Origin of the sequence: Nonomuraea montanisoli (assembly GCF_013363975.1) — a bacterium.
GTDB lineage: Bacteria > Actinomycetota > Actinomycetes > Streptosporangiales > Streptosporangiaceae > Nonomuraea > Nonomuraea montanisoli.
The window spans coordinates 230,687-460,035 of the sequence record NZ_JABWGN010000002.1; the positions used below are offsets into that span (position 1 = coordinate 230,687).

The 229,349-nt window shown below is 71.9% G+C and carries 206 protein-coding genes, 1 tRNA gene, 1 other RNA gene and 5 pseudogenes (2 of these 213 running past the window's edge); 103 read left to right on the forward strand and 110 right to left on the reverse strand.

From position 1 onward, the window contains the following. Positions 1-123: the 5' portion of a DUF7455 domain-containing protein gene (locus HTZ77_RS04550; RefSeq protein ID WP_175588158.1), read on the reverse strand. Its footprint begins 108 nt before the window's first position; the window shows 123 of its 231 coding nt (coding positions 1-123); it begins with the start codon at positions 121-123; its stop codon lies beyond the left edge, outside the window. Positions 124-403: 280 nt separating this feature from the next. Between HTZ77_RS04550 and HTZ77_RS04555 the strand changes: the two genes are divergently transcribed. Next, entirely contained in the window at positions 404-2,470 is a 2,067-nt protein-coding gene (locus tag HTZ77_RS04555; RefSeq protein ID WP_175588159.1) for a DNA gyrase/topoisomerase IV subunit B, read from the forward strand. Positions 2,471-2,937: 467 nt separating this feature from the next. Here HTZ77_RS04555 and HTZ77_RS47285 read toward each other — a convergent pair whose 3' ends face one another. Beyond that, positions 2,938-3,978, reverse strand: coding sequence for a hypothetical protein (locus HTZ77_RS47285; RefSeq protein WP_205302079.1), 1,041 nt, complete (start codon positions 3,976-3,978; stop codon positions 2,938-2,940). 57 nt (positions 3,979-4,035) lie between these two features. After that, positions 4,036-4,530, reverse strand: a complete 495-nt coding sequence (locus HTZ77_RS04565) for a beta-class carbonic anhydrase (protein ID WP_175588160.1) — start codon at positions 4,528-4,530, stop codon at positions 4,036-4,038. A 140-nt stretch (positions 4,531-4,670) separates the two neighbouring features. Between HTZ77_RS04565 and HTZ77_RS48005 the strand changes: the two genes are divergently transcribed. Further along, positions 4,671-4,985, forward strand: coding sequence for a hypothetical protein (locus HTZ77_RS48005; RefSeq protein ID WP_175588161.1), 315 nt, complete (start codon positions 4,671-4,673; stop codon positions 4,983-4,985). Positions 4,986-5,096: 111 nt separating this feature from the next. On the opposite strand, the pseudogene HTZ77_RS48010 reads toward HTZ77_RS48005, so the two are convergent. Together HTZ77_RS48010 and HTZ77_RS45120 are read right to left on the reverse strand one after the other, a co-directional pair. Beyond that, a pseudogene (locus tag HTZ77_RS48010) lies at positions 5,097-5,180 on the reverse strand (hypothetical protein); the annotation flags it as partial. Beyond that, complete coding sequence (locus tag HTZ77_RS45120) at positions 5,159-5,410, reverse strand: hypothetical protein (protein WP_205302274.1); 252 nt, start codon at positions 5,408-5,410, stop codon at positions 5,159-5,161. The pseudogene HTZ77_RS48010 and the gene HTZ77_RS45120, both read right to left, overlap by 22 nt. A gap of 114 nt (positions 5,411-5,524) precedes the next feature. Between HTZ77_RS45120 and HTZ77_RS45785 the strand changes: the two genes are divergently transcribed. After that, positions 5,525-5,908: a VOC family protein gene (locus tag HTZ77_RS45785; protein WP_328808410.1), complete on the forward strand. Its 384-nt coding sequence runs from the start codon at positions 5,525-5,527 to the stop codon at positions 5,906-5,908. Positions 5,909-6,098: 190 nt separating this feature from the next. On the opposite strand, the gene HTZ77_RS04585 is transcribed toward HTZ77_RS45785, so the two are convergent. After that, positions 6,099-9,170, reverse strand: coding sequence for a glycoside hydrolase family 3 N-terminal domain-containing protein (locus tag HTZ77_RS04585; protein WP_328808411.1), 3,072 nt, complete (start codon positions 9,168-9,170; stop codon positions 6,099-6,101). A gap of 282 nt (positions 9,171-9,452) precedes the next feature. Further along, on the reverse strand, positions 9,453-12,035 hold the full coding sequence (locus HTZ77_RS04590; RefSeq protein ID WP_175588163.1) for a DNA gyrase/topoisomerase IV subunit A: 2,583 nt from the start codon (positions 12,033-12,035) through the stop codon (positions 9,453-9,455). A 386-nt stretch (positions 12,036-12,421) separates the two neighbouring features. On the opposite strand from HTZ77_RS04590, the gene HTZ77_RS04595 reads away from it, so the two are divergent. Together HTZ77_RS04595 and HTZ77_RS04600 are read left to right on the forward strand one after the other, a co-directional pair. After that, positions 12,422-13,243, forward strand: coding sequence for a TauD/TfdA dioxygenase family protein (locus HTZ77_RS04595; RefSeq protein ID WP_175588164.1), 822 nt, complete (start codon positions 12,422-12,424; stop codon positions 13,241-13,243). 120 nt (positions 13,244-13,363) lie between these two features. After that, the gene (locus tag HTZ77_RS04600) at positions 13,364-15,451 is read left to right on the forward strand and encodes a RecQ family ATP-dependent DNA helicase (RefSeq protein WP_235994318.1); all 2,088 of its coding nucleotides are present in this window, start codon (positions 13,364-13,366) and stop codon (positions 15,449-15,451) included. Between the two features lie 24 nt (positions 15,452-15,475). Here the strand turns inward: HTZ77_RS04600 and HTZ77_RS04605 are convergent, their stop codons facing one another. Both HTZ77_RS04605 and HTZ77_RS04610 read right to left on the reverse strand, forming a co-directional pair. Then, complete coding sequence (locus tag HTZ77_RS04605) at positions 15,476-16,141, reverse strand: ABC transporter substrate-binding protein (protein WP_175588165.1); 666 nt, start codon at positions 16,139-16,141, stop codon at positions 15,476-15,478. A 62-nt stretch (positions 16,142-16,203) separates the two neighbouring features. After that, on the reverse strand, positions 16,204-17,097 hold the full coding sequence (locus HTZ77_RS04610; protein WP_175588166.1) for a carbohydrate kinase family protein: 894 nt from the start codon (positions 17,095-17,097) through the stop codon (positions 16,204-16,206). Between the two features lie 202 nt (positions 17,098-17,299). Here HTZ77_RS04610 and HTZ77_RS04615 point away from each other — a divergent pair, with 202 nt between their 5' ends. Next, the gene (locus tag HTZ77_RS04615) at positions 17,300-20,050 is read left to right on the forward strand and encodes a bifunctional acetate--CoA ligase family protein/GNAT family N-acetyltransferase (protein WP_328808412.1); all 2,751 of its coding nucleotides are present in this window, start codon (positions 17,300-17,302) and stop codon (positions 20,048-20,050) included. Between the two features lie 112 nt (positions 20,051-20,162). Beyond that, a complete protein-coding gene (locus HTZ77_RS04620) occupies positions 20,163-20,753 on the forward strand; it encodes a DUF5998 family protein (RefSeq protein WP_175588167.1) in 591 nt (196 codons plus the stop codon). A 248-nt stretch (positions 20,754-21,001) separates the two neighbouring features. Here the strand turns inward: HTZ77_RS04620 and HTZ77_RS04625 are convergent, their stop codons facing one another. Continuing rightward, positions 21,002-21,607 carry an RNA-guided endonuclease TnpB family protein gene (locus HTZ77_RS04625; protein WP_175588168.1) on the reverse strand — a complete coding sequence of 202 codons (606 nt, stop codon included), beginning with the start codon at positions 21,605-21,607 and terminating at the stop codon, positions 21,002-21,004. 176 nt (positions 21,608-21,783) lie between these two features. Between HTZ77_RS04625 and HTZ77_RS04630 the strand changes: the two genes are divergently transcribed. Together HTZ77_RS04630 and HTZ77_RS04635 are read left to right on the forward strand one after the other, a co-directional pair. Continuing rightward, positions 21,784-22,965 (forward strand): alkaline phosphatase family protein, encoded by a 1,182-nt coding sequence (locus HTZ77_RS04630; protein WP_175588169.1) that lies wholly within the window; start codon positions 21,784-21,786, stop codon positions 22,963-22,965. A gap of 40 nt (positions 22,966-23,005) precedes the next feature. After that, positions 23,006-23,818, forward strand: coding sequence for a sulfurtransferase (locus HTZ77_RS04635; RefSeq protein WP_175588170.1), 813 nt, complete (start codon positions 23,006-23,008; stop codon positions 23,816-23,818). A gap of 113 nt (positions 23,819-23,931) precedes the next feature. Here HTZ77_RS04635 and HTZ77_RS48015 read toward each other — a convergent pair. From HTZ77_RS48015 to HTZ77_RS04650, 4 genes and pseudogenes are all read right to left on the reverse strand, one after another. Then, positions 23,932-26,415: pseudogene (locus HTZ77_RS48015) on the reverse strand (CHAT domain-containing protein); the annotation flags it as partial. 95 nt (positions 26,416-26,510) lie between these two features. Then, positions 26,511-26,777: a hypothetical protein gene (locus HTZ77_RS45795; protein ID WP_235994319.1), complete on the reverse strand. Its 267-nt coding sequence runs from the start codon at positions 26,775-26,777 to the stop codon at positions 26,511-26,513. Between the two features lie 176 nt (positions 26,778-26,953). Further along, the gene (locus HTZ77_RS04645; protein ID WP_328808413.1) at positions 26,954-27,493 is read right to left on the reverse strand and encodes an RNA polymerase sigma factor; all 540 of its coding nucleotides are present in this window, start codon (positions 27,491-27,493) and stop codon (positions 26,954-26,956) included. 65 nt (positions 27,494-27,558) lie between these two features. Continuing rightward, entirely contained in the window at positions 27,559-28,572 is a 1,014-nt protein-coding gene (locus tag HTZ77_RS04650) for a S8 family peptidase (protein WP_175588172.1), read from the reverse strand. Positions 28,573-28,748: 176 nt separating this feature from the next. On the opposite strand from HTZ77_RS04650, the gene HTZ77_RS04655 reads away from it, so the two are divergent. Further along, complete coding sequence (locus tag HTZ77_RS04655) at positions 28,749-29,243, forward strand: DUF3145 domain-containing protein (protein ID WP_175588173.1); 495 nt, start codon at positions 28,749-28,751, stop codon at positions 29,241-29,243. Positions 29,244-29,358: 115 nt separating this feature from the next. On the opposite strand, the gene HTZ77_RS04660 is transcribed toward HTZ77_RS04655, so the two are convergent. From HTZ77_RS04660 to HTZ77_RS04700, 9 genes are all read right to left on the reverse strand, one after another. After that, entirely contained in the window at positions 29,359-30,783 is a 1,425-nt protein-coding gene (locus tag HTZ77_RS04660) for an acyl-CoA carboxylase subunit beta (RefSeq protein ID WP_175588174.1), read from the reverse strand. Further along, positions 30,784-32,016, reverse strand: coding sequence for a beta-ketoacyl-ACP synthase II (gene fabF / locus HTZ77_RS04665; RefSeq protein ID WP_175588175.1), 1,233 nt, complete (start codon positions 32,014-32,016; stop codon positions 30,784-30,786). Between the two features lie 71 nt (positions 32,017-32,087). Next, positions 32,088-32,327 carry an acyl carrier protein gene (locus tag HTZ77_RS04670; RefSeq protein WP_148030187.1) on the reverse strand — a complete coding sequence of 80 codons (240 nt, stop codon included), beginning with the start codon at positions 32,325-32,327 and terminating at the stop codon, positions 32,088-32,090. Positions 32,328-32,414: 87 nt separating this feature from the next. Next, on the reverse strand, positions 32,415-33,371 hold the full coding sequence (locus tag HTZ77_RS04675; RefSeq protein WP_175588176.1) for a beta-ketoacyl-ACP synthase III: 957 nt from the start codon (positions 33,369-33,371) through the stop codon (positions 32,415-32,417). Further along, the gene (locus HTZ77_RS04680; protein ID WP_175588177.1) at positions 33,368-34,264 is read right to left on the reverse strand and encodes an ACP S-malonyltransferase; all 897 of its coding nucleotides are present in this window, start codon (positions 34,262-34,264) and stop codon (positions 33,368-33,370) included. The genes HTZ77_RS04675 and HTZ77_RS04680 overlap by 4 nt, the downstream gene beginning before the upstream one ends. 103 nt (positions 34,265-34,367) lie before the next feature. Next, entirely contained in the window at positions 34,368-35,492 is a 1,125-nt protein-coding gene (locus HTZ77_RS04685) for a PucR family transcriptional regulator (protein WP_175588578.1), read from the reverse strand. A gap of 106 nt (positions 35,493-35,598) precedes the next feature. Next, the gene (locus HTZ77_RS04690; RefSeq protein ID WP_175588178.1) at positions 35,599-36,030 is read right to left on the reverse strand and encodes a DUF350 domain-containing protein; all 432 of its coding nucleotides are present in this window, start codon (positions 36,028-36,030) and stop codon (positions 35,599-35,601) included. Then, positions 36,027-37,175, reverse strand: a complete 1,149-nt coding sequence (locus tag HTZ77_RS04695) for a glutathionylspermidine synthase family protein (protein ID WP_175588179.1) — start codon at positions 37,173-37,175, stop codon at positions 36,027-36,029. Before HTZ77_RS04695 ends, HTZ77_RS04690 begins: the two co-directional genes overlap by 4 nt. 3 nt (positions 37,176-37,178) lie before the next feature. Next, positions 37,179-37,520 (reverse strand): hypothetical protein, encoded by a 342-nt coding sequence (locus HTZ77_RS04700; RefSeq protein WP_205302081.1) that lies wholly within the window; start codon positions 37,518-37,520, stop codon positions 37,179-37,181. 164 nt (positions 37,521-37,684) lie between these two features. On the opposite strand from HTZ77_RS04700, the gene HTZ77_RS04705 reads away from it, so the two are divergent. Both HTZ77_RS04705 and HTZ77_RS04710 read left to right on the forward strand, forming a co-directional pair. Further along, the gene (locus tag HTZ77_RS04705) at positions 37,685-38,713 is read left to right on the forward strand and encodes a PHP domain-containing protein (RefSeq protein ID WP_175588181.1); all 1,029 of its coding nucleotides are present in this window, start codon (positions 37,685-37,687) and stop codon (positions 38,711-38,713) included. Positions 38,714-38,838: 125 nt separating this feature from the next. After that, positions 38,839-39,570 (forward strand): helix-turn-helix transcriptional regulator, encoded by a 732-nt coding sequence (locus HTZ77_RS04710; RefSeq protein WP_175588182.1) that lies wholly within the window; start codon positions 38,839-38,841, stop codon positions 39,568-39,570. 274 nt (positions 39,571-39,844) lie between these two features. Here the strand turns inward: HTZ77_RS04710 and HTZ77_RS04715 are convergent, their stop codons facing one another. The 3 genes from HTZ77_RS04715 to aceE all read right to left on the reverse strand — a co-directional run bounded on the left by HTZ77_RS04715 (position 39,845) and on the right by aceE (position 44,999). Continuing rightward, on the reverse strand, positions 39,845-40,597 hold the full coding sequence (locus HTZ77_RS04715; protein ID WP_175588183.1) for a maleylpyruvate isomerase family mycothiol-dependent enzyme: 753 nt from the start codon (positions 40,595-40,597) through the stop codon (positions 39,845-39,847). Positions 40,598-40,622: 25 nt separating this feature from the next. After that, positions 40,623-42,119, reverse strand: coding sequence for an alpha/beta hydrolase (locus HTZ77_RS04720; RefSeq protein ID WP_175588184.1), 1,497 nt, complete (start codon positions 42,117-42,119; stop codon positions 40,623-40,625). 132 nt (positions 42,120-42,251) lie between these two features. Continuing rightward, positions 42,252-44,999 carry a pyruvate dehydrogenase (acetyl-transferring), homodimeric type gene (aceE, locus tag HTZ77_RS04725; RefSeq protein WP_175588185.1) on the reverse strand — a complete coding sequence of 916 codons (2,748 nt, stop codon included), beginning with the start codon at positions 44,997-44,999 and terminating at the stop codon, positions 42,252-42,254. An 821-nt stretch (positions 45,000-45,820) separates the two neighbouring features. On the opposite strand from aceE, the gene HTZ77_RS04730 reads away from it, so the two are divergent. The 7 genes from HTZ77_RS04730 to HTZ77_RS04760 all read left to right on the forward strand — a co-directional run bounded on the left by HTZ77_RS04730 (position 45,821) and on the right by HTZ77_RS04760 (position 48,979). Then, on the forward strand, positions 45,821-46,003 hold the full coding sequence (locus HTZ77_RS04730) for a DUF1918 domain-containing protein (protein WP_175588186.1): 183 nt from the start codon (positions 45,821-45,823) through the stop codon (positions 46,001-46,003). A gap of 9 nt (positions 46,004-46,012) precedes the next feature. Continuing rightward, a complete protein-coding gene (locus HTZ77_RS04735; protein ID WP_175588187.1) occupies positions 46,013-46,420 on the forward strand; it encodes a secondary thiamine-phosphate synthase enzyme YjbQ in 408 nt (135 codons plus the stop codon). A 116-nt stretch (positions 46,421-46,536) separates the two neighbouring features. Then, positions 46,537-46,965, forward strand: coding sequence for a DUF3052 domain-containing protein (locus HTZ77_RS04740; RefSeq protein ID WP_175588188.1), 429 nt, complete (start codon positions 46,537-46,539; stop codon positions 46,963-46,965). Between the two features lie 39 nt (positions 46,966-47,004). Beyond that, the gene (locus HTZ77_RS04745) at positions 47,005-47,457 is read left to right on the forward strand and encodes a peroxiredoxin (protein WP_328808414.1); all 453 of its coding nucleotides are present in this window, start codon (positions 47,005-47,007) and stop codon (positions 47,455-47,457) included. A gap of 11 nt (positions 47,458-47,468) precedes the next feature. Then, positions 47,469-47,777: a hypothetical protein gene (locus HTZ77_RS04750; RefSeq protein ID WP_175588190.1), complete on the forward strand. Its 309-nt coding sequence runs from the start codon at positions 47,469-47,471 to the stop codon at positions 47,775-47,777. Positions 47,778-47,930: 153 nt separating this feature from the next. Next, positions 47,931-48,887: an ROK family protein gene (locus HTZ77_RS04755; protein WP_328808415.1), complete on the forward strand. Its 957-nt coding sequence runs from the start codon at positions 47,931-47,933 to the stop codon at positions 48,885-48,887. A 17-nt stretch (positions 48,888-48,904) separates the two neighbouring features. Continuing rightward, positions 48,905-48,979: transfer RNA gene (locus HTZ77_RS04760), tRNA-Val, on the forward strand. 69 nt (positions 48,980-49,048) lie between these two features. Here the strand turns inward: HTZ77_RS04760 and HTZ77_RS04765 are convergent. From HTZ77_RS04765 to HTZ77_RS04815, 11 genes are all read right to left on the reverse strand, one after another. Then, complete coding sequence (locus HTZ77_RS04765) at positions 49,049-50,215, reverse strand: tyrosine-type recombinase/integrase (RefSeq protein ID WP_175588191.1); 1,167 nt, start codon at positions 50,213-50,215, stop codon at positions 49,049-49,051. After that, positions 50,215-50,430 (reverse strand): helix-turn-helix domain-containing protein, encoded by a 216-nt coding sequence (locus HTZ77_RS04770; protein WP_175588192.1) that lies wholly within the window; start codon positions 50,428-50,430, stop codon positions 50,215-50,217. The genes HTZ77_RS04765 and HTZ77_RS04770 overlap by 1 nt, the downstream gene beginning before the upstream one ends. A 27-nt stretch (positions 50,431-50,457) precedes the next feature. Next, complete coding sequence (locus HTZ77_RS47295) at positions 50,458-52,065, reverse strand: replication initiator (RefSeq protein ID WP_205302084.1); 1,608 nt, start codon at positions 52,063-52,065, stop codon at positions 50,458-50,460. After that, complete coding sequence (locus tag HTZ77_RS04780; protein ID WP_175588193.1) at positions 52,062-52,745, reverse strand: hypothetical protein; 684 nt, start codon at positions 52,743-52,745, stop codon at positions 52,062-52,064. The genes HTZ77_RS47295 and HTZ77_RS04780 overlap by 4 nt, the downstream gene beginning before the upstream one ends. Further along, positions 52,729-53,211 carry a GIY-YIG nuclease family protein gene (locus HTZ77_RS04785; RefSeq protein WP_175588194.1) on the reverse strand — a complete coding sequence of 161 codons (483 nt, stop codon included), beginning with the start codon at positions 53,209-53,211 and terminating at the stop codon, positions 52,729-52,731. The genes HTZ77_RS04780 and HTZ77_RS04785 overlap by 17 nt, the downstream gene beginning before the upstream one ends. Beyond that, on the reverse strand, positions 53,208-53,540 hold the full coding sequence (locus HTZ77_RS04790) for a hypothetical protein (protein ID WP_205302085.1): 333 nt from the start codon (positions 53,538-53,540) through the stop codon (positions 53,208-53,210). The genes HTZ77_RS04785 and HTZ77_RS04790 overlap by 4 nt, the downstream gene beginning before the upstream one ends. Positions 53,541-53,625: 85 nt before the next feature. Next, positions 53,626-54,486: an FtsK/SpoIIIE domain-containing protein gene (locus tag HTZ77_RS04795; protein WP_175588195.1), complete on the reverse strand. Its 861-nt coding sequence runs from the start codon at positions 54,484-54,486 to the stop codon at positions 53,626-53,628. 86 nt (positions 54,487-54,572) lie between these two features. Beyond that, positions 54,573-55,034 (reverse strand): hypothetical protein, encoded by a 462-nt coding sequence (locus HTZ77_RS04800; protein ID WP_175588196.1) that lies wholly within the window; start codon positions 55,032-55,034, stop codon positions 54,573-54,575. A 110-nt stretch (positions 55,035-55,144) separates the two neighbouring features. Further along, complete coding sequence (locus HTZ77_RS04805; protein WP_175588197.1) at positions 55,145-56,041, reverse strand: hypothetical protein; 897 nt, start codon at positions 56,039-56,041, stop codon at positions 55,145-55,147. Between the two features lie 161 nt (positions 56,042-56,202). Continuing rightward, complete coding sequence (locus tag HTZ77_RS04810; RefSeq protein ID WP_175588198.1) at positions 56,203-56,376, reverse strand: hypothetical protein; 174 nt, start codon at positions 56,374-56,376, stop codon at positions 56,203-56,205. A gap of 308 nt (positions 56,377-56,684) precedes the next feature. After that, positions 56,685-57,008, reverse strand: a complete 324-nt coding sequence (locus HTZ77_RS04815; protein WP_175588199.1) for a hypothetical protein — start codon at positions 57,006-57,008, stop codon at positions 56,685-56,687. A gap of 151 nt (positions 57,009-57,159) precedes the next feature. Here HTZ77_RS04815 and HTZ77_RS04820 point away from each other — a divergent pair, with 151 nt between their 5' ends. Together HTZ77_RS04820 and HTZ77_RS04825 are read left to right on the forward strand one after the other, a co-directional pair. Further along, positions 57,160-57,960 (forward strand): GntR family transcriptional regulator, encoded by an 801-nt coding sequence (locus HTZ77_RS04820; protein WP_175588200.1) that lies wholly within the window; start codon positions 57,160-57,162, stop codon positions 57,958-57,960. Between the two features lie 8 nt (positions 57,961-57,968). Further along, the gene (locus tag HTZ77_RS04825; RefSeq protein WP_175588201.1) at positions 57,969-58,610 is read left to right on the forward strand and encodes a 2'-5' RNA ligase family protein; all 642 of its coding nucleotides are present in this window, start codon (positions 57,969-57,971) and stop codon (positions 58,608-58,610) included. A 1,739-nt stretch (positions 58,611-60,349) separates the two neighbouring features. Here the strand turns inward: HTZ77_RS04825 and HTZ77_RS45805 are convergent. The 3 genes from HTZ77_RS45805 to HTZ77_RS04840 all read right to left on the reverse strand — a co-directional run bounded on the left by HTZ77_RS45805 (position 60,350) and on the right by HTZ77_RS04840 (position 61,483). Further along, positions 60,350-60,628, reverse strand: a complete 279-nt coding sequence (locus HTZ77_RS45805; RefSeq protein ID WP_235994320.1) for a tyrosine-type recombinase/integrase — start codon at positions 60,626-60,628, stop codon at positions 60,350-60,352. Between the two features lie 273 nt (positions 60,629-60,901). Continuing rightward, positions 60,902-61,099: a hypothetical protein gene (locus HTZ77_RS04835; RefSeq protein ID WP_175588203.1), complete on the reverse strand. Its 198-nt coding sequence runs from the start codon at positions 61,097-61,099 to the stop codon at positions 60,902-60,904. A gap of 243 nt (positions 61,100-61,342) precedes the next feature. After that, positions 61,343-61,483, reverse strand: a complete 141-nt coding sequence (locus HTZ77_RS04840) for a hypothetical protein (RefSeq protein ID WP_175588204.1) — start codon at positions 61,481-61,483, stop codon at positions 61,343-61,345. 739 nt (positions 61,484-62,222) lie between these two features. On the opposite strand from HTZ77_RS04840, the gene HTZ77_RS04845 reads away from it, so the two are divergent. Then, positions 62,223-62,621 carry a hypothetical protein gene (locus HTZ77_RS04845; RefSeq protein ID WP_175588205.1) on the forward strand — a complete coding sequence of 133 codons (399 nt, stop codon included), beginning with the start codon at positions 62,223-62,225 and terminating at the stop codon, positions 62,619-62,621. Positions 62,622-63,302: 681 nt separating this feature from the next. Here the strand turns inward: HTZ77_RS04845 and HTZ77_RS04850 are convergent. Then, complete coding sequence (locus HTZ77_RS04850; protein WP_175588206.1) at positions 63,303-63,623, reverse strand: hypothetical protein; 321 nt, start codon at positions 63,621-63,623, stop codon at positions 63,303-63,305. Positions 63,624-63,944: 321 nt separating this feature from the next. Between HTZ77_RS04850 and HTZ77_RS04855 the strand changes: the two genes are divergently transcribed. Then, positions 63,945-64,412, forward strand: coding sequence for a hypothetical protein (locus HTZ77_RS04855; RefSeq protein ID WP_235994321.1), 468 nt, complete (start codon positions 63,945-63,947; stop codon positions 64,410-64,412). A 46-nt stretch (positions 64,413-64,458) separates the two neighbouring features. On the opposite strand, the gene HTZ77_RS04860 is transcribed toward HTZ77_RS04855, so the two are convergent. Next, positions 64,459-64,908, reverse strand: a complete 450-nt coding sequence (locus HTZ77_RS04860; protein ID WP_175588207.1) for a PASTA domain-containing protein — start codon at positions 64,906-64,908, stop codon at positions 64,459-64,461. A gap of 1,015 nt (positions 64,909-65,923) precedes the next feature. Here HTZ77_RS04860 and HTZ77_RS04865 point away from each other — a divergent pair. After that, on the forward strand, positions 65,924-67,504 hold the full coding sequence (locus tag HTZ77_RS04865; RefSeq protein WP_175588208.1) for a vWA domain-containing protein: 1,581 nt from the start codon (positions 65,924-65,926) through the stop codon (positions 67,502-67,504). A gap of 776 nt (positions 67,505-68,280) precedes the next feature. On the opposite strand, the gene HTZ77_RS04870 is transcribed toward HTZ77_RS04865, so the two are convergent. Then, positions 68,281-69,033: a LysR family substrate-binding domain-containing protein gene (locus HTZ77_RS04870; protein ID WP_175588209.1), complete on the reverse strand. Its 753-nt coding sequence runs from the start codon at positions 69,031-69,033 to the stop codon at positions 68,281-68,283. A gap of 54 nt (positions 69,034-69,087) precedes the next feature. Between HTZ77_RS04870 and HTZ77_RS04875 the strand changes: the two genes are divergently transcribed. Beyond that, positions 69,088-69,459, forward strand: a complete 372-nt coding sequence (locus HTZ77_RS04875) for a DUF5997 family protein (RefSeq protein WP_175588210.1) — start codon at positions 69,088-69,090, stop codon at positions 69,457-69,459. A 125-nt stretch (positions 69,460-69,584) separates the two neighbouring features. Here HTZ77_RS04875 and HTZ77_RS04880 read toward each other — a convergent pair whose 3' ends face one another. Beyond that, a complete protein-coding gene (locus HTZ77_RS04880; RefSeq protein WP_175588211.1) occupies positions 69,585-69,944 on the reverse strand; it encodes a hypothetical protein in 360 nt (119 codons plus the stop codon). Positions 69,945-70,006: 62 nt separating this feature from the next. On the opposite strand from HTZ77_RS04880, the gene HTZ77_RS04885 reads away from it, so the two are divergent. After that, entirely contained in the window at positions 70,007-70,522 is a 516-nt protein-coding gene (locus HTZ77_RS04885) for an NUDIX domain-containing protein (RefSeq protein ID WP_175588212.1), read from the forward strand. Positions 70,523-70,543: 21 nt separating this feature from the next. Here HTZ77_RS04885 and HTZ77_RS04890 read toward each other — a convergent pair whose 3' ends face one another. After that, entirely contained in the window at positions 70,544-72,781 is a 2,238-nt protein-coding gene (locus HTZ77_RS04890) for an Orn/Lys/Arg family decarboxylase (protein WP_175588213.1), read from the reverse strand. Positions 72,782-73,063: 282 nt separating this feature from the next. Here HTZ77_RS04890 and HTZ77_RS04895 point away from each other — a divergent pair, with 282 nt between their 5' ends. Both HTZ77_RS04895 and HTZ77_RS04900 read left to right on the forward strand, forming a co-directional pair. Next, positions 73,064-73,564, forward strand: coding sequence for a SigE family RNA polymerase sigma factor (locus HTZ77_RS04895; protein WP_175588214.1), 501 nt, complete (start codon positions 73,064-73,066; stop codon positions 73,562-73,564). After that, the gene (locus tag HTZ77_RS04900) at positions 73,561-74,544 is read left to right on the forward strand and encodes a hypothetical protein (RefSeq protein WP_175588215.1); all 984 of its coding nucleotides are present in this window, start codon (positions 73,561-73,563) and stop codon (positions 74,542-74,544) included. Before HTZ77_RS04895 ends, HTZ77_RS04900 begins: the two co-directional genes overlap by 4 nt. A 149-nt stretch (positions 74,545-74,693) precedes the next feature. On the opposite strand, the gene HTZ77_RS47300 is transcribed toward HTZ77_RS04900, so the two are convergent. After that, positions 74,694-74,819, reverse strand: a complete 126-nt coding sequence (locus tag HTZ77_RS47300) for a hypothetical protein (RefSeq protein WP_268959908.1) — start codon at positions 74,817-74,819, stop codon at positions 74,694-74,696. Positions 74,820-74,951: 132 nt separating this feature from the next. Between HTZ77_RS47300 and HTZ77_RS04910 the strand changes: the two genes are divergently transcribed. After that, positions 74,952-76,121 (forward strand): FAD-dependent monooxygenase, encoded by a 1,170-nt coding sequence (locus tag HTZ77_RS04910; protein ID WP_175588216.1) that lies wholly within the window; start codon positions 74,952-74,954, stop codon positions 76,119-76,121. Between the two features lie 3 nt (positions 76,122-76,124). Here the strand turns inward: HTZ77_RS04910 and HTZ77_RS45810 are convergent, their stop codons facing one another. Genes HTZ77_RS45810 through HTZ77_RS04925 form a run of 3 tightly spaced genes read right to left on the reverse strand, consistent with a single transcriptional unit; the run spans position 76,125 to position 78,256 of the window. Next, entirely contained in the window at positions 76,125-76,817 is a 693-nt protein-coding gene (locus tag HTZ77_RS45810) for a DUF7737 domain-containing protein (protein WP_235994322.1), read from the reverse strand. A gap of 30 nt (positions 76,818-76,847) precedes the next feature. Then, the gene (locus tag HTZ77_RS04920) at positions 76,848-77,597 is read right to left on the reverse strand and encodes a nucleotidyltransferase domain-containing protein (RefSeq protein WP_328808417.1); all 750 of its coding nucleotides are present in this window, start codon (positions 77,595-77,597) and stop codon (positions 76,848-76,850) included. Further along, positions 77,594-78,256: a nucleotidyltransferase domain-containing protein gene (locus HTZ77_RS04925; protein WP_175588217.1), complete on the reverse strand. Its 663-nt coding sequence runs from the start codon at positions 78,254-78,256 to the stop codon at positions 77,594-77,596. The genes HTZ77_RS04920 and HTZ77_RS04925 overlap by 4 nt, the downstream gene beginning before the upstream one ends. A 138-nt stretch (positions 78,257-78,394) precedes the next feature. Between HTZ77_RS04925 and HTZ77_RS45815 the strand changes: the two are divergent. Next, positions 78,395-78,964, forward strand: a pseudogene (locus tag HTZ77_RS45815) (methyltransferase domain-containing protein); the annotation flags it as partial. Between the two features lie 85 nt (positions 78,965-79,049). Here the strand turns inward: HTZ77_RS45815 and HTZ77_RS04935 are convergent. Beyond that, positions 79,050-80,057, reverse strand: a complete 1,008-nt coding sequence (locus HTZ77_RS04935; RefSeq protein ID WP_235994323.1) for a DMT family transporter — start codon at positions 80,055-80,057, stop codon at positions 79,050-79,052. 39 nt (positions 80,058-80,096) lie between these two features. On the opposite strand from HTZ77_RS04935, the gene HTZ77_RS04940 reads away from it, so the two are divergent. After that, positions 80,097-80,681 carry a MarR family winged helix-turn-helix transcriptional regulator gene (locus HTZ77_RS04940; protein ID WP_175588219.1) on the forward strand — a complete coding sequence of 195 codons (585 nt, stop codon included), beginning with the start codon at positions 80,097-80,099 and terminating at the stop codon, positions 80,679-80,681. On the opposite strand, the gene HTZ77_RS04945 is transcribed toward HTZ77_RS04940, so the two are convergent. Next, positions 80,624-81,085 (reverse strand): GNAT family N-acetyltransferase, encoded by a 462-nt coding sequence (locus HTZ77_RS04945; RefSeq protein WP_175588220.1) that lies wholly within the window; start codon positions 81,083-81,085, stop codon positions 80,624-80,626. The genes HTZ77_RS04940 and HTZ77_RS04945 overlap by 58 nt on opposite strands. A gap of 166 nt (positions 81,086-81,251) precedes the next feature. Between HTZ77_RS04945 and HTZ77_RS04950 the strand changes: the two genes are divergently transcribed. The 3 genes from HTZ77_RS04950 to HTZ77_RS04960 all read left to right on the forward strand — a co-directional run bounded on the left by HTZ77_RS04950 (position 81,252) and on the right by HTZ77_RS04960 (position 82,903). Next, positions 81,252-81,692 (forward strand): protein-tyrosine phosphatase family protein, encoded by a 441-nt coding sequence (locus HTZ77_RS04950; RefSeq protein WP_175588221.1) that lies wholly within the window; start codon positions 81,252-81,254, stop codon positions 81,690-81,692. Positions 81,693-81,799: 107 nt separating this feature from the next. Then, positions 81,800-82,375: an HD domain-containing protein gene (locus tag HTZ77_RS04955; RefSeq protein ID WP_328808418.1), complete on the forward strand. Its 576-nt coding sequence runs from the start codon at positions 81,800-81,802 to the stop codon at positions 82,373-82,375. A gap of 36 nt (positions 82,376-82,411) precedes the next feature. Further along, positions 82,412-82,903: a GNAT family N-acetyltransferase gene (locus tag HTZ77_RS04960; RefSeq protein ID WP_175588222.1), complete on the forward strand. Its 492-nt coding sequence runs from the start codon at positions 82,412-82,414 to the stop codon at positions 82,901-82,903. Between the two features lie 139 nt (positions 82,904-83,042). Here HTZ77_RS04960 and HTZ77_RS45125 read toward each other — a convergent pair whose 3' ends face one another. Further along, positions 83,043-83,375: a hypothetical protein gene (locus HTZ77_RS45125; protein ID WP_235994324.1), complete on the reverse strand. Its 333-nt coding sequence runs from the start codon at positions 83,373-83,375 to the stop codon at positions 83,043-83,045. Positions 83,376-83,484: 109 nt separating this feature from the next. Then, a complete protein-coding gene (locus HTZ77_RS04970; protein ID WP_175588223.1) occupies positions 83,485-83,712 on the reverse strand; it encodes a CDGSH iron-sulfur domain-containing protein in 228 nt (75 codons plus the stop codon). Positions 83,713-84,129: 417 nt separating this feature from the next. On the opposite strand from HTZ77_RS04970, the gene HTZ77_RS04975 reads away from it, so the two are divergent. Continuing rightward, entirely contained in the window at positions 84,130-84,660 is a 531-nt protein-coding gene (locus HTZ77_RS04975) for a nuclear transport factor 2 family protein (protein ID WP_175588224.1), read from the forward strand. A gap of 112 nt (positions 84,661-84,772) precedes the next feature. Further along, positions 84,773-85,519 (forward strand): hypothetical protein, encoded by a 747-nt coding sequence (locus HTZ77_RS04980; protein ID WP_175588225.1) that lies wholly within the window; start codon positions 84,773-84,775, stop codon positions 85,517-85,519. 42 nt (positions 85,520-85,561) lie between these two features. Here the strand turns inward: HTZ77_RS04980 and HTZ77_RS04985 are convergent, their stop codons facing one another. Beyond that, on the reverse strand, positions 85,562-86,143 hold the full coding sequence (locus HTZ77_RS04985; protein WP_175588226.1) for a TetR/AcrR family transcriptional regulator: 582 nt from the start codon (positions 86,141-86,143) through the stop codon (positions 85,562-85,564). 128 nt (positions 86,144-86,271) lie between these two features. Further along, positions 86,272-86,931 (reverse strand): FadR/GntR family transcriptional regulator, encoded by a 660-nt coding sequence (locus HTZ77_RS04990; RefSeq protein ID WP_175588227.1) that lies wholly within the window; start codon positions 86,929-86,931, stop codon positions 86,272-86,274. 277 nt (positions 86,932-87,208) lie between these two features. Here HTZ77_RS04990 and HTZ77_RS04995 point away from each other — a divergent pair, with 277 nt between their 5' ends. Further along, complete coding sequence (locus tag HTZ77_RS04995) at positions 87,209-89,131, forward strand: Xaa-Pro dipeptidyl-peptidase (RefSeq protein WP_175588228.1); 1,923 nt, start codon at positions 87,209-87,211, stop codon at positions 89,129-89,131. Between the two features lie 49 nt (positions 89,132-89,180). On the opposite strand, the gene HTZ77_RS05000 is transcribed toward HTZ77_RS04995, so the two are convergent. Genes HTZ77_RS05000 through HTZ77_RS05050 form a run of 11 tightly spaced genes read right to left on the reverse strand, consistent with a single transcriptional unit; the run spans position 89,181 to position 100,636 of the window. Continuing rightward, on the reverse strand, positions 89,181-90,044 hold the full coding sequence (locus tag HTZ77_RS05000; RefSeq protein WP_175588229.1) for a hypothetical protein: 864 nt from the start codon (positions 90,042-90,044) through the stop codon (positions 89,181-89,183). Between the two features lie 24 nt (positions 90,045-90,068). Next, complete coding sequence (locus HTZ77_RS05005; RefSeq protein ID WP_175588230.1) at positions 90,069-93,440, reverse strand: RNA polymerase sigma factor; 3,372 nt, start codon at positions 93,438-93,440, stop codon at positions 90,069-90,071. Positions 93,441-93,489: 49 nt separating this feature from the next. Next, positions 93,490-94,467 (reverse strand): porphobilinogen synthase, encoded by a 978-nt coding sequence (gene hemB / locus HTZ77_RS05010; protein ID WP_175588231.1) that lies wholly within the window; start codon positions 94,465-94,467, stop codon positions 93,490-93,492. A gap of 1 nt (position 94,468) precedes the next feature. Beyond that, complete coding sequence (locus HTZ77_RS05015) at positions 94,469-95,269, reverse strand: aspartate/glutamate racemase family protein (RefSeq protein ID WP_175588232.1); 801 nt, start codon at positions 95,267-95,269, stop codon at positions 94,469-94,471. Between the two features lies 1 nt (position 95,270). Continuing rightward, positions 95,271-96,533 (reverse strand): FAD-dependent oxidoreductase, encoded by a 1,263-nt coding sequence (locus HTZ77_RS05020; protein ID WP_175588233.1) that lies wholly within the window; start codon positions 96,531-96,533, stop codon positions 95,271-95,273. Next, entirely contained in the window at positions 96,530-97,258 is a 729-nt protein-coding gene (locus HTZ77_RS05025; protein WP_175588234.1) for a maleate cis-trans isomerase family protein, read from the reverse strand. The genes HTZ77_RS05020 and HTZ77_RS05025 overlap by 4 nt, the downstream gene beginning before the upstream one ends. Continuing rightward, the gene (locus HTZ77_RS05030; RefSeq protein WP_175588235.1) at positions 97,255-97,734 is read right to left on the reverse strand and encodes a hypothetical protein; all 480 of its coding nucleotides are present in this window, start codon (positions 97,732-97,734) and stop codon (positions 97,255-97,257) included. Before HTZ77_RS05030 ends, HTZ77_RS05025 begins: the two co-directional genes overlap by 4 nt. Further along, complete coding sequence (locus tag HTZ77_RS05035) at positions 97,734-97,985, reverse strand: hypothetical protein (protein ID WP_175588236.1); 252 nt, start codon at positions 97,983-97,985, stop codon at positions 97,734-97,736. Before HTZ77_RS05035 ends, HTZ77_RS05030 begins: the two co-directional genes overlap by 1 nt. A 25-nt stretch (positions 97,986-98,010) precedes the next feature. Further along, positions 98,011-98,223 (reverse strand): hypothetical protein, encoded by a 213-nt coding sequence (locus tag HTZ77_RS05040; RefSeq protein WP_175588237.1) that lies wholly within the window; start codon positions 98,221-98,223, stop codon positions 98,011-98,013. A gap of 56 nt (positions 98,224-98,279) precedes the next feature. Continuing rightward, on the reverse strand, positions 98,280-99,872 hold the full coding sequence (locus HTZ77_RS05045; protein ID WP_175588238.1) for an MFS transporter: 1,593 nt from the start codon (positions 99,870-99,872) through the stop codon (positions 98,280-98,282). Then, positions 99,869-100,636, reverse strand: a complete 768-nt coding sequence (locus HTZ77_RS05050; protein WP_175588239.1) for a hypothetical protein — start codon at positions 100,634-100,636, stop codon at positions 99,869-99,871. Before HTZ77_RS05050 ends, HTZ77_RS05045 begins: the two co-directional genes overlap by 4 nt. Before the next feature lie 220 nt (positions 100,637-100,856). Here HTZ77_RS05050 and HTZ77_RS05055 point away from each other — a divergent pair, with 220 nt between their 5' ends. Both HTZ77_RS05055 and HTZ77_RS05060 read left to right on the forward strand, forming a co-directional pair. Further along, the gene (locus tag HTZ77_RS05055; RefSeq protein WP_175588240.1) at positions 100,857-102,131 is read left to right on the forward strand and encodes a helix-turn-helix domain-containing protein; all 1,275 of its coding nucleotides are present in this window, start codon (positions 100,857-100,859) and stop codon (positions 102,129-102,131) included. Positions 102,132-102,289: 158 nt separating this feature from the next. Next, complete coding sequence (locus tag HTZ77_RS05060) at positions 102,290-103,120, forward strand: SAM-dependent methyltransferase (RefSeq protein WP_175588241.1); 831 nt, start codon at positions 102,290-102,292, stop codon at positions 103,118-103,120. Positions 103,121-103,172: 52 nt separating this feature from the next. On the opposite strand, the gene HTZ77_RS05065 is transcribed toward HTZ77_RS05060, so the two are convergent. Together HTZ77_RS05065 and HTZ77_RS05070 are read right to left on the reverse strand one after the other, a co-directional pair. Next, complete coding sequence (locus HTZ77_RS05065; protein WP_175588242.1) at positions 103,173-103,991, reverse strand: DUF4253 domain-containing protein; 819 nt, start codon at positions 103,989-103,991, stop codon at positions 103,173-103,175. A gap of 191 nt (positions 103,992-104,182) precedes the next feature. Next, entirely contained in the window at positions 104,183-105,301 is a 1,119-nt protein-coding gene (locus HTZ77_RS05070; RefSeq protein WP_175588243.1) for a TIGR03118 family protein, read from the reverse strand. Positions 105,302-105,421: 120 nt separating this feature from the next. Between HTZ77_RS05070 and ppgK the strand changes: the two genes are divergently transcribed. Together ppgK and hrpA are read left to right on the forward strand one after the other, a co-directional pair. Further along, positions 105,422-106,147, forward strand: a complete 726-nt coding sequence (gene ppgK, locus HTZ77_RS05075) for a polyphosphate--glucose phosphotransferase (RefSeq protein WP_175588244.1) — start codon at positions 105,422-105,424, stop codon at positions 106,145-106,147. A 232-nt stretch (positions 106,148-106,379) separates the two neighbouring features. After that, positions 106,380-110,252, forward strand: a complete 3,873-nt coding sequence (hrpA, locus tag HTZ77_RS05080; RefSeq protein ID WP_175588245.1) for an ATP-dependent RNA helicase HrpA — start codon at positions 106,380-106,382, stop codon at positions 110,250-110,252. Here hrpA and HTZ77_RS05085 read toward each other — a convergent pair. Further along, the gene (locus tag HTZ77_RS05085; protein WP_328808419.1) at positions 110,242-110,856 is read right to left on the reverse strand and encodes a Uma2 family endonuclease; all 615 of its coding nucleotides are present in this window, start codon (positions 110,854-110,856) and stop codon (positions 110,242-110,244) included. The two genes, hrpA and HTZ77_RS05085, sit on opposite strands and share 11 nt — an antisense overlap. A gap of 120 nt (positions 110,857-110,976) precedes the next feature. On the opposite strand from HTZ77_RS05085, the gene HTZ77_RS05090 reads away from it, so the two are divergent. Further along, a complete protein-coding gene (locus tag HTZ77_RS05090; RefSeq protein WP_175588247.1) occupies positions 110,977-111,630 on the forward strand; it encodes an HAD family hydrolase in 654 nt (217 codons plus the stop codon). Positions 111,631-111,780: 150 nt separating this feature from the next. Here the strand turns inward: HTZ77_RS05090 and HTZ77_RS05095 are convergent, their stop codons facing one another. From HTZ77_RS05095 to HTZ77_RS05110, 4 genes are all read right to left on the reverse strand, one after another. Beyond that, positions 111,781-112,173, reverse strand: coding sequence for a DUF5709 domain-containing protein (locus HTZ77_RS05095; RefSeq protein WP_175588248.1), 393 nt, complete (start codon positions 112,171-112,173; stop codon positions 111,781-111,783). Positions 112,174-112,206: 33 nt separating this feature from the next. Continuing rightward, complete coding sequence (locus HTZ77_RS05100; protein ID WP_175588249.1) at positions 112,207-112,779, reverse strand: hemerythrin domain-containing protein; 573 nt, start codon at positions 112,777-112,779, stop codon at positions 112,207-112,209. Positions 112,780-112,854: 75 nt separating this feature from the next. After that, complete coding sequence (locus HTZ77_RS05105) at positions 112,855-114,435, reverse strand: gamma-glutamyltransferase family protein (protein ID WP_175588250.1); 1,581 nt, start codon at positions 114,433-114,435, stop codon at positions 112,855-112,857. Positions 114,436-114,573: 138 nt separating this feature from the next. Next, positions 114,574-116,307 carry an ABC transporter ATP-binding protein gene (locus HTZ77_RS05110; RefSeq protein WP_235994327.1) on the reverse strand — a complete coding sequence of 578 codons (1,734 nt, stop codon included), beginning with the start codon at positions 116,305-116,307 and terminating at the stop codon, positions 114,574-114,576. Positions 116,308-116,377: 70 nt separating this feature from the next. On the opposite strand from HTZ77_RS05110, the gene HTZ77_RS05115 reads away from it, so the two are divergent. After that, positions 116,378-116,797 carry a MarR family winged helix-turn-helix transcriptional regulator gene (locus tag HTZ77_RS05115; RefSeq protein WP_175588252.1) on the forward strand — a complete coding sequence of 140 codons (420 nt, stop codon included), beginning with the start codon at positions 116,378-116,380 and terminating at the stop codon, positions 116,795-116,797. A 118-nt stretch (positions 116,798-116,915) separates the two neighbouring features. Here HTZ77_RS05115 and HTZ77_RS05120 read toward each other — a convergent pair whose 3' ends face one another. Both HTZ77_RS05120 and HTZ77_RS05125 read right to left on the reverse strand, forming a co-directional pair. After that, complete coding sequence (locus HTZ77_RS05120) at positions 116,916-118,088, reverse strand: amidohydrolase family protein (RefSeq protein ID WP_175588253.1); 1,173 nt, start codon at positions 118,086-118,088, stop codon at positions 116,916-116,918. A 59-nt stretch (positions 118,089-118,147) separates the two neighbouring features. Continuing rightward, entirely contained in the window at positions 118,148-119,437 is a 1,290-nt protein-coding gene (locus HTZ77_RS05125) for a PucR family transcriptional regulator (RefSeq protein ID WP_175588254.1), read from the reverse strand. A 100-nt stretch (positions 119,438-119,537) separates the two neighbouring features. Between HTZ77_RS05125 and HTZ77_RS05130 the strand changes: the two genes are divergently transcribed. Further along, positions 119,538-121,637: a M6 family metalloprotease domain-containing protein gene (locus tag HTZ77_RS05130; RefSeq protein ID WP_328808420.1), complete on the forward strand. Its 2,100-nt coding sequence runs from the start codon at positions 119,538-119,540 to the stop codon at positions 121,635-121,637. 183 nt (positions 121,638-121,820) lie between these two features. After that, positions 121,821-124,292 (forward strand): tetratricopeptide repeat protein, encoded by a 2,472-nt coding sequence (locus HTZ77_RS05135; protein ID WP_175588255.1) that lies wholly within the window; start codon positions 121,821-121,823, stop codon positions 124,290-124,292. A gap of 126 nt (positions 124,293-124,418) precedes the next feature. Here the strand turns inward: HTZ77_RS05135 and HTZ77_RS05140 are convergent, their stop codons facing one another. After that, positions 124,419-125,291, reverse strand: a complete 873-nt coding sequence (locus tag HTZ77_RS05140) for a hypothetical protein (RefSeq protein WP_175588256.1) — start codon at positions 125,289-125,291, stop codon at positions 124,419-124,421. Positions 125,292-125,443: 152 nt separating this feature from the next. On the opposite strand from HTZ77_RS05140, the gene HTZ77_RS05145 reads away from it, so the two are divergent. Both HTZ77_RS05145 and HTZ77_RS05150 read left to right on the forward strand, forming a co-directional pair. Next, positions 125,444-126,628 carry an RNA-guided endonuclease InsQ/TnpB family protein gene (locus HTZ77_RS05145; protein WP_175588257.1) on the forward strand — a complete coding sequence of 395 codons (1,185 nt, stop codon included), beginning with the start codon at positions 125,444-125,446 and terminating at the stop codon, positions 126,626-126,628. Positions 126,629-126,728: 100 nt separating this feature from the next. Continuing rightward, positions 126,729-127,529 (forward strand): tyrosine-protein phosphatase, encoded by an 801-nt coding sequence (locus tag HTZ77_RS05150; RefSeq protein WP_328808421.1) that lies wholly within the window; start codon positions 126,729-126,731, stop codon positions 127,527-127,529. An 18-nt stretch (positions 127,530-127,547) separates the two neighbouring features. Here the strand turns inward: HTZ77_RS05150 and HTZ77_RS05155 are convergent, their stop codons facing one another. After that, complete coding sequence (locus HTZ77_RS05155; RefSeq protein ID WP_175588258.1) at positions 127,548-128,588, reverse strand: Gfo/Idh/MocA family oxidoreductase; 1,041 nt, start codon at positions 128,586-128,588, stop codon at positions 127,548-127,550. 16 nt (positions 128,589-128,604) lie between these two features. After that, positions 128,605-129,507, reverse strand: coding sequence for a proteasome assembly chaperone family protein (locus HTZ77_RS05160; protein WP_175588259.1), 903 nt, complete (start codon positions 129,505-129,507; stop codon positions 128,605-128,607). A 464-nt stretch (positions 129,508-129,971) separates the two neighbouring features. On the opposite strand from HTZ77_RS05160, the gene HTZ77_RS05165 reads away from it, so the two are divergent. Beyond that, positions 129,972-130,892 (forward strand): terpene synthase family protein, encoded by a 921-nt coding sequence (locus HTZ77_RS05165; protein WP_175588260.1) that lies wholly within the window; start codon positions 129,972-129,974, stop codon positions 130,890-130,892. Between the two features lie 33 nt (positions 130,893-130,925). On the opposite strand, the gene HTZ77_RS05170 is transcribed toward HTZ77_RS05165, so the two are convergent. From HTZ77_RS05170 to HTZ77_RS05180, 3 genes are all read right to left on the reverse strand, one after another. Beyond that, positions 130,926-133,043, reverse strand: a complete 2,118-nt coding sequence (locus tag HTZ77_RS05170; RefSeq protein WP_328808422.1) for an ATP-binding protein — start codon at positions 133,041-133,043, stop codon at positions 130,926-130,928. Between the two features lie 231 nt (positions 133,044-133,274). Further along, positions 133,275-134,162 (reverse strand): ABC transporter permease, encoded by an 888-nt coding sequence (locus tag HTZ77_RS05175; protein ID WP_175588261.1) that lies wholly within the window; start codon positions 134,160-134,162, stop codon positions 133,275-133,277. Continuing rightward, positions 134,159-136,693, reverse strand: a complete 2,535-nt coding sequence (locus HTZ77_RS05180) for a CocE/NonD family hydrolase (RefSeq protein WP_175588262.1) — start codon at positions 136,691-136,693, stop codon at positions 134,159-134,161. Before HTZ77_RS05180 ends, HTZ77_RS05175 begins: the two co-directional genes overlap by 4 nt. Before the next feature lie 135 nt (positions 136,694-136,828). Here HTZ77_RS05180 and HTZ77_RS05185 point away from each other — a divergent pair, with 135 nt between their 5' ends. Further along, positions 136,829-138,016, forward strand: coding sequence for a hypothetical protein (locus tag HTZ77_RS05185; protein ID WP_175588263.1), 1,188 nt, complete (start codon positions 136,829-136,831; stop codon positions 138,014-138,016). Here HTZ77_RS05185 and HTZ77_RS48020 read toward each other — a convergent pair. Continuing rightward, positions 137,974-139,017 carry a CopD family protein gene (locus HTZ77_RS48020; protein ID WP_175588264.1) on the reverse strand — a complete coding sequence of 348 codons (1,044 nt, stop codon included), beginning with the start codon at positions 139,015-139,017 and terminating at the stop codon, positions 137,974-137,976. The two genes, HTZ77_RS05185 and HTZ77_RS48020, sit on opposite strands and share 43 nt — an antisense overlap. After that, the gene (locus HTZ77_RS05195; protein ID WP_175588265.1) at positions 139,014-139,688 is read right to left on the reverse strand and encodes a copper resistance CopC family protein; all 675 of its coding nucleotides are present in this window, start codon (positions 139,686-139,688) and stop codon (positions 139,014-139,016) included. The genes HTZ77_RS48020 and HTZ77_RS05195 overlap by 4 nt, the downstream gene beginning before the upstream one ends. A gap of 51 nt (positions 139,689-139,739) precedes the next feature. Between HTZ77_RS05195 and HTZ77_RS05200 the strand changes: the two genes are divergently transcribed. Further along, positions 139,740-140,516 carry a class I SAM-dependent methyltransferase gene (locus HTZ77_RS05200; RefSeq protein ID WP_175588266.1) on the forward strand — a complete coding sequence of 259 codons (777 nt, stop codon included), beginning with the start codon at positions 139,740-139,742 and terminating at the stop codon, positions 140,514-140,516. Positions 140,517-140,713: 197 nt separating this feature from the next. Then, complete coding sequence (locus HTZ77_RS05205) at positions 140,714-141,343, forward strand: hypothetical protein (RefSeq protein WP_205302088.1); 630 nt, start codon at positions 140,714-140,716, stop codon at positions 141,341-141,343. Between the two features lie 183 nt (positions 141,344-141,526). Here the strand turns inward: HTZ77_RS05205 and HTZ77_RS05210 are convergent, their stop codons facing one another. After that, positions 141,527-142,090 carry a TetR/AcrR family transcriptional regulator gene (locus HTZ77_RS05210; protein WP_205302089.1) on the reverse strand — a complete coding sequence of 188 codons (564 nt, stop codon included), beginning with the start codon at positions 142,088-142,090 and terminating at the stop codon, positions 141,527-141,529. A gap of 172 nt (positions 142,091-142,262) precedes the next feature. Further along, positions 142,263-143,603, reverse strand: a complete 1,341-nt coding sequence (locus HTZ77_RS05215; RefSeq protein ID WP_235994329.1) for a sensor histidine kinase — start codon at positions 143,601-143,603, stop codon at positions 142,263-142,265. 160 nt (positions 143,604-143,763) lie between these two features. On the opposite strand from HTZ77_RS05215, the gene HTZ77_RS05220 reads away from it, so the two are divergent. The 3 genes from HTZ77_RS05220 to HTZ77_RS05230 are packed head-to-tail and all read left to right on the forward strand — an operon-like array spanning position 143,764 to position 147,607. After that, the gene (locus HTZ77_RS05220; RefSeq protein ID WP_175588268.1) at positions 143,764-144,948 is read left to right on the forward strand and encodes an acyl-CoA dehydrogenase family protein; all 1,185 of its coding nucleotides are present in this window, start codon (positions 143,764-143,766) and stop codon (positions 144,946-144,948) included. Continuing rightward, positions 144,945-146,042: an acyl-CoA dehydrogenase family protein gene (locus HTZ77_RS05225; protein WP_175588269.1), complete on the forward strand. Its 1,098-nt coding sequence runs from the start codon at positions 144,945-144,947 to the stop codon at positions 146,040-146,042. The genes HTZ77_RS05220 and HTZ77_RS05225 overlap by 4 nt, the downstream gene beginning before the upstream one ends. Next, the gene (locus tag HTZ77_RS05230; RefSeq protein WP_175588270.1) at positions 146,042-147,607 is read left to right on the forward strand and encodes an AMP-binding protein; all 1,566 of its coding nucleotides are present in this window, start codon (positions 146,042-146,044) and stop codon (positions 147,605-147,607) included. Before HTZ77_RS05225 ends, HTZ77_RS05230 begins: the two co-directional genes overlap by 1 nt. A 39-nt stretch (positions 147,608-147,646) precedes the next feature. On the opposite strand, the gene HTZ77_RS05235 is transcribed toward HTZ77_RS05230, so the two are convergent. The 3 genes from HTZ77_RS05235 to HTZ77_RS05245 form a co-directional block, all read right to left on the reverse strand. Next, positions 147,647-148,618 carry a helix-turn-helix transcriptional regulator gene (locus HTZ77_RS05235; protein ID WP_175588271.1) on the reverse strand — a complete coding sequence of 324 codons (972 nt, stop codon included), beginning with the start codon at positions 148,616-148,618 and terminating at the stop codon, positions 147,647-147,649. 42 nt (positions 148,619-148,660) lie between these two features. Continuing rightward, positions 148,661-150,094 carry an Nramp family divalent metal transporter gene (locus HTZ77_RS05240; protein ID WP_175588272.1) on the reverse strand — a complete coding sequence of 478 codons (1,434 nt, stop codon included), beginning with the start codon at positions 150,092-150,094 and terminating at the stop codon, positions 148,661-148,663. A 165-nt stretch (positions 150,095-150,259) separates the two neighbouring features. Further along, positions 150,260-151,186, reverse strand: coding sequence for a LysR family transcriptional regulator (locus tag HTZ77_RS05245; protein WP_175588273.1), 927 nt, complete (start codon positions 151,184-151,186; stop codon positions 150,260-150,262). Between the two features lie 167 nt (positions 151,187-151,353). Here HTZ77_RS05245 and HTZ77_RS05250 point away from each other — a divergent pair, with 167 nt between their 5' ends. Continuing rightward, positions 151,354-152,661 carry an amidohydrolase family protein gene (locus HTZ77_RS05250; protein ID WP_205302090.1) on the forward strand — a complete coding sequence of 436 codons (1,308 nt, stop codon included), beginning with the start codon at positions 151,354-151,356 and terminating at the stop codon, positions 152,659-152,661. A gap of 580 nt (positions 152,662-153,241) precedes the next feature. Here HTZ77_RS05250 and HTZ77_RS05255 read toward each other — a convergent pair. The 5 genes and pseudogenes from HTZ77_RS05255 to HTZ77_RS05275 all read right to left on the reverse strand — a co-directional run bounded on the left by HTZ77_RS05255 (position 153,242) and on the right by HTZ77_RS05275 (position 159,107). Further along, entirely contained in the window at positions 153,242-154,021 is a 780-nt protein-coding gene (locus HTZ77_RS05255; RefSeq protein ID WP_175588274.1) for a GNAT family N-acetyltransferase, read from the reverse strand. A 474-nt stretch (positions 154,022-154,495) separates the two neighbouring features. Beyond that, positions 154,496-155,587 (reverse strand): TetR/AcrR family transcriptional regulator, encoded by a 1,092-nt coding sequence (locus tag HTZ77_RS05260; protein WP_175587990.1) that lies wholly within the window; start codon positions 155,585-155,587, stop codon positions 154,496-154,498. A gap of 347 nt (positions 155,588-155,934) precedes the next feature. After that, positions 155,935-156,136: pseudogene (locus tag HTZ77_RS05265) on the reverse strand (TetR family transcriptional regulator); the annotation flags it as partial. 238 nt (positions 156,137-156,374) lie between these two features. After that, positions 156,375-157,406, reverse strand: a complete 1,032-nt coding sequence (locus HTZ77_RS05270) for a dipeptidase (RefSeq protein ID WP_175588275.1) — start codon at positions 157,404-157,406, stop codon at positions 156,375-156,377. A gap of 255 nt (positions 157,407-157,661) precedes the next feature. Next, positions 157,662-159,107, reverse strand: coding sequence for a flavin-containing monooxygenase (locus HTZ77_RS05275; protein ID WP_175588276.1), 1,446 nt, complete (start codon positions 159,105-159,107; stop codon positions 157,662-157,664). 257 nt (positions 159,108-159,364) lie between these two features. On the opposite strand from HTZ77_RS05275, the gene HTZ77_RS05280 reads away from it, so the two are divergent. The 6 genes from HTZ77_RS05280 (at position 159,365) to HTZ77_RS05305 (ending at position 164,570) form a co-directional block, all read left to right on the forward strand. Next, positions 159,365-160,165: a Nif3-like dinuclear metal center hexameric protein gene (locus tag HTZ77_RS05280; protein WP_175588277.1), complete on the forward strand. Its 801-nt coding sequence runs from the start codon at positions 159,365-159,367 to the stop codon at positions 160,163-160,165. A 2-nt stretch (positions 160,166-160,167) separates the two neighbouring features. After that, positions 160,168-160,908, forward strand: a complete 741-nt coding sequence (locus tag HTZ77_RS05285; RefSeq protein WP_175588278.1) for a zinc ribbon domain-containing protein — start codon at positions 160,168-160,170, stop codon at positions 160,906-160,908. Further along, complete coding sequence (locus HTZ77_RS05290; protein ID WP_175588279.1) at positions 160,905-162,167, forward strand: bifunctional RNase H/acid phosphatase; 1,263 nt, start codon at positions 160,905-160,907, stop codon at positions 162,165-162,167. The genes HTZ77_RS05285 and HTZ77_RS05290 overlap by 4 nt, the downstream gene beginning before the upstream one ends. A 56-nt stretch (positions 162,168-162,223) precedes the next feature. Then, complete coding sequence (locus tag HTZ77_RS05295) at positions 162,224-162,760, forward strand: DUF1697 domain-containing protein (protein ID WP_175588280.1); 537 nt, start codon at positions 162,224-162,226, stop codon at positions 162,758-162,760. 497 nt (positions 162,761-163,257) lie between these two features. After that, positions 163,258-163,652, forward strand: an RNA gene (gene rnpB, locus HTZ77_RS05300) — RNase P RNA component class A. Positions 163,653-163,781: 129 nt separating this feature from the next. Beyond that, a complete protein-coding gene (locus HTZ77_RS05305; protein WP_175588281.1) occupies positions 163,782-164,570 on the forward strand; it encodes an aminoglycoside phosphotransferase family protein in 789 nt (262 codons plus the stop codon). A gap of 56 nt (positions 164,571-164,626) precedes the next feature. Here the strand turns inward: HTZ77_RS05305 and HTZ77_RS05310 are convergent, their stop codons facing one another. Then, positions 164,627-165,088: a hypothetical protein gene (locus HTZ77_RS05310; protein ID WP_175588282.1), complete on the reverse strand. Its 462-nt coding sequence runs from the start codon at positions 165,086-165,088 to the stop codon at positions 164,627-164,629. A gap of 232 nt (positions 165,089-165,320) precedes the next feature. Here HTZ77_RS05310 and HTZ77_RS05315 point away from each other — a divergent pair, with 232 nt between their 5' ends. Continuing rightward, positions 165,321-166,376 carry a tyrosine-type recombinase/integrase gene (locus HTZ77_RS05315; RefSeq protein ID WP_328808423.1) on the forward strand — a complete coding sequence of 352 codons (1,056 nt, stop codon included), beginning with the start codon at positions 165,321-165,323 and terminating at the stop codon, positions 166,374-166,376. Between the two features lie 160 nt (positions 166,377-166,536). Here the strand turns inward: HTZ77_RS05315 and HTZ77_RS05320 are convergent, their stop codons facing one another. The 3 genes from HTZ77_RS05320 to HTZ77_RS48025 all read right to left on the reverse strand — a co-directional run bounded on the left by HTZ77_RS05320 (position 166,537) and on the right by HTZ77_RS48025 (position 169,834). Continuing rightward, positions 166,537-166,674: a hypothetical protein gene (locus HTZ77_RS05320; protein ID WP_175588283.1), complete on the reverse strand. Its 138-nt coding sequence runs from the start codon at positions 166,672-166,674 to the stop codon at positions 166,537-166,539. A gap of 627 nt (positions 166,675-167,301) precedes the next feature. Continuing rightward, positions 167,302-168,108, reverse strand: a complete 807-nt coding sequence (locus HTZ77_RS05325; protein ID WP_175588284.1) for a WbqC family protein — start codon at positions 168,106-168,108, stop codon at positions 167,302-167,304. Beyond that, positions 168,050-169,834, reverse strand: coding sequence for a YdcF family protein (locus tag HTZ77_RS48025; RefSeq protein ID WP_328808424.1), 1,785 nt, complete (start codon positions 169,832-169,834; stop codon positions 168,050-168,052). Before HTZ77_RS48025 ends, HTZ77_RS05325 begins: the two co-directional genes overlap by 59 nt. Positions 169,835-169,991: 157 nt before the next feature. On the opposite strand from HTZ77_RS48025, the gene HTZ77_RS05335 reads away from it, so the two are divergent. From HTZ77_RS05335 to HTZ77_RS45135, 13 genes are all read left to right on the forward strand, one after another. Then, entirely contained in the window at positions 169,992-170,378 is a 387-nt protein-coding gene (locus tag HTZ77_RS05335; RefSeq protein ID WP_175588285.1) for a hypothetical protein, read from the forward strand. Further along, positions 170,365-170,787: a hypothetical protein gene (locus HTZ77_RS05340; RefSeq protein ID WP_175588286.1), complete on the forward strand. Its 423-nt coding sequence runs from the start codon at positions 170,365-170,367 to the stop codon at positions 170,785-170,787. The genes HTZ77_RS05335 and HTZ77_RS05340 overlap by 14 nt, the downstream gene beginning before the upstream one ends. Before the next feature lie 204 nt (positions 170,788-170,991). Further along, on the forward strand, positions 170,992-172,272 hold the full coding sequence (gene fxlM / locus HTZ77_RS05345; RefSeq protein ID WP_328808425.1) for a methyltransferase, FxLD system: 1,281 nt from the start codon (positions 170,992-170,994) through the stop codon (positions 172,270-172,272). 69 nt (positions 172,273-172,341) lie between these two features. Next, a complete protein-coding gene (locus HTZ77_RS05350; RefSeq protein ID WP_175588288.1) occupies positions 172,342-172,563 on the forward strand; it encodes a hypothetical protein in 222 nt (73 codons plus the stop codon). 144 nt (positions 172,564-172,707) lie between these two features. After that, positions 172,708-173,175: a glycine-rich domain-containing protein gene (locus tag HTZ77_RS05355; RefSeq protein WP_175588289.1), complete on the forward strand. Its 468-nt coding sequence runs from the start codon at positions 172,708-172,710 to the stop codon at positions 173,173-173,175. Positions 173,176-173,177: 2 nt separating this feature from the next. Then, a complete protein-coding gene (locus HTZ77_RS05360; protein WP_175588290.1) occupies positions 173,178-174,086 on the forward strand; it encodes a phosphotransferase in 909 nt (302 codons plus the stop codon). A gap of 150 nt (positions 174,087-174,236) precedes the next feature. Continuing rightward, on the forward strand, positions 174,237-175,721 hold the full coding sequence (locus tag HTZ77_RS05365) for a UDP-N-acetylmuramoyl-L-alanyl-D-glutamate--2,6-diaminopimelate ligase (protein ID WP_175588291.1): 1,485 nt from the start codon (positions 174,237-174,239) through the stop codon (positions 175,719-175,721). 153 nt (positions 175,722-175,874) lie between these two features. Next, positions 175,875-176,807 carry an aminoglycoside phosphotransferase family protein gene (locus tag HTZ77_RS05370; RefSeq protein ID WP_175588292.1) on the forward strand — a complete coding sequence of 311 codons (933 nt, stop codon included), beginning with the start codon at positions 175,875-175,877 and terminating at the stop codon, positions 176,805-176,807. A gap of 106 nt (positions 176,808-176,913) precedes the next feature. Further along, on the forward strand, positions 176,914-177,321 hold the full coding sequence (locus HTZ77_RS05375; protein ID WP_175588293.1) for a GntR family transcriptional regulator: 408 nt from the start codon (positions 176,914-176,916) through the stop codon (positions 177,319-177,321). After that, positions 177,318-178,166, forward strand: coding sequence for an ABC transporter ATP-binding protein (locus tag HTZ77_RS05380; protein WP_175588294.1), 849 nt, complete (start codon positions 177,318-177,320; stop codon positions 178,164-178,166). Before HTZ77_RS05375 ends, HTZ77_RS05380 begins: the two co-directional genes overlap by 4 nt. Continuing rightward, positions 178,163-179,119, forward strand: a complete 957-nt coding sequence (locus tag HTZ77_RS05385; protein ID WP_175588295.1) for an ABC transporter permease — start codon at positions 178,163-178,165, stop codon at positions 179,117-179,119. Before HTZ77_RS05380 ends, HTZ77_RS05385 begins: the two co-directional genes overlap by 4 nt. Before the next feature lie 209 nt (positions 179,120-179,328). Continuing rightward, a complete protein-coding gene (locus HTZ77_RS05390) occupies positions 179,329-180,351 on the forward strand; it encodes an alpha/beta hydrolase (RefSeq protein WP_175588296.1) in 1,023 nt (340 codons plus the stop codon). Between the two features lie 156 nt (positions 180,352-180,507). After that, complete coding sequence (locus HTZ77_RS45135; protein WP_205302091.1) at positions 180,508-182,076, forward strand: helix-turn-helix domain-containing protein; 1,569 nt, start codon at positions 180,508-180,510, stop codon at positions 182,074-182,076. Positions 182,077-182,294: 218 nt separating this feature from the next. Here HTZ77_RS45135 and HTZ77_RS05400 read toward each other — a convergent pair whose 3' ends face one another. Next, a complete protein-coding gene (locus tag HTZ77_RS05400) occupies positions 182,295-183,500 on the reverse strand; it encodes an alpha/beta hydrolase family protein (RefSeq protein WP_175588297.1) in 1,206 nt (401 codons plus the stop codon). Between the two features lie 850 nt (positions 183,501-184,350). On the opposite strand from HTZ77_RS05400, the pseudogene HTZ77_RS45825 reads away from it, so the two are divergent. From HTZ77_RS45825 to HTZ77_RS48665, 5 genes and pseudogenes are all read left to right on the forward strand, one after another. Next, positions 184,351-184,662, forward strand: a pseudogene (locus HTZ77_RS45825) (histidine kinase); the annotation flags it as partial. A gap of 132 nt (positions 184,663-184,794) precedes the next feature. Then, positions 184,795-185,814: a sensor histidine kinase gene (locus HTZ77_RS48030; protein WP_407940478.1), complete on the forward strand. Its 1,020-nt coding sequence runs from the start codon at positions 184,795-184,797 to the stop codon at positions 185,812-185,814. Next, on the forward strand, positions 185,811-186,458 hold the full coding sequence (locus HTZ77_RS05410) for a response regulator (protein ID WP_175588298.1): 648 nt from the start codon (positions 185,811-185,813) through the stop codon (positions 186,456-186,458). Before HTZ77_RS48030 ends, HTZ77_RS05410 begins: the two co-directional genes overlap by 4 nt. A 678-nt stretch (positions 186,459-187,136) precedes the next feature. Next, on the forward strand, positions 187,137-187,964 hold the full coding sequence (gene erm / locus HTZ77_RS05415; RefSeq protein ID WP_175588299.1) for an ErmE/ErmH/ErmO/ErmR family 23S rRNA (adenine(2058)-N(6))-methyltransferase: 828 nt from the start codon (positions 187,137-187,139) through the stop codon (positions 187,962-187,964). Between the two features lie 126 nt (positions 187,965-188,090). Continuing rightward, on the forward strand, positions 188,091-188,462 hold the full coding sequence (locus tag HTZ77_RS48665; RefSeq protein WP_407940475.1) for a hypothetical protein: 372 nt from the start codon (positions 188,091-188,093) through the stop codon (positions 188,460-188,462). Positions 188,463-188,626: 164 nt separating this feature from the next. Here the strand turns inward: HTZ77_RS48665 and HTZ77_RS05425 are convergent, their stop codons facing one another. Continuing rightward, positions 188,627-189,532, reverse strand: coding sequence for a LysR family transcriptional regulator (locus HTZ77_RS05425; protein WP_175588300.1), 906 nt, complete (start codon positions 189,530-189,532; stop codon positions 188,627-188,629). 64 nt (positions 189,533-189,596) lie between these two features. Between HTZ77_RS05425 and HTZ77_RS05430 the strand changes: the two genes are divergently transcribed. From HTZ77_RS05430 to HTZ77_RS05455, 6 genes are all read left to right on the forward strand, one after another. After that, positions 189,597-190,670, forward strand: a complete 1,074-nt coding sequence (locus tag HTZ77_RS05430; protein WP_175588301.1) for a nitrilase family protein — start codon at positions 189,597-189,599, stop codon at positions 190,668-190,670. Then, the gene (locus tag HTZ77_RS05435; protein WP_235994330.1) at positions 190,667-191,941 is read left to right on the forward strand and encodes an extracellular solute-binding protein; all 1,275 of its coding nucleotides are present in this window, start codon (positions 190,667-190,669) and stop codon (positions 191,939-191,941) included. The genes HTZ77_RS05430 and HTZ77_RS05435 overlap by 4 nt, the downstream gene beginning before the upstream one ends. A gap of 46 nt (positions 191,942-191,987) precedes the next feature. Next, on the forward strand, positions 191,988-192,893 hold the full coding sequence (locus HTZ77_RS05440) for a carbohydrate ABC transporter permease (protein WP_328808426.1): 906 nt from the start codon (positions 191,988-191,990) through the stop codon (positions 192,891-192,893). Beyond that, complete coding sequence (locus HTZ77_RS05445; protein WP_175588303.1) at positions 192,890-193,726, forward strand: carbohydrate ABC transporter permease; 837 nt, start codon at positions 192,890-192,892, stop codon at positions 193,724-193,726. The genes HTZ77_RS05440 and HTZ77_RS05445 overlap by 4 nt, the downstream gene beginning before the upstream one ends. 63 nt (positions 193,727-193,789) lie before the next feature. Next, a complete protein-coding gene (locus tag HTZ77_RS05450) occupies positions 193,790-194,740 on the forward strand; it encodes an ROK family protein (protein WP_175588304.1) in 951 nt (316 codons plus the stop codon). Positions 194,741-194,884: 144 nt separating this feature from the next. Then, a complete protein-coding gene (locus tag HTZ77_RS05455; RefSeq protein ID WP_175588305.1) occupies positions 194,885-195,607 on the forward strand; it encodes a hypothetical protein in 723 nt (240 codons plus the stop codon). 34 nt (positions 195,608-195,641) lie between these two features. On the opposite strand, the gene HTZ77_RS05460 is transcribed toward HTZ77_RS05455, so the two are convergent. From HTZ77_RS05460 to HTZ77_RS05470, 3 genes are all read right to left on the reverse strand, one after another. Beyond that, the gene (locus tag HTZ77_RS05460) at positions 195,642-197,825 is read right to left on the reverse strand and encodes a SulP family inorganic anion transporter (RefSeq protein WP_328808427.1); all 2,184 of its coding nucleotides are present in this window, start codon (positions 197,823-197,825) and stop codon (positions 195,642-195,644) included. Between the two features lie 207 nt (positions 197,826-198,032). Beyond that, positions 198,033-199,619: a hypothetical protein gene (locus HTZ77_RS05465; protein WP_205302092.1), complete on the reverse strand. Its 1,587-nt coding sequence runs from the start codon at positions 199,617-199,619 to the stop codon at positions 198,033-198,035. Between the two features lie 183 nt (positions 199,620-199,802). Continuing rightward, entirely contained in the window at positions 199,803-200,330 is a 528-nt protein-coding gene (locus tag HTZ77_RS05470; RefSeq protein ID WP_205302093.1) for a YbhB/YbcL family Raf kinase inhibitor-like protein, read from the reverse strand. A 235-nt stretch (positions 200,331-200,565) separates the two neighbouring features. On the opposite strand from HTZ77_RS05470, the gene HTZ77_RS05475 reads away from it, so the two are divergent. Both HTZ77_RS05475 and HTZ77_RS05480 read left to right on the forward strand, forming a co-directional pair. After that, the gene (locus HTZ77_RS05475) at positions 200,566-201,087 is read left to right on the forward strand and encodes a PH domain-containing protein (RefSeq protein ID WP_328808428.1); all 522 of its coding nucleotides are present in this window, start codon (positions 200,566-200,568) and stop codon (positions 201,085-201,087) included. A gap of 119 nt (positions 201,088-201,206) precedes the next feature. Continuing rightward, positions 201,207-202,916 carry a PH domain-containing protein gene (locus tag HTZ77_RS05480; RefSeq protein ID WP_235994331.1) on the forward strand — a complete coding sequence of 570 codons (1,710 nt, stop codon included), beginning with the start codon at positions 201,207-201,209 and terminating at the stop codon, positions 202,914-202,916. Between the two features lie 113 nt (positions 202,917-203,029). On the opposite strand, the gene sepH is transcribed toward HTZ77_RS05480, so the two are convergent. After that, the gene (gene sepH, locus HTZ77_RS45835) at positions 203,030-205,915 is read right to left on the reverse strand and encodes a septation protein SepH (protein WP_235994332.1); all 2,886 of its coding nucleotides are present in this window, start codon (positions 205,913-205,915) and stop codon (positions 203,030-203,032) included. A gap of 161 nt (positions 205,916-206,076) precedes the next feature. Next, positions 206,077-207,099, reverse strand: coding sequence for a protease inhibitor I9 family protein (locus tag HTZ77_RS05490; RefSeq protein WP_175588310.1), 1,023 nt, complete (start codon positions 207,097-207,099; stop codon positions 206,077-206,079). A gap of 268 nt (positions 207,100-207,367) precedes the next feature. Here HTZ77_RS05490 and HTZ77_RS05495 point away from each other — a divergent pair, with 268 nt between their 5' ends. Next, positions 207,368-208,411 carry a hypothetical protein gene (locus tag HTZ77_RS05495; protein ID WP_175588311.1) on the forward strand — a complete coding sequence of 348 codons (1,044 nt, stop codon included), beginning with the start codon at positions 207,368-207,370 and terminating at the stop codon, positions 208,409-208,411. Between the two features lie 35 nt (positions 208,412-208,446). Here HTZ77_RS05495 and HTZ77_RS05500 read toward each other — a convergent pair whose 3' ends face one another. The 3 genes from HTZ77_RS05500 to HTZ77_RS05510 are packed head-to-tail and all read right to left on the reverse strand — an operon-like array spanning position 208,447 to position 211,785. After that, positions 208,447-209,727, reverse strand: coding sequence for a D-arabinono-1,4-lactone oxidase (locus tag HTZ77_RS05500; RefSeq protein WP_175588312.1), 1,281 nt, complete (start codon positions 209,725-209,727; stop codon positions 208,447-208,449). A gap of 42 nt (positions 209,728-209,769) precedes the next feature. Then, complete coding sequence (locus HTZ77_RS05505; protein ID WP_175588313.1) at positions 209,770-210,528, reverse strand: polysaccharide deacetylase family protein; 759 nt, start codon at positions 210,526-210,528, stop codon at positions 209,770-209,772. Positions 210,529-210,582: 54 nt separating this feature from the next. Next, complete coding sequence (locus HTZ77_RS05510; RefSeq protein ID WP_175588314.1) at positions 210,583-211,785, reverse strand: MFS transporter; 1,203 nt, start codon at positions 211,783-211,785, stop codon at positions 210,583-210,585. A gap of 92 nt (positions 211,786-211,877) precedes the next feature. Between HTZ77_RS05510 and HTZ77_RS05515 the strand changes: the two genes are divergently transcribed. Continuing rightward, positions 211,878-213,077, forward strand: a complete 1,200-nt coding sequence (locus HTZ77_RS05515) for a lytic transglycosylase domain-containing protein (RefSeq protein WP_175588315.1) — start codon at positions 211,878-211,880, stop codon at positions 213,075-213,077. A 41-nt stretch (positions 213,078-213,118) separates the two neighbouring features. Here the strand turns inward: HTZ77_RS05515 and HTZ77_RS05520 are convergent, their stop codons facing one another. Next, on the reverse strand, positions 213,119-214,075 hold the full coding sequence (locus HTZ77_RS05520; protein WP_175588316.1) for a ferrochelatase: 957 nt from the start codon (positions 214,073-214,075) through the stop codon (positions 213,119-213,121). Positions 214,076-214,245: 170 nt separating this feature from the next. On the opposite strand from HTZ77_RS05520, the gene HTZ77_RS05525 reads away from it, so the two are divergent. Then, positions 214,246-216,243 carry a S9 family peptidase gene (locus tag HTZ77_RS05525; RefSeq protein ID WP_328808429.1) on the forward strand — a complete coding sequence of 666 codons (1,998 nt, stop codon included), beginning with the start codon at positions 214,246-214,248 and terminating at the stop codon, positions 216,241-216,243. Further along, on the forward strand, positions 216,243-217,031 hold the full coding sequence (locus tag HTZ77_RS05530; RefSeq protein WP_175588317.1) for an inositol monophosphatase family protein: 789 nt from the start codon (positions 216,243-216,245) through the stop codon (positions 217,029-217,031). Before HTZ77_RS05525 ends, HTZ77_RS05530 begins: the two co-directional genes overlap by 1 nt. A gap of 118 nt (positions 217,032-217,149) precedes the next feature. On the opposite strand, the gene HTZ77_RS05535 is transcribed toward HTZ77_RS05530, so the two are convergent. Next, positions 217,150-217,314, reverse strand: coding sequence for a hypothetical protein (locus HTZ77_RS05535; RefSeq protein WP_175588318.1), 165 nt, complete (start codon positions 217,312-217,314; stop codon positions 217,150-217,152). Between the two features lie 233 nt (positions 217,315-217,547). On the opposite strand from HTZ77_RS05535, the gene HTZ77_RS05540 reads away from it, so the two are divergent. The 5 genes from HTZ77_RS05540 to HTZ77_RS05560 all read left to right on the forward strand — a co-directional run bounded on the left by HTZ77_RS05540 (position 217,548) and on the right by HTZ77_RS05560 (position 222,804). After that, the gene (locus HTZ77_RS05540) at positions 217,548-218,201 is read left to right on the forward strand and encodes a response regulator transcription factor (RefSeq protein ID WP_175588319.1); all 654 of its coding nucleotides are present in this window, start codon (positions 217,548-217,550) and stop codon (positions 218,199-218,201) included. Positions 218,202-218,240: 39 nt separating this feature from the next. Continuing rightward, the gene (locus HTZ77_RS05545) at positions 218,241-219,557 is read left to right on the forward strand and encodes a sensor histidine kinase (protein ID WP_328808430.1); all 1,317 of its coding nucleotides are present in this window, start codon (positions 218,241-218,243) and stop codon (positions 219,555-219,557) included. A gap of 282 nt (positions 219,558-219,839) precedes the next feature. After that, positions 219,840-220,139, forward strand: coding sequence for a DUF4193 domain-containing protein (locus HTZ77_RS05550; protein ID WP_020542847.1), 300 nt, complete (start codon positions 219,840-219,842; stop codon positions 220,137-220,139). An 89-nt stretch (positions 220,140-220,228) separates the two neighbouring features. Further along, entirely contained in the window at positions 220,229-221,110 is an 882-nt protein-coding gene (locus tag HTZ77_RS05555) for a hypothetical protein (protein ID WP_328808431.1), read from the forward strand. 260 nt (positions 221,111-221,370) lie between these two features. After that, positions 221,371-222,804 (forward strand): alpha,alpha-trehalose-phosphate synthase (UDP-forming), encoded by a 1,434-nt coding sequence (locus HTZ77_RS05560; RefSeq protein ID WP_175588320.1) that lies wholly within the window; start codon positions 221,371-221,373, stop codon positions 222,802-222,804. On the opposite strand, the gene HTZ77_RS05565 is transcribed toward HTZ77_RS05560, so the two are convergent. Then, on the reverse strand, positions 222,737-223,021 hold the full coding sequence (locus HTZ77_RS05565) for a DUF4235 domain-containing protein (protein WP_175588321.1): 285 nt from the start codon (positions 223,019-223,021) through the stop codon (positions 222,737-222,739). The two genes, HTZ77_RS05560 and HTZ77_RS05565, sit on opposite strands and share 68 nt — an antisense overlap. 79 nt (positions 223,022-223,100) lie before the next feature. On the opposite strand from HTZ77_RS05565, the gene valS reads away from it, so the two are divergent. The 6 genes from valS to HTZ77_RS05595 form a co-directional block, all read left to right on the forward strand. Beyond that, positions 223,101-225,620 carry a valine--tRNA ligase gene (gene valS / locus HTZ77_RS05570; RefSeq protein ID WP_205302095.1) on the forward strand — a complete coding sequence of 840 codons (2,520 nt, stop codon included), beginning with the start codon at positions 223,101-223,103 and terminating at the stop codon, positions 225,618-225,620. Positions 225,621-225,760: 140 nt separating this feature from the next. After that, positions 225,761-226,993, forward strand: coding sequence for an AI-2E family transporter (locus tag HTZ77_RS05575; RefSeq protein WP_175588322.1), 1,233 nt, complete (start codon positions 225,761-225,763; stop codon positions 226,991-226,993). A 265-nt stretch (positions 226,994-227,258) separates the two neighbouring features. Further along, positions 227,259-227,690, forward strand: coding sequence for a dUTP diphosphatase (gene dut, locus HTZ77_RS05580; protein ID WP_175588598.1), 432 nt, complete (start codon positions 227,259-227,261; stop codon positions 227,688-227,690). Between the two features lie 51 nt (positions 227,691-227,741). Continuing rightward, entirely contained in the window at positions 227,742-228,383 is a 642-nt protein-coding gene (locus HTZ77_RS05585; protein WP_175588323.1) for a DUF3710 domain-containing protein, read from the forward strand. A gap of 29 nt (positions 228,384-228,412) precedes the next feature. Further along, entirely contained in the window at positions 228,413-228,796 is a 384-nt protein-coding gene (locus HTZ77_RS05590; protein ID WP_175588324.1) for an OB-fold nucleic acid binding domain-containing protein, read from the forward strand. A gap of 4 nt (positions 228,797-228,800) precedes the next feature. Beyond that, on the forward strand, positions 228,801-229,349 hold the 5' portion of the coding sequence (locus HTZ77_RS05595) for a DUF3159 domain-containing protein (RefSeq protein WP_175588325.1). The gene runs 120 nt beyond the window's last position; the window shows 549 of its 669 coding nt (coding positions 1-549); it begins with the start codon at positions 228,801-228,803; the stop codon falls past the right edge of the window.

The window sequence follows — 229,349 nt, forward strand, 5'->3', positions numbered from 1 at the left end:
GTGGGCGCAGAACAGCAGCTCCCCACCCACAGGCAGGGTTGCGCGAATGTAGGCCTGGGCACCGCAACGGTCGCAGCGGTCGAGGGCCGTCAGCGGCTTAACGGGGGCGAGAGCTCCAGTCACGTATCGCCTTTCGGGTCACCCCCGCCGAAGCGAGGATCTGGCGTCAGTCACTTGGAACAACATCTAACCGGACGTGGACGTTCCCAACCGTCGCCGCGCTACGCCGAGAGCGGAATGTGTCCCAAAGTAATGACGATCAGCCCGTTGGTAACGCCAAACATGACCGCATGGCAAGCTTGTACGCGGGCGTGTGCGTAAGTACGCCTACGCAGGCGAAGGACGGTAGGCTGCGCACTGGTGTTCGATACTGGTGTTCGATGACTAACCCGGAGGAGCTGGAGTGACGCTAGTGGAGGCCGGCTACACGGCTCGTCACCTCTCGGTGCTTGAGGGGCTCGAAGCGGTCCGCAAGCGTCCGGGCATGTACATCGGGTCCACCGACAGCCGCGGGCTCATGCATTGTCTCTGGGAGATCGTGGACAACGGCGTCGACGAGGCGCTGGGCGGCCACTGCTCCCGCATCGAGGTCGAGCTGTACGCCGACGGGTCCATCGAGGTCCGCGACGACGGCCGCGGCATCCCGGTCGACATCGAGCCCAAGAGCGGCCTGGCCGGCGTGGAGCTCGTCTACACCAAGCTCCACGCGGGCGGCAAGTTCGGCGGCGGCTCCTACGCCGCCTCCGGCGGCCTGCACGGCGTGGGCGCCTCCGTGGTCAACGCGCTGTCGTCCCGCCTCGACGTCCAGGTCGACCGCGACGGGCGCGTCCACGAGATCAGCTTCCGGCGCGGCGTGCCCGGCGTGTTCGACGGCGACGGGCCGACCGCCAAGTTCCGCAAGAAGTCGGGGCTGCGCGACGGCGCGAAGCTCGACCGCGACGTCACCGGCACCCGCGTCCGCTTCTGGGCCGACAAGCAGATCTTCCTGCCCGACGCCGAGGTCTCACTGGACGAGATCCACGTCCGGCTCCGCCAGACCGCCTTCCTCGTGCCCGGCCTCACCCTCGTGGTGATCGACAGCCGCCACGAGGAGCAGGTGGTCGAGGAGTTCCGCTTCGACGGCGGCATCTCCGAGTTCACCGAGTTCCTGGCCCGTGACGAGGCCGTCTGCGACGTGCTGCGCCTGCAGGGCGTCGGCCACTTCCACGAGACCGTCCCGGTGCTCGACGACCAGGGCCACATGACGCCCACCGAGGTCCAGCGCGAGCTGACCGTCGACGTGGCCGTGCGCTGGGGCCGGGGCTACGAGTCGACCGTCCGCTCGTTCGTCAACGTGATCGCCACCCCCAAGGGCGGCACCCACATCACCGGTTTCGAGCGCGGCCTGGTCCGTACGATCAACGAGCTGCTGCGCGAGACCCGCCTGCTGAAGAACGGCGACGACCCCGTCACCAAGGACGACATCTCCGAGGGCCTGACCGGCGTGGTCACGGTCCGGGTGCCGGAGCCGCAGTTCGAGGGCCAGACCAAGGAGGTGCTCGGCACCTCGGCGGCCACCCGCATCGTCTCGCACGTGGTCTCCCGCGAGCTGAGGGAGCTGTTCACCAACCCGCCGCGCGGCTTCAAGCAGCCGCTGCGCGCCGTGCTGGAGAAGATCGTCGCCGCGGCCAAGGCCCGCATCGCGGCCCGCGAGCACCGCGACAACCAGCGCCGCAAGAGCGCCCTGGAGAACTCCGCGCTGCCCGCCAAGCTCGTCGACTGCCGCAGCGACGACGTCGACCGCAGCGAGCTGTTCATCGTCGAGGGAGACTCGGCGCTGGGCACCGCCAAGCTGGCCCGCGACTCGGAGTTCCAGGCGCTGCTGCCCATCCGCGGCAAGATCCTCAACGTTCAGAAGGCGTCGATGAGCGACATGCTCAAGAACGCCGAGTGCGCCGCCATCATCCAGGTCGTCGGCGCCGGGTCGGGTCGCTCGTTCGACATCGAGGCGGCCCGCTACGGCAAGGTCATCCTCATGGCCGACGCCGACGTCGACGGCGCCCACATCCGATGCCTGCTCCTGACGCTGTTCCACCGCTACATGCGGCCCATGGTCGAGGCCGGCCGGGTGTTCGCCGCCGTCCCGCCCCTGCACCGCATCGAGCTCACCAACCCGGGCCGGGGCAAGGAGAAGTACATCTACTGCTACTCCGACGCCGAGCTGCACAAGGTGCTGCGCGACCTGGAGCGGCGCGGCAAGCGCTGGAAGGACCCGGTGCAGCGCTACAAGGGTCTCGGCGAGATGGACGCCGACCAGCTGGCCGAGACCACGATGGACCCGCGCCACCGCATCCTGCGCCGTGTCCGCATCGAGGACGCCGAGGGTGCGGAGAGCATCTTCAGCCTCCTCATGGGCAGCGAGGTGGCGCCGCGCCGCGAGTTCATCGTCAACAGCGCGGCCGAGGTCGACCGCGACCACATCGACGCCTGACCGTCCTCCGGGCGGCTGTGCCGGAGCCGCCCCACGCCTGACCGACCTCCGGGGGCTACGTCAGCCTGACGAGGTTCACGGGCGGCTCGCGTGTGACCGCATGGTCGAACTCCGGGTGCCGAGGATCGTGGGCTCCTCCAAGAGCGTCCATGCGTGACCAGCGAGCACTTTGGGCGGGCTCTCCAGAGGCTCGCCCCTGACGGCCTGGCTGGTCCCGCGCGACTGCCCCGGGCGGTCGGCGCCGCCGTGCCGGCCGTGGCTCCTGTCCGGGCTCGGGCGTGCGAGTGGCGGCGGGCACGCGGCCGGCGATGGGCCCTGGTTCCGCTGCCGGCCGAGCTGGGGCGGGCGGGCTGTTGGGCGGCTCGACTCCCTGCTGCCCGCTCACTTCGGCGGTGGTGGTGCTCGCTCGCCCCGGCGGTGGCCTTGCCGCTCGTGTCCTTCGGATGACGCGCCCGCGGAGGACGGACTCAGCCGGTGACGGCCGGGTTGGCGGTCAGGATGTGCTCGGCGGCCTGCCGGAGGCGGGGCAGGAAGCGGGTGACCTCTCCGCCGCGCCGCCGCAGGTCGGCGGGGGAGGCGATGCCGAGGTCCCCCAGGGCGTCCTGGAACGCGGGCAGGCGGGAGCGGTGGAGCGGCGGCGCGTCCGCCGCCAGGATCGCGTGGCAGCGGGCGAACGTCGCGATGATCCAGAACACGGCCTCGCGGTGGTCGCCGCGTTCCACGAGCTCCAGGCTGCCGCCGATCGCGATCGGGCGGGCCGCCGGGGTGATGTCGCCGCTGAAGGGGAACGGCGTCGTCGCGACGCCCGTCGCCAGGTCGAACGTCTCGGCCAGCTCGCCCACGTGGTGCCGGACCCGTTCGGCGGTCAGGCCGCAGCAGCCGAGGAGGTCCAGCAGCTCCGGATAGAGGCCGGCGAGCCCGTACGAGGTGAGGACCTCGCGCGCGGCCGGGTAGCGCAGCCGTACCGTCGGGTTGCGCAGAGCCGCGACGAGCGGCACGTGGGTGGTGACCCCGGCGCCGAACAGCCACGACATGACCTCCTCGTGGAACGCGCGCTCCCCGGGGTTCGCGAGCGACGCGAGGCGGGTCTCGATCGTGCGCACGGCGTCCTCGCACCTGCGGCGCACCCACGGCCGGGCGGCGAAGCGCGCCGCCACGTGCTCCTGGACGGCGCGCAGGCGGCCGGTCGGGTCGTCGATCACCGTGTCCGTCCGGAACGCGCCGGCCAGGTGGTACGACGCCAGCACCTCGTCCGGCGACCGGAGGGCGGACCACGGGAGGTGGCTGACCTCCAGCAGGACGCCCTGGTAGCGCAGCTTGCCCGGTTTGGCCCCAGGGGTTTCCGTGACCACGAAGAGGTCCAGGTCCGAGGACGGCGGCAGCTCGGCGTCGTCCGGCAGGCCCACCGTGGAACCGGTGACGTACGCGCCGCGATAGCCGGGATCGCGGCGCGCGTGCTCGGACACCCAGCGCGCCGCGGCCTCGCGCGCGGCTCCCACTCTCACCATGCCGACCATCATGGCGCCCTGCGACGACCGGCCGCGGTGACCGTGGGAGGGCCCCCGTCAGAGGGAGACCGGCATCAGCCTTCCCGTGTGGACGTCGTAGATGGCGCCGCCCACCGGCATGTCCTTGGGCAGGAACGGCGAGGTCCGGATGCGGGTGAGGTCGTGGCGCAGTGCCGCGTCCTGGTCGGGGACCGTGTGGAACTCCAGGCTGCGCGTGTCCACCCCGTGCAGTTGCGTGAGGTCGTGCACGTCGCCGTCCGTCACCTTGGCCATGCCGCAGTCCGTGTGCGGCATCACCAGCACGCGCTCCACGCCCAGCAGGTACACGGCCAGGACGAGAGTGCGCAGGACGTCGTCGGTGACGCGGGCGCCGGCGTTGCGCAGGATCTTGGCGTCACCCGCCTCCAGGCCCAGCAGTCCCAGGGGGTCGATGCGGGAGTCCATGCAGGTGACCACCGCGAGCCCACGTGCCGCGCGGCCGGTCAGGCCTGAGTTTGCGAATCCCTTGGCGTATTCCGCGTTTCCGGCAATCAAGTCGTCGAACGCACTCATGGTGAGATAGTGCCCCATGCCGTATTGAGCACTACGCCCGGGGTCCCGACAGGTGAGAGTTGGCCCAAGGTCCCACCATCGGCCGTCACGATGGGTGATGATGTCGTAGCCCTAAGTGTGAGTAGCCGAAGAAGGTTGTCGTGAGTAGGTCCGAATCCCTCGCCGCGTACTTCCGCGCCCAGGCGCGACGCCGCCTCGACCGGGTGGAGTCCAACGACGCCGGCCGCAACGCGCGGTCCGCGCTGGCGCTCCTCGACGCCGCCGCGTACGCGGCCGCCCTCCCGGACGACGATCCGCTCATCGAGCGGCTGGCGAAGGCCGGGTGTTTCGGCGCGCCGGGCGGTGACGGGTTCGATCCCGGGCCGGAGGGCACCCGGCTGGTGCGCCTCTGGGAGGGCGGCGAGCCCCGCGAACTGATCCTCGCCCTGCCCTCCGTCGCGGCGACCACGGCGTAACGCCTCCAGCGTCGGATCCACGTCGCCCGGGTTGAGGTCGGTCACCGGCGGTACGAGCTCGTCGATCCGGTTCAGGACGTCGTCGTCGAGCCGCGGGTCCGCAGCCGCCGGCAGGTCGTCGAGCCGCTCGGCCGTACGCGGCCCGATGACCACCGAGGTGATCGCCGGATGGCTCAGCACGAACGCCGGCGCCACGCGCGACAGCGGACGGCCCGGGTCGTCGGCCGGCTGTACCAGGTCACGTCGGCCTCGCGGGCGTCGTCGGGCAGCGACAGGTCGAACTTGTGCGAGATCATGCCGCGGAACTCGTTGAGCTCCATCCGGCCGCGGCGGAACCTGCCGGTCAGCCGGCCGCTGTTGAGCGGGCTCCACGGCTCGCGGAGATCCCGGTACGGCCCAGCGTGGCTCTGCGCATGCGTTCCCACCTCCGTGGAAGGGGCGTCTGCCGCAACGAGCCCATCACACGACGGCACATCGGCGGAGTGTGGGGAGGCGTCGTCCGGGTAGTCACGCCGTCGGAACGCTCTGGGAGGTTTGTGGTGAAGGGCATCGCGGAATTCCGCACGATCGTCGTGGACTGCGCGAATCCGCGCATGCTGGGCGAGTTCTACGCGGGAGTGCTGGGCTGGTCGATGGACGACCGGGACGACGACTGGGTGGTCGTCACCGACGGCGGCTCGCCGAAGCGGCTGGCGTTCCAGCGGGTCGAGGACTACCGGCCGCCGATCTGGCCCCGCTCCGAGCGCCCCCAGCAGTTCCACATCGACCTGACCGTGCAGGACATGGAGCAGGCGGAGAAGGCGGTCATCGAGCTGGGCGCCACCAAGCACGACCACCAGCCGAGCGAGGAGGACAGCTTCCGCGTCTTCCTCGACCCGGCGGGGCACCCGTTCTGCCTCTGCCGCGACGTCTCCGACGACTGACCGGCCCCTCACCGCGGGCCGGTCCATCGACTGACCGGCCCCTGACCGCGGGCCGGTCCATTGAGCAGCCGGACGTCCAGGACGCCCAGGATCGAGCCAGGGGCCCCCGCCCTGGAACGCCGGTGCAGGAGGGGCCGGGTCTCCCGCGGGAGACCCGGCCCCTCGCCTCGTCCCGATCAGCGGAAAGGGATCAGCGGGCCGCCTGCGCCAGCAGGCTCACCGCCTGCCGTACCCGGCCCGCCGCCAGCTCCTGGTCCGCGCGGGCCGTCAGGTCGGGCCGCCGGCCCGTCGCCTGCGCCACGTCCCGCGCCACCGACGCCAGCGTGTCGTCCTGCTGGAACGTGTCCGTGGACGAGCGTTCGAGCAGCGCCGCCGCGGCCTCCAGCGCGCCCAGCACGACGCGGGAGTCACGCACCGTCCCGTCGGCGCCCCAGTTGCGCGCCGGCAGCGCGGCCGTCAGCGCCAGCGCCGCGCCCTTCGCCGCGGCGTCGCCGCCCGCGAGCCGGTCGCGCAGCGCCTTGAGCCGGTCGCGGCCCGGGTCGGTCCGCAGGCCCCAGCCGTACGGGAACAGCGGGTCGTACGCCGCGTCACCCACGTTGATCGGGAGCTGCGCGGCCGCGCGGAACCAGGTGAAGGGCAGCCGGCCCGTGTACGGCACGGCCCCGAACAGCGGGTCCGCCACGCCCGCGCCCTCGGTGCCGGGCAGCCACGAGGCGACGAGCGCCGTGACGCGCGACAGGTCGCCGAGGACCATCGGCCGGCCCGACACCACCAGCACCACGCACTTCATCGCCCCGCACACCCGGTCCACGGCGGCCCGGTCGGCGGCGGACAGGTCCAGCGTGCGGCCGGCGCGGCCCACGTCACCGAACCCCTCCGCGTACGGCGTCTCGCCCACCACCACGACGCCCACGTCGTGCCCGGCGAGCGGCGCCGAGGCGTCCCGGGACCAGGTGACCGACGCGGCACGCGAGCGGATGGCCGACAGGATCGTCGTGCCCGACGTGATCGGCCCGGACGAGCCCTGCCAGGTGATCGTCCAGCCGCCCGACTGGTTGCCGAGGTCGTCGGCGTTCGACCCGGCCACGTACACCTTGGCGTCGCGGCGCAGCGGCAGCAGGCCGCCGTCGTTCTTCAGCAGCACCTGCGAGCGGGCCGCCGCCGTGCGCGCCACCGCCCGGTGCGCGGCCGAGCCGACGTCCGGCAGCCCCGACCGGTCCGCGTACGGGTGCTCGAACAGGCCGAGCCGGAACTTCTGCGTGAGGATCCGCGCCACGGCGTCGTCGACGCGGCTCATCGGCACCCGGCCGGCCTCCACCTCGGCCTTGAGCGTGCTCTCGAACTCCGCGTACGCGTACGGAACCATGATCATGTCCAGGCCGGCGTTGATCGAGGTCCGCACGTCGCTCGGGTAGTCGCCGGGGATCTGGTCGATCGCCTGCCAGTCGCTGATCACGAACCCCTTGAACCCGAGCCGTCCCTTGAGCACGTCCGTGATCAGCTCGCGGTGGGCGTGCATCTTCGTCGGCCCCTGGCCGAGGTCCACGCTGGAGAACGACGGCATGACCGCGCCGACGCCCCGCCGGACCGCCTCCGCGAACGGCGCCAGGTGGACGGCCTCCAGCTCCTGCCGGCTCACCCGGGTGACGCCCTGGTCGATCGTGTAGTCGCCGGAGGTGGAGGAGCCGTAGACGGTGCCGCCGTCGCCGACGTAGTGCTTGGCCGTGGCCAGGACGCCGTTCTTCTGCAGCCCGTCGATGATCGTGGTCATCCGGGAGACCAGGGCGGGGTCCTCGCTGAAGGACTCGTAGGCCCGGCCCCAGCGGTCGTCGCGCGACACGCACAGGCACGGCGCGAAGTCCCACGGGACGCCCGTCGCCCTGACCTCGCGCGCGGTGATCTCCCCGGCCTGCTCGAGGAGCCCGGGGTCGCGGGTGGCGCCGAGCCCGGCGTTGTGCGGGAAGATCGTCGCCCCGGCCACGTTGTTGTGGCCGTGGACGGCGTCCACGCCGTAGATGAGCGGGATCTGCAGGCGGGTGCGCTGCGCCTGGAGCTGGAAGGCGTCCACCATGTCGGCCCACGCCTTCGGCGTGTTGGGCGTCGGGGTGGAGCCGCCGCCCGACAGCAGGGAGCCGAGCAGGCGGGTGGCGATGTCGCCCGGCGCGGCCAGCGCCTGCCGCTCGGCCTGCGTCATCTGGCCGATCTTCTCCTCCGGCGTCATGCGGCCGAGCAGGTCGGCGACGCGTTGCCGGACGGGCTTGCGGGCGTCGAGATACGGCAGGCCGTGCGCGTTGATCACGACGACCGGCGCCTCGGCCGGCGGCCGTACGCCCTCGCCGGACAACGTGATCGGGACGGTCTCGGCGACCTCCGGCGCGCGGTCGGCCAGCGTCCTGACGGTGAACGACTTCGCCGATCCGGAGGCGGTGCCCGCCGGGAAGGTCAGCGTGCCCTCAGCCGGGGTGTAGTCCTCGCCGGGCGTGGCGGTGCCGGTGCCCGTGCGGTAGTCCACCTTGAGGTCCGCGGGGAGCGGGGCGCCGGTGGCGGTGCTGATGGAGACGCGCACCTCCGCCGAGCCCTTCTCGGCGACCGGGTACACCGGGCGGTCCGTCGCCAGCCGTACCGGGCGTGGGGGAGCCGTGCCGTACACCTGGACGTCGTCCCACAGGAGCGTGCCGGAGGCGGCGGGCAGGCGCATGGAGTAGCCCCACATGGCGACCAGGTCCAGCCCGTCCGTCGGCGCGCCGCCGGGCTGGTAGTCGGCGCGGCGCACGAAGTCCGCGAACGGCGTCCGCACCTGCCGCCAGCCGGCCGTGTCGTCGGTGAACGAGGACTCGAACAGCTCGGAGGAGCCCGCGGAGGAGCCGCCGTCCTTGACCTCGAAGAAGACCCGCTGCCCGGATCCGGTGCCCTTCACCCAGAACGAGAAGCCCTCGTAGCCGGACCAGTCCTGGGTGGCGGCCAGGTCGTGGGTCCAGCCGCCCCACTGGCTCACGGCGTAGACGGCCTTGAGCGCGCGGTTGCCGGCGGGCGCGCCGGGGCGGTCGGCGGCGGGCTCGACGGTCAGGGCCGGGGTGGACGGGCCGTCGTTGCCCCAGGCGCCGACGCCCGGGGGGAGCCCGTCGGTCTCGAAGTCGGTGACGGTGACGGGGTCGGCCGCCTGCGCGGCTGCCGTCGCCACGGCGGGTGGGCTGGGGGCCGCCACCACCATGGCGGCCACGAGGGCGAGGGCCGCCCATAACGGGGATCTGGCTCGGAACACGGTACCTCCCTTTGGAGAGAGCGCTCTCTCCGGAGAGATCGGGCACAGTGCGCATTTCATAACAGGTGCGCTCAAAAAACATTCACGTCACCCGGTCAAGCCATGCCTTCCGGGGCGGCCGGAGCCCGTCACCCGCGACGCAGGGGAGAGACCGTCACCGACGCGCCCATGCGCACGCGGCGTCATTGGCGCGCCCCGCACACGCGAAGCGGGGCGGGGAGGCGCGCCCGTGCGCACGTGCCCCCCGCCCCGCCGACGTTGACGTCCGTGGCTGGTTCGTGGCTAGTGCCCCGGGGTGGAGCCGTTCGTCGACGGAGGCGTGTCGGCCACCTCCGAGGCGTCCAAAGCCAGCGTGCCCTCCAGCGGCACCGAGCCGTCCGGGGCCACCGCGGCGGCCGAGGCCGCCGTCACCGGACCGCCCGCGCCCAGCGCGCCGCCGACCGCGCCGATCGTGTGGGTGAGGCGGTCGCCCGAGCCGTCGCGGCGGCCGAGCTCCTCGGGCAGCGGCACCGGCTTGCCCGTGGCGGACACCGCCTTGGCGGGTGCCGGGCCGGCCCAGGCCAGCAGCAGCACGTCCTCGCCCTTCAGGAACCGCTGCGCCCGCACGCCGCCCGTGGCCCGGCCCTTGGGCGGGAACTCGGCGTAGTCGGACACCTTGCCGCCGCCCACCTGCGTGCCGGGCAGGGCGGTGGACGATCCGGCCACGGTCACGACGCGGGACTCGCGCGCCGGGTCCACCACGCCGAAGAAGATCACCCGGGCCGAGCCGTCGAGCCGGACGCCGGCCATGCCGCCCGCGGGCCGGCCCTGCGGGCGCACCTGCGACGCCTGGTAGCGCAGGAGCTGCGCGTCGGAGGTGATGAAGACGAGGTCGTGGTCCTCCGACTCCAGCTCTGCCGCGCCGACGACGGTGTCGCCGTCCTTCAGGGTGATCACCTCGAAGTCGTCGCGGTTGGCCGGGTAGTCGGGCACGACCCGCTTGACGACGCCCTGCGCCGTGCCGAGCGCCAGCCCGGGGCCGTCGGGGTCGAGGGCGCCGAGGCCCACCACCGCCTCGCCGCTCTCCAGCGTCACGAACTCCGACACCGGATGGCCGCCGGACAGCGACGGCGGCGAGGCCGTGGGCGGCAGGATGGGCAGGTCGACCACCTGCACCCGGATGAGCCGGCCCAGGGACGTCACGATCCCGATCTCGCCGCGCGCGGACGTGCGCACGGCCGAGACGAGGACGTCGTGCGAGGACCGGTCGCCCTCGTCCCCCAGGGGGGAGGCGTCGGTGGTGCGGGCCAGCAGCCCGGTGGACGACAGCAGCGCCAGGCACGGCTCGTCGGCCACCTGGAGCTCCACCGTGGCCGCGCGGGGGGCGCCCGACGACTCCAGCAGCACGGTGCGGCGCGGCGTGCCGTACTTCTTGGCCACCTCGGCCAGCTCCGCCGAGACGACCTGGCGCAGCCGCGCGTCGGACGACAGGATGCCGGTCAGCTCGGCGATCTCCTCTGTCAGCCGCTCCTTCTCGCTGTCGAGCTCCAGCTTGTCGTAGCGGGTCAGCCGGCGCAGCGGCGTGTCGAGGATGTACGCGGCCTGGACGTCGGTCAGGTCGAAGACCTCCATGAGGCGCGTGCGCGCCTGCGCGGAGTCGTCGGAGGAGCGGATGACCTGGATGACCTCGTCGATGTTGAGCAGCGCGACGATGAGGCCGTCGACCAGGTGCAGGCGCTCCTCGCGCTTGCGGCGGCGGAACTCGGAACGGCGGCGCACGACCTCCAGGCGGTGGTCGACGTAGACGCTCAGCAGCTCGCGCAGGCCGAGGGTGCGCGGCTCGCCGTCGACCAGGGCGACGTTGTTGATGCCGAACGTCTCCTCCATCGGCGTGAGCCGGTAGAGCTCCTCCAGCACCGCCTCGGGGATGAACCCGTTCTTGATCTCGATGACGAGCCGCAGGCCCTTGTGCCGGTCGGTGAGGTCCTTGAGGTCGGCGATGCCCTGGAGCTTCTTGGCGTTGACCAGCTCCTTGATCTTGGCGACGACGCGCTCGGGGCCGACGTTGTAGGGCAGCTCGGTGACGACGATGCCCTTGCGGCGCGGGGTGATCTGCTCGACCACGCACTTGGCGCGCATGCGGAACGTGCCGCGCCCGCTCTCGTAGGCGTCGCGGACGCCCTGCAGGCCGATGATCGTGCCGCCCGTCGGCAGGTCGGGGCCCGGGACGAACCGCATGAGGTCGTCGAGCGTCGCGTCGGGCTTCTTGATCAGGTGGCGGGCGGCGGCCACGACCTCGGTGAGGTTGTGCGGCGCCATGTTGGTGGCCATGCCGACGGCGATGCCGGTCGTGCCGTTGACCAGGAGGTTGGGGAACGCCGACGGCATGACCGTGGGCTCGGTCTCCTGGCCGTCGTAGTTGGGCTTGAAGTCGACGGTGTCCTCGTCGAGCGACTCGACCATGAGCATCGCGGCCGGCGCGAGGCGGGCCTCGGTGTACCGCATGGCGGCCGGCATGTCGTCGGGCGAGCCGAAGTTGCCGTGGCCGTCGACGAGGGGCAGGCGCATGGAGAACGGCTGCGCCAGTCGGACCACCGCGTCGTAGATCGCGGTGTCGCCGTGGGGATGGAGCTTGCCCATGACGTCGCCGACGACGCGCGAGGACTTGACGTGCCCGCGGTCGGGGCGCAGGCCCATCTCGCTCATCGAGTAGAGGATGCGCCGCTGCACCGGCTTGAGGCCGTCGCGGGCGTCGGGCAGCGCCCGCTGGTAGATGACCGAGTAGGCGTACTCGAGGAAGCTGGTGCGCATCTCCGAGGACACGTCGATGTCGACGATCCGCTCCTCGAAGTCCTCAGGCGGGGGTGCAGTCGTGCGTCGGGCCATCTTGATGCTGCGCGGCTACCTCGGCCGTCGCGCCGAGGGGGAAGCGCATCCTCCTGTCCTTGTGCTGTAACCGTAGCCGTCGGCTCGGTGGAGATGGGCCGGATCGGCGGGTGCGGCGCCGACGCGGGCCGGCCCGGTCGCGGTGCGACGGCCGGGGGCCCGTACGGCGGTGGGGGCGGGGGCGTGGTGCGCCCCTGGAGATGATGGCACAGGCACCTCCCGGCACCGGATCGCTGAAGCCTGCTGTCCGCACGCATCGTACCAACCGCCACGACGACTTTTAGCATACGTGTTCGAGTCGTGCGGGCGAGTCGCCATCCGCTTGACCAAGCAATTGCTTGGGCGTTACGTTCCGGAAAGGGATAACCCCCGTCTCCGGAGGCGTCATGATCGAGTTTCATCCCGTCACCCGGCACATCGGCGCCGAGGTGACCGGCGTGGACCTGCGCAAGCCGTTGTCCCAGGAAGAGGCCGCGACCATCCGCGAGGGCTGGCTCAAGCACCTCGTGCTGTTCTTCCGCGACCAGCACATCGAGGACGAGCAGCACCTGCAGTTCGCGCTCAACTTCGGGACGCTCAACCACCCCGCGTTCAAGAAGGACAGCGGCAGCCCCATCCACGTGCTCGACCAGACCGACCCCAAGGGCGAGGGCGGCGACGAGTGGCACAGCGACAACACCTTCGAGCCGACCCCGCCCATGGGCTCGCTGCTGCGCTGCGTCCAGCTCCCCAGCGTCGGGGGCGACACGCTGTGGGCGAACACGTATCTGGCGTACGAGACGCTCTCGCCCTCGCTCCAGCGGCTGTGCGACGAGCTGACCGCCGTGCACGACATCACCATGTCGATGAAGAAGGCCATCTCGAAGGGACACCCGTTCGACCTGAAGGAGGTGCAGGCCAAGTGGCCGCCGATCGAGCGGCCCGTCGTACGCGTCCACCCCGAGACCGGTCGCAAGGCCCTGTTCGTCAACCGCTCCTCCACCACGCGCCTGGTCGGCCTCACCGACCGCGAGAACGAGGCCCTGCTGCCGCTGCTGATCGACCACATCCGCTCGCCCGAGTACCAGGTGCGGCTGCGCTGGCGGCCCGGCACGCTGGCCTTCTGGGACAACCGGCCCACCCAGCACTACGCGGTGGCCGACTACACCGAGCGCCGGCGGATGCACCGGGTGACCATCAACGCCTTCCCGGAGCACGCGGACAAGTGACGCGCGGCGCCGTGACGCCCGCGCGTCCCCGGCCCCGACGGTCCGCGCGCCGCCACGGGGCGCGGCGAACCGGGGGGAGCGCGGGCGAAAACGTCGGGGAAACCTGGTAACAAGGAGCACATGACTGAAGCCCCCGACGCGGCGATGCTGCGCGAAGAGGCCGAGGAGCGGCTGCGCGCGCTGGCCGGCGAGCACGCCAGGCTCCGCGACGACCAGTGGGCCGCCATCGAGGCGCTCGTCCTCGACCGGCGGCGGGTCCTCGTGGTCCAGCGCACCGGCTGGGGCAAGTCGGCCGTCTACTTCGTCGCCACCGCGCTGCTGCGCGAACTCGGCGAGGGCCCGACCGTCATCGTGTCGCCCCTGCTCGCCCTCATGCGCAACCAGATCGCCGCCGCCGAGCGGGCCGGCATCAGGGCCGCCACCATCAACTCCGCCAACCCCGAGGCGTGGGAGGAGATCTACGGCCAGGTCGCCGACGGCCTGGTCGACGTGCTGCTGGTCAGCCCCGAGCGGCTCAACAACCCCGACTTCCGCGACAACGTGCTGCCCGAGCTGGCCGAGAGCGCCGGCCTCGTCGTGGTCGACGAGGCCCACTGCATCTCCGACTGGGGCCACGACTTCCGGCCCGACTACCGCCGCCTCGCCACGCTGTTCGAGGAGCTGCCGCCCGGCGTCCCGGTCCTCGCCACCACCGCCACGGCCAACGCCCGCGTCACCCGCGACGTCGCCGACCAGCTCGGCCACGACACCCTGGTGCTGCGCGGGCCGCTGGAGCGCGAGAGCCTCCACCTGGGCGTCGTGCGCCTGCCGACGGCCGAGCAGCGCCTCGCCTGGCTGACGCAGACGCTGCACGAGCTGCCCGGCTCCGGCATCGTCTACACCCTCACCGTGGCCGCCGCCCACGAGATCGCCGACCACCTGCGCGAGCAGGGCCACGAGGTGGCCGCCTACTCCGGCCAGACCGACCCGGCCGAGCGGCTGGAGGCCGAGGAGGCCCTGCTCGGCAACAAGATCAAGGCCCTGGTCGCCACCAGCGCCCTCGGCATGGGCTTCGACAAGCCCGACCTCGGCTTCGTCGTCCACGTCGGCGCCCCGCAGTCGCCCGTCGCCTACTACCAGCAGGTCGGCCGGGCCGGCCGCGGCGTCGAGCGGGCCGAGGTGATCCTGCTGCCCGGCACCGAGGACCGCGACATCTGGTCCTACTTCACCTCGCTCGCCTTCCCACCCGAGCCGGTCGTGCGGGCCACGCTGGCGGCGCTGGAGGAGCGCGGCACCCTGTCCACGCCCGCCCTGGAGACCATCGTCGACCTCGGCCGCAGCCGCCTGGAGATGATGCTCAAGGTCCTCGACGTCGACGGCGCCGTGCGCCGGGTCAAGGGCGGCTGGCAGGCCACCGGCGAGCCGTGGGCGTACGACACCGAGCGCTACTCCCGCATCGCCGCCGAGCGCCGCGCCGAGCAGGAGGCCATGCTCGGCTACCTCACCACCACCGAGTGCCGCGAGCGGTACCTTCGCCACCAGCTCGACGACGACACCGCCGAGCCGTGCGGCCGGTGCGACAACTGCACGGGCCGCCACCGCTCGCCCGAGATCGCCGCACCCGCCGTCGAGAGCGCCCGCGCCCGGCTGGCCAGGCCGGGCGTCACCGTCGAGGCGCGCCGCCAGTGGCCGACCGGCCTCGACGACCTGTCCGGCCGGATCAAGCCGGAGCTCGGCGCCGAGCCGGGCCGGGCGCTCGGCCGCCTCACCGACATCGGCTGGGGCAACCGCCTGCGCGAGCTGCTGGCCGGCCCCGACGGGCCGATGCCCGACGACATGTTCCGGGCCGTGACCCAGGTGCTGGCCGCGTGGGACTGGCGGGAGCGGCCGGTCGCGGTGGTCAGCGTGCCCTCCGCGAGCCGGCCGCAGCTCGTGCGCGGCTTCGCCGAGCGGCTCGCCCAGGTGGGGCGGCTGACCTACCTCGGCGAGCTGGGCTACCGCTCGGGGCCGCCGGGCCGCCAGTTCAACAGCGCCCAGCGCGTACGCGCGGTCCGGGCGACGCTGGCCATGCCCCGCGACCTCGGCACGGCGGTGGCCCAGTGCGGCGGCCCGGTGCTGCTGGTGGACGACCAGGTCGACACGGGCTGGACGATGACGCTCGCCACGGCCCTCGTCCGCCACGCCGGCGCCCCGGCCGTCCTGCCCCTCGCCCTGGCCACCACCTCCTGACCGGGCGGGGCCGGGGTGGGCGGCTCAGGCCAGGCCGAGGGTGACCAGGTCGTAGCCGCCGTGGACCGGGCTGACGTGCGCGCCCGCGAGCCGCGTCCCGCGCAGCAGCAGCGTGCGCTGCCAGGCGATCGGCACGAGCTGGTCCTCCTTGACGACCTCCGCCTCGACGCCGTCCCAGAGACCCTGCCGCCTGGCGGGGTCGGTCTCCTTCCTGGCGGCGTCGATCAGCGCGTCGACGGCCGGGCGGCCGACGCCCAGGTTGACGGAGTACCCGTTATGCCGGATCGTCCGGCTGTCGGCCAGCTCCGCCAGGAACGCCTCCGTGTCCGGCCAGTCGGCCGCCCACGACCGCGCCACCAGGCCGATGCCCTCCTTCTTCAGGTACGCCGGATTGCCGCCGTACGACTTGTGGAAGTCGGCCGCCGGATACGCCGTGAGCGTGAGCTTGACGCCGGCCTCGGCGAGGGCCGCCTGCACGGCCTGGGCCAGGGCACGTTCGCCCGGCCGGTCGCGGAAGGCGTACCCGGTGCTGAACCCGCCCGGCCTCCCGCAGGCGGCGAGCGACCGCCGCGCGGCCGCGGGGTCGCCACCGGGGGTCAGGCCGGGCACGCGCGTGTGCCGCCCGGGGATCGTCGGCGGCACGACAGCGTCCGGCACCGCGCCCGGCCGTAACGGCCGCACACCGAGCATGCGCCTCGTTCTCCGCACCAGGACCGCCCGCCTCGGGCGGCCCGCGCCGGAAGCGGCCCGCGCTAGAGCCGGGGACGGGCTCCCAGGTGCATGATCGCCTTGGCGGCGAGGCGGCAGCCCGCGGCCAGCGCCTCGGCCGGCGGCTTGTTGTCCAGCCACGACGGCAGGAACCCGGCGCAGAACGCGTCGCCGGCGCCCGTGCCGTCGATGATGCGGTCGACCGGCTCGGCCGGCGCGTGCACCGGGTCGGCGCTGCCGTTGCCGAACCACAGCGCCCCGTCGGCGTTCATCTTGATGACGACCTGCGGGAAGAACGCCGTCAGCACCTTGGCCGCGGCCTCCGGCTCGTCGCGGCCGGTCAGCACCTTGGCCTGCTCGATGTTGGCGAACAGCAGCTTGGCGCCGCTCGTCCACTCCAGGAACGGCTCGGCGCCCGTGCGCTCCAGCGGCGCGGACGAGGCGCAGTCGACCGAGATCGACATGCCCGAGCGGCGGGCCATGTCGAGCGCCGCGAAGCCGGCGTCGCGGGAGCCCTCGTTGATCAGCGTGTAGCCGGACAGGTGGAGGTGGCCGCCGCCGTTGAACAGGTCGCGCGGAAGGTCCTCGGGCGAGAGCGCGGCGTTGGCGCCGGGGTCGGACAGCATCGTGCGCTCGCCCTTGTGCGTGACGAGCACGACGCAGGTGCCGGTCGGCCGCTCGGGGTCCATGACGAGCCGCGCGTCGACGCCGTAGCCCATGAGCTCCATGTCGCGGTTGCGCCCGGTGATGTCGGCGCCGCGACGGCCGATGAACGCCACGTCCGCGTTCTCGACCGCGAGCCAGGAGGCGATGTTGGCCCCGGAACCGCCACCGTGCATGGTCACGATCGCCGGCGTGTCGCTCGCCCTGGCGAGCGCATAACGGGCGCGCGCGACCGCGTCGGTCATGAGATCGCCCACCACGACGACCCGCGTCATGATGTCACCACCTTGCTGCCTTCAGAACGAGCCGGCCACGGCAAAACGCCACCGCAAAACTAACAGCTTCCGGGCGGCCCGTGGGGCGGTCCTCGAACACCGGTCCGCAGTCGATGCACAAGCGTTGCCAACAGGCCCTGAGGTCTTGAGATGTGGGACGCGGGATCGGCCCCGGGGCGAGACGGGGATTAGTGTCGGGACTGTGCAGGCTCAGGCTCAGTACCCCGCTCACTGGGAGGCCGATGTCGTCCTCGCCGACGGCGGCACGGCCCACGTCCGCCCGATCCGTCCCGCCGACGCCGACCGGCTGCGCGCCTTCTACTCGCGCCTGTCCGACGAGTCGATCTACTTCCGCTTCTTCGGGCCGCGCCCGCGGCTGTCGGACAAGGAGGTGGCCTGGTTCACGACCGTCGACTACCTGGACCGGGTCGCGCTGATCGCCACCATCGGCACCGAGATGGTGGCCGTCATCCGCTACGACCGGATGAGTCCCACCGAGGCCGAGGTGGCCTTCCTGGTCGAGGACGCCCATCAGGGCCGCGGCGTCGCCTCGGTGCTGCTGGAGCACCTGGCCGCCACCGCGCGCGAGCGCGGCATCGAGCGCTTCGTCGCCGACGTGCTGCCGGCGAACATGAAGATGATGGGCGTGCTGCGCCAGGCCGGCTACACCGCCGAGAGCAGCTTCGCCGACGGCGTGGTCCGCATGACCCTCGACCTCACCCCCACCGAGACCTCGGCCGAGGTGACGGCCTCGCGCGAGCACCGCGCCGAGGCGCGCTCGATCGCCCGGCTGCTCACGCCCGGCTCGGTGGCGGTGATCGGCGCCTCGCGCGAGGCGGGCGGCGTCGGCCAGGCCGTGCTGCGCAACCTGCTGGCCGCCGACTTCACCGGCCCCGTCTACCCGGTGCACCGCGAGGTGCGGGCCGTGGCGGGCGTGCGGGCCTACCCGAGCGTGTCGGCCATCGACGACACCGTGGACCTCGCCGTGGTCGCCGTGCCCGCCGAGAGCGTGGCCGACGTGGTCAAGGAGTGCGCGGAGAAGGGCGTCCACGGGCTCGTCGTGGTGTCGTCCGGGTTCGGTGAGACCGGCGAGGAGGGGCGGGCCCGCCAGGACGAGCTGGCGCGCATCGCCCGCGCGTACGGCCTGCGCATGGTCGGCCCGAACTGCCTGGGCATCGCCAACACCGACCCGGCCGTGCGGCTCAACGCCACGCTCGCGGCGACGGTGCCCGGCCGGGGCCGGGTGGGGTTCTTCAGCCAGTCGGGCGCGCTCGGCACGGCGCTGCTGCAGCGGGTGGCGCAGCGCGGCATGGGCATCTCGTCGTTCGTGTCGGCGGGCAACCGGGCCGACGTGTCGGGCAACGACCTGCTGCAGTACTGGGAGGAGGACGCCGCCACCGAGGTGATCCTGCTCTACCTGGAGTCGCTGGGCAATCCGCGCAAGTTCACCCGGCTGGCCCGCCGCATCTCCCGGAGCAAGCCGGTCGTCGTGGTCAAGAGCGGCGGCACCCCGGCCGGGCACTCCGCGCGCGAGCTGCGGCTGCCCGACTCGGCGATCAGCTCGCTGTTCGAGCAGGCCGGCCTGATCCGCGTGGACGACCTCATCCAGCTCTTCGACGTGGGCCAGCTCCTCGCCTACCAGCCGCTGCCCGCCGGGCCGCGGGTGGGCCTGGTCACCAACTCCGACGCGCTCGGGCTGCTGGCCGCCGACTCCTGCGTGGCCGCCGGCCTGTCGCCGCGGCCGCCCGCGAACCTGGGCGCCTCGGCCGGGGCCGCCGAGTACGGCGCGGCGCTGGCCGGGCAGCTCGCCTCGGACGAGGTGGACGCGGCCATCGTGATCTACACGCCGCCGATCCCCGGGGCCGGGGAGGAGGTGGCGGCCGAGCTGCTGCGGGTCGCGGAGGAGTCCGGCAAACCCGTGCTGGCGACCTTCGAGGGGCATCTCGGGATGCACCCGGCGCTGCGGGTGGGCGCCCCGCCGTCGAGCGGGTCCGGGTCCGCGCGGGCCACGCCGTCGAACGGGTCCGGGGCGGGGCGGGCGACGCCGTCGCGCGGCTCCATCCCGTCGTACGCGGCGCCGGAGGAGGCCGTGCGGGCCCTGGCCCACGTCGTGCGGTACGCCGCCTGGCGGTCCCGGCCCGTCGCGCCGCCGCCGGAGCTGGCGGACGTCGACACGGCCCGCGCCCGCGACCTGGTCACCCGCGCCCTCGCCGCCGGCCGGGAGGGGGGCGACGCCGGCGAGGCGGGCGCCGCCGGGGGAGAGGGCGAGGTGGACGTCACCGGGAGGGAGGCCGAGGTGGACGCCGCCGAGCTGCTCTCCTGCTACGGCCTCGACGTGTGGCCCGCCGAGGTGGTCGGCTCGCCGGACGAGGCGGTCGAGGCCGCCCGGCGGCTGGGCTGGCCCGTGGTGCTCAAGGTCGCCGACCCCGACGCCTCCCGCCGGGCCGGCACCGTACGGCTCGGCCTGGAGAGCCCCGACAGCGTCCGGCACGCGTACACCGAGTTCGCGGGCCGGCTCGGCGACGGCGTGGCGCTGGCCGTGCAGCGCATGGCGCCCCAGCCGGCGGTGCCCACGGTGGTGGGCGTCGTGGAGGACCCGGCGTTCGGGCCGATCGTGTCGTTCGGGCTGGGCGAGGTGACGGCGCGGCTCCTGCTCGACCAGGGGTTCCGGCTCGCGCCGCTCACCGGGGAGGACGCCGCCGGGCTGGTGCGCTCGGTGCGGGCCGCGCCGCTGCTGTTCGGCGAGTACGGCTACCCGCCCGTGGCGGTCGACGCCCTGGAGGACCTCCTGGTGCGGATCGGGCGGCTGGCCGGAGACCTGCCGGAGGTGGCCCGGCTGGACCTCGACCAGGTGCTGGTGGGGGAGTCGGGCGTCATCGTGCTCGGCGCCCGCGCCACGGTCCGCACGCCGCCGGGCCCGCGCCTCGACGGAGGCCCGCGCCGCCTGTCCTGACGCCTCGCCCCGCAACGCGCGGGGGGTCCTGGCGTGGCCGTACGGCTTGAGACGTTATAGAGCGTTATGTACGGCAGGTGAGGGCGGCGCGCCGTCCTGGCAGGATGGACCCATGAGGGAAACCCGAGTCTCAGCCGCGGGCCTGCGCGAAGCGATCGAGCGCAGCGGCTACTATCCCGACCTCGTCACCGATGCGGTCGAATCCGCGCTGGGCAAGGAGGCCGTGACCGCCTTCGTGGTCCATCATGAGGCGACGTTCGACCCGGCCATGGAGGTGCGCAGGCACGTCACCGTCCTGGTGCTGACCGGCACCCGGCTCCTGGTGTGCCACACCGACGAGCACCCGGCCGTCGAGGGCGTGTCCGCCTCGCACGCCTCCACCACGACCGAGGCCGTGCGGCTCAGCCGCATCCAGTCCGTCGCGGTCACCCGGGTCGTCCCCGACCCCGCCTCCTACGCGCCCGGGGTGCCGCCCACCGAGGCGACGCTCACGATCGGGTGGGGCGCCATCGCCCACGTCGACCTGGAGCCCGCCACCTGCGGCGACGAGAACTGCGAGGCCGACCACGGCTACACCGGCGCCATCACGGCCGACGACCTGTCGCTGCGCGTCAGCGAGGCCGCCGACGGGCCCGAGGCCGTCTCCCACGTGCTCGCCTTCGCCAAGGCCCTGTCAGAGGCCACGGCCCGCGCCGCCTCCTGACCGCCCTCCGGCCGGCCGCCCTTCGAGGGCTGGCCGTGCTTCCAGGGGCGGTCGCTCCAGTCGCGCAGGGCGACCGGTCGTGCCTCGACCGGTCGCTCCGATCGTGCAGGGCGGCGGATGACGCCTCGACGGCCGGTCGTCCCGGCCGCGCTGGTCGGCCGGTCGCGCCTCGCAACGGCCCCCGTACGTACGCACGCCGCTAAGCTCGGAGGGTGACTCCTCCGCTCCCTGAAGGGAGCGGCTTCTCGCTAAGCCGCTTGCGCAGCCTCACGAAGGGCAAGCCCTGCCCTCAAGATGTTGATCGCCGCGTTCACGTCGGCGTGTGCGGCGTGCCCGCACGCCGTACACCGGAAGGCGGCTTGGGTGAGGCGGTTCTCCTTCGCGCAGTGCCCGCATCGCGAGCAGGTGCGGGAGGTGTCGCGGGGCGCGACTGCGATCAGCTCTCGACCGGCGCTCTCAGCCTTGTACGCAAGGATCGTCAGGAACACCCCCCAACCCGCGTCGAGAATCGAACGGTTGAGCCCGGACTTCTGCGCGACGTTGCGGCCGGGGGCTTCGACCGTGCCGGACACCGAGCGGGTCATGTTGGTGATCCGCAGGTCCTCGTGCACGATGAGATCGTAGTCGCGGACCAAGGCGAGCGCGGCCTTGGGACCGTCGGGATCGGCCTTGCGGATCTCCTTCAGTTCCGCCGACTGCTCGCCGTAGCCGATCGTGACGCCTGCTTCGCGGTAGGCGGTGCGGCGGTGCTCCAACGCGGCGTTGTACAGCTCACGGTGATCCTCCAGGCACTGCGTGAGCGCGGCGGCCTGCTCGACCGTGGGGCGCAGCAGGAACTTGAACGACCTACGCACACCCCACCTCCCACGTTCGGTAACGAGACGACCACGATATCGGCTGGCACCGACAAACCCGGAAGAGCATCTGTCATGTGCAGACCTGACAGGTCAAGGCACGCTCGGGTCGTTGCGGCCCTCCCGCTCCCCATTCCTCCGACGGCCGAAGCCGCCGGTCCCCTCGGGAGCACATGATGGCCGACACCGCCCCTCTGATCCCCGCGTACGGCGGGTCGTCGCTGGCGGACCTGCCCCGAGCGCTGCTGGCCGCCCTCGACCCCGCCGCCCTCGGCCCCACACCCGCCACCGGCCCGATCCCAGCCGAGCCCGCCCCCATCCGCGTCGAGCCCGCCCGCGCCGTCTGCGTCCTGCTGATCGACGGCCTCGGGGATGAGGCGCTGCGCGCCCACGCCGGCGCGGCGCCGTTCCTCTCCCAGGGCATGCGACCGGTGACCGGCGCGACGCCGCTGACCGCGGGGTTCCCCGCCACCACCGTCACGAGCCTGTGCTCACTCGGCACCGGCCTGACCCCCGGCGAGCACGGCATGCTGGGCGTGACCCTGGCCGTGCCGGACACCGGCCTGCTGTTCAACGCTCTGCGCTGGTCCCGGCCCGACGAGCTGGTCATGGACCCGCGCGTCTGGCAGCCCGCTCCCACCGTGTTCGAGCGGGCCCGGGACGCGGGCGTCATGGCCGCGTACGTGGCGCCGGGCGAGTTCGAGGGCACCGGCCTGACCCAGGCCGTCCACCGGGGTGCGCGCCACCTCGCCGCCGGCACCGTGGACGAGCGCGTCGAACGGGCCCGCGAGGCCCTGCGCGAGCCGCCCGCGTACGTGACCGTCTACTACGGCGACCTCGACGCCGCCGGCCACGACACGGGCTGGGGGAGCGAGGAGTGGCTGGAGCGGCTCGCGACCGCCGACCGGCTCGCCGAGCGGCTGGCCGGCGCGCTGCCGGACGGCTGCGCCCTGTACGTCACCGCCGACCACGGCATGGTCAACGCCACCGGCAAGCTCGACGTGGAGGGCGATCCGGAGCTTCGGCGCGGGGTGGCCCTGCTGGGCGGCGAGGCGCGGGCCCGCCACGTGTACGCCGAGGAGGGGGCCGCCGCCGACGTGCTGGCCGCCTGGCGTGAGCGGCTGGCCGGCCAGGCGTGGGTGGTGCCGCGCGAGGAGGCGGTCGAGGCCGGGTGGTTCGGGCCCGCCGTACGGGCCGAGTGGCTGAGGCGCCTCGGTGACGTGCTGGCCGTGCCGTACACCGGCCTGGCCCTCGTCGCGCCCCGCGCCCACGCGCGCGAGGCGGCCTTCGTCGGCTACCACGGCTCGATGACGGCCGCCGAACAGTACGTGCCGCTGCTGGAGGCGAGCACCCGTTGACCGGTCCCGCGAGCGGGACGCCCGACCAGGAGGAGCCGAGATGAGCCCGCTGATCACCCCTGCCGAACTCGCCGCGCTCGACGGCGTGACCGTGCTCGACGCCCGCTCGCGGCTCGGCGGCCCGCCCGCGATCGGGCTGTACCGGGAGGGGCACCTGCCGGGCGCCGTCTACTGCGACGTGGACGCCGACCTCGCCGCCCCGCCCGGCCCCGACGGCCGGCACCCGCTGCCCGACACGGCCCTCTTCGAGGCCGCGATGCGGCGGCTCGGCGTGAGCAACGCCCGGCCGGTGGTCGTGTACGACGACGCCGGTTCGACGATCGCGGCGCGCGCCTGGTGGACGCTGCGCTACTTCGGCCATCAGGAAGTCCGGGTGCTCGACGGCGGCCTGCCCGCGTGGGTGGCGGCGGGGCTGCCGACGGTGACCGAGTTCCCCGAGATCGAGCCGGGCGACTTCACCGCCAAGCCCGGCGGCATGCCCATGCTCACGGCCGACGAGGCCGCGGCGCTCGCCGGTGACGGGGTGCTGCTCGACGCGAGGTCCGCCGAGCGCTACCGCGGCGAGACCGAGCCGATCGACCCCGTGGCGGGGCACGTCCCGGGCGCGGTGTCGGCTCCGACGGTCGCGAACGTCGGCCCGGACGGCCGCTTCCTGCCTCCGGAGGAGCTGCGGGAGCGCTTCGCCGGCCTCGGGGTGCGTGAGGGGGTGCGGGCCGGGGCCTACTGCGGGTCGGGGGTGACGGCCGCGCACCAGGTGCTGGCCATGGAGCTGGCGGGGCTTCCGGCCGCCCTGTACGTCGGTTCGTGGTCGAACTGGGTGGCCGACCCGGCCCGTCCGGTCGCCACCGGCTGACCCGGGCCCCGTTCCCGGGGCTGGTGCGCGGCACGAGGCGGAGGTGCGACCGGGCGGTGGCCCGCGCCGAAGCAGACGAAGCCTGGCACCTCCGTCCTGGCCGAGGCCACGGCCAGGGCGGATGCGGGCGGCTCGCCGTGGGCCAGCAGCTCGTGGAAGAGCGTCATCACGGCCCGGGCGTCGTCGTCGCGCACCGGCACCATCCCGGCGACGACGCAGGCCGTACCCCTGGCCAGGAACGCCCCGGCCAGCCCCAGCGGCGCGCCCTCGGCGGGGACGCGCGCCATCCCGGAGTCGCACGCCGACAGCACCACGAGCACCGGCGAGCGGGGCAGCCGCAGCAGGTCGTACGCCATGAGCGGCCCGTCGTCCAGCGTGATGGACGACAGCAGCGGGCTGCGCGCGTGGAACACCCCGTGCGCCGCCAGGTGCAACACGTCCGCGGCGGCCAGCGCCTCCATCACCGGCCCGGTCCGCGCGGGCGCCTCGCGCCCGCGCGGATGGCCGGCCAGCACGCGGTCCACCTCGGTACGGGCGTGCGCCAGCCCGGGCCCCGCGGCGGCGGCCACCACGGGCGCGTCGTCCGGGGCTGGCGCGCGCCGTCCGGCCGCCAGCCAGGCCGCCGCGCTCGCTGCCACGCTCACGGGACGCCCGCGCAGGCACGGCAGCGCGGCCCACGGCATGGTGTGCAGCGCCCCGGCGGGCACCACCACCAGCGGCCGGTCGGCGATCTCGTGCCGGACCGGCCGCAGCAGCAGCCGTTCGACCTCGCCCGCCGCCTCCCGCACCGGGCCGCCCGGGGCGAGGGCGGTCCGCTCGTCCACCGGCGAGCTGTCGTCCACCGGCGGGCCGTCGCCCAGGCTGTGACGGCGCAGGGCGTAGCGCAGCCGGACGACCGCCTCGGCGACCTCCTCCAGCCGCCCCAGCCGCCGCACCAGCGCGCGCCCCTCCGACACCACCACGACGAGCAGCGACGCCCCCTCCACCACGAACTCCAGCAGCACGGCCCCGCCACCGCCCTCCGCACCCACGCCACCGGGCGCGGCCTCCGCGAGGGCCGCCCGTACCTCGCGCAGGTCCGGTACGCACGCCTCCGGCGCGGCCACCGCCCGCCAGCGCTCGGCCCAGGCGAAGACTTCGGCCGCGTCCCGGTCCCGCGCCGCCAGCCGCAGCCCGAGCCCGGCGAGCCGCTCGCCCGCCCGCGCCATGTGCGCCCGCAGCCCCGGGTCCTCGAACGCGCCGGCCTGGCTGCGCGCCTCGGCCAGCCCCTCATGGGCGGCGCGCAGCGCGGCGTCCGTGTCACCCCGCAGCTCCGCCTCCAGCGCCCGGGCGTGCTGCCGCACCAGCCCCGGCACCCGCCGCCGCGGGGGAGGACCGGGCCGGCCGCCGATGAGCTCCTGCAGCGCCGGAGGCAGAGCCGCCTTACGGGCCGTCCCGCCCCCTTCGGCCACCACCACGGAGCCGGCGGAGATCGGGGCGGGAACGTCCGGAGGCGCGTTCGTCAGCTCGGCGAGCTGGCTCAGGGCAGCGGCCCGGTCGCCCAGGGCGAGGGCGGCCTCGGCCGCCTCCAGCCGCAGGGCCGCGCCGCCCGCCTGGTGCGCGGGGTCGCGTTCCAGGTCCCCGGCGCACGCCACCAGCTCCGCCAGCAGCCCGGGCGCGGGCCCGTCCAGGGCCAGCCGGGCGCGCAGCTCGACCTCCCGGGCGAGCGGCAGCCAGGAGGCGCGTCCCTGTGCCTCCAGCTCCCGCCCCGCCCGGGCGGCGAGCGCCAGCGCCCGCCGCGGGTCGCTCGTCAGCAGCTCCGCCCGCGCCAGCTTCAGCCGCGCGTCGGCCAGCGCCACGTGCGCCCCGGACGCCTCCAGATCGGGTACGGCCCGGCTGAGCAGCTCGCGTGCCTCGCCGGGCTGCTGGGCCGCCAGCAGGGCGCCCGCGAAGTCCGCCCGCATCGTCGCCAGCCGCTCGGCGAAGCCGAACAGCGCCTCCTCGGCCTTCCGGTAGTGCCCGAACGCGCCCGCGACGTCGCCCCGCCGTACGGCCAGAAAAGGCAGGTTGGCGGCGGCCAGGCGGGCCAGATGGTCGAGCCCGGCGTGCCGGGCCAGCTCCAGGCAGGCCGTGACGTCGCCCATGGCGGCGTCCCACTCGCCGAGGAAGGCGCGCACCAGCCCCCGGTTGAGCAGCCCGCCCGCCAGGAACCTGTGGTCGTCGACGCCGCCCGGCGCCGCGGCCAGGATCTCGACGGCGCGGTCGCAGGCGGCCACGGCCTCCCGATACCGGCCGAGGTGGGCCAGGGCCACGGCGCGCTGGGTGTCGAGCTTGGCCCGGTCGAGCGACGACAGCGCGGGCCAGGCCAGGGCCGCGATGCGCAGCGCCTGCAAGGGGTGCCCGCGCTCGGTGCGTACGGTGACCAGGGACAGCCGCGCCTGAGCCAGCCGCTCGGGTGGGGCGCCGGACGTGGCGACGGCGCGCCGCAGGTGGCGCTCGGCGGCCTGGAGGTCGCCGAGCTCGCGCGCGGCCAGCCCCATCGCCCTGAGCGCCACGACGGCCGCCTCCGCCGCACCCCGGGCTTCGGCGGCCGACAGGACGGACTGAGCCGTGCGCATGGCCCGAGCGGGATCGACGACCGAGCGCAGCACCGCCGCCTCGGCCGTCCCCACCAGGCCATGCGCCACCGCCCCGCCGATCGGGGGGTGCTGCGTCACGGCCGTATGCGCACCCACCTGGTCTGGACGGGTGGTTGGCCGGGACGGTGGCAGACCACGCTGAGCCAGCCCGGAGGCAGGCCCGTGGCAGCGAAGTGGCCGGTGCGGGCCAGGCGTCGGGTCAGCGTCAGATGAGGGGTGCGGACGTCGACGTGGCTGCCCTCTCCGGGATGGGGGACGATCTGCCCCGCCACGTCGATGAGCCCGTCACCCACGGTCACCTCCAGGTCGAAGGTCAGTCCGGCAGCTACGAAACGGACCATCTTGCAGCCGTCCGCGCTTCGCACCTCGCGTGAGGCGGGGCACTCCGCAGGGACGGCTGTCACCGCTTGAGGGACCCGGAGCCCGTAGGCGTCGCGGGCGGCAGCGGAGACATGTTCTGGGAGCGGGTCGTGCCCGGCGGCAAGACGAAGCGCCGCCAGGAAATACTCTTCGTTGATCATTGCACCGTCTCCTGTTGGTGGATCAGAGTGCGCAATCTCTCCAGGCACCGCGATCTGGTTGGACCCACGCTGCCCACAGGCACGCCCAGTCGCCCCGCGACCTGCCGGTTGCCACAGTCGGTGGCCACCAGCCTGAGCAGGGTGCGGCATGGTTCGTGCAGGCCAGAGACCGCATTCCAGAGCCGGCGGCTGATGTCGGCCTCCAGGACGGCCGCCGCCGGATCAGGGTCGCCGGGCACGATCTCAGGCAAGGGAACGCCGGGACGTTCCTTCCGGAGGATCAGCATCGCCTCACGACGAGTGGTCGTCGCGAGCCATGCGCCTATGCCCGATGGGTCCCTGATGGTGTGCAGATGCTCCAACAGGCGCAGCCACGCTCCCTGTACTGCGTCCGCCGCATCCGCTTCGCTCAAGCCACAGGCGCGGGCGGTTGCCCACATCCTGGGTCCGTACCTGGACTCGAGCATGTCCCAGGCCCTCTGGTCGTCGTCGGCCGCCGCCTTGAGCAACTCACCTGAGTCTCGTGGCTCGTGCACGCGGCCTCCTTCGCCCGGTCTACGAGGCTGCCTCCTCGTAACTGGCCGAGGACTGAGCGTAAACTCTACAGACTTGACGGGACGAGAGACCCCAGATCAGGGATTTGCCTGGCCCTCGCCGGATCCAGCACGCGCATGGCCGCCTCCTGCGCCGGCCGGTCCCGCGCCGCGTCGGCGATCGCGCCCGCCACCAGGGCGGCGGCGAAGGACGTCCCGCTCCACGCGGCGTACCCCTCGAACTCCGCGGTCTCCAGATAACTGCTGGTCAGCCACTCGCCGCGGGCGCACGCGTCGACCCAGGTGCCGTGGGCGGTGAACGGCGCCGGCCGCTGCTCCGCGGCGTCCACCGCGCCCACCGCGATCACCCCCTGCAGCGCGGCCGGCCAGAACGGCCGGTCGTCGGCCGTGTTGCCCGCGCAGGCCACCTTCACCGTGTCGGGCAGCCCCCTGAGCGCGTCGGCCAGCAGGGGCGGCGGGCGGTCGTCGAAGGTGTAGCAGCCGAAGGAGAGGTTGACCACCTGGGGGGCCCGCTCCCGCATCCGGTTCAGCGCCCGGATCACCGTCGCCTCGTCGCCGACGCCGTCACCGTCGAGGACCCGCCGCACGCACAGCGACACGCCCGGCGCGCGGCGCAGGATGAGCCCGGCCAGGAACGTGCCATGGCCGGCCTGCGCGCCCTCGGCGGCGTCGCCGTCGTCGCGGCCGAGGTCGCCGTACCAGTCGCTGGACTCCCACCACGGATGCTTGGCGACACCCGTGTCGAGCAGGCCCACCAGCACGGGCGAGCGGCCCCTGGCGGGCCGGCTCGGGGCGGGGCGCACCGGGAACGGCCGCGACGCCGGGCCGCCGAAGAACAGCGGCTGGCCGGCGACCACGTGGTTGGGCGAGGCCCGGAAGCCGCGGTCGCGGAGATCGCAGGCGATCTCGCACACGTCGACACCGCGTGACAGATGGATCACGCAGACGCCGTCGCCCTCGGAGACCGCCTGGGTCCAGCGCGCCACCGCGGACAGGGCGCTGCGGTCGGTGAGCACCTGACCTGGGCGGATGAGCGCCTCGCCGGCATATTCGATGTCCATGTGCCGGTACCTATCCCCGAGGAGGCCCTGTGTCACGTGCCACAGCCGCAACAAGTTGGTATGGGCCCCCTCTGGTGCCGGATTGCGACCGACGGTAGTCTCTCCCTAGTCACTTGTGATCATCCCAGGACGAGGCCGTTGGGGAAGGCGCACCTCGTACCGAAACGGGAGGTCCGGTGTCTGCTCGTGGCGTGCTCTACGTCCACTCGGCTCAGCCCGCGCTGTGCCCTCATATCGAATGGGCGGTCGCGGGTGTCCTTGGCGTGCCCGTGGACCTGACGTGGACGCCGCAACCTGCCGCGCCCAACGTCGTGCGGGCGCAGGCGGAGTGGGAGGGCCGCCCCGGCATCGCGGCCGCCATCACGTCCTCGCTCATGGGCTGGCAGCGCATCAGGTTCGAGATCACCGAGGACGCCTCGCCGGGCGTCGACGGGTCCCGTCACGCCTACACGCCGACGCTCGGCGCCTTCAGCGCGGTGATCGGGGCGGCGGGCGACATCATGATCCCTGAGGACCGCCTGCGCACGGTGATGATGACGGCCGCCCAGGGGCGGTGCGTGCTGGAGGACGAGCTGGACAAGCTGCTCGGCAGGCCGTGGGACGAGGAGCTGGAGCCGTTCCGCTACGCGGGCGACGGCGCCCCGGTCCGCTGGCTGCACGCCGCCGTCTGACCCGCGCCGCCCGGCCGGCGGCCTCCCGCGGCCGGATACCCGTCAACGCCGATGGGCCCCGCACCTGGGGAAGGTGCGGGGCCCATCGGGGTTGTCCGGGATGCGGCCGCCCTGGTTACAGGGGGATGTTGCCGTGCGCGCCGCGGGCCGGGGTGGCCTGGGCGAGCACCTTGGCGATCGCGCCGCGTGTCTGCTCGGGCGCGACGACCTCGTCGATCACGCCCAGGTCCTGGGCGCGGGCCAGGCCGCCGGCCAGCTTCTCGTGCTCCTGGGCCAGGCGCTGCTCCAGCTCCGCCCGCTCCTCCTCCGGCGCCGCCGCCAGCTCGCGCCGCTTGAGGATGCGCACCGCGGCGACCGCGCCCATGACCGCGATCTCGGTCGTCGGCCAGGCGAACACCTTGGTGGCGCCGAGCGCGCGGGAGTTCATCGCGATGTACGCGCCGCCGTACGCCTTGCGGGTGACCAGCGTGACGCGCGGCACGGACGCCTCGGCGAAGGCGTGCAGCAGCTTGGCGCCGCGGCGGACCACGCCGTCGTGCTCCTGGCCGACGCCCGGCAGGTAGCCGGGGACGTCCACGAGGACGACCAGCGGCACCCCGAAGGCGTCGCACATGCGCACGAAGCGGGCGGCCTTCTCCGCGGAGGTCGCGTCGAGGCAGCCGCCGAGTCGCATCGGGTTGTTGGCGATCACGCCCACGGTCCGGCCGCCGAGCCGGCCGAGGGTGGTGACGATGTTGGGCGCCCACTTGGGGTGCAGCTCCACGCCGGGCTCGTCGAGCAGGCCGTTGACCAGCGGCTTGACGTCGTAGGCGCGGCGCGCCGATTCGGGCAGCAGGCTGGAGAAGTCGACCTCGTCCACGGCGGAGGCGCGCACCCGGCCCTGGTGGCCGAGCAGGACGGCGAGCTGGCGCGCCTTGAGCAGCGCGTCGGTCTCGGTCTTGGTGACGACGTGGACGACGCCGCTGCGCTTGCTGTGGGGCTCGGGGCCGCCCAGCGCCGCGCTGTCGACGTCCTCGCCGGTGACGCTGCGCACCACGTCGGGGCCGGTGACGAAGATGCGGCCGGAGTCGGCCAGGATGACCAGGTCGGTGAGCGCCGGGCCGTAGGCGGCGCCGCCCGCGGCGGGGCCGACGACCACGGAGATCTGCGGGACGACGCCGGACGCCTTGGTCATGGCGGCGAAGACCCGGCCGACGGCGTGCAGCGACTCGACGCCTTCGGCGAGTCGCGCACCGCCGGAGTGCCAGATCCCGATGACCGGCACCCGCTCTCGGACGGCCACGTCGTAGGCGTGCACGATGTGCTCGCAGCCCTCGCTGCCCATCGCGCCGCCCTGGAAGCGGGCGTCACTGCAGAACGCGACGACGGGGACACCCTCGACGCGGCCCATCGCGGCGAGCACGCCGCTCTTGTCCTCAGGAGTGATCAGCCGCAGCGAGCCCTCGTCGAGCAGCGCGGCCAGGCGGACGGCGGGGTCGCGGGGATCAGCGGGCTCCTGATCGGAGCCCGTGTCCACCACCCTGTTGTCCAGCACGGTCATTCAGGCTCCCTTGAAGACGACGGTGGCGTTGTGCCCGCCGAAGCCGAACGAGTTGTTCACCGCGGCGATGTCACCGGCGGGCAGCTCGCGGTTGGCGCCGCGGACGATCTCCACCTCGATCCCGTCGTCGGGGTCGGACAGGTTGATCGTCGCGGGGACGATCCGCTCCTGCAGCGCCTTGATCGTGAACACCGACTCGATGCCGCCCGCGCCGCCCAGCAGGTGGCCGGTCATGGACTTGGTCGAGGTGACCAGCGGGTGGGTGCCGATGGCCTTGGCGATCGCCTGCACCTCGACGACGTCGCCCGCCGGGGTCGAGGTGGCGTGGGCGTTGACGTGCTTGACGTCCAGGCCGGCGATGTCGGCGTCGTTGAGCGCCTGGGTCATCGCCATGATGACGCCGCGGCCCTCCGGCTCCGGCTGGGTGATGTGGTGGGAGTCGGCGGAGTAGCCGACGCCCGCGGCGTAGGCGTAGATCCGCGCGCCCCGCGCCCGGGCGTGCTCCTCGGACTCCAGCACGATGATGCCGGCGCCCTCGCCGAGCACGAAGCCGTCACGTTCGCGGTCCCACGGCCGCGACGCGCCGGCCGGGTCGTCGTTGCGGGTGGACATGGCCCGCGCGGCGGCGAAGGCCGCCACGTTGAGGCCGTGGATCGCGGCCTCGGTGCCGCCGGCCACGACGACGTCGGCGCGCCCGGACCTGATCATGTCCATGGCGTAGCCGATGGCCTCGGCGCCGGAGGCGCAGGCGGACACGGTGGCGTGCACGCCGGCCTGGGCGCCGAGGTCGAGGCCGACCCACGCGGCCGGGCCGTTCGGCATGAGCATCGGCACGGTGAACGGCGAGAGCCGGTTCCAGCCGCGCTCCTTGTAGGTGTCGTAGGCCGACAGCGTCGTGTTGATGCCGCCGATGCCGCTGGACACCACGACGCCGAGCCGCTCGGGCGCGACGCCGGGAGCGCCCGCGTCCTGCCACGCCTCGCGCGCCGCCACGAGGGCGAACTGCTCGCTGCGGTCGAGACGGCGGGCTTCGGGCCTGGGCAGCACCTCGGTCGGGTCAACCGCGGCCGTCCCCGCGAACTTCACGGGGACGGTGTCGACCCAGTCCTCGGTGATGCTGTTGACGCCCGACTGACCGGCGAGGAGCGCCGACCAGGTCGAGGTGACGTCTCCACCGACGGGCGTCGTCGCGCCGAGCCCGGTGACGACGACACGTACCCGGTTCGCACTCACGTTTCGCGCTCCTTGTCGATCAGTAGGGGTGAAGGTTCACGCGATCGGCGGCCCGGAGGCCGCGACGATCGTCAGTTCTGGATGAAGGTGAGGACGTCCTTGACCGTCTTCAGGTTCTTGAGCTGGTCGTCGGGGATCTCGACGCCGAACTCGTCCTGGGCGGCCACGGCGATCTCGACCATGGACAGGGAGTCGATGTCGAGGTCGTCCACGAAGCTCTTCTCGGGCGTCACCTCGGAGGCCGGGATACCGGTGATCTCGTTGATGATCTTGCCGAGGCCTTCGAGGATCTCCTGCTCGGTGGCAGCCATGTCGTCGTTCTCCTTTGGGTTCTATCTGGTTCTGTACGGCTCGCGCCGTACAAGCTGAGACCGGTGCGGCGGGAGCCGTACCGGATCCTACGGAACCTCGATCACTTGGCCCGCATAGGTGAGGCCGGCGCCGAAGCCCAGAACGAGCGCGAGGTCGCCGGAGCGGACCTCGCCGCGCTCGATCATGCGCGAGAGCGCCAGCGGGATGGACGCCGCCGAGGTGTTGCCGGCGGTGACGATGTCACGCGCGACCACGGCCTTGTCGGCGCCGAGCTTGCGCGCGATCGCCTCGATGATGCGCAGGTTGGCCTGGTGCGGCACGAACGCGGCCAGCTCCGACGGATCGACGCCGGCGCGCTCGCACGCCTCCCTGGCCACCGGGTGCAGCGCGGTGGTGGCCCAGCGGAACACCGCCTGGCCCTCCTGGTGGAGGCTGTCGTCGCGGTCGTTGATGATGATCGCGTCGGACTTGTCGCCGGAGCTGCCCCACACGACCGGCCCGATCCCGGGCGTGTCGGACGGGGCCACCACCGCGGCCCCCGCGCCGTCGGCGAAGATCACGGCGGTGGACCGGTCGGTCGGGTCCACCCACTGCGACAGCTTCTCGGAGCCGATGACCAGCACGTTGCGCGCCGCGCCGCCGCGTACGGCGGCGCTGGCGGTGGCCAGCGCGTAGCAGAAGCCGGCGCAGGCGGCGTTGACGTCGAACGCGCCGGGCGCCTGGATGCCGAGCCGGTGGGCGACCACGGCGGCGGCGTTGGGGATCTGCGTCTCCAGCGTGCAGGTGGCGACGATCACCAGGTCGATGTCGCTCGCCGACAGGCCGCTGGCGGCCAGCGCCTTGCCGCCGGCCTGGACGGCCATGTCCTCGACCGACTCGCCCTCGGCGGCGATGCGGCGCTCCCGGATGCCGACCCGGGACTGGATCCACTCGTCGTTGGTGTCCATGACCTTGGCCAGGTCGTCGTTGGTGACGATGGTGGCCGGCTGGTAGTGGCCGAAGGCCAGGATCTTCGCGCCGGGCGCGACGTCGGGGATCCTCACTTGATCAGCTCCTTGGCCGCGTCGAGGTCGTCGGGGGTCTTCAGCGCGACGGTCTTCACGCCCCGCAGCGCGCGCTTGGCCAGGCCGGTCAGGGTGCCGCCGGGCAGCAGCTCGATGATCGCGGTGACGCCCTGGTCGGCCATCGTGGCCATGCAGGAGTCCCACCGGACGGGGCTGCTGACCTGCTTGACCAGCCGGTCGAGGAAGTCGGCGCCGCTCGTGACGACCTGGCCGTCGGCGTTGGACAGCAGCCGCACGGACGGGTCGGCGGGCGTCACGCCGAGCGCGGCGTCGCGCAGGGTGGCGACGGCCGGAGCCATGTGGACGGTGTGGAAGGCGCCCGCGACGGCGAGCGGGCGCAGCCGGGCGCGCTCGGGGGCGTCGTCCTGGAAGGCGGCGAGCTGCTCCAGCGTGCCGCCGGCGACGATCTGGCCGGCGCCGTTGATGTTGGCGGGGGTCAGGCCGTGCCGCTCGATGGCGGCGAGCACCTCGGCCTCGTCGCCGCCGAGCACCGCGGTCATGCCGGTCTCGGTGACGGCCGCGGCCTTGGCCATGGCCTGGGCGCGCTCACGCACCAGCGTGAGGGCCTGCTCGGCGGTGAGCGCCCCGGCGAGCGCGGCGGCGGCGAACTCGCCCACGCTGTGCCCGGCCACCAGCTCGGGCTGGACGCCGAGCGCCTCGGCGGAGGCCAGCGCGGCGGCCACGAGCAGGGGCTGGGCGACCGCGGTGTCGCGGATCTCGTCGGCCCCGGCCGTCGTGCCATAGGTGATGAGGTCCAGGCCCACGACCTCGGACCACCCGGCGAGCCGGTCGGCCAGACCCGGCAGCTCAAGCCAGGGTGTCAGGAAACCTGGGGTCTGGGCGCCCTGGCCCGGAGCGACGATTGCAAGCACAAAAACCACCATGCCCTGTAGAGGTTCGACACGCGGCTAAGGATCCGTACGAACTTTGTCCAACACCTTTTGTAGGGTTCCTACAGTGGGGGTTTCGGGATGATTACGTTAGGGCCCGCCATGTTACGGCGCTCTCCGAGAGCCGCCCCAGAATGAGGCCGACCTGGAGGGTGAAGGCGGAGCGTCCCTCGGTCGGCTGGTAGCCGGTCAGTTCCGTGATCTTGCGCAGGCGGTAGCGGACCGTGTTGGGGTGCACGAAGAGCAGCCGCGCCGTGGCCTCCAGCGAGGTGCCCTGCTCCAGGTACGTGGCCAGCGTGTCGAGCAGCGGCGTGCCCGCCAGCGGCAGGTAGACGTTCTCCACGAGCTGCTCGCGGGCGTCCTCGTCGCCGTCGAGCGCCCGCTCGGCGAGCAGGTCGTCGGCGTGCACGGGCCGGGGCGCGTCGGGCCAGCCGGACGACGCCTTCAGCCCGGCCAGGGCGGCCCGCGCGGAGCGCGCGGCGGCGTGCAGGTCGGGCACCTCCGGCCCGATGACGATCGGCCCCGGCCCGAAGCGGGCCACCACCTGCCGGGCCGCTTCGTTGACGCTGCCCGCGCCGCCCACGATGACGATCAGCCGGTCGGCCTGCACCCCGGCCAGCAGGTCCATGCCGATGCGGCGGCCCTTCTCGCGCAGCCCGTCGATCACCGCGCGCGGGTCGTCGTCGGGGGCGTGCCCGGCGATGACGACCACGGGGGAGGAGGTCCAGCCGAGCGCGGCGGCCCACGAGTGGAGCCCGTCGTCCACCTCGCCCCGCACCAGCGCGTCGACGATCAGCGCCTCCAGCCGGGCGTCCCAGGAGCCGCGCGCCTCGGCCTCGCGGGCGTAGACCTGGGCGGCGGCGAAGGCCACGTCGCGGGTGTAGCGCAGCATGGCCTGCTGGAGCTGGTCCTCGCCGCCGGGCGCGGCCAGCTCGTCGCTCTGCGCCTCGACGACCTCCACGACGATCCGCACGATGTCGACCGTCTGCTGGAGCGAGATCGAGCGCTTCAGCTCGCGCGGCGCCGTGCCGAAGAACTCGATGCTGGGCGTCGGCCGGTTCTCGCCGGCGTGCTGGAACCACTCGACGAACGCGGCGATCCCGGCCTGCGCCACCAGGCCCACCCAGGAGCGGTCCTCGGCGCTGAGCGCGCGGAACCACGGCAGTTGCTCGTCCATCCGCGCCATGGCCGCCGTGCCGAGCGCGCCCATGGCGCGCTCCAGCCTGCGGGTGGTGTCCTCCCGGGTCCGGTCCGTCACGCCTCTAGAGTGCCAGGTCCCGCGAGATGACCGCGACGAGCACCCCGCGGGGCGGGACTCAGATGACGGCGACGGCGGTGATCAGGCCGATGGCCACGTGCGTGGCGGCGAGCAGCCGCGTGCCCGGCTGCACCTCCGCCTCCTTGACCAGGTCGCGGACCGAGATGCCGACCACCTTGTCGAAGATCATCATCGCCACGGTCTGCACCACGATGCCGACCAGGCCGAAGACCGCAGTGCCGGCCAGGCCCTCGACGAGGCGCCCGCCGGAGGACCAGATCGAGGCGGCCACGATGAGGCCCACGGCGACCATGGCCGAGGTGGCGAGCAGGGTGGCGTTGGGGTTGCGCTCGGTGCGGATGATCGAGCTGAGCTTGCCGGGGGTGGCCAGGTCGATCACGTAGAAGCCGATGATCAGCAGCGCGACGCCGACGGCGGCGTAGGCGGCGATGGCACCCGAGCCGCGAAGGAGGGTTTCCAGCAAGGTCATGATCGCTCGATTCGGTGGGGGACGAAGGAGGAGGTGTCATCGGTGATGAGGCCCGTGGTCTCACGGATGCCCAGGCCGGCCGCCTCGTCGGCGACCACCCAGGCGCCGAGCACCGGCCGCTGGCCGTCGAACTCGGGCAGGGCCTCGAAGGCCTGGTGGACGAAGCCCTCGCGCCCGTACTCGCCGGGCGTCTCGTGGGCGCCGCCGGGGGTGACGACGCGCATCGACGCCCCCTCCCTGCCGAGCAGCGGCTTGACGATGTACGAGGTCAGGTCGCGGGGCCCGTCGAGGTAGGCGGGCAGCAGGTTGGGGTGGCCGGGATACAGCTCCCACAGCACGGCGAGCAGCGCCTTGTTCGACAGCAGGACCTTCCACAGGGGCTCGATCCAGGTGCCGTGCCGGACGGCGTGCCGCCCGAACGGGTCGGCCAGCATCCACTCCCACGGGTACAGCTTGAAGATCGAGCGGATCCACCGCTCCTCGACGTCGGCGAAGCGCCGGTTGAGGTCGTCCCAGCCGACGTCCTCCATGGCCACCGCCACCGTGGAGCGGCCGGCCTGCTCCGCCGTCTCCTGCAGGTAGGCGAGCGTCATCGCCTCCTCGCCGGTCTCGTCCATGGCGGTCCAGGCGAAGTGGGTGGGGCCGGGCGGCAGCGTCATGGCCGCCCAGCGGTCGATGAGCCGCTCGTGGACGGAGTTCCACTGGTCGTCGTCCGGGTGCGTGTCCTTCAGCCAGAACCACTGCACCACCGCCGACTCCACCAGCGAGGTGGGCGTGTCGGCGTTGTACTCCAGCAACTTGGCCGGGCCGGTCCCGTCGTAGCGCAGGTCGAAGCGGCCGTACAGGTGGGGATCGCGCCGCTCCCACGAGCGCCGCACGTCCTCGACGGCCCACTCGGGGATGGCGAAGTCCGCGAAGCGGCCGGTCTCCACGACGTGGCCCGCGGCGCGCAGGCACATCTCGTGCAGCTCCTCGACCTGCGCCTCCAGCCCCTCGACCTCGTCCAGGGAGAAGACGTAGTGGACGGACTCGTCCCAGTACGGCCGGCTCAGCCCCTCGGGGTGGGCCGCGCGGTGGTAGGCCAGCCCCTGGCTCTCTATGATCTTGTCCCAGCCGTGCCGCGGTGTCCCGTGTTCGCGCCGCACCCGTCAGCTCCCGCTGCTGGAGCGGCCGCCGAAGCCGCCCCGCTGGATCGACTTGCCGCTGCGGGAGGAGATCGTCACGTCGGACGGGCGGTAGCTGGTGCCGCCGCGCACGCGGGTGCCGACCCGGGTGCCGCCGTAGTACCAGTGATAGGCCGTGCGGGGGCCGCTGCTGTAGTAGTGCACGGTGCCGTTGTCGTCGTCGTCGCAGTAGTCGTCGTCGACGACCTCGTACGTGCCGTCGGGCAACTGCTGGCTCATGTCGACGCAGTCGGCGGTGACGTCGTCGTCGTCCTGCGCGGCGCAGTAGGCGACGATCATGACCGCGACGACGCCGACGACGGACAACGTGACCACTTTGGACGCCATGGACCGCTGGGGCGGTTGGTGCTGCTGTTGTGGTCCTGGTTGTCCCATGAGCTCCTGCTTTCGTTGGCCGATCAGCCTATCGGGGGCCACCCGCGGCATCAATGTCGATTAGGTGACGAACCGCGCTGGGGTAGGAGTTCCCCATGACACCGGTCGAAGCCCTGCGTGAGATCGCTTTCCTCCTGGAGCGGGCCGGCGAGCCCACCTATCGCGTGCGCGCCTTCCGCCGCGCCGCCGCCGTCGCCGAGTCGACGCCGCACGACGAGCTCGTACGGCTGGCCGGCGCGGGCGGTCTCGCGGACCTGCCCGGCATCGGCAAGGTCACCGCCCTGGCCATCGCCGAGGCGCTGGGCGGCGAGGTCCCCGCGTACCTGCGCCGGCTGCGCGCCACCGAGGGCACGGACCTGGACGAGGAGACCGCGGCGCTGCGCGCGGCGCTCAAGGGCGACCTGCACAGTCACTCCGACTGGTCGGACGGCGGGTCGCCGATCGAGGAGATGGCCGTGACCGCCCGCGCGCTCGGCCACGCGTACTGGGCGCTGACCGACCACTCGCCCCGGCTGACGATCGCCAACGGGCTGTCGCCCGCCCGGCTGCGCCGCCAGCTCGACCAGGTCGAACGGCTCAACGAGCGGCTGGCGCCGTTCCGGATCCTCACCGGCATCGAGGTGGACGTCAATCTCGACGGCACCCTCGACCAGGAGCCCGAGTTGCTGGAACGCCTCGACGTGGTCGTCGCCAGCGTCCACTCCAAGCTGCGCATGAACCGCCATGAGATGACCCGCCGCATGGTCGCCGCCGTGGCGAACCCGCACGTGGACGTGCTCGGCCACTGCACGGGGCGCGTCGTGCGGGGCGGCGGCCGGCGCGGCGGGGTGCGGCCCGAGTCGGAGTTCGACGCCGAGATCGTCTTCGAGGCGTGCCGCCGGTTCGGGGTGGCCGTGGAGATCAACTCGCGGCCGGACCGGCTCGACCCGCCCAAGCGGCTGATGCTGCTCGCGTACGAGACGGGGTGCGACTTCGCGATCGACTCCGACGCCCACGCGCCGGGCCAGCTCGACTGGCAGCGCTTCGGGTGCGAGCGGGCGGCCCGGTGCGGGATCGGGGCCGGCCGGATCGTGAACACCTGGCCGGTGGAGGAGCTGCTGTCCTGGACGCGCCGCGGTTCGTGACCGACGAGGGCGTGTCATGGCGCCTGACCGTCGCGGGAGACCCTGCTGGCGCGGGGGTGAGGGGGATGTGGCCGGGGCGCCGCGGGGACACGTGATTGTCGGTGGCGGCGCGTAGCGTCCCGGGTGTGAACCGTACCGACCGGCTGTACGCGCTCGTCGAGGACCTGCGCGCGATCTCCCCACGCTGCCGCTCGGCGCGCGAGCTCGCCCGCCGGTTCGAGGTGAGCGTCCGCACGATCGAGCGCGACATCATCGCGCTCCAGGAGTCCGGGGTGCCGATCCACGCCGAGTCCGGGCGCAGGGGCGGCTACGCGCTCGACAAGGCGATGTCGCTGCCGCCGCTCAACTTCACCCCCGCCGAGGCGGTGGCCATCGCCCTGGCCCTCAGCAGGTCGGGCGACCAGCCGTTCGGGCGGCAGGCGCGCAGCGCGCTGCGCAAGGTCGTGGCCGCGATGCCCGGCCGTGAGGGCGAGCTGGCACGCGAGCTGGCCCGCCGGGTGCGGGTCGTCGCCGAGCCCGGCGACGACGGCACGGGCGCCCGGCTGCTCGGCGCCGCGGGCGTCTCGCGGGCGATCGAGGAGGCGCTGCTGCGCCGCCGCGTGCTGCGGCTGGAGTACGCCGACGCCAAGGGCGCGCTGACCTCGCGCGACGTGGAGCCGGGCGTGTTCCTGGGCGGGCGCGGCGGTTACTGGTACCTCGTCGCGTGGTGCCGGTTACGCGACGACGTGCGGGTCTTCCGGCTCGACCGCATCGCCTCGGCCGGTGTCACGGGCGAGCGCTGCCCCGACCGGCCGCTGGAGGGCTTCACGCCCGACCTGCCGGAGATGGCGCTGCACGGCACGGTTCTCGATCAGTAGCTCGAAAACTCATGCGAAACACCGACATAGGGCTGTCGTTTCGCCATGAGATCGTCAGTGTGTTCTATAACCGAGCGTGGGTCATGAGCCAGGGGCTTCCCCCTGAGTCATGAACCGCGGCGAGCCGCCGCCGGCACCTTCCCCGCCGGCCTCCGCTCGCCCCGGCTCGTGACGGGCCGCGCGGTCTTCGCGCCGTGCGGCCTCCGTCCCTGGACTCGCCGCCGACCGCCGAGCGGCGGCGCGTCCAGGGCCCGTGTCCGAGCGTGAGCCGCGGTCAGAAGGCTGCCGCGGCGAGCCAGCGGTCCAGGAAGGGGCGGTCGCCGAAGACGGTCAGCGCGGGGGCGAAGCGCCTGCCGTACAGCATGAGCAGCAGGTCACGCGCGGGCCCACGGACCGCCGCGTCGGCCTTGGCGTGGCCGCGCGTCCAGGTGATCACACCCTCGGGGCCCTGGGTCACGGTCCACTCGCCCGTGCTCTCCGGCGGGTCGGTGGCGTGGAGGTGGATCGTGGCGCCCTCCGCGTCCAGCTCGGCCAGGCGGCGGGCGATCCAGACGGCGTGCGGCAGGTTGCCGAGGAACTCCTCGACGCCGTCGAGTGCCGTCGCCACGGGCACCGACGGCTCGGCGCCCAGCGCGAGCTGGGCGTCGATCCGGTGGATCAGCAGCTCGAACGTCATCCGCCGCGCCCAGTACGCCGCCGACTGCTCGCCGCCCCACGACCACACCCGTGTGGCCGGGTCGGTGCCCCGCAGCGTTTCCAGCAGCTGGGCCGCGCCCCGCGCCAGCCAGGCCGGGTCGCCGCTCGCCCCCTCGGGCAGGCCGTTGGGCACCTGCCGCGACCAGATCCGTTCCTGGACCCGGTCGCGCAGGATGTGGATCACCCACCGGTGCGTGGTGCCGACGTGGGTGATCAGATCGGCGAAGGTCCAGCCGGGACACGTGGGCACCGGCGTGCCCGGGTCGGCGGCGGCCACCAGCTCGATGAGCCGGTCCGCCTCGCGCTCGACCAGCGTGGGATAGTCGGTCACGGTCCCGAGCCTAGACGGGCGCCGCTCAGGTCGCCTCGCAGACGGAGCCCCGGGCCGGGAGTTTGCCGTTGAGGAGGTAGGCGTCGATCCGGCGCTGGATGCAGCGGTTGCCCGACGTGTACGCGCCGTGCCCCTCGCCCTCGTACGTCAGCAGCCGCGCGGTCCCGAGCTCCTTGGTCAGGCGCGGCGCCCACTGGTACGGCGTGGCCGGGTCGCCCTTGCCGCCCACCACGAGGATCGGCCCCGACCCGGCGGCGTTCACGTGCCGCGCCTGGTCGCTGCCCGGCACCGGCCAGAACCGGCACAGCCCGCCCGAGCCCTCACCGCCGAACAGCGGCGAGATCCCGGTCGAGCGCTCCCACGTGCGGCGCAGCTGCGCGTCGTCGGGCCGCTCGGCCGAGTCCACGCAGGTGATGGCCGGGAAGCTGGACATCTGGGTGCTGTAGTGACCGCGCTCGTCACGCCCGGTGTAGGAGTCGGCCAGGTACATCAGCGCCTCGCCCCGTCCCTTGATCCCTGCGGCGATCGCCTTCTCCAGGAACGGCCACGACAGCTCCGAGTACAGGGCCGCGGCGACGCCCGTGGAGGCCAGGCCCTGGGTGAGCTGCCGTCCGCCCACGGTGAGCGGCCGGGTCACGAGGCGGTTCATGAGCTGGTCGACGTTGGCGTTGGCGGCCTTGACGCTCTTGCCGAAGTCGCAGCCCTCCTTCACGCAGTCCTTCAGGAAGGTCTCGTACTCCCGCTGGAATCCGCGCGTCTGCGTGATCGTGCGATCCGAGAACGTGACCGACGGGTCGAGCGGAGCGTCGAGCACCATCCGGCCGACGTTCTTCGGGAACAGGGTCGCGTACACGGCGCCGAGCTGCGTGCCGTACGACATGCCGAAGTAGTTGAGCTTGGGGTCCTTGAGCGCGACGCGCAGCCGGTCCATGTCGCGGGCGGCGTTCACGGTGCCCACGTACGGCAGGACCCCGCCGGCGTCGCGCTGGCAGAGCCGGGCGAACTCCTTGTTGGCGGCCTGCCCGGCCAGGCGGGTCTGCTCGTTGAGCGGCAGCGTGTTGAGCGACACCCAGCGGTCCATGTCGGCGTCGGAGCCGCAGCGCACGCCCGCGCTGCGTTCGACGCCGCGGGGGTCGAAGCTGACGAGGTCGTAGCGGCCGCGCAGCGACTCGAACTGCTTGGCGGCCTGGTCGAGGGTGTCCACCCCGGAGCCGCCGGGGCCGCCGAAGTTGAACACGAGCGAGCCGAGGCGGTGCTTGCCGGTGGCCGCGATCTTGATGAGCGCGAGCTGGATCGTGTCGCCGCTGGGGTTGTTGTAGTCGAGCGGCACGGCGAGCTTGGCGCACCTGACGGAGGGGTCCTGCTGTGCCGGGGCCTGGCCGCCGGGGCGCTTGATGTCCGTGCACGGCCCCCACACGATGGGCGGGACGGCGCCCTTGGGATCGGTGTCGGGCTTCGCCGTGCCCGCGCAGGCTGTGGCGGACACGGCCAGCGCGGCGGTGACGGCCAGGACATGACGCATGAAAGCTCCCCCTCGACTCTCAGGGGGAAGTAGTGCCCACAATACGTGAGACTCCACCAGGAACGGTGTGAGGCGCCGCGCCCTTCCGGAACGCGTCGCCTCACCCCGCCTGTCGTGGTCGTGCGCGCCGGGTCAGACGCCCATCGACTGCGTGTCGTTGCTCTCGGCGCCGCCGGCCTCGGTCACGCCGTTCTTGAGGTGGTAGCGGGCGATCGCCTCGCGCAGCACCTCGCCGTCGAGCTCGCCGCGCTTGACCAGGCTCGTGAGCACGGCCAGCGTGATCGACGCCGCGTCGACGTGGAAGTGGCGGCGCAGCGCCGAGCGGGTGTCGGACAGGCCGAACCCGTCGGTGCCGAGCGACGACCAGTCACCCGGGACCCACTGGGCGATCTGGTCCTGCACGGCCTTCATGTAGTCGCTGACGCCCACGAACGGGCCCTGCGCCTGCGACAGCGCCTGGGTCACGTACGGCACGCGCGGCTCGGCCTCCGGGTTGAGCAGGTTGTGCTCGTCGCAGGCGAGCCCGTCGCGGCGCAGCTCGCTCCACGAGGTGGCCGACCAGACGGCGGCCGACACGCCCCAGTCCTCGGCCAGCATCCGCTGCGCCTCCACGGCCCACGGGCCCGCCACGCCGGAGGCGAGGATGTTGGCCTTCGGGCCCTGCGTCTGCGGGCCGTCGGCGAACTTGTACAGGCCCTTGAGCAGGCCGTCCACGTCGATCCCGGCCGGCTCGGCCGGCTGGAGGTAGGGCTCGTTGTAGACGGTCAGGTAGTAGAAGACGTCCTCGGGCTGCTCGCCGTACATGCGGCGCAGGCCGTCCTTGACGATGTGCGCCACCTCGAACGCCCACGACGGGTCGTACGAGATCGCGGCCGGGTTGGTCGAGGCGATGAGCGGCGTGTGGCCGTCCTCGTGCTGGAGGCCCTCGCCGTTCAGCGTCGTGCGGCCGGCCGTGGCGCCGAGCAGGAAGCCGCGGCCCATCTGGTCGCCGAGCTGCCACATCTGGTCGCCGGTGCGCTGCCAGCCGAACATCGAGTAGAAGATGTAGATCGGGATCATGTGCTCGCCGTGCGTGGCGTACGCCGTGCCGGCGGCGATCGCCGACGCCATCGAGCCCGACTCGCTGATGCCCTCGTGCAGGATCTGGCCCTGCACGGCCTCCTTGTACGACAGCAGCAGCTCGCGGTCGACGGCCTCGTACGTCTGGCCGTGCGGCGAGTAGATCTTCGCGGTGGGGAACATCGCGTCGAGACCGAACGTGCGCGCCTCGTCGGGGATGATCGGCACGAACCGGTGGCCGATCTCCTTGTCGCGCATGAGGTCCTTCAGCAGGCGCACGAACGCCATGGTGGTGGCCACCTGCTGCTTGCCCGAGCCCTTGCCGAACGTCTTGTAGACGTCGTCGCCGGGCAGCTTGACGGGCTTGGCCCGCACGACGCGCTTGGGCAGCACGCCGCCCAGCGCCGCGCGGCGCTCCTTCATGTACTCGATCTCGGGGTCGTTCTCGCCCGGGTGGAAGTACGGGGGCAGGTCGCCCTCCAGGGCCGAGTCCGGGATCGGCAGGTAGAGCCGGTCGCGGAACTCCTTCAGCTCGGCCTTGGTGAGCTTCTTCATCTGGTGGGTGGCGTTGCGCGCCTCGAAGTCCTTGCCGAGGGTCCAGCCCTTGATGGTCTGGGCGAGGATGACGGTCGGCTGGCCGACGTGCTCGCGGGCCGCCTTGAACGCGGCGTAGACCTTGCGGTAGTCGTGGCCGCCGCGTGACAGCTTGCGGATGTCGTCGTCGGTCAGGTGCTCGACCATCTTGCGCAGGCGCGGGTCGCCGCTGAAGAAGTTCTCGCGGATGTAGGCGCCCGACTCGACCGAGTAGGTCTGGAACTGGCCGTCGGGGGTGGTGTTCATCTGGTTGACCAGCACGCCGTCGACGTCGGCGGCCAGCAGCGGGTCCCAGTCGCGGCCCCAGACGACCTTGATGACGTTCCAGCCGGCGCCGCGGAAGTAGGACTCCAGCTCCTGGATGATCTTGCCGTTGCCGCGTACCGGGCCGTCGAGGCGCTGCAGGTTGCAGTTGATGACGAAGGTGAGGTTGTCGAGCTCCTCACGGGCCGCCACGCCGATGGCGCCGAGCGACTCGGGCTCGTCCATCTCGCCGTCGCCGAGGAACGCCCAGACGTGGCTGCGGCTGGTGTCCTTGATCTGCCGGTTGAGCAGGTAGCGGTTGAACCGCGCCTGGTAGATCGCGCCGATCGGGCCCAGACCCATCGACACCGTGGGGAACTCCCAGAAGTCCGGCATCAGGCGCGGGTGCGGGTAGGAGGGCAGGCCGTGGAAGCCGTGCGAGAGCTCCTGCCGGAACGCGTCGAGCTGGGACTCGTTGAGGCGGCCCTCAAGGAAGGCGCGGGCGTAGATGCCGGGCGCGGCGTGGCCCTGGAAGAAGACCTGGTCGCCGGACTCGCCGTGGTCCTTGCCGCGGAAGAAGTGGTTGAAACCCACCTCGTAGAGGGACGCGGCGGAGGCGTAGGTGGCGATGTGGCCGCCGACGTTGGTCCGCGCGTTGGCGCGGGACACCATGATCGCGGCGTTCCAGCGGATGTAGGCGCGGATGCGGCGCTCGACGTGCTCGTCACCCGGGAACCACGGCTCGCGCTCCGGCGGGATCGTGTTGATGTAGTCGGTGCTGCGCAGGCCAGGCACGCCGACCTGGTGCTCGCGGGCGCGCTCCAGCATGCGGAGCATGAGATAACGGGCCCTCGTGCGGCCCTCGGTCTTGACGACGTTGTCGAGGGACTCGAGCCACTCGTTGGTCTCGCTGGGGTCGACATCAGGCAACTGGCTGGGTAGGCCGTCGCTGATGATCGAGAAACGCTGGCGTCCGGAAGCCACTGGGTCTCGCCTTCCGAGGATGACGGATGTCTGGTCTGGGTCGCCTTCCATCCTGGTCGCTCGCCGTAGAAAGTGCATCTCTACTGGCCGGTAACCAGGACGTCCCTGCTGGCAGGGCGGCTAGTGGTGGCCTAGACCACCGATGGTAGGACGAATCAAGGGCCAAGGTTACATTGGGCGGCCAATTTAACAAGTCGGGAAAACGTGTGAAATTTCGCCCTCATGTGTGGAGTATCCCCCCGGGGACGGACACCGTCACCCGCGGGGGGCGGGGCGGCCCGCACGCCGCGCGAGTCTAGCCGCCGGAGCCGGCGCGGCGACCGCGGAGGGGGACGCCCGCGCCGCTCGCACCTCCTGTACGTCTCGCACGTGCGCCCTCGCCTGGACGGGATCGTGCCCGGGAGGATCGTCCCCGGAGGGGGTGCACCACCGCTCCTCGCCCAGTCCCCGTGATCGCCCCTCGCGATCCCGCGCGTGCCGCGCGCTGTCGCCCCCTGGACTCCCCGTGCCTCGCCCCGCGCCCGGCCGTCCACGCGCGGGACCGGCCGTCAACGCGCGGGACCCCGGCAGGGCGGCGGAGGCACACGGGGGTGCGCTCAGGAAGAGTGGCGGAGTGGCGGAGTGGCGGAGTGGGGGAGTGGCGGAGTGGGGGAGTGGCGGAGATCCTGAAGAAGCGCGGGGAAGGCCGGGCGTGTCGCTGCGGGGGCGCCATGCCGCGGCGTTCGGGCAGCGTAACGGTTCGGTCATGATTTTTCCTGACCTCGTGGTGAGAGGCGGACATCCCCCTTTTCGTTTGGCGGCCACCGTACGAATGTGGAGATATGAACGCGACGGTAGGCGACCGGCTCCTTGTGCACGGGAACGTCGTCGGAGAAATGGATCACGGGGGAGTCATCATCGAGGTTCACGGGGCCGACGGCGGCCCCCCGTACATCGTGCGGTTCGACGACGGGCACACCGGTCTGGTGTTTCCCGGCCCGGATGCGGTCATCGTGCCTCAGTAGAATTCACGTGTGAGATCCCAGATCATCTCCGTGGCCACAGGCGCGCGCGAGACTGTGCACGACATCACGCCGGCGTGCGCGGACTTCGTGCGCGAGCAGGGCGAGGACGGCCTGCTGCATGTCTTCGTCCCGCACGCGACCGCCGGCGTGGTCCTGATCGAGCTGGGCTCGGGCAGCGACGACGACCTGCTCGCCGCGCTGCGCGAGCTGCTGCCGGCCGACGACCGATGGCGTCACGCCCACGGTTCGCGCGGGCACGGCAGGTCTCACGTGATGCCGGCGCTCATCCCGCCGTACGCCACCGTCCCGGTGGTCGGCGGGCGGCTGGCGCTGGGTACTTGGCAGTCGATCGCCCTCGTCGACCTCAATGTCGACAACCCGCAACGCCAGGTACGACTGTCATTTTTGTCCAATTAATTCTGGCCGCCTACGGCCGTACCCGTGGCGACCGTTGACGACTGAGGGTCACAGCGTGTGGACTGTCCCGAAGCGATAACCGCACAAGCGGGGCCACTCAAGCAGGAGGGATAAACGTGAGCGCGACCGCGGGTCAGGCGCAGGGCGAGCGCGGCCTGGCCGAACGACTCGGCCTCAAGCCGGGTCAGGTGGTGCAGGAGATCGGTTGGGACGAGGACGTCGACGAGAAGCTTCGCGAGTCCATCGAGAACCTGACCGGCAACGAGCTGTTGGACGAGGACACGGACGACGTCGTCGACGTGGTGCTGCTGTGGTGGCGCGACGGTGACGGGGACCTGTTCGACGTCCTGAGCGACGCCATGCGAGCACTCGCCGAGGGCGGCCAGATCTGGCTGCTGACTCCCAAGGCCGGACGCGACGGCCACGTGGAGCCGAGCGACATCGGGGAGGACGCCGCGACCGCGGGCCTCTCGCAGACCAGCAGCATCTCCGCCGCCCCGGACTGGTCGGGGACCAGGCTCGTCTCGCCCAAGGGGCGACGCTAGGGAGCACCAGCGCCGGCCGGATACGGCAGGATGAGTCCCGTGACGCAACATCCTGCCGCGGTGGGCGCCGTGGCTCCGGACTTCGAGCTTCAGGACCAGCACGGCACGCCTGTGAGGCTGTCCGGCTTCCGGGGCAGGAAGGTCGTGCTGGTCTTCTACCCGCTTGCCTTCAGCGGGGTCTGCCGGAGCGAGCTGGCCGCCCTGCGCGATCTCGACACCGACGCGCAGGTCCTCACCGTCTCGGTCGACTCCCTGTTCACCCACCGTGCCTGGGCGGACCAGGAGGGTTACGGTTTTCCCCTGCTCTCCGACTTCTGGCCACATGGACAGGTCGCCCGGGCGTACGGTGTCTTCGACGATGCGAAAGGCATCGCGCGGCGTGGCACCTTCATCATCGACGGTGAGGGCGTGATCCGGTGGTCGGTGGTCAACCCGGCCGGCACCGCACGTGACGTCGCCGCCTACGTGAAGGCACTCGCCGACATCTCGTAACGGAGGACACCATGCCCTGCTACCGCTGCGGGGCCCGGCAGACCGACCCCGTCAAGGGTGCCAGCCCGTGGAAGCGCGGGGTACGCCGGGAGTCCCAGGTGCTCATCTGCCCTGACTGCCAACGCCTGCACGACCTCGACCTCGACTGCTGCCGTACGTGCGGGTCCACGGCGCTCATCTGCCGTCTGGGCGAGGTGGAGTGCCGGGCCTGCGGGGCGGTGCGGATGGCCCGGGCGAGGGCCTTCGCGGGGTCGGGAGCCCCGCCGGGGCTGTCGGCGGAGGTGGAGGCGGCCCTGAACCGGGTCCTCGGCCGAGCCTGAACCGACCGGGACGGGACTCTGGACTGACCGGGACGGGACTCTGGACTGACCGGGACGGGACTCTGGGAAGCTGGACAAGAGCGGACAGCGAGCCAAATAAGCCCCGGAGACCCCTTTCCAGACATTTACTGAGCTGCGCTATCGTCTCCTACCGTGTCCGAACCTAGGAGCAGTTCGTTCGTCGTAGCGCTCGACGTCGGTGGCACGTCCATGAAGGGCGGCCTGGTCAGCGAGTCCGGCGCGGTGCTGTTGAGCGAGCGACGCCCCACTCCGGTCTCGGAGGGGCCTGAGGCGGTCGTGACGGCGATCCGCGACTTCATCGGCCACCTGGCGAGCTCGGGCGACGGCAACCCGGCAGGGGTCGGCCTGGCCGTTCCGGGGCTGGTCTCGGAGGACACCGCCCTGTACGCCGCCAACCTCGGCTGGAGCGACGTCCCGGCCACCGCGTTCACGCCGCTGGACGTCCCCGTCCTGCTCGGCCACGACGTCCGCACGGGCGGCCTCGCGGAGAGCGTCCTGGGAGCGGGGCGCGGCGTCTCGGACTTCCTGTTCCTGCCGATCGGCACCGGCATCGCCGGCGCCATGATCCTGCACGGCGAGCCGTACGGGGGCGCCTCGGGCTGGGGCGGCGAGATCGGGCACATCCCGGTCTTCCCGGACGGTGAGCAGTGCGCGTGCGGCCAGTTCGGCTGCCTGGAGACGTACGCCTCGGCCGCCTCGGTCGGCAGGCGCTACAGCCAGCGCTCAGGCCTGGAAGGGATGCGGGCCGAGCAGGTGGTCTCCTCGGACGACCCGGTGGCCGTCGAGGTCTGGGACGAGGCCGTGGAGGCTCTCTCGCTTGCCCTGGCCACGTACACGCTGCTGCTGGACCCCACCATGATCGTGCTGGGCGGCGGCCTGGCCGAGGCGGGCCCGGCGCTCTTCGACCCGGTCCGCACCCGCCTCGTCAAACGCCTCGCCTTCCGCGCCGCGCCACCCCTGCACCCGGCGGCGCTGGGCGTGGACGCCGGCATGCTCGGGGCCTCGCTCCTTGGCTGGCGCGCCGCCGGCCGCCCCGAACTGGGGCCGGGCTGGGTTCTGGATGTGCGATCCCAGCCGTTGGTGTCGTAAGGTGTAGTGCCGATCAGGGGCGGTTAGCTCAGCGGTAGAGCACTCGCCTTACAAGCGAGGGGTCACTGGTTCGAACCCAGTACCGCCCACCAGTGAAAAACGCCCCGTCTCCGATCAAGGAAACGGGGCGTGAGTGACAAACTGAGTGACATGCTGGGTAGCTACGCATCATCCGCCATGGGAAAGATGCGATCCATCGCAGTCGCGCCTTCCTGGATGACCGGCCGGATCTGCTGACGGTAGACGGTCTCCGTGACCACCGTGTTGGAGTGCCCGACCAGGCGTGAGATGTCCTCGATCGGGATGTCGTGGTCCGAGAGCAGGGACACGAAGCTGTGCCGGAGCTCCCGGGGAGCCCAGTCCTTGCCGGCGAGCTTGGCGCTGTCGAGCACCTTCCTGAAGTCGCGGCGGGTGTTGTGGGCAGTCATCTTCGTCCCGGTCCGAGTGGAGAACACCAGCTCGCGATCGTCGTTCTGAGCTTCCTTGAGGTTCTTCAGGGCGTCCACGCAGCGTTTGGGCAGAGCGAGGCTGCGTCGGGACTTCGGGGTCTTGGTCTCGCCCTTCTTGCGGACCGATCGCCAGACGTACAGGGCGAATTCCTTGTGATCCCAACCGATCCCGGCCACTGATCGCCATGCTTGTGTCTCATCGTCGTACGCGACTACATGACTCCACTGAAGCGCCCGCACTTCCTCCGTGCGTGCTCCAGAAAGCAGAGAGACCACGATGTAGGCCCGGATGCGAGGCTGTGCGTTCTCGGCCGCCTTCAGGACGGCTTCGGCCTGAGCCAACGTGAGCGCCTTGGAAGTGCGGCCGGTTCGACCTTCCGGGATCTCGCACAGATCCACCACGTTGCGTTTGACCTTGTCGCGCCGCATGGCGTTCTTGACCGAACGATTCAGGACGTTGTGGAGGATCTTGAGGGAACGAGTGCTGAGCTCACTCGTCTTGCGCTGCAACCACTGATCGACGTCCTCGACGGAGAGATCCCTGAGCTTGCGTTTGCCCAGCTCGGGGAGGAGATGCTTCCTGACGTAGGTTCGATACATCTCGACGGTGGCAGGCTCGCGTCCGGGTAGGCCGTTGGCCAGCCAGTAATTCACCGCGTCGGCGACGGTGTAGTTGGTTGGTGCGATCGCAAGGCCATCCTCGTGATCGCGTAGGACCTCCTTAAGTTTGGCTTTGGCTTCAGTCTTGGTCCGTCCGGCGGCTTTGCGGGTGATGCGTCGGCCTGCCGGGGTGTAGCCGATGGTGATCTCGGCGATCCAGCGTTGGCGGGCTTCGCTCCAGTACAAGCCACCGTCGCCGTGTGCGCGTTGCTTGGGCATCAGGCGACCTGCGCTTCCTGCTCCAGGAGCTTGATGTACTCGGCGATGGCGTCGGCCGGCACGCGGCGCGCACGTCCGGCTTTGACGGTACGGAGTCGTCCCGCGCGGATCTCCTGGTAGAGGTAGCGACGGGACAGGCGCAGGACGGTGACGGCTTCGTTGACGTCGTAGAGGGCTTGACCGGGATAGTGCACGATCTTGCCGCTGGTAGGCATGGGTACTCCGTTCGTATCTGGGGTTGGTCAGGCGGCGAGCGGTGTGGACGAACTGCATGCCTGTTCGAAGGCGAGTTCTTCGCGTCCGGCTCGGGTGTATTCGCGGGCTTGTGCCGCTGCCGTGTTGGCTAGGAGGGCGTCTCCAGTGGTTTTCCAACCGCTCCCGGCATAGGTGAGTTCACTGATGACGAGCGTCGTTTCGTCGTCAAGGTCGGCTTGACGCTCGAATGCGTCGGGGGCGTACTCGTGTGCGGCGTCTTGGGTGCGGCGATAGTGGACGCGTGCGGCGCGTAGGGCGGCGAAGGTGGTGGAGTAGCGGCGGGCTTTGGTGAAGAAGTGGCCGCCGAAGCCGAGCATGTGTGCCCAGCGGCGGAGGCCGTCGAAGCCTTCATGGTCGGGGTGGCCGAGGTCCCAGCATGCGGCGATGAGTCGTTCGGTGTGGGTGCCGGCACGGTTGGCGTGGTGCTCGATGGAGGCGTGGTCCAGACGGCGGGAGACGTGCCCGGTGACCTCGGTGCCTTTGGTGGCGTACTTGGCGAGGTAGGCGGCGACCATGGCGTCGGTGACCGGGTTGTCGCCTCGGAGGCTCAGCGGGCGCACGTCGAGCTGGTCACCCCAGGCGATGGACCAGCCGCCGGGGTTCTCGTCGTGTGCGGGGGTAGTGAACCGGGTTGCGGTGGCGGCGTGCTGGACGGCGTCGACCAAGTCGTCCGCGGTGGGTCCGTCCGGTGGGGCAACGACCGCGGTGGGGTCATCAGGGTCGAGGCCGTCGAGGCGGAGCAGGACGTGGAAGTGAACGGCTCCGCGTCGCTGGTATTCAGCGGCTTTGCCATGGGCGATGCGGATGCGGGGCAGTCCTCGACGGCGGGCGAGCTGGTTGAGGTGGCGTTCCATCGCCTGCTTGGTGCGGCGCCAAAGCTCTCCGGCCTGGTTGTTCCAGACGACGTGGTGGTCGTGGTCGTAGCAGTCCAGGCACAGCGGTTGCCCGATCCGCTCGTCGGCCAGGCCGTGGCGGGCGAAGCAGGCTTGCAGAACGCCGTGGGGGCAGGTGTCGATGGTGCGTCGGGCGTGGCAGGGTTCCGGCCGGCAGGTGCAGCGGGTCTTGTCCTTGCAGGTGTGGGTGCGGACGTGCCGGGTGTGGACCGGGCCGAAGGCGGGAGCGGTGAAGGTGGCGAAGACGGCCGGGTGGGTGGAGACGGACTCGTCGACGCCTTTGCCTCCGGTCAGGCCGGAGCGGACGAGCTGGTAGGCGTCGCGGCGGTAGGTCTCGGCGCAGGAGGGGCAGATGGTGACGCGGCGGTTTCCGCAGGCTTTGTAGATGACGCCGTCTGGCAGCTCCGAGGTGGGCACCGTGGCCAGGATGGCGCCGGTGTGGGTGTCGACGGTGTGGACCTGGCCGTGGAGGCGGACGGGGGCGGTGCATCCGGCGGCGGACCAGATGTGGTCGAGCCAGGTGTAGTAGCCGTCGCCCGCGCGGGTGAGTGCGCTGTCGTGCGCGAACAGAGCAGCTGCACCACTGTGGGTGCGTGCGGGGCCGGGTTCGGTGTTCGCCCCCGTGCCCGGGAAGGTGAGCTGTTGCCCGTTCTTCCCGGGGACGAGAGCCAGCGTCGAAGGTGCCGACGAGCTGGTGGTCATGGGCGGCCCCCGTCGTGGGTGCCGTCGAGGTGGTGGAGTACGGCCGTGGCCATGTCGGTGTCGATGCCGAGGTGGTCGGCGAGGATGGCCGGGGTGATGGGGTCTTCGCTGCGTTGCCGATGGGCGAAGACGGCCATGCGAGCGCCCTGGAGGAGTTCGTCGGGGATGGCGGTGACGGGTTCGATCGCGGGTGCCTCAACGCGGGGGACTTCCGCTGTGACGGTGGTGATCGTTGGAGTGGTGCGCTCGTCAGGAGCGGTGACGTGTTCGCGCGTGGTCTTGCTGGTGGGCGTGCCAGACAAGGCGAACTTGGTGAGAGCGAGGAAGGCCAGCGCGGGAACGGCGTTGAGGAGCCATCCGCTTGGGCTTGGGTCAGCGACCGCCAGTTGCGCAGCGATGGACAGTGCGGCGGCGATAATGAGGACGACCATCGGGTAGACCACGGAGGCACTGGCGCGCTTGCGTCGGCGGATTTCCAGGCCGGCGGCGGTGGGGGTGAGTTCGGAGATGATGGCGTTGGCCCAGCCGAACCAGTCGCCGGTGTTGGCGGGGACGTGTTGCATGGTCCAGTCGTGGACGTGGGTGAAGGAGACCGCTCCGGCGATGCCGCCGATGACGAGCAGGATGCCTATCTGGACGGCGGACTCGATGCGTGGGGCTCGGTTAGACGACGAGTGCATGGTGGTCTCCCTGCGCGTCGTGAAGGTGAGCGGTGATGGGCTGGTGGCACTCGCTGCACGTGATGGAAGCGCTGGCGAGCAGGGATGCCGCGATGCGGATGATCCGGTTGCAGGCGCAGGTGGCAGCTACGACGTGGGGCGTGATGTCGTCTGCCGTTGTGGTGTGCTCGTCGGCTGGCTGGTCCCAGCCGGTGACGCGGGGGACAACGCCGCATAGCGGGCAGGAGCGTGATGCTCCGCCTCGGTTTTTGAGGGATCGTTCGAGGTTGCGTCCGCCGTCCCAGATGCGGGCCACGACGAAGTCGATGCCTTCTTTGGTGATGACTTGCATCAGGCGGGCGCCGGTGCCGTTGCGGTGCTGGCGCAGGCGGCGGCTCAGGTCTCCGGAGGTCCAGCCGATGTAGTGGCGTGCGTGCTTGTAGGGCCGGTCGAAGTGGAGCAGGTAGACGGTTCCGCCGGTGCTCATGCGTTCTCACCGCCCCAGCGCTGCTGGGCGGCCTGGCGGCTGATGGTTAAGGGGCGGGCGATGTCGGTCCAGGAGTAGCCCTGCGCCCGGAGGCCGTTGACGGCGTGCGCGATGGCGGCGTCCAGCTCGTCGATGAGGTCGACGGCGTCGGCGAGTGCTTCGACATCACCGGCGGCGATGCGGCGGCCGTAGGCGCGGATGGCACGCTGGAGGAAGGCCGCGTATTGGTCGTTCTCGACGACCCGTCGCGGGCTGTTGGATGTCAAGGTTTGGTTGTCAGTGCAGTCGCGTTCAGGCATGGCGGACTGCACGGTGCAGGTACGCTGCATGGATCCACGTCCTTCGCTTGACGGTGGAGTAGTGGAGTGCAGGGGCCGGGAAGCTGTGGAAGGTGCACCGGCCCCTGTTTGGTTGTCAGGCGGCGAGCTGGTGTGCGGGCAAAAGCGAGCCGTGACGTCCGCTACGGCGGATGGCGACGGCGTAGTCGGCGATGTGGGCGATGTCGCTGTCGGTGAGGTAGGCGACCTTGATCTTGTGAGGGGTGCCGCCTTCGGCGATGAGGTAGCACACGCCCTGACTGGTGGGCGTGATGTCGGTGGCGCAGTAGCCGGAGCTGGACCAGCCGTCGCCGAGGATGATGTCGCTGGAGCCGGACGAGGTGCAGCGGAAGGCGGCGCGGTAGCCGAACAGGTCGCGCATCGACTTGGGGATGATGTCGACGCTGGGTCGCTGGGTGGCGGCGACGACGATGATTCCCGCGGCTCGTCCCCGTGCGACCAGGTCGCGAAGCAGGGAGATGAACTCTCGCTGCTGGCGCTCGTCGCCCACGGTGGCCGAGAAGTAGGCGATCTCGTCGATGATGACGACGATGACGTTGACGTCGTCGTACTGCTCGATCTTGCGTCGGCGGCGGGCCGACAGCCAGGAGTAGCGGTTGTTCATTACCTGCTGGAGGCGGCGCAGGGTGATGATGGCTTCGTCGATGTCGGGGCCGACGAACTTGTCGGCGGCGGGTGCGAGCATGCCGAGCTCGACCTGCTTGCCGTCGAGGAGGACAAGCCGGGTGCGGTCGCACAGAGCGGCGTGGCAGCCGATGCACTGGACCAGGCCGGACTTGCCGCCTCCCGGTTCGCCGGCGGCGAGGATGTTGCGGTAGATGAGCGGCAGGTAGACCGGCTGACGCATCTCGTCGATCCCGATGAAGATCGGGTCATGCATCGACAGCATCGGCCCTATCGGCACCCTCGCGCTGGTGGGTGCGTCGATGATGGTCATGATCGTGGGTCTCTTTCTGCGAGAGTGTTGAGATGCCGTGCGGGGTGCCACCAGGGGCAGAGCCCGCACGGATCGCTGTGAAGGGGCTACGGCGTGACCGCGCCGTAGTAGGTGCCGGAAGCCTCATGCATGGCCATGTGCTCCTGGGTGATGGCGGTAGCCCGGAACTCCACCGGCCCGAAGGTGCGCAGAGCGGTGTAGTGCGAACCGCTGTCACTCAGCGTGGGAGTGACGCCGAGGATGGCGGCCACGCGGCCGACTTCCGCGCGCTTCGCGTCTTCGCTTCCGCCGTCCACGTCGTTGGCGGTGACGCTGTAGCTGACGTGGGCCCAGGAGTTGGTGGGCACGTCGGGGTGGGTGTCGAGGAAGTCGGCCAGGGCGCGCAGCCCGTCAATAAGCTGGGCACGCGCGACCATGGCTTGGAGGTTGGCGAGCTGCCGCTTGTACTGCTGAGCGACGTCCGTACGGCCGTGATAGTCGTAGTAGCGGGCCAGCTCAGACAGGTGACCGATCTCCTGGTTGATCTCGTAACGCGAGGTGAGATCCATCGACGTTCCTTTCGCGGATCAGGGCATGGCGATGCCGGGGGACGGCCGGGCGAGAGAAGTGCTCGACCGCCCCGCCAGCGGGTGTGGTGAGTACGGCGGGAGCGACTGCGTCAGTCGATGTAGTCGCTGATGTCTTCCGCGCCGCGTGCGGCCGGGACGGTGACGGCATCCCGGGCAGGCTTCTTGCCGTTGTCGATCCGGCCGTTCTTGGTCGTGTTCTTCTGCGTGTCGATGACGGACGCTTCGGTGACGTCGTCCAGGTCCAGCCCGCCAGTCCCCGTGTCGAGGACGAGCGTCGGCTGACTCACCAGGTCGTCCACCTCACTGATCTCGTCAGTGAGCGGAGAGACGACGCGTCCAGTGAGCGCGTCACGGCGGCTGATGTTGATCCGCACGAGCGCGGAGTTGGACTGCGAAGCGCGCTCGACGTTGACCTTGTCGGCCCAGCACGCGGCAGCGATCTGTTCGAGTCGGCCTTCCAGATCCGACATGGCCAGGCCGGGACGCAGCCACAGCCAGACCGACTCGCCGACGAGCGTGGGACGAGCCCACAAGACGAACGGCAGCGAGGCGCGGTTGTTGCCGATGATGAACTCGGCGAAGCAGGTCCGCAGACGGTGCCGGGAGATGACGCACCAGGCCACTTTCATGACATGGTGGCGGACCTGGGGAAACGCGAACGGAACCGTCACCGTGGCGACGATCGCCAGGCGCACGGTCAAGGTGGTGTGCTGGGCCAGGATCACGAAGCCGTAGACCAGGCCGGCGGCGGCGAGGATCTCGGGAAGCCACCACAGGATGACCCGCAGCACGGGCCAGATGAAGATCACGGCGGCGATCGGCAGGGCAATCAGTGCCCCGATGAGTCCGCCCAGGATGAGCGCGATGATGGGGTGGAAGTTGTCCGCCAGGATGGTCGCGGCCAGGAGGCCGGCCACGATGGAGACCACCCAGAAGGCGATCTTCGCGTTGCGGGTGTAGGACCGGGAGACGTGGTCCTCGATCACCGTGACGGTGCCTCGGCGGCCGGAGGCTCGCCGTGACAGGGAACGGCCGCTAGTCTTGGCCATGAGTCGACGTCCTTCCTAAGGGATGTCGGGTTGATGTGAGTGCGGCGGGGCCGGATCTGGGGAGATTGGCGGCCCCGCCTGAAAATGCGGAGAGCGTTTCAGCTGGCCATGACGGTGGAGCTGTGTCCGTTGCCGCACTGCCCGACGAACAGCCCGTACTCGTCGTCGCTGTAACCGACAACGGGTTCACCGCACTGGCCGCAGTTGTACGCCATCGTGTAATTGGCGTTGGGGTTGGTGCGATAGACCGCGAACTGGGTCTTCTTCGGCATTGTGAGCCTCCTGCTCAGCACGGTGCGTTGTGGTTGTGGTTGATTGGGCTGGAGCTGACCGCTCCGCATGAACAGGAAAAGAGCTCCTGTTTCGTGTTGTCGTTCGCCCCGTCAGGCCACTGGCCACGGGAAAGCGAAGCTGACATGCTGATTCCTCCTCTTGCAGAGGACCGGGCACGTCCTTCTCTTGGTCGGGTAGGCGTGCCCGGCACAGCAATGGCCGTTGGCCAGGTGTGATGCTCGGAGATGTCTCCGCGTGGCATCACGTAGCGGACACCTCAGGCAGACCGTGAGCGTCTAGAGCCGGGTCAGGCGGACTTGGCCGCCGGAACCGTCGCCGACTTGATCTCCGTCGCGCGAAACGCAACGCCGCTGCGCCCGTTGGTCGACCAGGGCAGGGCCTCCAGCTTGGAGAGAGTGACGATCTGTCCCACCTTCACCTCGGGCCGGATACCGGCCGTAGTGACAGTGATGACCTCGCCACCGTCCTCGTCCAGGATGAACACCTGCGTCGACCACATCGGACGGCCCGTGTCGCGCTCGGTCTTCTGGCGACCGTTCTGGTCGGTCTTCTCGACCGACTCCTTCGACACCGTCACCTGCTTGTTGCTCGTGTCCACGTAGAGCTTCATGGAGCCCTTCCTCTCGTCTTGGGCCGCACCACTTCTGGATGCGCTCCCCTACTGGACAGGTCCTCTATAGGACCACTGCTAGGACTGTCGCATGGCCTCCACTTCTCGTCAAGTCCTCTATAGGAATATGCTTGGCCCAGAGAGGAAACACGTGACTGATCAACTCGGCGCAAAGGCGCCCAAATATCAACGAATCGCCGACGAGCTGCGACGCGACATCAGAGATGGCGTCTATCGGCCAGGTGACCGCCTACCAGGAGAGACATCGCTCCTGGAACGCTTCCGATCTCAGCTTCCGAGTCTGAGTCTTCCGACGCTGCGACAGGCCGTCGCCCTACTGCGCGCCGAAGGACTCATCGAGTCCCGGCAAGGCGTCGGAACGTTCGTGAAGGAGAACCGACGCCTCCAGCGCCGTTCCCGGTCCAGGTATGGCAGGGCGAGGGACGACAAGCAGCTCCTGACATCGCACCTTCAGCACGAGATCACGTTCGCTGGCGTCGCCCAGATACCGCCGCACATCGCTGAAGCGGCCGGCCTGGCCGAAGGAACGGAAATGGTCATCCGGCGCCGCACTCTTCGTGATCGCGAAACTGGCAAGCCAGAGGAGCTCGGCGCAAGCTACCTACCGATGGACTATGCAAGCGGCAGCTTCCTTGAAGAGCCCAAGGTCGTGCCCAAGGCACTCTTCCTGTGCATGGAAGATCTCAGCGGCAAGCAGTACGCCCATGCTCGCGATCAGTGGTTGGTTCGGATCCCCACCGCCACCGAAAGCGATCTTCTTGACCTTGCGACCGGTACCCAGGTCATCCATGTCATCCACGTCGCACGAGCGGACGACGGATCTCTATTGGAGGTCTCGGAGTCCGTTTGGCCCGCTGATCGCATCGTGGTGATCGACGAATACCCGATCACGCAGCAGGCAGAGCAGCCTGACGTACCGTCTGACATCTAAGGATCATCATGGATCACACCACGATCGAGCGCGTACCCGAGGTTCGTAACCATTGGTGGTGGCGCCCCGGTTGGCAAGAAGGACGGCACTACTACGCCTGCCATCTCTCCTTTGAAGATCAACCCGACCTACATACTCTGGTTGATCGCTACCAGGAAGCGCTTAAGTCGTTCCCCGTTCTAGATCTCATCCCGCGCCCCTGGCTTCATCTCACCATGCAAGGGATCGGATTTACTGACGAAGTTTCCGAGGAGAGTGTAGGCAGGATCGAGGACATGCTTCGGTCAGAACTACAACGAATCACGCCCCCTGTGGTGACCTTCCACCGGCCGGTCATCGTGCCCGAAGCGATCTACCTACCAGCTCTACCCGCTACGCCAATTTCCGACCTTCGGGCGGCGTGCCGTACAGCCATCGCGTCGGCTCAAGCTGTCGAGTCTGACGCAGGCTCGTATCGGCCCCACGTCAGCATCGCGTACGTCAACGCCGACAGCCCAACCGAACACATCGCTCAGGCCCTGGAAGTGGTGGACGTAGACCCGGTCCAAGTCACGATCTCGCACGTGTCTCTCATGGTGTTTCACCGTGATCGACGCATGTATGAATGGACCAAGGCCATCCGCATCCCCATCGGTGCTAGCTCGTCCTGATCAGGCCACGGCCGAAGTGGCTGTGTGAGAACTTTCTGTACGTCTTCAAGGCGGCCCCGAGGGGCCGCACGCGCCGCCGTCACGGCGCACGCCGCCACCTCCCGCTTCGCTCCCGGCGGCGACGCGCAAAACGCCGGACGGCTGGCGCGGACGAGTGGAAGGGGCCGCCATGCGACAGTACAGAGCTGATCACACAGGGGAGCGCGCTTCTCCGGTCACAGGGCGAGTCGGTCAGCGCACGCGTGCGCGGTCACGGGGCCGGCCTTACTGCATGCCTCCGGCGGGGGCGCTCCGGCTCCGGGATGGCGTTCGCACGCACGTGCGGGTTGCGGGGTGGCTGGTGTGTCCATCCCGTCTTCCATCGACCCAGGCAAGCCCAGCAGACCGCCTCCTCCGGTGCAAGCCCGGCTGTGACCGCTGGGCATCCACTCACCCTGGAAGGTGCCCAGGCGAAGGGACACGTCAAGCCGGGCTTGCACCTCCGTCACCGGCCCGCTGCCGCTCCGCAGTGGGTCGACGGCAGACGGGATGGACAAAACCAGCACTTGTTGTAGCGGCGTTTCATATACTGCATGGCTAAAGCCAGCATAGGAGGGCTTGTGTCAGCTCCGACGGATATGAATTGGCTAGCTACGGTACTCCCTGTCGCATCCCTCGCTCTAGGCTCTCTGCTTACGATGCTCGGGCAGGGGCTAGCTGATCGGCGAACCCGGAAGCGTGAACATGCCGCTCGCATAGATCAACTACGCATACAGCTCTACCAGGAGGATAGGGAGATCTTGCACTCTCTGCAGCAGGCTGTTACGGAGTTTTCCCACTTGCAATGGGATTATCTTCAACATCTAACCTCCAAAGATGCTGAACCAGATGATGTCGTAGTAAAAAAGCAAACCGCCAAACACAGGGAAAACTATACTCCAATCTATAGTCGATTAGTTATGTACTATCATCGATGCAAGCATGAGCACGTCCGGGAAGAAGTAAAAAAGTTCATAGTCTGGTGTCAAGATTTCGATGAAATCAAAAAGCATAAAGATCTCTCGGATCGCATCGAAGAAGCAGGGGGTATTACGCAGCTCGTACACGAGGCAATCGGGCAACAGCTCCGAAAGGACCTCTTGGTCGAATTGCAGCGAAATCCCGCTGTGATGAGACGTCAAAAGAGAAACAAATAGTCCAATGCCCTGGCTGTCAAGTACACCCGAGTCCAAGTGACGTGATTGGCTGAAAGCCAAGGAGGGGCCAGGCTGAGAGCCATGCAGTAGTGCGACCCGGTCTAGGCTCGATTGGCCGAACGAGCCTCGCACCTTAACCTGCGTGAACTGATCAAAACGCTGAGTCTGACGAGTCCTATGACTGTAGACGGGATCGAGAGGCTGAGTGACAAACTGAGTGACATCACAGACGCCCACCACAGCATGACCATGCACCTGAGTGCACACCAGACATAGACCCGAGCAGTGACTACGCCAGCTCCAGTGATCAAATAGCTACGCTTACAAGCGAGGGGTCACTGGTTCGAACCCAGTACCGCCCACCCTGCACACCCACCCGTTACCCACCTCCCGGGTGGGCCGTCTGACGCCCGCCCGCACACCATGGCCCTCGCTCCGCTCGGACGCCCTGCCTGAAGGCCGGGCTTCGCCCGGCCCCGCTGTCGCCCCCGGGCAACCGGATAGGCCATGGCTTGATGCCTTGCCCGACGCTTCGATGGCTGCTCATCCATGCCCATGCAGGTCTCAGGACTGCCATAGGCGGTAATCGGTCCGGAGGGCGTGGTCGGCCTGTGCGGTGCTGTGCTGGTAGATCAAGGCGGCGCGGACGGAGTCGTGGCCCATCCGCTGCATGAGGTCCTTGAGGCTCGCGCCGGAGCCGGCGGCGATCGTGTTGCCGGTGTGCCGGAGATCGTGGAAGTACAGGCCAGAGAAGCCGACCTTCTGTGTGTTCTCGTCCCACTTGGCCGCGCGCCGGAAGTCGCTGCGGTGGAGGCTGCCGCCTCGTGAGCCGGTGAAGATCAACGCGTCCGGTGCTGAGTGGCCGGCAAAGGATCTCCGATACGGAGGTGACGGGCGATCGTAGCCAGGTCGTCCCCGTCGTGGTACGACGCCTTGCCGACCTTGAGGAGGCGTCGAGCTTGGTTGCGGGACGCCCCCGTGCGGACTGTGCGAGGGAGCCGGTTGAGGCGCTCGGCGGCCTGGTCGATCGTGACGGGTTTCGTCGTACGCAGGACCTCCCGCGGACATGCGAAAGCCCTCGACGCGCGAGGCGTTCGAGGGCTGGTTATGCCACGATCAATCCATTTGATGCACGTTGGTCAGCGATTCGGTCAAATCGACGCGCAGGGATTCGGCTGCCAGATCGCGGAGTTGGTCAGCGAAGGCGAGAGCCTGCTCGGGCGTGAGTCGCGGTTCGGTGCCAAGGTAGAAGACGACGATATCGCCGAGCGGTGAGCGCACGGCGGTGAACGGTGAGGGCGGGGAGATGACCATGATGGGTGCATCATCCCGCGCCGCACCGACAGTTTTCTCGTGATTTTCAGGCTCGCCGGGATGTGGTGTCGTCTCCAGCGCGGGCGCTGACCAGGGCTCTCCTGTACGTCTTGACGGGCTCGGTGGGCGCGGGTGAGGTCGGCGTACTGCTGGACGTCGTACGCGGTTCGGCAGGCCCGGCACCCTGCTCCCGCGGGCTGCCCGCCGTCGCGGATCGCGTCGGCGCAGCGCTGGCGGCGTTCATCAGCCACGGTCCTCCTCCCTCCAGGGTCGGTACATGCGCATCTCGTTGAGGCGCTCCTCGTCGATGCAGATGAGCCCGAGCTCCAGCAGGTGCAGGAGAGCCGTGCGAACCTGGCCCTGTGCGATGCCGGCTATGGTCATATGCCATTCGCTGGCCCCGGCACGATGAGAAACCCTGATCAGGCGGCATGGTGACGTGGGGGAGGGCCATGATCGCCGTGCCATTGGCGTGCCATTAGGTCCGCGGGAGCCTGGCGGGTGAGCGTTGATCGGTTGTGTCGGTCCAGGTAAGACGGGGCGAAGAGCTGATCTTGGCTCCTTACCAGCGAGAGGTCACTGGTTCGAACCCAGTACCACCCACCCTGCACACCCACCCGTTACCCACCTCCCGGGTGGGCCGTCTGACGCCCGCCCGCACACCATGGCCCTCGCTCCGCTCGGACGCCCTGCCTGATGGCCGGGCTCCGCCCGGCCTCGCTGTCGCCCCCGAGCAGTCGGCCAGGCCACGGCTTGATGCTTGCCAGAGGCTTCGATGGCTGCTCATCCATGCACCGTGTAGGTCTCAGACTGTCATTGGCGGTAATCGGTCCGGAGGAGGGGGCGCGGTCGGTCCTGCATCCTCTCGTCGGCGGTCACGTGTGCGGATTGACAGCCTTTCCGGCACCCGACCAGCGCGCAGGCCGGATAGAACCAGAGCGTGTTGAGGCTGTGGCAGACGGAGCAGTGGAGCGCGTCGAGGGAGTGGGCTCGTGTCATGCGGCGTCACCTCGTGCGGTGAAGGTGGCAACCATGACTCGGATTCCAAGTGACATAGCCGATGTGACGAACCTCTTGCTCGCCCGATAGACAGAAGGCCACGCGATCAGGGAGGCGCAGCCCGGTGTACGTCAGGTTCCAGAGCCCCACCCCTAACGCGCGAGGCGTCCACCCCGGCATCTTCGGCCTCGTCAACGGCCTGGCGAAACAAGGACGCCTCTCGCCCGAGCAGGAACGTTTCAAGACCGAGAGTCACGCTTGGTTCCACGCGAACCTGATCGACCCCAGCACCGTGGACCCGCACATCTACGACCGCGACCACAATCCCGGAGCCACCGCCTGGTTCAAGACCTCAGCCGACCATCTTCTCGAACGCCTCACCGGCTACCTGGAAATCCTGGCCGCGCATGATGTGGCATGCGTGCGCATCGAGACGGCAGAACCCGGAAAGGTGATCTACGAAGACGCACACCAAGTCATCGTCGTCCCCGACAGCACCGGGTACGCGTCCGCCAGCCCGTGACGATCCGCCGCAACCAGCACCTCCTCCTCCTTCCTCCACCACCACCACCACCAACGGCCGGTCGGAGATATCTAGAACCGCTCCGAAGACGCCAGCAGCGTGAGATGCCGCCGGATGCCCTGCGGCAACGCCTCGCCGCTGATCAGATCGACGTCTTCCGACAGCTCCATAGGCAGTCACAGCGACACAAACTCACTCGGCTCGCCTCGCGCACGACCAGTGGTCGGTGGAGGAACGCCTTGTTCTTGGGCACCGCATTCAACAGCAGCGCCGCCACTCGGTTGGGCAGCGCGATCGCGCCCGCCTCGGCCAATTCGCCTGGGGCCGGTCTCCGGGTGGTCAGGTATGCCTGCCCGGGGCGGTTGGACTCCACCGGCGCCATCGCCGGACGGCCTCGCACGAAGCGGCCTTGCCCTGCCGAGACTTGATCCAGCCCTGCTCGCGCAGCACCCGCAGCGCCGCCACCCGTGGGCCGGGAGACGCCGAACTCTTGAATGAGCCGGTGCTCACTGGGGAGCATGGAGTCGGGGCGTCCAACACCCGACAGGTTGTTGCACCGAGCCAAGGAGTGGTCCGGCCGAGGCGACGCGTCCTCACGGGTTTGCCGCCTTGCCAAGCTGTTCTCATGAGGATCAAACGGCGGCGCGCCGAGCCGTCGCGCCGACCACCGACCCGCCGCCGCTAGCAGTCGGCGATCCGATCCAACGCCGCTGCCAGCTCATCTGCCGACGAGACTTGAGCTCCTTTCTGATCGAGTGACAGGTCGTCCCGGTTGACCTGGGTCACGTCCAGAATGCCGCCACGAAAGATGGCGACATCGATCTCCAATGGGGGCTTCTCCAATCGGAGGATGTGGACGGGGTCCATGCCGAGTGCCTCAAACGGCCCTTCTGTCGTCAGGACTATTCCTGCCGCTTCCAGCACTCCAACACGATCACGCTGCCAGCGCTCCACGGCAGCAATGATTGGCGCGTTCTGGTCATGAGGATGAAGGTCGCCCATGATCCGCCATCTTGACAGTGTTCGGTCCATCGATGACCCCGGCGGGGGCGTCGGCTCCGGAATGATCACGACAAGCGGTCAGGCCGTATACGGGCCAGTCAGCGTACGAGCGCGCAGTCATGCGGCCGGCCTTGCTGCACGGCTCCGGCGGGGATGCTCCGGCTCCGGGCAGATGCGAAGGGACCATGCCGTGCGCGAACGGGACCGCCCCGCGGCCGGCCCTCTTCCCCATGGGAGGACGATGGCAAACGGGCAGGTCAAGGCAGATGCCCAGGAGCGAACCGTAGTCAAGGATCCGGCCCGTAGGACAGGATGCCCATCATGTCGATCACTGTGTCGGGTCGCTGGCTGCGGCTTCGTCTGGTGCTGCTCGTGATGGCACCGGTGCTCCTTGTCTACGCAATCTTCAAGGCGCCTGCTTGGATGCACGACTTTCGGTTGTCGCAACTCGTAGATCGAGCCGTACAGTACCCGCCGCCACCGGGAGGTTCGGCACCCAGCTTCTACGGACCGCAATCCAGGGTGAGCGGCGATTCGGGTGACTGCACCTTCCATGTGCGATTCGACGTGATCACGGACAGGCCTGTCGAGGAAGTGCTGAAGCATTACGAGAATGCCGCGATCGCTAAGGCTGACGAGGTTGATTCCGACTTCTCGATCGGCGCATGGGTGCAACAGGGATACACGCAACCAACGCGTCAAGAAGCCGGGTACGAATACCAGACCGTGATTGTCGACCTGGACGCCCAGTACCTCGGGAGCAGCCTTTGGGACCCTCGCTGTTGGTGATAGCAAGCTCCGACCGAAGCCACTGCCCTTTTCGTGGCGGGTTGCGCTATTCGCCGATCTTCTTGGCGTAGAGCGTGATCAGGGTGGAAGTGCTCACCGTGCGACCCCCGGCGGGGGTCTGCTTGGTGATGACCCAGTTACGGTCGAACACCTGGAACCGGTTCTGTCCGGTGGCGTCCTTGTCGTTGAGCACGTAGAAGCCGGCCGCTTGGAGTGTGTCCTGGCCGGCTTGCAGGTTCATGCCGACGACGTCGGGCAGCTTCTTCTTCTCCTCGGCCGGAGCGGCTGGTGCGTCTGTCTTCTGCTTCGGGGGATCGGCGGGCTCCGGGCTCTCGGTGACGGTGGCCGGGGCCGTGGGTGCTGGGACTGTCGCGGTGACCGTCGCGGTGACCGTCGCGGCGGGGGTGGCCGGGGGAGTGCAGGCACCGCACGCTGCCAGGAAGGCTGTGGCGAGGATTGCTGCGCACGCGGGCCAGACGGTGTGGTGTGAACGCATGGTGGGGTCCTCGGGTTCGGGAGATGGACGCACATGCTGAGACGACGGCATGTCACCAGTGGTTGTCGTAGAGTCGCGCTCGGTTGGCGCTCCAGGGGATGTGAGATGCCTGCTGTGACCATGCGCGACACCCGGGAGATCCGCCATGGCCGACGACGTACCGTCCCCCTGAGCGGATCGAGCTCGAAGCGGGCTTCCTCGCCAAGGAGGCTCCGGCCGCCGTCGCTCACCGTGGCGGAGTGGAAGGCGGCGTTCCCAAGGCGCGAGCTTTTCACCCTCCCGATCCCTGCGGGACCATCGCGGGCGACGAACGCGCGGAACGGGCTCCACACCGCGGCAAAGACCTCGGCCTGCTCGGGCGTGTGGCGGGCGGGATCAGCCCCGGATGCTCGGGCAGTTTCGACCCACACGGCGCCGTGGCGAGCGAGGCTCGTCAACTCGCAATCGTCAGCGGAGTGGGAGTCAGGAAAGCCCGCTGCACGTGAGGTGACCTGCGGTGATCGTCCCCGACGAGGCGAGACGCCCGGAAATTGCACTGAAATCGGCTGAATCGTGGGTTACGCTGACCGTGGCTCAGGTGCGAAAGCTCCGGTTCCTTCATCTTCCCAATGAAACCGGCCCGGTGCTGTCTCTGTTCTCTGAGCCCTCACAACTGGATATGCACCTTCCCGGTGCGAAGGCAACGGTTACTTCCTCTCAACAAGGAGCGACGCGGGTTCGAATCCCGCCGCCCATCTCGGTGGGTGTCGTCCAGTGGCCCAGGATGCAACGTCTCCGTCGCCGACCTTGATCTCGGGAGGGATACAACTTCAGAGCACGTCCGGTGCGCAGATGAGGGTTACTTCCTTTGGGAGGGTGGAGTCGCAGGTTCGAGTCCTGCCGCCCCGGCCTGTCCGGGGTGTAGCTCAGATGGCAGAGCACACGAACAGTCACCTTCATCGACTTTGTTCTCGGGCGCGAACTCTTGAACGAGGCCCCCTCTCGACCAACCACGAGCAGGGGGTCTCGTCGCGTCATGGCGAAGTTCAACGGCACGAGCACAAGGGTGGCCGTTTCCAGCCCGGTCAAGTCGGAGGAGACGCCGTCCGGCCGCACCCACGAGGGCGCTCCCGGGTACGCGCGCGACGCCAGGAGCGAGCTGTTCCTGCTCGCCATCACCAACATGGTGGGCGAGAACACCTTCTACGAGAAGGCCGGCGATCGGGACAACAGGTTCCGCGCGCTGGTCCACCAGATCGCGATCGAGGACGGCGAGTGGCTGGCCCGCTTCCTTCCGTGGCTGCGGTCCGGGGCGAACATGCGGTCGGCTCCCGTCGTCGCCGCGTTGGAGGCGGTCAAGGCGCGGCTCGGCGCCGGCCTGCACGGGCTGAACCGGCAGCTCGTGAACTCGGTGCTTCAGCGGGCGGACGAGCCGGGCGAGGCGCTCGCCTACTGGACGTCCACCTACGGCCGGGCCATCCCCAAGCCGGTCAAGCGGGGCGTCGCCGACGCGGTGCAGCGGCTGTACTCGGAGCGGAGCCTGCTCAAGTACGACACCGACAGCAAGGGCTACCGGTTCGGCGACGTGATCGACGTCGTCCACCCCAGCCCCGATCCGGGCAAGCCGTGGCAGGGCGACCTGTTCGCTCACGCGCTCGACCGGCGCCACAACCGCGACAACGCCATCCCGGAGTCGCTCCGCGTGCTTCAGCGGCGTGCGCACCTCATGTCCATCCCGGTTGCGGAGCGTCGCGCGATCGTGGAGAACGGGGTGAGGGATGCCGTTGCCGTCACGCTCGCGGACGCGGGCATGACGTGGGAGGCGCTCGCGGGCTGGCTGCAGGGCGCGATGGACAAGCAGGCATGGGAGTCCGTCATCCCGACGATGGGGCTGATGGCCCTCACCCGGAACCTGCGGAACTTCGACCAGGCCGGCGTCTCCGACGAACTGGCCGCGGTCGTCGCGGCGAAGCTGGCCAGTGCGGAGGAGGTGCGCCGGTCCAAGCAGTTCCCGTTCCGGTTCCTCGCCGCGTACAAGCACGCCCCGTCGCTGCGGTGGGCCTACCCGCTGGAGCAAGCTCTCGGCCACTCGCTGGCCAACGTGCCCGCGCTGAAGGGGCGCACGCTGATCCTGGTCGACCGCAGCGGCAGCATGTTCGGCGGCGTCTCCGGAAAGTCGGGGCTCAACCGCGCGGACTCCGCGGCGGTGTTCGGGGTGGCGCTGGCGATGCGTGCGGAGTCGGCGGACCTGGTCGAGTTCGGCACCAGGTCGAGCTCCGTGGCGTTCGGGGCGGGGGAGTCGGTGCTGAAGGTCGTGGACCGGTTCGGCGACCTGGGCGGCACCAACACCGCTGAGGCCGTGCGCGCCCACTACCGCGGCCACGACCGCCTGGTGATCGTCACCGACGAGCAGGCGTGGGGCGGCCATCACGGCGCCGACCCGACCGCGCAGGTCCCGGCCGACGTTCCCGTCTACACGTGGAACCTTGCCGGATACCAGTACGGCCAGGGCCCGTCCGGTGGGTGGAACCGCCACACCTTCGGCGGACTCTCCGACGCCGCGTTCCGTCTGATCCCTCTGCTCGAGGCCGGCAAGAACGCCGACTGGCCGTTCTGACCCTGACGTAGCCGCGGCCGCCCCGCCTTCCCTGTGGGAGGCGGGGCCGCCTTCTCTGTGAGATCGCTCCACGTCTGCTCTCCGGAGGGGCTGCTCAGGAGTGGGAGACGCGATCTCCCGCTGGATGCAGGAGGGCTGGGGGCGCGGAGGCAAGGTCTTTCGCCGAGTGGGATGGCGGCGACGGGATGATCGAGCAAACGCGGGGTTTACGCTTTCGCGTATGAGCCTTCCTGATCCACCTCCCGAGGTGGCGCGAGTCCAGGACATCGCAGGCTTCGCCGCGTTTCTTGAGTTCATGGCCCGTGACTTCGCTGCAGATCAGGCTGAATGCGAGTGCGAACGGAACACGGGGAACCAGTACTACGAGGGCCGTTGGACTCACATGTACGTGGGCGACTTCCTGGGGACATGGGCGGCGTGGCTACGAGACGCATGCATGCGACAAGGAGCTCCGTTCAAAGATGCCGTTGAGCCGTTGACGTGGCAGAGTCTCGCCCTCCAGATTCACGCCGGCCGCGTGTACGAGTGATGTGTCGGCCGAACTGAGTGGCGCCGCCGAAGAAAAGTCCGGGCGATATGCGACAGGGCGGGATCGGCTACTCCATCGCGGGTGTGAACGGTTGCTCGGGGCGACAGCCGGGGCCGGGCGAAGCCCGCCTTCCCTGGAGGGTCATGGTGTGCGGGCGGACGTCAGACGGCCCACCCGGGGGGTGGGCAACGGGTGGGTGTCCAAGGGAGAATCTTTGAGCTCCGAATCGGATGATCGGGGCTGCGGGTCACCGAGGCCGGTTGCCCTTTCTTCGACGGTTGCTCGGCACGCCACGGCCGCTCGTCGCGGCCCGGCGGCCGGAACCGTTCTGGGCGGGCTTCGGCGGCTTCCGCTGTCCTGTTTTCTCCGCAGCCGATGCAGGAGGAGGGGTACGGCCCCGCGAGCTGTTCACTGTCCGGCCGCGGACGATGCCGATGAAGTCCTCCACCAGGTCGGTGGTCGCGTCCGTGGGCCAGGCCAGCGCGACCTGAGACTGCGGCGCGTCCGTCATCGGCCGGTACGTGAGGTCCTTGCGGTGGTGGAGGCGGGCGAGCGACTGCGGGACCAGGAGGAGCCCCGCGCCGGACGCCACCAGCTGGACCGCGTCCGCCGTCGTGGCCGGGCGCGTGAACGCGGGAGTTCCGGGCCGGTCCGTCCACTCGATGGTGTCGTCCAGCGGATGGAACACCTCGTCGTCGGCCAGGTCGTCGACGGTCACCTCGTCGGCGGCGGCCACCGCGTGGTCCTTCGGCACCACGACCACCGTGGTCTCCACGTAGAGGGGGATCACGCTCAGCCCGTCCCGGTCGACCGGGAGCCTGACGAATCCGGCGTCGGCGCCGCCGTCGCGGAGGAGCCCCACCACGTCGGCGGCGGGGACCGCGACCAGGGTGAGCGGCACGTCGGGCATCCTCTCGGTCCAGACGTTCACCCACTTCGCGGGTGTCACGCCGGGCACGTACGCCAGCCGGAACGTCCTGCCGCTCTCCCCATCAGTCACGTCCTCAGGGTACCGATGTCCGGGGAACGCGTTCGGACTGACTACCCTTGGCACATGACCTCGTCCAAGCGGAAGACCATCCAGACGATGAAGCCCGAGACCGCGGCCAAGAAACTGGGTGTCCTCCTCTCGGCCACACCGGCCGAGTTCCAGGAAGGTGTGGTCTCCCGGGACGAGCTGAACGAGTTGCAGGCGAAGCCACCCGCCTGGCTCGTTGACCTGCGCCGTAACGGCCCGCACCCCAAGCAGGTCGTCGCCGCGAAGCTCAAGGTCTCCATCTCCGGCCTGGCCAGAGGTGGGATCACCGAGCCGCTCACCACCGATGAGATCGAGACGCTGAAGGCGGAGAACCCTGAGTGGCTGGAGCGCGAGCAGTCCATCCAGGCCGAGACCCGCAAGGAAGCACTCCGCCTCAAGGAACGCTGAACGGCTGAGATTCGGCGCGTCTCCGAATCTGGACGAGCCCGTCGAACCGGCCGTCGAGAAGACTCGCACGCGCCGTCCCTTCGGTGCCGTCGTCACTGGTCGGTGCCGTCACTGGTCAGCGGCGTCTACCAGAGGTCCTCGAGTTCCCCGATCCTGCGGCGGAGCGCACGTGCGTCCTTCCTCGAAAGGACATGCGCGACGGCGTGCAGGATCTCGCGCAGTTCGGCGGGATCCGGGCAGCAGATCATCACCCCACAGGAGACGGCGGGATCGAAGAGGCGATGCCTCGGGTCGCGCACGAACAGCGACCAGGCGCGTAACGCCACTGCCGCAGCACCCGGCCAATAGCGCTCGCGTTCGAGGCGAGCGACCGCGGAGCGGCCTCGTGGTGACAGGCCAGGGATGCCCTCGGCTGGGGTGCCGGTCGTCCGCGGCCGGTACGGGGCGTCGGCGCGGATGCGGGCCGGGCCATGCCAGCAGGTCAAGAACGACACCTGCCACCCGCGGCCCCGGATGGGAATCCGACAAGCGTGGGCAGTTAAGGAGCATGGACACTCAACGAGCATCAGCGTCGGAGGAGGAGGCCGGGCAGGGCGATCAGGAGGCGTCGTTCGCCCGGGCCCGGGCCGCCGCAGGCGCCCTCTTCTTCGACGCGGAAGGCCGGGTGCTGCTCGTGCAGCCCACCTACAAGCAGCAGCGGGAGATCCCCGGCGGCCAGGTCGAGCCGGGGGAGACCCCGTATCAGGCATGCGTGCGGGAAGTGCGCGAAGAGCTGGGCATCGAGCCGCCCATCGGCCGGCTGCTCGTGGTCGACTGGGCGCCCCATCCTGATGAGGGGGACAAGATTCTTTTCGTGTTCGACGGTGGTGAGCTGGACGCGGACACACTCAAGCGGATCACGTTCGCCGACGGCGAGCTGAGCGCGTACGCCTTCCACCCGGCGGACGAGCTGGAAGATCTGCTGATCGAGCGGCTGGCCCGCCGGGTCAGGGCGGCCCTGACCGCCTGGGAGCTCGGCGAGACGATCTACCTGGAGCACGGCCGGGCCGTCGCTGCCGGGTGACGGCCCCGGCGGCGGCCCGGGTCAGTCCTTGACGACCTCCACCCAGTACCGGCCGTCGCTGTCGCGGTGGGCCCCGTGGATGTCCGTGGCCAGGTCGGGGAAGGTCCGGTCGAAGTCCTCCAGAGCCCGCAGGTACGTCATCAGCGGCCCGTCGGCCGGGCCGGTCGCCTCGCCGGGCATGAGCATGGGGATCCCGGGAGGCGTGACCACCACTGTGGCGGCGGCGACCCGCTCCGGCAGGCCGGTCAGCGGGACGCGCTCGGTGCGGGCCCGGATCATGGCCTGGTAGCAGTCGGCGGGAGTGGACACGGGCTCCGGCAGGGTGGTGAAGACCTGGTCGAGCAGCTTCCCGACCCCGGAGTCACGCAGCTTCTCGTGGACCAGGGTGCAGAACTTCTGCAGCGAGATCCCGTCCGGCCCGAAGCCGGGCAGCACCTCCGCCAGCGGCAGGTCGGCGTCGTAGGCGTTCTTGAAGTCGGTGAGCGCGTCGATCAGCGTGCCCCACTTGCCCTTGGTGATCCCCATGGAGAACAGCACCAGCAGCGTGTGGTCGCCGGTCTTCTCCACCACGATGCCGCGCCGCTCCAGGTAGGCGGCCACGACGCGGGCCGGGATGCCCCAGTCGAGCGTGCCCGTGGCGGCGTCGGCGCCTGGACAGGTGATCGTCACCTTGACCGGGTCGAGCAGGCAGTAGCCCTCGGACATGCCGTCGAACCCGTGCCAGGCGGCTCCCGCCTCCAGGGTCCAGCACCGGGGCTCGGCGCACAGGAGCGCCGGATCGGCGTCGGCGAACGAGACGGTCCGGCCGGTGCGCGGATCGGTGACGGCGGGGGGCTGCCAGACGCCGAAGAACCACTCGGGCCGCAGGCCGTCCTCGCGGATGCGGGCGGCCAGCCGTACCATCGCCTGCCGGAACCGGACGGCCTCGACGATCGCCTCCCCGGTGAGGAACGGTCCTGACGGGCCGTCCATCATGGCCGCCGCGACGTCCAGCGAGGCGATCATCGGGTAGAGCGGCGACGTGGACGCGTGCATGAGGTAGGTCTCGTTGAAGGCGTCGTAGTCGACCGGCGCCCGCTCCGACGGGCGGACGTGCAGCATCGCCGCCTGGGACAGCGCCGCCAGGAGCTTGTGCGTCGACTGGGTGGCGAACACGGTGGGACGGTCCGGGCCCGGCAGCGTGCGCTCGTCGACGGCCATGCCGTACCGGCCGGCGTAGAGCGGGTTGAACCGGGCGTAGGCGAACCACGCCTCGTCGAAGTGCAGCCGCGGCACGCTGGCGCCCAGCAGTCGGCCGACCCGCACCGCGTCGTAGCACACCCCGTCGTACGTGGAGTTGGTGATCACCGCGTACGCCGGCTCGCCGGCGGCCAGCGGATGGGCGGCCACCCGGGCGCGGACCGCGGCCGCCTCCAGCGCGGCGGGCGGGATCGGGCCCGCCAGGCCGAGCCCGTTGCGCTCGGGCACCAGGTAGACCGGGCGGGCGCCGCTGATGGCCAGCGCGTGCTGGACCGACTTGTGGCAGTTGCGGTCCACCAGGACGGTGTCGTCGCGGGCGATGGCGTGGTGGCCGACGATGCGGTTGGCGGTGGAGTTGCCGTTGACCACGAAGAACGTGCGGTCGGCGCCGAAGACGCGGGCGGCGTTGCGCTCGGCCTCGCCGATGGGGCCGGTGTGGTCGAGCGGCGACCCCAGCTCGGTGACCGAGATGGACAGGTCGGTGCGCAGCAGCCGCTCGCCGTAGAAGTCGAAGAACGCCCGGCCGACCGGCGACTTGAGGAACGCCACGCCGCCGGCGTGCGCCGGGGTGTGCCAGGAGTAGCGGTGATGGTCCTGCAGGCGCTGCAGCGCCCCGAAGAACGGCGGCAGGATCTTCTCGGCGTACTGGTCGGCGGCGTAGGCGATGCGCCCGGCGATGAACTGCGGGGTGTCCTCCAGCGGGAAGACGTAGCCCTGGATGACCTCGTACACCCACAGCGGGAGCTCCTGCTCCTGGGTCATCAGGAAGACCGGCAGCCCGCGGAACCGCCTGGAGACGGCGCCCAGCAACTCCTCGGCCCCCGGCGCGTCCCAGGTCGCCAGCACCGCCGTGAGCGAGGCGTCGGACCCGACCACCGCCAGGGCGTCCTCGGCGCGATGGGTCCAGCGCACCTGGAGCCCGAGCTCGTCCATCGCCGCGCAGACGCGGCGGATCTGCTCGGCGAGCGCCGAGTCGGCGTCGGGACGTTCGGTGACGGCGGCCAGAACCGTTCGCTCCATGCGGCACTCCGGGGGTCGGGGGAAGGGCCGGAAGGGGTCGGCGAGGTCATGCCGGCCCCTCCCCATGGTAACGCAATGGAGTTGAAGGGCAACGAAGCGTAATGTCGGAGTTTGGGATGATCTGCGCCTCTGGTCGCACGGTGTCCGCGCCGCCGCCGGCGGGCGTCCTCACGCGCGGCGAGCGCGATCGGAGCGATCCGGCTGTCATCCGAACCCGCCCCCCAGGCGGTAGTCATCACCGGAGCGACGACAAGACGGAGATGGACGAGACGGAGATGATCGATGGACGACGGGTTCGCCGAGTACGTGGCACACCGCCATCTACGGCTGTGCCGGATGGCGTACCTCCTCACCCGGGACTGGGGCACGGCTGAGGACGTGGTGCAGACCGCGCTGGCGAAGGCATGGCTCGCGTGGAGACGCATCGAGGGCAATCCCGACCCTTACGTCTACCGGATCATCGTGAACACCCACGCCTCCTGGTGGCGCAGGCGCTGGCGCGGGGAGGTGCCGGCCGCGACGCTGCCGGAGACGGCCGACCTGCGTGACCCGGCCGCCGAGGTGGACGATCAGGCCGCGCTGTGGAGCGCGATCGGCACGCTGTCCCCGCGCCAGCGTGCGGTGATCGTCCTGCACTACTTCGAGGGACGGACGCTGGCCCAGGTCGCCGAGATCGTCGGCTGCTCGCTGGGAGCGGTGAAGAGCCAGCTCAGCCGGGCCCTCACCCGTCTTCGCGTCGATCCCGACATCCAGTCCATGACCTTGGAGGGGGTCCAGCGATGAGTTACAACGAGAGCGACCTGCGCGAGCTGCTGAACGAACACGGCCACGGGCGGGCCGGTCGCGAGCCGTCCGCCCGGCTCGACGCGATCGTACGGCGGGGCCGCCGCATCCGCCGTACCCGGCGGGCCGTGACGGCCGGGACCGCGCTGGCCTTCGCGGCCGTCGCCGCGGCCGGGCTGACGGGACTCCTGCCCGCCGGTGCGCAGAGAGGGGAAGGGGCGGCGGTCGCCCAGCAGCCGGTGGACTCGGCGCGGGTCACACCCGGGCCCGAGCTTGACGACACGATGAAGGTGGCCCTGGGGGCCAAGAAGTTTGATCTTCATCTGATCCACTCGCAGCGGTTCGAGACGGTGGGCGGGATGCAGAAGGTGACCTTCACACCGACCAGCGTCTACACCGGGGACAAAGTGGTCTGCGATGATCCGCGTGCCTGGGTCGTCATCCAGTACCGGGGCAACGGCCCCGAGCCGATCGGCTCGCGCGGGCGGTGTGAGGGTTCGATAGGCGGTCACAACGACGAGTTGTCGGTGCCGTCCGACTGGCTGAAGCGCCCGCAGTCCATGCAGATCTGGGTCTTTCCCGGGGACGCCCCGGTCCGGGAGGTCGCCGAAGCCGTCAACGGCTGTCGGCCGCGCATGAAGGGGAAGGACTGCGACGAGGTTGCCCAGTCCGTGGCGTTGGGGAACCCTGAAGTGCGCCGGCGGCTGTCAGCGCTGGTCGGCGAGCAGCCCAGCAGGTGGGCCGTCGGCATCTACGACCGGCCGGCCCCGAGCGCGTCCGCGGTGCCGACTGGGGGTCCGTCTGTGGCGCCGACTGCGACCGTGGTGCCGACTGGGGGTCCGACTGTGGCGCCGACCGCGTCCGCCGTGCCGACCGGGGGTCCGACTGTGGCGCCGACCGCGACCGCGGTGCCGACCGGGGGTCCGGCCGCGGAGCCGACCGCGGCCGTGACCGCATCCCCGACCGCACCGACACCGTAGACCCCCGGGTCCGGGCGAGGTCGCCCGGACCCGGCCGGTCCGCGTCCGCTGCTCCGGTCATGACCTGGTCCGTCGCTGGGTGGCCTGGCCGGTCGCGTCCGCTCTGAGGACGGCGCCGCCCGACTGCTCGATGACGTCGATGATCCGGCTCACCCCCAGGCCCGGGCGACCAGGAGCCCGGTGCTGCCGGAGGAGCCGTGGACGCCGTAGAAGGCGCCCTGCCTGTTGCCGCACGGCGTGCCCGGCGGGTCGACGGCCGCCGAGAAGCTGACCATGGAGCGGTGTGCGGGGTGACGGCTTGGCCATCTCCTGACCGGCGACGCGCCCGGATGAGGTCGCTTCATTGCGCATCTCCACGGATACTCTATGTCACGAATTGATCGCGTTACGTGACCGAGGGGGCTCGTGTGAAGGTCGCCTGTGTCGGCGGGGGACCCGCCAGCCTGTACTTCTCGATCCTGATGAAGCGGGTGGAACCGTCCCATGACATCACCGTCTACGAACGGAACCCGGCCGGGTCGACGTACGGCTGGGGCGTAACCTACTGGGACGAACTGCTCCACCACCTCCAGCGTGCCGATCCCGAGTCGGCGGCCGCCATCCTCGACAGCTCGGTCCGCTGGGAGAGCTTCGTCGTGAACGTGCGCCACCGGGCGACGGCGACGGTGGAGAACGGGGACCTGGGCTTCGGCGTCGGCCGGCGCCGGTTGCTGGACATCCTCACCGAGCGGGCTCGCTCTCTCGGCGTCCGCGTGGAGTTCGAGCACGAGATCCCCGGCGAGGACGCGGAGGAGCTGGCCGGGGCCGACCTCGTCGTGGCCGGCGACGGGGTCAACAGCGTCCTGCGGGAGCGCCACGCCGACCACTTCGGCACCGAGGTCGAGGTGGGCCGGAACATGTACGTCTGGCTCGGCACCCCCAAGGCCTTCGACGCCTTCGTCTTCGCCTTCACGCCGACCGAGCACGGCTGGATCTGGTGCTACGGCTACGGGTTCGGCGACGGCCACAGCACCTGCGTCGTCGAGTGCTCCCCGGAGACGTGGCGGGGTCTCGGCTTCCACCAGGCGGACGAGGCCGACACCCTGGCCCTGCTGGAGAAGCTGTTCGCCGACACCCTGGACGGGCACCCGCTGATCGGCCGGGCGAACGCCGACGGCGGCGCGCACTGGCTGAACTTTCGCACGCTGACCAACCGCACGTGGCACCGCGGCAACGTCGTCCTCATGGGAGACGCCGCGCACACGACGCACTACTCGATCGGGGCGGGCACCGCCCTGGCCCTGGCGGACGCCGCGGTCCTCGTCAACGCCCTGCACATGGGCACGGAGCTGGAGCCCGCCCTGGCCTGGTACGAGCGGGAGCGCAAGGCCGCGCTGGTGGCGCCCCAGCGCTCGGCCCGCAACAGCGCCCGGTGGTACGAGGACCTCACCCGCTACATCGACCTGCCGCCGGAGCAACTGGTCGTGCTGCTCAGCGAGCGGCACTCCGGGGTGCTCCCGCACCTGCCGCCCCGGTTGTACTACCGGCTCAACCAGCTCACCACGGCTCTCGGGGAGCTGCGCAGAGGCAGGCGCTGACGGTCACCCGTGGATCTGCCGGGTGATGGTGGGGTCGGTGATCGCGGAGTCGGCGGCCAGGAGGAGGGCCTTGGACAGGATGACGGACAGCATGCCGCCGTCCTCCTCGAACGGCAGGAAGACGTGGTCGCCCCTGCCGCCGGGGACGACGCACAGGTAGGCGTCGTCGGGCGCCATGAGGATGTCGCCCGAGCCCAGGTGGATCTTGTAGGTGCGCAGGTCGCCGCGGGCGTCAGCCGCCCGAACGCGCCGGTCCGCCACTGGTCGGCGAACCGGTCGAGGCCCCGGTCGGTCCACTGCGGGTCGGCACGGACTGTGGCCGGCGAGCCGGTCGAACGGCGCCCCGCCGGGGCAGCGCACCAGCGCGCCCATCCCGACGCACAGGTCGGCCCACTTCCGGCGCGCCAACCCCTCCACCAGCGCGTCGAACAGGTCGAGGCACGCCTCGGGCGTGAACAGCGGCTGCCGCTCCTTGGTCTCCTCCTCCACCCTGAACCGGGCCGACATGGAGTAGCCCGAGCTCGTGACGACCCGGTAGGCGGCGGGCAGCAGCGCGCCGAGCTCGTGCGCGCCGAGCTCGACTACCAGCTTGACGAAGGACACCACGGGGTCGGCCCGCCGCTTCCAGTCGAGCCCGCGGCGGCGTTGTGGCGGGCCACCTCCTTCCGTCTCGTCGCGAAAGGTCACCGATGCCACGGGACCTCCCGTTCCTTCTGTGCTGTTCCTTCAGGCCAGGCGGGCCCGTACGACCAGGTCGTGCAGGGCGTCGTGCGCCGTCGGCTCCTCCGGCAGGGCGGAGGAGTCGCGCGCCTCCGCCAGCGCGGCGCTCAGGCGCTCCACGTCCTCGGCCGCGCCCGGCACCGGGGGCGCCGCGCCGTGCTCGGCCTCGCGCTTGGCGGCGACCAGGTCCGGCAGGTACGGCGGGCCGTAGGCGTACAGGCGCGTCAGGTCGGCCTGCACCTCCCCGGCGCGCATGAGGTGGAGGCCGGTCAGGAGCACCCGGAACGTGTACAGCAACGGCTTGAGCCGCCCCGTCTTCTCGGACAGCCGCCACTGCGTCCTGGCGAAGCCGAGGTAGTGGTGGGCGTGGTGCCGGGTCAGGCAGGCGGGGGCGAGCGCGACGAGCTCCTCGTGCAGCGGCGAGGCGGCCACGACGAGCGGCGACAGGAGCTGCTCCAGCACGTAGCCGTTGCGCCTCAGCAGCAGGCGGCAGAACTTGGCCAGGTCGTGGGTGACGAGGTCCACCTCGACGCCCTCCCGGGTCCAGGTGCGCTCCAGCGTGTCGGGGCCGGTGCGCAGGCCCACGACCCGCTCGGCGGGCAGCACGTGCACGCCGCGCAGGTCCACGTCCGAGTCGGCCGACGGGAAGCCGTACAGGTGGGCGCCGCTGACCGTGGCGAACGCCAGGGGGTGCGGCTGCTCCCCGGCGACCTCCGGCAGCCAGGCGGGCAGGTCCGGCAAGCTCGACGGGTTCACAGGTGCCCCCTCCGGACGTCCATCAGGAACTCCTCCACCTGCTCCCGGCCCGGCTCGGCCGGCAGGACGCTGGGCGCGGCGGCCAGCTCGGCGTTCAGGGTGACGCGCCAGGCGTCGACCTCCGCCCACGGCGTCTCGCCGCGCCGGACGGCCAGCAGCCGGTCACGGAAGGCGTCCATGCGCACCAGCGGCTCGCCGTGCCGGACCAGGTTCAGGCCGCTCAGCAGCAGCCTGATCATGTGCATGGCCTGCTTCCACCGCGGGGCGGCCGGGTCGAGGCGGCGGAACTGGTCGTCGGCATATCGGGCGAACGTCCTGTGCGCCCGCCGCGACACGAACGCCTCGCGCAGGCCGAGCAGCCGCTCCCCGTACGGGGTGGAGACCTCGACGAGCGGCGACCACAGGCACTCCAGCACCGTGGGGTTGGCGGCGAGGGCGAGCGCGCAGAACCGCTCCACCTCCCAGGAGAACTGCTCGGGCAGCGGCCCCTCGCGGTGCGTGGGCGGCTTGGACAGGCGCCAGAAGTCCTGGGTGGGGGCCACGAAGATGCCGCGCCGGTCGGTGTCGGACCCGTTCGTGTCGAGGCCGTACGCGCGTGATCCCGTGACGACGGACAGGATCAGGTCGTCACCGAGGCGGAGGTCTTCGCGGGAGGTCATGGTGGGTGCCGGCTTCTTCGTCGGGGGCTCGTGGTCGATCACCGTACCGGGGCGTATTGCGAAATGTCCTTAAATTTCGTGCAGGGGCTGCACCGTCTCCCTGCGGGAACGCCACGGCGATGTGCTTGGCTCCCCGTCATGATCGACAATCATGACGTGAAGCCACCCGATCCCGTCGACTACCTCGACCAGGTCGCCGCGAGCGCCCCGGGCCGGGCCTACAAGCGGCGGATCCTGCGCCGGCTCGGCCTGCGGCCCGGCCAGACGGTGGTGGACCTCGGCTGCGGGCCCGGCACGGACCTCGGGGCGATGGCGGACGCGGTCGCGCCGGACGGCCGCGTCATCGGCGTCGACCACGACCCGGCCATGCTCGCCGAGGCGCGCGCCAGGCTGGAGGGCCGGCCGGGCGTCGAGATCCGCGCCGGCGACGTGCACGCCCTCCCGCTGGACGACGGCAGCGTGGACCGGGCCCGGACGGACCGGGTGCTCCAGCACGTGGAGGACCCGTCACGGGTGCTGGCGGAGTTCCGGCGCGTGGCGCGTCCCGGCGGGCGGATCGTCATGGCGGAGCCCGACTGGGACGGCCTGCTGGTCGACTCCCGCGACACGGCCATGAGCCGCCGGCTGACGCGCTTCGTCACCACCGAGCGCATCCGCAACGCGGCCGTCGGCCGCGGGCTCGCGAGGATGTGCGAGGAGGCGGGGCTGAGCGTGCTGTCCGTGACCGCCGTGACGCCGGTGTTCCGCGACTTCGACACCGCCGACCGGATGCTCGGGCTGCGCCGTACCGTCGTCAGGGCGACGCGGGCCGGCGCTCTCGGTCCGGCGGCGGCGGAGGAGTGGATCGAGGAGCTGCGGTCGGGGCCGTTCCTGGCGTCGTTCCTGCTGTTCCTGGTGACGGCCGAGGCGCCCGGCTGATCGCGAGGCGCGGCGCGCGGACCCGGGCGAGCAGGCGCGTCGCGACCGGCTGGCCGAGCAGGATGCCCGCGAAGACCAGGACGAGCCCGCAGACCTGCTGCGCCGTGAGCGTCTCGCCCGCCACCACCGTGCCGAGCAGGACACCGGTCAGCGGGTTGAGCAGGCCGATCAGGCCGACCGTCCCCGCGCTCAGGTGCCGCAGCCCCGTGAACCAGGCGGCGAACGCCAGCGCGGTCCCGACCACTGTGACGAACCCGAACCCGAGCAGCGCCGGCCCGTCCAGCGCCGGCGGCGCGCCCTCGACCGCGACCGCGACGGGGACGAGCACGACGCCGCCGGCGACGAGCTGCCACGCCGTCAGCGAGAACACGTCCACCGACGCGCTCCACTTCTTGGCCAGCACGTAGCCGAACGATGACATCGTCATCGCCAGGACCGACGCCAGCACCCCCGTCGCGTTCACGGCCGTCGCGCCGCGCAGCAGCAGGAGGCCGACCCCGGCGATGCCGATGACGGCCCCGGCCACGTGCGCGGCGCGCGGCCGCTCGGACAGGGCCGCCCAGGCGAACAGCATCATCACCACGGGCGAGGTCGCCATGATGGTCGAGGCGACGCTCGTCGGGAGCGTCTGGGCCGCCAGGTAGACGAGGGCGAAGAACGCGCCCATGTTCAGCGTGCCGAGCAGCAGCGACCTCCACCACCACGACCCGTGCGGAAGCCGCCTGCGGACGAGGAGGAGCAGCAGCCCGGCGGGCAGCGCCCGGATCGCGGCGCCGTACAGGGGATGGTCGGCGGGGAGGTAGCGGTGGGTGACGAGGTACGTGGCGCCCCACGCGACCGGCGCGATCGCGGTGACCGGGGCCCACCGCAAAGTAGCTTCCATGGAAGACAATGTAGCTTCCTTGGAAGCTATTGTGGAGCCATGAGTGGATCCAAGACGGGCGACCCGGATCGTCCCGACCACGTGGCGCGGATCCAGCAGGCATGGGCCCGCGAGCGGCCCGACCTGGACGTCTCGCCGCTGGGAGTGATCGGGCGGCTGCACCGGCTGGCCGGCCACCTCACCGACCGGCTCCTGATCGTCTACGGGCGCTACGGGCTGGGGGAGGGGGAGTTCGACGTGCTCGCCACGCTCCGGCGGGCCGGGCCGCCGTTCGAACGCGCTCCCGGCGAGCTCGCCGCGTACACGATGGTCACCACGGGCGCCATGACCAAGCGGATCGACCGGCTCGAACACGGCGGCCTGGTCACCCGCCGCCCGAGCGAGCGGGACGGCCGCGCGCGCGTCGTCGCGCTGACCGACGCCGGGCGGAAGCTGATCGACGAGGCGTTCGCCGAGCACACGCGCAACGAGCGCCGCCTCCTCGACTGCCTGACGCCCGAGGAGGCGGCCCAGATGGAACGGCTGCTCACCACCTGGCTCGCCTGCTTCGAGTCGCCGGGGCCGGCTCAGCCGGCGTCGAGACGGAGCTCGAACACGACCCGGTCGGTGGACGGCCCGTCGTAGTCGGGGACGGGGCCCTGCACCGCGAACCCCATCGCCCGGTGGAAGGCGATGGAGCCGTGGTTGAGCGGCGAGGTGATCGCCCGCACCCGCGTACGGCCGTCCGCCGCCGCGAGGTCGAAGAACCCGCGGTAGAGCCGGCGCGCCAGCCCGCCGCCGCGCCGGCCCGGATGGACGCCCACGAAGTGGATGTACGCGGCGTCGGGCACGGACGGCGACAGGAAGCCGACGAGGAACCCGGCCAGCGCGTCGCCGTCCTCGGCCACCAGGCTCGTGCGGTGGAAGTGGTCGAGGAACAGCCGCGGCAGGCCGCCCTGGATGGGACGCCCCCACCAGTCGTCCACCACCGGGGCGATCCGGTCGTAGTCACCCGGTTCGGCGGCGCGCAGCCGCACGTCGTCGGTCATGCTCATCACATCCCGTCCCCTGCGCACATTCCGGAGCAGTCCGGGGACATCATCCCGGAGCGTGCGCTCCCCTCCACGGCCGGGCGTCCTGCGCGGGGCCGTGTCCGCTGATCGCGGACGGCGAACGGAGGGCCGTCCCGGCCCCTCCCCGGGCTACCCTCGGCCCATGAACGATCATCTCTGGGATCCCGGGACGACCGGCGTTCTGCGGCTGCCCTCGGGACGGCTCGTGCGCGGCCGGGGGCTGAGGCATCCCCTTCCCGAGGGCCCGGCGCCCGCCTTCGGGGTGTACCTGCTGGGCAAGGAGCCGCCGGCGGTGTCGTGGGAGGCGCGGTGGGTGCGGTGGCCCGACTTCTGGCTGCCCGCGGACCGGGCCGCGGCCGCGGGGGCGCTGAGGGAGGCGTGGGAGCGGGCCGAGGCCGAACGGGTGGAGGTGGCCTGCGGCGGCGGCGTGGGCCGCACCGGCACGGCCCTGGCCTGCCTGGCCGTCCTGGACGGTGTGCCCGGTGACGAGGCGGTCGCGTACGTGCGCGCCCACTACAAGGCCCGGGCCGTGGAGACGCCCTGGCAGCGCCGCTACGTCGCCCGCTTCCGGAAAGGCGGGTGAGACCCGCCGAGGCCCGGCCGGCACGGCGTGTCGCCGAGGACGCGGCCCGCAGGCCGGAGCGTCGTCTACGCTCGGCCCATGGGGACCGAGGTGAGAGGGGACTCCTCGTGGCTGACGACATGACGGGGCTGACGGGCCTGCTGTACGAGATGGGGCTGCTCAAGCGCTACAAGCGCACCGGCTGGCTGGTGGCGGGCGTGCGGGATCCGGAGAGCATCGCCGACCACTCGTTCCGCACGGCGGTCATCGCGGGGGTGATCGCTGCGCTGGAGGGCGGCGACCCGCAGCGGGCGGCGTTCATGAGCCTGTTCCACGACAGCCAGGAGACCCGGATCACCGACATCCCGTACGTCGCCAAGCGCTACCTCACGGCGCCCGCCAACGAGGACGTCACCGCCGACCAGACGCGTGACGTGCCCGAGGCCGTGGCCGCCATGCTGCGCGGCGCGATCGCCGAGTACGAGGAGAAGGTCAGCCTCGAGGCGGTGTGCGCCCGCGACGCGGACAAGCTCGAATGCCTGCTGCAGGCCGTCGAGTACCGCGAGCAGGGGCACCAGAACGTGCAGCCGTGGATCGACAGCTCGCTGGCGGCGCTCAAGACCGCCACCGCCAAGCGGCTCGCCGACGAGGCCCTGCGGACGAACACGCTCGACTGGCTGACCCGCGTCCTCGACAGAGGCTGAGACCGGTCATGCCGGCAGGTCCCCTACGCTGGGGACATGATTCGCCGCGCCACCCCTGCCGACGTGCCCGCCATCCTCGGACTGATCCACGACCTCGCCGAGTACGAGAAGGCCGCGCACGAGGTGCGCACGACCGAGGAGCAGCTGCGCGCCGCGCTCTTCGCCGACGCGCCGGCGGTGTTCGCGCACGTCGCCGAGGAGGAGGGCGACGACGGGGAGCGCGAGGTCGTCGGGTTCGCGCTGTGGTTCCTGAGCTTCTCGACCTGGCGCGGCACGCACGGCGTCTACCTGGAGGACCTGTACGTGCGGGCGGACCGGAGGGGCGGCGGCCACGGCCGGGCGCTGCTGGCCGGGCTGGCGCGGATCTGCGTCGAGCGCGGCTACCACCGCCTCGAATGGTCCGTGCTCGACTGGAACGAGCCCGCGATCGGGTTCTACCGCGCGCTGGGCGCGGTGCCGATGGACGAGTGGACGGTGTTCCGCCTGACGGACGAGCCGCTCCGGGCCCTGGCCGGGCGCGCCTCCTGACCCTCCGGCCATCCGCCGCCCGTCCCCTGACGCCCGTCGCCGCGGGCTCCGGGAACGGAGCCCGCGGCGATCAGGAACGAAGCCCGCGGGGATCAGGAACGGAGCCCGCGGTGATCAGCGACGTCCGTTCGCGGCGCGGCTACCGGCTCGTGGCGGGGTGTGCCATGCCGCTGGACGCGCGGTCGAACACGTCCGTGTCGGCCTCCCGGCCGCGCTCCATCTCCGGCATGGTGCCGCCCATGCCCATGGTCTCCTGCATGCCGCCCTCCTCCAGGCGCAGCGCGACGCCCAGGGCGAAGAACGTGGGAGCCCATTCGCCGACGAAGATCCCCCACCGGTCGGCCCGGTCGATGCCGGCGGTCTCGGCCTTGGTGGACAGGGCCCAGGACGCGAACGCGAGCCCGATGGAGGCCATGCCGGCGGCGTAGGCGTGATGGGAGCGGATTCCCATCTTGTGGAGCATGTTGATCATGATTCCCCCTTTGCTGTGGTGCTGCTACCCGCCCCGAATGTCCGGATAACACGCCGATCATCCGCTTTGCCGGGACTTGTCCGGCACGGGGTCGGGGGCAGGGGGAACGTCAGGTGGCGGGGTCCGGGTCGCTGGTCGCCCGGAAGCCCGCGACCCGGTGCGAGCCGTCGCAGAACGGTTTCGTGGACGACAGCCCGCACCGGCACAGCGCCACCGTCGCCCGGCCGGGATCGATCTCCCGCCCCTCCTGGGTCACCAGCCGGAAGTTCCCGCGCACGAGGAGCGGCCCGTCCTCGCAAGGGGTCACGGTCACCTCGCCGTCACCGTCGGTAGGCATCCCGGACACCTGCCCTGGCCGCCCTGGCGAAAACTCACTCACCGTGACGCTTCACTGGTGTCGCGAGACCGTTCAGAGGTCGGATCGTGATCGTCGCGCGACCAACCTCCGAGGGTGCCGCCGTAACGTCCAGCGAGTGCCCGAAATGGAGCCGAACGTCACCAACGCCCCAGCCCGCCTGCCGCAGCGTGAAAGTGCCGATCGCTGCCTCAGTGTCGACTCGGGACGGCGCTGCGTCCTGCCACCGGGGCACCAGAGCCCGCACGTCTATCCACCGTCGGAGCCGCACCCCTGACGGAGCGGCCCGCGCCGCCTGATCCCCCGGTCCGCGGGGCATGATCCCTGGGAAGCGTAAAGGGCTTGTGCGGACTGGACAAGCAGGCATTCGATCAAAGGCGGCGTGGGCATCAAGCCGCCATGCACAAGATTTTTCCGCGCAGGTCACTCCTGCTGGCGGCCATCGTCCCTGTCCTGTTCGCCGCGGGCTGCGCGTCGGGCGGCGGCACGGAGGCCATGGGGGGCGCGGCGTCCCCGGGTGCGCCGACCTCGGACATGAGCTCGATGCCGATGGAGAGCGGCTCTCCGACGGAGACCATGATGGGCAAGAACACACCGAGGGGAACGGTCCAACGCTACTTCGCCGCCCTCAAGGCCGGCAATGTGGACGACATCGTCAAGCTGTTCGACGCCGCCGACGGGCTGGCGGCACTCCAGGGCTCGGCCACCGCCGAGGGAGCCGACGCGCTCCGCAAGCTCTACCAGCAGACGGTCACCGGGCCGCAGTCGGGCTCGTACACGATCGAGCTGTCGGAGCGGCACGGCGACCAGTACGCCTTCGTCCGCTCGAGCAGCGAGCAGGACAGCCAGAGCTACCGGGAGTTCTTCATCCTGGAGAAGTCCGGCGACGGCTACAAGATCGATCAGTTGATGACCAACCAGGCGGCCTGACCCGCGAGGTTCACCGACGAAGCGGTGGCCGCCCTCAGCCGGCGGCCACCGCTTCGTCGTGTACCGGTGCGCCTGCCGGGAACCTCGCGGCGCCGCCGGGTGTACCAGCACCATGAAGCCGATCGCGCGAGTTCTGACCTGCCTGCTCGCCCTCACCCTGGCAGCCGTGGGGGCGCCCGCCTGGGCCGCCGGGAACTGGGCGGTGACGTACCTGGACCCGCCGCCGGCGCGGTTCGCCGCCGGCACGCCGTACACGCTGGGGTACTGGGTGCTCCAGCACGGCAGCCATCCGTTCGCGGGGGACCTCGGGCCGACGGGGCTGCGGCTGACCGGGCGGGGCGGCGAGGTGCTGATGTTCCCGGGGACACGGCTGCCGGAGGCCGGGCACTACGCGACGTCCCTGGTCGTGCCCAGGGGGACGTGGCGGGTCGAGGGCATCCAGGGGATGTTCCAGCCGCACCCGGTCGGCACGCTCACCGTGCCCGGCGGGCTGGCGGTGAACCCGCTGTCGCGGGAGGCGATCCCGTCGAAGGCGGCACCGGGCGAGGACTACTGGGGGCAGGTCCGGCCACCCGGCTTCCCGGCGGGCGAGGGGACGACGGTCATCCCCTCGTCGAACCCGTCACCGCTGGTGGAACGGCCGGAGGCTCCCGCGGCGATGCGCGCGCCGGCTTCGCCGGTCTCGGGTGGCGGGGGCGCCTCGGGGGGTGGTTCGTCCGGCTCGGGCGGCGTCCCGGCGTACACGCTGGTGATCGCCGCGGTGGCGGGCGCGCTGCTCGCGCTGGCGGCGCTGCGCCGCCCGGGCCGCGAGCGGCGCGGCCCCGAGACGGACGGTGACACCGTGACCTTCCCGGGCTGACCGCGACCGGACGGCCCGATACGGCCAAGCCGCCCGGGTTGCTCAGAGCGGGGGCGCAGGCGGGGGAGACAGGAGCGCGTCCAGCGTGCGGACCAGCGTCTCTCCCGCCTCCTCGCGCGCCAGCCGCCCCGCCTCGACCTCGCCCGCCGCCGTGTGCAGGATCGCCAGGAACGTGCTGACCAGCCAGGTCAGCGGCAGGTCGGTGCGGAACGCCCCCTCGTCGCGGCCCCGGGAGATCAGGCGCTCGACCCGGCCCAGCGGCTCGGCGTGGCGCTCGCGCAGCCGCTCGGCGGGCAGCGCCGCGTCGGCCGCCAGGAACAGGCGGCTGTGCTGGCTCAGCACGTCCCAGGACGAGCGGACCAGCGTGGCCAGCGCCTCACGGGCGGGCGGCGTGTCGAGGTCGAGCCCGGCCAGCGTCGTGCCGGCCAGTTCGACCGTGTGGCTCACCACGGCCGCGACCAGCGACTCGCGGGAGGGGAAGTGGCCGTAGAGCGTCACCCGCCCGACGCCGGCCTCCTTGGCGACCTGCATCACGCTCGCGCCCGGGTCGGCGCTCAGCACCCGCCGCCCCGCTTCGAGGATCGCGGCGATGTTGCGCTCGGCGTCCGCCCGTCTGGCCCCCATACCGGCGAGCCTAGCGGCGCGCCGCGCCCGCCACGGTCACCGGCGGACGATCACGCTTCACGGGCAAGGGGCACGCTTCCCGGGCGATGGTCGCGCTTCACAGGCGATGGGGACGTTGCCCGGGCGGGTCACAGCTCACGCTCGTGCATGTCGAGGATCGCCATGGACACCGCCACCGCCCCGGCGGCGTCGCCGGACTCGATGGCGCGCAGCAGGTCCCAGTGCGAGGTGTCCGGCTCGTGCGTGGTGCGGCGCACGTCGCGCACGCTGTCGCGCACGGCCTCGCCCATGCCGTGGTAGAGGTCGGCGAGCAGCGGGTTGCGGGCCGCGTCCGCCACGCGCAGGTGGAAGGCGGCGTCCGCGTCGGCGAACCCGTCGAGGTCGCCCGCCTCGCCGGCCGCGTCCCTGCGCTCCAGCGCCTCCCGCAGGGACGCGAGGTCGTCGCCGGTGCGCCGGACCGCCGCCAGCCGGGCCGCCACCAGGTCGAGGCCGCGCCGTACGTCGATGATGTCCATGGCGGCGGCGCGGTCGAGCCCGCGGCGCAGCGCGGCCCGCGACTCGTCCGTGGCGGTCACGTACGTGCCGTCGCCCTGGCGGGTGGTCAGCAGCCCCGCGTGCGCGAGCACCCGTACGGCCTCGCGCACCGACAGGCGGCTCATGCCGAGGCTCGCCGCGAGTTGCGCCTCGGACGGGATCTTCGTGCCGACCGGCCAGGCCCCGTCGGCGATCTCCCTGCGGAGCTGCTCGATGGCGGCGTCCACGAGCGAGGTCCGCGAGACGTTGCGCATGCGTCCTCTTTCCTCAGGCTTCCTCAGGTCCAGGGCCTCGGGCGACCGGGCCTCGGAGAACCGGGGCCTCGGGCCGGGCCCTCCGGTTCGGGGCCCTCCAGCCTAGACGCCCCGCCGCACGGGCGTCCTCGTACCGGGGAGGCGGCTCCCGGACGGCCCGTACAGGCCTGTCCACCCGTACGGACAGGATCTTGTCAGGCTCCTGGACGGGTGAGAGATTGCCCGGGGGGCTTACCCCCATTTCCGACACTTGCCACCTTTGTCACGGAGGACACGCGTGTCGCAATTACGCCCGGCTCTTCTGGCGGTCGCCCTCACGCTGGCGATCGCGACTCCCGCCCAGGCGGCGGCCGGTCCCGCCATCACCGTCGAGAACGGCCGCACGCAGCCGGTCTTCTCCTACGCCGACGCCGTCCGCGAGCACGTCTACGTCGAGTCGAGCGTCGACAGCGACGCCGACGGACGGCTGGACCGGGTGCGCGTCGACATCATCAGGCCCAAGGAGTCCGGTCCCGGGCTCAAGGTTCCGGTGATCATCGACGAGAGCCCGTACTACGACAACTCCGGGCGCGGGAACGAGGCCGAGCGCAAGGTCTACGACTCCGCCGGAAACGTCACGAAATTTCCGTTGTTCTACGACAACTACTTCGTGCCGCGCGGCTACGCCGTCCTCAACGTCGACATGCTCGGCACCACCCGCTCCGACGGCTGCCCCGACATCGGCGGCAAGGCCGACGTGCTGGGCGGCAAGGCGGTCGTCGACTGGCTGAACGGCCGCGCCCGCGCCTTCCGCGCCGACGGCACCCCCGCCACCGCCGACTGGACCACCGGCAAGAGCGCGATGATCGGCAAGTCGTACGACGGGACGCTCGCGAACGCCGTGGCCGCCACCGGCGTCAAGGGCCTGGAGACGATCGTGCCCATCTCGGCGATCAGCTCCTGGTACAAGTACCAGCGCTCCAACGGCGTCGTCTACAGCTACGACTACGCCTCCTGGCTCGCCAACTACGTCGACACGGACCCCGAGGCCAAGTGCCAGGCCGTCCGGGACCGGATGGACGCCGAGGACGGCGACGACACGGGGAACCACAACGCCTTCTGGGCCGAGCGCGACTACCTGTCCGGACTGCTCGGCGACGCCTCGAAGGTGCGGGCCAGCGTCTTCGTCGTCCACACCGTGAACGACCTGAACGTCAAGCCCGACAACTTCTCCACCTGGTGGGACGCGCTCGCCCGGCGCGGCGTGCCGCGCAAGATCTGGGTCGGCCAGTACCAGCACGTGGACCCGTTCGACTTCGAGGGCCGCAGGGACGTGTGGGTGGACACGCTGCACCGCTGGTTCGACCACTGGCTGCTCGGCGTGCGCAACGGCGTCATGAGCGAGCCGCGCGCCGACGTGCAGACGGGTCCCACGAGCTGGATCACCCAGCGCGACTGGCCGGCGCCGCTCGCGGCCAGGCTGCCGTTGCGCCCGTCCGCCGACGGCGCGCTCGGGCTCCGGCCGGCCGCCCGGGGCGCCACCGCGTCGTTCGCCGACGTGGCCATGGACGAGGCCGACATGATCGCCGACGTGGGCACCGCCAAGCCCGGCCGGGTGGCGTTCACCACCGGGCCGCTCCCGCTCGACCTGCGCCTGTCCGGCACCCCCACGGCCGACCTCACGGTCAAGCTCGACAAGCCCACCTCGAACCTCACCGCCCTGCTCGTCGACTTCGGCGACGCCGCCCGGGTGGACTGGCGGCGCGGCCAGGGCATCACCACGCTCACCGACGAGGACTGCCACGGCGAGAGCACCGCGGCCGATGACGCCTGCTACAAGAAGGTCGTCACCAACGTGGCGAACCGGCCGGCCGAGATCGTCGCCCGGGGCTGGATCGACGTGCAGAACCGCGCCTCGCTGAGCAACCCGTCCCCGCTGCCGGTCGGCACGTTCGGCAAGGTCAGGTGGCAGACGCTGCCCCAGGACTACACCTTCGCGAAGGGGCACCGGCTCGCGCTCGTGCTCGCCGGCACGGACAGCACCTACAGCGAGGAGCCGGGCACGGGCGCGAACGTCACGCTCGACCTGGCGGCCAGCTCGGTGTCCGTCCCGTTCGTGCTCGGCACCCCGCTGACGGACGTGCCCGAGGACCGGGCCGGCTTCCGCGGACCGTCGCGCGTCGAGCTGCCGGAGGCGGAGCCCGAGTTCAGCTTCTTCTGACGCACGGGCTCGTGGTGCACGCACGGGCTCGTGGTGCACGCGGCGAGCTTCAGTCCCGCCTGTCATGGCACGCGTCCGGCGCGTGGTCGCACAGGACGGGGAGCCTGCTCGCCGCGTCCAGCACCACGCGGTTCCCCAGCGGCTCGTCGAGCCTGACGACGCCCTGGCCGGACTGACCGGTGCCGGAGCACCAGCCGGTGCCCTGATAGGGGACGTCGAGCCCCAGGACGACCACGTCCGGCCACTCGCTGCTCCGCGGGGTGACGGCGAGTGGCCCGCCCCCGCAGGAGCCGTACTCGTAGTCGACCAGCAGCGTGCGTTCGTCGACCACCTTGTAGTCGCTGACGCCGTCGCCGCCCGACGCGTGTCTGCCGATGGCGCCCGCGATGGTGCCGACCGCGTCCCGATCGACCGCCACCTGGTCGATCGGGCCCGGCAGGTCCGAGAAGTACAGCCGCCACGCGGGCACGGTGGCCATGCCGCGCGGGGTGCGCAGCCGCATCGTGGTGTAGACGGCGCCGGTCAGGTGGTACGCCTCGTCGTCGGGGAAGGTCTCCCCCTCCGACCAGGGGGACAGAGCCATCATCGCCTCCCGCGGCCCGACCACCGGGACCCGCGTCGTGAACCCGTCGTCCCAGCGGATCCGCGCCCCGGGCGGTGCGGCGGGGAGCCGGCCGGCCACGACCCAGCCGTACTCCTCATCGTGCTGGATCTTCCTGAGCACGTCCGGAGACATCGCGCTCAGGTCGCCGACCGGGACGAAACCGTCGCGCCAGATCTCCGCGGCGCCGCTGGTGCGCCAGGTCCGGACGGCTCGTGCGGCCTGGTCCTCGAACGGGAGCGGTCCGATCAGGTAGCTCCCGCCGCTGAGGAGCAGCACCACGGCCAGCAGCGTCATGATCAATCGCGGCATGCGCCGATCTTGCCAGGGGACGGCTCAGTAGCGGGCGCAGTTGCTCCAGTGGCTCCTGCCCTCGCCGTCGATGATGTACGGGCCGGGGTTCTTGGCGACGGTCCAGGAGACCCGCAGCCGCAGCGTCCCGCGGGCGGTCGTCGTGCCGGAGGTCCTGCGGCCGTCCCCGCGCGCGACGCCGACCCAGCGCACGACGATGGTGCCCGTCTGCGTGACCGGCCGGCCTGGGCAGCCGGGCCGGGACACCGGCACCTTCACCCGGAATCCGCGGTCCGACACCGCGATGCCGCCCGTGCCGCCCGCCGAGACGATGCGGCACGTGCCGCCCTTGCAGGAGAGCGCGAACGTGCCGGTGCGGCGGGCGCCCAGCCTGACCGACACCGGCGACAGGGACGCGGCCGGGGCGTGCGGCCGCGGCAGAGTCACCGGCTGCCTTACCGGCTGCTCGCGCGGCGTCCCCGCGGGGCGGCGCGTCACGCTGTCCGTGGGGTCGCCGGTGGCCGAGCGCTTGGCGGGCCGGTCGGCCGGGCTCATCGTGCCGGCCACGACCGGGCTCTCCCGCCGGCCGTCCGCCGCCTCCTCCGTACGGGACGGACCGGCCGTGGGGTGCGCCGGGGACCCCGCCGCGGGGGTCACGGCGGGGGCCGCCGTCGCGGCGGGGGGCACGGCGGCGGGCTCCGGGGGCGGTACGGGCACCGCCGGGCCGGGGGACGGGCGGCCGTCCGGCGCCGGCGTCCGCGCCGGGTCCTCGGCGCCCGTCTCGGAGATCGCCGGCATGTGCTGGCGGGCGTTGAGACCCGACCAGGCCAGGCCCGCGACCAGCAGCCCGACGCCGACCAGCAGGCTCACGCGGGCCACGTTCCGCACCGTGACGCCCGAGTCGCCGTCGGCGAGGTCGGGGCGCTCCAGCCAGAACTCGTCGGGGCCGCCCGCGTTCAGCTCCACCACCTGGCCGCCGTGGGCGGGGCCAGGCTCGTAGCGGAGCGGCGCGGTGAACGGCGGGGCGCCGACGGCCGGGCCCTCACCCGGGCCGTCGGCGCCGCGTCCACGGGCCCACCCCGGCACGCCGCCGACCGGAGGGGGGAAGGTGTCCTCGGGGGGCCGGCGAGGCCCGGGGATGGTGATCACTCCGTGGATCCGGGCGGAGGAGGGCGGCGTGCGCCGGTCCGCCTGCGGGGAGGCGGGGGAGGGCGGGGTGCGCCGGTCGGCCTCCGAGGACGCGGAGGGTCCCGCGCCGATGGTGGTGACGGGGTGATCGGACCCGGCCGGGGGCCTGGTGGTCGCCGGGCCTTCGGGGGCGGGGTGGTCTGTGGTGGCCGATCCGTTGGTGGGGTGGTGGGGCCGGGAGGGGGCGGCGGAGGCCGATCCGTTGGCGGGGCGTTGCTGCTCGGAGGGGACGGCGTCGGTGGAGCCGTTCCTCGGGCGGGAGGTGGGCGGGGCGTCGGCCATGACCGGGGCGCTCAGGGGAACGGGCCGCTTCGAGCGGGGGGCTCCGGCGACCATGCGGTCCGTCGGCAGGCTCGTGGGCGCCACACGCGCCACATGCGCCGCCGGGGTCATGACCGGCCGATCCGCCGGTGCGGGCGCGGGCGCAGGTGCGCCGGTGTGCGAGGGCGACGACGAGGATGTGGGCGTGGCGGTGCGCATCGGCGGCACCACCGGCCGCGCCGCCTCCGAAGCCGCCCGCGACGGGGCCACGGCGGCGGGCCTGGGAGTGACGTCGGGTCGGGGCGCGATGTCGGGCCGGGTCGTGATGTCGGGTCGGGGGGCGACGTCAGGCCGGGGCGTGACGTCGGGGCTGGAGGCGGCGGGGCGGGGCGCCGGGGTGTCGGCGGGGGTGGCCGGGGTGGGGGAAGGAGTGGGTGGGCCATCGTCCGGGTGGTGCTCCCATGGCGGGCCACCTTCGGCCCGGCGTGAGGGGGCCCGCTCCTGACCGGCCGGGCCGCTACTGCTGATCCGGTCATGAGCGGACGCCGCTGGAAGGTTCCGGTACGGCACGCCTCCGCGGTTGCGGCGGACGATGGCCCAGTCTGCGGCCGGATCCGGCGACCAGGCGGGGGACTGGTCGGCCGGGTCCGGGGTCCAGGCGGCGCTCTGGGCGGCCCCGCCTGGGGTCTCGACGGCGGGCACGGACGGCCGCCCGCCTGGGGTCTCGACGGCAGGCATGGGCGGCCGCCCGCCTGGGGTCTGGGGAGCGGGCGCAGGCGACCGCCCGTCCGGGGGCTGGGGGGAGGGCGCGGCCGCGACGGCAGCACCAGCGGCCGGGGCGACGGCGGACGCGGCCGGGGTGGTCGGGATGGCCGGGCGCTCCGGGACGGCACGGGCCGGGACGGCTCGGGCCGGTATGACGAGGGACGGTACGGCGAGGGACGGTACGGCGAGGGACGGGACGGCGCGGGGTGGGGCGGCGCCTGGTGGCACCGGCCGTGGAGCGGCGTCCGGCGACTGCTGCGGTGGAGCGGCGTCCGGCGGCTGCGGTCGCGGGACGATGTCCGGCGGCCCAGGGCGGGCGTGCTTGCTCGGCGGGCGGTGCGCGGCCGGGTCAGGTGTGCGCTCCGGGCCGGCGGCGGCCGCGCCCGCCACCGGCCCGGAGCTTTCCCAGGTCCCCGTCGTGGGGCCGGGGACCGGAGAGATGGGCGGCGGCGCGGGCTCGGCGAGCCCGCGCGCCTGCGCGGGGAAGCCGTCCGGCCGCCACAGTCCCGCCTCGTCCGGCAACGGAAGCGCCCAGGCGAGCTGCCCCTGCAGCGTGCCCGGCGCCGAGGAGATCGGCATCTGGCGCAGCAGCGTGTCGGCCACCATGACGCGCGGCGCGCTCTGGCAGAGGTCGCAGTGCGCGATGTGCCGGCTGATCCGCGCCCGGGTGCGCCGTCCGGGCACCGACGCCCAGTCGTTCACCCGCGACTCCAGCGCGGCGCATCCGTGGCGGGTCCTGGCGGCGATGACGGCGGCGAACCACTCCTCCAGCCCGTCGGCCGCCTCCAGGACGATCGTCTCCACCTCGTCGGCGTCCGCCGCGAAGACGGTGGCGATCTCGTCGTGCGTCAGCCCGTGCCGTACGGACAGGTCGAGCAGCTCCCGGTGCGCCGGGGCGAGCGCCCGCAGCGCCTCGGGCAGCAGGTCGGCCATCCGGCCGGGCCGCGACCAGGAGCCGACGCTGGTGGGGGTGGACAGGTACGCCCGGTGCGCCCTGGCCAGCGCGTACAGCCAGGGCCGCAGCGGCGACGACTCGTCGACGCGCTCGGCCCAGGCGTGCGCCGACAGCAGGGTGCCCGCCACGGCCAGCTCGGCGTCGCTCGACGACAGCTCCGTCCGGCAGTAGTCGTACAGGTGCGGCCCGTAGCCGTCGCACAGTTCGAGGATGGCCTCACGTGCGTCCTCCGACAGGGTGCGCCACATGGGGGTCGCATCTCCTCTCTGTGGTTCGGGCATCGGGGCGGCTCCGGGGTCAGCGGGGAAGGCGTTCGGCGATCTCGGTGGCCCAGTACGTGATCACGCTCCCCGCGCCCGCCCGGCGGATCGCGGTGAGGCTTTCGAGGATGGCGCGGTCGCGCGTGAGCCAGCCGTTGGCGGCGGCCGCCTCGATCGCGGCGTACTCGCCGGAGACCTGGTAGGCGGCCACCGGCACGTTGACGGCGTCGGCGACGCGGCGCACCACGTCGAGGTAGAGGCCGGCGGGCTTGACCATCACCATGTCGGCGCCCTCGTCCACGTCGAGCAGCACCTCGCGCAGCGACTCGCGCAGGTTGGCGGGGTCCTGCTGGTGGGTGGAGCGGGTGCCGGTCAGCCGCGACTCGACCGCGTCGCGGAACGGGCCGTAGAACGCGGAGTCGTACTTGGCGGCGTACGCCATGATCGGCACGTTGTGGTGGCCGGCGGCGTCGAGGGCCCGGCGGATGGCGCCGACCTGGCCGTCCATCATGCCGCTGGGCGCCACCATGTGGGCGCCGGCCCTGGCCTGGGCGACGGCGACGCGGGCGTAGGCGGCCAGCGTGGCGTCGTTGTCGACGTCGCCGCGCGCGTCCAGGACGCCGACGTGCCCGTGCTCGGTGTACTCGTCCAGGTTGATGTCGCCGATGACGACGGTGGCGTCGCCCACCTCGGCGGCGACGTCGGCGAGGGCGAGCTGGGTGATGCCGTGCTCGTCCCAGGCGCCGCGCCCGTCGCTGTCCTTGGTCTCCGGGATGCCGAACAGCAGCAGCCCGCCGACGCCGGCCCGCACGGCGGCCGCGGCGGCCTTGCGGACGCTCTCGCGGGTGTGCTGGACCTGCCCGGGCATGCAGGCGATGGGACGGGGCTCGTCCAGGCCCTCGCGGACGAACAGCGGCTGGATCAGGTCGGCGGGGTGCAGGCGGGTCTCGGCGACCAGCCCGCGCAGGGCGGCGGTGCGCCGCAGGCGGCGCGGACGCTCGGCGGGATAGCTCATGTCAGTCTCCGATCACCTTGCCGAGCAGGACCCGCTCGGCGTGCTCGACGGCGGCCTGGGGCGGGCGCCGCATCCAGTAGCCGGCGTTGCTGCGCGCGGTGATGTTGAGCGCGCGCAGCTCGCACAAGTGCTCCGCCGTCTTGATGGCCAGCCCGCCGGGGTCGATGACGGGCAGTCCGTGCAGTTCGTGGACGCGCAGGTGGACGAGGATCACGTTGGGGATGCCCTCGGCCGGCACCAGCCACTGCGCGCCGGCCTTGGCGGCCTGGCGGGCGGCCTCGGTGTAGGCGTCCAGGAACGGCTCGAAGTCGTGCGCGAGGGCCCGCTGCACGACGTCCGCGCCGCGCTCGACGATCTGGTACGAGGCCAGGTCGGCGCCCGCGGCCCGGATGTTCTCGGTGATCGGCTCGGCCAGGTGCGGGATGAACCCGAGCACCCCGAGGCGGTGGCGCTCCATCCGGGCGGCCTGCCAGACGGCGTCGCCGTAGCCGACGACGGGGATCGACACCCGGCTGCGGGCCGCGGCCAGCCCCGGGTCCTGGCCGGCGCCGCTGATCCAGGCGGCGCAGCCGTCGCGCTCGGCGGTCACGGCGGTCTGCGTGAAGTAGTGGCCGAACAGCAGGCCGATCTCGCCGTAGCCGACCAGGTGCTCGGGCAGCGCGGTGCCGTACGTCTCGGCCGGCAGCGTGTGGATCTCCACGGTCGTGCCGGGGGCGGACACCAGGGCCAGGTGTTCGGCGTACAGCTTGTCCAGAAGCGGCGTGCGGCCCTCGACGGTGTGTTTCTGGAACCAGATGCGCATGTCAGCTCTGCCTCACGGGGTGGTGGGGGACGGGGTCCAGCACGCGGTCGGGGCCGCGCCCGGGGGGACGGCCGGGCAGGGTGTCGGCGGCGCTCGCGGGCATGCCGCCGGGGAGGGTGTCGAGCATCGACGCCTGCGCCAGGTAGCGGCGGGTGGCCTCCGGGTCGCCGGCGATGGCCCGCAGCCCCGCCATCGCGGCCGCCAGCCGGGAGGTGTCGCGGTCCTGCACGCCGGCCACGCGCGCCTCGCTGCGCGGGATCACGTGTTCGAGCAGGACGTTGCGCCGACGCGCCGCCCACGCGTCCAGCGCCGCCGGACCGGCGTGCCCGGCCGCCACCTCGGCCAGCACGGCGCCGAGCTCGACGGCGTCGTGGATGCCGGCGTTCATGTTGAGCCCGCCGGCCGTGGAGGTCAGGTGCGCCGCGTCGCCCGCGAACAGCACCCGGCCGCACCGGAACGAGCCGAGCACCCCGCGCGACAGTCCGTACCGGTCGGCGCCGATGACCCGCACCGGCCGGCTGACCCCCGGCAGCGCCCGCCGCACCAGCGCGGCCACGCTGGAGGTGGCCAGCGGGTTGCGGGCGTCGCACGGGATGCGCACGACGATCCGCCAGTGGTCGGGCAGCGCGAGCAGGCTGCACGACTGGCCCACGTCGCGCACGTACGTCAGGGGCGCCAGGCGCGGCAGCAGCTCGTCCAGCGGCGAGTCGGTGAAGACCCGCAGCGCCTGGGTCGGGTAGCCGGCGCGGGGGAACGGCAGGCCGAGCGAGCCGCGCACGGTGCTGTGCGCGCCGTCGGCGGCCACCACGTACTTGGCCCGCGCCCAGCTCTGCCCGATGCGCAGCCGCACGCCGGTGCCGCCCTCGGCCACCCCGTCCACGGCCGTGCCGAACCGCACGTCCGCGTCCGGCTCCGCCTCCAGCGCCGCCAGCAGCAGCGGGGTGAGCGACGACTGCTCGGCGTGCAGCCGGTACGGGTGCCGGGTCATGCCGTCGAGGCTGCCCATCCCCATCTCGGCCAGGACCAGGCCGGCCCGGTCGCGCCACTGGACGCGGTTCACCACGCGGCCGCGGGCGATGAGCGGCTCGGCGACGCCGAGGTCGTCCAGCAGGTCGAGCGTGGCCGGGTGGAAGGTGGAGGCCCGCGACTGCCTGACCAGGCCCGCCTCCCGCTCGAACACGGTCACCGGCACGCCCGCCCGGGCCAGGGTGAGCGCGGCCGTCAGCCCGACCGGGCCGGCGCCGACCACGGCGACGCCGCTCATGTCCGCTGCCCCTGCGCGGCGGGACGGTGCGGGACGCGGCCCAGCGTGATCGGCATGCCCGTCGCCCGCGACAGCGCCCACCAGGAGCTGCACAGGTTCGAGGTGAGCAGGATCCGGTCGTTGCCGGCGCCGATCGACAGCAGCGCGGGCAGCGTCGACATGCCGGTGCCGCTGAACAGCACCACCGCGTCGTCCGGCAGGCACGCCTCGCCGACCTGCTCCACCAGCTCGGCCGTGGTGACGTCGTAGGGCGAGAACCGGCCGCGCGCCCGCACGTCCACCACCCGGGTGACGTGCATCCCGGCCGCCTTCCAGAACCGCTCGGCCAGCTCCGTCAGCCACGGCTCGTACGGCGAGACGAGCACGATGTCCTCGGCGCCGACGTGGTCGAGCGCGTCCAGGGTGGCCACCGTCGCCGAGGCGAACGGGACGCCGAAGCGCTCGCTCAGCTCCTCGCACCGGAACCGGTCCTCGTCCGGGCCGAGCAGGTACCGCGAGCCGCTGCACAGCATGACGATCGCGTCCAGCGGCAGGTCGCCGAACGAGCAGATCATCGCCGGCAGCGCCTCGTTGTACGCCTCCAGCCGCTCCGGCAGCGTCAGCCCCGGCCGTACCGGGAAGCGGGTGACGTGCATGTCGGCCCGCGAGCCCAGCAGCCGGGCCAGCTCCGGCTCGGCCGCCGGGTTGGCCGGGGGCACGATCACGCCCACTCTGCCGCGTTTCATGCGGTCCTCCCCACGTCCAGGCCGAACAGCGCCCGCAGCGCGTCGGCGTACCGCTCGCCCAGGGGAGAGCCCGAGTGGCGGGTCAGGCTGGTCAGCGGCCCCTCCAGGAACGCGTCCACCACCCGCTGGACGGCGTCGCGCACCTCCTCACGCGCCGAGGAGTCCAGCCCCGGCGCCCGCGAGGCCAGCCGGCCCAGCTCGGCGTCCGCGACGGCGCTCGCCTTCGTGCGCAGCGCCACCGCGACCGGGCAGGCCGCCGTGTCAACCGCGACCGGGCAGGCCGCCGCGTCAACCGCGACCGAGCAGGCCGCCGGCTCCGCCGCGACGGGCGGAGGACCGGACGAGGGCGCCGGCACCGTGGTGATCCACGGCCTGCGCGGCACGGCCGCCCGCCGGGTGGGGATGGCGCCGCCGATCCCCCTGCGCGGGCGCCGGTCCGGCAGGACGGGGGACGGGGCGAGTCCGGCCGTCGTCATCAGCAACCCGACCAAGCCGCGGCCCAGAACGCCGCCTCACGCCGCTCCCGCGCCTCGTCATCCAATTCGCGCCGAGTCCGCGCGGCGTCTGATTCGCGCCGAGTCCGCGCGGCGTCATCGGTGGTGTCCAGCCGCACCCCGGCCCGCTCGGCGCCGAGCAGGTGCACCGCGGCCCCGATCACGGTGTCGGCGAATTCCCGTTGCCGTTCCGCGGCGACCTCCGCCGGGCATTCGACCTTGATGGTGACCATGGTTTCCTCCATGCGGGTGGGGGGTTCAGGACGCGTGCGCGAGCGCCTGGTCGATGACGCTGATGGCCAGGTCGGACACCTGCCGGATGTGGTGCAGCCGGTGCACGGTGCGCTCGGCCGTCGCGCCGTCGACGTGCTCCTCCTCGGCCTGCACGGGAGGCGGCGGCGCCGGCCTCTCCCTCCGGGCGGGGGCTCCGTAGGGGTGCTGGTACGGCCTGCGGATCTCGTCGGCGAGCATGGTCCACTCCTGTCAGCGCGGCTTCACGGGCGGATACACGGGACTGATGAGGGGGTTCAGAGCCGTTCGGGGGTTCGGTGGGCGGACAGGTCGCGGGCGCCGAAGCGGGCCAGCTCCTCCTCCGCCTCGTCGCGTACCTGGACGAAGCTGTCGCGCAGCTCGGCGAGCAGCCGGCGCAGCATGATCAGCTCCGCCTCGGCCTCGCGCCGCGACAGGCGCGGGGTCCTGCGGCGCGGCGTGCCGGCGACCCGGGCGAGCGCCACGGTGCCGACGACCACGGCCGCGATCAGGCATCCGACCATCGCGGAGGCGAAGCCGGGCATCGGGCCGTCCAGCACCGGCTGGTCCACCAGGGCCGAGGCGCCGGCCACGCCGATCGCGCCGCCCAGCATGCGGGCCGTGTTGATGGCGCCGACCGCGGAGGCGTACTGGGTGGGGTGGGCCGCCATCGTGCCGACCGTGGACGTGCCGGTGGACAGGGCGCCGAACCCGCAGCCCAGCATGAGCGCGGCCACGAGCGTCCAGACATTGGGATAGGGGTTGGCCAGCAGGAGGGCGCAGCCGCCGCCGAGGAGCAGGGCCCCGGCGTAGATGACCGCGTTGAGGCCGACGCGCCGCCCGGCCAGCATGGCCAGCGGGCTCCCGCCGATCATCGCGAGCGAGATGGGCGTCAGCCACAGGCCGATGGTGACGGAGTCGAACCCGGAGCTCTTGAGGTACAGCGGGCCGAGCGCGAGCACCACGAACGAGGCCGCGCCGTACAGCAGGGACGCCCCGCCCGACCACAGGAAGCCGGGCCGCCGCCACAGCCGGATGTCGATGGCGCCGGCCGCGTGCCGCCACGACGTGGCGATCGCCCCGGCCAGCAGGAGCGCGGCGGCGACCGCGCAGCCGATGGTGCGCGGGTCGGTCCAGCCCCAGGTGCCGCCCTGCGACACGGCCAGCACGGCCGCCGCGATGGCGCCGATCAGCAGCACGGTGCCGAACACGTCGGGCACGCGGCGCACCTGTCCGAGGGAGCGGGGGAGGGCCGGGGTCAGCATGAGCAGGGCCGCCGCCAGTCCGGCGCTCGGCAGGAACAGGCCGCGCCAGCCGTACTCGGCCACGAGCAGGCCGCCTCCGGCCTGGAGCGCGAGGCAGCCGATGCCCGACGAGGCGCTCCACAGCGCCATGGCGCCGGCGCGGCGGTTGGCGGGCAGCTCGCCCAGCAGCAGGCCGAGCGAGGCGGGGAACATCAGCGCGGCGCCGACGCCCTGCGACAGCCGCCCGCCGAGGAGCAGCGGCCAGGACGTGGTCGCGATGACCGCCGCGGCGCCCAGGCCGTACAGGGCCAGGCCGAAGGCGAGGACGCTGCGCCGGCCCAGCAGGTCGGCGAAGCGGCCCGCCGTGGCCAGCAGCGCGGCCACCGCGGCGAAGTTGATCGTGCTGACCCAGGTGACCTCGGCCATCGGCAGCGAGGCCGCGATGGGGTCGCGGCTCAGCACGGGGATCGCCAGCGTCGTCGCCGTGCTGTCGGCCATGATCGCGATGACGACACCGCAGGCGATCAGGCGAAGGACGGCGAAGCGGCCCCGGACCTGCGGCCGGGGTCGCGCCACCGGCCCGACGAACGGGCCGGCGACGTGCTCGCGAACGGGCGTCAGGGTCATCGCGGCGTCTCCGCCAGGTCCCTGCGGGCGACGGTGACGGGCTCGGGCCGCGGCACCTCGGGACGGTTCGGCACGCTGGCCGCGACCATCCGCTCGGTGAGGCCGATGAGGCGGCCGGGCGCCCGCGTCCAGGACCGGGCCGAACGGCCGGCGTCGGGGCCGACCAGCGACATGACGACCTGGGAGGCCAGCGTCAGGTGCTCGGCGCAGCGGCGGCTCACCTTGGCCTCCAGGCCGGCGACCTGCGCCAGGCGCAGCCGCAGCGCCTCCAGCGAGGCGGTGCGCTCCAGGCCGTCCAGCTCGGCGAGCCGGTCGGGCCAGCGCAGCTCGCGGCCGACGTGGTCACGCACCCTGGTGGGGATCTCGTCCGCGGGCACCTTCTCCTCGCGCAGGCGGGTGCCGAGCGCGTAGGCCGAGCGCGCGGTGCGGACGTAGTCGGACAGCCGGCCCGCGAGGGCGGCGTCGAGCATCCGGGCCCGGTGGACCAGGCACTCGCTGCTCCAGCCGAGCACCATGAGCCGGTCGGCGGCGACCTCGGTGTACCAGCCGGCCAGCCGCAGCTCGCGGGCCATCCGGTGGTAGTGGACCCAGCGGTCGCCGTTGCCGTCCACCCAGACCTCTACGCCGCCGAGCGGCATGTTGGCCACGTGGACGCGCTTGTCGCGGGGCGCCACCCGGGCGCAGATACGCAGGATCACCCGGTCCGGTGCCTGCGGCGCTCTCGGCCGCCTGGCGAACCAGGAACCGGTCTGGGGATCGGTCACGTCCGGCCACCTCCTCGCCGGCGACTCTCCAGAACCGTCCGGCTGTCAAGTCTCACTTTCCACGTGTCGGTCCGATAGTGGCGTCGTGTGGGAAGATGTGTCAACTGACACTTTCCAGTTGGGTATGGATGCGCCGCCGGAGGTTTACGGACGCCGGTGGGCGCGCATGATCCCCGGATTCCCCTACGCTGAGGGTCTCCCGGGCGGCAGGAGGTGCGGAGTGGCGACGATCGCCGACAGGCTGGACCTGGCGCTGCGCGAGCGGGGGCTGAGCGGCGCTCAGGTGGCCGCCGAGCTGACCGAGGCGGGCATCCCCATCACCCGCGCCTACGTCAGCCAGCTCCGCACCGGCAAGCAGACCAACCCGACCCTCCAGGTGCTGCGCGCCCTCGCCTCCTGCCTCCAGGTCAGCGTCGGCTGGCTGGTGGGCGAGGAGTCGCCGGGCGCCGGCTCCGCCGCGGTGGACGACCTCCAGGCGCGCGCCGCGGCCGTCGGCGCGGCGGCCTCCGGGCTGTCCGACGGCTCGCTGGCCGTGCTGCGCGGCGTCATCGACCTGGCCCGCCGCGCCGAGGGGCTGTCCGAGAGCCCGGAGGCCGGTCCGCGGCCCGCGCCCGAGGCCCCGGCGGTGCCGGCCGCCCGGACCACCCTGGCCCCGCCGGTCCGCGCGGCGCTCGGCGAGCGGCTGCGCGGCCTGCGCGAGGCGGCCGGCCTGACGGCCGAGCAGGTCGAGAGCGCGCTCGGGCGCGGCACGGTGCGCGTCGAGGCCGCCGAGAGCGGCCGCGCGGCCCCCGCCCCGGCCCTGGTGGAACGGCTGCTCGACCTGTACGGCGTGACCGCGCTGCCCGCCCGCGAGCACGTGCTGTCCCTGGCCCGGGGCGAGCGCGAGCCCGCCTGGTGGGACACCGCTGCGGTGCCCGTCTGGCTCGCCACCGCCTTCGCCCTGGAGCAGCGGGCCGCGGTGATCCGCGTGTACGACCCGCGGACGGTGCCGGCGCTGCTGCAGACCGAGGCGTACGCCCGCGCCGCGATCGGCGTGGCCGGCCCCGCCACCCTCGGGCAGGGCTCGGTGGAGGCGGCGGTGCGGCTGGTGCTGGCCCGCCAGGAGATGGTCTTCGCCGGGCGCGGCCCCGTCGTGTGGGCGATCATGGACGAGGGCGTGCTGCTGCGCTCCATCGCCGAGCCCGCGGTCCACCTGGCCCAGCTCGACTCCCTCATCGACCTCGCCAAGCGCCCCGGCGTCTCGCTGCACCTGCTGCCCCTCGACGACCCGGCGTACCTGCCCCGCACGGGGCCGTTCACGCTCTGGCGTTACGCCGAGGCGTTCGAGCCCGACATCGCCTGCGCGCACACCGTCGAACGCGACGAGCTGATCACCGAGCCGGGGGCCGTCGAGGCCTATCACCAGGCGTTCGCCAAACTCTCGGTCACCACGACCACGCGCGAGGAGACCCTCGACCTGCTGAACACCCACCGTGACCGGATCGCGCGAGGATGATCCTTTATTCACCGGGAAACGTATATTTCCCGATTATTTCGCGCCAATAGGTTGTATTGTTGGGACATTTGGAGCATTTTCAACTTGGTCCTCCGAGTGGGGTCGAGGCCGCGGAACTTTCCCGTACGGCAAGGCGAGGGGAAAGGGGCGATACGGAAATGCGTCAACGTGCCATCCGTAATTTGGCCAGGCTCAACACGTCCCAGGCGCGTATCACCCGTATGCTCGACGCCGCCGCCGGAGGGAAGAACAATTTCGTGGCCGACCGCGACGCCGTGCGTCGCTATGACGAGGCCGCTCCCGTGACCACCGCCGCCGCGCGGGCCGTGCTGGCCTTCCTGTCCCGCGTGATCCGCCACCTGGCGGCGGGCGGCATCGACCAGTTCGTGATCGTCGGCAGCGGGGTGCCCAGCGGACTGCCCGCCGGGCGCCAGCTCCACGACCTGGCCCGCGAGGCGCTGGGCCGCTCCGACGTGCGGGTGCTGTACGTGGAGAACGACCCGATGGTGCTGGCCTACGCCCAGGCCACGATCGAGCCGGTGACCGACCTGGTGCGCGTGGTGGAGGGCGACATCCGGCAGGTCGAGGACCTGCTCGGCGACCGGGTGGTCCGGACGTTCGTCGACTGGGACCGGCCGGTCGGCCTGGTGCTGGTCTCGGTGCCCAGCCTCGGCGACGAGGAGGCCCGGCACGCGATCAAGTGCCTGTGCCACGCGGCCGCCCGGGGCAGCTACCTGGCCCTGCTGCAGACCACCTTCGACGCGATCCCCGACGAGCTGCTGCCCGCGATCGGCGAGCTGCTGGCCATGACCTTACCGGGCCACGTCGTCCGCACCCGCGCGGAGGCGGCGGCGCTGCTGGAGGGGCTCGACCTGGTGGACCCGGGGCTGGTGTGGGTGCCCGAGTGGCGGCCCGACGGGCGCGACGAGGCGTGCGCGGCCCTGCCCAGCGCGTCGGGCAACTACGGCGCCGTCGCCCGCGTCCTCTGACCCCGGGCGCCCTGGCCGGTCCTCTGGCCCCGGACGCTCTGGCCCCGCGTCGTCAGTCCCACCAGAACGACCAGAAGTGCCGGCCGATGATCTGCTCCGCGTAGCCGCGCAGATCGCCCGGGCCCTGCACCACGTTGTCGGGACAGAACGTCCAGTGCTCGGCCGCCACGTGCAGCGCGTGCTCGACGTCCACCGGAGGCGCCGCGACGCTCAGCTCCAGCGTGTTGAACCCCACGCACACCACCCGCGCCCCGAAGCGGTCCTCCCAGCTGCGCACCACCGCTGCGAGCGGCACCATCCACTCGTTGTGGTGCAGGGCGCCCTGCCAGCCCATCACGGCCAGCGCGTCGGCGCCGCGCCGGGCCGCGACCAGGCCCAGCGGCATGCCGCGCGAGGCGAGCTGCTCGGCGTACCAGTCGGCGACCTCGCCGGGGGCGGCCTTCAGCACGCCGGGGGCGGCCGGGCCGGGGCAGAGCGCGCCGTAGGGGTCGAGCTCGGCGAGGGCCTCGGACGGCATCTGCGTCACCCACTCCTGCCACACCTCGTGCATGAACCCCTCGGCCGTGAAGTGGTCGATCTGCGTGGGCTCGTCCGGCACGACCTGGCCGATCGACCAGGGCTGGGCCGACTCGTCCAGCAGCACCGGCCAGAGGCCGCTCGAGGGGTGCTCGGCGCGTAAGCGGGCCCAGTCGTGGCCGGAGACGGGATCGTCGCTCATCCAGAACGCCGCCCTGGCCGGCTCTCCCTGCCCGGTGTAGCCCGGGTCGGGCCAGACGAGGTCACCCGGCGGCAGTGCGGCCCGCAGCGCGCGGCCCCTGCCTGCGTCGGCGAACAGCCGGCCCAGCTCGCGTGGCAGCCGATGATCTGTCATGCCCTACCGTCTCCGTCCGCACCCGTCGGGGAGATGGTAGTGCCGCCCACCGACATGGCCTCGGGGGCGGCGCGAATTCTTCGCGTTCCTCACCTTCGCGCGCGCGAGCGGCGGACGAGCGCGGGCTCCGCCGTCGTGACGATGTGTTTCCGGCACGGCCGCGCCACCGTGCCGGAAACGTCAGTGGCCGGTCAGTAGCCCCCGTACGAGGAGTGGGTGGAGTGCTGCGAGGACGTGGAGGTCGGCGTCGGCGTCGCGGTGGGAGCATTGGCCGAGGAGCCGCCGGAGCCGGCGGGCCGGATGAGGCCGAGCAGGCCGTGCTGGCCGCCGTCGATGCCGGCGGAGAACCACAGCGCGTTCTCGCCGCCGTTGGCCGCGGTGCCGAGCTCCAGGTCCCACAGGCCGGGAAGCTGGATCGTGCTGCCGTTGGCCGTGCGCAGGGCGCCGAGGTGGCGGTTGTTGCGGTAGGCGTGGATGGTGCCGTCGCCGAAGTTGCCGACGAGCACCGACCCGGCGTACGCGCCGCGCGGAGCCGCGGTGATCGCCCACGGCGCGTTCAGCCCGGTGCGCGCGATGCGGCCGGTCAGGCGGCCCTCGGCGTTGAAGCGGCTGACGAAGCCCTTGCCGGCGCCGGCGACGGACTTGCCGGTGTCCGGGTCGCGCAGCGCGTACGCCACCCAGATCTGGTTGTTGGTGACCGCCACGTTGAACGGCGAGTAGTTCGACGGGACGGCCGGGTCGCGGAACTGCCAGCGCTTCAGCCGGACGCGCTCGAAGTCGGAGTTCCAGGCGTGGATGTGGCCGCCGGCGAAGTCCGCGGCGAGCAGGAAGTCGCCGTCCTCGGTCCGGGCGAGCGCGAGGCCCTTGTAGTCGGCCCCGCGGGTGAACGCGGCGATGACGGCGTTCTTCGGGTCGGCCTCGGCGTTCCAGCCGGTGATCGCGCCGCTGGGGCTGGAGAAGAGGAACGTGGCGGGTTTGCCCTTCACGGTGAACCCGTCGGTGGGGTTGAACACCTGGCCCGTCGGGGCCCCGCCCGGAATGCTGACCTCCGTCTGCTCCTTCTTGCCGGCGCCCGAGTAGACGGTGGCGCTGCCGGTGCCCGTGGCGGAGACCCAGAGGGTCTTGCCCATGGCCAGGCCCCAGGGGTTGACCAGCTTGGGGTCGGTGGTGGCGGCCTTGCCCCTCACGTCCGAGACGAGGTTGACGACGTCGAACCGCGCGCGGGGGGTGGCGGTGGCGTGTGCGGGGGTGGCGAGAGTGCTGCCCAGGCCGACCGCAACAGCGCAGAGTGTGATGATGCGTGACCGCATCCGTGCCTCCTTGTTAGCGCTTGTGACGCGAGATACGCGGGGCGCCTGGGGCAGGGTTCAGTATGGTCCGGAAATATCCGGCGAGGCGTTTCTTGCCGTCTGTAGGGGAGATGGATGGTTATGGAAGTTCTGGGGATTGATATCGGCGGCTCAGGGATCAAGGGCGCGCCCGTCGACGTCACGGCGGGCAAGCTGGCCCAGGAACGCCTGCGCATTCCCACCCCGCAGCCGTCCAAGCCGGAGCCCGTCGCCGAGGTGGTGCGGCAGATCGTCGACCACTTCGCCTGGTCGGGGCCCGTCGGCGTGACGTTCCCCGGGGTGGTGCGCGACGGGGTGGTGCACACCGCCGCCAACGTCCACCACTCGTGGATCGGCGTGGACGCCTCCGACCTGTTCGGCGGCGCGTGCGTGCTCAACGACGCCGACGCGGCCGGCATCGCCGAGATGACCTTCGGCGAGGGCCGGGACCGGCGCGGGACCGTGCTCATGCTGACCTTCGGCACGGGCATCGGCAGCGCCCTGTTCACCGACGGGGTGCTCGTGCCCAACACCGAGCTCGGCCACCTGGAGCTGCGCGGCAAGGACGCCGAGCTGCGCGCCTCCGACAAGGCCCGCGAGGACCACGAGCTGAGCTGGGACAAGTGGGCCGGCCGGGTCGAGGAGTACCTGCGGCACGTGGAGATGCTGTTCTCCCCGTCGCTCATCGTGGTGGGCGGCGGCGTGAGCAAGAAGGCCCACAAGTGGCTGCCGCACGTCCACATCGACACGCCGATCGTGCCGGCCGCGCTGCAGAACGAGGCGGGCATCATCGGCGCCGCCCAGATGGCGGCCAGCCGGGCCGGCTGACCTTACTGATCAAGAAAGTCGGCCGGGGGAGGCAACCGGAACGGCCTTTCGGGAGTCTCATTGATGGGCGTGGCCGTTCACGACGCAACTCTGGGGAGAGTGGGCCCGCCGTGGACGGCCACGGCCATGTCTGTCTCCCCCCTGCGATTATTGGGATGCGGGACGGCGGCGCGGTCCGGCAGCATGGGCTGTTGGCTCCCGGCGCACCGGGCTCAAATATCCTGAAAGCAGTATGGGAACCTCCGCGTTGTCCTCTCCGCTCACCGACATCCAGTCCCGCCTGCCCGAGCTCATGCCGCGCGACCAGCGGCGGCTGCGGCGCAGGCTCGACGGCGCGCGCCGGGTGCGCTCCCGCGAGGCCCGCGACAAGATCGCCGCGGAGATCCTCGCCGACGTCGAGCGCGCCGAGCAGCGCCTGGCCCGCCGCCGCGAGGCCGTGCCCGCGCTCAGCTATCCCGAGGCCCTGCCCGTCTCCCAGCGCAAGGACGACATCCTCGCCGCCATCCGCGACCACCAGGTCGTGATCATCGCCGGTGAGACCGGGTCCGGCAAGACCACCCAGATCCCCAAGATCTGCCTCGAACTCGGCCGCGGCGTGCGCGGCCTGATCGGCCACACCCAGCCCCGCCGCATCGCCGCCCGCACCGTCGCCGAGCGCGTGGCCGAGGAGCTCGGCACCGAGCTGGGCCAGGTCGTCGGCTACAAGGTGCGCTTCACCGACCAGGGCAGCGACCGCACGCTGGTCAAGCTCATGACCGACGGCATCCTGCTGGCCGAGCTCCAGCACGATCGGCTGCTGGAGCAGTACGACACGCTCATCATCGACGAGGCCCACGAGCGCAGCCTCAACATCGACTTCATCCTCGGCTACGTCAAGCAGCTCCTGCCCCGGCGCCCCGACCTCAAGGTCATCATCACCAGCGCCACCATCGACCCCGAGCGCTTCTCCCGCCACTTCGGCGACGCGCCGATCGTCGAGGTCTCCGGCCGCACCTACCCCGTCGAGGTCCGCTACCGGCCGCTCGGCGAGGACGACGACCAGACGCAGGGCATCGTCGACGCCTGCCGCGAGCTGGTCACCGAGGGCCCGGGCGACATCCTCGTCTTCCTCAGCGGCGAGCGGGAGATCCGCGACGCCGCCGACGCGCTCGGCAAGGCCGAGTTCCGCAACACCGAGGTCCTGCCGCTGTACGCGCGGCTGAGCGCCGCCGAGCAGCACCGCGTCTTCCAGCGCCACACCGGCCGGCGCATCGTGCTGGCCACGAACGTGGCCGAGACGTCGCTCACGGTCCCCGGCATCAAGTACGTCGTCGATCCCGGCTACGCCCGCATCTCCCGCTACAGCCACCGCACCAAGGTGCAGCGCCTGCCCATCGAGGCGATCTCCCAGGCCAGCGCCAACCAGCGCAAGGGCCGCTCCGGCCGCACCTCCGACGGCATCTGCGTCCGGCTCTACGAGGAGGAGGACTTCCTCGGCCGGCCCGAGTTCACCGACCCGGAGATCCTGCGCACCAACCTGGCCTCGGTCATCCTGCAGATGACCTCCATCGGGCTGGGTGACATCGAGGCGTTCCCGTTCGTGGAGCCGCCGGACCGCCGTCAGGTCAAGGACGGCGTCAACCTGCTGCACGAGCTGGGCGCGTTCGACGCGGAGGGGCGGCTCACCCCGATCGGCCGCAAGCTCGCCACGCTGCCGGTCGACCCGCGGCTCGGCCGCATGGTGCTGGAGGCCGAGAAGCACGGCTGCCTGCGCGAGGTCATGGTGATCACCGCCGCCCTGTCCATCCAGGATCCGCGCGAGCGTCCCGCCGACAAGCAGCAGCAGGCCGACGAGAAGCACCGCCGCTTCGCCGACCCCGAGTCCGACTTCCTCACCTACCTCAACCTCTGGCACTACCTCCAGGACAAGCAGCAGGAGCTGTCCTCCAGCGCCTTCCGCCGCCTGTGCAAGGCCGAGTACCTCAACTACCTGCGCGTGCGCGAGTGGCAGGACATCTACAGCCAGCTCCGCCAGGCGCTCGGCGCCCAGCCCAACAGCCATCCCGGCGACCCGCACAGCGTCCACGTGTCGCTGCTGTCGGGCCTGCTGTCCCACATCGGCGTCAAGGACGTCATGGACAAGCAGCGCCCCGCCGAGGGCCGCCGCCCCCTCCAGGAGTACATCGGCGCCCGCAACGCCCGCTTCGCCATCTTCCCGGGTTCGGCCCTGGCCAGGAAGCAGCCGCAGTGGGTCATGTCGGCCGAGCTGGTCGAGACCTCGCGGCTGTGGGCCCGGGTCAACGCGAAGATCGAGCCGGGCTGGGTCGAGCCGATCGCCCAGCACCTCGTCAAGCGCTCCTACTCCGAGCCGCACTGGGAGAAGGACCAGGGCGCGGTCATCGCGCTGGAGAAGGTCACCCTGTACGGCGTGCCGCTGGTGACCGGCCGCAAGGTCAACTACGGGCGCATCGACCCCGAGCTGTCCCGCGAGCTGTTCATCCGGCACGCCCTCGTCCAGGGGGAGTGGGACTCCCACCACGAGTTCCTGCGCGCCAACCGGCGGCTGCTCCAGGAGGTCGAGGAGCTGGAGAACCGCGCCCGCCGCCGCGACATCATGGTCGACGACGAGGCGCTGTTCGACTTCTACGACCGGCGGGTGCCCGCCGACGTGGTGTCGGCCCGCCACTTCGACGCCTGGTGGAAGAAGGCCCGCGCCACCGACTCCGGTCTGCTCACCTTCTCGCCGGAGATGCTGGTCAACGAGGGCGCCGACGTCAGCACCCAGGACTACCCCGACACCTGGCGCCAGCTCGGCCAGCGGATGAAGCTGACCTACCAGTTCGAGCCGGGCGCCGACGCCGACGGCGTGACCGTCCACGTGCCGCTCCAGGTGCTCAACCAGATCGGCGCCGACGGCTTCGACTGGCAGATCCCCGGCCTGCGCGAGGAACTGGTCACCGAACTGATCAGGTCGCTGCCCAAGCCGCTGCGCCGCAACTTCGTGCCCGCCCCCAACTACGCCAAGCAGGTGCTGGCCGGGGTGAAGCCGGGCGGCGAGCCGCTGCTGGAGGCCGTGGAGCGCGAGCTGCTGCGGCTCACCGGCGTACGCGTGCCGCGCGAGGCGTGGCAGCTCGACCAGATCCCCGAACACCTGCGGATCACGTACCGGGTGATCGACGAGCGCAAACGGACGCTCGCCGAGGACAAGGACCTCGACGCGCTCAAGCGGCGCCTCGCGCCGCGCCTGCGCCGCACGCTGTCGGCGGCGGCCGACGACCTGGAGCGCACCGGCCTGCGCACGTGGAGCTTCGGCACGCTGCCGAAGGTGTTCGAGCAGGGCCGCATGAAGGGCTTCCCGGCCCTCGTGGACGACGGCGACTCGGTCTCCATCAAGATCTTCGAGACGGAGGCGGAGCAGCGTCGCTCCCACTGGCCCGGCACGCGCCGCCTGCTGCTGCTGAACGTCACCAACCCGGCCAAGTCACTGCTCGCCGGCCTGTCCAACCAGGCCAAGCTGGCCCTGTCGCGCAGCCCCCACGGCGGCGCCGTGGCGCTGTTCGACGACGTGGTCAACGCCGCGGCCGACCAGCTCATGCTCGACATGGGCGGCACCCCCTGGGACCCCGTCGCCTTCGACCGCCTCTACCAGCACGTACGCGCCGAGCTGCACGACACCGCGGCCGACGTGCTGGCCAAGGTGGAGCAGATCCTGAGCGTGTGGCACGCGGTGGGCACGCGACTGGAGTCGCTGCGGTCGAGCGCCTCGGTGGAGGACGTGCGCGAGCAGCTCGGCGGGCTCGTGTACGCGGGATTCGTCACCGCGACCGGCCGGCGTCAGCTGTCCGACGTGCTGCGCTACCTGCGGGCCGTCGAACGGCGGCTGACCAAGCTGCCGGAGGAGCCCTGGCGCGACGAGGAGTGGATGGCGCGGGTGCACAAGGTCGAGGACGACTACCACGACCTGCTGGACAAGCTCCACCCGGCGCGGCGTTCGGACGCGGACGTGGTGGAGATCAGGTGGATGATCGAGGAACTGCGGGTCAGCTTCTTCGCCCAGACGCTCGGGACCCCCACCCCGGTGTCGGAGAAGCGCATCGCCAAGGCGATGGAGCGGCTCAGCCCTTGAAGATGGAGGTGTCGAGCTCCAGGTTGATGGGGTCGGGCAGCATGATGGGCGAGCCCACGTTCACGGTGGTGGTCGTCCGGTAGGCGCCGTGCTGGATGTTGTGGTGGACCGTGATGGACTGAGGTGCGGCAAGGGTGTCGATCATCAGGTAAATCGGCACACTGCCGTGGGCGTAGAGAGCTGGCTTCTCTTTGCGATCGCGGACCACGCTGCCGGCGGACACTACTTCTGCAACCATGATCAACCCGGATGAGAGAAGCTCACGCTCTCCCCAGCGTGGGCAGTCAAGTGGAGCCATCACGAAGTCGGGCTCGACCGGCTCTCGCGGGCCTTCGATGCAGACATCGACATTGCCGGCCCACGCTTCCCAGCCCTTCTCGTCGAGAATGGGGATGAGTGCTCTGAACAGGCGCATCGCGCAGCGGGCGTGCTCGGGGGTGCCGACCGGGCTCACGATGAGATTCCCTTCAATGACGTCGGCCCGAAAGCCGGGGAGCTCTGGAAATGCCTCGAAGAGCTCGCGAGCCGACCTTGGCATGGGCTTGTCGTTCGAGACGACCAGATGGGCGTGCTCGCGCGGGGTGGGCGTGTTCTCGATGGCCACGGCAACCACTGATATTGTCCCTTCGTAATCGAACGGGCACTCTAAGTATTGCATCTTCGGCCCGCTCCCGCACCCCTTTCCGCCGCCCCTTACAGTGGGGCCCGACGAGAAAGGGCAGGGATGATCAAGGCACTGGTGTTCGACGTCGGCGAGACGCTCATCGACGAGACCCGCATCTGGTCGCGGTGGGCCGACCGGCTGGGCGTGAGCAGGTTCGTGATGATGGGCGCGCTGGGCGGCATGGCGGCCCTGGACCGCTCGCACCGCGAGGCGTTCGAACTCGTCCGGCCCGGCATCGACGTCGACGCCGAGCTGGCGGCCTGGGAGCGGGACGAGCCGGACAGCCTGCGCAACCACTTCGACGCCGACGACCTCTACCCGGACGTCCGCGACGCCCTCGCCGCGCTGCGCGCCGCCGGCCACCAGGTGATCATCGCGGGCAACCAGCCGGCCCGGGCCTACGACGCGCTGGTCGCCATGGAGCTGCCGGCCGACTCCGTCCACACCTCGGAGGGGTGGGGCGTGTCCAAGCCCGATCCCGGGTTCTTCGCCAAGGTCGCCGCCGTCGCGGGGCGCGAGCCGGGCGAGATCCTCTACGTGGGCGACCGGCTGGACAACGACGTGCTGCCGGCGGGGCGGGCGGGCATGCGGACCGCGCTGCTGCGGCGCGGGCCGTGGGGCTACCTGCACGCCGAGCGGGCCCAGGCGCGCGACGCTGACGTGATCGTCGACGACCTGCACGCCCTGCTGCCCGCGCTGTCCCGCATCGCCTGACCCGCGCGCCGCCTGACCCGCGTCGACGGCCGGCCTGGACACTTTCGGTCTGGACGCCACCGGGCGGCCCACCAGGATGTCCTTCTGTTGGGCCGCCACGGGAAGTGGATCGCCGCGAGAGGCGGGCGTCGGCGGGCGACGGCGTGCGGGTCAGCGGGAGGAGGGGCCGGCGGTCCGGCCCACGTCATCCTCGCCCTCGTCCCCGCCACCGGAGCCGGAGCCGGGGACCAGATCGTCCGGGGCGACGTGGACCGCGCGCTCCTCGGCCGACAGGTCGCCGGAGTCCTCCCCCCAGTCCTCGCCGACCTCGTCCTTCTCCTCGTCGGGTGCCAGGCCCTCGTCGGGCTGCGTGAGGCGGTGCTCCTCCCGGGGCGCCTTCTCCCGGTCGGGCTTCTCCCGCCACAGCCGCTCGTCGAGGGAGTCCTGGTGCTGGGGGTCGTCCTCGTCGATGCGGTGGTCGAGGCCCAGGTCGTCGGTCCACTCCTCGACCTCGATCTCCTGCTCGTCGGCGAAGCCGAACCTGTCCGGAGGTAGTTCGCTCATAGGGCCCCCCTACCCCCACTCAGGGCCGGAACCCTAGGATCCGGTCTTCCGCAGAGCCTCCTCCAGCTCCTCCTTGTCCATCTGGGAGCGGCCGGGGATGTCGGCCTTGCGCGCCTCCGCGTACAGCTCCGCCTTCGTCGCCTCGCCGTCGGCCGAGGAGCCGGAGCCGGAGCCGGAGCCGGCGCCGCCCGTCAGCGCGGTCAGCTCCTCGTCGCGCCGCTTCCGGAAGGCCGCGCCGAGCCGCTCCAGCTCCTTGGCGTCGACCTGGCTCGCCAGCTTCGGCAGGAGCTTGCCCTCCTCTTCCTCGACGTGGTGGTTCACGGCCTCCACCAGCTTGCCGAGGGTCTCCTCGAAGTCGGCGGTGCCCGGCTCGGCCCGCTTGAGCGCGTCGAGCAGCACCTCCGCCTCCTTGTGCTCCTCCACTTCGTGGTGCGCGTCGATGCCGGGGTAGACGCGGTCCTCCTCGGCGCGGGCGTGCGCGGTGAGGAGGGCGTGCAGCTCCGCGACGGTGGCCCGCGGATCGCCCTCCTTCTTCTTGAGCCGCTCGAAGAGCGCCTCGACCTTGCGGTGGTCACGGGTGATGAGTGTGATGACATCGGTCGCCATGGGGCGACGTGCTACCCGCCCGGCGCCGCTCCAATCGCCCCGGACGGGCGCTCGACGGGCGCTCGACGGGCGGCGTCAGCGGCCGATCGCGGCGCCGATGAGCGCGCGCGGGTCGGCCGCCCCGGCGAGGGTCCCGTCGGGCCGTACGTCGATGAGGTGCGCGTGGCCGAACATCCCGCCGTACGGCCGTGGGGTCACCGGGTGGCCGAGCGTGGCCAGGCCGTCCGACCAGGGCGTGCCCTCCTCCAGGTCCAGGACCGTGTCGTCGGGCGCGTACCAGGTGTCGAAGCCCGTGCCGCCCGCGCCGATCCGCCAGCGCGGCGCGGAGATCGCCGGGCCGGGGAGCTCGCCGTGGCGCAGCAGCCGGGTGATGACCTGGAGGAGGATCTGCGGCTGCGCGTCGCCGCCCATGGTGCCCACCACGGAGCGCAGTGACCCGTCGGTACGGGTGACCAGCGCCGGCGCGAGCGTGTGCGGCGGCCGGCGGCCGGGGCTGTACTCCGCCGGGTGGCCGGGCGTCAGCGAGAAGCCGATGCCGCGGTTGTGGAGGTTGATCCCGGTACGGGGCTCGAACACCATGCTGCCGAAGCCGGCGGCGTTCGACTGGATGAGGGAGACGCCCATGCCGTCGCCGTCCACGGCGCACAGGTACGTGGTGTCGCCGGGCGCGGCCGGTGCGCCGAGGCGGAGCCTGCGGGCCGGGTCCACCAGCGCCCGGCGCCGCTCGATCTCCTCGGGCGACAGCAGGTCCTTGGCGTCCTCGTGCAGCAGGGCCAGGCGGTCGTGGCCGCTCACCCGGGCTGCCTCGGCCAGCAGGTGCGCCCAGAGCGGGTCGTCCGGCGAGGCGGGCAGGTCGAGCCCGTCGGCGATGCCGAGCGCCATGAGCAGCAGGTAGCCCTGGGAGTTGGGCGGCATCGACCAGACGTCGTGGCCGAACGCCCGGATCCGGAGCGGGGCCACCCAGTCGGCGTTCGGCCGGGTGAGGTCGGACCGGTCGTACTCGCCGGCGCCGAGCTCCAGCAGTCCCGCGCCGAACTCGCCGAGGTAGAAGCCGTCGCGCCCGTCCGCGGCGACGGCGCCCAGCGCCCGGGCCACGCCCGGCCGCCGTACCCGGTCGCCGGCCTCGTGGACGGCGGCGAAGTCGCCGCCGCCGGGCCGCTGCGCCGCGACCCGGGCGCCCGCCAGGAGCAGCGGGGACGCGGGGAAGCCCTCGCTCGCCAGCCTGATCGCGGGTTCGAGCAGGGACGCCAGGGGGAGCCGACCGTGGCGTTCGTGCAGCGCGAGCCACCCGTCCACGCAGCCGGGCAAGGGGACCGAGCGGATGTCGTGCAGGTGCGGCATGCGCTCGTGCCCCTCGGCGCGCAGCCGGTCGGGATCGGCGCCCGACCCGGCGCGTCCGGAGGCGTTGAGCGCGCTCACCCCGCCGGAAGAGCCGTCGCCGAGGGGGCCGTCGCCTGCCGAGCCGTCGTGGACCAGGGCGAACAGGTCGCCGCCGAGCCCGCACATGTGGGGGGCGGTGACGGTGAGGACGGCGTTCGTGGCGATGGCGGCGTCGGCGGCCGAGCCGCCGCGTTCGAGCGCCGCCACGCCCGCCGCGGAGGCGAGGTGGTCGACGCTGCACACCATGCCGGATGTCGCGTATCGGGTGTCATGCACGCATTCGACCTTACGGCCGGGCGCTTACCGGGCAAGGCCGGCGCGGGGGATTCCAAGGGAGTTCGCAGCCGCCCGCGCCCGGGGTCGAGCCGCCCGCGATCGGGGTGGAGCCGTCCACGCCTGGCGCGGGTGGCGGTGTCAGACGGGTTCGAGGGGGCGGTCGCGGCTCACCAGGGTCGCGTAGTGGCCGTCGAGGGCCAGCAGGTCCTCGTGCGTACCGTGCTCGACGACCCGGCCGCCGTCCAGCACCACGATCTGGTCGGCGTCGCGCACGGTGGACAGCCGGTGCGCGATGGTGATCGTCGTCCGGCCCTCGGCGAGGGTGTCCAGCGCCTCCTGGACGGCCCGCTCGGTCTGCGTGTCCAGGGCGCTCGTCGCCTCGTCCAGCACCAGCACCGGCGGGTTGCGCAGCAGCGTGCGGGCGATCGCGAGACGCTGCTTCTCGCCGCCGGAGAAGCGGTAGCCGCGCTCGCCGACCAGCGTGTCGTAGCCGTCGGGCAGCGAGGCGATGTGGTCGTGGATGCGGGCGGCGCGCGCCGCGTCCTCCAGTTCGTCGTCGGTCGCGTCGGGCTTGGCGAAGCGCAGGTTGTCGGCGATGGAGGCGTGGAAGAGGTACGTCTCCTGCGACACCACGCCGACGGTGCCGGCCAGCGTCTCGAAGGTGAGCTCGCGCACGTCGACGCCGTCGATGGTGACCCGGCCGGCGCCCACGTCGTACAGCCGCGGCAGCAGGTAGCCGAGCGTGGTCTTGCCCGAACCGGTCTCGCCGACGATCGCCAGGCTGGTGCCGGCCGGCACGGTGACGTCCACGTCCTCCAGCGCCGGGGCCTCGTCGTAGGAGAAGGACACGTCCTCGTAGCGCACCTCGCCCCGCACGGAGGTGAGCGTGCGGCGGCCGGGGTGGATGTCCACGGGCAGGTCGAGGTACTCGAAGATGCGGCCGAACAGCGCGAGGGAGCTCTGCACCTCCACGCCGAGCCGCAGCAGCGACACCGCCGGCCGGAACAGGCTCACCTGGAGCGTCGTGAACGCCACCAGCGTGCCCACGGAGATCGCCCCGGTGTAGCCGACCGCCCAGTAGATGACGGCGGGCATCGCGGCCATGACGATCTGGATGGACGCCTGCCGCCACCGCCCGGTCATGCTGGAGCGCACGCCGAGGTCGGCCAGTTCGTCCGAGGCGTCGGAGAAGCGGCGGGTGAGCTCGGCCGAGCGGCCCATGGTGCGGCCCAGCAGGATGCCGCTGATCGACAGCGACTCCTGGACCATGGAGGAGATGACCGCGAGCTTGCGCTGGCGCTCGGAGGTGATGCGCCGCCGCTCGGCGCCGACGTGGCGGCTGATCCACACGAACACCGGCAGCAGCACGAGCGAGATCGCGGTCAGCCGCCAGTCGAGCGCGACCATGGCCACGACCGTGGCGATCACGGTGGTGAGGTTCGAGACGATCGAGGTGGCCGTGTTGGTGACCACGGACTGCATGCCGCCGATGTCGTTGGCGATGCGCGACTGCACCTCGCCGGTGCGGGTCCGGGTGAAGAAGGCCAGCGACATGCGCTGGAGGTGGGCGTACACGGAGGTGCGCAGGTCGTGCATGACGCGCTGGCCGACCGTGGTGGACACCAGCGTCTGCACGACGTCGAAGACGCTCGTGGTCACGGCGACGGCGATCATGCCGAGGGCGAGCAGCGCCAGGAGGAACGGGTCGCGGCGGGGGATGGCCACGTCCAGCACCTCGCGCAGCAGGAACGGCGAGGCCAGCGACACGAGCGACGACAGCAGGATGAGGGCGCCCACCAGGGCCAGGCGGCCGCGGTAGGCGCGGAAGAGCGTGACGACGCGCCGCAGGGGCGCGCGAGGTTCGTCTGCCAAGAAGACCCCTTTCGGATGCTCGCTCAAACAGAGGTTAACTCATATTTGTTCCCGCCTCTAAGCTTGGGTCATGGACGACATGGAGCTGTCCGAGCTCTTGCACCTGGTCAGCCGCAGGTTGCGGCATGGCTGGAAGAACCGGCTGGAGCCACTGGGGCTGAGCCCCGGCCAGGCGCGGGCGCTGCGCGCGCTGGTGGACGCCGGCCGGCCCCTGCGCATGGTGCAGCTCGCCGACCAGCTCAGGATCGTGCCGCGCTCCGTGACGCCCGTCATCGACACCCTGGAGGAGACGGGGCTGGTGCGCAGGCAGGTCGATCCGGCCAACCGCCGCTCGACGCTCGTGGTCATCACGGACGCCGGACGCGAGGTGTACGAGCGCGCCCGCGAGGCGCGGCGCGAGGCCGGCCACGACCTCTTCGCGGTGCTCACGGACGAGCAGCGCGACCAGCTCAAGGAACTGCTCGGGACGGTGGAGTCCCAGTTCGGGTGATCCGGCCGGGAGGCCCGTGCTTTTCGGGTCGCGGTGGTTCGGCCGCGGTGGTTCGGGCTGCGCCGGTTCAAGGGCTGCGCCGGTTCAAGGGCGGCGGCGGTTCAGGGGCGGCGGGGTTTCAGGGGCGGCGGGGGACGGTGCGGCCGCCGACGACCGTGGCCAGGCAGGGCGGGCAGGCCAGGAGGGCGGCGTACGGGTAGCGTCCGCGCGCGTCGAACACCGCGAAGTCGGCGCGGGAGCCTCGGGCGAGCGAGCCGATGCGGCCCGTGCCGCCGTCCGCGCCGAGCGCCCGCGCCCCGCCCAGCGTGAGCGCCTCCACGAGCCGGCGGTCCAGCCCCCGCGTACGGGCGCCGGACGCCCGGGCGCGCTCCCGCACCTCCCGCGCCCGCGCCAGCAGCCCGGGACCGGCCGGGGCGAGGCCCGTGCCGAACGCGACGGCGTTCCCCTCGTCCAGCAGCGCGAGCACGTCGTCGAGCAGCTCCCCGCCCGGGGCAGGGTCCGCTGACCCCGACCCGGCCGCCTCCGACCCGACCGGCCTCGACTCGACCGTCCCCGACTCGACCGGCCGTGATCCGGCCGCCTCCGACCCGGCCGATCCCGGCCCCGATCCGGCCGACCCGGTCACGATTTCCGGTGCGGGGCAGACGGTCACCGGCGTGCCGCGCAGCCGGAGCAGCTTGCGTTCCCCCGGATCGAGCGGCCGGGCGCGCGCCGCGTGGCAGTGCGGCCCGAGGGCGCCGGCCTCGTCCAGCGCGGCGGGGGAGTGGCGGCCGAGGTCGGCCAGCAGGCGCAGCCCGAACGTCCGGGCCAGCACCGCCACGTCCTCCAGCACCTGGGGGTCCGGCGTGAGCGGGGCGACGCCGACGCCGCCCGGCCGGTCGAGCTCGCGGATGGCCGTGATGACCGCGTCGCGCCCGGTCCGCTCCCACTCCTCCTCCGAGGCGCAGGAGACCTCCACGTACGAGACGCCGGGCAGCCCGGGATGCTCGGCGCGCGGGGTGACGATCTCGGCCCGCGCCGTCACTCCCGGGGCGGGCGGTCCGGGGGCGGAGCAGGCGTCCACCAGGCCGGCCACGATCATCCCGGGCCAGCGCCGCTCCTGGGCGGCCGGGAAGGACGCGAGCAGGTCGGCCCGCGACCCCACCTGGAGCACGCGGTCCCCGCGGACCGCGACGCCGCCGTCGCGGAGCGGCGCCGTGGCGATCGGCAGCACCAGGGGAGCGGAATGGAGGACGACGGGCACCGGGGCGCGCCTGCCGATGACCGGTCCGGCTCGCTTCCCAGGCGGCATCGCGGCTCCCGTCGAAATTGCCTTTTCGGTATTAAACGTGACATCGGCCAGGGGGGCAATCAGCTTCCCGGACGCGGCGACCTCGGGCGGTAGCGGCCCGACAGGCGGGCCAGCTTCAGGCTCAGGTGCAGCGCCAGCCGCTCGCCGCCGTCCTTGAGGTCGGTGCCGGCCAGCTCCTCCACGCGTTGCAGCCGGTAGTACAGGGAGGTGCGGTGCAGGCGCAGGGCGCGCGAGGTGGCCACCGCGCTGCCCGCCAGGTCGAGGTACGTCTCCAGCGTCTCCAGCAGGGGGAGGTGCTGGTCGTCGTCGAGGAGGGGTTCGAGGCCGGGGTGCAGCTCGTGGCCCGGCAGGTGGGTGAGCATGCGGTAGACGCCGAGCCGGGTCCACTCGGCCGTACGGCCGGCGCCGGGCACCCGGGCGGCGACCTCGGCGGCGTGCCGGGCCTCGGCGTACGAGGCGGCGGCCCCGTCGAGCTCCGGCCGGGGCCGCCCCACCCCGACCGTGACCGGGAAGGGCATGGCGGCGTGCAGCTCCTCGGCGATCGCCAGTGCCACCGGCGGGCCGGACTCGACGGCGCCGGCGGCGATCAGCAGGACGACGTGGTCGTGGCGGACCAGGTGCAGGGGATGGTGACCGGTCAGCCGCCGCCGCAGCGTCAGCGCGCCCTGCTCCAGCGCCGCCCTGACCTCCTCGCCGGGCGGCGCCACGGCGGGACCCCGGGTGTGCGCTTCCAAGGGACCCTGGGTGTGCGCTTCCAAGGGACCCTGGGCGCGCGTTTCCAAGGCGCCTCGGGTGTGCGTTGCCAGGGGACCGTGGGGGCGGGCCACCAGGGCCGTCACGGGCTGGGCGCGGGGGAAGGCGCCCGCCTCCACCAAGCGGCGGGCGGCGTCGTGCTCCCCCAGCATCAGGCCCGCCACCGCCTCCAGCTCCTGGCGCGCGGGCAGCCCGGCGGCCAGGCTCTCGTGCAGCAGCGTCAGCCCCAGGCCCGGGGCCGCCGCCGCGGCCTCGGCCACCTGCGCCTCGGTCATGGGCGGGTCGGCGTCGATGAACCACAGGAACCCGAGCAGCCCGCCGTCGTGCCGTACCGGGACGCACACCCGCGGCAGCAGCCCCGTCCCGGGCGCGCCCGGGATCCGCAGGGGACCGGCCGCGTCGTGGATCCCGGCGGCGGCCAGCCGCCGGCGGGCCTCCGGCGCGGCGCGGCGGCGCAGGATCGAGTCGCGGCGGACGTCGTCCATGGCGCCGCTCTGCTCGCTGTGCGCGACGACCCGGTGCAGCCGGTCCTCCACCAGCAGGGGACGGCCGAGACGCGCGGCGAGGTCGTCCACGCTCTGCTGGAGGGTCGCCACGGCTCACCTGGGCATTTCAACAAATGTCGGAAAGGTCCCTACGGCTCTTCCCTACAACTGCGCGATGATCTCTGTCAACATCGCCTATAGCGTCCCCTTCGTGAACGCCCCGAAGAAGCTGTTACGAGGTCTCCTCACCGCCCTGGTGCTCGTACCGGTGAGCCTGATGGCGACCCCCGCTTCCGCCGCGCCCCCCTCCGACCCCGAGCTTCCCTGGCGCCGGGCCCACTGGCCCCAGACGCAGCCATGGCAGCAGGACGGCCCCGACGCCCAGGAGCTGCGCTCCCGTCCCGCCGCCGACATCCCGCCGATCGACCCCCAGAACTGGGAGAACCCCGACCACATGACGTGGTCGGACTACAAGAAGGTCCCCGGCACCACCTGGAACGACCCGGCGGTCAAGGGCTCCAAGCGCACCTTCAAGGGCGCCCTGGTGCTGCTCGACTACCCCAACCAGCCGTTCGTGGTCACCCAGCCCAAGGGCTCGACCATCTTCCAGAACCCCAGCGCCGAGGCCCACGACATCCCCCGCGACCAGGTCGCGAAGTTCTACCAGGACTTCCTCAACACCCCGAACGCCCTCAACAAGGGTCACACCATCCACGAGTACTGGATGGAGGACTCCGGCGGGCGCGTCGGCGTCGAGCTGACCGGCTTCGGGCCGTACACGATGCCCGGCAAGGACCACGAGTACGCCATGGAGTACCAGGCGGACGCGTGCCCGGCCGGCGACACCTGCACCCGCAACCTGCGCGCCGACGGCAACGCCGCCTGGCTGGCCGCGGTCGGCGAGGAGACCGCCAAGCAGTTCGACTTCGTCTTCTACCTCAGCGCCGGCCAGGACGAGTCGTCCACCTGGCAGGAGTTCGGGATGATGAAGTTCCCGAACAAGGAGTCGGTGCCCGACGAGTGGGGCCCGCCGGACCCCGCCCTGCCCAACTGGTCCAAGACCCGCTACGTCGACTGGACGTCCTGGCAGTCCGGCTCGACGTTCTGGCCCAACGCCCGCTTCGGCGTCGACTCGGTGCAGGCCGAGAGTTCCGGCATGTCCGTCTACGCCCACGAGCTGAGCCACATCATGGGCGTCGCCGACAACTACAACAACCCGTACGGCACGCCGCTGCGCCGCGCGTACTCCGGCATCTGGGAGATGCTCAGCCGCGGCACGTTCAACGGCCCCGGCGGCCCGCACAGCCGCTGGCTGATCCCGCCGACCTCCGGCGCCTCCATGGGCGCCCAGCACATGCTCCGCAACAAGATCAAGCTGGAGATGGTCGACGACCGCAACGTGCTCAGCCTGAACCGCGACGCGCTCGCCCAGTCGGGCCTGGTGACCGCCCGGGTGACGGCGCGCGCCGTGCGGCCCGGCACGGACGGGCTGATGGGCGTGAACATCGCGTTCGGCAGCGGCGACAAGAGCCCCGCCTGCGACGTCAAGACCGACCCGCTGTGCGACGGCGGCGGCTACGACAACTACACCGTCGAGGTCGTCGACCGCATGGGCACCGACTCCTTCACGCCCGACTCCGGCGTGCTGCTGGCCAAGACCAAGGACCAGGACCGGGCGCCCTTCATCTGGGTGGTCGACGCCAACCCGCAGGACATCGGCATGACCGACTACGTGCTGCCCGACGGCACCAAGGTGCCGATCACCATGGGCGACTACCGGCAGCTGTCCGACGCCCTGTTCCACGCGGGCACGAACTCCGGCAGCGAGTACGAGTTCGTGGACCAGGCCAACCGCCTGCACTTCTACGTCACCGACGTCGAGCGCGACCGCAAGGGCGTGCTGTCGTACACGGTGGCGGTCCGCTCCCTCGACGGCGCCGGCCCGCAGCGCCGCGGCGTCCGGCTGCTGCCCGCCGCCGGCACCCCGTCCGGGCACAACGTGTCGCGCTGCTCGTTCCCGCTGCTCAACACCGGCAACGCCGCGCCGGCGCAGGGACAGCACCCCGAGGACGTCAGCGCCTACCTCGGCTCCGACGTCTACCGGCTCAAGGCGGAGGTCAAGGGCAAGGGCTGGAGCGCCCAGCTGCCCAACGAGCTCGCGTCGGTCGCGTTCGGCAAGCGGGCCGGCGTGAGCGTCAACGCGGTGCGCGCCTCCGGCGGCGACCGGCTGGCCACGGTCACGCTCACCGCCACCTCGGAGAGCGACCCGGCCAAGAAGGCCACCGCCACCTGCCACGTGATCGGCCTGTAGCAGGGGCACATCCGCGGGGTACGGCCGGAACCCGGCCGTACCCCCTCGGCGTTCTCACGGTACGACGTGAAGAGAGAGGTCCCGTTGACCGGGCAGCCGCCTGACAAGCCCGAGCCCCGGCGTGCCGACATGCCGGAGCCCCGGCGTGCCGACGAGCCCGGGCCCCGGCGGCGGGGGATCCCCGTGGCCGCGCCCGTCGCGGCCGGGCTCGCCGCGGCGGCCGCCAGCATCCTGGCCGCCTCCCTGGAGTGGGACATCCCGCCCATCGCCAAGATCGGCGTGACGGCCGGCGCCGCGATCCTCGTCGGCCTGACCACCTGGGCCACCACCGAGTCCAAGCCCAAGGCGCTCACCCGGGCCGACCCCGCCTCCCGCGCCTCCGACCAGTGGCCGCCCGTGCCGGAGCACTTCACCGGCCGCACCGAGGCGCTGGCCGAGCTGCGCGAGGTCTTCGCCGCCCGCCGCAAGGCGAGCGACGTCGTCCCGCCGCTCGTCGTGTCCGTGTACGGCAGGGGCGGCGTCGGCAAGTCCGCGCTCATGGCCCGCTTCGGCCAGGAGGTCGCCGGCTGGTTCCCCGACGGGCGGCTGCACGCCGACCTGCGCGGCGGCGCGGGCGCGCCCGTGCGGCCGGAGGAGGTGCTGATCGGGTTCCTGCGGGCGCTCGGCGTCCGCCTCACCACCGACCCCGGCGGCCTGGACGAGCTGCGCAGGCTCTGGCTCACCTGGACCAAGGGCCGCCGCATCCTCATCGGCCTCGACAACGCGCACAGCGCCGACCAGGTCAAGCCGCTCATCCCGGCCGAGCCCGGCTGCGCGGTGCTGGTCACCTCGCGCCAGCCGCTGTTCCTCAACGCCACGCGCGACACGCAGCTCGGCGTGTTCAGCGAGGCGCAGGGCGTGGAGCTGCTGGCCCGGCTGGCGGGCAGCGCCCGCGTGGTGGACGACCTGGAGGCGGCCAAGGAGATCGTCCGGCTGTGCGACCGGCTGCCGCTGGCCATCGGAATCTGCGGCGGGCGGCTGGCCACCCGCGAACAGTGGACGCTGCGCGAGATGGCGAGCCGGCTGGACGACGAGCGCCGCATCCTCGACCAGCTCGAACTCGCGCCGACCGTGGACAAGAGCGTGCGCGCCTCGGTCCAGCTCAGCTACGACGACTGCACCGGCATGCAGCGCCGCCTGCTGCGCCTGCTGTCGGCGCTCACCGTGCCCGACGTGCCCGGCTGGGTGGCGGGCGAGCTGCTCGACATCTCGGTGCTCGACGGCGCCGACCAGCTCGAGGCGCTCATCGACGCGCAGCTCGCCGAGTGCTCCGGCACCGACCAGACCGGGACCATGCGCTACCGGCTGCACGACCTGGTCCGCGTCTTCGCCGCCGAGCCGGCCGCCGAGGAGGACGAGGGCCGGCGGCGCGACGCGGTCGAGCGCGTGCTGTCCGGCTACCGCCGCCGCGCCGAGGCCGCCGCCCAGGACCGCTGGCCGCAGGACTGGAGCCGGGGCGGCCGCCGCTCCAGCGCCGAGGGCCAGGTCCACGCCGGCGACTGGCTGAACGCCGAGCGGCTCAGCCTGGTCGCGCTGGTCGGCCTGGCCCGCGAGTACGAGCTGTGGGAGCTGACCTGGGGACTGGCCCGGGCCTTCTGCTCCCTCTGCCACTCGCTGCGCGCGTACTGGGCCGACTGGCGGGCGGTCGCCGAGCTGGGCTGCGAGGCGGCGCTGCGCTCCGGCGACCGGCGGGCGCTGGCCATCTCGCTGCTGGACCGGGCCGCCGTGCAGGGCGGGATCGGCGCCCACGAGCTGGGCCGCGCCGACGCCGAGCGGGCGCTGGAGCTGTTCACCGAGCTGGGCGAGACGTGGTGGGCGGCGCGGGCCCGGCGGGCGATCGGCATGGCGCTGTTCTCCGACGGCCACCTCGACCGCGCCCAGGAGCACCTGACCGGGGCGATCGCCGCGTTCCGGGCCGAGGACGACCAGTGGTGGATGGCCCGCTCCCAGCGCAACCTGGCCGAGCTGCGGCTGGCCGAGCGGCGCCCGGAGGAGGCCAGGGACCTGCTGGAGGACTCGCTGGCCGTCTTCGAGCGCTCGGGCAACCGGTACTCCGAGGCGCAGACGCTGCGCGCGTACGGCGAGGTGCTGGCCGCCCAGGCGCGCGGCATGCGCAGGGACGGCGAGCACCGGGCCGCGCTCGACGGGTTCACCCGGGCCGGCCACAGCCTGAGCCGGGCGGCCGAGATGTTCCGGCAGCGCGGCGAGCTGTGGGAGGAGGCGCGCTGCCTGCGCGCCGCCGGCGAGGTCGGCGACCCCGCCAACGGGCTGCGCGAGCTGGACTTCGTCCGGCGGGCCGAGAACATCCTGGCCGCGCTCGGCGACTCCTGGGGCGTGGCCCGCGCCGCCCTGTCCGCCGGGCGGGCGCTGGCCCGGCTCGGGCGCATCGAGGAGTCGGAGCGGGAGCTGCGCCGGGCCATGGAGGCGTTCCAGGAGCTGGACGACCGGTGGTGGATGGCGCTCAGCCTGCGTTACCTCGGCGAGGCGCACCTCGACGCCGGGAGCGCGGCGGCCGCGGCCGGCCCGCTGCGCGAGGCGCGCGAGATCTACCGCAGCCTCGGCAACGAGGCCGGCATGCGCCGCACCCTGGAGCTCCTGCGCCGCGCCGAGACCTGACCCGCGGTCCCTTCCGGGTCCGGGGCGGGGCGCTCAGGAGAGCGGGGTCCTGCCGGACGGGCGCTCAGGTGAGCGGGGTCCTGCCGGACGGGCGCTCAGGTGAGCGGGGTCCTGCCGGACGGGCGCTCAGGTGAGCGGGGTCCGCAGGAGCTCGCCCGCGGTGCGGCGCGCCTGCAGCACGCTCTCCTCGAACAGCCGCCGCACCTGCCGCGCCTGCTCGCCCAGCTCCCTGATGTGCCGGTGCGCCAGGTCGTCGCGGACGGTGTCGGCGATCAGCCGCTGGTAGTCGGGCGTCCGCGCGGCCAGCGTCTCCAGCCGCTGGTGCGCGTGGTACACGTGGTCGGCGCGCGTCACCTGCCGCGCGTACTCCTCCAGGTGCCGCACCCGCCGCGACAGCGACGTCCAGGCCGCGTCCAGGGCCGTCGTGTACGGACGGAACGCGTCCTCCAGGCCCGAGGGCAGGACGCGGGGGACGAGCCTGCGGTGCTCGGCGTGCATGGCCGACAGCCGCGCCAGCCGCTGGGCGATCTGCCACACCTCCTCCGGCAGCGTCACCTGGTTGTCGATGGTGTCGATGAAACCCGCCCGCTGCACCGCGGAGGAGAGGATGGCGTCCACGGCGTCCTGGGCGCGGCGCAGCAGCCGCTGGCACGGGTAGTCGAGGTCCTCGGGCAGCACGTAGTGCGCGGCGTACTGGCGCGCCAGCCGCAGCCGTTGCCGGAGGTCCCGCTGGGTGGCCGCCACGTTGGCGTGCCGCAGCAGCGCGATCACGCCGACGGCGCCCGCGACGATCGCCGCGGCGGACAGGCTGCCGATGAGGTAGAACAGCACGGCGATCCAGGGGACCAGGAGGAGCAGGACGCGACCGCCCGACGCCTTGGGCTCCGCACCGGTGCGGGCCATGCGGAGGAGGTGCGGCCCGGACCACAGCCGGGCCCAGACGTCCCGCGGCAGTCCTGGATCGATCACCACCCGGGGAGGCAGAGCGCGTGGATCCATCAGAACCTCGGCAGAGGGGCGTGGCCTTCGAGCGATGGGAGAATGCCGCTCTCTGCTGGTCGTCTCACCACGGGTTTTCCTCTCTCCGGAGCTGTTGTGCTGTCATGCTGATCGTGTGACTGGACGGGCGTGCCTCCAGGAGGGGGGCGGCTGTGCGCAGGGCGTATAAGTTCCTGCTGCGGCCGACCTGTCGCCAGGAGATCGTGCTGATGGCGTGTCTGGAGGACCATCGCCAGCTCTACAACGGGGCGTTGGAGCATCGGCGTACGGCCTATCGCAAGGCGGGCGTGAGCGTTCGGTACGGCGACCAGTCGGCGGAGTTGAAGCAGATCCGTGCCGATGACGCGGGCGGTCAGGGCCGGTGGTCGTTCTCCTCCCAGCAAGCCACCTTGCGTCGCTTGGACAGGGCCTTCGGCGTGTTCTTCGCCCGGGTCAAAGCCGGGCGCGGCCGGGGCTACCCGCGGTTCAAGGGGCGCGGCTGGTTCGACACGGTGACCTGGCCCAAGGACGGTGACGGCTGCCGGTGGAACTCCCAGCCCGAGCATCCTTCGGCGACCTTCGTCCGGCTGCGAGGGATCGGGCATGTGCGGGTCCACCAGCATCAGACGGTGAAGGGGCGGGTGAAGACGGTCAGTGTGAAGCGGGAGGGTGCCCGCTGGTTTGTGATCGTCTCGTGCGACGACGTGCCGGCCGACACCCTGCGCGCGACGGGCGCGGCCGTCGGCGTTGACTTGGGCGTGGCCTGGCTGGTGACGACGTCCGAGGGCGAGCATGTGGCCAATGCGCGCCATCAGGAAGCGTCCGCCAGCCGTCTGGCGGACGCGCAGCGGGCTCTGGCCCGCAAAGAGCGTGGGTCCAGGCGCCGCCGTAGGGTTGTCGCGCAGGTGGCGGCGTTGCATGCCAAGGTGCGGCGGCAACGTCTGGACGGCGCTCACAAGGCCGCGCTCGCCCTGGTCCGCGGGTACGACGTGATCGTGCACGAGGACCTGCGGATCGCGAACATGACCCGCTCGGCGTCCGGCACGATCGACACTCCCGGTCGTAACGTCGCGGCCAAGTCCGGCCTCAACCGGAGCATCCTGGACGCGGGTTGGGGGGTGTTCCTGACGGTCCTCGCGTACAAGGCTGAAAGCGCCGGTCGCAAGCTGATCGCGGTGAACCCCGCCAACACCTCCCGCACGTGCGCCCCTTGCGGGCACATCGCTGCGGAGAACCGCGTCAGCCAAGCCGTGTTCACCTGCACGGCGTGCGGTCATGCTGCGCATGCCGATGTGAACGCGGCCGTCAACATCCTCAGGGCAGGGCTTGCCCTTCGCGACGCCGCGGGAGCGGCTTAGCGAGAAGCCGCTCCCCTCAGGGAACGGAGGAGTCACATGTTCATGCTGCGTTATGAACCTCGAATTCGCTGAAGATTGGCGGACATATAGGGTCTAAGCGATGAACGCGATGAACGCGATGACGAGATGGATCGACCTGGAAGGCGCCGTCAACGTCCGCGACCTGGGCGGACTGCCCACCGTCGACGGAGGCGTCACCCGTTACGGCCGGATCTTGCGGTCGGACAACCTCCAAGGGCTCACCCACCGCGACGTGTCGCACCTCGTGGGCGAGCTCAAGCTGCGGCACGTCGTGGACCTCCGCTCGACGGCCGAGGTCACCCTGGAGGGGCCGGGCCCGCTGGCCCGCGTCCCGGAGGTGACCCACCACCATCTGACCCTGTTCGCCGAGGGCGGCAAGCACACCGACGTCGAGGCCGACACCATCGACGCCGACAAGGTGCTGCCCTGGCAGGAGCGCCAGCTCGACGAGGACCTGCGGATGACCGGGTTCTACTACGGCTACCTGCGCGACCGTCCCGACTCGGTGGTGGCGGCGCTGCGGGCCATGACGCTGGACGACGGCGCGGCCGTGGTGCACTGCGCCGCCGGCAAGGACCGCACCGGCGTGCTGTCCGCGCTGGCGCTGGAGGCGGCGGGCGTCACCCGGCAGGCGATCGTCGAGGACTACACGGCGACGGGCGAGCGGCTGGAGCAGGTGCTGCGGCGGCTGCGCTCCAGCAGCACCTACCGCGACGACCTGGACTCGCGCCCGGCCGACGACCACATGCCGCGCCCCCGTTACATCCAGCAGTTCCTGTCGGTGCTGGACGAGCGGTTCGGCGGGCCGATGGGCTGGCTGGGGGCGCACGGCTGGACGGCCCAGGACACCGAGGCCATGCGGACCCGCCTGCGCGACTGAGCCGCCACGCGCGGGCGGCTAGGGGAGGGTGACGACCGCCCGCTCGGTCACCGAGCGGCGGGCCGCCTCCAGGACGGCCAGCGCGCCGGCCACGCTCTCGGGCGTGACCGGCGGCGGCGCCCCCTCGCGCAGGCACGCCGCGACGCCCCGGTAGAAGTCGAGGTACGCGCCGGGCAGCGTGGGCACGATCCCCTGCCGCTCGGCGTCGCCGAGGGTGCCCCACCGCTCCTCGGGCTCCTCGCCGAACCCCGGGGAGTCCGGCGTCATGCCCGCCCGCAGCCGCTCCTCCTGCACGTCCAGGCCGTCCTTGACGTACGCGGCCAGCGAGCCGAGCACCCGGAACCGGGGGCCGGGCCGGGCGGCCAGCGCGCTCGCCCACAGGTGTGACCGGGTGCCGCCGGCGTGGGTGAGGGCGAGGAAGGTGTCGTCGTCGCCGGAGACGCCCGCGCGCCGCACGTCGCTCTCGGCGTAGACCTCGCGCACCGGGCCGAAGAGCTCGATCGCCTGGTCGACGAGGTGGCTGCCGAGGTCGTAGAGCAGGCCGCCGATCTCCTCCTCGCCGCCCGTCTCGCGCCAGCCGCCCTTGGGCCGGGGCCGCCAGCGCTCGAAGCGCGACTCGAAGCGGTGGACCTCGCCGAGGGCGCCGCCCCTGACCAGCTCCCGCACGGTGAGGTAGTCGCCGTCCCAGCGGCGGTTCTGGAAGACGGTCAGCATGAGGCCGCGCTCGCCGGCCAGCGCGGCGAGCTCGCGGGCCTCGGCGGCGGTGCGGGCGAGCGGCTTGTCGACGACGACCGGCTTGCCGCGCGTGAGCGCCTCGGTGGCGAGCGGCACGTGGGTGCGGTTGGGGGAGGCGACGACGACGAGGTCGCACAGGTCCCACAGCTCGCCGGGGGAGGGCACGGCGCTCGCGCCGTAGCGGGCGGAGACGTCGGCGGCGCGGCCCGCGTCGCGGGTCACCACGGCCGCCAGCGTCAGGCCCTCGGCGGCGTGGATCATCGGCGCGTGGAAGTACGCGCCGGCCGTGCCGTATCCGATCAGGCCGACCCGGATGTCGCTCATCGGGCCAGCCTAACGGCTACTCGTCGTCGCGTTCGGCGAGGAAGCGCTCGAACTGGGCGGCCAGCTCGTCGCCCGTGGGCATCTGCGCCGCCTCGGCGATGAGGTTCTCGCGGTCCGCGCCCCCGGCGAACGCGTCGTACTGCTGCTCAAGGCCGGAGATGGCGGTCGACAGCTCCGTGGACGCCTGGATCTGGTCCTCGATCTCGGCGGTGGTGCGCCGGGCGGCCTCGCGCAGCGCGTCCATGGGGAAGACCAGCCCGGTGTCCCGGGTCACGGCCTCCAGCGCGGTCACGGCGGCCTGGGGGTACTCGGCCTGGGCGAGGTAGTGGGGCACGTGGACGGCGTAGCCGAGCGCGTCGTGGCCCTCGGCGCCCAGGCGGTACTCCAGCAGCGCGGCGGCGCTGCCGGGCACCTGGACCCGGCCGAAGGTGCTGGTCTGGTCGGCGTTGAGCAGTTCCGGCCGGCTGGCGTGCGGGGTGATGCCGAGCGGGCGGGTGTGGGGCACGGCCATCGGGATGCCGTGGACGGTGACGAGCCTGCTGACGCCGAGCCGCTCGACCAGCGTGCCGACGGCCCGGGTGAACAGCTCCCACTCGCGGTCCGGCTCCGGGCCGTTCATCAGGAGGAACGGCACGCCGGTGGCGTCCTTCACCGCGTAGACGGCCAGCTCGGGCATGTCGCAGGAGACCCACCGGTCGGTGTCGAACGTCATGACCGGGCGGCGGGAGCGGTAGTCGAGCAGCCGGTCCACGTCGAACCGCGCCACCACCTGATGCTCCAGCCCGTCGAGCACGTGCGCCAGCGCGAGCCGCCCGGCGCCTCCGGCGTCCACGAAGCCCTCGAAGTGGTAGAGCAGCACCGGCTCGGCCGGCTCCGGCACGTCGTCGGCGAGCTTGTAGAGATCCGTCGGGTCGAACACGGTTGGACAGCCTTTCCCTAGCTACTCTCACGTGAAACCCACGGCGAGCCGGAACGATTCCGTGCAGGGCACCCTATCGAGGCAGAACGGGACACACCGACGAGGTCCGGCCGGCCCGGTGCGACGGCGAAGGTGACACTTTGCTGGTGCCGGCGACCTACGGGAGTCACGCCGGCGCCCGTTCGCGGGCCGCCGCGGCGCGCCGCCGATCCGGAACGCGCAGGCGGCCGTGGAGGACCCGGGCGCGGCAGGTTCGCACACGGCGAATTCCATGAATGGTTCCGTCAAATGGGTGAATAGTACGCAATAGCGCTAAATATCCGAAAATGACATGGAAGTTATCGACTGTGGTTTTTCGGACTGTAGCTCGTCATGCTGTATGAGTGGTTACTTCTGCGCGTCCCTTCACGAGGCGACCCCTCCGCATCCCCCCGCTGCCATGCCCGTTCCCGAACGAGATCAACGTGCACGCCGCAGAGGTCGACGCGGAGAGCCACGCCTGGCTGGCCGCCTCCAGCATGCTCGCCGGAGCCGAGACGATCGAGCACTTCCGGCGCTCCCAGATCGGCCTGCTGGCCGCACGCACCAATCCGTCCGTCCCCCGTGACAACCTCCGGCTGATCAACGACTGGTACAACTGGTTATTCGCGTTCGACGACGCCTTCTGCGAGAGCGAGCGGGTGGGATGCCGGGCCTCGGCGCTGGCCCGCGCCCTGCCGCCGCTCCTGGAGATCGTCGACGGGCGCCGCAAGCCGGATCCGGCCGACCCGTTCGGGGTCGCGCTCGACGAGCTGCTCCATCGGCTGTCCGACGTCGCCACCCCCGCCCAGGTGGACCGCTGGCGCATCACGGTGAAGGAGTACCTGTTCGCCCAGATCTGGGAGGCGGCCAACCGGGAGGTCGACCTCATCCCCACGCCCGACGACTACATCCTGATGCGCCGCATCACCGGCGCCACCTTCACCTGCTTCGCGCTCATCGACGTGGGCGGCGGCTACCGGCTCGAAGCGGAGGAGTGGCACCACCCGGACGTGCGCGCCCTGTCGGACCTCGCGTGCGACCTCATCGGCTGGGACAACGACCTGCTGTCCTACGCCAAGGAGCGCGGCCGCGACAAGGCCCGGCACAACCTCGTCACCGTGCTGGCCACCCACCGCGCCCTCACCCTCCAGCAGGCCCTGGAGGAGGTGGCGCGCATGCACGAGGCGGCGATCACCGCGTTCATCGCGCGGCGCGCGGCCGTGGAGCAGTGGGCGTCGCTGCCCGTGCGCAGGTACGTGCGCGGCCTGGAGAACTGGGTGCGGGGGCACATCGCGTTCTCGCTCGGCAGCGCCCGCTACGTGCACGCCTGGCCCGCCGGCACCCGCTGGCCGCGGGTCGTCTGACGCCCCGCCCCGGGCAGGCCCTCCATGAGAGCGTCAGTCGTCCGAGGTGTCCAGCTCGCCCAGGGCGAGCGCGGACGCCTCGTCGAGGTCGAGCCGCGCGCCCTCGTCGAAGGCGGCCCGGTAGGCCGCCTCGCCCATCGCCTTCTGGCACTCCTTGACGCACCGCTCGTGGTCGCTGGTCAGGAACGGCGCGCCGAGCATCGGCAGGCCGGCCGTGCGCCAGTTCTGGTTCAGCGCGCCCAGCAGCTTGGCCGCCACGGCGGTCTGCTCGTCGGCGGCGAAGATGCGGGCCATGGTCTCCAGCCCGAGCAGCGTGCCCAGCGTGTCGTGGAAGTACCGCTTGATCCGCACGCCCTCGCGGGCGCTCTCCAGCGCCTGGCTGGTCCGCCGGGTCGCCAGCCTGGTGATCGACAGCGCCCACTGCGCGTACGAGCTGACCCACAGCTCGCCCCGCTCCCGGCACACCTGCAGGCAGTCGACCAGCAGCGACTCCGCCTCGTACAGCTCGCCCTGCGACGACAGCACCAGCGACAGCTCGACGATCGCGGGCAGCAGGCCCGGGTTGAGCTCCTTGTTGTCGGTGTTGAACTCGATCGCCACGCCGAGCGGCGCGCTGGCCTTCTGCAGGTCGCCCTGGAGCAGCGCCGTGGTGCCCTGCATCTTCGAGGCGAGGATGACGGCCTTGGAGTCGCCGACCCGGACCGCCTCGCTGCTGCACTTCTCGGCCGCCTCCAGCGCGCCCGCGCTGTCGCCCTGGGCGCTGCGGACGTACGACAGCACCCACAGCGCCTTGCAGCGCTCCTTGCTCACGCCCGGGTTGGCGTGCAGCGCCCGCTCCAGGTACAGGCGGCCCTCGCGGGCGAAGCCGCAGCACACCCACATGAACCACAGCGACGACAGCAGCGTCAGCGCCTGCACCGCCGAGCCGGGCGTGCGCAGCGCGTGCTCCAGCGCGACGCGCACGTTGTCGTGCTCCTGGCGCATGCGGACGAACCAGTAGATCTGCCGCGGGCCGGACCACGCGTCCTCGCCGCGCTGGGCGAGGGACAGGTAGTAGTCGAGGTGACGCTGGCGCATGCGCTCGCGCTCGCCCAGCTTGTCCAGCCACTCCTCGCCGTACTCGGCCAGCGTGTCGATCAGCTTGTAGCGCACGCCCGCGTGGTTGCTCCGGATGAGCAGCACCGACTTCTCCACCAGCCCGGTCACCAGGTCGGTGATGCGCTCGGCGGGCAGCCGCTCGTCGGCGCAGACGAACCGCGCCGCGTCCAGCTCGAAGTCGCCGGCGAAGACCGACAGCCGCGCCCACAGCAGCCGCTCCGCCGGGTCGCACAGCTCGTGGCTCCAGCCGATCGCCGCCCGCAGCGTCTGGTGGCGCGGCAGCGCGGTGCGGCTCGCGCCCGCCAGCAGGCTGAACCGGTCGGCCAGCAGCTCCACGATCTGCTCCACCGACAGGGCGCGCAGGCGCACGGCCGCCAGCTCGATGGCCAGCGGGATGCCGTCGAGCCGCCGGCACAGCTCGGCCACCGCGCCGATGTTGCGCTCGTCGAGCACGAAGTCGGGCACCACGGCCCCGGCCCGCGCCGCGAACAGCTGCACCGACTCGTTGGTGAACAGGCTCTCCGCCGGGTCGTCGCCCGGCACCTGGAGCGGCGGCACCGGCACCACGTGCTCGTACGGCAGGTGCAGCGACTGGCGGCTGGTGGCCAGCACCTTCAGCCGGGGATTGCTCTCCAGCAGCTCCTCGACCAGCTCGGCGCAGCCCTGCACGAGGTGCTCGCAGGTGTCGATGATGAGCAGCATGTCGCGGTCGCCGACCCACTCCGACAGCGACTCGGAGGCGGCCCGCGAGGACTGGTCGGCGATGCCCAGCGCCGAGGCGATGGTGTGCCGGACCATGCCGGAGTCCTGGAGCCGGGCCAGGTCGGCGAACCAGACGCCGTCCTCGTACTGGGCGCGCACCTGGTGGGCCAGCCGCAGCACGGTGCGCGACTTGCCGACCCCGCCGATCCCGGTCACGGTGACCAGCCGCGACTCGCCGAGATGGCGCTTGAGGTTGGCGAGAAGGCGTGTGCGCCCCACGAAGCTCGTGAGCTCCGCCGGCAGATTGCCCTCTCGCCGCCAGCCGGTCGGGGTGGCCATCGGCAGCCTCACGTGGGGGTAGGCGACACCTGCCCTGGCATCGTACCCTCGCCGCCCGCCGATGTCCGGTCTCCCGCGCGGCCCGAGGGGTCACGTTTGTGCGTCTCGATAGCATGTATGCCGTGAGCGACTATCTCCCGGAGCAGACGTCCGACGACACCGACCTCGGCTGGGGCGACGAGCGCGACGATGACGCCGACGCCTTCTACCTCGACAACAAGCCCCCGCACTGGGGCTGAGCGCTCAGCTCACCACGTCCTTGCGGCGGAAGCGGCGGAACGCCACCGCGATCAGCACGGCCGCGTAGGTCACCGACACCGACGCGCCCCTGATAATCCCGCTCAGGTCGGGCTCGGGCGCCAGCGCGTCCAGCCACGCGGTGTTCCAGAACGTCGGCAGGAACTCCCGGGCCGGGCCGAGCGCCTCCACCGCCTGCAGGATGGTGCTGACGATCCACAGCCCCACGGCCCCGCCCACCGCGCCGAGCGGCGAGTCGGTGGCCGTCGAGATGAGGAAGGCCAGCGCCGCCACCACGAGCTGGCTGACCAGCGCGTACGCGACGACGATCCCGAAGCGCGGCAGCACGTCGAGCGCCGGGATCGTCTCGCCCGTGCCGGGCACCTGGATGTCGTTCCAGCCGAACGCGAGCGTGCCCGCGAGCAGCGCCATCAGCGGCAGGACGACCACCGCGGTCGCCGAGTAGCCGAGCGCCACGATCAGCTTCTGCCGCAGCAGCCGGTCGCGCGGCACCGGCGCGGCCAGCAGGTAGCGCAGCGACGACCAGCTCGCCTCGCTGGAGACCGTGTCGCCGCAGAACAGCGCCACGGCCACCACGAGCAGGAAGCTGGCCGACACCGACAGCACGAACGCCGCGAAGTTCAGCCCGCCGGCGGTCGCCAGGTCGGAGACGCGCAGCGCCGCCTGCTGCTGGCCCCCGCCCTGCGGGCCGAGCTGGAAGGCGAGCACGAGGATCCAGGGCAGCGCCAGCAGCAGCCCGAACATGGCCAGCGTGCGGCGGCGCTTGAACTGCCGGACGATCTCCACGCGCAGGGGCAGCGTGCGGCCCGGCGCGTAGCCGGGCGCGTGCGCGGGGCCGGGGACGTGCGCGGGGCCGGGAGCGGCGGTGGTCACGACTTGTCTCCGATGAGGTCGAGGAACACGTCTTCGAGCCGGGGGCCGTGCCCGTTGGTCCGCACCGCGCCGTCGAGCAGCACGGACACCGGGCCGCTGGACACCAGGCGGCCCCGGTGCATGACCACGACGTGGCTGCAGCTCTGCTCCACCTCCGCCAGCAGGTGGCTGGAGACGATGACCGTGCGGCCGTCGCGGGCGTAGCGCTTGAGCACCTCGCGCATCTCGCGGATCTGGGGCGGGTCGAGCCCGTTGGTGGGCTCGTCGAGCACGAGCAGGTCGGGCAGGCCCAGCATCGCCTGGGCGATGGCCAGCCGCTGCCGCATGCCCTGCGAGTACGTGCGCACGGCCCGCTCCAGCGCCTTGCCCAGGCCCGCGATCTCCAGCGCCTCGGCGAAGCGCGCGTCCTCGGTGGGCCGCCCGGTCGCCGCCCAGTAGAGCTCCAGGTTCTCGCGCCCGGACAGGTGCGGCAGGAAGCCGGGCCCCTCGACGAACGAGCCGAGCCGCGACAGCACCGGCGCCCCCGGGGAGACGGGCTCGCCGAAGATGCGGATCTCGCCGTCGTCGGGGCGGATGAGGCCCATCATCATGCGCATCGTGGTGGTCTTGCCCGCGCCGTTGGGGCCGAGCAGGCCGAGCACCTGGCCGCGCTCCACCCGGAACGACAGCCCGTCCACCGCCTTCTCGCCGTTGCGGTACGCCTTGGTCAGCCCGCTGATCTCCAGCGGCACCTCCGCGCCGGAGGCGGCGGACGCGGTCCGCGGCCGGTTCCGGCCCGTCACCAGCAGCGCCACGGCCACCACGACCGCGACGAGCGGCATCGCCCACACCCACCAGGCCACGCCGGTCGCGGGCGTCTCCAGCGCGGCCACGGTCGGGACGGCCAGCGCCGCCGAGGCCAGGCCCACCTGGTACGAGGCCGCCTGCGCGGGCGTGGCGTAGCCCATGTCGGTGGTCGAGACCGTCAGCCGCAGCCGGTGGCCGGCGGCGAAGAGGTGGTCGACGGCCGGCAGCGTCACCGCGGCCTCGGCGCTTGAGGCTCCCTCCGGGATCGTCACCCGGAACGGCGCGACCAGCCCGGCGGGCAGCGTGGGCGGCTGCACGCCGTCGGCCACGTCGAGGAGCTTGGCGAACAGCGTCACCTGTCCCTTGCCCGACACCTTGAGCCGCACGGTCGGGCTGCCGGTGAGCTGGAGGGGCCGGGCCAGCGGCGCCGACTCGAAGGAGGCGCTCTGCCCCGGCATGTCGAGCGACACGCTCACGGTGCTCTGGCCGCCGCCGCCCAGCAGGCCGTTGACGCCCGGCACGGTGGAGATCGCGGCGGGGGAGCCGCCGGGCGGGTTGGCCACGTTCTGGTCGGGCCCGCTCAGCGTGACCTGGGTCGTCGCGGTGCCGCCGAGGCCGGGGTAGGCGCCGGTCTCGGGGTGCAGGCGGACGCGCTGGCGGGTGCCCGGGTCGCGCCCGGCGTCGCGGGTCACCGTGAACGCCTTCGCGACGGGGGAGCCGTCCGCCTTGAGGTGGCGGCCGAACCAGGCGGTCGTCTGCTCGTACAGCCAGTCGGCCTCGCCGTTGCCGCCGTCGTGGCCCCCGTCGAACCAGGCCACGCTCACCGGCGTGCCGGCGGCGGCGATCGCCCTGGCGTTGGCGTCGGCCTGGCCGAGCGGGAACAGCGAGTCGCGCTGCCCCTGCAGGAGCAGCGTCGGCGCCTTGATCCGGCCCGCCACGGTGACCGGGCTGGAGGCGCGCAGCAGGGCGACCGCCTCGGGCGTGGCCCGGCCGGTCTCGGCGACCCGCTGGTAGACGCGGCAGATGTCCGGCGTGAACCGGCCGCAGCGCGCCTCCTCGGCCGTCAGCGGCCGGGCCGGGCTCTGGGCCCGCGCGGCCAGGCCGCCTAGGCCCTGGATCTCGCCGCCGCCCCGGCCGAAGAAGAAGCCCGCCCACATGCGCTTGAACACGCCGTTCTCCGGCCCCTTGCCGGTGGCGTCGGGGAACAGCGCGTCGGCCAGGTCGGCCCAGGTGATCTGCGGGACGATCGCGTCGATGCGGGAGTCGTAGGCGGCCGTCATCAGCGCGATGGAGCCGCCGTACGAGCCGCCGGCGATGCCCACGCGCGGGTCGCCCGGCCCGTCGAGCCGCACCTCGGGCCGCCGGGCCAGCCAGTCGACGAGCTGCCTGACGTCCTTGACCTCGTAGTCGGGGGAGTTCAGCGCGATCTGCCCGGCGGACTCGCCGAAGCCGCGCGCCGACCAGGTCAGCACGGCGTAGCCGTCGCGGGCCAGGCGCCGCGCCTGGGCGCGCATGCCGTCCTTGTCGCCGCCGAACCCGTGGGCGAGCAGCACGGCCGGGGCCCGGCCGCCGCCGGACGGCGTGAAGAAGGCGGTGTCGAGCTCGACGCGCTGGTCGCCCGCCGGGCCGTCGAGCACGGTGATCCGCTGCTCCTGCGCGCGCACCTCGGGCGCCGACGGCCAGGCGAGCCAGGCCCCCACTCCTGCGAGGACGAGCACCACGAGGAGGGCGACCACACGTTTCATGGCGGAAATCCTACTTTTCGCACCTGAGAGAACCCTGAGATCATGCGGCCCGCTCACTTTCGCCGGACGCACAGGGGCACGGACGGGCACAGACAGAGCGCAAAGGGGCATGTACGTGGGCGCGATCGCCGTAAGATGCAGCCCGTGAACGCACCAGCAATCATCAAAAAGGCCGCCGACTGGGCGGTCCCCTACTGGACGCGGGGGCCGGCGGGCCGTGAGACGCCCCCCGACCTGTTCCGGGTCCTCTACTACGGGTGGCTGGTGGCGCTCACGCTCAAGCTGCTCGGCTCGGCCTGGGACGTCTCGTGGCACTTCAAGTGGCTGCGCGACGACCTCGCCCCGCCGCACCTGCTCAACTCCGCCGGCACCGCCGTGGCCCTCGGCCTGACCATCGTCCACGGCTACACCGGCTACGGCGTGGACAAGGCCGCGCTGCGGCTCATCCAGTGGGGCACCGGCGTGTTCCTGGTCGCGGTGCCGCTCGACCTGATCAACCACCGCGTCAACGGGCTCGACATCACCTCGTGGAGCCCGTCGCACATCATGCTCTACCTTGGAACGTTCTTCATGATCGCCGGGGTGATCCGGGGCTGGTTCACGGGGGCGCCTCCGGGGCGGGAGCGCACGGTGCTGCTGGGGGCGTTCTTCGCGTTCTTCCTGGAGAACGTGCACTTCCCCGAGCAGCACCAGGAGTACGGCGTGCTGTCGATCGGCGCGTGGGACAACCACGCCACCTACGCCGAGCCGATCCTGCTGCGGTTCGCGGCCGACCAGATGGGCCGGCCCGTCGACCGGGCGATGATGACCGCGTTCTCGCTGCCCGTGCCGGACGCCCTGTATCCCGTGTACGCGGTGGTCGCCGGGCTCGGCGTGCTCGTGGTGGCGCGCATGCTGATCGGCAGGTTCGGCGCGGCGACGCTGGTGGCCGCGGGCTACGTCGGCTTCCGCACGCTGATCTGGCCGCTGCTCACCGTCACCGGCTTCCCGCCGTCGGCCGTGCCGTTCTTCCTCGTCGTGGGCGGGCTGTGCGTGGACCTCGCGTTCGCGGTGCGGCAGCCGGTGGCCAGGGCGCTCGTCGGGTCCGTCGGCGTCACCGCCGCCGTCTACGGCGCCCTCGCCGCGCAGAGCGCCCTCATGGGCCAGGTGTACGGCGCGATCAAGGGCCAGAGCGGACTGCTCGGCGCCCCGCCCCTGGCGACCGGCTCGGCGCTCTGGGCGGGGGCGGGACTGCTGGCGGCGTGGCTGGCCTTCGAGTGGTGGAGCGGCCGGGCGAACCGTCAGCCGATCGAGGCCCGGGTGATCGCCACCGCCACCCCGTAGGCGAGGCCCATGACGGCCAGCTCGGCCGTCGCCCACGCGACCACGGCCGTGGCCGCGCCGCCGCGGATCGCCGGCAGCAGCCGGAAGCGGATGTGCGCGGCCAGCGGCACCAGCAGCGCCGCCAGGGCCAGCTTGGCCACCACCAGCAGGCCGTACTCACTGGTGAGGATCGCGCCCGGCAGCTCCACGCCGGGCGTGAGCGCCATCGTGCCGAGCCCCGTGACCAGCCCGGACAGGCTCACCACCAGCAGGCACACCGTGGCGATCCTGGAGAAGCGCGGCAGCACGACCGCCAGCAGCTCACGGCGCGGCGCGACGAACACCGTCACCGCCGCCAGCCCGCCCGCCCAGGCCGCCGCGCCCATCACGTGGCTCTCCATCGAGATCATGATCGGGTCGTGCCAGACGGAGTTCACCGCGTGCCCGGTCACCGGGATCGGCAGCAGCCCGAACAGCGCCACCACGATCCGCAGCTCGGCCGGCACCTTCTCGCCGAAGCGCACCGCCATGAGCCCGATGCCGGCCGCGGCCAGCGCGCAGGCGGCGCTGAACAGCAGTCCCTGCCCGGTGCCGACGCTGTCCACGTAACCGGCGATCATCGCGGGCGTCGGCACGGACCCGGGGTTCAGCTCGGCCGTCTGGAACACGATCGTGAGCAGCGCGCTCGCCGCCCACACCCAGGCGGCGGTGACGGTCAGCGGGCGGACGCGGCGCATGACCGGCTCGGTGCGTTCGGGGTGCTCGAAGCCGAGCAGCTTGGGCAGCAGGCTCATGCCGACCACGGCCACGGCGGCCAGGTCGAGCACCACCCGCACGACCGGCAGGCCGTACGCGACGAGGAGGCCCGGCATGGGGATGCCCGGCACGGCCTCCTGCGCGGTCAGCCCGGAGGCGACCACGGCGGAGACGACGGCGCAGGCCAGGAACACCCCGGCCACCACGCCGCCGCCGCGGGCGAGGGCGCGGCGGCGCGGGGGAGCCTCGCAGCGCTCGACGCTCACGCCCGGCCCTCCCCGCCCGGGCCGCTCTCCCGAGCGGCGTCCGCGCTCGACGCGTCCGCCGGTCCGGTCTCACCAGGGGCGTCCGCGTTCGTCCCCGGGCCGGTCTCGGCGGGGCGGGCGCGGCGCAGGGCGACGCCGGTGCCGGCCGCCAGCAGCAGGAGCGCGGCCACGATCCACACCACGGCCATGCCCGCGCCGCCGTTGGCCGCCGCCTCGGCCGCCCGGGCGCTGTCGGCGTCGTCCGAGGCCGCCGCCGTCCCGGGCGCCGTCTGAGCCGCGGTCCGGGGCGCCGTCTCGGGCGCCGCGGCGGCCGGGCCGGTGAGGCGGAAGGTGATCTTGCCGGTCACCGGGTGCCCGTCGGCCGACAGGATCCGGTAGCCCACGATGTACGCGCCGGCCGCCGTCAGCGGCTTGACCTTGAGCGTCACCTTCTCCGCGGCCACGGACGCGGCCCCGTCGGCCATCGCCGCCCCGTCCGGGCCCGTGACGCCCACCTGCGCGTACCCCTGGCGCACGGCCTGGTCGAACACCAGCGTGATCAGGGCGGGCGCGGCCGACAGCGCCGCCCCGTCCTTGGGGTCGCTGCTGATGAGCACGTTGTGCGCCCGGGCCGGGAGCGAGATCCCCACCGCGGCCGACGCGAGCAGCAGGACCGTGAGTAGCCGCCTCACCGATCGACAACCTTCCCTTGAACGCTTCCAAACCCGTCTATGCTCCCATCCGTGACGGACCTCTTCGGCGGCGCGGCCACCTATTACGCGCGATACCGCAGCGGCCACGGGGAGGAGGCCATCGGGCGTCTGGCCCGCGCGTTCGGCCCGGACGGCGTCGTGCTGGACCTCGGCTGCGGCCCCGGCACGGTGGCGATCCCCCTGGCCGGGCGGGTGCGCGCGGTGCTCGCCGTGGACCCCGACGAGGAGATGCTGGCCGAGGGCCGCCGCCTGGCCGAAGGAACGGCCGGGGACATCCGGTGGATGCGCGGAGACTCCACCACGCTGCGCGCGCTGCCGCCGTTCGACCACGTCGTCATGGGCCGGTCGTTCCACTGGATGGACCGGCGGGCCGTGCTCGCCGACCTCGACGCCCTGCTGCCGCCGCACGGAGCGGTGGCCCTGGTGGGTCCCACCCGCGAGGAGGGGGAGCCGCCGTGGGAGGCGGTGGTGCGGCCGGTGCGCGCCGCGTTCGGCCTGAACGAATCCGGGCTGGACAAGCGGCGGGCCCTCGGCTCGTTCCAGGCGACCGGCGAGCACCACGACGAGGTGCTGGCGGGCTCGCCGTTCGGCCGCGTCGAGTCGGCCCGGTTCGAGCGGCTGGTATCGATGGGTGTCGACGAGCTGGTGGGGCTCCAGCTCTCGTTCTCCTACAGCGCGCCCGCCCGGCTGGGCGACCGCCTGGCCGCGTTCACGGACGAGGTGCGCCGGGCCCTGCTGGCCGAGCGCCCCTCGGGCGTGTGGGAGGAGCGCAGGACCACCGAGGTCCTGATCGCCCGCCGTTCCTGAGCGCCGGGAGCACGCTTCCGCACGTTCGCCCGACGAACAGAACCCTTGAGGCTGTTGATCAGGGTGGACCACACCTGATCACGTTGCGGCCTCGCCCGGCATCGGGCTCGATTCTCACCGGGGCGACCTCGCCAGCCGATATTGTGTTCGGTTGTGAGACTGGTGGTGCAGGTGAAACTCCTGCCGATGCCGGAGCGGTGTTTTCGGAACTTCGACCTGCGTACAAGGCCGTCTTCGGGCTGGCCGCGCAGGCGGCCCAGCACGTGATCAAGAAGGTCTGCGACGCCTACCGCACTCTGCACGCCAACCTGGCCGCCGGAAACCTGGGCAAACCGGGATCGGCGCGGCGAGTCAAAGCTGAAAGCAAACCGATCTCTTTCCGGCCCGGTGCGGCCCAGCCGTACGACGACCGGTGCCTGTCCTGGCAGCACACCGACCGGACGGTGTCGATCTGGACGACCGCCGGACGGCTGCGCGGCGTCGCCTTCACCGGCTCAGCCCGGCAACTGGCGCTGCTGGTCAAGCACCGCAAGGGTGAGTCCGACCTGGTGCGGCGGGACGGCATGTGGTTCCTGCACGCCACCGTCGAGACGGATTTCTCGGGGTGGATCTGGGCATCGCCAACCTCGCTGGGCAGTGAGTCACGCTGCCTGACGCGGACCGGACCGTCGGCGCCATCGACGGTGAGGAGCTGCGAGCTCAGTCGTTCACGACCGAGAAGCAGACGCACGAGCTCCTGCAGGATCGGGCAGCAGCGGGGCGGGAACCGCCGGAGTCACCCCGCCAACGACCACGCCGTGACTCGGCCACTCGCGCCGATGACGTAGCTGCCCTCGGGCAGGCGCGCCCGGCCGCCGACCGTGCAGCGCAGGACGTCTGTGCCGCCCCGCGTTACTGCCCGGCCGGCCCGTCCTCGCCGGCGGCCTGGAAGCCGCCCGCCCGCCCGAAGGAAGCCGCCCGTCCGCCGCCCGGTCGCCGGGCGCCCGCACGCGCTCGGCGACCGGTGGCGGTCACAGGTCGGTGGGGGCGAGGCCGAGCTCGGCCGCGGCGGCCGTGCGGATGAGCTGGTTGGCGCGGCGGCGCGACAGCGCCTTCGGGTGGACCTGGATCTGGATGGCGAGCCCGTCGATGAGCGCGAACAGGCGCCAGCTCGCCCCTTCCGGGTCCTCGCAGGCGAACTGGCCGCGCGCCACCCCGTCCTCGATGATGCCCCGCAGCACCTGGCGGCCCTGCTGGTCGAGCCGGCGGGTGGTCTCCTCCAGGTCCGAGCTGCGGATCGACTCCGCCCAGGCGTCGATCCACAGCCGCCAGCCGTCGGGCGAGCCGCCCGGCGAGCAGCGCCGCAGCAGTGTGCGCAGCCGCTCCAGCGGTGGCCGCTCCAGCCGCTCGATGCTGTCCAGCGTGTCGCGGTGCAGGCGGGCCGCGTACGCGAACGCCTGGGCGAACAGCCGGTCCTTGGTCTCGAAGTGGTAGAAGAGCAGCGCCTGGCTCACCCCGGCGGCTCGGGCGATGTCGAGTGTCCTGGTGTGCCCGAACCCCTGCGCGGAGATCACCTCGCAGGCTGTCTTGAGCAAGTCCTCACGTCGTAATCGGCTGAAACCTGGTGTCACAGCGGGCCACTCTAACCAGTGCCCAGAAACAGCTGTAGGACAAACCGGGCATGGGTATGGGAGCGTGACCACCTGGTGCGGTTCCGGGCGGGCGCGCTGACGGCCGCCGGATGCCCGAAGCCGGCCGTCCGACCGCTCACATCTCCCTGATCGGCAGCCGCAGCACGAACCGGGCCCCGCTGTCGGAGTCGCCCAGGGTGAGCGTGCCGTGATGCGCCTGGGCGATGTCGCGGGCGATCGACAGGCCGAGCCCCGTGCCGCCGGCGTCGCGGTTGCGCGAGGCGTCCAGCCTGGTGAAGCGCTGGAAGACGAGCTCGCGCTGCTCGGGCGCGATGCCGCCGCCGTCGTCCAGCACCTCCAGGACGGCGTGGCCGTCGTCCAGGCGCACGGTCACGGTGATCGTGGACTCCGCGTGGCGCTCGGCGTTGTCGAGCAGGTTCGTCAGCAGGCGGGCGAGCTGCAGCCGGTCGCCGGTCACGACCACGCCCGGCTGGAGCGTGGTGATGAGCTTCTTCGCGCGCGGCCTGGTCGTCTCGGCCGCGACGAGCTCGGCGAGGTCCACCGGGTCGCGCGCCATGGGCGAGCCCGCGTCGAGCTTGGCCAGGGTCAGCAGGTCGGTCACGATGGCCTGCAGCCGGTCGAGGCTCGACAGCAGGGCGCGGCCGATCTCCTCCCACTCGGCGTCCTCGGGGTGCAGCATCGCCTCCTCGACCTGGGCGCGCATCGCCGTGATCGGGCTGCGCAGGTCGTGGGAGGCGTCGGAGGCGAACCGGCGCTGCTGCTCGACCGCCGCCTCCAGCCGGTCGAGCGTCTGGTTGGCGGTGTCGGCCAGGGACCGGATCTCGTCGGCCTGGCTGGGCACGGGCAGGCGTTTGCCCAGGTCGCTGCTCGTGATCTCGGCGAGCTTGTCGCGGATCTCCTGCACGGGCGCGAGCGTCCTCGCCACGACCCGCGACACCCCGAACCAGGCCAGCGCCACCATGGCCACCGAGATGCCGATGAGGAACGCCAGCACGGCCGGATGGACGTACCAGGGGACGGTGGGGCCGACCGCGTACACCAGCCAGTCGCCGCCGTGCTCGTACACCCGGGCCACGGCCATGTACTCGCACTGGCCCCGGAAGTACGGCAGGTCGCAGACCACCTCCAGGGTGCTCGCGCTGAACTCGTCCGGCATGACGGTGCTCATGCGCGGCAGGCCGACGAGGTTGTCGGTGGAGGCCACCACCTGCCCCTTGGAGTCGACCACCTGGATCCCGTCCAGGTCGCTGGGGATCACGGTGGGCAGCGCGCCGCGTTTGACCAGGTGGACCACGCGCAGGGCCGAGGTCGTCACCTCGGTCTTGCGGTAGTCGTCCGCGGTGCTGTGGATGGCCCACAGCACGAACGCGTTCACCACGATGCTGAGCAGCACCATGGCGATCCCGGCGAACAGCGTCAGCCGCGTCCGGATGGACCTGCCGAACCGTGTGACCAATCCTTTCCCCCCGGTGATCAGATGATCACACTAAGTCGCCATCGCCCTAATCAACGGAGATTCACCGGCAAATCCGGTTAAAAGGTGCATTCGGCGGCGCTCTATGCCGGTCCGGCGGGGCTGGTTAGAGTAAGTGAACACTGATGCCCGAGGAGCGAACGTGAATCTCGACGAGTACCGGCGGGCCGCCAGGGCATGGCTGCGCGACTACGCGCGGCCCGGCGAATCCGCGCCCGAGAACGCGATTTCTCACGCCAAGGACTTCATGGCCAGGCTGTACGACGCCGGCTACTCCGGCATCACCTGGCCCGCGCGATGGGGCGGCCAGGGCCTGACGCAGGCCGAGGAGCGCGCCTTCGCCGCCGAGGCCCGCCACTTCTCCCTCCCCACGTACGTCTTCTCCATCGGGCTCGGCATGACCGGACCCACCCTGGTCGACCGGGGCACCGACGAGCAGCGCGAGAGGTTCGTCCGGCCGCTGCTGCGCGGCGAGGAGATCTGGTGCCAGCTGTTCTCCGAGCCGGGCGCGGGCAGCGACGTGGCCGCCCTGCAGACCCGGGCGGTCCGCGACGGCGACCGCTGGATCGTCAACGGGCAGAAGGTGTGGACCTCGGTCGCCCAGCACGCCGACTGGGGCCTGCTGCTCACCCGCACCAACCCGGACGCGCCCAAGCACCGGGGGCTGACCATGTTCGTCGTGGGCATGCGCGACCCGGGCGTCACGGTCAGGCCGCTCAAGGACATGACCGGCCGGGCCCACTTCAACGAGGTCTTCTTCGACGACGTGGCCGTCCCCGACGCGCACCGCGTGGGCGAGGTGGACGACGGCTGGAGCGTCGCGGTCACGACCCTGCTGCACGAGCGGCTGTCGATCTCCGCGGGCGTCGGCATGGGCCGGGCCAAGGACGACCCCACCTCGCTGGAGGCGCTGCGCCGCACCGCCGACACGAGCGACCCGCTGGTCCGCGACGACCTGGTCGAGCTGCACATCCGCACCCGGGCGCTGGCCCTGTTCAACCAGCGGCTCGCCCAGGAGGCCGAGGCGGGCCTGTTCCCCGGTGCCCGGGGCAGCGCCGCCAAGCTGCTGCTGGCCGAGCTGACCCTGTTCGAGGCCGACCTGGCCACCCGCCTGGCCGGCCCGTCCGCCGTCGTGGGGACCGGGGACGGCGAGGGCGCCGGCCCGCTCGCGCACGCGATCTCCCTGGCCCCGGCCATGTCGCTGGGCGGCGGCACCAACGAGATCATGCGCAACATCATCGGCGAGCGCGTCCTCGGCCTGCCGCCCGGCCCGCGCGTCGACAAGACCGTGCCCTTCAAGGACCTGAAGGTGGGGACCCAGGGATGAGGCTCACGCTCACACCGGAGCAGCGGGAGCTGCGCGAGGCGGTCCGCTCGTTCCTCGCCGCGGCCTCGCCGCCAGCGAAGGCCCGCGACGGCTACGACCCGGCCGTCCACGCTCGCCTCAACGGTGAGCTGGGCCTGTCCGGGCTGATCGTCCCCGAGGAGTACGGCGGGGCGGGGGCGGGCATGGCGGAGCTGGCCGTGGCGCTGGAGGAGACCGGGGCGGCGCTGCTGCCGGGGCCGTTCCTGGCCACGGCGTTCGCGGCCCTCGCGCTCACCCGGGCGCCCGACAAGGAGCTGCTGACCGGGGTCGCCGAGGGCCGGATCGCCGCCACGCTCGCGCTGCCCGTCGTGCCGGACGGGCTGACGGCGCGGGCGGAGGGCGGCGGGCTGGTCGTGCGCGGGACGCTGCCACAGGTGCTGAGCGGGGCGGAGGCGGACGTGCTGCTGGCCGCTCTGCCCGGGACACCGGCGGGCGACGGGTCCGGCGCGCCGGGGGAGGCGTCGGATGGCGGGCCCGTGCTGGTCGCCGTGGATCTGGGCGGTCCGGGCGTCACCCGCGTCCCGCTGGAGACCCTCGACCTCACCCGGAGCCAGGCGCGGGTGGAGCTGGACGGCGCCCCGGCCCGGGTGCTCGGCCGGCTGGGCGCCGAGGGGGCCGCCGCGGTGGCCGACCTGGTGGCCGTCGCGCTGGCCGCCGAACAGCTCGGCGTGCTGCGCGCCTCGCTCGACGCCATCGTCGCCTACGCCAAGATCCGGGTCGCGTTCGGCCGCTTCATCGGCTCGTACCAGGGCGTCAAGCACAAGCTGGCCGACATGCACTGCAAGCTCGAACAGGCCGAGTCCGTCGTGCGCTACGCCGCCTGGGCCGCCGACGAGGATCCCGCCGAGCTGCCCCACGCCGCCGCGCTCGCCCAGGCGCACACGGGCCGCGCCTGCTTCGAGGTGGCCCGCGACCAGCTGCTGCTGCACGGCGGCGTCGGCTTCACCTGGGAGCACGACGCGCACCTGTTCTACAAGCGGGCCAAGGCCGACGAGGTGCTGCTCGGCCCGCCGCGCGTCCACCGCGCCCGCCTGGCCGCCCTGATGGAGGCGTGATGGCGACCGGCGACCCCGCGGCGACGGCAGCGGCCGGCGAGCCGGCAAGGACGGGAGAGGCCGGCGAGCCCGCGGGCGGGCACCCGCCCGGCTTCTACGCGCTGGCCGCCGCCGACCCCGGCCGCCTCGCGGTGATCGACGCCGACGGCACCCGCACCACGTACGGCGAGCTGCTGGCCCGCGTCAACCAGGTCTCCCACGGCCTGCGCGCCCGCGGGCTCGGCGCCGGCGACGTGGTCGCCGGCGTGCTGCCCAACGGCCTCGACGCGATCGTCATGCTCATGGCCACCGGGCAGATCGGCCTGTACTACGTACCGGTCAACTGGCACCTCACCGCGCCGGAGATCGCCTACATCCTCGGCGACTGCGACGCCGGGCTGGTCGTCACCCACGAGGCGTACGCGGACAAGGTGCCCGCCGGCGCCGAGACGGGCACGGCCGGGCTCGCCGACGGGCGCCCCGAGAGCGCGCCCGAGGGCCGCGCCGCGGGCGCGGTCATGTGGTACACCTCCGGCACCACCGGCTTCCCCAAGGGCGTGCAGCGCCGGCTGCCCGGCGCGGAGCCGGAGGCGATCGTCCCGCTCTACACCTGGTTCCTCGGCGAGGTGGTGGACCTGACGCCGGGGCGCGACGTCCATCTGGTGACCTCGCCGATGTACCACTCGGCGCCGTGCGCGCACACGCAGTTCGCGCTGCACCTCGGGCACACGGTCGTGATCACGGCGCGGTTCGAGCCGGTCCACGTCCTGGAGCTGATCCAGCGCCACCGGGTGACGAACGCGATGATGGTGCCGACGATGTTCCACCGCATGCTCCAGCTCCCGCGCGAGGTCCGCGAGGCGTACGACGTGTCCAGCCTGCGGCAGGTGATCCACACGGCCGCGGCCTGCCCGGTCGCGGTCAAGCGGGAGATCATGGAGTGGTGGGGGCCGGTGCTGTACGAGTACTACGGCTCCACCGAGTCCACGATCGCCTTCGCGGTCAAACCGGAGGAGTGGCTGGCCAGGCCCGGGACCGTGGGCCGTCCCGCGCCGACGTTCGAGGTGCGGATCCTCGACGACGCGGGCCGCGAGCTGCCGCCGGGCGAGCCCGGCATGGTGTACGTCAAGTCGGGCCTCGGCCGGTTCGAGTACCGCAAGGACCCGGCCAAGACGGCCGCCAGCATGCGCGGCGAGTGGTACGCCCCCGGCGACATCGGCTACCTGGACAAGGACGGCTACCTGTTCCTGTGCGACCGGCGCACCGACCTCATCGTCTCCGGCGGCGTCAACATCTACCCGGCCGAGGTCGAGGCCGCGCTGCTGGAGCACCCGGCGGTCGCCGACGTGGCCGTGATCGGGGTGCCCGACGAGGAGTGGGGGCACCGGGTGGTCGCGCTCGTGCAGCCGGTCGAGGGGGTCACGCCCGGCCCGGAGCTGACGGCCGCGCTGCTGGAGCACTGCGCGCCGCGCCTGGCCCGGTTCAAGCATCCGCGGGTGGTCGAGTACCGGGACAGCCTGCCGCGCACGCCTACGGGCAAGCTGTCCCGCTCCCGGGTCCGGGAGGCGTACCTGGCTCAGCAGTGACGTTCAGGACGTTCAGGACGTTCAGGACGTTCAGGACGTTCATGACGTGGGAGGGCGGGTGGCGGCGGCCGCCCGCCGGTAGCGCTCGCCCAGCTCCGCCACCGCCTCCGCCAGCTCGGGCGGGTCCAGCACCTCGAAGTCCACGCCCAGGAACCCCATCCACGCCGCCAGCCCGCCCAGGTCGTCGCCGCCGATCCGCAGCAGGCAGGTGTCGTCGTCCACCGGCTCCGGCTCCAGCCCGGCCGGCAGGTGCCCCATCCGGTCGGCGGGCGCGTGCAGCAGCACCGTCGCCCGGTACCTCCACATCGCGGTGTTGACGCCCTTCTCCACGTACTGGGCCACGTCGCCGTCGCCGGGCAGCTCGCGCGGCGCGAACCGCGGCCCCTCCGGGACGCGCGGGCGCATCCGGTCCACCCGGAACGTCCGCCAGTCGCCTCGCTCGACGTCGTAGGCCAGCAGGTACCACCGGCCGCGCCGATGGACCAGCCGGTACGGCTCCGCGTCCCGCACCGTGGAGTCGCCCTCGTGGCCGGTGTAGTCGAAGCGCAGCCGGTGCCGGTCACGGGCGGCGTTGGCGATCGTCGTCAGCACCTCCGGCGCCACCGAGGGACCCTGGCCGGGGATCTGCACCGTGTAGGCGTTGAGGGCGCTCACGCGGTGCCGCAGCCGCGACGGCAGCACCTGCTCCAGCTTGGCCAGGGCCCGTACCGACGTCTCCTCGATGCCCTCGACGCCGCCGCCCGCGGCCCGGCCCAGCCCCACCGCCACGGCGACGGCCTCCTCGTCGTCCAGCAGCAGCGGCGGCAGCGCGGCGCCCGCCCCGAGCCGGTAGCCGCCCGCGACGCCGGGGGTGGCGTGGACGGGGTAGCCGAGGCTGCGCAGGCGCTCGACGTCGTTGCGGATCGTCCGGGTCGAGACCCCGAGCCGCCCGGCCAGCTCGGGGCCCGACCACTCCCGGTGCGCCTGGAGGAGGGACAGCAGCTTCAGCAGGCGCGCGGACGTTTCCAGCATGCGCCCAGTCTGCCCGGTATCGCGGAAGCGTCGCTTCCGCTTTCAGCCGCCGAACAGCTTCTGCGCCTGCTGGATGACGGTGAGCACGGTCAGCGTGCCGAAGAACGCGATCGACCACACCAGCGCGCCCAGCCGGTACGACCGGACCTTGATCGCGGACGGCAGCGCCCGGCGGTTCAGCACGATGAGCAGGATCGAGTACACGAACATCATCACGGCGGCGAAGCTCGCCGACAGCACGAGCAGGATGAGCGGCTGGTCGAAGCCGAGCAGCAGGACCGCGATGCCGACCAGTGTCATGGCCCAGACCACGGCGAAGTAGACCCGGTTCACCGAGACGGGCCGGTCCCGCAGGTAGACCGTCTTGATCGTGTCGGAGGCCAGCCGGGAGGTGTAGTCCACGATGCCCATGGCGGAGGCGAACAGCGCCAGCGCCCCGATCAGCCAGAACAGGACCCCGAACCACGGGCCCACCACGTCCTGCAGCGTCTCGCCCTCGACCTTGAGGAACCCGATGCCGTTGGCCAGCCCCTGCTTCCCGAACACGGTGGAGTACGCCAGCATCGACATGAACGCGATCGTCAGGAACGACACCAGCGCGAACGTCGTGGCCTGCTCGACGTTCGCGAAGCGCCACCAGGCCCGCCACCGGGCCAGGTTCGCCTTGGTCGGCGCGAACTGGAAGCCCGTCGAGGAGGCCGCCTCCTCGTGCCCGGTGACCGGGCTGACCAGGCGCGGCACGTACACGCCCATGCCGAAGCCCTTGTCGCGGATCCAGTTGCTCTGGCAGAGGTTCTGCCCGCCGCCCGCGCCCGCGTAGGCGATGGCGCCCATGAGCAGAGCGAAGTCCAGCGGCGGGACCGGGATCCGGGCGCCCACCGTCAGCCCCTTGCCCAGCTCCACCCAGCTCTGCGCGGTGATCGCCAGCGCGACCGCCACCACCACGAGGATCGTCACCAGCGCGATCTTGACGAAGATCACCCGTTCCAGCGCGACGTAGATGACCGGCGCCAGCGTCAGCGCGAGCGCGATGACCAGCAGCATGCCGATCGCGATCCAGCGCACGCTGCCCTCGCCCGAGCCGGTCAGGTACGTGACCATGGTGGCCGACGTGGTCACCCAGCCCGGCCACAGGTTCGACGCGAGCGTCATGAGGACGAACACGATGCCCCAGTGCCGCCACAACCGGCTGAACCCGGTCAGCGCCGTCTCGCCGGTGGCCAGCGTGTAGCGCTCGATCTCCATGTTGAGGAACCACTGCGTGATGATGCCGATCGCCGCGCCCCAGATGAAGACCAGCCCGACCTGGGAGGCGATGTACGGCCAGAGGATGAACTCGCCCGAGGCGAGCCCCACGCCCGCTCCCACCAGCCCGGGGCCGATGATGCGCCAGGTGGATCGGGGTGGCTCGGGCAGGTCGCGGACGCTGACGGACGGCAGGACGCGTGCGGGGACGGTCGGAGTGAACTCCGTCATCGCGGATCTCCTTGTTCGACTCCCGGCTTCGTTCGGCTCCCGGCTGGAAGCTCAAAACAGCGGATAGCGTTTATTTCCTGGTTTGCGATGACATATTCACATTTGCACAAATTTCGCGAGACGCCCGTAAGGCAGCAAAGTCCGGCATGTCAGCGAATGTCGGCGTCACTGAGCGTCCGACGACGCCCGCTCGCTTGCTGTTTGGCGTGTTTGGCGTGTTTGGCCTGTTTTGGCTTGTGCGGCGGTCAGCAGGCTCAGCGCGGAGGCGCGAGGTGCGGGGTCGGGCAGTGCGAGTGCGGCGGGGACGCGGATCGGCGGGTCGGGCCGGACGAGTGCGACGGCGGCGAGGTCTCGCGAGACGGCGCCGGCGGGGAGCAGGGTCCAGCACGCCCCGGCGGCGACGGGTCCGGCGAGGAGGTCCTGGACCCGGGTCAGAGTCGGCCCCACGCGGGGGGTGAACCCGGCTGCTCGGCAGGCGGCCATGATCAGGTGGTGGATGCCGGGATTGTCCGCGCGGGCGGCCAGGGCCAGGGGGAGCTCGGCGAGCGTGGCGAGGTCGCCGGCGGTGCGGGCGTACGCGGCGGGGACGGCCAGGAGCAGCGGCTCGTCCCAGAGGTGATGAACCCGCACGCCCGGGGTGTCCGGCGGCGCCGCCACGAACGCGGCGTCGAGGTCGCCGGCGGCGAGGGCGGCGAGCTGGCCGGTCGTCGAGGCGGAGCTCGTCACCTGGAGCGTGATGCCGGGGTGGGCGTCGCGGACGGCGGCGAGAGCGGCTTCGATACGAGAGCTGAACACGACGCTGCTGCCGATGCGCAGCAGACCGGTGTTGCCGGCGGCGATGTCGGCGGCGGCAGCGGCGGCACGGTCGATGCCGCGTAGCGCACGGCGCGCGTGGACGAGGAACGCCTGGCCGTCCGGGGTGAGCCGGACCCGACGGTGGGACCGGTCGAACAAGGTCAGTCCGAGTTCGCGTTCCAGCCGCGCGACCTGCTTGCTCACCGCGGGTTGAACGATGCGCAGGGCCTCCGCGGCCCGGCCGAAGTGCTCGCACTCGGCGACGGCGACGAAATAGCGCAGCTGCCGGACCTCCATCGCCACCGCCCTCCTCGCCTCGATCGATTCCGTTCGGTGATTGTTCCATGGGCGGGTTGCCCGTTGATCGGCCCTGGCGGGACCGGCTGGAGTAGAGCACGTGGTCGAACCGGTGCGGGGACCCTCGCGCTGGGTGAACCACTTCTGTCCAGATTGTTCTGGATCCCTTGGAGGAGAACGTCGTGACCGCGGCAACAACAATCGTGAACGCGAAGGTGTTCGACGGGACGAAGTCACAGGACTGGACCTCGGTCCGATTCGCTGACGGGCTGATCACCGAATGCTCGGCCGCCTCGGCCGCCCGGGAAGGCGACGAAGTGATCGACGCGGGCGGCGGGACCGTGCTTCCCGGTCTGATCGACGCGCACGTGCACCTCGTTCCCGGCGCTCTCGCGCAGTCGTTGACCTTCGGCGTCACCACCGTTCTCGACATGTTCAGCAAGCCCGACCTGGTGGCCGAGGCCAAGGAGCAGGCCGGCTCCCGTCCCGACGTGGCCGATGTGCGCTCCTCGGGTGTCGGCGCCACCGCGCCCGGCGGGCACCCGTCGCTGATGTACGCCCCCTTCCCGACGTTGACCGCCCCTGACCAGGCCGAGCGGTTCGTCGCGGAACGGATCGCGGAGGGCTCGGACCATCTGAAGATCTTCTCCGGCGCCGGGGGGCTATGGCCGTCGCTGGACTCCGCAACCATCGAGGCGCTGGTCGCCGCCGCGCACGCCCGCGGCCTGGTCGTCGTCGCTCACGTGAGCTCGACGGCCGGTCTCGAGGAGGTCGTGGCCGCCGGTGCCGACGTGGTGGCCCACGTCCCCGCGGACGCCGAGCTGGACAAGGCCCTGGTCGAACGCATGGCCGAGGCCGCAATCGCGGTCGGTCCGACGCTGGCCACCGTCGAGAACACCCTCGGCGAACCGGGTGGCGCGGCAGTGGCAGGGGACCCGCGGCTCGCCGAGACGCTCGGTGACGCCTGGGCGCGCCGGTTGACCTCGGGTGCTGCCCCCGGATGGCGCGGCCGGGAGATGCCGCCGTACTCGCGGGCCGAGGACAACGTGCGGCGACTGGCCGATGCGGGGGTCACTCTGCTGGCGGGCACCGACGCCCCGAACCCGGGGACCGTGTTCGGGGCAAGCCTGCACCGGGAGCTGGAACTCCTTGTCCGGTGCGGCATCAGCCCGGCGCAGGCCCTGGCCGCTGCCACAGCCGAACCGGCACGGGTGTTCGGCCTGGCCGACCGAGGACGTGTGGCGGCCGGGCAACGCGCGGACCTGGTTCTCGTGTCCGGTGACCCGTTGACGGACATCACCGCGACACGCGCGATCGAGCGGATATGGCGCGCGGGCACGGCCTGCGATCGACGTGCCTTCGTCGCGAGCGCTGCCGAAGCCGAGCAGCTTGACGCTTTCGACGCGCAGGTCGCCAAGGCTGTGGCCGCCGTGCGCGAACGCTGGTCCGACGCCGACCGGACGAAGGCCCTCTGAACCGCGGGTCCCGTGGCTCATGGACCGCCCAGAAGGCCCTCTGAACCGCGGGTCCCGTAGCTCATGGACCGCCCAGATGCGGCCGGCAGCAGGCGCCGTCGGAGGAAAGACCTCGGCTCTCCTGCCGGCGCCCCTCGCCGGGGGCCGCGGCCCGCACCTGCCAACGGATCGCCGCTCACCGGCTCACAGCACCGGATCACCGCCCACCGGACCATCGCCCACCGGACCATCGCCCACCACTGCAGCAGGGCATGGGCCCACCGAAGCAGGGCATGGGCGCGTGAACTGGCATCGTCGCCCCCGACCGCGGCCGGCCTACCCCGGCATGCGACATATGGCATCCGGCACACGACATCCGGCAAGCCTGGCGCGACGCCCCCCGTGGCACCAGTCGGGACCGACGGAAGCCGGCGCGATGGGAACTGCGACGAGGTGAGGAGGCGCTTGCAGACCGGTGTTGAACATGACCCCAGGCAGACGCGTCAGCCCAGCGACTCCTTGACAGGTCGCCACCACTCCAACGGCACCCCCCAGGCTGCGGCCCCTGGCAGGCGCTGCTCACCGGTGGATGGGGGCGGGGTTATTGGGACTGTCGGGACTGGCGGGTCGTGACGACGTACTCGCCGGCGTCCGTGAATCCCACCACGCTGCCGCCCTCCCTCATCAACCCGCCCAGCACGTCCCGGACCGCCAACCTCCATGCCTTGCCCGCACCAGGATCGCGCCGCCGCAGCGTCTCGATGTCGCGCGGTGTCGCCACCAACGTCACCGGCCCGTCCGCGCGGCCCCTCACCGGCTGCTCGTCATCCACGCCCAGCGCCACCGTGTACGGCGGGGGCGGCGGCTGCTCCAGGTCCTCGTCCAGCCGCCACGCCATGAGCAACCGGTCGGACTCGTCGCCCTCGTTGATGGCATCGGCCATGACCCCGTAGAAGTTCTCGGCGTACCCGGTCGGCCGCGCGCCGAGCTTCACCAGGTTGAACCGCGCGTTCCTGCGGACCAGCGGGTCGAACGTCCAGGTGATGCGGGCCAGGTCGTGCTCCAGGCACCAGGCGCGCTGGTGAAGCTTGAGCGCGTAACCGATGCCGCGCCCGATGGCGGCGCCGGTCACGTGGGAATGCAGCGCGCCCCCCGCCGCCAGGAACCCCACGGACGCGCCCACCAGCCGCTCACCCTCGTACGCCCCGGCCACGTACCCGCCGGTGTGAGCGAACCCGATCATCAGCTCGACGGACACGGGGGCGTTGGCCGGATCAGGGTGCCAGATGTCGTCGAACAGGCGGTGGACGTCCCGGAACTCAGGGATCCTGTGCAGCTCGCGGATCGTCACCCCGGTCCGCTGGGCGGCCTCCTCCGCCACTCGCCGCGCAGCCTCCACCCCGCTACCCGTCCGCCGCGCGCCCTCCGCTCTGCCGTCCGTTCGCCGCATGGTCTCCGCTCTGCTGCCCGTCCGCCGTGTGGTCTCCACACCACTCCCCGCTTGCTGCCTGCCCTGCGCCTCGCCTTCCTCCCGCCGCATGACGTCCGCGCCGCGTCCCGCCTGCCGCATGGCGTCCGGGCCGCGTCCCGCCTGCCGCATGGCGTCCGCACTGTGTCCCGCCTGCTGCGTGGCCTCAGCCTCGCCTTCGGCTTGCTGCGCGACCTCTGCCGACTCTGCCGAACCTCCCGGTCGCTGTGTGGCGTCCGCGCCGCCCGTCTCTGCCCGCTGGGTGGGCTCAGCTTCGTCTTCGGCTCGCCGCATGGCTTCCACGTGGGACTCCGCCTGCCGGGCGACCTCCGTCCTGCTCTCCGCAGGCTGCTCACTCATGGCCACACGCCTTTCCTCTCACGCTGCTCATCCCCGCTCACCCCCGCGTTTCGTCCCCCGAGTGCCCGTGGCGCGGATCCCCGGCGCTTCCGGCCTGCTGTCCTGCATGCCCGCTACCCCAGAGGGGTCAGTCTTTCCCGGCGTCTCAGCCTCTCGAGTCGGCCCGGAAAGCCCGGCGTCTCCTGCGGAGTCGGTGTGCCCGCTCGGTTGGGACGACCTGGCATCCCCCGCGACCTCGGACGCGACAACGTCCCCCAGGTTCTCCAACACGAGGACGTCCCCCACGACCTCCGACGCGAGGGCGTACCCCGCTCCGCGGCCGTCGGCCCGCCGTATCAACCGCCCTCCCGACACCCGTACGGCGGTCTCCGTCCCGTCGTTCACAGACGGCAACCCGGCGGTCGCGGCCACGCGCCCGAGCTCGTCGCACACGATCCGCACGTCCGGCCACCCGCCCGCGGGTACGGCGGCGCGCAGGTGCGCTCCCATCCGGGCCAGCGCGAACCGCGCCAGCGGCCCGTGCTCGCCGGGATCGTCCGTCACCACGACCAGGGTGATGGGCAGAGCGGCGGGCGCGGCCCGCACGACGTCCTCCACGGCCGACAGGCGCCGCAACCCGAGAAAGACCACCAGCCCGTCGCCGTAGAGGGCGAGAGGAATTCCGCGCAGCGCGTCCACCGCCGGGGGCGGGGCCCAGGGGGCGTCGAGGGAGTACGGCTTCAGGGCGAGGATGGGGAACAGCGGGACAGGGCCGGGATCGAGTCGTGCCAGCCGCTCACATGCTCGCACCACGTCCTCCCGCTCGGCGCACAGTGTCCGAGTGCGGGAGGGAAGGTCGGCGACCGGGTGGGCGGCGAGGGCAGCGCGCTGCGACGCCCCCTGGAGCAGGGTGAGCGCTGCAGTCGCCGACCGCACCAGCCGCCGTCCCGGGCTTGCGTCGAGCCGTTCCATGGCCAGCCCGAGGAGCGTCGCGTACAACGTCATGAGCTCCGCGAACGCCAGCCGGCTGCCCTCCTCGGCCTGTACCTGCGGCACCAGCTCGCGCCACACGGCCATGGCGCCCGCCGGCACGGGATCATCCAGCCAAGCCCGCGCGACCGCCCCCAGCACCCCGGCCACGTCTCCGCCGTGAGGCTCTTCACCGGGACGTGGTCCACCGCGCCCCACACCGGCTGGCGATCCGCCGCGCCCCGCACGGGTGAGCGATCCGCTGCGCCCCTCGCCGAATGTCGATGTGCCACGTTCCTCAGCGGAGAGCGTCGCGTTCGGCCCTGTGCCAGAGAGCGATTCGCCCGGTCCTGTGCCGAGGAGTGGCACGTCTGGCCCGCCAGCTGGGAGCGCGGTCTCTGCCTCTGCCCCAGCGCGTCCCGTAAGCGATATGTCGATGGGGGGCGGCGCGTCAGGACCCTCGGTGGAGGACGGGGCGCCGTCCGGCCGCTCGCCCGGAATCGGGCTGTCCGGCCGGTAGGCGTCGGCGAGGACGGAGAAGAACAAGGCTCGCTTGCCGGGGAAGTTCGAGTAGACCGCGCCCCGGGTGAGCCCCGCTCGCTCAGCTATGTCATCGATCTTGACGTCACGGAAGCCCCGCTCGGCGAACTCGTCATGCGCCGCTGCCAGGACGCGCGCCCGGTTGCGCTCCTGCGACTCCGCCCTCGTCATCCTCCCCATCCGCTCACGATATCGCCCGTATCTGCCCCCTGATCAGCCCGAACCCAGCCCCTGGACAAGCCCGTCGTTGGTCCATGGGCCAGCCCGCACCCGGCCCCTGGACAGGCCCGTCCTTGGTCCATGGGCCGGTCGGCATCCAGCTCCTGAACAGGTCCGCGCCTGGTCCACGGGCCGGCCCGCGCCTCGTCCTCAGCTCAGGCCGGCCTCGGTCCTCGAAAGCCCCGCCGCCTGTCCGCGATCAGGCGAGGAGCTCGCCGAGGAATCGGTGCAGGTTGCCGCCGATGATCTTGGCGACGTCCTTCTCCGGCAGACCGCGTCCGAGCAGGCCCTCGGTCACCATCGGGAGCCCGCTCGGCCCCTCAAGGCCGGGGACGGCCGCCATCGGGTCCACATCTCTCGGCTCGAGGTCCTCGCAGCACGGCGGGGTCAGGTCGACCATGACCTCGCGGATGAAGTCGGGCCCGAGCCCCACATGGTCGACGCCCGCCACGTTCACCACGTGTTCGATGTGGTCGAGCACGTGGTCGAGCGTCGCGGACCGGGCGTCCTCGGTGAGGAAGGGGGCGAAGAAGTTCACGCAGATGACGCCGCCGGTGGCCGCCACGCCCCGGAGCTGGTCATCGGTGAGGTTGCGGTGATGGTCGCGCAGCGCGCGGGCCGACGAGTGCGTCGCCATGACCGGCCTGGTGGCCAGCTCCAGCACGTGCGCGACCCCGGACGCGCCCAGGTGCGACACGTCGAACACCATGCCGAGCCGTTCCATCTCCTTCAGCGCGGCGACGCCGTGCGAGGTCAACCCGCTGCCGGTCGCGTCCTCGCCGCTGCCGTCGGCGAGCGGCGTGCGGCCGAAGTGGGCGATGGAGGCGATCCGCACGCCCAGCCGGTACGCGGTCGGGATCAGCTCCACGCTCGCGTCCAGCCCCGGCATGCTCTCCAGCGCCAGGACGAGGGCGATCCGGCCCGACTCCAGCGTCTCGTCGATGTCTCGTGAGGTGAGGCAGAGCGCCACCCGGTCGGCGTTGCCCTCGGCGATCACGTGCGCGCACTCGATCATGCGCAACGTCTGCCGCAGCGCCCCTTCGGGCCGGTACTGGTCGTCTATGAAGACCGGCAGCACCTGGAGCCCGACCCCGCCCTCCTGGAGCTGCGGCAGCCACTGCTCGCGGAAGAAGGCGGCCCATCGCTCGGGCGGCCGGGCGGAGACGGCCATGAGGAGGTCGTTGTGGGCGTCGGCGACGACGGAACGCTGGTGGAGGGATGCGCTGCTCATGTCCGGGACGCTACCGCCAGAGGCTTGGCGGAGGCCATGCTCGGGCGTGGGCTGTGGACAAGGCACCGCGAGGTGCGAGGGGCTGTGGACAACCGGTCGGGCGATCAATGGATGGTCGGCGGGCCACAGCCGGACGATCAGCGAAAACATCGGAGGCGGAGGCGGAGGCGGGGCTTGGCGTCTGCGACGCCGAGTCGTGCGCGAGCGGAAGACGTCCGCCGGGGCTCGCGCGTGAGGGTACGCGGCGGACGCCGCTCACACGTGACGGTACGCGGCCCGCGGTGGGCGGGACGTCAGCCTGCGGTAGAGGGTGGTCGTCCCGGGCCAGTTGTTGGTGACCCGGCCGTCGGCCGTCTTGTACCAGCTCCGGCACCCGTCCTGCCACACCATCCGCTCCATCGCGGCGCCGAGCCGCCGCGTCCACGCGGCCATCGCCTCCGGCCGCACCTCCATGGGCCCGTGCGCGGACAGGTGCGGCAGGCAGGCCATGACGTGGTTCACCTGGCATTCCAGCATGAAGACGATCGAGTTGTGGCCCAGGTTGGTGTTGGGGCCGTACAGCAGGAACAGGTTCGGGAAGCCGGGCACCGAGATCCCCAGGTACGCTTCCGCGCCGGCCCTCCACCGCTCCGCGAGGTCCAGCCCGTCGCGGCCGGTGACGCTCATCGGCGCGAGGAACTCGGTGCTCCGGAAACCGGTGGCGTAGATGATCGTGTCGGCCGGGTGGAGAGCTTCGGTCGTCTCGACGCCCTCCGGCGTGATCCGGACGATCTTCTCGGTCACGACGTCCACGTTCGGCCTGGTCAGGGCGGGATAGAAGGCGCTGTCGATGACGACGCGCTTGCAACCCGGCGGGTAGTCGGGGGTGAGCTTCGCGCGCAGACCGGGGTCCGGCACCTGGCGGTGCAGGTGTCCGAGGGCACGCCTGCGCAACAGGTCGGTGCTCCAGCCCTGCGCGAGCGCCGGGTACAGGGCCGCCTCGGCGTACCGGTAGATCCACTCGCGGTAGACGCGCTGCACGCCAGGTATGTACCGGAACGCGAGCCTCGCACGGGGGCCGAACGCGGCGTCGGGCTTGGGGATCACCCAGTTCGGGGTGCGCTGGAAGACCTCCAGACGCGCGGCGGCCCGGGCGACGTGGGGGATGAGCTGGGCGGCGGACGAGCCGTTGCCGATCATGGCCACCCGCCTGCCGGAGAGGTCGTGGCCGTGGTCCCAGCGGGCGGAGTGGAATGACGTGCCCGCGAAGTCCTGCATGCCCGGGATGTCGGGGAGGTGGGGCCGGTTGAGCTGGCCCACCGCAGCCACCACCACGTCGAACGCCTCGGTCGAGGGACCGGCGGAACCGGTCGCGCCGGTCACCTGCCAGCGGTTGCCGTCGAAGGCGGCGCTCACGACTTCAGTGTTGAACCTGATTTTCCGCCTGATGCCGTATTTATCGGCGCAATGCTGCAGATAGGCAAGGATTTCGGGTTGTCCGGGGTAGCGGCGCGTCCAGCTTCCGTAGTTCTCGAACGAGTACGAGTACAGGTGCGAAGGGATGTCGCACCCCGCGCCCGGATAGGTGTTGTCGCGCCAGGTCCCGCCGAGGTCGCCCGCCTTCTCGAACACGGTGTACGTCGTGATGCCGGCCCGTTCCAGCCGGATGGCCATGCACAGCCCGCCGAACCCCGCCCCGATGATCGCGACCCTGGGTGCCATCCATGCCTCCTCGACGGATGTCAGGACGCACTTACGGTACGCCGGGCCCGCGCCGTACGACAGCCCGGACATGCGCCGTACGACGGCTCGGACATGTGCCGTACGACGGCTCAGGCATGTGCTGTTCGCATGTGAGGGCCGCGCGCTCCCTCACATGACCGGCGCGCCGCGCAGCGGTCGCGCGGCGCCCCGCGAGGGGGTGCCGCGGCAAGGGACGGGACGCCCTCCGTTCCCGATAGTCTGCCGAGGTGGCTGCAGTGACGCTGGCAGAGGTGATCGGGGTGCTCGAGGCGGCCTACCCGCCCGCCCGGGCCGAGTCGTGGGACGCGGTGGGCCTGGTCTGCGGAGACCCCGCCCAGCCGGTGGGACGGGTGCTGTTCGCGGTCGACCCGGTCAGGGCCGTCATCGACGAGGCCGTCGAGTGGGGAGCCGACCTGATCGTCGTCCACCACCCGCTCTACCTGCGCGGCACCACCACGGTCGCCGCGGACACGCCCAAGGGCCGCATCGTCCACACCCTGATCAAGCACGACATCGCCCTCTACACCGCCCACACCAACGCCGACGTCGCCAATCCCGGCGTCTCCGACGCGCTGGCCCGCGCCGTCGGGCTGGTGGGCGACCTGGTGCCGCTCCGGCCGTTCCCGGACGACCCGTGGCGCGGCCTGGGGCGCATCGGGGAGCTGCCGGAGCCGGTGACGCTGGAGGAGTTCGCGGTCGCGGTGGCCGAGGGGCTGCCGAAGACCTCGTGGGGCATTCGTGTGGCGGGCGACCCGTCGCGCCGCGTCGCCCGCGTGGCGGTCAGCGGGGGAGCGGGCGACTCGCTGCTGGAGACGGCCCGCGCGGCGGGCGTCGACGCGTTCCTCACCGCCGATCTGCGGCACCACCCGGCCAGCGAGTTCGCCGAGGCGGGCGGGCCCGCGCTCATCGACGCCGCCCACTGGGCCACCGAGTGGCCATGGCTGGGCGGCGCCGCGTCCATCCTGCGCGGCGGTGGCGTTAACGTTGAGACGCGCGTCTCCGCCACGGTCACCGATGCTTGGACAAGAGGATATTGATCATGAAAGCAGCCCCTGACGCCCAGAAGCGACTCCTCGACCTGGCCGAGCTCGACTCCGTCGCCGACCGGCTCGCCCATCGTCGCCGCACGCTGCCCGAGCTGGCCGAGATCGACGAGCAGTCCAAGCGCTACGCCAAGCTCGCCACCGAGGTGATCGAGGCCGAGACCGAGGCCGGCGACCTCGCCCGTGAGCAGGCCAAGGCCGAGGGTGACGTCGACACCGTGCGCGCCCGCGCCGAGCGGGACCAGAAGCGGCTCGACTCCGGCGCCGTGACCTCGCCGAAGGACCTCGCGAGCCTCCAGTCCGAGATCGCCTCGCTGCACCGGCGGCAGGGCGACCTCGAAGAGGTGGTGCTGGAGATCATGGAACGGCGCGAGGCCGCCGACAGCAAGGTCGCCGACCTGCGCGGCAAGCTCGACGAGGTGGCCGCCTCCCGCAGCGCCGCCGAGGACCGCCGCGACGCCGCCCTCGTCGAGATCGACAAGGAGGCGGGCGAGACCCAGGGCCGCCGCTCCGCCGTGGCCGGCGACATCCCGGCCGACCTGCTCGGGCTCTACGAGAAGCTCCGGGAGCAGTACGGCGTCGGCGCCGCCATGCTGCGCGGCGGCCGCTGCCAGGGCTGCAAGGTCGCGTTGTCCATCGCCGAGATGAACCGCATCAAGGCCGCCCCCCACGACGACGTGGTGCGCTGCGACGAGTGCCGCCGCATCCTCGTCCGCACCGCAGAGTCGGGCCTGTGACGTCGTACGTCATCGAGGCCGACGGCGGCTCGCGCGGCAACCCGGGACCGGCCGGTTACGGCGCCGTGGTCCGCGACGCCTCCGACGGCCAGGTGCTGGCGGAGGCCGCCGAGGCCATCGGCGTCACGACCAACAACGTCGCCGAGTACCGCGGGCTGATCGCCGGCCTGCGCGCCGTCCTCGACGTGGGCGGCGAGGGGGCGTCCGTGGCGGTGCGCATGGACTCCAAGCTGGTCGTCGAGCAGATGGCCGGCCGGTGGAAGATCAAGAACGAGGGGCTGCGCCCGCTCGCCGTCGAGGCGGCCGGGCTGGCGCGGCGGCTGCGCGTGACGGAGTGGACGTGGATCCCGCGCGCCCGCAACACCCACGCCGACCGCCTGGCCAACGAGGCCATGGACGCCGCCGCCAAGGGCCTCAGCTGGACCCGCTCCACCTCCCCGGCCGACGCCTCAGACGCCTTGGACGGCACTGTCGATGTCGCGTCCGGTGGTGGCGCGGCGCGGCCCGCCGGTCGTTCCGGGGACCAGACGGACCTCCTCGACCTCGCGGCCCCCACGGCGTCCGTCGCCGCCGAGCAGCAACGCCAGGGCGGCCGGCCCGAGGGGGTGGGCACCGGATGGGCGCCGCCCACCCGGGTCGCCACGTCCCTGCTGCTCCTGCGCCACGGCGAGACCCCGCTGTCGGTCGAACGCCGCTTCTCCGGGCTCGGCGACCCCGAGCTGACCCCCCACGGCCTGGCCCAGGCCGAGGCCGCCGCCGAGCGGCTGTCCCGCCCGCCGTACCGGCTGGACGCCATCGTGTGCTCCCCGCTCGCGCGCGCCCGCCGCACCGCGCAGGCGGTCGCCGAGAAGACCGGCCTGCCGGTCGAGGTGGACGACGACCTCAGGGAGACCGACTTCGGCGCGTGGGAGGGGCACACGTTCACCGAGGTCCAGCGCCGGTGGCCGGAGGAGCTGGCCCGGTGGCTGGCCGACTCCGACGCGGCGCCGCCGGGCGGCGAGAGCTTCGCCGAGGTGGCCGAGCGCGTCCAGCGCGCCCGCGACCGGCTGCTCGAACGCTACGAGGGCCGTACGGTGCTGGTCGTCTCGCACGTGACGCCCATCAAGACTGTGCTGCGGCTCGCCCTGATGGCCCCGCCGGCGGCCCTGTACCGGATGCATCTCGACGTCGCCTGCCTGTCGCTGGTCGAGCACTACACCGACGGCGGGTGCGTGGTGAAATCGTTCAACGACACCGCGCACCTTCGATCAGTACGCTGACCGGCACCGTCACGGCCGCCTGACCGACCCCGGGACCGGCAGGGCAAGATGGAGCCGTGCCGACCTATGTTGCGTTGCTGCGCGGGATCAACCTCGGATCGCGGCGGCGGGTGTCGATGGCCGACCTGCGAGGCTGGCTGGGCGAATTGGGCTGTACCGGGGTCAGGACCTTCCTGCAGAGCGGCAACGTCGTCTTCGACAGCGACGAACCGCCCTCCACCCTGGGCCCGCTGATCGAGGCCCGGCTGGCGGAGAGCGCCGGCTTCCCGATCGCCTGCGTGCTGCGGACGGCCGGCGAACTCCGTGCTGTCGTCGAGTCCGACCCGTTCGGCGACGTGGCGATCGACGGCACGCGTTACCTCGTGTCCTTCCGCGCCGCCCCGGCGCCGCCGCCGGCCTTCGCCCGCGCCGACTTCGAGCCGGAACGCTTCCACTTCGACGAGCACGTCTCCTATTTCTGGCTGCCGGACGGCATGCGGAATTCCAGGCTGCTCGCCGCAGCCGCGAAGGCGGACGACGGCGCCGCCACGATGCGCAACTGGAACACCGTCACCCGGCTCCTCGCCATCGCCGAGACGGCCCCGACCGCCTGACCGTCCCGATCACGACCGGCCTCCCTGCTGCTTCCCGGAGGACGTCCGGCACGTGTCCTCGGCCCGAACCGGTGGAACGAACGGGAAGGCGACGTCGGCGACGTGGTCCGCCGGGCCGGCCGTGTTCCAGTTGGCACTGCGGCACGTCGTGGTCGTCGAGCCGGCCTCGCAGCGCGTCGTACACGGGCAGGATCGCGGGATGGCCGCAACGTTCCTTGGAGACCACGATGTACGCCTCGCGATGCGCCGGCTCCAGCCGCACCCCGATCCGTCCGGCCCGCGAACTGTGGTCCGGACGCGGCCGCCGAGAGGTGGATGGACAGCGTGGCCGAGGACTCGGTGATGAAGCTCGCCAGTGAGGCGGCGTCCACGAGCAGTCCTTTGGCGGCGTGGGGCCGCAGCGCCTTGACCGTCCGGGCTTCCGGGGGGCGTGACCGTCTCGAAGCCCTCGTGCGACGCCGTGGGATGCCCGGCGCTTTGGTAGGGTCACAGGCAGACGAGCCGGCCGGGCGACCGCGTCGAGCCCCCTTCGCGGGGCTCGCCGAGGAAGGTCCGGGCTCCACAGGGCAGGGTGGTCGGTAACACCGACCCGGGGCGACCCGCGGGACAGTGCCACAGAGAGCAGACCGCCTCCCGTCCGCGGGAGGTAAGGGTGAAAGGGTGGTGTAAGAGACCACCAGCGCCCACGGTGACGTGGGCGGCTCGGTAAACCCCACCCGGAGCAAGGTCAAGAAGGGACGCTCTCCGGAGCGTCCCGCGCGCGACGTTCGAGGGCTGCCCGCCCGAGCCGCGCGGGTAGACCGCTTGAGGCCGCCGGCAACGGCGGCCCTAGATGGATGGTCGCCCCTTCGGCAACGAAGGACAGAACCCGGCCTACAGGCCGGCTCGTCACTTCCACCCCTTCGACGGGTTGACGTTCGCCGCGATCAAGGTCGAGGCCTAGTAGTGGCGGAGGTCGTGGAAGCGCGTCCCCGACTCGTCCGTACACGCGAGGAGCGAAATCATCAGGGGAGGGTGACAGATGCCTGATCGGGAGATTCTGGCTGGCGGCGGCGTCAACGAGGTGGTGAGGATCGGCGCGACCGTGCAACGTCCGACCGGGCCGTGGTCACCCGTAGTCCACGGACTCCTGCGATACCTGCGAGCGCGGGGCTTCACCGCGTCGCCTGCGGTCCATGGAGTGACCGACGACGGCTTCGAGATCCTGGACTTCCTGCCGGGTGAGGTGAGTAACTACCCGGCCACCCCTGCGGCCGCCTCTTTGGAAGCGCTGGAGAGCGCCGCCGAGTTGCTGCGCTCCTACCATGACAGCACCGTGGAGTATGCCCGCGACGTGGTGGGCGGCTGGATGCTGCCCGCTCGCGTGCCCGTCGAGGTGATCTGCCACGGTGACTACGCTCCGCACAACTGCGTCCTCGACGGTGACAGGGTGGTCGGGATCATCGACTTCGACACCGCTCATCCCGGCCCCCGACTTTGGGACGTCGCCTACGCCGTCTACCGCTGGGCCCCCACCACCGCACCCGCCAACGCCGCCGGCTTCGGCACGGCAGAAGAACAAGCCCGCCGCGCGCGCCTGTTCTGTGATCGCTACGGACTCGACGCCGCCGACCTTGCCAGCCTGGTCGACACCATCATCGCCCGCCTGCGCGCTCTGGTGGACTTCATGCATGCCCAAGCCGCCGCCGGCAACGCGGCCTTCGCAGGCCACCTGGCCGACGGGCACCACCTTCAGTACCTCGCGGATGCTGCCTACCTCAACGAGCAACGGGCTGTTTTCGACCGCCAGCTCGGCCTTGGAGGAGGATGACCTCCGGGCCAGGTCGAGCGTGTCATGAAGTTCAATGAGCTCGACCGGGTCGCGGCCTACTCGGTGGCCGAAGAGGTGATCTGAGATATGCGCTGGTGAGACAGGCGCAGCGCACTACCTGCGTCGCGGGTGGTCCACCCCTGGCTGATGAGTAGGTGGGCAGCGTGGCGGACGGCGTCACGCTCGGCCTGCTCGGCGTTGGCCCGCGCGATGCGTGCGCTCACCACAGCATTCAGGGCAGCCGCGGCCTCCGAGTCGGCGGGTGCAAGGTGGACACCGAGTGTGCCGGGTTCTACCCGGAGGCAGTCGAAGACGAGCTGAGCGACATTCTTCTTGACTTCGACCCAGGTGGCGCCTTGGGCCTTTACTGGGCGCCCGTCTGGGAGCTTGGCGACGGCGGTCCACTGCTTGCCGGTACGGGTGGCGGTTGCGCTGATGATGGTGGCCTCGTCGTGAGGCCAATCGCCGGGCGGGATGAGGTCGGGCTGATCGAAGATCGCTTCAAGGTGTGGATGCATGGTTGGTTCATAGATCCCAATCCGTCGCTTGTCTAGCCGGATTGCCAAACCTCGTCTAGTTCGCTTGCCAGTCGCGACGCTGAGAGCGAGGGATGCCTCCGACTCCCGGCTGCCAGTACTCAATGCGTGGCACGCCGTCGGCCCCGGAAGGATCTAGTAGGCCGCTCTGGGTCGCGATTACATGCCTTATCGCGACCCAGAATCTTGATCAACTGAAGACGGGAGAACGCCGGTGACCGAGCTGGTGCGGGCAGAGGACGACCTGACCGCCTCGCTTCCCGTCTCCATGGAGACGGCCGACCATGAGCTGACCGAGGCGGCGCGGGCGCGGGTAGCCGGCGGGTTCGCCGCCAACACCAGCCGGGCCTACCAGCGTGACTGGGAGAGCTTCGCCGCCTGGTGTGCGGCGGAGAATCGCAGCGCGCTCCCCGCTACCCCGGAGACGGTCGCCGAGTACGTCACCCACCTGGCCGCGACCCCCATTCGCAAGGGAACCCTTCGGGCGCCCTCGACGATCGAGCGCGCCCTGGCGTGCATCCAGTCTCGGCACAAGAAGGCCGGCGTCCCTCTCAATGCGGAGTTCGCCAGACTGGCCCTCCGCGACTACCGCAAGGAGCGCAGCTCCGCCGGGCACCGCACCCGCAAGGCGCCCCCAGCCGAGCTGGCCGTGCTGCGTGCCCTGGTGGACGCCACCGACCCGGCCACCCTCGTCGGCCTGCGCGACCGCGTGGTCTTGGTGCTGGGTTTCGCTCTCATGGGCCGCCGGTCCGAGCTGGCGGCGCTCGACATCGCTGACTTAACGGTCACCGAAGACGGCCTGGAGGTGGCGATCCGCCGATCCAAGACGGATCAGGACGCGGTGGGTGAGATGGTGCCCCTTCCGTACGGCTCGCACCGGGAGACCTGCCCTGTGCGCGTCGTACGGACTTGGCTGTCCATGCTGGAGGCCCATGGGGTTGCCGATGGCCCGCTGCTGCGTGCCGTCGACCGGCACGGGCGTCTTTCTGGCACCCCTGGTGCGACCATGCGTGGGGCTGGCCGGATGTCGGGGGACGGGCTCAACCAGATCGTGCGACGTGCGGCGGAGAGGGCCGGACTCAAGGACGCCCACACCTACACTGCGCACTCGCTGCGGGCCGGAGGGGCGACGGCCGCGGCCAAGGCCGGTGCCTCGGTGTCGGCCATAGCGCGGCATGGTCGTTGGTCGGAGAAGTCCCCCGTGGTGCACGGCTACATCCGGGCGGCCGACAAGTGGCGGGACAACCCGATGCGCGGTGTAGGGCTCTAGAGGGTCCTGCCCACGCCGTATGGCTGAACCGGGAGTGAGAGTCGCTGACCGGATCATCCGCTCGGACCCGGACACAACATATCTACAACGCAAAGGCGGCCGTCCCCACACACCCTGGGGCCGGCCGCCTTCGTCACGGCCTACACGTCACGATGCGGCATCAGCCGATCGTGAAGCTCATCGCCGCCCCGTGCCGCACCAGGACGACCACGACGACCACGACGACGATGGCGCCCCAGACGAGCCGGACGACCGGCTTCGGCACGGTGACGTTGAGGGCGATGCCAAAGAGCTCCACAGTGAAGCCACCTCCTGCGGGCTGTGCCCGCATGTCGATACCAACATGTGGCCGGACCTGGGCTTTTGTCCCCCTCAACGCGGTACACTGAGGTGTCGAAACTGCTGGTAGCAGCGTTCAGGGTTAGGCCCGGCTGATACCGCCAGGGCCCCGCACCCTCCGGCAAGAGGGAGCGGGGCCCCTTCGGTTGCCCACTATTATGCCGCCCTTTGTGGAGTCCGTGAGACAATTCGGCGTCCACGCGAGCGAAAGTTTTTGCGCATGATCGCGCGCGGCGAACAGGGCGTGTACACGGCCCACGCTGCAGTGACTAACTTGACTAACTGACCGGCCAAGCTCCGGCTGCCGAGTAAGCCCGCACAGATGCGTGATGGGAATACCGGTAGGAACGGAACCTTCTCGCGGCAGTATTAAGGCCATTATCTCTATGGTTTAGATATCGGGGTCGATACTCATCCTCTTAGTATCTGCTCCCAATAATCGTGCCCTCGTTCTTATCTATCTCTTGGCTTGTCCACCCGTCTGGCGAAAGACCTCGTCGGGCGAGGGGATATGGTTTTCCACGCCACAAGCAACTGACCTCCGCCTGATGCGAGGATGAAGCCAGCGCCGTGAGGGAGAAGTCGTCTAGCAGGTGGTGTTAGCTCTGCGATCGCCCGCCAGAAGCTGCCCGCGCAGAGCTGCCAGATTCCGCCCCAGAGCGCACGACCCGACGAGCATCAGGGCGTGAACGGCGCTCACCTCGCGGGCGGAGGCCCAGATCGACGACATGGGTGTCCGGAACGGTAGGACCTCGATTGAGTAGACCCGGAAGACGCCCGGGTCCAGGTATCGCATGCCCCCGGTCCCGCACAGGTACGTCGTAGCGCCGGTCAGCCAGGCAAGATCAGCCAGCCGCTGCGACCGCTCACCTCGTGCGAGCAGATCACTGCTGTGCAGGATCCGCCCCGGCCGCCCCACCTCCTCCAGCAGCACGCGCGTGGACAGCTCCGTCACGTCCACCAGCCGGTCCGTGCTGTCGAACGCGTCAAGCACGGGTTCGAGCCGCCGCTTGAACGCCGGCCAGTAGGGGCTGTGGCGGTAGTGGTCCGCGAGAAGCTGGGCGACGCGGCGCCGGCAGCGGGCGGGATCGGCCAAGCGGGCTCCACGAATGGTGGTGGAGCGGCCGTGCGGCAGGTGGGTGGCGATCGAGAGCCACTGTGTCTGCCCGGAGCCGTCGAGCGAGGCGAGGCGCGCGCGGTGCTGGTAGTCCCTGCGGGCGAACTGCACGTCGTCCAGGACGATCCAGTAGTCGGCGGCGAACAGCTTTGCCAGGGTCGCGAGCCGAGGGAAGAGGTTGGGCTGGTGGATGGCACACACCTCGCCGTACGGCGGGTCAGGGCGTAAGAAGTCTGCTGTCGAATCCGGCGCGGAGAAGAGCCTGGTAGGCGTCATGAACCTCTCCTGGGACGGGTTGCTCGATGGCGTAGCCGAGCTTGGGGTACTCGATCACGCGCTGGAGGTCGCCGACGAGCATGTCGATGACCAACTTCGGATCGCCGATCGAGCTGACGTAGTCGTCCAGCTCCAGCGGCTCGGAGGCGCACACCACCTCGACCTCGGGCCACACCTTCCGCGCCGTGGCGTACGCCCGGCGCTCCATGTACGGCTTGGAGATCAGGAGCACCGAGCCGGGCTGGATACCCGCGTCGGCCAGCACCTGACGGGACAGTGCGATGTTCTGGCCGGTGTTGGTGGCGTTCGGCTCCAGCAGGATCGCCTCGTCGGGCACGCCGACTTCCAGCGCGTGCTCGCGGTAGTGGACGGCCTCGCCGCGGGGGAAGCGGGCCGCGGTGGTCGGGCTGGTGGCGCCGGAGAAGACGAGCAGCGGGAACCAGCCGGCGTTGTACAGCTCGGCTGCCGCACGAGCGACTCCCAGATCGTGGCTGCCCAGACCGATAGCCACATCACATCGGCGCAGGTCGTGGTGCATCTGGTGGTAGTCCCAGATGGTGCGGGCGTGCTGCCACTGCTCGTCGGTGATGACCTGCTGCTTGACGCTCACTCGGCTGCTCCCTGATCGCCTGGGCAGAGGGGGACGGATCTCCCTCTCGATGGTTCGCTGGATGCCCTCGATGCTCCGCAGTTGGTGCGCGAGCCCGTGCTGCGCGGCCTGGCGTGCGGCACGGTCGAGGATCATCAGCCCATCATCCACGGTTGCCTGGTCCGAGATCAGGATGTGTCCGTAAGCCGTCTCCAGCCGGACCCGCTGCATGGGCGCATCAGTCACGGCGGTGGAGCGGGCGAGGTCGATCAGGCGTAGCGCCTCTGAGAGGTTCCCGGCGCCGCGGTGGGCCAGGGCGAGTTTCTGGTGCGCGACGGACCAGTCCTCGGGTTCGCCGAGGCTCTCGAACTCGCGGATGGCGGTCGTCATCAGACGCGCGGCGTAGTCGTTCTTGTCGTTCTTGCTCAGTGCGGTTCCGACCCACAGCCGGGCTCGCGTCCGGTCGCGTGGCGAGAGCCGGTCGTCCACTGCCAGCGCCTCGTACTCCTTGGCGGCCTCGTCCAACTGGCCCGCCATCTCGGCGACGACCGCCAGCGATAGGTCGAGCTGTGCGATGCGGCGGGGGATGTCGAGCTGGCTGTAGATCGAGCGGGCGTTGAGGTAGGAGCGGCGGGCGGACAGGGGGCCGGCGACTGCGCCTTGGTCGCGTTGGAGGTCGCCGAGCAGCGTCGTGGATCGTGCGAACAGGTACAGGCCCTTGTCGTCCAGGGCGTGTGGGTCGTAGCGGGTGAGCCAGCGGTTCAGCAGGTCGCCGGCGTAGCTGAAGCTCTGGCGGCTGAGTGCGACCACGGTCCGGTCGAGGTCGTCGGTCCAGGTTTCGTAGTCCCAGGCCCGTGGTCCCACGCGGGTGACTCGTAGCCCCTGGTCGGCCTCTTGGCCGAGTTCGAGGAGGAGGGTCTCGAACCGCAGGTGGGCCGCCGAGTCCGCGCGAGCGAGTGCGGTGTCCAGGATGGCCTGAGTGTCCGGGCGTGGCCTGGTGACGGTGCCGAGGTGGTCCCACTTCGCCACGGTGCGGGGCGCCACGCCGAGGTGCTGGGCGAACACCCGCACGCTCATCCGCAACGCGAGACGAAGTGCATGCGCTTCGAGGCCGGTCCACTCGTGCACTGTCGTCACGTCGCCACTCCCTTCCACGGCCATGGAAGCACGCAGAGGTACCGAGGGCCCACGGAAGTGCAACGCAAGTGCGACAGCCGGTCGTATCCAGCGGGGTCCGGGCTGGCCATGCTCGAAGAGCCGGCCATCAGCCCCGGCCATGGTAAGGACGGCTACCTTGTGGACCCTCACGGAACAACACGATGTGGACGGCCCGATCGTCTACGGGTACCTGCGGCTGCACCGCTCGACACCGGAGCGCCAAGCAGCACTGACGGCGGCCCTCGCCCAGTACTGCGAGCAGCACGAATTGCAGCTCTGCGGCATCTTCACCGATCGCGGGGCTGAGTCGGCAGACGCTCCGGCGTTCGCCGGGTTGCTGGATGTCCTCCTCCTGTCCAACGTGTACGGGGTGGTCCTGCCCACCACGCACCACCTGGGCGGGAAGCACGTCGCCGCCCGCCGGCGGGAACAGCTCGACGCGATCGGGGCGCGGCTGCTCATCGCCCGGCCTGCGCTACTCCATCGTCCCTGTTCCCGAGGAGGAACCCATGCCGGTCAGTGAGGCCGAGGCCGCCGCTGAGGCGGCAGCGAGGAGGCAGGTGGCCGACTTTCAGCGTCGTGCACGCGGCATGACGTTCGACAGGGCCACCGAGGCCATGAGCGACGAGACAGCCCGGCTCCTGGCCGCGCAGTTGCAGGAGTCGTGGGCCGGTCGCTGGCAGGTGATGTGGGAGCCCTGGGGCCGCAAGTTCCGGGCGTTCCCGGCGTACGACATGGACGTCACCACCCCGGCCGAGGGCGCGACTCTCCGTGAGCTGTGGCGGGCCGTGCTCGACGTCGACCAGGCACTGCTGTTCGCCATGGCCGAGGCCATCCCTGCGCACCCGCCCACGGTCGTCTACGCCCCTCCTGACTTCGTCCAAGAGGTGCTCGGGCGTCTGTCGCCCGGGTCCCGTGCGCGGAGGGTCTGACATGGACGCCGGCATCGTGTGCGCCGCCATGTTCACCCTCGACACCCTCAGGCGGGGGCAGCGCACGCCGCCTGTCGAGGACAGCGCGGACCGCCCTCCCGTTACTGCTCACTCCACGGGGGACGGCGCGGCTAACCCGCGCAGCAGCCAACCAACAGCCACCATCGACCCGTTGCCCACCACGACCGAAGAGGGGACCTACCCGTGACCACCTACTCCGACGTACAGGACGCTGCCGCGTTGCGTGACGCCATGACCACCGCAGTAGCGGCCGAATGCGAGCGGTGGGGCTTCCCGCTGCCCGCGCCGGTCGAGGCGGCGCTCCGTGCGGTCCCTCGCCACCTTTTCGCTCCCGAGGTGCCGCTGGAGAAGGCGTACGCGCGGGACATCGTCGAGGTCAAGCGCAGCGAGCAGGGCGCGTTGATCTCCACGATGTCCGCCCCCGAGATCCAGGCCATGCAGCTCGTACAGGCCGACATCGGCCCGGGGATGCGCGTGCTGGAAGTCGGCTCAGGCGGCTACAACGCCGCCCTCATCGCGGAGATCGTGGGTCCGACCGGCCAGGTCACGACCATGGACATCGATCCCGACGTGACCAGCCGGGCTCGCCGATGCCTGGACGCCGCCGGTTATCCGCAGGTGCGGGTAGTCACGGCCGACGCCGAACACGGCTGGGAGGACGACGCCCCGTATGACCGGGTCATGGTCACCGTGGGCGCGTGGGACATCCCGCCGTCCTGGCGCGAGCAACTCGCCGAGCGCGGCAGGATCGTCGTACCGCTGAGGATGAAGGGCATCACCCGCTCCCTAGCCCTCGAACGCACGAACGACCACCTGGTCGGCTTGTCGCAGGGGGTCTGTGGATTCGTCAAGATGCAGGGCGCCGGCGCTCACGACGAAGACCTCTGGCTCGCGAACGGCGAGAGGATCGGGTTGCGATTCGATGACGCCAACCTCGCCCACCCAGACAGGCTGGACGGCGTGCTCACCGGCCCGCCCGCCGCGGCCTGGTCCGGGGTGACGGTGGCCTCCGGCGAGCCCTTCCCCGATCTGCCCCTGTGGATGGCGACAGCGCTGCCGGGCTTCTGCAACATGACCGTGAACACCCCCGAAGGCGAGGACCCCGGCATCGAGTCCGCGGAGGGAGGCCGGTGGTTCCCCTACGCGGTGGTCGAGGATGACTCGTTCGCCTACCTGTCCATCCGGCCGGCAGCCGGAGAGGGCGTCGTGGAGTTCGGCGCGCACGGCTACGGCCCCCACGGCGACGAGGTCGCCCGGTCCATCGTGGAGCAGGTTCAGGTCTGGGACCGTGACTACCGCGGCGGACCCGGCCCGCGGTTCTCGGTCTGGCGGATCGACCACCATGTCGAGGTGCCGCCTAAGAGTGTGGTCATCACCAAGCAGCACACTCAGGTCGCGATCTCCTGGCCGGATGCCGGACCCCGTGGCCAGCGAATGCAAGCTGGCCCCAGACGAGGGCACTGAGCTAGTAGTTCAGGAGCGGGCGAACTCGTTCCGGGTCCCAGTGGTGCGCGGCGGCTTCGCTACCTCGCGGTGCGCCGGGCGCTCGGCGGCGCCGGTGTCGAGTTCGCGGCACGCGCCTACGGGCCGCGCGGCCAGGAGGGCGCGGCCGCAATGGCGGCGCAAGGCAGCCGCGCAGAGCTGGCGGACGGCACCGCCGTGCTGGAGAAGACGCACGGCGTAGTCGCGATCTCCTGGCGGGCGGTGGGCCGTGCAGCGACACCGACGCCGCTGGCACGGGCCGACACCGCATGAGGGCACCTGACTGTCCTCGGACCCGCCATCGGCAAGAAGGCGGAGGCGGTCTTCTCGCTGAATCACCCACGCCGAAACGACTCAGAGAGGAGGTTTCGCCGTCGACCAGCACCACAACCCGTGACGACCACGATGGGAGTGGACATGTCCCAGACGACCCGGCCGCAGGCCGATGTCATCGACCCGAAGACGCTCATCCCGCCTGACCTGTACGGCAGGCTCGTCGCCCGCATCGTCGGCGAGCACGACCTGCCGCCCGAGCAGGCGGAGCGCATCATGAGCCAGGCGCTCGCGTTCCTGGCCGCGTGCGCGTTCAACCCCAGTCTGTCCCTGGCTCCGTCTCGGGCGGTGGACATCGGCTGGCACACGTTCCTGCTCTACACCCGCGAGTACGCCGCCTTCTGTGAGCAGGTCGCGGGCCGCTTCCTCCACCACGTGCCCGACGACGAGCGCGAGCTGGGGCACGACAGCGCCGACGCTGTGCAGCGGCTCGGCGTCACGGTGGAGGCCATGCGCGCTTCCGACCTGCCCGTGGAGGCAGACTTGTGGCTCGCCGACGGCAAGTGCAGCCAGTGCTACGCCGGCTGCGCCAGCGACCCGAGAAAGGCGTGATCGTGAGCCGAATCCCCTGGGAGCACCTCCCGGTCGCCGTGCGCGACAAGGTGCAGAACGAGGTCGGCCAGGTCGTCAAGGCCGAGACCGCCGAGGGCGGCATCATGCCGGGCATCGCCTCGCGGCTGTACCTCGATGACGGATCCAGCGTCTTCCTCAAGGCCATCGCCAAGGACGACCCGGCGGCGCGCCTGCACGAGCGGCAGGAGTGGGCCGGTCGTGTCCTGCCCAAGGCCACGCCGACCCCGCGCATGCTCTGGAGCGCGCATGCTGACGGCTGGATCGTCTTCGTCCACGAGTACGTCAACGACGGCGCCAAGCCCGCGGACCTGAGCCCGGGTTCGCCCGACGTGCCCATCGTGCTGGCGCTGCTGAGGCGCCTGACCAGCGTGCTCACGCCCTGTCCCGCGCCGGATGCCCCGCTGATCGGCGACAACCTGGCGCCGCTACGCGCCAAGGGCCAGGCCATGCTTGGCAAGCACGCCTACCGGCTGTCGGCGGCCGACCAGGTCCTGTACGAGACGGCGCTGGCCGGGTTCGATCCCGCCGCGCTGGAGGGCGACGGCCTGATCCACTACGACCTGCACAGCGACAACATCCTCATCCTGCTCGACCACGCCGTGGTGCTCGACTGGTCGTTCGCCGCGCGTGCCGCCTCGTGGGTGGACGCGGCGCTGCTCGCGCCCCGGCTGGTCGAGGCCGGCCACCAGCCCAAGCACGTCCAGTGGCTGCTGTCGGAGGTGCCCGCCTGGACGGCGGCGCCGCCCGCCGCGGTGCGGGGACTGGCCGCGATGTGGACGCTGTTCCGCGTCTACAAGGCGACCTTCGGCCCGCCCGAGGCGCGCAGGTTCCGAGCGCGGGCGGCTGAGGCGGGCCGCGCCTGGACGCGGTACTGCCTCGACGCCCGATAGCGGGCGTCGCCCTCGATGGAGTGGGTGTGGGGCGTCAGCGGCTCTGGGCACCGCCGCGCTTCACACCCTTCCGGGCGCGGTCTCAGCCTCGGCGCGTTGCTCGGACACCGGCCGGCCTGCCCGGCAGGCTGGCCTCATGAAGGAGAGCTGATGAAACTGAGTGACCTACTCGCCGGCTACCCCCACCAGGTGGTCCAGGGTGAGCCGGACAAGACGGATGTGCGAGCGGGCATCGCCTACGACTCGCGGCGGATGACCTCCGGGTCGATGTACGTGGCGATGCGGGGCCGCCACGCTGATGGGCACCAGCACGTGGCCGACGCGGTGCGCCGGGGCGCGGTCGCGGTGCTCGTCGACCAGCCGATCGAGGCGCTGCCCGAGCCGGTGTGCGTGGTGCGGGTGGCCGACACCCGCGCCGCCGTACCGCTGGTCGCCGCCCGCTACTTCGGCGAGCCGAGCCGGGAGATGGACGTCGTGGCTGTCACCGGCACCAACGGCAAGAGCTCGGTGTCGTACATGGTGGAGGCGGTGCTGCGGATCGGGGCGCGGGCCAGGGTCGGGGTGATCGGCACCGACGGGTGCCGCGTCGGCCAGGGGACGGTCGCGGTGGACCGTACGACGCCCACCACCCCCGAGGCCGTGGACCTGCAGCACATTCTGCGCACCATGCGGGATCGCGGCGCCGGGACAGTGGTGCTGGAGGCGTCCTCGATGGCGCTGGAGCTGCACCGGGTGGATCACACCGACATCGACGTCGGGGTGTTCACCAATCTGACTCCGGATCACCTGGACGACCACGGCGGTCTGGAGGCGTACAAGCGGGCCAAGCTGCTGCTGTTCCAGGGGCTGTGCGGCAAGGCGGTGGCCAACGCCGACGACCCGGTCAGCGCCGACATCGCCGCCCTCATGCCGGGTGCCACGACGACGTACGGCCTGGACGACGCGTCCGCGGACTTCCGCGCGAGCGACCTGCTCATCGAGGCGACCGGGACACGCTTCGTGCTGCACCACGCCGGTCGGACGATCCCGGCCCGGGTGCCGATCCCCGGGCGGTTCGCCGTCCACAACGCCCTGGCCACCCTGGCAGCCGGTCACCTGCTCGGCCACGACCTGGACGCCCTCGTCGCCGCGCTGGCGGAGCTGCCGCCGATGCCGGGCCGGTTCGAGACCCACCAGACGCCGGACGGGGTGACGGTGGTGGTCGACTACGCCCACAGCAGCGACTCGCTGGAGAAGGTGCTGACCACGATCCGTGGCTTCGCCGCCGGCCGGGTGATCACGGTGTTCGGCTGCGGCGGCGACCGCGACCCGAGCAAGCGCGGCCCAATGGGCGAGATCGCCGGCAAGCTGTCCGACATCGTCGTCGTCACCAGTGACAACCCGCGCACCGAGGACCCCGAGACGATCATCGACGAGATCATGCCCGGCGTGGCGGCCACCGACGCCTCGGCCGAGCGGATCACCGATCGGCGCGCGGCCATCGCCCGGGCCCTGCTGGAGGCCCGGCGCGGCGACATCGTGCTGGTGGCGGGCAAGGGCGCGGAGCCGTACCAGATCATCGGCGAGCGCAAGGTGCCGTTCGACGACATGAGCGTCGTCCGCGAGCTGGCCGGCGACTCGTCGCCGGCTCTGTAGCCCCGCCTTCTCCGGCCACCTGCTCGGCTGGCGTCCCGACCCCCTCACCACGCCCGACGCGAGTCCGCGACGCGAGAATGCCCGCCCCGTTCCGCCTCGGCGGATCGAGCTCCGGCCTGGTGGCTTCGTCGGGCCGGCGCTAGGGTGCGCCGAATGATCGAGATCCCGGAGGCGTTCGCGCGGAGCACTGTCGAGCGTGAAGGAGAGCCTGGAGCGGCGTGGCTGGCCGAACTGCCCAGGACGGTGGACGAGCTGCTGACGCGCTGGACGTGTGAGCCGGACGGCGAGGTCATGCACGGGGGCGTCGGGGTCATCGTCCCGGTGCGACGGCGGACCGGGGGAGCCGCCGTGCTCAAGGTGTCGTTTCCGCATCCCGGCAACGTCCACGAGCCGGACGCGTTCGCGGCATGGGGCGGGCGGGGAGCTGTTCTGCTGCACGAGCGCGACGACGAACGTTTCGCCATGCTGCTTGAGCGGGCCTGCACGTCGACGCTGGCGGAGGTGGACGACGGTGATGAGGTGGTCGCGATCGCGGGACGGATCAGCCGCCGGCTGGCCGTCCCCGCGCCGCGAGGGCTGCCCCGGCTGCGGGAGCAGGCCGACGCCTGGGAAGAGGAGCTGCGCAAGGACGCCGGGGAGCTGAGGCACACACTGCCGCGTCATGTCCTGGACGCTGCCGTGGCGACCATCCGCGAGCTGGGGCGCGTCCAGCCGGACATCCTCATCCACGGCGACCTGCACGCCAGGAACATCCTGCGGGCGGATCGTGAGCCCTGGCTGGCCGTCGACCCCAAGGGATATGTGGGGGACCCCGCGTACGACGGCGGCACGCTGCTCAAGTCACGCGCGCTGACGCTGCTGGAAGCGGACGACCTGCGAAAGGTCGTCCACCGCACGGTGGACATCTTCGCCGAGGCCGCGGAAGTCGATCGCGAGCGTGCCCGGCGCTGGGCCCAGTTCCATGCCGTCCAGGCCGCGTTCTGGGGCCGCCGTCACGGCTTCCGCGTCGCCCGCGGCGGAGCGCGCCTGGACTGGCTCACCGAATTCGCGGACCGCCTGGCGGAGTTGCTCGCGGAAGGCTCCTAGACAGGTATCGCTGCCATGGCGCGGCATGGAGCCAGCAGGAGGTTTGACAAAGAACGATCACCGCAACACCATTTCACTACTTATCTAGTGAAAGGGTGTTGGTCGCGTGATCGAGTTCCACCTGGACCGAAGATCCGGGGTTGCGACGTACCTTCAGCTCGTCCACCAGGTCAAGCAGGCCCTCCGTCTGGGCACGCTGCGGCCGGGCGACCGGCTGCCCACCGCGCGGGAGGTGGTCGAGGCCCTGGCGATCAACCCCAACACCGTGCTCAAGGCGTACCGCGAGCTCGAACGGGAGGGCCTGGTGGAGGGCAGGCCGGGGCTGGGCACGTTCGTCCAGCGCTCCCTCGGCGGAGTGCGGCTCGCCGACCAGGCCGCACTGCGCCGTGAGCTCGACGAGTGGGTACGGCGGGCGCGCCGGGCCGGGCTGGACCGGGACGACATGGAGACGCTGTTCTCCCTGGCGATGACCGACGCGTACCGAGGCGGAGCGGCCGGAGAGGAGACGGCGTGACGGCCGCCCTGACGGTCACCGGGCTGAGCGTCCGCCACCGGCGGGGTTGGGCGCTGCGCGACTGCTCCCTGTCCGTGCCGGCCGGCCGGGTCGCCGCGCTCGTCGGCCCCAACGGCGCCGGCAAGACCACGTTGCTCCACACCGTGACCGGCCTGCTCACGCCGCACGGCGGCACGGTCACGGTCGCCGGCGACGTGGCGTTCATGGCCCAGGACAAGCCCCTGTACGACACGTTCACGATCGCCGAGACGCTCACGTTCGGCCGCCGCCTGAACCCCCGCTGGGACGGCGCGTACGCGGCGGGACGTCTCGCCGAGCTCGGCATCGAGCCCGAGCGGAAGATCAAGGAGCTGTCGGGCGGGCAGCAGGCGCAGGTGGCGCTCACACTGGCGCTGGCCAGGCGTCCCGGCCTGCTCGTGCTGGACGAACCGCTCGCCAACCTCGACCCGCTGGCCCGCCACGACGTCATGCGCGCGCTCATGGGCGAGGTGGCCGAGCGGGGGACCACGGTCCTCATCTCGTCTCACGTCGTCGCCGACCTCCACGACACCTGCGACTGGCTCGTCGTGCTGAACGGCGGCCGGGTCCAGGTCAGCGGCGACATCGACGACCTGCTGGCCGGCCACCTGATGCTGTCGGGACCGGACGAGCTCCGCCCCCCGGCCGGGGCCCAGGTGATCGAGGAGAGCCGTACCGGCCGCCAGGTGAGGCTGCTGGTGCGCGGCGCGCAGGTGCTCGACCCGCGCTGGAACGTCCGGCAGGCCGACCTCGACGAGCTGGTCCTGGCCTACCTGCGCAGCCCGGAGGCGTCCGCGCTGCCTCGGCTCTCGGAGGTGGGCGCGTGATCTGGCTGACGTGGCGCCAGCACCGCGCGCAGATCCTCGTCACCGGCGGGCTGCTGGCCGCGCTGGGCCTGCTCCTGCTCGGCTCCGCGGTCGAGGCCCGCCTGTACGTGGCCGGCCACGCGCCGCCCGGCTGCCCCGGCCGCGCCGCGGCCTGCTGGGATCTGGCCCTGGCACTGAGCGAGCGGTACGACGCCGTCTACACCCTCTTCGGCTGGATGCCGCTGATGGCCCCGGCGCTGGTCGGCGTCTTCTGGGGCGCCCCGCTGCTGGGACGCGAGTACGAGCGCGGCACGCAGAAGCTGGCCTGGACCCAGGCGGTGTCGGTGCGCCGCTGGATGCTGGTCAAGCTCGGGGTGCTCGGCGGGCTGGTGTCCGCCGGAGGGCTCCTGCTGTCGGCGATGGTCGCCCTCTGGCGGCCGGTGCTCCAGCGGGAGGACTGGTTCGGCAACATCGGCGTGTTCAACATGGTGGGTGTGGCTCCGGCGGCGTGGTGGCTGTACGCCTTCGCGATGGGCGTCGCGGGCGGTGCGCTGTTCCGGCGTACGCTGCCGGCCATGGCGCTGGTCGTGGCGGGGATCGCGCTGACGATGCCGGGCCTGTTCAGGCTCAGCGAGCACTACGCCGAGCCCGTGCGCACCGTGCAGTCCGGCAGCACCGTCCTGAACGCCGACGACGCCCGCGTGGTGGGATGGGCCTGGATCGCCCCCTCGGGGACGGAGCTGCCGTCGCCGCCCACGGGCGTGTGCGCGCACCGTCCCGACACGGGGCGGAGCGGCCGCAACCAGGAGGCGTACGAACGGTGCCTGTTCGGCAAGGGGTACCGGTACGCGATCTACCATCATCCGGCGACGCGGTTCTGGAGGTTTCAGTGGACGGAGGCCGCCATCCTGGCCGTGGGCTCGGTGGCCTTCGCGGGGACGGCCGTTCGCCGCACGTTGCGCCGCCGGGTGTGAGGGACTCGCGCACGTTCACGTACGGGCACCCGCCAATTGGCGGGCAACGTCCGCCATGTAGCGCTCGATTCGCGCGCACGGGGCCGCCCATGATGGTGCACACGCCTTCAGGGGACACGTGCATTGAGGGGCACGCGCTTTCAGGGGGCGCGCCTTGAGGGGACACGTGCCGCCGGACGGCGGTGACGTCCACGAGACCGGAGAGACTCATGAGCAGCGACTTGTCCTCGCCTTCCCCCCGTTCTCCGCGAAGTGCTCAGGTCCTCGGCGGGCCGCCGCCGTTCGACCCGGAACTGGCGGCGGCACTCCCGCTGATCCACGAGTACATCCCCGCGTCGATCACCCCGGACATGCTCTCCATCCTCCGGCCTGACGCGCCGGACATGGGTGCTCTCACGGACGAGGAACTGGCCAGGGGAGGGGCGTTCCACGTCGAGGAGCGGACCGTGCCGGGGCCGGCGGGCGCGCCCGACGTCTCCCTGCTGGTGTGCCGCCCCGCCGACGCCGACACGCCGCTGGCCGCGATCTACCACACGCACGGCGGCGGCATGATCGCCGGCAACAACCGCATCGGCCTGGCCGAGCTCCTCGACTGGGCGAAGGACCTGCGGCTCGTCGTCGTGTCGGTGGAGTACCGCCTCGCGCCGGAGCACCCGCATCCCGCGCCGGTGGAGGACTGCTACGCGGGGCTGGTGTGGACGGCCGAGCACGCCGCCGAGCTGGGCATCGACCCCGAGCGCATCGTGATCGCCGGTGCCAGCGCCGGGGGCGGGCTGACGGCCGCGCTCGCCCTCATGGCCCGCGACCGCAAGGGCCCCGCCCTGGCCGGGCAGCTCCTCATCTGCCCCATGATCGACGACCGCAACGACACCCCGTCCTCCCTGCAGATGGCGGGGCTCGGCATCTGGGACCGCACCGCCAACGAGACCGGCTGGACGGCCCTGCTCGGCGGGTCGCGCGGCGGTCCTGACGTCTCCCCGTACGCCGCCCCGGCGCGTGCCGAGGACCTGTCGGGGCTGCCCCCGGCGTTCGTGGACGTGGGGTCGGCGGAGACCTTCCGTGACGAGGCGGTCGAGTACGCCTCGCGCATCTGGCAGGCGGGCGGGCAGGCCGAGCTGCACGTGTGGCCGGGCGGGTTCCACGGGTTCGACGGGCTGGTCCCGCATGCCGCCCTGTCGCGGGACACCAGGGAGGCCCGGTTCCGGTGGCTGCGCCGTCTCCTGAGCACCTGACCGCCGGAGGCCTGACCGCTGGGCCCCGCCGGAGGGGCGGGACGTACGGCTGGGGTGGTGCGTGGGCTGGGGTGGGGCTTGGGCTGGGGTGGGGCTTGGGCTGGAGTGGGGCTTGGGCTGGGGTGATCGACGGCTGAGGTGAGGCAGAATGGCCCGATGAAGGACCTCGTGGGGCGAGTATCCGCACTCGATCCCGACGCCGGCGCGGCAGTCAAGGTCATCGCCTACTTCGACCGGCTCGGCCGGACGAGGGTCGGCCTGGAGGCGATCATCCGCGCGGCGGCCGTGCTGGCGGGTTGTCCGGTGCGCCTCGTCGACGACGAGCGCCGTCTTCGCATCCGGGCGCTGGCGGACGGACGCCACGAGGACGACGACACACCACCGGATCCAGGCTGGCCGAGCGAACCCGTGGGCAGCGGGGCGGCCCGGCTGTGGCTCGAGCGCCCGGCGCCCTCCGGTCCAGTCGACGCCATCGTGCTGGAACGGGCCGCCGTGGCGGCGCGGGACGTACTGGACCGTGCCTGGGGCCGCGCTCCCTCCGTGCCGCCACGCGAGGATCCGGCGCTCGTCGAGCTGCTGCTCAACCCCGCGGCGTCCACCCAGGCCCGGCTCCGCGCGGCTCGCACCCTCGGCCTGGAGGACGGCGGGCTCTTCCGAGCCGTGGCGGTGTCCGGCGGCACTGCCCGAATCGAACGAGAGACAGTGGCAGGTCCGGGCCGTCCGGACCGCCCGGCGTCGGCCGGCATGGCGCGTCCGGACCGCCCGGCGTCGGCCGGAACGGAGCGTCCGGACCGCCCGATGTCGACCGGCACGGGGCGTCCGGGCCGCATGGCGCCGACCGACGTGGGGCGTCCCGATCGCATGGCGCCGATCGACATGGGCCGTCCCGATCGTTCCGCAGCAGGCGGCACGGCAGGTCCCGGCCGCCCCTCCCTCGCCGATCCGATGACCCGCCAGGACCCGAATGACCGCCCCTCCGATCCGACTTCGATGACGCGTCAGGCGCCGCCGTCCGGCGGCTCCGCTCATTCGGATCGGATGACGCGTCACGCGCCGCCCCACCGCTCTTCCCAGCCAGACCCGATGACGCGTGAGGCGCCGTCCGACAGCCCCTCCCGCCCGGATCTGCCCGCTCGCCAAGCGATGTCCGGCCGGCGCGGCCGTCCGGACCTGGCAGTGCGCCAGACCCCGCCGGATGGACACGCTCAGCCGGGTACGGCGGCAGGCCTGGCCGCGCCTGAGCGACTGGGGATCGGCCGTGCCGTTCCAGTGCTGGAACTGCCCGAGTCGTGGCGTTCGGCTCGGCTGGCGCTGCGACTCACCGCAGAGGGAACGGACGACGACCCAGGCCCCCGCGTGGTGTACGCGGACGACTTGGGCGCCCTGGAACTGCTGGCCGCGGCGGTGGACCCGGGCACGTGGAAGGACGTTCCCGACGTGCGGGCCCTCGACCGCGCCGCCGGGGCTGCGCCCTGGATGCTCGCCACCTTGCACGCGGTGGCCGGGGCCGTGAGCCTGCGCGCCGCCGCCGCGGAGCTGACCGTTCATCACTCGACCCTCCTGGATCGTCTCGTTCGGGCCGAGCACCTTCTGGGCTGGAGTGTGCGCACCCCGCAGGGTCGGGTGCGGCTGCACCTGGCCTTCGCCGTACGGCGTCTGCTGCGTCACCCGGATCAGCTGACGCGCCCGTCCACATCCACATCCACCGGTTCTTCGCACGCCTGACGTGCGGTGCCCGGTTCGCCGCCCGGTGAGTCCGGGGCTCGCCGTGCCCCGACACACGTGGGAATCGCCCAGCGTGAGGCAGGCCGAGTGCGATCGCGAGGTACGTCAGGCAGTGTGGTGGTGAGGTGCAGCCGGCCGCGTGAGGTGCCGTGTCCGCCTGGCTCCGGTCACGTCGGGTTGGAGCCGTCACCCTCCCTCGGCCGGGACGAAGGGCAGGTTCACGGGCCCCAGAACCTCACCTCCGGATATTCGGCGGAGGGACCGTCCAGAAGAGGGCGACGTTCGCCGCGCAGGTGCGTGTCCAGGAAGGCCGTGACGTAGGCGCGGGTGATCCGCAACGAGCGCTCGCCGTCGATCGGGGACGCGGGCAGCCCGAGCTGGGGCTGGAGCACCGCGTAGTCCACGAAGCTCATGTGCTCGGCCCCCGTGACGGTCAGCCAGCGCTTCCAGTCGCCGGTCACGTGCGTCCAGAACGTGTCCCACGAGCCCTGCTCGCCGCTCGTGCTCGGCTGCTGACGGGGGTTGCCGATCATCATGAACGGCTTGCCGATGTCCTGGGCCGGGGTCTTCGGGTTGTACGAGCCGTCCAGGTTGACCGCGGCCCGGATGCGCCGGCTCACGGGGAGCAGATGGGCGGCGCTCTGCCCGCCTACCGAGTGGCCCACCATCGCGATCCTGCGCTCGTCGACGAGGCGTCTCCAGCGCCCCGCCTTCTCCAGCCGGTCCAGCACGAACTCCGTGTCGGCCGCCCGCACCCGCGCCACCTTCTCGCCCAGCTCGGGCGTCTGCCCGCCCTTGCCGGCCTCGAACGTCGCGGTCCTGCCGTCCGGGAGCGTGGTCGCCACGGCCTCGTACGTGTGCCCGATGGCCGCGACCACGTAGCCTCTGCTCGCGAACTCCTCGGCGAGCGAGGTCAACGTCGCCCTCGGCAGCGTCATGCCGGGGGACATCACCACCAGCGGTCTGCCGCCCTTCCGTCCCAGCGCGGGCGCGTCGGTCGTGGCGTACGTCCTGGTCTTCGCGAGCGTGTCCGGTGGCAGGTCCTTCAACTGCGGCACGCTGCGCAGGATCAGCTCCGACTCCTCAGTCGTGACGTACGGGGCGGGGCTGTCCGCCGCCTTGCGCGCCGGATACCAGACGGACACCATCAGCCCCCGGGCCTTGCGGTCGGGCACCCATGGATCGGGACGGCTGGAGTCGACCAGGTGGAGAGTCGAACGACCCACCAGGTGCGGACCGGTCGGGCGGGGAAGGGCGGGCTTGACGGCGGCCGCGGTGTGCGCGCCGGGACGCGACAGGGCGGCTGTCACGGATGCGTTCGAACGGGGTGAAGCGGACGCGGCGGCCGGGGCGGACCCCATGAGTGTCGAGGTGCCGATGCAGGTGAGCGCGAGCAGAAGGCCCGCGACGGCGTGCTTCTTCATGCCGCCCACCTTTCTGGAGAACCGGGCGGCACCGTACCCGGCGAAAGAGACGGAGCACGTTCGACTTTCGTAGGGGGTCGTCCCGCCGGACCCCCGATAGCCTCGGGCCATGACGTACGGCGACGGAAGCGTTATCGAGCGCATCACGCCGTGGACGCTCGGTGCGGTGGTCTCCGCGCTGTCCATGGCCTCGGTGACCGGCAGCGTGGGCGTCCCTTCGGGGCTGCCTTCGCCGCTGCTCGTCGCGGTGGCCGTCACCTCGGGCGCGGTCGCGGTGTTCGCGGCACTGGGCGAGCGGATGGCGCTTCACGCGGACGAGCGGTCGGCGCTGGACGCGGACAACCGGACGTCGCTGCGCGGGACCGAACGGACGCCGCCGCATGCGGACAACCGGGCGGCGCTGGTCGGGGATGACGGGGCTGCGCTGTTCGGGGACGACGGGACGCCCCGGCAGGCTGACGGGGGAGCGTCGCGTCACGCGGACGGGAAGCCGTCGCCCCGCGCGGACGGGAAGCCGTCGCGTCACGCGGGCGGGAAGCCGTGGCATGACACGGGCGGGAAGTCATGGCGCCACATGAGCGGCGAGCCTTTGCGTCACATGGGTGGGCGTCGGTTGTGGCCGCTCGTCCTGGTGGGCGCGGTGTTCTATGTGTGGCTGGTGATGTGGCCGGCCGCCGCGGCGGCGTCCTATTACGCGGGCGCACGGCTGCGTGGGCGTGCCCTGTGGCTGTACTGCGGGGGAGCGGTCGCGGTCCTGGCTGCGGGCGGCGTCGTCTCCCATCTCGCGGGCGGCTACCGCATGGTGGTCGCGGGCACTCTGCCCAACGTGGTGGTCCTGGGCGGCGCGCTGCTGGGACTGCCCCTGATGGCCGGCCTGTGGACGCGGGCGCGCAGGCAAGTGATCGACGCGATGCGCGAGCAGGCCGAGCAGCTCCGGCGGGAGCAGGGGCTGCGCGCCGACCAGGCCAGGGCACACGAACGCGCGCGCATCGCCAGGGAGATGCACGACGTGGTCGCGCACCGGGTGTCGCTGATGGTGCTCCACGCCGGCGCGCTGGAGCTGCGCGCGCCGGACGAGTCCACGGCCGAGGCCGCGGCCCTCATCGGCCGGGTCGGCCGGGACGCGCTGACCAATCTGCGCGAGGTCCTCGGGGTGCTGCGCTCGGCGGGCGGCGTCTCACATGAGGTCGGAGCTGCGGCGTCAGCGGAGGGTGGGGCCGCGCCATCCGAGGATGAGGTCGCGTCCCTCGCGGGGAGTGTTGGGGCACGGGACGGCGGTGCTGCTGGGGGAGCTGTGCCAGCAGAGGGTGAGGTCGCGTCATTCGCGGGGAGTGCTGGGGCACGCGACTGCGGTGATGCCCCGGGTGCTGCGTCACCAGAGATCGGTATTGCGTCGGATGCCACGTCACCAGAGCCGGGTGCTGCATCACCGGAGGGGAGCGCTGCGTCGCGGGTGCAGGAGCCGAGCGACGCGCCTGCCAGGGGCGACACGCCTGCCATGGTGGAGTCGAGTGCGGGGTCATCCGGTCCGGTGACAGGGGTGCGGACCGGGTCTGATGACGGGGTGAATGGCCTTCCGGCAGGGCCGGTCGATGGCGTACCGGGCGCTCAGCCCGGGTTCGCCGATCACGTACGGCGGCATCTGACGGGCGGTGCAGAGCTCCATCCACAGCCGACGCTCGCCGACCTCGACCGGCTGCTCGACGAGTCGCGTGCACTGGGCGTCGTGGTCACCCGGCATGACGAGGGGGAGGTGCGTTCGCTGAGTTCCACGGTCGAACGCACCGCCTACCGCGTCATCCAGGAGGCCCTCACCAACGCGCACAAGCATGCGGGCGACACCAGGATCGACGTGTTCGTCCGCTATCTGCCTGCGGATCTCGAGGTGGTGGTGCGTAACACGGCACCGCCCAGGTCCGACCGCGGATGTCCGGATGGCGGAATGTCGCATGGGGGGCGTCCAGGTGCTGACGCTGGGGCTGGGGTGCCGGGATCCGGGTGGGGGCTGGTCGGGTTGAGGGAGCGGGTGGAGCTGGCCGGAGGCATCCTGGTGGCCGGTCCCCACGTCGAGGAACGGGCCATGGATGGGGCGAGGCGCGACGAGGAGGGCGGAACTCGGGTGGGGGTGAGCGGTGGGGCCCAAGCCGAGGACGGGTCCAAGGGCGAGGATGAGTCCCCGGTCAGGGGCGCGGGTTGGGCCGAGGTGCAGGAGCAGGCCAGGAAGAAGGGGCGACCCGGAGCCGGGGACCAGGCCGGGGAACCGGTCTGGGACGAGGTGGGGTTTCAGGTGCTGGCGAGGATACCGGCTCCATGATCCGTGTACTGGTGGTCGATGACGAGGCGCTCGTCAGGTCCGGGTTGCGGATGATCCTGGAGGCCGCGGGCGACATGGTGGTCGTCGGTGAGGCTCGGGACGGCGATGAGGCCGTGTCCGCAAACACCCGGCTCAGGCCCGACGTCGTGCTGATGGACGTCCGCATGCCGGGCACCGACGGCCTGACCGCCGGTGCGCGGCTGATGGCGGGGCCGCGAGCGCCGAAGCTCATCATGTTGACCACGTTCGACCTGGACGAGTACGTCCACGAGGCGCTGCGAGTGGGGGCCGTGGGGTTCCTGCTGAAGGACACGCCGCCGCGCGACCTGGCCGCCGCCGTGCGTACGGTGGCGGCCGGGCACGCCATGCTGTCGCCCACGGTCACCAAACGGGTGATCAGCTCGTTCGCCGACAGAACCCCTTCTCGGGCGGAGGCCGCGCGTGGCCGGCTCGCGACGCTGACGGCCCGCGAGGAAGACGTGATCAGGGCCGTTGCTCGTGGCCTGTCCAACGCCGAGATCGGCCGCGAGCTCAAGTTGACCGAGGCGACCGTGAAGGCTCATGTCAGCCGGGTGCTGGCCAAGCTGAACCTTGCCAACCGGGTCCAGGCAGCCATCCTGGTCCACGACGCCGACCTCGGCTGATCGGGTGCCGTCTTCTGGTTCATGCTGCTGTGGTGGGTTGGTGGGGCGTGGTCTTCTGGCCCCGATGCGGACTTGGGCTGGCCGGGTGCGGTTCTTTGGTTCACGATGCTGCGGGGGGCTGGCCGGGTGCGGTCTTCTGGTTCATGATGCTGCGGGGGCCGATCGGGTGCGGTCTTCTGGTTGATGGTGCTGTGGTGGGCTGGTCGGGTGCGGTCTTCTGGTTCATGGTGCCGTGGTGGGTTGGTCAGCCGGTGATCTTCCGGGCCGCGATGTCGAGCTGGGTGGTCCTGTGCGCGCTGTGCCGGTTCGAGTGCGCAAGGCCGCCGGTATGACGTCCACCGCTACGGCTGCGTCGCCTTCATCCCCTTAGGTGTATCCCTGCCGCGCAGAGGCCCTGCCCCCCCTCGTGCACATCCTCATGACGGCCTGCCGCCCCGGGGGATGAGGACTCCCAAGCATCGCACCGGTCAGCAACCGACCGGTGCGTCGCGGAAAAGGCGTTGCGCCGGAACGGAACGTTCCCTAAGGTCTCGCGCATGACAGGCTTCTGCATCTGCTTCATTCGCATCCGCTCCGGCCGGGCCCAGGCCCGCTAGGAGCGATTCTCCGCATCGCCTCCGGCGTGCCCGGGGCCCTTCGAGATCCCTTTTCTCTCGAAGACCCAGAAGGGCAACTGCTGTGGCGCAGTCTTTCGCATTCGGCGACTTTTCCCACACCCAGAAGAAGACCGCCCAGAAGAAGGGCGGCGGTCGCACGCCCAGAGACCGGGCACGACGCGAGCTCTCCCAGAACTTCCTGGTCGATCGGCATGCCGTGGGCCAGATGGTCAAGGCGGCCGAACCCGCCGGGCTCATCCTGGAACCCGGCTCCGGCGAGGGCGTCCTGACCACGGCGCTGGCCGCGACCGGCGCCCACGTCATCGGCTACGAGCTCGATCCGCTGCTCGCGGCCAAGGTACGGGCCAGGACCCGTGACAACGCGGGCATCGAGATCGTGAAGGGCGACTTCACCGCGGCCCGGCCGCCGGAGGAGCCGTTCGCGGTCGTCGGCAACATCCCGTACTCGATCACCTCGAAGATCGTGGACTGGTGCCTGACGGCCGAGCACCTCACCTCCGCGACCCTCCTCACCCAGCTCGAGTACGCGCGCAAGCGCTCGGGCGACTACGGCCGGTGGAGCCTGGTCACGGTGCTCAGCTGGCCGTGGTTCACCTGGGAGCTGCTCGGCCACGTCGACCGGACCAGCTTCCGCCCGGTGCCCTCGGTCGACTCGGCCATCCTGCGCATCGACCGGCGGCCGGACCCGCTGGTCGCGGACGAGCAGGCCTATCGAGAACTGGTGGAGCTCGGCTTCACCGGTGTCGGCGGCTCGTTGCACGCCTCGCTCGAGCCGCACTACCGACATCTCCCTCAGGCCTTCCGCGCCGCGGGCATCGCTCCCGACACGGTCGTCGCCTTCGTCCATCCGGATCAGTGGATCACGCTGTTCCGGGAGCTGCACCGCTGATCGGTCCGTGGTCGCGCCGTCCCCCTCGTCGGTGAACGTACCGGCGAAGGTGACGGCGCGACCACGGTCGCGCGGCCGCCCCTGATCGTGCGGTGTTCGCCCGGGCGACCGGTGCCGGGGAGACCGGTGGCCGATCACGGCTGCGGCCCCGGACGGGTGACGGCGCACCTGCGGGACCGGGGACTGGACACCTTCGGCCTCGACCTGTCGCGGGTGAAGCCGGCGGACGAGTACGAGTACTTGGACTATCACGGAGTGGCGTGGGCCGGCTTTCCGCTTCGACAAGACCAGCTACGCCGCGGCCATCTTGGAGGTCCGACGCCGTCGATCCATCTCAAGATCCGAACTCCGTGTGACGGACGGTTCCGCCTGGAGACCGCGCTCGAAGCCGCCGAGGAACCGGCGGAGCCGAGCTCGCCGGGGTCTCCCGGCGCCGTGGAGCGGCTGACCGCCGCTGCCGCGCTGCCCGAGGACGGGGCAAAGAGCTCCAACGGCTGATCGCCGAGATGCGCATGCTGCTGGGGAGCCGGCCGAAACCCGCGGACGAGTGCGAACTGGAGGCTGGACGTCCTGGGTGATCCGCAGCAGGTGTGCCGCCGTGCTCCCCTCAGCGTCCGCGCGCACCTGCGATCCGGCCAGGATCCGCGCCCGGATCGAATGAGTCAGGCCTCTGCGTCACCTCGAGGAGCTGATGGCACGAGCTCGCGTACGACGGCAAGGAAGTTGGCCGTGACCGGCCTCATGTGAGCGCGATCCCACACGGCGCCCACCTGCCATCTCGCGGGAGGCAATTCGATCGGCACAATGGTGACGGCGGGGGATGCGATGGTGACGGCACTGGCCGGCACGATGGCGACGCCGGCGCCGGAGGCCACCAGGGCCACGACTGTTTGCAGATCGTGAGCTTCCTGCAGGATGTGCGGCCTCAGGTCGTAGGCGCCGAGGAAGCCGTCGACCTGGGCCGCCAGTCCTGGGCCCTTCGCCGACGCCAGCCGGATGAGCGGGCGGTCGGCCAGCCATGACACGACGCTCTGATCGCTCAGAGGCGCGGGTCCTTCGTCGCAGGTCACGGCGATGGCCAGCGTGTCAGTGCGCAGGGTGATGGCCCCCAGATCGTCGTCCACAGGCAGCCTGACGAAACCGACATGCAGCCGGCCCGCCCGTATGAGGTCTGTCTGAGTGGCGCCGGACATGTCGTCAAGGGTGATCTCGACGTGAGGGTAGCGGCGGCGGAACGCCGCCACGGCGCGCGGGGCCAGGTCGATGGTGGACATTCCGAAGCCGACGCTCAGCAAGCCCCGTTCGCCGAGTGCGGTCTGGCGGGCCCGCCGGGTCAGGATGTCCGCGCGGCGGACGAGGTCCTGGGCATCGGGGAGGAACATCTGGCCGAGGGGGGTCAGGGCGGCCCCGTGCCGTCCCCGGTCGAACAGCAGCCCGCCGATCTCGGCCTCCAGAGCCTGAATCTGCTTGGTCAGGGCGGGCTGTGTGACACAGAGCTCCTGCGCCGCCCGGCCGAACGCGCCCAGCCTGGCCGTCTCGATGAACGCGCGCAGCAGACGAAGTTCCATTCCCACAGTATATGGATACCGTCGAAATTTTCATTGGACCGGGCCGGCTCGGATGAGATGTCATATGAACCTGCCAATCCGGTTCAGGGAGGATCATTTGTCAGCGCCGACCGTCGACAATAAACAGATAAACGTCCTGAGGTGCGCCTCGGTGCAGTTCGAGGCCATGCCCGACGCCAAAGAACGCAATTTGGAGAGGATCAAGCACTTCGTGCGTGAAGCCGCCTCCGACTCCGTGCGAGTCATTGTGTTCCCCGAAATGTGCCTGCTGGGCTACTGGCATCTCCGCAACCATTCGGCCGAGCGGCTCCGCGAACTCGCGGAGCCGATCTCCGGGCCGTCGACCACCGAGGTGCGCCGGCTCGCGATGGAGAGCGGCATGGCCGTCGGCGTGGGATTCCTGGAGGTGGGCGAGGACGGCCGCCTCTTCAACTCGTACGCGGTATGCCTTCCCGACGGGCAGGTGCACCGCCATCGCAAGCTGCACGCGTTCGAGCACGAAGCCATATCCAGCGGCGAGGAGTACACCGTATTCGACACTCCCTGGGGTGTTCGCCTCGGGGTGCTCATCTGCTGGGACAACAATCTTGTGGAAAACGTGCGCGCCACCGCCCTCATGGGCGCCTCCGTCCTTCTGGCTCCCCATCAGACCGGCGGAACGGCGTCGCGCAGTCCTCATGCGATGAAGCCGATCCCGATGGAATACTGGCAGGCCAGATATCGGGATCGGGAAACAATAGAGGAGCAGTTCCGCGGGCCCAGTGGACGCGAATGGCTGCTCCGCTGGCTGCCGTCGCGCGCCCACGACAACGGCCTCGGCATCGTCTTCAGCAACGGCGTCGGGCGTGACGACGACGAGGTGCGCACAGGGAACGCCATGATCCTCGACCCCTATGGCCGGATCATGGTGGAGACGACTTCTCCCGAGGACACCATGGTGGTCGCCGACCTTGACCTGGGACTCCTGCCGATGTCCACCGGGCGGCGCTGGCTGAAGGGCCGTAGACCCGAGTTGTACGGGATTCTCACCGAGCGTTTCGGCGACGAGCGCGACCCACGCACCGCGCGTTTCTCCGACGAGCCCGCGCGCATCGACGTCTCACACCCTCACGACATGCGGCAGGAAAGTCACTCATGATGAGAACACATCCGATCGCCGCTGTCGCGGCGGGCCTGGCGATCCTCGCGGGACTCACCGGATGCGGCAAGGGCGGCTCGTCAGCCGACGGAGAAGACACCGGCAAGGAGATCAGGTTCGTCGCCGCCAAGTACGACGACGATACCCAGCCGTACTGGGAGAGCCTGATCAAGGATTTCGAGGCGCAGAACCCCGGCTACCGGGTCAAGCTCGAGATCGTCGATTGGGAACAGATCGACGCCAAGGTGAAAACCTACATCCAGACCCGTCAGCAGCCCGACATCCTCAACTACAACGCCTATTCCGACTTCGCCCGCGACGGTCTGATCTACAAGGCGTCCGATGTCGTCTCGACGCAGGTCATGAAGGACTTCCTGCCCAAGTTCGCCGACGGGGCCAAGTACGGTGGACAGCAGTACGGACTCCCCTTCCTCGCCAGCGCGCGACTGTTCTTCTACAACCGGGACATCTTCCGCAAGGCCGGGATCGCCGGACCGCCGAAGACCTGGGACGACGTGAAGCTCGCCGCCCAGAAGATCAAGTCCGCGGTGAACGGGGTGAGCCCGCTCGGATTGCCCTTCGGCGCCGAAGAGGCACAGGCCGAGTTCTTCATCTGGGCGATGAACAACGGCGGCGGCTGGGTGGACTCCTCCGGCAAGTGGGCGATCAACCAGCAGGCCAACGTCGACACGCTCCGGTTTCTGCGGGAGCTGACAAAGGCCGGGCTGACCCAGCCGAACCCGGAGACCACCAATCGCAAGGACGTGTTCAACCTGTTCTCGCAGGGCAAGATCGGCATGCTCAACGGTGCCGTCTTCCAGCGCAAGGGCTTCATCGACACGGTCGACAAGAACCTGGCGTACGGCGTGGCGCCCCTGCCCGGCGCGGCCGGCGCGACGCCTCAGACGCTCAGCGTCCAGGACTTCCTGGTGGCCTTCAAGAACGGCGACGGCAAGAACGGCGACGGCAGGAACAAGGACGCCGTTTCGAGGTTTCTCAACTTCTTCTACCAGAAGGACAACGTCGCCGGGTTCCTCAAGACCGAAGGCTTCCTGCCGGTCACCAGGTCGGCCGGCGACGCGTTGAGTTCCGACCCGTACTACAAGCCCTTCGTCGAGTCGCTGGCGAACGCGCGGTTCGCGCCGACCGACGATCCGGCCTGGAGCGCGGTCGCGGGCGCCGCCAAACAGCAGATAGGAACCGCTGTCGCCGACGCCGACCCCAAGACCGTCCTGGACAAGCTCCAGGACGCCGCGGCAAAGAACGACTGACATGCGCGACGCGCGAACCACGCCGCTCGAGACAGCAGCGAGCGGCGTGGCACCACGATCCGTCTGGTGGCGCACCGCGGGCCGGGCATTGACGCCGCTGGCGTGGGTCGGCCCGGCCGTGGCCCTGATTCTCGGCGTCGTGCTGTGGCCCGCCGTCGAAATGGTGCGGACATCACTGACGAGAGTCAGTTCCTCCGGTCTGTCCGGCGGGTTCACCGGCTTTCGCAACTACGCCGAGCTGTTCGGCGAGAACGACCTCGTGCCGGTGCTGTGGCGCACGGCGCTGTGGGTGGTCGGCGTCGTGGCCGTCACCCTGGCGGTCTCACTGGCCTTGGCACAGGTCCTGAACGCCCGCTTCCCCGGACGCCGGTTGGTGCGGTGGGCGGTGATCGTGCCATGGGCGGCCTCGGTCCTCATGACCGCCCTGCTCTGGAAATGGATGCTCGACGACTTCTACGGCGTGGTGAACAAGCTCCTCATGGACACGGGAGTGATCGAGACGCCCGTGAACTGGCTCGCCCACCCGGAGGTGGCGTTCGCCTGCATGATGGCGGTCTCGGTCTTCGTCTCACTGCCGTTCACCTCGTTCGTCATCCTCGCCGGCCTGCAGACCATCCCCGGCGAGGTGTACGAGGCGGCACGCGTCGACGGCGCGGGGCACCTTCGCACCTATTTCCAGATCACTCTCCCCCTTCTGCGGCCGGTGTTGTTCGTCGCATCGGTCATCAACGTCATCAACGTCTTCAATTCCTTTCCGATCATCTGGGCGATGACCCAGGGCGGGCCGGGACGCGCCACCGACACCACGACGACCCTCATGTACAAGCTCGCTTTCCTGAACCAGGACGTCGGCGAGTCCGCCGCCCTGGCCGTGGTCAACTTCGCACTGATTCTCACCCTCGCGCTGCTCTACTCGTGGGGCGCGCGGCGGCAGGGGAGGGCGCAGGCATGAGATCGCCGATACGGCCGCGCACCGTACTTCTCACGGCCGTCGGATGGCTGGTCGCCATCGCCTTCGTCGCGCCGTACCTCCAGATGTTCCTGACCGCCCTCAAACCGGCACCGGAACTGATGCGGCCGCCACCCTCCTACCTGCCCGGCACATGGGAGTGGGCGAACTTCGTGAACGTATGGAAGGTGAACGACCCCAGGATCTGGGCGGCCCTGAGGTTCTCACTCCAGGTCTCGGGCGCGGCTACCGCCCTGGCGTTGGCCGTGGGCCTGCCGGCGGCCTACTACACGGCGCGCAACCGATACCGCGGACGTGGCGTGTTCCTGTTCGTCGTGCTGGTCACGCAGATGTTCGCGCCGACCGCGTTGCTGGTCGGCATCTACCGTGAGCTCGTCGCACTGGACTGGACGGACACGAGCCAGGCGCTGATCGTCGTGAACGCCGCGTTCAACCTGCCGTTCTGCGTGTGGATTCTGAACGCCTACTTCTCCAGCATCCCGAAGGAGATGGAGCAGGCGGCCTACCTCGACGGCGCCGGCCGCCTCACGGCCTTCACCCGCGTGATGCTTCCGCTGGCCATGCCCGGCGTGGTGACGGCGGCCGTCTACACCTTCATCGGGACATGGAACGAATACATCGTGGCCATCACCGTGACGTCCTCGGACGACCGGATGACCCTCACGAGGGCGATCCCCGGGTTCGTCACCCAGTATCACGAGCAGTGGCAGTACTTGTTCGCTGTCTCGCTCATCGCGATCGTCCCCGTCGTCATCCTCTTCGCCTCGATCGAACGCCATCTTGTCGGCGGTCTGACCGCCGGGAGCGTCAAATAGCCATGGCCAAGAGCCCTGGTCTTCTCAGCACACGGCCCTCGACGAGAGTTCGGACAACCTGACATGAACACTTCGGCGGATCCCGCCGCGATCGGCATCGACCTCGGAGCCACCCACATCCGCGCCGCGATCGTGGCGGCCGACGGAACGGTGTCGAGCGTCGTGCGACACGCCCTGCCCGCCGACGCCGCAGCCCGCAGGCAGGCCGCCGCCAACGTCGCGCTCCACCTGCTCGCCCGCCATCCGGACCGGTGGATCCACGCCATCGGCCTGGCCGTCGCGGGAACCATCGCCGACGGCGTGCTGACCTCGTCGACGAACCTCGGCATGCAAGCCGTTGACTACCGCAGCGAGATCCACGCGGCGACCGGGCGCGCGACGACCGTGCTGAACGACGCGCACGCCGCCGCCACAGCCGAAGCACGTCTCGTCGACGGGGCCAGGACGGCCACGATCCTCATGGTGACCGTCGGCACAGGCATCGGCGGCGGCCTCGTCATCAACGGTGCCCTGCACACCGGCACCGGCGACGCCGGCGAGATCGGCCACGTCGTCGTCGATCCGGGCGGCCCCTCCTGTGGCTGCGGTCGCCGCGGGTGCTGGGAGCAGGTGGCCGGTGGCCTCGCACTGGATGCCGCGGCGTCGGACGAAGCACGGGCCGACCCTGGCGGGCGGATCGCTGCCATCGCCGGCGACCGCCACCCCGGCGCCGCGGACCTGGCCCGAGCCGCCGCCGAAGGCGACAGCGCCGCGATGGGCGTCGTCGCCCGGCATGCCGGCCTGTTCGCCGCCGGCCTCGACAACGTCTGCGCCGTCGTCGCCCCGCATGTGCTCATCCTCGGCGGAGGAATCATGGCCAGGCCTGGCCCGATCAGGGACGCCTACCTCGCGGCGACGCGTACGCTGCGCTGGCACCAGGGAGACGTCCGGCCGGCGAACCTGGGCGACAATGCGGGCATGATCGGGGCCGCCCAGGCAGCCTGGGACAACAGCCGGTGCCGCGCAGGTGGGTGAGAGCCCGGACGGCGTGACGGAGACTGCCTCCCTTGTGCGGGCAGTCCGCCCGCACCGAACACCGTCGGCTCCGCCGCCAGGCTGAGGGGCCGTCACTCGGCCGGTGGACGACGCGGCAGGCCCCCGCCGCCTACCGTCGGCGGCGTGTTCAACGACCACGTGACCTTCCGCCGCCTCGCGGCGGGCACCCTGCTCATCGCCGCCCCCCTGCTCCAGGCGGTGGCGGTCATCGTCGACCCCGGCACCTGGGGCGACGACCGGGAGGCGGTCAGCTACGGCTCCAACCCCGCCCTCGCCCAGACCGAGTCCGCCCTCTACCACTGGAGCTGGATGCTCATGGCCGTGGCCGCCATCGGCCTCGTCCACCTCACCCGGCAGCGGGCGACCCGGCTCGGGCACATCGCCGGCGCCATGACGGTCATCGGCTACCTCAACCTGTCGGCCCTGCTGATGATGGACCCCGTCGAGTGGTGGCTCGGCCGGCACCACCCGCCGGAGCAGGCGCAGAAGATCCTCGACGAGATGCTCGACCTGCCGGGTGTGATCGTCGGGTTCCAGATGCCGTGGGTGCCGCTCGGCCTCATCGGACTGCCGCTGCTGACCGTCGCCGTGTGGCGGTCAGGGTTCTCCGGCTGGTGGGTGCCCGTGACGGTCGTCGTCGGCTACGGAGGCGGGTTCGCGGTCGACTACGGCCCGATCACCGTCGTGCTCTGGATCATCCCCGTCGCCGGGCTCGGCGCGCTCGGGGTCAAGGTCCTGCGCATGGGCGACGACGCCTGGGCCGCCCTCTACGCGCGGCGAAGGGCGGAGGACACGCCTCCGCCCCTCCCGGTCCCTGGAGATCAGGACCGGCACAGCGCGCGGTGACTCCCGGGACCGCCTCGCAGGCGCCGCGCCCGGGTCAGATCTTCACCGACACCGTGGACGGCAGCGGCGGGAGCATCTGGACCCGGGCCGAGCCGATGTCGAAGTACAGCCCGACCAGCTCCAGCCGCCCCGCCCGTACCTGCTCGTCCACCTTGCGGTGGGTGCGGAGGTTCTCGAGCTGCTGCTGCACGTTCATCCGGCAGAGCTGGTCGAGCGCCCGCGAGTCGAGCGGCCCGTCGGCGCTCTCGATGAACCTGGCCAGGCTGTGGTGGCCGTGCCGCAGCCAGCGTCGCATCCCCGGCAGGCTGCCGGCCTTCACCCCGCCGCTCAGCAGCCCCGCCATCGCCCCGCAGCCCGAATGCCCGCACACGGTGATCGTGTGGACGCCCAGCACCTGCGTGGCGTACTCGATGGCCGCCACCACCGAGTCGTCGTGCGGCTCGGCGCCCCGGCGGGGCACCAGGTTGCCGATGTTGCGGACCGTGAACAGGTCGCCCGGCCCGCTCGCCGTGATCAGGCTCGGCACGACCCGCGAGTCGGCGCACGTGATGAACAGGTGCGACGGCTGCTGCTTGTGGGCCAGCTCGGTGAGAATGGGCCGCACCAGCGGCGCCGTACGCCGGTGGAACTCCCGCGCGCCCGCCGTCAGCCGGCACTCGGGCCGGTCGGGCGGCCCCACCGGCGGCTCCGACGACGGCTCGGCCGAGGGCCGGACGGGGCGGCGGTGCCGGTGCGCCCACGGCAGCCACCACCGGTCGGGCGCCCGGGGCGGCTTCTTGGCCTGATACGTACGGGCGCCGCTCGCGGCCAGCGCGTACCACTCGTCGTGCAACTCGTCGATGTCCACCGTTCCACCGGACCGCTCGTGGTTGAGCCGCCAGGAGTGGATGGCCTCGAAGGCGGCGTTGTCCATGAAGTCGATGTTGAGGTCGAGGTCCACGGCCGAGCGCGGCGGGATGGCCCGCAGCTCGTGAGTCAGCCGGGGCACCCCCAGGAACGTCAGCGACCCGCTGATCGACACGTGCCACCGCCCGTCGTCCACCGGCTCGTGCGTCCTGACCGTCACCCACGTCAGCCGCCGCAGCGCCATCACCGCGGCCAGCGCCAGGCCCGCCACCACGCCCTCGGCCAGGCCGAGCACGATGACCGCGAGCATGGTCACGACGTAGACCGGCACCTCGCCGTGGCCGTGGACCTTGCGGACGTGGCCGAGGTTGACCATCTGCACGCCGATGAACACGAGCAGCGCCGCCAGCGCCTCCATGGGGATGAGCTGGATCGTCCAGCCGAACCCCAGCGCGAACATCAGCACCCACACCCCGTGCAGCACCGCCGACGCGCGGCTGCGGGCGCCCGCCTGGACGTTGGCGGTGCTGCGCACGATCACCCCGGCCACCGGCAGGCCGCCGAGCGCGCCCGAGATCATGTTGGCCACGCCCTGGCCGGTCAGCTCCTGGTCGAGGTCGGCGCGCGGCCCCGCGTGCATGCCGTCGACCGCCACCGAGCACAGCAGCGACTCGACGCCCGCCAGCAGCGCCACCAGCAGCACGGCGGCCACGACCTCGTGCCAGTCGCCCTGCGGCAGCACCGGGAACGCCCACGTGCCGAAGCTGCCCGACAGGTCGACCCGGGTGACGTCCCACTGGAACGCCCACGCGACGAGCGCGGCCACGAGCAGCGCCGCGAGCGGCGCGGGCACCACCCTGACGTGCTTGGGCAGCCGCGTCCACAGTGCGAGGACCGCGATCGTGAGCAGCCCGACCGCCACGGTGTGGCCGTGCATCGCGGCCACCTGGGCGGGCAGCTCCATGAGGTTGGCCAGGGCGGAGCGTTGCGGGCTGCCGCCGAGCACGATGTGCAGCTGGGACAGCGCGATCACCACGCCGACACCCGCCAGCATGCCGTGGATCACGGCGGGGGAGACGGCCAGCGCCGCCCGGGCCGCCCGCAGCAGGCCCAGCACGAGCTGGACCGCCCCCGCCAGCAGCGTGATCATGCAGGTCGCCCGCCAGCCGTACGTCTGGACGAGGTCCGCCACCACCAGAGAGAGGCCGGCGGCGGGCCCGCTCACCTGGACGACGGAGCCGCCGAGCGCTCCGGCCACGACACCGCCCACGACGGCGGCTATGAGTCCAGCGGCGAGGGGGGCACCCGAGGCCATCGCGATGCCCAGGGAGAGGGGCACCGCGACGAGGAAGACCACGAGCGAGGCAGGCACATCGTACCTGAGAGTCCTCAGCACGTTACTGTGAGTGTCGCCGGTCATGCCGCAAACCCTAATGCCCCGCCGGGGCGGGGCTTCAGGCTCGTCACCGGGTTTTACGGAATCCAGGGCTGGCGCGGCGGCGCGCCTGGCTGCGACACCGGCCGCCGTCACTCTCGCCGGCCCCGGCGGGGCCGCGAAAGCGACGGCCCCGGCGCGGGATCAGCGGTAGTAGTCGGGGAAGTCCGGCTCGGGGGTGGCCCGGCGACGGCCGCGGCCGCCACCGCTCTGGCCCGGACGCTGGCCCTCGGACTTGCCGTACATCTCGTTGTAGGTCGGCCAGCCGCCCGTGCCGCCGGTGGACGGCGACTCGGGCCAGTCGGGGCCGCCGGGCTGGCCGGCCGCGCTGGCGAAGTCGCCCGTCTCGTACGCGATGGACTGCGGGACGGGCGGCGCCGACAGCACGTCGTCGCGGGGCGAGACCGCGCGCGCCGGCGCGGTCGGCACGCCCGTCGCCGGGGACGGTGCGGTCAGCGGGTCGGAGTCGTCGGCCACGGCCCAGCCGGAGCGCACCTCGTACGACGCCGGGTAGGAACCGGACGGCTGCTGCGGCTGGAAGCCTGGCCACGACCCGGAGGGGCCGGGGACGGGCGCGGGGGCCGGAGCCGGGGAGTCGTCGAGGATGTCGTGCGACGGCCAGGAACCGGAGGCGGACGGGGTGGCCGGGCCGGCGGCGGGCCAGCCGGCGTCGAGGGCGTCGGCGCCGTTGTAGGCCGCCGGGAACGGGTCACTCGTCGGCGCCCCGTGGATGGGGGCGACCGGCGTGGCAGGGAAGGAACCGCTGCCAGCCGGGTTGAACGCGCCGCCGGCGGCGGCGAACGAGCCGGTCACCGGGCCGGTGGCGGGCATCGGGCCGGTCGCGACGCCGTTGCTGGACAGGGAGCCGGGGGCGCCCACGGCCGGGAAGGAGCCGCTGGTGGCCGGCGCCCCGTTGGTCGACAGGGAGCCGGAGGGGCGCGGGTCGGGGCGGTTGGCGGGCACCGGCTTGGCGCCGGCGCCGAGGATGCTCATCACGTCCGCGGGCGGGGCCGAGAACGTCACCGTGCGCTGGTCGGCAAGGTCGGACGCCGACGGGGCGGGACGGGGCTGCGCGGGCTCGACCAGGTCGGCCAGGGCGGCCGTGGGAGCGGGGACGGGAGCGGCGGGCTCGCGGCGCGACCGCTGCGGCCGTTGCGGCAGCGGCGCCTGGACGGTGGTGGCGTCGGGATCGACGGCGGCGGCCTCGCGGCGGGAGGGACGCTTGCGCTCGCCGGTGCGCTCACGGCCGGCGGGACGGGCCGCGGCGGGCCGCTCGGGCTCGCGCTCGGCGGGGCGGGGGGCGGCGGGCTCGCGCTCGTCACGCTCGACCGGGCGGGCGGCGCCCTTGCGGGCCGCCACGGTGCCCCCGGCGCCGAAGCCGCCCTCGGTGGCGTCGCTGCGGATGGTCGCCCAGAACTCCTCGTCGTCCTCGTCGTTCGTCGGGTTGCCCCACTCGTCCACACCGCGCTTGCCACGCTGACCGGTGCGCACCGGTTTGGGCTTGACCTCGTCGATGGGACTGAAGTCGGGACTGAAGTTGGCCATACGGGGCTCGTGGGCGGCGAACTCGTCCGTGGACCGAGCGTGCGTCTGCTCTTCCTTCTCGATCATCTGCTTCAGCCGCTCCGGTGGAAGCGAGCTCTCCCGCCGGCTCATCGAACGCATGCCCAGTGCCACGACAGCGATCACGAGGAGCACGACAGCGACCAAGCTGACTACGACCGCGATCATTGCACCACCCTCAAAGCCATGGCCTCCCTGTGGCACCGGTGAGGTCGCGCGGCCATCGACGCGACCTGCCCCCATTGATCACCAGCGCCTGACAATTGGATCTGATTGTGTCGGACCACTGCGAGCGTTGTCACACCCTAAGCGAAGAATTGGTAACGATTACTACACCGGGTGTTTGGAACCTCACTCGATGTTCACCGCCGTCAGCCGACCTCGGGCGATGGTCCTGTCGGCGATGTCGCGCAGGATCTCGGGCAGGGGAGCGCCCTCCTTGGCTGGCACCTTCGCCGACAGCGTGTACACCGTGAAGCGGTAGCTCACGCCTCGCGCGCACGGAGGCTGGTAGCCGACCTTCCCACTGGTCACCCGGGCCTGGCTGGAGCCGTCCGGAGGGTTCTCCGCCGCTCCGGGGCCGAGCTCGGTGGTGGTCGCGGGGATGTTGTACAGCACCCACTGCACGGCCGACTCGGACTGCGTGTGGGAGTCGACCACGATCGCGATCGCCTTCGCCTGGGGGAGCGGCTCGCTGGACCAGCGCAGCGGCGGGCTGCCCTGGGTGCCCTCGCACGAGTACTCGCGCGGCAGCGGCTCGCCCTCGCGCAGCTCGGGACTGGAGACGTTGATCTGCGCGATCTCCTTGGCCTCCGACCTGCCCACCAGGAAACTGGCGCCGCAACCCGACAAGGCCAGCATGGCCGTCACCGCTGTCACAGTGACAACGATGGATCCCATGCGTCCAGTCGTGTTACACAGCCCCATGTCGCATGATGCTACGCGGCCATGAGGCGTGCGCCGACCGTTTCGCGAAGGTCGGTGAATGGTAAAGAGACCCAAAGGGGCCAGAAACCCGACATCAAGACCGTGTATCCGCAGGCGAGCACGCGGTGAGGCCGGAGGGGGATCGGGCGGAGATCGCCCGGGGGCGGCGCGGCTTAAGCTGGTTTGCGTGACCGCAACTGGCCCGCTACGGGATCCGGCGCACCGCGTCTCGCCCAAGGCCGTCCGGCTCTGGCTGATGGAGGCGTTGATCGCCTTCGTGCTGCTGGTCGGCGGCTCGTTCCTGGCCGGGAGGTGGGTCGGCGGGAGCGGCTGGCCGTGGGTGCCCGACTGGTTCGCGGCCCGGCCCTGGCTGCTGCCGGTGGCCGTGGGCGTGCTGACGACGCCGTTCCTGCTGGCCGAGCCGTTCGTCCGCTACGCCGTGCACCGCTGGGAGCTGTCCGGGGACGTCGTGTACGCGCGGACCGGGTTCCTGACCAGGGAGTGGGTGTTCGTGCCGGTGAGCCGCATCCAGACGGTCGACAAGGCCCAGGGGTGGCTGGAGCGGGCGCTCGGGCTGGCGACGCTGGAGATCCGCACCGCCTCGCACGCGGGCTCGTCCACCATCAAGGGGCTCGACTACGCGGTGGCGGCGGGGCTGGCCGAGCGGCTGGCCAACCGCGCCGAGCAGCTCAGGGACGACGCCACATGACCCATCCCGCCCAGCCGCCCCAGGATCCCGCGCCGATGGGCCCGCCGCCCGGGGGGCCTGCGCCTGGGGGACCCACGCCCGGCGGGCCGGCGCCGGTGGGCCGTGAGTCGGTCACGCCGTTGCGGCTCAGTCCCAAGGTGCTGCTCATCGACCCCGTGCGGATGCTGCCGTCCCTGTTGCTGCCGCTGGTCGGCGTGCTGTTCGTGGGCGGCTTCTCCGGCCGCTCGTACCTCTGGGCGGCCCTCGGCCTGGTCGGCACCGTCGCGTTCGCCGTGGTCAGGTGGGCCACGCTCACGTACGAGGTGCTGGGCGACCGGCTGGAGATCAGGCGCTCGCTCGTCAGCCGCTCCGTGCGCACCATCCCGCTCGAACGCATCCGCGGCGTCGACGTCTCCACCCCGCCCCTGCACCGGGTCCTCGGCCTGGCCGTCCTCAAGATCGACACCGGGGCGAGCGGCGGCGACGAGGAGGGCAGGCTCGACGGCGTCACGCTCGGGGAGGCCGAGCGGCTGAAGGCCGTCCTGCTGCGCCGGGCCCGCCCCGCCGACGGCGGGGGCGTCCCCGTCCCGGCGGCCGGGCCGCTCGCCGGGGAGGCGCCCGCCGCGCGGCCCTCCGGCCGCACGATCATCGAGGTGCCACGGATGTGGCTGCTGTACGGCCCGCTGTCCGGCGCGTACCTGCTGACCCCGTTCGCGCTGGCCGGCGGCGCCGTCGGGCTGGCGTTCCAGTGGGGCGGCGACTTCGGCTTCGGCCGCGACGCCGCCTGGACGGCCGGCGAATGGCTCTGGCACCACCCGTACCTGCTGCTCGGGGTCGCCGTGCTGCTCGTGCTGGCGATGCCGTTCGCGGGCGGCGCCATGTACGCGGTGTTCAACTGGGACTTCCGGCTCATGGAGCGCGACGGCTACCTCGTGGCCGAGCGGGGGCTGGTCAACCGGCGCAGCGTGTCGCTGGAGTCCAGGCGGGTGCGCGGGTACGAGATCGTCGAAGGGTTCGCGGAGCGCTGGGCCGGAGTCGTACGCGTCTGGGCGATCGTGACCGGACTCGGCGACTCCTCCACCCGCGGCCAGCTCCTGCCGGACGTGCCGCGGCCGGTCGCCTTCCAGGTCACGGCCGACGCCATCGGGCCCTACCGGGCCGGGCTGCGCCCCCACCCGCCCATCGCCCGCAACCGGCGCCTGTTCCGCGCGATCTTCCCGTGGGCGGCGCTCACGGTGCTGGCGGTGCTGGGGGAGGCGGTGACGGGGTCGCCGCTGTGGTGGTTCCTCGCGGTGCCCGCGCTGCTGCTGGCGATCCTGGGCGTGCCGCTGGGGATCGACCGCTACCGCTCGCTGGGCCACGGGTACGACGGGGTACGGCTGGCCGTCCGCTCGGGCTCGCTCCGGCGGTCGCAGGCGGTGGTGGAACGGCGCGCGGTGGTGGGCTGGCGCGTCAGGCAGACGTGGTTCCAGCGGCGGGCCGGGGTGTTCACGCTGATCGCCGGGGTCGGGGCGGGGAAGGGCGGCTACGAGGCCGTGGACGTGTCCCGGGCCCAGGTGGTGGGGTTGCCGGTCGAGGTGACGCCGGACTGGGTGACGCCGTTCCTGCCGGGGGCGGGTTCTGAGGGACGGTCGTCCGCGGTGGCGCGTCCTGAGGAGTCGTCTGTGGGGACGGGGTCTGAGGGGTCGTCCGTGAGGGCGGGATCTGAGGAGCGGCCCTCCGCGGTGGCGCGTCCGGAGGCGAGGCCGCCCGTCGGGGCGGGGGACGCGCCGGGAGGTGGGGACGGCGAGGGCCGGTCTCGGGCGTCCGACGACCGGAGGGCGGCCGGGGGCGGCGCTCCGACCTCCTGACGTGCCGGCGCGGGGGCCGGTCCTGGGGACGCCGTGTCGCAGGCGTCGCCCAGGATGCCGCCCGATCCGTCAGCCCTGGCTCTCCGCAGCCCCGGTTGTCCGCCGGCCCTGACTCAGTCCTGGCGGCGGGCGCCGAACATGATCTCGTCCCAGGTGGGCACCGAGGCGCGGCGTCCCCTCGAACCCTTGCGCGCCTGCCGGGCCGCCGGCGCGGGCGGCGGCGAGGGCACCGGCACGGGCGACCCGTCCTTGCCACGCTTGCCCCGGTCGCTGCGGGGGTCGGGCTTGGGCTCGTCCTTCGGGCCGGTTGCCTTGGGCTCGTCGTCCTTGGGCTCGTCGTCCTTGGCCGTGTCGGTCTCGGTTGTGTCGGTCTTGGTCGTGTCGGTCTTGGGCGTGTCCTCGTGGGCGGCGTCGTTCACCTGAGCCGTCTCCTCCTTCTGGGGGGATGGCTGTGGGGTGGGCGCCGGCTTCGGCTTGGGTACGGGCGCCTTCGAGTCCTCCGCGGACGCTGACGTCGTCTCACCGGTCGTGGCGGTGGGCGTCTCGGCGGCAGGCTCGGTGACAGGCGCGCTGCCGGATGCGGTGGCCGGGGGTGCCTCAGGAGGCGTGGTGGCGGCCTGGGGCTCCTCGGTGGTCGTGGTGGCGGGCGGGCTGGGCTCCGCGGTGTCGTCGGTTGCCGTCTGGGCGGCGGGCGTCTCGGCGCCGGGCTCGGTGGCGGGCGCGTCGGGCGTCTCGGCGACCGGTGCTTCGGCGGGCTCGGCGGCCGGAGTCTCTGCAGGCGTCTCAGCGGTGGCCGGAGTCTCCGTAGGAGGCTCAGCGGTCGCGATGGCCGGAGTCTCCGTCGGCGTCTCAGCGGTCGAAGTGGCCTGGGCGGCCGGAGGCACGTCGGCGGTCGGGGTGGCCGGGGGTGCCTCAGGAGGCGTGGTGGCGGCCTGGGGCTCCTCGGTGGTCGTGGTGGCGGGCGGGCTGGGCTCCGTGGCGTCGTCGGTTGCCGTCTGGGCGGCGGGCGTCTCGGCGCCGGGCTCCGCGGCCGACTCATCGGTGGACTCGGCCGTGGACGCGGCCGACTCATCGGTGGGCTGGGTCGCACCTGTCTCGACGGGCTGCGGCGCGGCACCGGCAGCAGCATCGGCAGAGGCGTCGGCTGCGGTGGCGGTCGCGGCCTCCTCCGCGGTGCTCGGTGCGGCTTCGGACTGCGTGGTCTCAGCAGGCGGGGCGGCCTCAGGCTGCGCGGCCTCACCCGGCTGGATCTCGGCCTGCGCGGCGTGACCCGGCTGAGCCTCGGCCTGCGTGGCCTCGATGGGCGCCGTGGCCGGTGACGTCTCGGCGGGGGCAGGCGCCGCCTCCGAAGGCGCCTCCGTTCCGGTCGAGGCGGCGGCCGGGGCAGCGGTCTCGGGCGAGGCCGGAACATCGGCCCCCACGGGAGCCTGCTCCGTGACTGCCCCGGACGAGGTCTCCCCGGCAACGGCCTCACCGGAGGACTGCCCGGCAACGGCGTCAGCGGAGGACTGCCCCGCAACGGCGTCAGTGGAGGGCTGTCCGGCAACGGCCTCGCCGGAGGTCTGTCCAGGAGCAGCCTCGGCGGAGATCTGTGCAGGAACGGCCTCGGCGGAGGCGGGGCCGGGAACGGCCGCCGACGGGGACTCGGGCGTCCTGCCCGTGTCGGACGGCTGCGGCGTGACCGGCAGGAACGCCGGGGTCGGCTGGCTGGACGGCGTGCCGGGGAACGCGTCGGCGGGACGCTGCTGGGCCGCGTCCGCGGGACGCGGCGCGGAGGTGTCCGCGGGACGCGGCTCGCGGGCGTCGGCGGGACGCTGCTGGGGCGCCTCCGCGGGACGCGGCTCGGGGGCGTCCATGGGCCGCTGCTGGGATGTGTCCGCGGGAGGGGGCTCAGAGGCGTCCGCGGGACGCTGCTGGAACGGGTCCGCGGGACGCTGCTGGGACGGGTGCGTGGCGGGCGCGTAGTACGCCTCGGCCTCGTGCCCCGTGCCGCGGTCGCTCGTACGGCCGGCCCCGAAGTCCGGCAGCCACGCCGGAGCGCCGCCACGGCGGGAGGCGTCACCGGGACGGGACTGCGCACCCCCACGGTCGCCCCCGCGGTCGCCCGCTGCGCCGGCGCCCGGAACACCGTGTTCCGCGCCCCCGTGGTCCCCGGAGTCGGCGGCGCCCGAGGCGGACGCGCCAGGGGACGAGGCCGGGGGACGGTCGAAGCCGTACTCGCCCGCCGGACGTGCGTAGATGCCCTCCGCGCCGCGCGGCGGAGAGGGGAAGCCCACGGCGGGTTCCTCGGGCTCCGGGTCGCGCCGCGGCACCGAGGGGAACGGCACCGGGTCGGAGGAGGCCAGCGGCGGCACCGGCTGCAGCTTGGCCACCCGCGGCGTGAACGGCGTGACCGTGGTGTCCTCGACCGGAGGACTCGGGTCGAAGTCGGCCGACGACAGCCGCAGCGCCTCGTCGTCGTGGGGGGTCACGTGGCGGCGGCGCGGGTCGAAGAGCCATTCGGCGTGACGCGTGTGACCGTTCCAGACGTAGCCGAGCTTGACGCGCCAGAGGCCGTCGTCGCGCTTGGCGGAGTCCCAGTCGATCTCGTCGGTGGGCACGCCCCGGCGGGTGAGCCGCTCGGCGACCAGCTCGCCGAGCGTGGGGCCGGACGAGGACTCGCCCGGCATGCGGACCGCGACGCGCTGCGCCTGCTGGGCGACGTACTCGCGCTCCTGGAGCACCGGTCCCTCGAACCAGCGGACGCGTTCGACCGGGATGCCGGCGGTCGCGGCGATCTCCTCCGCGGTCTCTCCGGCGCGGATGCGCGCCTGGATCTCCTTGGGGCGCAACGGACTCTCCACTTCGATCTCGTACTGGCCGAGACGGGAGAAGTTGCCGCGGACGGCAGCACGGAGCCGGTCGTCCACGGGAAGTGTGAAGCGGGTGCCTCGCCCGGCAGTCGCCAGCACGAGATAGGTGCCGTCCTCACTTACCGCGACGAGTCGGAGCTCCTGCATGCGAGTCCCTTCGTCAGCGTGCTCATTCTTCCCCCGGACCCTTGAGTCTCTCGCGTGTGCCGGTTGCCTGCCAGCACCGTACCCGGCATGTCCGAACATCGCCTTCCTGGGAGAGCCCCCGGACGATGTGACGCCGGTCACATTTGTCGTTTCCATCCTTTTCAGAGCCCGCCGGTCCGGAGAGTCCTCGACGGATTCTGGCGAATGGCGGCCGTTCCCGCCGTCCACTTCGGCCAAGAGGTCGGAGTGAACGGCCGAGTGGAGGGATGGAGCTCCGGGTCTGGGAGGTCGCTGGAGCGGGAGGCGCGGTCGTGGGGGCGCGGGTTCCGGATGGCGGCGGCGGCCTCCTCGGGGCTCGTCGCGACGGGGACGCCGGAGCGGTCGAGCCGCCGCACGGCCGTGTCGAGCGCCGCCGACCCCGTGGTGGGCGTGCCCGACCCAGTGGTACGCGTGCCAGAGCCCGTGGCGGGTGACGTCGAACCGGTGGTACGCGATCCCGGGCCGGGGTGCGGGGGTGTGGCGGTGACGCCGAGGACGGCGACGGCGGGTTCGCGGGCATGCCTGCGCACCCAGTCCAGCCCGGCGATCGTGTCCGAGAGACTGCCGGTCGCGCCGCAGCCCAGCACCCGCACCGACGCGATCCCGGCCCGCGGAGCGACCCCGTGCTCGCGCCCCGCGACCAGGCGCGCCGCGCGCGTGCCGTGACCGGTGCAGTCGTCGCCGGTGCCGCCCGTGGCGTCGAACGCGCGCCAGGCCCGGTCCCCGAACTCCGCCCGGTCCACCTCCAGACCGCTGTCCACCAGGTAGACCGTCACACCGGCGCCGCCCGCGGAGGCGTCCCGCGCGGCGTTCCCCGGCGTGGCGTCCCCGTCCGGGAGCGGCCAGGTCGGCACGTCCGGCTCGACGGCCCGTACGCGCGGGTCGGCGCGCAGCTCGCCGACTTCAGAGGCGGTCAGCCATGTCGCGAACCCCGGCAGCGCCGCCGTGTAGTACCGCCGCACCCGCCAGCGCACCTCGCCGACGAGGTCCCGCGCGGCGGCCCGGTCCCGCGCCGTCACGAGGTACGGCCGGGCGTTGTCGGCCACGACGGGGCGGGCGGCCACTCCGGAGGCGGGCGTCATCGCGGGGGACGCGACCGTGGCCGCGGCTGTCGCCACGGCCGCGGCCACGTACACGAACCTCACACGGAACGCGGACCTGACAGAGAACGCCGACCTGACACGGAACGCGGGCCGGACACGCAGGACGGGCCGGACACGGAAGAGGGAGCCACGCGTGCACGTCAGGGGGACACGCGGGTCGACGCGCTCGAAGCGCGGGCCGGATCGTCGGGGCACGAGCCCTGAGGGTGCCTGTCACGCACGTCACAGGAACAACAGGACACGCGCTCGCGTCTATTCACGAGGAAGCTCTTTACCTAACGCATGACGAGAGAGAGGACTGATCCGAGGCATGGGCGGCGAGCAGCGGAAATTCGAGCTGAGCGTGCCGCAGATAGGGGGAAGCGCCCTCGCGTCGGTGACGGCCGCGGTGGCGGCGTCCTACCTGGGGGTCGCGGGAACGGTGATCGGCGCCGCCGTGGTCAGCGTGGCCAGCACGGTCGGCACAGCCGTCTACACGCACTATCTCAAGCAGACGGGTGATCAGGTCGTCCGGCGCACGACGATCGTCCGGCGCCGCCAGGAGGGGGAAGGCGAGGAGCGGGAAGGCGAGGAGCGGGAGGACGCGCAGCAGGGGGCGCTCGCCACAGCCGTTCACGCCACAGCCGTTCACGCGACGGCCGCCGAGGTCGGAGCGGAGGACGCGACCGTGGTGATGCCGCCCGTCGCCGCCTCCATCACGCTCTCCTCGACCACGCCCGCCTCCGCCGCGCCCCCGTCCCCTGCCGAGGCGACCGCGCCGCTCCCCGCTCAGCCCCCTGCCGAGGCGACCGCGCCAATCCCGGCTCAGGTCCCAGCCGAGGCGACCGCGCCGCTGCCGGCGCAGCCCGGCCCCGGTGCCGCTTCGCCCCCCATGTCCCCCCGCAGCCCCCTGCGGCGCGGGCCCGCCTGGGGGAAGGTGGCCGTCGCCGCGGGCCTGGTGTTCGGGGTGAGCATGGGGAGCATCCTCGCCTACCAGGGCCTCAACCACACGACGGTCCACGAGCGGCTCACCGGCCAGGTGCCCGCCGCCAAGCAGAAGATCGCGCCGGTACGCCGGGACGACTCCCCCCGCGACCCCGCCCCGCGGGCCAGCGCGCCCGTCCCCACCCGGGACCACCTCACCGCCACGGCCGAGCCCGGCACGCCCAGCCCGAGCCCCACGCCCACGCCGTCGCGCACCCGAACCACGAGCACCGCCACGGCCACGCCCACCCCCGCCCCGACGGGCACGCGCACCCAGACCGGCCCGGCCCGTCCGACCGAGTCCGCCACGAGCGCGCCGCCGGAGGAGCCCACCGAGCCGGACGTGGTCGAGGAGCCGCGGCCCGACACCGACGAGGTCCAGCCGCAGTGAGGGCCAGGGGCGGTGCTGATCAGCCGCAGTGAGGGTCAGGCGCCGAGGACCTGGTCCAGGTAGTCGTTGGCGAACAGCCGGTCCGGGTCGAGCCGGTCGCGCAGCGCCACGAAGTCCGCGAAGCGCGGATAGACACCCTTCAGGTACGCGGCGTCCCGCGTGTGCAGCTTGCCCCAGTGCGGCCGCCCGCCCAGCCGGACCATGATCTCCTCGACGCCCTCGAAGTACGCCGGGTGCGGGGTGGGCCGGTACATGTGGCAGGCGATGTATCCCGTCGCCCGCCCGTACGCGGTGGACAGCCAAGCGTCGCTCGGCGGCGACACGCGCACCTCCACCGGGAAGGTGATCTTCCAGTCCATCCGCTCGACCAGGTCACGCGTCTCGCGCAGGGCCTGGGCGAGGTGCTCGCGCGGCACGGCGTACTCCATCTCCAGGAACCGCACGTCGCGCCGGGAGGTGAAGACCCGGTAGGAGGCGTCGACCGCCTCGGAGTCGCCGAGCGCCGCCGCGCTGACGGCGTTGATGCGCGGGATGAGCGAGGGGAAGCGGGCGCCGGTCGCGCAGGCGGCGCCGAAGAGGGTGTTCTCCAGCAGGACGTTGTCCAGCCAGTGCTTGAACGCGCCGGGCGGGCTGGCCGGCCCCGGGTCGCGGTTGTTGGTCTTGACCAGGCAGGCGTCGGTGTGCGGCAGCCAGAAGAAGTCGAGGTGCTCGTTTTCGGCGGTGACCTGGTCGAGCGTGTCCAGGATGCCGGTCAGGGTGGCCCGGCGGCGCCGGTTGCGCAGCAGGAACGCCGGCTCGACCCGGAACGTCACGGCGGTCAGCACGCCGAGCGCCCCGAGCCCGACCCGGGCGGCGTCGAACAGGTCGTCACCGGGGACGGCCGTGGTGAGGGAGCCGTCGGCGAGCACCAGCTCCAGCTCGGTGACCTGGTCGGCGAGTCCGCCGCTGTCGCGGCCCGTGCCGTGGGTGCCGGTCTGGATGGCGCCGGCGACGGTCTGCTCGGTGATGTCGCCCATGTTGGCCAGGGCCAGGCCGCGCTCGTGCAGCAGCTCGTTGAGCAGCTTGAGCGGCGTGCCGGCGAGCGCGGTGACGCGGTCGCCGTCGAAGGAGCGCACGCCGGTGAGCGCCGTGGGCCGGAGCAGCAGGCCGTCGGTGAGGGCCACCCCGGTGAAGGAGTGGCCCGTTCCGACCATGCGGACGCGCCGCCCGGCCGCGGCGGCGTCGCGCACCGCGCGCGCGACCTCGTCCGCCGAGGCGGGCGTGCGCACCTCGTGAGGGGTGACCGACTGGTTACGGGCCCAGTTCGTGAAGATCATGGACGCCCCTTCGAGGCTCGTTCCGTCAAACGTGAACGATACTCAGTTTTCCCAGCCCTCAGGAAGGGGGAAGGCGTCGCCGGGCTGGAGGTTCTGCCGCTTCACGATGTCGGACACCGTGACCAGGTGGTAGCCCTTGCCCTGCAGCGTCTTGATGAGCGACGGCATGGCGTCCACGGTCTGCTTCACCCAGTCGTGCATGAGGATGATGCCGTCCTGCTCGGCCACCGCGAGCGTCTGCTTCTTGATGGCGTCGACGTCCTTGGTGTCCCAGTCGCGGGAGCCGGCCGTCCAGATGATGATCGGCATGCCGAACTCGGCGGCGACGTCGGACACCTGGATGTCGACCAGCCCGTACGGCGGGCGCAGCAGCTTGGGCTCGACGCCCGCGGCCTTCTTCACGGCGTCCTGCGTCTTCTGGATCTCGTTCCGGATGGCCGCCGGTTCGAGCTTGGTGAAGTCAGGATGCGTGTAGCTGTGGTTGCCGACCTCGTGGCCTTCCTTGACCATGCGCTTGACGTAGGCCGGGCGGGCCTTCACGTACTGGCCCTCCAGGAAGAACGTCGCCTTGGCGTCGTACTTCTTGAGCGTGTCGAGGAGCGTGCCCGCGTACTTGCCGGGACCGTCGTCGAAGGTCAGCGCGAGGCACTTGACCTGCTCGCAGTCCACCGGCGTCTTCTTCGCGGCGGCCGCGGGCTTGGGGGCCGGGGTGGGGGTCGGGGTCTGGGCCAGCGCGGGTCCCGGTGTCAGGGCGACCGTGACAATCGCGATGGCCAGAAGTGATTTCGTTTGTCGGGACATAACAAATGCATCCAATGTGAAGGGTGTTGCGAGGGATGTCCCGACGTTATCCGATCACCTCTCGACGGGTGAAGCCGCTTCCGGAAGTCTCAGCAAACCCGAACCTGCCGCGCCCACGAGCGCGGCGAAGAGCGCGGCGGCCAGAGCGAACAGGTACGCGTGGGACGCGCCGACCGATTCGGTGAGCCGGCCGCCCGCCCACGCGCCGAGCGCCACCCCGAACCCGATGGAGGTGGAGATCCAGGCCATCCCCTCCGTGAGCAGGGACGGCGGCACCAGCCGCTCGGTCAGCGAGAAGCCGGTGATGAGCGTCGGCGAGATCGCGAGCCCGGCCAGGAAGAGGAAGCCCGCCATGACCCACGGGGCGCCGACGAACGTCAGCGGCGTCAGCCCCGCCACGAACACCGCGAGCGCCCTCAGGAAACGCCCGCGCAGCGAGATCCTCCAGTGCCGCGACCCGAACCACAGGCCCGACACCATCGACCCGCCCGCGAACGCCGCCAGCAGGAACCCGGCGGCGCCCTTCACGCCGTGCTCCTCGGCGAACGCGACCGTGATCAGGTCCACCGAGCCGAACACCGAGCCGAGCCCCAGGTAGACGCAGGCCAGCAGGGCGACGCCGGGGATGAGGATGGGCGTGCCGCCGCCGCCCCGGACGGTCTGGACGGGCGGCTGCGTCCCCCGCTGCCCCGCCAGCGCCAGCGACCCGCCGAGCATGCACACCAGCGCCACCGTCAGCCCCGCGAACGGGTTGATCTCGGTGGCGAGGACGGTGACCAGCGCCGGACCCGTGACGAAGATCACCTCATCGGCCACGGACTCGAACGCGAACGCCGTGTGCAGCCGCGGCGAGCCGCCGTGCAGGGCCGACCAGCGCGCCCGCACCATCGAGCCGAGCGACAACGAGGTGACCCCGACCAGCAGCGCCGAGGCGTACAGCGTCCACTCGGGCAGGCGCAGACCTGCGCTCAGCATGAGCGCGGCCAGCGCCAGCGCGTTGAGCGAGGCGAACGGGACGATGACCCGGGTCTGGCCGAAGCGGTCCACGAGCCGCCCGCTCAGCGGGGCGGCGACCGCGAAGGAGACGTTGGTGGTGGCGGCCACGGCGCCGGCCGTGGCGTACGACTCGGTGAGCCCCGAGACCAGCAGCACGATGCCGATGCCGAGCATGGACATCGGCATCCGGCCGACGAACCCGGCCAGCACGAACCCCTTGATGCCGGGCCCGTCGAACAACCCCCGGTACGGCCCGACCACCTCATGTCCCCCTATCGCTGCCCGCTCACCTTGTCATGGCTGATGTCCGATCGGCACCGGATTTTCTCGCCGATTCGGCTAACGTGTCCCGGGTGTCCGATCTTCCCCTGCGCTCCACGCTTCTCGTGGCGGCCACGGTCGCCGTCCTGACGGCGCTCGGCGGGGGAGTGGCCGTGCTGCTCGGCGGCGACCCGCACGACGCCGTGGCCCGCGAGCCCGTACGGCAGGCCCGCCTCGGCGAGCGGCAGCAGGTGCGCCTCGACCAGCTCGTACCCACCACCGCGCCGGTCAGCAGCGACACGGGCCAGGCGACCGGCGGCCCCGGCGTCACCGTGACGCCGCCCAGCATGATCGCCATCGCCCGCGGCGAGGTGCCCAAGCGGACCCGTCTCGCCCTGGCCAAGGTCAAGCACGTGGAGAAGGTCGCCGTCGTGGACGCGGGCGCCGTCCAGGTGTCCGGGACGTCGCTCAACCTGCTCGCCGTGGACCCCGTCGTCTTCCGGTCCTGGACGCCGAAGGTCGTCGCCGCGCACCCGGGCGTCTGGAGCGCCATCGGGCGCGGCGAGATGGTCGCCGACGCCGCCGCCACCCGCCGGCTGGGCCTCGCCCTGGGCGCGGAGTACCAGGTGGACGGCGGACCCCGGCTGCGCGTCGCCGCGTCGGCCACGCTCGGCCTGCGCGGCGTGGACGGCCTGGTGAGCACCGAGCGCGGCCAGGAGCTGCGGATGGCCCGCGGCGTCGCGGTACTGCTGCACGGCAGGGGCGCGATCAGCCGGGCGAGCGTGCGCAGGCTGCTGGGCGCCGGCTCGCAGGTCGTCTCCCTCGTCCCGGAGAAGAGGAGGAAGGCCCGGACCCCCGCGACCGCCCCGACCGCAGGGCCGCCCACGACCGGGCCCGCCACCGGCGGGCGCCCCTCCAGCTACCTGGAGCTGTACAAGCAGTCGGCGACCCGCTGCCCCGGCCTGTCGTGGACGGTGCTGGCGGCCATCGGCCAGGTCGAGAGCTCGCACGGCCGCAACAACGGGCCGTCCAGCGCCGGGGCGCTCGGGCCGATGCAGTTCATGCCCGCCACCTGGAAGGTGTACGGGGTGGACGGCGACGGCGACGGCAAGAGCGACATCTGGAGCCCGTACGACGCGGTGCCCGGAGCCGCCAACTACCTGTGCGCCAACGGCGCCGGCAAGGGCGGCCAGAAGCTGCGCAAGGCGATCTGGTTCTACAACCACTCCTGGGACTACGTGAACAAGGTCATGGGCGTCGCCGAGGGGTACGCCCGCGCCTACGCGTCCTGACCGGCGTCCTGCTCCGCCGGCCTGCCGTGCCGACCGGCGTCCTACCGCGCGGCGGCGGCCGGGCGGACCGGCGGCGGGCAGCAGGTCAGCGGGCACGGCACCGGCTCGGGCTCGTCCATGAGCTCGCGCACCATCCGCACGAACGCGGGATGCGTGCCGGCCGTCGCCGCCCGCTCCATCGGCAGCCCCAGCTCGGCGGCCACCTGCCGGGCCTCCGTGTCGAGGTCGTAGACGACCTCCATGTGGTCGGAGACGAACCCGATCGGCACCACCACCACGGCCGGGGCGTCGATCTTGCGCAGGTGGTCGCACACGTCGGGCTCCAGCCACGGCACCTGCGGCGGGCCGCTGCGCGACTGCCACACCAGGTCCCACGGCTGGGTGCGGCCGAGCGCGCGGCTGACCAGCTCGGCGGAACGGCGCAGTTGCGCCTCGTACAGGCCGCCCTCGGGCCCGGCGGTGCGGGCCATGCTCACCGGGATGCTGTGCGCCGTGAACACCAGCCGCGCGTCGTCGCGGCCCAGCCGGTCGAGGGCCTGGCGGGTGTGGTCGGCCATCGCCTCGACGAACCCCGGGTGGTCGCCGTAGTGACGCATCTTGACCAGCTCGGGGCCGTCGTCCAGCGCGATGCGCGCGATGTCCTCGTAGTACTGCCGGCAGCTCGAGTAGCCGGCGAAGGCCGAGGTGGCGAACACCGCGGCCCGGCGCACACCGTCGTCCCGCATCCGCCGCACCGTGTCCTCGCCGAACGGGTGCCAGTTGCGGTTGCCCCAGTAGACCGGGACGCCCGCGACCGGGCGCAGCGCCTCGACCAGCTCGCGGTTCTGCCGGTTGATCGGGCTGACCCCGCCGAAGCCCAGGTAGTGCTCGGCCACCTCCAGCAACCGCTCGCGCGGCACGCCGCGGCCCCGCACCACGTTCTCCAGGAACGGCATGACGTCGTCGGGACCCTCGGGCCCGCCGAAGGAAAGCACCAGAAGCGCGTCGTAATTCCCCACGTGACAAACCCTATGCCCGAGCGCACTTGGTCCCCCCGCGAGGGAGCGCCGTCGCCTGGACTGAGGAGCGTCGGGAGCGTAGCGACCAGAGCGACGAGGGAAGGCGACGGGTTCAAGCGACCGAGCCGCCTCCGCGAAGCGGAGGCAATGAGACAGGTAGGGTCGGTCGGGTGAGCGCTTTCAACGACATTCGTGACTACGTGGCCATCCCCCGGGTTCTCTCACTGACGCTCTCGCCGGACGGATCCCGGCTCGTCTCCGTCGTCCAGTCGCTCAATCCCGACGGCAAGTCGTACGGCACGGCGCTCTGGGCGGTCCCCGTCGACGGCGAGCCGTACCGCCTGACCCGCTCGTCCAAGGGCGAGAGCGCGGCGGCGTTCACCGACGGGGGCGACGTGCTGTTCACCTCCACCCGTCCCGACCCCACGGTCAAGGACGCCGGCGAGGAGGTGCCGGCGCTGTGGCTGCTGCCGAGCGGGGGCGGCGAGGCGCGGCAGGTGGCCGCGCGGCCCGGCGGCATCGCGTCCTTCCGCACGGCGGCCGACGTCGTGGTGTTCGCCTCCGACGTGCTCGACGGCGAGGAGGCGACCGAGGAGGAGCGTCGTAAGGCGCGCAAGGACGCCGGGATCAGCGCGATCCTGCACGAGGGCTATCCGGTGCGCTACTGGGACCACGACCTCGGCCCCGGCCGCACCCGGCTGTTCACCGGCCGGCTCGGCGCCGACCGGCTGGAGGACGTCCGCGAGCTGACGCCCGACCCGGGCGAGGCGCTGCGCGACGCCGCGTTCGACCTGACGCCCGACGGCGCGACGGTGGTGACGACCTGGCGGGTGTCGCTGCCGCGCGGCGAGTCGCGCACCGAGCTGGTCGCGATCGACGTGGCCACCGGCGAGCGGCGCGTGCTGTTCAGCGACGAGGCTCACGACTTCGGCGGCCCGATCGCGGTCTCGCCCGACGGCACGCGGGTCGCCTGCTCGCGCGACCGGCTCACCGCGCTGGAGGTGTCGGCCCGTTACGAGCTGTGGGTCGGCGACCTGGCCACCGGCGAGGGCCGCGTCCACGCGCCCGACCTGTTCCCGGCGGACGTGGAGTGGACGCCCGACTCCTCGGCCGTCTACCTCGCGGCCGATCACCAGGGCCGCCGCCCCGTCTTCCGCGTCGCGCTGGGCGACGGCTCCGGCGAGACGGTCCGGGTCACCGGCGACGACGCCTCGTACCTCGGGCTGAACGCCTCGGCCGACGGCCGGTTCCTGTACGCGCTGCGCAGCGGCGTCGGCATCGCGCCCGGCCCGGCCCGCGTCGACACGGACCAGGCCGGCGCCGCCGCCGAGATCGCCGACCTGCCGTCGCCCGCGCCCCGACCCGAGGTGCCCGGCACGCTCACCGAGGTCTCCGTCACCGCCGACGACGGCGCGACGATCCGCGGCTGGCTCGCCCTGCCGGAGGGCGCCTCGGCCGCCGACCCCGCGCCGCTGGTGGTGTTCATCCACGGCGGTCCGGTCGCGTCCTGGAACGACTGGCAGTGGCGCTGGCAGTCGTGGATCATGGCCGCGCACGGCTACGCCGTCCTCATGCCCGACCCGTGCCTGTCCACCGGGTACGGCCAGGCCATGATCGACCGCGGCTGGGGCGACTGGGGCCCGCGCACCATGGCCGACCTGGAGGCGATCGTGAACGTCGCCGTGGCCAGGGACGACATCGACGCCGAGCGGACCGCCGCGATGGGCGGCTCCTTCGGCGGCTACATGGCCAACTGGGTCGCCGGCCACACCGACCGCTACAAGGCGATCGTCACCCACGCCTCCCTGTGGAACCTCGACCAGTTCGCCGGCACCACCGACGCCGCGATGTACTGGCAGCGCGAGTTCGGCCCGGCCGGCTCCGAGCGGTACGCCAAGCTGTCGCCCCACCTGTCGCTGGGCGAGATCCGCACCCCCATGCTGGTCATCCACGGCGACAAGGACTACCGGGTGCCGATCGGCGAGGCGTTGCGTCTGTGGTGGGACCTCCAGCGCAGCGAGGTCGAGGCCAAGTTCCTGTACTTCCCCGACGAGAACCACTGGATCCTCAAGCCCGGCAACGTCGTCGCCTGGTACGAGACCGTCCTCGCGTTCCTCGCCCAGCACGTGCTCGGCGAGGAGTGGAAGCGGCCGGAGTCGGTGGCCTGATGAACGCGTTCGCACGGCTGGCCGAGGACATCGCGCGTGAGGCGGGCGACATGCTGCTCGCCAAGCGGCCGACGATGTCCGAGGTCGTCGAGACCAAGTCCAGCCCCACGGACGTGGTCACCACGCTCGACACGGCGTCGGAGCGGCTGATCCGCTCCCGCATCCAGGAGGCCAGGCCCGGTGACCGGGTGCTCGGCGAGGAGGGCGGCGAGGCGGGCGGCGACTCCGGGGTGCGCTGGATCGTCGATCCCATCGACGGCACCGTCAACTTCCTGTACGGCCTGCCGGAGTGGGCGGTGTCGATCGCGGTCGAGGTGGACGGCCAGGTGGTCGCGGGCGTCGTCAACGTGGCGTCGCGCGGCGAGGTGTTCACCGCGGCGCTCGGCGAGGGCGCCTGGCTCGGCGGCCAGCGGCTGCGCTGCAACACCGGCGTGCCGCTGGCGCAGGCGCTGGTCTCGACCGGGTTCGGCTACGACGCCCGGCGGCGCGCCGTCCAGGGGCAGGTGCTGGCCGAGGTGCTGCCGCGGGTGCGCGACGTCCGGCGCGGCGGCTCGTGCGCGGTGGACCTGTGCTCGGTGGCGGCCGGCCGGGTGGACGGCTACTACGAGCGGGGCGTCAACCGCTGGGACTACGCGGCGGCCGGGCTGATCGCGGCCGAGGCGGGGGCGCGGGTGGCGGGCCTGAACGGCAGGCCGGCCTCTCCGGAGCTGCTGCTCTGCGCGGCGCCCGGCCTGTTCGAGGAGCTGCACGACGTGCTCGCGCCGCTCGACCCCGAACGCGACGCCTGACCGGCTGACCGCCTGACAGGCTGACCGCCTGACCGCCTGACCGGCTGACCGGCTGACCGGGCCACGTGGACACGCGAACGGCCGGGACCCGGAAGGGCCCCGGCCGTTTCACGCGTGGTCAGCAGGGCAAGGGAATGCCGTGATCGTCCGCCAGGCGGCGCAGGTCCTCGATCTCGGCGGTGAGGGTGTCGGCGAGGTAGTCGTCGCCGGCGGTGCGGGCCTCCCGGAGGCCCTGATAAGCCTGGTCGAGGCGGCGTTCGATCGTGGTGGTGAACTCGCCCATCTCACCTACTTTCTGCGGGGTTGGAGCTTCCCGGAGGAGAAGCGGCACCCATGACGGGCCGTGCCCCTCATGGCACGGCGATGGGTGTCCCGCAGGCATACCCAGGCCCCTCGCAGTCCGAAACATGAATTCTCGGAGACGGGTCGCGGCAGGTTGGCGGCGCATGCCTTACCGTGCGCTTATCGAAGGCGTGTGCAGAATGAGTGGCGAGAATCGGAGAGAGGTGCACGGGCGTGCGAGTGCTGGTGGTTGAGGACGAGCGGGTGCTCGCCGACGCGATCGCGACCGGCCTGCGGCGCGAGGCCATGGCGGTCGACGTCGCCTACGACGGCGGCGGCGCGCTGGAGCGCACGTCCTACATCGACTACGACGTGATCGTCCTGGACCGGGACCTGCCGGTCGTCCACGGTGACGAGGTGTGCCGCCGCCTGGTGGAGCAGCGCTCGGCCTCGCGGATCCTCATGCTGACCGCCTCGGGCGACGTGGACGACAAGGTGGAGGGGCTCGGCCTCGGGGCCGACGACTACCTCGCCAAGCCGTTCGTGTTCATCGAGCTGGTCGCCCGGGTGCGCGCGCTCGGCCGCCGCTCGGCCCCGGCGCTGCCGCCGGTGCTGGAGCGGGCCGGGATCCGCCTCGACCCGGGCAAGCGGCTGGTGGAGCGCGACGGCAGGGAGATCACGCTCACGAAGAAGGAGTTCGCGGTCCTGGAGGAGCTGCTGCGCGCCGAGGGCGCGGTCGTCAGCCAGGAGGATCTGCTGGACAAGGCATGGGACGAGAACATCGACCCGTTCACCAACGTGGTGCGGGTCACCATGATGACGCTGCGCAAGAAGCTGGGCGACCCGCAGGTGATCGAGACGGTCCCCGGGGTCGGGTACAAGCTGTGACCCGCGCCTTCACGGGCGGGGCCCGGCGAAGGGGGCGGAGTGACCGAGAGGAATGAGCGGCGCGAGACGGCGGTGCCGACGCACCCCATGATCAGCCCGCATTCGGAGCGCAAGGCCACCCGGGCGCACGAGGCGCCGCCGCCGAGCGGCCCGCCGACCTGGGACGGCCCGCCGCCGCCCGAGTACGTGCCGGCCCAGCGCTCGGCGCGCGACCGGGTGATGGACCTGCCCGGCAAGGTCAGCATCCGCTGGCGGCTCACCCTGACCTACAGCGCGCTGTTCCTCGTGGCGGCCGGCGTGCTGCTGTTCTCCATCTACGCGATCGTCGGGCGGGCGATCGACGACGCGTGGCTGGAGCTGGACCTGAGCGGCGTCGACCCGATCGACGCGGCGATCACCCAGCGGCGGTGGAGCATCGCCCAGCAGCAGGCCGTGCACGCCGCGCGCGACGCCCTGCTGAGCAGCTCCGTCCTCGCCCTGGTGGGGGTGGGCATCCTCGCCCTCATCCTCGGCTACTTCGTCGCCGACCGGGCGCTGCGTCCCGTGACGCAGATGACCGCCACGGCCCGCAAGCTGTCCGAGAGCAACCTCTCCCACCAGCGCATCGACCTGGAGGGCCCCGCCGACGAGCTGAAGGAGCTGGCCGACACCTTCGACGCCATGCTCACCCGGCTCAACGTCGCCTTCGACACCCAGCGCCGCTTCGTGGCCAACGCCTCCCACGAGCTGCGCACGCCGCTGACCATCAACCGGACGGTGCTGGAGATCGCCCTGTCCGACCCGGAGGCGTCGCAGGACCTCAAGGCGCTGGGCCGCACGCTGTTGGAGGTCAACGCCCGCAACGAGAAGCTCATCGAGGGCCTGCTGCTGCTGGCGCGCAGCGAGCGGGAGCTGGCGGTGCGCAAGCCGCTGGACGTCCAGGACGTGGCCAGGACCGCCGTCGATCAGGTGACGCCGTTCGCCGAGGAGGCGGGGGTCACGATCACCACCGAGCTGGTCGGCGCGCCCACCGTGGGCGATCCGGTGCTCCTGGAACGCTCCGTCAGCAACCTGCTGGAGAACGCCGTCAAATACAACGTTCCCGAGAACGGAAAAGTCTGGATTCGGACGGGAATGGTGGACGGGGCCTTGGTTGTTCAGGTGGCCAACACCGGACAGCATGTCCCGGCGTACGAGGTGAACAGCCTGTTCGAGCCGTTCAGAAGGCTCCACGCGGACCGCGTGGACTCCGCCAAGGGAGCGGGTCTGGGGCTGTCCATCGTGCGCGCCGTGGTGCAGGCTCATGGCGGAAATGTGACCGCGGTACCGCGAGAGGGCGGAGGACTTGTGGTGACCATTCGGCTTCCGAGTCGCTGATCCGGCGTGTTGGTCGGGTGGGGGCGTCTCGTTCTTGCCGCACATGTGGTTGGATGTGCCGTCGAACACGGTGGTGCGCGACGCCAGGCTGTGCGTTTGGCCATATTTGGCTAACCATTGCCGATGGCAGAGGGCCCTGGCGTGTTGGGAGGTTCAGTGTTCGTTCAACCGGGGTACCGATGCAAAATCTCCCCGCCGGAGCGGGCACAAGACGCACCTGCCAGACGTTAGAAGACGCGCGATCGCGCGACGACATATGGATGAGGGGGATGGAGTAGCACCATGGCTACCGACTACGACAGCCCGCGCAAGACAGACGACGACCTCGGTGAGGACAGCCTGCAGGAACTGCAGGCCAGGCGCACCGACAAGTCGTCCGGCAGCATCGACATCGACGAGACCGACCTCGCCGAGTCGCTGGAGCTGCCCGGCGCCGACCTGTCCAACGAGGAGCTCAGCCTGCGGGTGATCCCGCGCCAGGCCGACGAGTTCACCTGCTCGCGCTGCTTCCTCGTGCACCACCGCAGCCAGCTGGCCTCCGAGAAGAACGGCCAGCAGGTCTGCCGGGAGTGCGCGGCCTGACCAAGGAGCGAAAGAGCTCGCCCCACGGCGGCATGGAACGCCGCCGCACGGGCAACGAGCTGTCGCGACCATAGGACGGAGGCTTCCGCGTGGCCCGACCGGACAGGCACGAGCAAAACGGCGACGAGCAGCACGGCAACGAGCACGGCGACGAGCCGTACGACGGCGACCACCGGGACCGGCAGGACACGGACCCACGGCCGGACAACGAGCTCGCCGGCACCGACACGGAGGTCGGCGAGCTCGTCGGCAGGCTCACCGAGCCCGCCGAGCTGGAGCCGGCCGAGCGGCGCAGGCTGCTCGGCCGACTGGCGCGCACGATCGGCGCCGGCGGCAGGAAGGCGCGGGCCGAGGGCGTGGGCCGCGGCCGCTTCCTGGCCGACCTGTTCCTCAACATCGCTCCCCGCATCCCCATCCGCGACCTCCACACCCTCTCCGAGCACCACCACGGTCTGACCGGCGAGCAGCTCGCCGACGACCTCATCCGCACCGCCCAGAAGGCCACCATGACGGTCGGCGCCATCGGCGGGGCGCTCGCCGCGGCCGAGTTCGCCGCGCCGCCCCTCCTGCTGTCGGCCCCCGCCCAGCTCGTGGCCGAGACCATCGTCGTGGCCGCCATCGAGGTCAAGCTGCTGGCCGAGCTGCACGAGGTCTACGGCGTGCGGGTCGAGGGCACCGGCACCCAGCGCGCCATCGCGTTCACCGCCGCCTGGTCCAAGCAGCGCGGGATCGACCCCCTCGCCCCCGCGTCCGTCACCCTGGCGCTCGGCGCGGCCACCAAGACCGCCCTGCGCAACCGCCTCATGCGCACGCTCGGCCGCCACCTGACCACGCTCGGGCCGTTCCTCACCGGCGCCGTCGCCGGGGGCGCGCTCAACCGGGCGGCCACCAAGAAGCTCGGCGAGGCCATCCGCACGGACCTGCGCGGCAAGCTGCCCCCGCCCCCCGAACGCGGCAAGCTCGGCCGCTAGCCGGCCGCCACGCGCCCGGCCCCCTCCGCCGCCGCCCGAAACCCCTCCGCCGTCCGGTACGACGGCAAATGCCCTATGTGTGTGATATGTGCCATTCGCGTTTGTTTTCGCAGGTCCTGGGCAGGGTGTGTACGCGCCGTTCCGTATGCCTGCGCATGCTCCCCGAGCGCGAGGGGCGGTGATCCGGCGAACCAGGCTCGGAGGCGGGCGCCGGGAGCCGTGTGTGGCGGCTCTCGCGAGGTGAGCCTAGGAGGACTTGGGTGAGTGGCCGTAGCTCGTTCCTGATCGTCGCCAACCGGTTGCCGGTGGACCGCACGATCGAGCCCGACGGAACGGCCTCATGGCGCAGGAGCCCCGGCGGGCTCGTCACCGCCATCGCGCCGGTCATGCAGCGCCGCCACGGCGCCTGGCTCGGGTGGCACGGCGCCCCCGACGAGACGCTGGAGCCGCTGGAGCAGGACGGCATGAGCCTGATCCCGGTGCCGCTGTCGGCCCGCGAGGTCGAGCTCTACTACGAGGGTTTCTCCAACGCCACCCTGTGGCCGCTCTACCACGACGTGGTCGCGCCGCCCGTCTTCCACCGGAAGATGTGGGAGGCCTACCGCGCCGTCAACGAGCGCTTCGCCGCCGCGGCGGCCGAGGTCGCCGACGAGGGCGCCGTCGTCTGGGTGCAGGACTACCAGCTCCAGCTCGTGCCCGCCATGCTCCGCAAGCTCCGGCCCGACCTGCGCATCGGCTTCTTCCTGCACATCCCGTTCCCGCCCGTGGAGCTGTTCTGGCGGCTGCCCTGGCGCAAGGACCTCGTCGAGGGCCTGCTCGGGGCCGACCTCGTGGGCTTCCAGCTCCCCGGCGGCGCGGCCAACTTCCGCCGGCTGTGCCGCCGCCTGCTCGGCCTGCCGTACAAGGGGAACGAGATCTTCCTGGAGGACCGGGTCGTCACCACCCAGGCGTTCCCCATCTCCGTGGACTTCGGCGAGCTCGACTCGCTGGTGCGCGAGCCGCACATCATCCAGCGCGCCAAGGAGATCCGCGCCGAGCTGGGCGACCCCGAGCACATGCTGCTCGGCGTGGACCGGCTCGACTACACCAAGGGCATCGGGCAGCGCCTGGAGGCGTTCGGCGAGCTGCTCGAAGAGGGGACGCTCGCGCCGAACGAGGCGGTGTTCGTGCAGATCGCCACGCCCAGCCGGGAGCGGGTCGAGGAGTACAAGCGGCTGCGCGACGACATCGAGCTCCAGGTGGGCCGCATCAACGGCGAGCACGCGATGCTCGGTCTGCAGCCCGTCCAGTACTTCCACCAGTCGTACGGCCGCGAGGAGCTGGCCGCGCTCTACCTGGCGGCCGACGTCATGGTCGTCACGCCCCTGCGCGACGGCATGAACCTGGTCGCCAAGGAGTACGTCTCCTGCCACCAGGACCTGCACGGCGCGCTGGTGCTCAGCGAGTTCACCGGGGCGGCCGACGAGCTGCGCCAGGCGTACCTGGTCAACCCGTACGACATCGAGGACGTCAAGCGTCAGATGGTCGCCGCCATGCGGGCCACGCCGCACGAGCTGGCCCGGCGGATGCGCACGATGCGCCGCCGGGTCGCCACCTACGACGTGGACCGCTGGGCGAGCGAGTTCCTCACAGCTCTCGAGCAGCCTGCTTCACCGACCGCCACGCCTCATAGCGCTTCTTGGCAGTCCGATTGACCACGATCTGGGCCACGGACATGCCGACGCCCATGAGCACCGCGTAGCCGATCGCCTCACCCAGGCTGACCTCGGGGGAGTCCGGGTCGACGGGCGGCTCCTTGCCGGTCGTCTTCACCCAGACGAACCCGAGGGCCTTGCGCGCCACCCACGCGGTCGCCAGTCCCACCAGCCCGCCGATCACCCGCCAGGCCAGGTCCGGCTTCTCATCTGCCATACGGACGTCTCCTTCCCCTGTGTAACGAACCCTAGTCTGCAACGCTGGCGTGGCCCGCGAAGCCGTAGCATATGGAGGCATGACTCAACAGCGACTACGCCATGCCACCATGCCGGAAAAACCGACACTTGACGGCCTGGAGCAGGTATGGGTAGCCCGCTGGGAGGAAGACGGCACCTACCGCTTCGACCGGTCGAAGACCCGCGAGCAGATCTACTCGATCGACACGCCGCCTCCCACCGTCTCCGGCTCCCTCCACGTGGGTCATGTCTTCTCGTACACGCACACCGACACCGTCGCCCGCTTCCAGCGGATGCGCGGGCGCGAGGTCTTCTACCCCATGGGGTGGGACGACAACGGCCTGCCCACCGAGCGTCGCGTGCAGAACCACTTCGGCGTGCGCTGTGACCCCTCGGTGCCCTACGATCCCGGCTTCACACCTCCCGCCGAGCCCGATCCCAAGCGGCAGGTGCCGATCTCGCGGGCCAACTTCATCGAGCTGTGCGAGCGGCTGACCCTGGAGGACGAGAAGGCGTTCGAGGAGCTGTGGCGCCGCCTCGGGCTGTCGGTCGACTGGTCGCTGACGTACGCCACGATCGACGGCGCCGCGCGGGCCGCCTCCCAGCGCGCGTTCCTGCGCAACCTCGCGCGCGGCGAGGCCTACCTCGCCGAGGCGCCCACCCTGTGGGACGTCACCTTCCGCACCGCCGTCGCGCAGGCCGAGCTGGAGGACCGCGAGTGGCCGGGCGCCTTCCACCGCGTCTCCTTCTACGGGGAGAAGGGGCCGATCTGGATCGAGACCACCCGGCCCGAGCTGATCCCCGCGTGCGTGGCGCTGGTCGCCCACCCCGACGACGAGCGCTACAAGCCGCTGTTCGGCACCAGCGCGCTCTCGCCGCTGTTCGGCGTCGAGGTGCCGGTCCTCGCCCACCACCTGGCCGAGCCCGACAAGGGGTCCGGCATCGCGATGATCTGCACGTTCGGCGACCTCACCGACGTCACCTGGTGGCGCGAGCTGGGGCTGCCCACCCGGCCCGTCATCGGGCGCGACGGCCGGCTGCTGCCCGACCCGCCGGAGGGCGCCGAGCGCGAGCCGTACGAGGAGCTGGCCGGCAAGACCGTCCACAGCGCCCGCGAGCGCATCGTCGAGCTGCTGCGCGAGTCCGGCGACCTCGACGGCGACCCGCGCCCGGTCCAGCGGGCGGTCAAGTTCTACGAGAAGGGCGACCGGCCCCTGGAGATCGTCACCACCCGCCAGTGGTACATCCGCAACGGCGGGCGCGACGCCGAGCTGCGCGAGCGGCTGCTGGCCCGGGGCTCGGAGCTGCGCTGGCACCCGGCCCACATGCGGGTCCGCTACGACAACTGGGTGCAGGGCCTGGCCGGCGACTGGCTGATCTCGCGGCAGCGCTTCTTCGGCGTGCCGTTCCCCGTCTGGTACCCGCTGGACGACGCCGGCGAGCCCGACTACACCCGGCCGCTGCTGCCGCCCGAGGAGATCCTGCCGGTCGACCCGTCCTCCCAGGTCCCCGACGGCTACACCGAGGACCAGCGGGGCAAGCCCGGCGGGTTCGTCGGCGACCCCGACGTCATGGACACCTGGGCCACGTCCTCCCTCACGCCGGAGATCGCGGGCGGCTGGGAGCGCGACCCCGACCTGTTCTCCCGGGTCTTCCCCATGAACCTGCGCCCGCAGGCCCACGAGATCATCCGCACCTGGCTGTTCTCCACCGTGGTCCGGGCGCACCAGGAGTTCGGCACGCTGCCGTGGAGCGACGTGGCCATCTCCGGGTGGATCCTCGACCCCGACCGCAAGAAGATGTCCAAGTCCAAGGGCAACGTCACGACGCCGCTCGGGCTGCTGGAGGAGTACGGCTCCGACGCGGTGCGCTACTGGGCGGCCAGCGGGCGGCCCGGCACCGACACCGCCTTCGACACCGGGCAGATCAAGGTCGGCCGGCGGCTGGCCATCAAGATCCTCAACGCGTCGAAGTTCGTGCTGGGCTTCCCCGCCTCCGACGCCGAGGTGACCGAGCCGCTCGACCTGTCCATGCTGGCCGCGCTGGCCGACGTGGTCGACGAGGCCACCCGGGCGTTCGAGGACTACGACTACACCCGGGCCCTGGAGGCCGCCGAGCGGTTCTTCTGGTCGTTCTGCGACGACTACCTCGAACTGGTCAAGGCCCGCGCCTACGAGTCCGACGCGGCGGCGGCCTCGGCGCACGCGGCGCTGCGGCGGGCGCTCGACGCGCTGCTGCGGCTGTTCGCGCCGTTCCTGCCGTTCGTCACCGAGGAGGTGTGGTCGTGGTGGCGCGACGGCTCCGTCCACCGCGCCGCCTGGCCGGCCGCCGAACGCGGCGCCGGCGACCCGGCGGTGCTGGCCGTGGCCTCCGAGGTGCTGCGGCGGATCCGCAAGGCCAAGTCCGAGGCCAAGCTGTCCATGCGCGCCGAGGTGTCCCGCCTCACGGTGACCGGGCCCGAGGCCGGGCTCGTGCGCCTGGCGCAGGACGACCTGTGCGGCGCGGGCAACGTCGAGGAGTTCGTGCTGGACGACGGGGCCGCGTTCACAGTCGAGGTGGTGCTGGGGGAGACCGCCTGAGCCGAGCGGCGCCGGGGCCGCCGGAGGTCGCCGGCTTCGTGTCCCCGGCTTCGTGTCCCCGGCCCGCCGATGACGGCTCCGGGATGCGCCCGATCGTTTATCGGCGCGCATCCCGGCGCCGGACGTGCCAGTCTGGGGATGTGCTGAGAGACCGCCCCACCAAGCTCGTGCCTCCCGTGCTGGCCAAGATGGCCGCATGGTCGGGGTGCCTGATCCTCGTCGGCGTGGTGGTCTACTACTTCGCGCTGGGCGTCGGGCGGCTCAGCTTCGTCGCCCTGCCCGTGGCCATCGCCCTCCTGCTGACCGCGCTGCTGTTCCCGCTCACCAACAGCCTGCGCGAGGCGGGGATGCGCCCCATCTACGCCACCTGGCTCACCATGCTGGTCGCGCTGGCCATCCTGATCGGCACCGGCTGGCTGGTCGGGGCCCGCGCCACCGAGGAGTTCCCCAACCTCGTCGAGCAGGTCCAGGCGACCTCCCGCGACGTGCAGAACTGGCTGATCACCGGCCCGCTGCACCTCAAGGAGGCGCAGATCACCAGCTACGTCGACGAGATCGCCACGATGGTCAACACCCAGCGCAGCGCCATCACCGGCACGGTGCTGACCGCCGGCGCCGTCGCCTTCGAGGTGCTCGCCTCGATCGTGCTGCTGCTGTTCGTCACGTTCTTCCTGCTCAAGGACGGCGACCGGATCTGGTCGTGGTTCCTCAGGGCGTTCGGGGAGATGGCGCCGCGCGTCGACCGCGCCGGCCGCGCGGCGTGGACCACGCTCTCCCACTACGTGCAGGGCACGGTGGCCGTCGCCGCCGTCCACGGCCTCATCATGGGCATCGTGCTGGCCGGCATGGGCGTGCCGCTGTGGGCGCCGCTGGCGGTCCTCATCTTCTTCGCCAGCTTCATCCCCATCGTCGGCATCTTCTTCGCCGGCACGGTCGCCACGCTCGTCACGCTGGGCGCCAAGGGGCCGGTGTACGCGCTGATCTTCGTCGGCATCCTCGTGGTCGAGCAGCAACTGGAGAACCACGTGCTCCAGCCGCTGATCGTCGGCCGGGCCCTCAACTTCCACCCGCTGGCCATCATCATCGTCCTCGCCGTGGGCGGCATCCTCGGCGGCATCGCCGGGGCCGCGGTCGCCGTGCCCGTCGCGGCGGTGATCTACCGGGCGCTGCCCGAGCTGCGCCACGACCAGCCCGCCCTGCCACCGGGCGAGCACGCCGACGAGGACGTCGGGGAGGGGCCGCCCGAGCCCGTGGGGGAGGGGCCGCGCGAGTCCCCCGCGCCGCGCACCCAGGCCGCCGGCGCGCCGCGTCCGCGCGGCGCCGCCGCACCGGCCGGGGCCGAGCGCGGCGAAAGGCCGGCCGACACCGAGTAACCTCGTCACTCGTGACCCGTACCGCCAGGACCACGCCGTCCTCCGGCACAGCCCGCCCAGGAGCGGCCCGGCGCCGTGGCGCGCCCGCGACACCCCACCCGCGCACCGGGTGTGACCGCATCACCGCCGGAAGGGCGTACCTTGAGGCTGAGGGGCGTAGCAGCGCCCCGGAGCACCACGACGAGGTGAACCCGTGACCGCGACCGACCGCGACGCGACGGGCTCCCGGCCCGCCCCGACCACGGACGCCCCGGCCGCGCCCCCGCTGGAGATCCTCATCCAGCGGCTCGACCCCGGCCTGCCGGTGCCCTCCTACGCCCACCCGGGCGACGCGGGCGCCGATCTGCACGCCGCGTGCGACGCCGAGCTGCCGCCCGGCGAGCGCGCCGTGGTGCCGACGGGCGTCGCCATCGCGCTGCCCGAGGGGTACGCCGCCTTCGTCCACCCGCGCTCGGGCCTGGCCTCCCGGCACGGTGTCACTCTGGTCAACGCGCCCGGCACGGTCGACGCCGGCTACCGGGGCGAGATCAAGGTGACGATGATCAACACCGACGCCAGGGAGCCGTTCCTCGTGCGGCGGGGCGACCGGATCGCCCAGCTCGTCGTCCAGCGGGTGGAGCGGGCGGCCTTCCTGGAGGTGGCGCGGCTCCCGGAATCGCCGCGCGGAGCCGGCGGGTTCGGCTCGACGGGGCGCTGACCGGAGGCCGAGCAGGGTTCAACAGAACGCTGAACAGGGAGAGTGAGAGACGTGTTCCGACGCCGTCGTCGCGAGCAGCCGGAGCAGGCGGCGGCCGACGCCGCGGCCCCGGCCGAGCCCACACGCGAGTCCGGCCCGTGGGACTCCGACGAGCCCCACCCCGACCACGACCGGATCGACCTCGGCGGCCTGCGGCTGCCGCACAACCCCGACTTCGACGTACGGCTGGCCTCCGTCGGGGACCAGCACATCGGCGTCGTCGTCATCCACGGCGACAGCACGCTGCAACTGCAGGGGCTGGCCGCGCCCAGGTCCCTGGGCCTGTGGGACGAGGTCAAGACCAAGATCACGCAGCAGCTGCCGGCCCTGGAGGAGCGTGAGGGCCCGTTCGGCGCCGAGCTGCGCGGCGAGATCACCGCCGACGGCCAGACCCGCCAGGCCCGCTACGTCGGGATCGACGGGCCCCGCTGGTTCCTGCTCGCCGTCGTCCACGGCCCGGCCGCCGCCGACGAGGCCGCGGCGGAGCCGTTCCTCGACTTCCTGCGCGACGTCGTCGTCGTCCGCGGCACCGAGCCGATGGCGCGCGAGGAGCCCATCGTCCTGCGCCGCCCCAACGAGCAAGCCGCGCAGAGCGACGACCGGCCGGGTCTCAACCCGTTCCGGCGCGGACCTGAGATCAGCGAGATTCGCTGACGACCTCCCATCGCATAGGCTGATTCATCATGACTACGGCAGGGACTCCCAAACGGGGGTTGCGCGGGTTCTTCAGTCGGCTGGCATCCCCCCAGTCCGAGATCGAGGCGCAGATGCTGCGCGAGGACGCCGAGCAGACGGGCGCGACGCCGATCGCCTCGTGTGGCGGCAGGCGCCGTTTCTGCGTGGCCGGTACGCTACGTACGGTGACGCTGCGGCCGAGGGGCGGCGCCCCCGCGCTGGAGGCGGAGCTCTACGACGGGTCCGACGTGATCGACCTCGTCTGGCTCGGCCGCCGCAGGATCGCCGGCATCGAGCCCGGACGCATCGTCAAGGCCGAGGGCCTGGTGAGCGTGCAGGACGGCCGCAAGGTGATGTTCAATCCGCGATACGAGCTGCGCCCAGGGAGTTGATCAGGTGAAGGCCGAGGCCGGAGACGCCGCCCACGACACCGTGGAGGCAGCGGTTCGTGCCCAGCTCGCCAAGGCGTTCGGCGGCGTGCGGGGCATCATCGAGGCGGCGGTGCCGACGGCCGCGTTCACGCTGGCCTGGATCACCACCGAGGAGCTGAAGCTGTCGCTGATCGTCAGCGTCTCGCTGTCGGTGCTGCTGCTCCTCGCGCGGGTCCTGCAACGCTCGACGCCGCAGTTCGTGATCAACAGCCTGATCGGCATCGCGATCGGCGCGTTCTTCGCCAGCCGCACCGGCGACGCCAAGGACTACTTCCTGCCCGGCATCCTGTGGAACGGCGCCTACGCCGTGGCCATGCTGCTGTCGATCGTCGCCCGGTGGCCCGTGGTCGGGTTCCTCATCGGCTCGGTGACGGGCGACCCGACGGGGTGGCGGCAGGACCCGGGCGTCGTCCGGCTCTGCTCGCGGCTGACCTGGCTGCTCCTGATCCCGTGCGTGGTGCGGGTGGCGGTGCAGCTCCCGGTGTACCTGTTCGGCGGCGGCGACGAGGCGGTG

Bases quoted from the DNA above. Each gene is read 5' to 3' on its own strand.
- HTZ77_RS47285 (WP_205302079.1), bottom strand. From the start codon at position 3,978: ATGGTGAGAGTGGGAGCCGCGCGCGAGGCCGCGGCGCGCTGGGTGTCC.
- HTZ77_RS04565 (WP_175588160.1), bottom strand. From the start codon at position 4,530: ATGAGTGCGTTCGACGACTTGATTGCCGGAAACGCGGAATACGCCAAG.
- HTZ77_RS04590 (WP_175588163.1), bottom strand. From the start codon at position 12,035: ATGGCCCGACGCACGACTGCACCCCCGCCTGAGGACTTCGAGGAGCGG.
- HTZ77_RS04595 (WP_175588164.1), top strand. From the start codon at position 12,422: ATGATCGAGTTTCATCCCGTCACCCGGCACATCGGCGCCGAGGTGACC.
- HTZ77_RS04600 (WP_235994318.1), top strand. From the start codon at position 13,364: ATGACTGAAGCCCCCGACGCGGCGATGCTGCGCGAAGAGGCCGAGGAG.
- HTZ77_RS04605 (WP_175588165.1), bottom strand. From the start codon at position 16,141: ATGCTCGGTGTGCGGCCGTTACGGCCGGGCGCGGTGCCGGACGCTGTC.
- HTZ77_RS04610 (WP_175588166.1), bottom strand. From the start codon at position 17,097: ATGACGCGGGTCGTCGTGGTGGGCGATCTCATGACCGACGCGGTCGCG.
- HTZ77_RS04620 (WP_175588167.1), top strand. From the start codon at position 20,163: ATGAGGGAAACCCGAGTCTCAGCCGCGGGCCTGCGCGAAGCGATCGAG.
- HTZ77_RS04630 (WP_175588169.1), top strand. From the start codon at position 21,784: ATGGCCGACACCGCCCCTCTGATCCCCGCGTACGGCGGGTCGTCGCTG.
- HTZ77_RS04635 (WP_175588170.1), top strand. From the start codon at position 23,006: ATGAGCCCGCTGATCACCCCTGCCGAACTCGCCGCGCTCGACGGCGTG.
- HTZ77_RS45795 (WP_235994319.1), bottom strand. From the start codon at position 26,777: ATGGTCCGTTTCGTAGCTGCCGGACTGACCTTCGACCTGGAGGTGACC.
- HTZ77_RS04650 (WP_175588172.1), bottom strand. From the start codon at position 28,572: ATGGACATCGAATATGCCGGCGAGGCGCTCATCCGCCCAGGTCAGGTG.
- HTZ77_RS04660 (WP_175588174.1), bottom strand. From the start codon at position 30,783: ATGACCGTGCTGGACAACAGGGTGGTGGACACGGGCTCCGATCAGGAG.
- HTZ77_RS04670 (WP_148030187.1), bottom strand. From the start codon at position 32,327: ATGGCTGCCACCGAGCAGGAGATCCTCGAAGGCCTCGGCAAGATCATC.
- HTZ77_RS04685 (WP_175588578.1), bottom strand. From the start codon at position 35,492: ATGGGCGCGCTCGGCACGGCGGCCATGGCGCGGATGGACGAGCAACTG.
- HTZ77_RS04690 (WP_175588178.1), bottom strand. From the start codon at position 36,030: ATGACCTTGCTGGAAACCCTCCTTCGCGGCTCGGGTGCCATCGCCGCC.
- HTZ77_RS04705 (WP_175588181.1), top strand. From the start codon at position 37,685: ATGACACCGGTCGAAGCCCTGCGTGAGATCGCTTTCCTCCTGGAGCGG.
- HTZ77_RS04720 (WP_175588184.1), bottom strand. From the start codon at position 42,119: ATGCGTCATGTCCTGGCCGTCACCGCCGCGCTGGCCGTGTCCGCCACA.
- HTZ77_RS04730 (WP_175588186.1), top strand. From the start codon at position 45,821: ATGAACGCGACGGTAGGCGACCGGCTCCTTGTGCACGGGAACGTCGTC.
- HTZ77_RS04750 (WP_175588190.1), top strand. From the start codon at position 47,469: ATGCCCTGCTACCGCTGCGGGGCCCGGCAGACCGACCCCGTCAAGGGT.
- HTZ77_RS04765 (WP_175588191.1), bottom strand. From the start codon at position 50,215: ATGCCCAAGCAACGCGCACACGGCGACGGTGGCTTGTACTGGAGCGAA.
- HTZ77_RS04770 (WP_175588192.1), bottom strand. From the start codon at position 50,430: ATGCCTACCAGCGGCAAGATCGTGCACTATCCCGGTCAAGCCCTCTAC.
- HTZ77_RS47295 (WP_205302084.1), bottom strand. From the start codon at position 52,065: ATGACCACCAGCTCGTCGGCACCTTCGACGCTGGCTCTCGTCCCCGGG.
- HTZ77_RS04780 (WP_175588193.1), bottom strand. From the start codon at position 52,745: ATGCACTCGTCGTCTAACCGAGCCCCACGCATCGAGTCCGCCGTCCAG.
- HTZ77_RS04785 (WP_175588194.1), bottom strand. From the start codon at position 53,211: ATGAGCACCGGCGGAACCGTCTACCTGCTCCACTTCGACCGGCCCTAC.
- HTZ77_RS04790 (WP_205302085.1), bottom strand. From the start codon at position 53,540: ATGCAGCGTACCTGCACCGTGCAGTCCGCCATGCCTGAACGCGACTGC.
- HTZ77_RS04795 (WP_175588195.1), bottom strand. From the start codon at position 54,486: ATGACCATCATCGACGCACCCACCAGCGCGAGGGTGCCGATAGGGCCG.
- HTZ77_RS04800 (WP_175588196.1), bottom strand. From the start codon at position 55,034: ATGGATCTCACCTCGCGTTACGAGATCAACCAGGAGATCGGTCACCTG.
- HTZ77_RS04810 (WP_175588198.1), bottom strand. From the start codon at position 56,376: ATGCCGAAGAAGACCCAGTTCGCGGTCTATCGCACCAACCCCAACGCC.
- HTZ77_RS04815 (WP_175588199.1), bottom strand. From the start codon at position 57,008: ATGAAGCTCTACGTGGACACGAGCAACAAGCAGGTGACGGTGTCGAAG.
- HTZ77_RS04825 (WP_175588201.1), top strand. From the start codon at position 57,969: ATGGATCACACCACGATCGAGCGCGTACCCGAGGTTCGTAACCATTGG.
- HTZ77_RS04835 (WP_175588203.1), bottom strand. From the start codon at position 61,099: ATGGTCATCTCCCCGCCCTCACCGTTCACCGCCGTGCGCTCACCGCTC.
- HTZ77_RS04840 (WP_175588204.1), bottom strand. From the start codon at position 61,483: ATGACCATAGCCGGCATCGCACAGGGCCAGGTTCGCACGGCTCTCCTG.
- HTZ77_RS04850 (WP_175588206.1), bottom strand. From the start codon at position 63,623: ATGGGCGACCTTCATCCTCATGACCAGAACGCGCCAATCATTGCTGCC.
- HTZ77_RS04855 (WP_235994321.1), top strand. From the start codon at position 63,945: ATGTCGATCACTGTGTCGGGTCGCTGGCTGCGGCTTCGTCTGGTGCTG.
- HTZ77_RS04860 (WP_175588207.1), bottom strand. From the start codon at position 64,908: ATGCGTTCACACCACACCGTCTGGCCCGCGTGCGCAGCAATCCTCGCC.
- HTZ77_RS04865 (WP_175588208.1), top strand. From the start codon at position 65,924: ATGGCGAAGTTCAACGGCACGAGCACAAGGGTGGCCGTTTCCAGCCCG.
- HTZ77_RS04875 (WP_175588210.1), top strand. From the start codon at position 69,088: ATGACCTCGTCCAAGCGGAAGACCATCCAGACGATGAAGCCCGAGACC.
- HTZ77_RS04885 (WP_175588212.1), top strand. From the start codon at position 70,007: ATGGACACTCAACGAGCATCAGCGTCGGAGGAGGAGGCCGGGCAGGGC.
- HTZ77_RS04890 (WP_175588213.1), bottom strand. From the start codon at position 72,781: ATGGAGCGAACGGTTCTGGCCGCCGTCACCGAACGTCCCGACGCCGAC.
- HTZ77_RS04895 (WP_175588214.1), top strand. From the start codon at position 73,064: ATGGACGACGGGTTCGCCGAGTACGTGGCACACCGCCATCTACGGCTG.
- HTZ77_RS04900 (WP_175588215.1), top strand. From the start codon at position 73,561: ATGAGTTACAACGAGAGCGACCTGCGCGAGCTGCTGAACGAACACGGC.
- HTZ77_RS47300 (WP_268959908.1), bottom strand. From the start codon at position 74,819: ATGGTCAGCTTCTCGGCGGCCGTCGACCCGCCGGGCACGCCGTGCGGC.
- HTZ77_RS04925 (WP_175588217.1), bottom strand. From the start codon at position 78,256: ATGACCTCCCGCGAAGACCTCCGCCTCGGTGACGACCTGATCCTGTCC.
- HTZ77_RS04935 (WP_235994323.1), bottom strand. From the start codon at position 80,057: ATGGAAGCTACTTTGCGGTGGGCCCCGGTCACCGCGATCGCGCCGGTC.
- HTZ77_RS04940 (WP_175588219.1), top strand. From the start codon at position 80,097: ATGAGTGGATCCAAGACGGGCGACCCGGATCGTCCCGACCACGTGGCG.
- HTZ77_RS04945 (WP_175588220.1), bottom strand. From the start codon at position 81,085: ATGACCGACGACGTGCGGCTGCGCGCCGCCGAACCGGGTGACTACGAC.
- HTZ77_RS04950 (WP_175588221.1), top strand. From the start codon at position 81,252: ATGAACGATCATCTCTGGGATCCCGGGACGACCGGCGTTCTGCGGCTG.
- HTZ77_RS04960 (WP_175588222.1), top strand. From the start codon at position 82,412: ATGATTCGCCGCGCCACCCCTGCCGACGTGCCCGCCATCCTCGGACTG.
- HTZ77_RS45125 (WP_235994324.1), bottom strand. From the start codon at position 83,375: ATGATCAACATGCTCCACAAGATGGGAATCCGCTCCCATCACGCCTAC.
- HTZ77_RS04970 (WP_175588223.1), bottom strand. From the start codon at position 83,712: ATGCCTACCGACGGTGACGGCGAGGTGACCGTGACCCCTTGCGAGGAC.
- HTZ77_RS04975 (WP_175588224.1), top strand. From the start codon at position 84,130: ATGCACAAGATTTTTCCGCGCAGGTCACTCCTGCTGGCGGCCATCGTC.
- HTZ77_RS04980 (WP_175588225.1), top strand. From the start codon at position 84,773: ATGAAGCCGATCGCGCGAGTTCTGACCTGCCTGCTCGCCCTCACCCTG.
- HTZ77_RS04985 (WP_175588226.1), bottom strand. From the start codon at position 86,143: ATGGGGGCCAGACGGGCGGACGCCGAGCGCAACATCGCCGCGATCCTC.
- HTZ77_RS04990 (WP_175588227.1), bottom strand. From the start codon at position 86,931: ATGCGCAACGTCTCGCGGACCTCGCTCGTGGACGCCGCCATCGAGCAG.
- HTZ77_RS05000 (WP_175588229.1), bottom strand. From the start codon at position 90,044: ATGCCGCGATTGATCATGACGCTGCTGGCCGTGGTGCTGCTCCTCAGC.
- HTZ77_RS05005 (WP_175588230.1), bottom strand. From the start codon at position 93,440: ATGTGGCGCACCCTGTCGGAGGACGCACGTGAGGCCATCCTCGAACTG.
- hemB (WP_175588231.1), bottom strand. From the start codon at position 94,467: ATGAGCTATCCCGCCGAGCGTCCGCGCCGCCTGCGGCGCACCGCCGCC.
- HTZ77_RS05015 (WP_175588232.1), bottom strand. From the start codon at position 95,269: ATGCGCATCTGGTTCCAGAAACACACCGTCGAGGGCCGCACGCCGCTT.
- HTZ77_RS05020 (WP_175588233.1), bottom strand. From the start codon at position 96,533: ATGAGCGGCGTCGCCGTGGTCGGCGCCGGCCCGGTCGGGCTGACGGCC.
- HTZ77_RS05025 (WP_175588234.1), bottom strand. From the start codon at position 97,258: ATGAAACGCGGCAGAGTGGGCGTGATCGTGCCCCCGGCCAACCCGGCG.
- HTZ77_RS05030 (WP_175588235.1), bottom strand. From the start codon at position 97,734: ATGACGACGGCCGGACTCGCCCCGTCCCCCGTCCTGCCGGACCGGCGC.
- HTZ77_RS05035 (WP_175588236.1), bottom strand. From the start codon at position 97,985: ATGGTCACCATCAAGGTCGAATGCCCGGCGGAGGTCGCCGCGGAACGG.
- HTZ77_RS05040 (WP_175588237.1), bottom strand. From the start codon at position 98,223: ATGCTCGCCGACGAGATCCGCAGGCCGTACCAGCACCCCTACGGAGCC.
- HTZ77_RS05045 (WP_175588238.1), bottom strand. From the start codon at position 99,872: ATGACCCTGACGCCCGTTCGCGAGCACGTCGCCGGCCCGTTCGTCGGG.
- HTZ77_RS05060 (WP_175588241.1), top strand. From the start codon at position 102,290: ATGCGTCAACGTGCCATCCGTAATTTGGCCAGGCTCAACACGTCCCAG.
- HTZ77_RS05065 (WP_175588242.1), bottom strand. From the start codon at position 103,991: ATGACAGATCATCGGCTGCCACGCGAGCTGGGCCGGCTGTTCGCCGAC.
- HTZ77_RS05070 (WP_175588243.1), bottom strand. From the start codon at position 105,301: ATGCGGTCACGCATCATCACACTCTGCGCTGTTGCGGTCGGCCTGGGC.
- ppgK (WP_175588244.1), top strand. From the start codon at position 105,422: ATGGAAGTTCTGGGGATTGATATCGGCGGCTCAGGGATCAAGGGCGCG.
- hrpA (WP_175588245.1), top strand. From the start codon at position 106,380: ATGGGAACCTCCGCGTTGTCCTCTCCGCTCACCGACATCCAGTCCCGC.
- HTZ77_RS05090 (WP_175588247.1), top strand. From the start codon at position 110,977: ATGATCAAGGCACTGGTGTTCGACGTCGGCGAGACGCTCATCGACGAG.
- HTZ77_RS05095 (WP_175588248.1), bottom strand. From the start codon at position 112,173: ATGAGCGAACTACCTCCGGACAGGTTCGGCTTCGCCGACGAGCAGGAG.
- HTZ77_RS05100 (WP_175588249.1), bottom strand. From the start codon at position 112,779: ATGGCGACCGATGTCATCACACTCATCACCCGTGACCACCGCAAGGTC.
- HTZ77_RS05115 (WP_175588252.1), top strand. From the start codon at position 116,378: ATGGACGACATGGAGCTGTCCGAGCTCTTGCACCTGGTCAGCCGCAGG.
- HTZ77_RS05120 (WP_175588253.1), bottom strand. From the start codon at position 118,088: ATGCCGCCTGGGAAGCGAGCCGGACCGGTCATCGGCAGGCGCGCCCCG.
- HTZ77_RS05140 (WP_175588256.1), bottom strand. From the start codon at position 125,291: ATGGATCCACGCGCTCTGCCTCCCCGGGTGGTGATCGATCCAGGACTG.
- HTZ77_RS05150 (WP_328808421.1), top strand. From the start codon at position 126,729: ATGAACGCGATGAACGCGATGACGAGATGGATCGACCTGGAAGGCGCC.
- HTZ77_RS05155 (WP_175588258.1), bottom strand. From the start codon at position 128,588: ATGAGCGACATCCGGGTCGGCCTGATCGGATACGGCACGGCCGGCGCG.
- HTZ77_RS05180 (WP_175588262.1), bottom strand. From the start codon at position 136,693: ATGAAACGTGTGGTCGCCCTCCTCGTGGTGCTCGTCCTCGCAGGAGTG.
- HTZ77_RS05185 (WP_175588263.1), top strand. From the start codon at position 136,829: ATGCAGCCCGTGAACGCACCAGCAATCATCAAAAAGGCCGCCGACTGG.
- HTZ77_RS05225 (WP_175588269.1), top strand. From the start codon at position 144,945: ATGAGGCTCACGCTCACACCGGAGCAGCGGGAGCTGCGCGAGGCGGTC.
- HTZ77_RS05230 (WP_175588270.1), top strand. From the start codon at position 146,042: ATGGCGACCGGCGACCCCGCGGCGACGGCAGCGGCCGGCGAGCCGGCA.
- HTZ77_RS05235 (WP_175588271.1), bottom strand. From the start codon at position 148,618: ATGCTGGAAACGTCCGCGCGCCTGCTGAAGCTGCTGTCCCTCCTCCAG.
- HTZ77_RS05240 (WP_175588272.1), bottom strand. From the start codon at position 150,094: ATGACGGAGTTCACTCCGACCGTCCCCGCACGCGTCCTGCCGTCCGTC.
- HTZ77_RS05245 (WP_175588273.1), bottom strand. From the start codon at position 151,186: ATGGAGGTCCGGCAGCTGCGCTATTTCGTCGCCGTCGCCGAGTGCGAG.
- HTZ77_RS05270 (WP_175588275.1), bottom strand. From the start codon at position 157,406: ATGAGCAGCGCATCCCTCCACCAGCGTTCCGTCGTCGCCGACGCCCAC.
- HTZ77_RS05275 (WP_175588276.1), bottom strand. From the start codon at position 159,107: ATGGCACCCAGGGTCGCGATCATCGGGGCGGGGTTCGGCGGGCTGTGC.
- HTZ77_RS05285 (WP_175588278.1), top strand. From the start codon at position 160,168: ATGAAAGCAGCCCCTGACGCCCAGAAGCGACTCCTCGACCTGGCCGAG.
- HTZ77_RS05305 (WP_175588281.1), top strand. From the start codon at position 163,782: ATGCCTGATCGGGAGATTCTGGCTGGCGGCGGCGTCAACGAGGTGGTG.
- HTZ77_RS05310 (WP_175588282.1), bottom strand. From the start codon at position 165,088: ATGCATCCACACCTTGAAGCGATCTTCGATCAGCCCGACCTCATCCCG.
- HTZ77_RS05325 (WP_175588284.1), bottom strand. From the start codon at position 168,108: ATGACGCCTACCAGGCTCTTCTCCGCGCCGGATTCGACAGCAGACTTC.
- HTZ77_RS05340 (WP_175588286.1), top strand. From the start codon at position 170,365: ATGCCGGTCAGTGAGGCCGAGGCCGCCGCTGAGGCGGCAGCGAGGAGG.
- HTZ77_RS05355 (WP_175588289.1), top strand. From the start codon at position 172,708: ATGTCCCAGACGACCCGGCCGCAGGCCGATGTCATCGACCCGAAGACG.
- HTZ77_RS05365 (WP_175588291.1), top strand. From the start codon at position 174,237: ATGAAACTGAGTGACCTACTCGCCGGCTACCCCCACCAGGTGGTCCAG.
- HTZ77_RS05370 (WP_175588292.1), top strand. From the start codon at position 175,875: ATGATCGAGATCCCGGAGGCGTTCGCGCGGAGCACTGTCGAGCGTGAA.
- HTZ77_RS05390 (WP_175588296.1), top strand. From the start codon at position 179,329: ATGAGCAGCGACTTGTCCTCGCCTTCCCCCCGTTCTCCGCGAAGTGCT.
- HTZ77_RS45135 (WP_205302091.1), top strand. From the start codon at position 180,508: ATGAAGGACCTCGTGGGGCGAGTATCCGCACTCGATCCCGACGCCGGC.
- HTZ77_RS05400 (WP_175588297.1), bottom strand. From the start codon at position 183,500: ATGAAGAAGCACGCCGTCGCGGGCCTTCTGCTCGCGCTCACCTGCATC.
- HTZ77_RS05410 (WP_175588298.1), top strand. From the start codon at position 185,811: ATGATCCGTGTACTGGTGGTCGATGACGAGGCGCTCGTCAGGTCCGGG.
- HTZ77_RS05425 (WP_175588300.1), bottom strand. From the start codon at position 189,532: ATGGAACTTCGTCTGCTGCGCGCGTTCATCGAGACGGCCAGGCTGGGC.
- HTZ77_RS05430 (WP_175588301.1), top strand. From the start codon at position 189,597: ATGAACCTGCCAATCCGGTTCAGGGAGGATCATTTGTCAGCGCCGACC.
- HTZ77_RS05435 (WP_235994330.1), top strand. From the start codon at position 190,667: ATGATGAGAACACATCCGATCGCCGCTGTCGCGGCGGGCCTGGCGATC.
- HTZ77_RS05445 (WP_175588303.1), top strand. From the start codon at position 192,890: ATGAGATCGCCGATACGGCCGCGCACCGTACTTCTCACGGCCGTCGGA.
- HTZ77_RS05450 (WP_175588304.1), top strand. From the start codon at position 193,790: ATGAACACTTCGGCGGATCCCGCCGCGATCGGCATCGACCTCGGAGCC.
- HTZ77_RS05465 (WP_205302092.1), bottom strand. From the start codon at position 199,619: ATGATCGCGGTCGTAGTCAGCTTGGTCGCTGTCGTGCTCCTCGTGATC.
- sepH (WP_235994332.1), bottom strand. From the start codon at position 205,915: ATGCAGGAGCTCCGACTCGTCGCGGTAAGTGAGGACGGCACCTATCTC.
- HTZ77_RS05495 (WP_175588311.1), top strand. From the start codon at position 207,368: ATGGGCGGCGAGCAGCGGAAATTCGAGCTGAGCGTGCCGCAGATAGGG.
- HTZ77_RS05500 (WP_175588312.1), bottom strand. From the start codon at position 209,727: ATGATCTTCACGAACTGGGCCCGTAACCAGTCGGTCACCCCTCACGAG.
- HTZ77_RS05505 (WP_175588313.1), bottom strand. From the start codon at position 210,528: ATGTCCCGACAAACGAAATCACTTCTGGCCATCGCGATTGTCACGGTC.
- HTZ77_RS05530 (WP_175588317.1), top strand. From the start codon at position 216,243: ATGAACGCGTTCGCACGGCTGGCCGAGGACATCGCGCGTGAGGCGGGC.
- HTZ77_RS05535 (WP_175588318.1), bottom strand. From the start codon at position 217,314: ATGGGCGAGTTCACCACCACGATCGAACGCCGCCTCGACCAGGCTTAT.
- HTZ77_RS05550 (WP_020542847.1), top strand. From the start codon at position 219,840: ATGGCTACCGACTACGACAGCCCGCGCAAGACAGACGACGACCTCGGT.
- HTZ77_RS05565 (WP_175588321.1), bottom strand. From the start codon at position 223,021: ATGGCAGATGAGAAGCCGGACCTGGCCTGGCGGGTGATCGGCGGGCTG.
- valS (WP_205302095.1), top strand. From the start codon at position 223,101: ATGACTCAACAGCGACTACGCCATGCCACCATGCCGGAAAAACCGACA.
- HTZ77_RS05590 (WP_175588324.1), top strand. From the start codon at position 228,413: ATGACTACGGCAGGGACTCCCAAACGGGGGTTGCGCGGGTTCTTCAGT.